This is a genomic window from Proteus sp. Marseille-Q3619, from assembly GCF_965283115.1.
The window spans coordinates 1,095,761-1,326,446 of record NZ_CBDIMP010000001.1 but is presented as its reverse complement, the minus strand read 5'-3'; the positions used below and the strand labels follow the sequence as shown (position 1 = coordinate 1,326,446).

183 protein-coding genes, 3 tRNA genes, 3 rRNA genes and 1 riboswitch (2 of these 190 cut by a window edge) are annotated in these 230,686 nt (G+C 37.5%); of the genes, 92 read left to right on the top strand and 97 right to left on the bottom strand.

Annotated features, from left to right (window positions below):
• The 6 genes from proS to metN all read right to left on the bottom strand — a co-directional run.
• A protein-coding gene (proS, locus tag ACWPWK_RS06040; RefSeq protein WP_109373129.1) for a proline--tRNA ligase crosses the window boundary here: on the bottom strand, positions 1-750 show its 5' end (the start). 966 nt of this gene lie to the left of the window's left edge; 750 of the gene's 1,716 nt are visible here — the first part of the coding sequence; its start codon is at positions 748-750; its stop codon lies off the left edge, out of view.
• Positions 751-1,229: 479 nt separating this feature from the next.
• Positions 1,230-1,937 carry a tRNA (N6-threonylcarbamoyladenosine(37)-N6)-methyltransferase TrmO gene (gene tsaA, locus ACWPWK_RS06035; RefSeq protein ID WP_109373130.1) on the bottom strand — a complete coding sequence of 236 codons (708 nt, stop codon included), beginning with the start codon at positions 1,935-1,937 and terminating at the stop codon, positions 1,230-1,232.
• A complete protein-coding gene (rcsF, locus tag ACWPWK_RS06030; RefSeq protein ID WP_109373131.1) occupies positions 1,934-2,344 on the bottom strand; it encodes an Rcs stress response system protein RcsF in 411 nt (136 codons plus the stop codon). Before rcsF ends, tsaA begins: the two co-directional genes overlap by 4 nt.
• A gap of 130 nt (positions 2,345-2,474) precedes the next feature.
• The gene (locus ACWPWK_RS06025) at positions 2,475-3,290 is read right to left on the bottom strand and encodes a MetQ/NlpA family lipoprotein (RefSeq protein WP_109373132.1); all 816 of its coding nucleotides are present in this window, start codon (positions 3,288-3,290) and stop codon (positions 2,475-2,477) included.
• A gap of 66 nt (positions 3,291-3,356) precedes the next feature.
• On the bottom strand, positions 3,357-4,010 hold the full coding sequence (locus tag ACWPWK_RS06020; RefSeq protein WP_109373133.1) for a methionine ABC transporter permease MetI: 654 nt from the start codon (positions 4,008-4,010) through the stop codon (positions 3,357-3,359).
• The gene (metN, locus tag ACWPWK_RS06015; protein WP_099074391.1) at positions 4,003-5,034 is read right to left on the bottom strand and encodes a methionine ABC transporter ATP-binding protein MetN; all 1,032 of its coding nucleotides are present in this window, start codon (positions 5,032-5,034) and stop codon (positions 4,003-4,005) included. Before metN ends, ACWPWK_RS06020 begins: the two co-directional genes overlap by 8 nt.
• A gap of 192 nt (positions 5,035-5,226) precedes the next feature.
• On the opposite strand from metN, the gene gmhB reads away from it, so the two are divergent.
• The 10 genes from gmhB to ACWPWK_RS05965 all read left to right on the top strand — a co-directional run bounded on the left by gmhB (position 5,227) and on the right by ACWPWK_RS05965 (position 15,516).
• Positions 5,227-5,793, top strand: a complete 567-nt coding sequence (gene gmhB / locus ACWPWK_RS06010; protein WP_109373134.1) for a D-glycero-beta-D-manno-heptose 1,7-bisphosphate 7-phosphatase — start codon at positions 5,227-5,229, stop codon at positions 5,791-5,793.
• A gap of 396 nt (positions 5,794-6,189) precedes the next feature.
• A 16S ribosomal RNA gene (locus ACWPWK_RS06005) occupies positions 6,190-7,732 on the top strand.
• 84 nt (positions 7,733-7,816) lie between these two features.
• Positions 7,817-7,892, top strand: a tRNA-Glu gene (locus ACWPWK_RS06000).
• Between the two features lie 368 nt (positions 7,893-8,260).
• A 23S ribosomal RNA gene (locus tag ACWPWK_RS05995) occupies positions 8,261-11,163 on the top strand.
• A 118-nt stretch (positions 11,164-11,281) separates the two neighbouring features.
• Positions 11,282-11,397, top strand: a 5S ribosomal RNA gene (gene rrf, locus ACWPWK_RS05990).
• The 16S, 23S and 5S rRNA genes sit together here with 2 tRNA genes alongside, the layout of an rRNA operon.
• A 50-nt stretch (positions 11,398-11,447) precedes the next feature.
• Positions 11,448-11,524: transfer RNA gene (locus ACWPWK_RS05985), tRNA-Asp, on the top strand.
• Between the two features lie 217 nt (positions 11,525-11,741).
• Complete coding sequence (locus ACWPWK_RS05980) at positions 11,742-12,527, top strand: endonuclease/exonuclease/phosphatase family protein (RefSeq protein WP_109371463.1); 786 nt, start codon at positions 11,742-11,744, stop codon at positions 12,525-12,527.
• Between the two features lie 184 nt (positions 12,528-12,711).
• Entirely contained in the window at positions 12,712-13,905 is a 1,194-nt protein-coding gene (locus ACWPWK_RS05975) for an NAD(P)/FAD-dependent oxidoreductase (RefSeq protein WP_109371461.1), read from the top strand.
• 11 nt (positions 13,906-13,916) lie between these two features.
• Positions 13,917-14,315 (top strand): hypothetical protein, encoded by a 399-nt coding sequence (locus ACWPWK_RS05970; RefSeq protein WP_109371459.1) that lies wholly within the window; start codon positions 13,917-13,919, stop codon positions 14,313-14,315.
• Between the two features lie 19 nt (positions 14,316-14,334).
• Positions 14,335-15,516: a methionine gamma-lyase gene (locus ACWPWK_RS05965; RefSeq protein ID WP_109371457.1), complete on the top strand. Its 1,182-nt coding sequence runs from the start codon at positions 14,335-14,337 to the stop codon at positions 15,514-15,516.
• A gap of 94 nt (positions 15,517-15,610) precedes the next feature.
• On the opposite strand, the gene ACWPWK_RS05960 is transcribed toward ACWPWK_RS05965, so the two are convergent.
• The gene (locus ACWPWK_RS05960; protein WP_098942033.1) at positions 15,611-16,978 is read right to left on the bottom strand and encodes an amino acid permease; all 1,368 of its coding nucleotides are present in this window, start codon (positions 16,976-16,978) and stop codon (positions 15,611-15,613) included.
• Positions 16,979-17,144: 166 nt separating this feature from the next.
• On the opposite strand from ACWPWK_RS05960, the gene queE reads away from it, so the two are divergent.
• Positions 17,145-17,816, top strand: coding sequence for a 7-carboxy-7-deazaguanine synthase QueE (gene queE, locus ACWPWK_RS05955; protein WP_109371455.1), 672 nt, complete (start codon positions 17,145-17,147; stop codon positions 17,814-17,816).
• A gap of 80 nt (positions 17,817-17,896) precedes the next feature.
• Here queE and queD read toward each other — a convergent pair whose 3' ends face one another.
• A complete protein-coding gene (queD, locus tag ACWPWK_RS05950; RefSeq protein WP_088494721.1) occupies positions 17,897-18,262 on the bottom strand; it encodes a 6-carboxytetrahydropterin synthase QueD in 366 nt (121 codons plus the stop codon).
• 298 nt (positions 18,263-18,560) lie between these two features.
• Here queD and cysJ point away from each other — a divergent pair, with 298 nt between their 5' ends.
• The 17 genes from cysJ to ACWPWK_RS05865 all read left to right on the top strand — a co-directional run bounded on the left by cysJ (position 18,561) and on the right by ACWPWK_RS05865 (position 37,290).
• The gene (cysJ, locus tag ACWPWK_RS05945) at positions 18,561-20,372 is read left to right on the top strand and encodes an NADPH-dependent assimilatory sulfite reductase flavoprotein subunit (RefSeq protein WP_109371453.1); all 1,812 of its coding nucleotides are present in this window, start codon (positions 18,561-18,563) and stop codon (positions 20,370-20,372) included.
• Positions 20,373-22,103, top strand: coding sequence for an assimilatory sulfite reductase (NADPH) hemoprotein subunit (gene cysI / locus ACWPWK_RS05940; protein WP_109371451.1), 1,731 nt, complete (start codon positions 20,373-20,375; stop codon positions 22,101-22,103).
• Positions 22,100-22,831, top strand: coding sequence for a phosphoadenylyl-sulfate reductase (locus ACWPWK_RS05935; protein ID WP_109371449.1), 732 nt, complete (start codon positions 22,100-22,102; stop codon positions 22,829-22,831). Before cysI ends, ACWPWK_RS05935 begins: the two co-directional genes overlap by 4 nt.
• Before the next feature lie 206 nt (positions 22,832-23,037).
• Positions 23,038-24,459, top strand: a complete 1,422-nt coding sequence (gene cysG, locus ACWPWK_RS05930) for a siroheme synthase CysG (protein WP_109371447.1) — start codon at positions 23,038-23,040, stop codon at positions 24,457-24,459.
• 12 nt (positions 24,460-24,471) lie between these two features.
• Entirely contained in the window at positions 24,472-25,380 is a 909-nt protein-coding gene (cysD, locus tag ACWPWK_RS05925; protein WP_109371445.1) for a sulfate adenylyltransferase subunit CysD, read from the top strand.
• 11 nt (positions 25,381-25,391) lie between these two features.
• Entirely contained in the window at positions 25,392-26,843 is a 1,452-nt protein-coding gene (gene cysN / locus ACWPWK_RS05920; protein ID WP_109371443.1) for a sulfate adenylyltransferase subunit CysN, read from the top strand.
• Positions 26,840-27,457, top strand: a complete 618-nt coding sequence (cysC, locus tag ACWPWK_RS05915) for an adenylyl-sulfate kinase (RefSeq protein WP_406588809.1) — start codon at positions 26,840-26,842, stop codon at positions 27,455-27,457. The genes cysN and cysC overlap by 4 nt, the downstream gene beginning before the upstream one ends.
• Positions 27,458-27,788: 331 nt before the next feature.
• Positions 27,789-28,079 (top strand): cell division protein FtsB, encoded by a 291-nt coding sequence (gene ftsB, locus ACWPWK_RS05910; RefSeq protein WP_167392467.1) that lies wholly within the window; start codon positions 27,789-27,791, stop codon positions 28,077-28,079.
• Positions 28,080-28,118: 39 nt separating this feature from the next.
• Positions 28,119-28,865 (top strand): 2-C-methyl-D-erythritol 4-phosphate cytidylyltransferase, encoded by a 747-nt coding sequence (ispD, locus tag ACWPWK_RS05905; RefSeq protein WP_109371437.1) that lies wholly within the window; start codon positions 28,119-28,121, stop codon positions 28,863-28,865.
• Positions 28,866-28,869: 4 nt separating this feature from the next.
• Positions 28,870-29,355, top strand: a complete 486-nt coding sequence (gene ispF, locus ACWPWK_RS05900; protein ID WP_109371435.1) for a 2-C-methyl-D-erythritol 2,4-cyclodiphosphate synthase — start codon at positions 28,870-28,872, stop codon at positions 29,353-29,355.
• The gene (truD, locus tag ACWPWK_RS05895; protein ID WP_109371433.1) at positions 29,352-30,404 is read left to right on the top strand and encodes a tRNA pseudouridine(13) synthase TruD; all 1,053 of its coding nucleotides are present in this window, start codon (positions 29,352-29,354) and stop codon (positions 30,402-30,404) included. The genes ispF and truD overlap by 4 nt, the downstream gene beginning before the upstream one ends.
• Positions 30,382-31,146 (top strand): 5'/3'-nucleotidase SurE, encoded by a 765-nt coding sequence (surE, locus tag ACWPWK_RS05890; RefSeq protein WP_088494730.1) that lies wholly within the window; start codon positions 30,382-30,384, stop codon positions 31,144-31,146. Before truD ends, surE begins: the two co-directional genes overlap by 23 nt.
• Positions 31,140-31,766 (top strand): protein-L-isoaspartate(D-aspartate) O-methyltransferase, encoded by a 627-nt coding sequence (locus ACWPWK_RS05885; RefSeq protein WP_075673789.1) that lies wholly within the window; start codon positions 31,140-31,142, stop codon positions 31,764-31,766. Before surE ends, ACWPWK_RS05885 begins: the two co-directional genes overlap by 7 nt.
• A 153-nt stretch (positions 31,767-31,919) precedes the next feature.
• Positions 31,920-33,038, top strand: coding sequence for a murein hydrolase activator NlpD (nlpD, locus tag ACWPWK_RS05880; protein WP_109371431.1), 1,119 nt, complete (start codon positions 31,920-31,922; stop codon positions 33,036-33,038).
• A gap of 687 nt (positions 33,039-33,725) precedes the next feature.
• Positions 33,726-34,709: an RNA polymerase sigma factor RpoS gene (rpoS, locus tag ACWPWK_RS05875; RefSeq protein ID WP_023582671.1), complete on the top strand. Its 984-nt coding sequence runs from the start codon at positions 33,726-33,728 to the stop codon at positions 34,707-34,709.
• A gap of 170 nt (positions 34,710-34,879) precedes the next feature.
• Positions 34,880-36,136 carry a hypothetical protein gene (locus tag ACWPWK_RS05870; RefSeq protein WP_109371429.1) on the top strand — a complete coding sequence of 419 codons (1,257 nt, stop codon included), beginning with the start codon at positions 34,880-34,882 and terminating at the stop codon, positions 36,134-36,136.
• Positions 36,136-37,290, top strand: coding sequence for a hypothetical protein (locus tag ACWPWK_RS05865; protein WP_109371426.1), 1,155 nt, complete (start codon positions 36,136-36,138; stop codon positions 37,288-37,290). The genes ACWPWK_RS05870 and ACWPWK_RS05865 overlap by 1 nt, the downstream gene beginning before the upstream one ends.
• A 113-nt stretch (positions 37,291-37,403) precedes the next feature.
• Here the strand turns inward: ACWPWK_RS05865 and mutS are convergent, their stop codons facing one another.
• Positions 37,404-39,968 carry a DNA mismatch repair protein MutS gene (mutS, locus tag ACWPWK_RS05860; RefSeq protein WP_109371424.1) on the bottom strand — a complete coding sequence of 855 codons (2,565 nt, stop codon included), beginning with the start codon at positions 39,966-39,968 and terminating at the stop codon, positions 37,404-37,406.
• A 217-nt stretch (positions 39,969-40,185) separates the two neighbouring features.
• Between mutS and ACWPWK_RS05855 the strand changes: the two genes are divergently transcribed.
• From ACWPWK_RS05855 to ACWPWK_RS05845, 3 genes are all read left to right on the top strand, one after another.
• Entirely contained in the window at positions 40,186-40,329 is a 144-nt protein-coding gene (locus ACWPWK_RS05855; protein ID WP_160230630.1) for a hypothetical protein, read from the top strand.
• Positions 40,317-40,580 carry a hypothetical protein gene (locus ACWPWK_RS05850; protein WP_109371493.1) on the top strand — a complete coding sequence of 88 codons (264 nt, stop codon included), beginning with the start codon at positions 40,317-40,319 and terminating at the stop codon, positions 40,578-40,580. The genes ACWPWK_RS05855 and ACWPWK_RS05850 overlap by 13 nt, the downstream gene beginning before the upstream one ends.
• A gap of 171 nt (positions 40,581-40,751) precedes the next feature.
• Positions 40,752-41,099, top strand: a complete 348-nt coding sequence (locus ACWPWK_RS05845; protein WP_109371422.1) for a hypothetical protein — start codon at positions 40,752-40,754, stop codon at positions 41,097-41,099.
• Between the two features lie 73 nt (positions 41,100-41,172).
• On the opposite strand, the gene ACWPWK_RS05840 is transcribed toward ACWPWK_RS05845, so the two are convergent.
• From ACWPWK_RS05840 to ACWPWK_RS05825, 4 genes are all read right to left on the bottom strand, one after another.
• Positions 41,173-42,102 carry a Dyp-type peroxidase gene (locus ACWPWK_RS05840; protein WP_109371420.1) on the bottom strand — a complete coding sequence of 310 codons (930 nt, stop codon included), beginning with the start codon at positions 42,100-42,102 and terminating at the stop codon, positions 41,173-41,175.
• Positions 42,103-42,289: 187 nt separating this feature from the next.
• Complete coding sequence (locus ACWPWK_RS05835; RefSeq protein ID WP_196564446.1) at positions 42,290-42,868, bottom strand: YebB family permuted papain-like enzyme; 579 nt, start codon at positions 42,866-42,868, stop codon at positions 42,290-42,292.
• Positions 42,869-43,093: 225 nt separating this feature from the next.
• Positions 43,094-43,918, bottom strand: a complete 825-nt coding sequence (locus ACWPWK_RS05830) for a VanW family protein (protein WP_167392466.1) — start codon at positions 43,916-43,918, stop codon at positions 43,094-43,096.
• A gap of 120 nt (positions 43,919-44,038) precedes the next feature.
• The gene (locus tag ACWPWK_RS05825) at positions 44,039-44,953 is read right to left on the bottom strand and encodes a LysR family transcriptional regulator (protein WP_109371418.1); all 915 of its coding nucleotides are present in this window, start codon (positions 44,951-44,953) and stop codon (positions 44,039-44,041) included.
• Between the two features lie 109 nt (positions 44,954-45,062).
• Between ACWPWK_RS05825 and ACWPWK_RS05820 the strand changes: the two genes are divergently transcribed.
• Both ACWPWK_RS05820 and ACWPWK_RS05815 read left to right on the top strand, forming a co-directional pair.
• A complete protein-coding gene (locus ACWPWK_RS05820) occupies positions 45,063-46,556 on the top strand; it encodes an SLC13 family permease (RefSeq protein ID WP_109371416.1) in 1,494 nt (497 codons plus the stop codon).
• Positions 46,557-46,578: 22 nt separating this feature from the next.
• On the top strand, positions 46,579-47,184 hold the full coding sequence (locus tag ACWPWK_RS05815; protein WP_109371414.1) for a histidine phosphatase family protein: 606 nt from the start codon (positions 46,579-46,581) through the stop codon (positions 47,182-47,184).
• A 122-nt stretch (positions 47,185-47,306) separates the two neighbouring features.
• Here ACWPWK_RS05815 and ACWPWK_RS05810 read toward each other — a convergent pair whose 3' ends face one another.
• Entirely contained in the window at positions 47,307-48,779 is a 1,473-nt protein-coding gene (locus ACWPWK_RS05810; RefSeq protein ID WP_109371412.1) for an anion permease, read from the bottom strand.
• Between the two features lie 527 nt (positions 48,780-49,306).
• Here ACWPWK_RS05810 and ACWPWK_RS05805 point away from each other — a divergent pair.
• On the top strand, positions 49,307-50,212 hold the full coding sequence (locus ACWPWK_RS05805; RefSeq protein WP_109371410.1) for a LysR substrate-binding domain-containing protein: 906 nt from the start codon (positions 49,307-49,309) through the stop codon (positions 50,210-50,212).
• A gap of 77 nt (positions 50,213-50,289) precedes the next feature.
• Here the strand turns inward: ACWPWK_RS05805 and ACWPWK_RS05800 are convergent, their stop codons facing one another.
• A complete protein-coding gene (locus ACWPWK_RS05800; protein ID WP_109371408.1) occupies positions 50,290-51,165 on the bottom strand; it encodes a pirin family protein in 876 nt (291 codons plus the stop codon).
• Positions 51,166-51,445: 280 nt separating this feature from the next.
• Between ACWPWK_RS05800 and ACWPWK_RS05795 the strand changes: the two genes are divergently transcribed.
• From ACWPWK_RS05795 to ACWPWK_RS05765, 7 genes are all read left to right on the top strand, one after another.
• Positions 51,446-52,123 (top strand): hydrolase, encoded by a 678-nt coding sequence (locus tag ACWPWK_RS05795; protein ID WP_023582649.1) that lies wholly within the window; start codon positions 51,446-51,448, stop codon positions 52,121-52,123.
• 87 nt (positions 52,124-52,210) lie between these two features.
• Positions 52,211-52,777, top strand: coding sequence for a YceI family protein (locus tag ACWPWK_RS05790; protein WP_109371406.1), 567 nt, complete (start codon positions 52,211-52,213; stop codon positions 52,775-52,777).
• 546 nt (positions 52,778-53,323) lie between these two features.
• A complete protein-coding gene (locus tag ACWPWK_RS05785; RefSeq protein ID WP_109371404.1) occupies positions 53,324-54,991 on the top strand; it encodes an acyl-CoA synthetase FdrA in 1,668 nt (555 codons plus the stop codon).
• A gap of 12 nt (positions 54,992-55,003) precedes the next feature.
• Complete coding sequence (locus tag ACWPWK_RS05780) at positions 55,004-56,269, top strand: YlbE family protein (protein WP_109371402.1); 1,266 nt, start codon at positions 55,004-55,006, stop codon at positions 56,267-56,269.
• 43 nt (positions 56,270-56,312) lie between these two features.
• Positions 56,313-57,140, top strand: coding sequence for a DUF2877 domain-containing protein (locus tag ACWPWK_RS05775; RefSeq protein WP_109371400.1), 828 nt, complete (start codon positions 56,313-56,315; stop codon positions 57,138-57,140).
• Between the two features lie 47 nt (positions 57,141-57,187).
• Positions 57,188-58,093 carry a carbamate kinase gene (locus ACWPWK_RS05770; protein ID WP_109371398.1) on the top strand — a complete coding sequence of 302 codons (906 nt, stop codon included), beginning with the start codon at positions 57,188-57,190 and terminating at the stop codon, positions 58,091-58,093.
• Between the two features lie 25 nt (positions 58,094-58,118).
• Positions 58,119-59,363, top strand: coding sequence for an MFS transporter (locus tag ACWPWK_RS05765; protein WP_109371395.1), 1,245 nt, complete (start codon positions 58,119-58,121; stop codon positions 59,361-59,363).
• A 58-nt stretch (positions 59,364-59,421) separates the two neighbouring features.
• Here the strand turns inward: ACWPWK_RS05765 and allS are convergent, their stop codons facing one another.
• The 6 genes from allS to ACWPWK_RS05735 all read right to left on the bottom strand — a co-directional run bounded on the left by allS (position 59,422) and on the right by ACWPWK_RS05735 (position 65,741).
• The gene (gene allS, locus ACWPWK_RS05760; protein ID WP_109371393.1) at positions 59,422-60,336 is read right to left on the bottom strand and encodes an HTH-type transcriptional activator AllS; all 915 of its coding nucleotides are present in this window, start codon (positions 60,334-60,336) and stop codon (positions 59,422-59,424) included.
• Positions 60,337-60,711: 375 nt separating this feature from the next.
• Positions 60,712-61,533, bottom strand: a complete 822-nt coding sequence (locus ACWPWK_RS05755) for a CPBP family intramembrane glutamic endopeptidase (RefSeq protein WP_109371391.1) — start codon at positions 61,531-61,533, stop codon at positions 60,712-60,714.
• Positions 61,534-61,851: 318 nt separating this feature from the next.
• On the bottom strand, positions 61,852-62,787 hold the full coding sequence (locus ACWPWK_RS05750) for a phosphatidate cytidylyltransferase (RefSeq protein ID WP_109371389.1): 936 nt from the start codon (positions 62,785-62,787) through the stop codon (positions 61,852-61,854).
• Positions 62,774-63,496: a lysophospholipid acyltransferase family protein gene (locus tag ACWPWK_RS05745; RefSeq protein ID WP_109371387.1), complete on the bottom strand. Its 723-nt coding sequence runs from the start codon at positions 63,494-63,496 to the stop codon at positions 62,774-62,776. Before ACWPWK_RS05745 ends, ACWPWK_RS05750 begins: the two co-directional genes overlap by 14 nt.
• A 3-nt stretch (positions 63,497-63,499) precedes the next feature.
• On the bottom strand, positions 63,500-64,162 hold the full coding sequence (locus ACWPWK_RS05740) for a CDP-alcohol phosphatidyltransferase family protein (RefSeq protein WP_109371385.1): 663 nt from the start codon (positions 64,160-64,162) through the stop codon (positions 63,500-63,502).
• A gap of 943 nt (positions 64,163-65,105) precedes the next feature.
• Positions 65,106-65,741 (bottom strand): response regulator transcription factor, encoded by a 636-nt coding sequence (locus ACWPWK_RS05735; protein WP_109371383.1) that lies wholly within the window; start codon positions 65,739-65,741, stop codon positions 65,106-65,108.
• Between the two features lie 467 nt (positions 65,742-66,208).
• Between ACWPWK_RS05735 and ACWPWK_RS05730 the strand changes: the two genes are divergently transcribed.
• The gene (locus ACWPWK_RS05730) at positions 66,209-67,204 is read left to right on the top strand and encodes a LacI family DNA-binding transcriptional regulator (protein WP_109371381.1); all 996 of its coding nucleotides are present in this window, start codon (positions 66,209-66,211) and stop codon (positions 67,202-67,204) included.
• Between the two features lie 29 nt (positions 67,205-67,233).
• Here ACWPWK_RS05730 and ACWPWK_RS05725 read toward each other — a convergent pair whose 3' ends face one another.
• Positions 67,234-68,700, bottom strand: coding sequence for a glycoside hydrolase family 32 protein (locus tag ACWPWK_RS05725; protein WP_109371379.1), 1,467 nt, complete (start codon positions 68,698-68,700; stop codon positions 67,234-67,236).
• A gap of 272 nt (positions 68,701-68,972) precedes the next feature.
• Here ACWPWK_RS05725 and ACWPWK_RS05720 point away from each other — a divergent pair, with 272 nt between their 5' ends.
• From ACWPWK_RS05720 to ACWPWK_RS05685, 8 genes are all read left to right on the top strand, one after another.
• Positions 68,973-69,920 carry an aminoimidazole riboside kinase gene (locus ACWPWK_RS05720; protein WP_109371377.1) on the top strand — a complete coding sequence of 316 codons (948 nt, stop codon included), beginning with the start codon at positions 68,973-68,975 and terminating at the stop codon, positions 69,918-69,920.
• Between the two features lie 235 nt (positions 69,921-70,155).
• Positions 70,156-71,067, top strand: a complete 912-nt coding sequence (rarD, locus tag ACWPWK_RS05715; RefSeq protein WP_109371375.1) for an EamA family transporter RarD — start codon at positions 70,156-70,158, stop codon at positions 71,065-71,067.
• A gap of 125 nt (positions 71,068-71,192) precedes the next feature.
• On the top strand, positions 71,193-72,377 hold the full coding sequence (gene purT, locus ACWPWK_RS05710) for a formate-dependent phosphoribosylglycinamide formyltransferase (protein WP_109371373.1): 1,185 nt from the start codon (positions 71,193-71,195) through the stop codon (positions 72,375-72,377).
• 226 nt (positions 72,378-72,603) lie between these two features.
• Positions 72,604-74,487, top strand: coding sequence for a molecular chaperone HtpG (gene htpG, locus ACWPWK_RS05705; RefSeq protein ID WP_109371371.1), 1,884 nt, complete (start codon positions 72,604-72,606; stop codon positions 74,485-74,487).
• Positions 74,488-74,669: 182 nt separating this feature from the next.
• The gene (gene adk, locus ACWPWK_RS05700; protein ID WP_109371369.1) at positions 74,670-75,314 is read left to right on the top strand and encodes an adenylate kinase; all 645 of its coding nucleotides are present in this window, start codon (positions 74,670-74,672) and stop codon (positions 75,312-75,314) included.
• A gap of 168 nt (positions 75,315-75,482) precedes the next feature.
• The gene (gene hemH, locus ACWPWK_RS05695) at positions 75,483-76,463 is read left to right on the top strand and encodes a ferrochelatase (protein WP_109371367.1); all 981 of its coding nucleotides are present in this window, start codon (positions 75,483-75,485) and stop codon (positions 76,461-76,463) included.
• Positions 76,464-76,626: 163 nt separating this feature from the next.
• Positions 76,627-77,745: an LPS O-antigen length regulator Wzz(fepE) gene (gene wzz(fepE), locus ACWPWK_RS05690; protein WP_109371365.1), complete on the top strand. Its 1,119-nt coding sequence runs from the start codon at positions 76,627-76,629 to the stop codon at positions 77,743-77,745.
• Between the two features lie 103 nt (positions 77,746-77,848).
• On the top strand, positions 77,849-79,159 hold the full coding sequence (locus ACWPWK_RS05685) for an inosine/guanosine kinase (RefSeq protein ID WP_088494776.1): 1,311 nt from the start codon (positions 77,849-77,851) through the stop codon (positions 79,157-79,159).
• Positions 79,160-79,277: 118 nt separating this feature from the next.
• Here the strand turns inward: ACWPWK_RS05685 and ybaL are convergent, their stop codons facing one another.
• Together ybaL and ACWPWK_RS05675 are read right to left on the bottom strand one after the other, a co-directional pair.
• A complete protein-coding gene (gene ybaL / locus ACWPWK_RS05680; RefSeq protein WP_109371363.1) occupies positions 79,278-81,038 on the bottom strand; it encodes a YbaL family putative K(+) efflux transporter in 1,761 nt (586 codons plus the stop codon).
• Positions 81,039-81,276: 238 nt separating this feature from the next.
• Positions 81,277-82,515: an MFS transporter gene (locus ACWPWK_RS05675; RefSeq protein ID WP_109371361.1), complete on the bottom strand. Its 1,239-nt coding sequence runs from the start codon at positions 82,513-82,515 to the stop codon at positions 81,277-81,279.
• 261 nt (positions 82,516-82,776) lie between these two features.
• Here ACWPWK_RS05675 and ushA point away from each other — a divergent pair, with 261 nt between their 5' ends.
• Positions 82,777-84,441, top strand: a complete 1,665-nt coding sequence (ushA, locus tag ACWPWK_RS05670) for a bifunctional UDP-sugar hydrolase/5'-nucleotidase UshA (RefSeq protein ID WP_109371359.1) — start codon at positions 82,777-82,779, stop codon at positions 84,439-84,441.
• 121 nt (positions 84,442-84,562) lie between these two features.
• Here the strand turns inward: ushA and ybaK are convergent, their stop codons facing one another.
• The 4 genes from ybaK to copA all read right to left on the bottom strand — a co-directional run bounded on the left by ybaK (position 84,563) and on the right by copA (position 90,580).
• Positions 84,563-85,042: a Cys-tRNA(Pro)/Cys-tRNA(Cys) deacylase YbaK gene (gene ybaK / locus ACWPWK_RS05665; RefSeq protein WP_109371357.1), complete on the bottom strand. Its 480-nt coding sequence runs from the start codon at positions 85,040-85,042 to the stop codon at positions 84,563-84,565.
• 34 nt (positions 85,043-85,076) lie between these two features.
• Complete coding sequence (locus ACWPWK_RS05660) at positions 85,077-85,886, bottom strand: TraB/GumN family protein (RefSeq protein WP_109371355.1); 810 nt, start codon at positions 85,884-85,886, stop codon at positions 85,077-85,079.
• A 119-nt stretch (positions 85,887-86,005) separates the two neighbouring features.
• Positions 86,006-87,079 carry a YadA C-terminal domain-containing protein gene (locus ACWPWK_RS05655; RefSeq protein ID WP_109371487.1) on the bottom strand — a complete coding sequence of 358 codons (1,074 nt, stop codon included), beginning with the start codon at positions 87,077-87,079 and terminating at the stop codon, positions 86,006-86,008.
• A 558-nt stretch (positions 87,080-87,637) separates the two neighbouring features.
• A complete protein-coding gene (copA, locus tag ACWPWK_RS05650) occupies positions 87,638-90,580 on the bottom strand; it encodes a copper-exporting P-type ATPase CopA (protein WP_109371353.1) in 2,943 nt (980 codons plus the stop codon).
• Positions 90,581-90,712: 132 nt separating this feature from the next.
• Between copA and cueR the strand changes: the two genes are divergently transcribed.
• Positions 90,713-91,126, top strand: a complete 414-nt coding sequence (cueR, locus tag ACWPWK_RS05645) for a Cu(I)-responsive transcriptional regulator (protein ID WP_109371351.1) — start codon at positions 90,713-90,715, stop codon at positions 91,124-91,126.
• Here the strand turns inward: cueR and ACWPWK_RS05640 are convergent.
• The 5 genes from ACWPWK_RS05640 to tesA form a co-directional block, all read right to left on the bottom strand.
• A complete protein-coding gene (locus tag ACWPWK_RS05640; protein ID WP_109371349.1) occupies positions 91,080-91,568 on the bottom strand; it encodes an NfeD family protein in 489 nt (162 codons plus the stop codon). The two genes, cueR and ACWPWK_RS05640, sit on opposite strands and share 47 nt — an antisense overlap.
• A gap of 2 nt (positions 91,569-91,570) precedes the next feature.
• On the bottom strand, positions 91,571-92,494 hold the full coding sequence (locus ACWPWK_RS05635) for an SPFH domain-containing protein (RefSeq protein ID WP_109371347.1): 924 nt from the start codon (positions 92,492-92,494) through the stop codon (positions 91,571-91,573).
• Between the two features lie 37 nt (positions 92,495-92,531).
• On the bottom strand, positions 92,532-93,389 hold the full coding sequence (locus tag ACWPWK_RS05630) for a co-chaperone YbbN (protein WP_109371345.1): 858 nt from the start codon (positions 93,387-93,389) through the stop codon (positions 92,532-92,534).
• An 84-nt stretch (positions 93,390-93,473) separates the two neighbouring features.
• Positions 93,474-94,259, bottom strand: a complete 786-nt coding sequence (locus ACWPWK_RS05625) for an SDR family oxidoreductase (protein WP_109371343.1) — start codon at positions 94,257-94,259, stop codon at positions 93,474-93,476.
• Between the two features lie 50 nt (positions 94,260-94,309).
• Positions 94,310-94,939, bottom strand: coding sequence for a multifunctional acyl-CoA thioesterase I/protease I/lysophospholipase L1 (gene tesA / locus ACWPWK_RS05620; protein WP_109371341.1), 630 nt, complete (start codon positions 94,937-94,939; stop codon positions 94,310-94,312).
• On the opposite strand from tesA, the gene ybbA reads away from it, so the two are divergent.
• Both ybbA and ybbP read left to right on the top strand, forming a co-directional pair.
• Positions 94,910-95,596: a putative ABC transporter ATP-binding protein YbbA gene (gene ybbA, locus ACWPWK_RS05615; protein ID WP_109371339.1), complete on the top strand. Its 687-nt coding sequence runs from the start codon at positions 94,910-94,912 to the stop codon at positions 95,594-95,596. The two genes, tesA and ybbA, sit on opposite strands and share 30 nt — an antisense overlap.
• On the top strand, positions 95,593-98,034 hold the full coding sequence (gene ybbP, locus ACWPWK_RS05610; protein ID WP_109371337.1) for a putative ABC transporter permease subunit YbbP: 2,442 nt from the start codon (positions 95,593-95,595) through the stop codon (positions 98,032-98,034). The genes ybbA and ybbP overlap by 4 nt, the downstream gene beginning before the upstream one ends.
• Positions 98,035-98,121: 87 nt before the next feature.
• On the opposite strand, the gene ACWPWK_RS05605 is transcribed toward ybbP, so the two are convergent.
• From ACWPWK_RS05605 to ppiB, 7 genes are all read right to left on the bottom strand, one after another.
• The gene (locus ACWPWK_RS05605) at positions 98,122-100,284 is read right to left on the bottom strand and encodes an ornithine decarboxylase (RefSeq protein WP_454208505.1); all 2,163 of its coding nucleotides are present in this window, start codon (positions 100,282-100,284) and stop codon (positions 98,122-98,124) included.
• A gap of 176 nt (positions 100,285-100,460) precedes the next feature.
• Positions 100,461-101,486: a mechanosensitive ion channel family protein gene (locus tag ACWPWK_RS05600; RefSeq protein WP_109371333.1), complete on the bottom strand. Its 1,026-nt coding sequence runs from the start codon at positions 101,484-101,486 to the stop codon at positions 100,461-100,463.
• Positions 101,487-101,528: 42 nt separating this feature from the next.
• Positions 101,529-102,806, bottom strand: coding sequence for an MFS transporter (locus ACWPWK_RS05595; protein WP_109371331.1), 1,278 nt, complete (start codon positions 102,804-102,806; stop codon positions 101,529-101,531).
• Between the two features lie 123 nt (positions 102,807-102,929).
• Complete coding sequence (gene purK, locus ACWPWK_RS05590; protein ID WP_109371329.1) at positions 102,930-103,997, bottom strand: 5-(carboxyamino)imidazole ribonucleotide synthase; 1,068 nt, start codon at positions 103,995-103,997, stop codon at positions 102,930-102,932.
• Complete coding sequence (gene purE, locus ACWPWK_RS05585) at positions 103,994-104,515, bottom strand: 5-(carboxyamino)imidazole ribonucleotide mutase (protein WP_109371327.1); 522 nt, start codon at positions 104,513-104,515, stop codon at positions 103,994-103,996. The genes purK and purE overlap by 4 nt, the downstream gene beginning before the upstream one ends.
• Positions 104,516-104,649: 134 nt before the next feature.
• A complete protein-coding gene (locus ACWPWK_RS05580; RefSeq protein ID WP_109371325.1) occupies positions 104,650-105,372 on the bottom strand; it encodes a UDP-2,3-diacylglucosamine diphosphatase in 723 nt (240 codons plus the stop codon).
• Positions 105,373-105,384: 12 nt separating this feature from the next.
• On the bottom strand, positions 105,385-105,879 hold the full coding sequence (gene ppiB / locus ACWPWK_RS05575) for a peptidylprolyl isomerase B (protein WP_006533972.1): 495 nt from the start codon (positions 105,877-105,879) through the stop codon (positions 105,385-105,387).
• Positions 105,880-106,254: 375 nt separating this feature from the next.
• On the opposite strand from ppiB, the gene cysS reads away from it, so the two are divergent.
• Complete coding sequence (gene cysS / locus ACWPWK_RS05570) at positions 106,255-107,646, top strand: cysteine--tRNA ligase (protein WP_109371323.1); 1,392 nt, start codon at positions 106,255-106,257, stop codon at positions 107,644-107,646.
• A gap of 89 nt (positions 107,647-107,735) precedes the next feature.
• Here the strand turns inward: cysS and ACWPWK_RS05565 are convergent, their stop codons facing one another.
• The 4 genes from ACWPWK_RS05565 to folD all read right to left on the bottom strand — a co-directional run bounded on the left by ACWPWK_RS05565 (position 107,736) and on the right by folD (position 111,100).
• Positions 107,736-108,179 (bottom strand): hypothetical protein, encoded by a 444-nt coding sequence (locus ACWPWK_RS05565; protein WP_109371321.1) that lies wholly within the window; start codon positions 108,177-108,179, stop codon positions 107,736-107,738.
• 237 nt (positions 108,180-108,416) lie between these two features.
• A complete protein-coding gene (gene fruK, locus ACWPWK_RS05560; protein WP_109371319.1) occupies positions 108,417-109,358 on the bottom strand; it encodes a 1-phosphofructokinase in 942 nt (313 codons plus the stop codon).
• A 653-nt stretch (positions 109,359-110,011) separates the two neighbouring features.
• Entirely contained in the window at positions 110,012-110,224 is a 213-nt protein-coding gene (gene ybcJ / locus ACWPWK_RS05555; RefSeq protein ID WP_109371317.1) for a ribosome-associated protein YbcJ, read from the bottom strand.
• 3 nt (positions 110,225-110,227) lie between these two features.
• A complete protein-coding gene (gene folD / locus ACWPWK_RS05550; protein WP_109371315.1) occupies positions 110,228-111,100 on the bottom strand; it encodes a bifunctional methylenetetrahydrofolate dehydrogenase/methenyltetrahydrofolate cyclohydrolase FolD in 873 nt (290 codons plus the stop codon).
• Between the two features lie 189 nt (positions 111,101-111,289).
• Between folD and ACWPWK_RS05545 the strand changes: the two genes are divergently transcribed.
• Both ACWPWK_RS05545 and ACWPWK_RS05540 read left to right on the top strand, forming a co-directional pair.
• Positions 111,290-111,366: transfer RNA gene (locus ACWPWK_RS05545), tRNA-Arg, on the top strand.
• A gap of 587 nt (positions 111,367-111,953) precedes the next feature.
• Positions 111,954-112,493: a hypothetical protein gene (locus tag ACWPWK_RS05540; RefSeq protein WP_109371313.1), complete on the top strand. Its 540-nt coding sequence runs from the start codon at positions 111,954-111,956 to the stop codon at positions 112,491-112,493.
• A gap of 148 nt (positions 112,494-112,641) precedes the next feature.
• Here ACWPWK_RS05540 and ACWPWK_RS05535 read toward each other — a convergent pair whose 3' ends face one another.
• From ACWPWK_RS05535 to ACWPWK_RS05420, 24 genes are all read right to left on the bottom strand, one after another.
• Positions 112,642-112,950, bottom strand: a complete 309-nt coding sequence (locus ACWPWK_RS05535; protein ID WP_109371311.1) for a helix-turn-helix domain-containing protein — start codon at positions 112,948-112,950, stop codon at positions 112,642-112,644.
• A gap of 800 nt (positions 112,951-113,750) precedes the next feature.
• Positions 113,751-115,487: a type VI secretion system baseplate subunit TssF gene (locus ACWPWK_RS05530; protein WP_109371309.1), complete on the bottom strand. Its 1,737-nt coding sequence runs from the start codon at positions 115,485-115,487 to the stop codon at positions 113,751-113,753.
• Positions 115,488-115,546: 59 nt separating this feature from the next.
• Entirely contained in the window at positions 115,547-116,878 is a 1,332-nt protein-coding gene (locus ACWPWK_RS05525; protein ID WP_109371307.1) for a VasL domain-containing protein, read from the bottom strand.
• A 39-nt stretch (positions 116,879-116,917) separates the two neighbouring features.
• A complete protein-coding gene (gene tssM, locus ACWPWK_RS05520; RefSeq protein WP_454208497.1) occupies positions 116,918-120,466 on the bottom strand; it encodes a type VI secretion system membrane subunit TssM in 3,549 nt (1,182 codons plus the stop codon).
• A gap of 2 nt (positions 120,467-120,468) precedes the next feature.
• Complete coding sequence (gene tssA, locus ACWPWK_RS05515; RefSeq protein ID WP_109371303.1) at positions 120,469-121,923, bottom strand: type VI secretion system protein TssA; 1,455 nt, start codon at positions 121,921-121,923, stop codon at positions 120,469-120,471.
• 5 nt (positions 121,924-121,928) lie between these two features.
• On the bottom strand, positions 121,929-122,579 hold the full coding sequence (gene vasI / locus ACWPWK_RS05510) for a type VI secretion system-associated protein VasI (protein ID WP_109371301.1): 651 nt from the start codon (positions 122,577-122,579) through the stop codon (positions 121,929-121,931).
• Positions 122,576-123,373: a Fis family transcriptional regulator gene (locus tag ACWPWK_RS05505; RefSeq protein ID WP_109371299.1), complete on the bottom strand. Its 798-nt coding sequence runs from the start codon at positions 123,371-123,373 to the stop codon at positions 122,576-122,578. The genes vasI and ACWPWK_RS05505 overlap by 4 nt, the downstream gene beginning before the upstream one ends.
• Positions 123,370-126,006, bottom strand: coding sequence for a type VI secretion system ATPase TssH (tssH, locus tag ACWPWK_RS05500; protein ID WP_109371297.1), 2,637 nt, complete (start codon positions 126,004-126,006; stop codon positions 123,370-123,372). The genes ACWPWK_RS05505 and tssH overlap by 4 nt, the downstream gene beginning before the upstream one ends.
• 9 nt (positions 126,007-126,015) lie before the next feature.
• On the bottom strand, positions 126,016-126,771 hold the full coding sequence (gene icmH / locus ACWPWK_RS05495; protein WP_109371295.1) for a type IVB secretion system protein IcmH/DotU: 756 nt from the start codon (positions 126,769-126,771) through the stop codon (positions 126,016-126,018).
• The gene (gene tssK, locus ACWPWK_RS05490; protein WP_109371293.1) at positions 126,764-128,122 is read right to left on the bottom strand and encodes a type VI secretion system baseplate subunit TssK; all 1,359 of its coding nucleotides are present in this window, start codon (positions 128,120-128,122) and stop codon (positions 126,764-126,766) included. The genes icmH and tssK overlap by 8 nt, the downstream gene beginning before the upstream one ends.
• A gap of 2 nt (positions 128,123-128,124) precedes the next feature.
• Positions 128,125-128,679, bottom strand: a complete 555-nt coding sequence (gene tssJ, locus ACWPWK_RS05485) for a type VI secretion system lipoprotein TssJ (protein WP_109371291.1) — start codon at positions 128,677-128,679, stop codon at positions 128,125-128,127.
• Between the two features lies 1 nt (position 128,680).
• Positions 128,681-129,922 (bottom strand): type VI secretion system-associated FHA domain protein TagH, encoded by a 1,242-nt coding sequence (gene tagH / locus ACWPWK_RS05480; RefSeq protein WP_109371289.1) that lies wholly within the window; start codon positions 129,920-129,922, stop codon positions 128,681-128,683.
• Positions 129,923-129,926: 4 nt separating this feature from the next.
• On the bottom strand, positions 129,927-130,976 hold the full coding sequence (gene tssG, locus ACWPWK_RS05475; protein WP_109371287.1) for a type VI secretion system baseplate subunit TssG: 1,050 nt from the start codon (positions 130,974-130,976) through the stop codon (positions 129,927-129,929).
• Positions 130,940-132,724: a type VI secretion system baseplate subunit TssF gene (gene tssF / locus ACWPWK_RS05470; protein ID WP_109371286.1), complete on the bottom strand. Its 1,785-nt coding sequence runs from the start codon at positions 132,722-132,724 to the stop codon at positions 130,940-130,942. Before tssF ends, tssG begins: the two co-directional genes overlap by 37 nt.
• A 1-nt stretch (position 132,725) precedes the next feature.
• Positions 132,726-133,163, bottom strand: a complete 438-nt coding sequence (gene tssE, locus ACWPWK_RS05465; RefSeq protein ID WP_109371284.1) for a type VI secretion system baseplate subunit TssE — start codon at positions 133,161-133,163, stop codon at positions 132,726-132,728.
• 5 nt (positions 133,164-133,168) lie between these two features.
• Entirely contained in the window at positions 133,169-134,647 is a 1,479-nt protein-coding gene (gene tssC, locus ACWPWK_RS05460; protein ID WP_109371282.1) for a type VI secretion system contractile sheath large subunit, read from the bottom strand.
• Between the two features lie 20 nt (positions 134,648-134,667).
• A complete protein-coding gene (gene tssB, locus ACWPWK_RS05455) occupies positions 134,668-135,165 on the bottom strand; it encodes a type VI secretion system contractile sheath small subunit (RefSeq protein ID WP_088494827.1) in 498 nt (165 codons plus the stop codon).
• Between the two features lie 632 nt (positions 135,166-135,797).
• Complete coding sequence (locus ACWPWK_RS05450; protein ID WP_454208490.1) at positions 135,798-136,283, bottom strand: hypothetical protein; 486 nt, start codon at positions 136,281-136,283, stop codon at positions 135,798-135,800.
• Positions 136,284-136,718: 435 nt separating this feature from the next.
• Positions 136,719-137,036 (bottom strand): hypothetical protein, encoded by a 318-nt coding sequence (locus ACWPWK_RS05445; RefSeq protein ID WP_109371278.1) that lies wholly within the window; start codon positions 137,034-137,036, stop codon positions 136,719-136,721.
• A gap of 461 nt (positions 137,037-137,497) precedes the next feature.
• The gene (locus ACWPWK_RS05440; RefSeq protein ID WP_109371276.1) at positions 137,498-137,827 is read right to left on the bottom strand and encodes a hypothetical protein; all 330 of its coding nucleotides are present in this window, start codon (positions 137,825-137,827) and stop codon (positions 137,498-137,500) included.
• 2 nt (positions 137,828-137,829) lie between these two features.
• Positions 137,830-142,359, bottom strand: a complete 4,530-nt coding sequence (locus tag ACWPWK_RS05435; RefSeq protein ID WP_109371274.1) for a DUF6531 domain-containing protein — start codon at positions 142,357-142,359, stop codon at positions 137,830-137,832.
• A gap of 14 nt (positions 142,360-142,373) precedes the next feature.
• On the bottom strand, positions 142,374-143,378 hold the full coding sequence (locus ACWPWK_RS05430) for a DUF2169 family type VI secretion system accessory protein (protein WP_109371272.1): 1,005 nt from the start codon (positions 143,376-143,378) through the stop codon (positions 142,374-142,376).
• A 9-nt stretch (positions 143,379-143,387) separates the two neighbouring features.
• Positions 143,388-145,508, bottom strand: a complete 2,121-nt coding sequence (locus ACWPWK_RS05425; protein ID WP_109371270.1) for a type VI secretion system Vgr family protein — start codon at positions 145,506-145,508, stop codon at positions 143,388-143,390.
• 102 nt (positions 145,509-145,610) lie between these two features.
• Positions 145,611-146,129, bottom strand: a complete 519-nt coding sequence (locus ACWPWK_RS05420) for an Hcp family type VI secretion system effector (RefSeq protein WP_036939804.1) — start codon at positions 146,127-146,129, stop codon at positions 145,611-145,613.
• Positions 146,130-147,105: 976 nt separating this feature from the next.
• Between ACWPWK_RS05420 and ACWPWK_RS05415 the strand changes: the two genes are divergently transcribed.
• On the top strand, positions 147,106-148,521 hold the full coding sequence (locus tag ACWPWK_RS05415; RefSeq protein WP_100160198.1) for an NAD(P)/FAD-dependent oxidoreductase: 1,416 nt from the start codon (positions 147,106-147,108) through the stop codon (positions 148,519-148,521).
• 588 nt (positions 148,522-149,109) lie between these two features.
• On the top strand, positions 149,110-149,403 hold the full coding sequence (locus tag ACWPWK_RS05410; protein ID WP_109371266.1) for a helix-turn-helix domain-containing protein: 294 nt from the start codon (positions 149,110-149,112) through the stop codon (positions 149,401-149,403).
• Between the two features lie 147 nt (positions 149,404-149,550).
• Here ACWPWK_RS05410 and ACWPWK_RS05405 read toward each other — a convergent pair whose 3' ends face one another.
• Positions 149,551-150,288 carry an ankyrin repeat domain-containing protein gene (locus ACWPWK_RS05405; protein WP_196564396.1) on the bottom strand — a complete coding sequence of 246 codons (738 nt, stop codon included), beginning with the start codon at positions 150,286-150,288 and terminating at the stop codon, positions 149,551-149,553.
• Positions 150,289-150,922: 634 nt separating this feature from the next.
• Positions 150,923-151,555, bottom strand: a complete 633-nt coding sequence (locus ACWPWK_RS05400) for a LexA family protein (protein WP_109371264.1) — start codon at positions 151,553-151,555, stop codon at positions 150,923-150,925.
• A 454-nt stretch (positions 151,556-152,009) separates the two neighbouring features.
• Between ACWPWK_RS05400 and ACWPWK_RS05395 the strand changes: the two genes are divergently transcribed.
• Entirely contained in the window at positions 152,010-153,716 is a 1,707-nt protein-coding gene (locus ACWPWK_RS05395; protein WP_454208485.1) for a phospholipase, read from the top strand.
• Between the two features lie 85 nt (positions 153,717-153,801).
• On the opposite strand, the gene ACWPWK_RS05390 is transcribed toward ACWPWK_RS05395, so the two are convergent.
• The 7 genes from ACWPWK_RS05390 to ACWPWK_RS05360 all read right to left on the bottom strand — a co-directional run bounded on the left by ACWPWK_RS05390 (position 153,802) and on the right by ACWPWK_RS05360 (position 161,365).
• Complete coding sequence (locus ACWPWK_RS05390; protein ID WP_109371260.1) at positions 153,802-154,383, bottom strand: DJ-1/PfpI family protein; 582 nt, start codon at positions 154,381-154,383, stop codon at positions 153,802-153,804.
• Positions 154,384-154,388: 5 nt separating this feature from the next.
• Complete coding sequence (locus tag ACWPWK_RS05385) at positions 154,389-155,030, bottom strand: bifunctional 4-hydroxy-2-oxoglutarate aldolase/2-dehydro-3-deoxy-phosphogluconate aldolase (RefSeq protein ID WP_109371258.1); 642 nt, start codon at positions 155,028-155,030, stop codon at positions 154,389-154,391.
• Positions 155,011-155,982: a sugar kinase gene (locus ACWPWK_RS05380; protein ID WP_109371256.1), complete on the bottom strand. Its 972-nt coding sequence runs from the start codon at positions 155,980-155,982 to the stop codon at positions 155,011-155,013. Before ACWPWK_RS05380 ends, ACWPWK_RS05385 begins: the two co-directional genes overlap by 20 nt.
• Positions 155,979-156,833, bottom strand: a complete 855-nt coding sequence (locus ACWPWK_RS05375) for a tagatose bisphosphate family class II aldolase (protein ID WP_109371254.1) — start codon at positions 156,831-156,833, stop codon at positions 155,979-155,981. Before ACWPWK_RS05375 ends, ACWPWK_RS05380 begins: the two co-directional genes overlap by 4 nt.
• Positions 156,834-156,947: 114 nt before the next feature.
• On the bottom strand, positions 156,948-158,423 hold the full coding sequence (locus ACWPWK_RS05370) for a DUF2264 domain-containing protein (RefSeq protein ID WP_109371252.1): 1,476 nt from the start codon (positions 158,421-158,423) through the stop codon (positions 156,948-156,950).
• 55 nt (positions 158,424-158,478) lie between these two features.
• Positions 158,479-160,089 carry a sulfatase family protein gene (locus ACWPWK_RS05365; protein ID WP_109371250.1) on the bottom strand — a complete coding sequence of 537 codons (1,611 nt, stop codon included), beginning with the start codon at positions 160,087-160,089 and terminating at the stop codon, positions 158,479-158,481.
• A gap of 40 nt (positions 160,090-160,129) precedes the next feature.
• Positions 160,130-161,365 carry an anaerobic sulfatase maturase gene (locus ACWPWK_RS05360; RefSeq protein ID WP_109371248.1) on the bottom strand — a complete coding sequence of 412 codons (1,236 nt, stop codon included), beginning with the start codon at positions 161,363-161,365 and terminating at the stop codon, positions 160,130-160,132.
• A 535-nt stretch (positions 161,366-161,900) separates the two neighbouring features.
• Here ACWPWK_RS05360 and agaR point away from each other — a divergent pair.
• From agaR to ACWPWK_RS05305, 11 genes are all read left to right on the top strand, one after another.
• Positions 161,901-162,680, top strand: coding sequence for a transcriptional repressor AgaR (gene agaR / locus ACWPWK_RS05355; RefSeq protein WP_075673686.1), 780 nt, complete (start codon positions 161,901-161,903; stop codon positions 162,678-162,680).
• A gap of 53 nt (positions 162,681-162,733) precedes the next feature.
• Positions 162,734-164,014, top strand: coding sequence for a tagatose-bisphosphate aldolase subunit KbaZ (kbaZ, locus tag ACWPWK_RS05350; protein WP_109371246.1), 1,281 nt, complete (start codon positions 162,734-162,736; stop codon positions 164,012-164,014).
• Between the two features lie 12 nt (positions 164,015-164,026).
• Positions 164,027-165,217, top strand: coding sequence for an SIS domain-containing protein (locus ACWPWK_RS05345; protein ID WP_109371244.1), 1,191 nt, complete (start codon positions 164,027-164,029; stop codon positions 165,215-165,217).
• A 24-nt stretch (positions 165,218-165,241) separates the two neighbouring features.
• Positions 165,242-165,736: a PTS N-acetylgalactosamine transporter subunit IIB gene (agaV, locus tag ACWPWK_RS05340; protein WP_109371242.1), complete on the top strand. Its 495-nt coding sequence runs from the start codon at positions 165,242-165,244 to the stop codon at positions 165,734-165,736.
• A 47-nt stretch (positions 165,737-165,783) separates the two neighbouring features.
• Positions 165,784-166,551, top strand: coding sequence for a PTS N-acetylgalactosamine transporter subunit IIC (agaW, locus tag ACWPWK_RS05335; protein ID WP_099074752.1), 768 nt, complete (start codon positions 165,784-165,786; stop codon positions 166,549-166,551).
• Positions 166,541-167,431 (top strand): PTS system mannose/fructose/sorbose family transporter subunit IID, encoded by an 891-nt coding sequence (locus tag ACWPWK_RS05330; protein ID WP_109371240.1) that lies wholly within the window; start codon positions 166,541-166,543, stop codon positions 167,429-167,431. Before agaW ends, ACWPWK_RS05330 begins: the two co-directional genes overlap by 11 nt.
• A 99-nt stretch (positions 167,432-167,530) precedes the next feature.
• Positions 167,531-167,965, top strand: a complete 435-nt coding sequence (gene agaF, locus ACWPWK_RS05325; RefSeq protein WP_109371238.1) for a PTS galactosamine/N-acetylgalactosamine transporter subunit IIA — start codon at positions 167,531-167,533, stop codon at positions 167,963-167,965.
• Positions 167,962-169,131 (top strand): N-acetylglucosamine-6-phosphate deacetylase, encoded by a 1,170-nt coding sequence (gene nagA, locus ACWPWK_RS05320; RefSeq protein ID WP_109371236.1) that lies wholly within the window; start codon positions 167,962-167,964, stop codon positions 169,129-169,131. The genes agaF and nagA overlap by 4 nt, the downstream gene beginning before the upstream one ends.
• A gap of 43 nt (positions 169,132-169,174) precedes the next feature.
• Positions 169,175-170,005 (top strand): 5-dehydro-4-deoxy-D-glucuronate isomerase, encoded by an 831-nt coding sequence (gene kduI, locus ACWPWK_RS05315; RefSeq protein ID WP_109371234.1) that lies wholly within the window; start codon positions 169,175-169,177, stop codon positions 170,003-170,005.
• A gap of 78 nt (positions 170,006-170,083) precedes the next feature.
• Positions 170,084-170,839 (top strand): 2-dehydro-3-deoxy-D-gluconate 5-dehydrogenase KduD, encoded by a 756-nt coding sequence (kduD, locus tag ACWPWK_RS05310; protein WP_109371232.1) that lies wholly within the window; start codon positions 170,084-170,086, stop codon positions 170,837-170,839.
• A 17-nt stretch (positions 170,840-170,856) separates the two neighbouring features.
• A complete protein-coding gene (locus ACWPWK_RS05305) occupies positions 170,857-171,918 on the top strand; it encodes a glycoside hydrolase family 88/105 protein (RefSeq protein ID WP_109371230.1) in 1,062 nt (353 codons plus the stop codon).
• 1,208 nt (positions 171,919-173,126) lie between these two features.
• Here ACWPWK_RS05305 and ACWPWK_RS05300 read toward each other — a convergent pair.
• The 9 genes from ACWPWK_RS05300 to ACWPWK_RS05260 form a co-directional block, all read right to left on the bottom strand.
• Entirely contained in the window at positions 173,127-176,168 is a 3,042-nt protein-coding gene (locus ACWPWK_RS05300; RefSeq protein WP_109371226.1) for a chondroitinase family polysaccharide lyase, read from the bottom strand.
• 56 nt (positions 176,169-176,224) lie between these two features.
• A complete protein-coding gene (locus tag ACWPWK_RS05295) occupies positions 176,225-179,290 on the bottom strand; it encodes a chondroitinase family polysaccharide lyase (RefSeq protein ID WP_109371224.1) in 3,066 nt (1,021 codons plus the stop codon).
• 11 nt (positions 179,291-179,301) lie between these two features.
• The gene (locus ACWPWK_RS05290; RefSeq protein ID WP_109371222.1) at positions 179,302-181,467 is read right to left on the bottom strand and encodes an autotransporter family protein; all 2,166 of its coding nucleotides are present in this window, start codon (positions 181,465-181,467) and stop codon (positions 179,302-179,304) included.
• A gap of 36 nt (positions 181,468-181,503) precedes the next feature.
• Positions 181,504-182,388, bottom strand: coding sequence for an OmpG porin family protein (locus ACWPWK_RS05285; RefSeq protein ID WP_109371220.1), 885 nt, complete (start codon positions 182,386-182,388; stop codon positions 181,504-181,506).
• Between the two features lie 146 nt (positions 182,389-182,534).
• Positions 182,535-184,094, bottom strand: coding sequence for a sulfatase-like hydrolase/transferase (locus ACWPWK_RS05280; RefSeq protein ID WP_109371218.1), 1,560 nt, complete (start codon positions 184,092-184,094; stop codon positions 182,535-182,537).
• Positions 184,095-184,420: 326 nt separating this feature from the next.
• Positions 184,421-184,912 carry a GNAT family N-acetyltransferase gene (locus ACWPWK_RS05275; protein WP_109371216.1) on the bottom strand — a complete coding sequence of 164 codons (492 nt, stop codon included), beginning with the start codon at positions 184,910-184,912 and terminating at the stop codon, positions 184,421-184,423.
• A gap of 225 nt (positions 184,913-185,137) precedes the next feature.
• Entirely contained in the window at positions 185,138-185,329 is a 192-nt protein-coding gene (locus ACWPWK_RS05270; protein ID WP_454208476.1) for a YadA-like family protein, read from the bottom strand.
• Positions 185,330-185,343: 14 nt separating this feature from the next.
• A complete protein-coding gene (locus tag ACWPWK_RS05265; protein ID WP_454208474.1) occupies positions 185,344-185,859 on the bottom strand; it encodes a hypothetical protein in 516 nt (171 codons plus the stop codon).
• 251 nt (positions 185,860-186,110) lie between these two features.
• Positions 186,111-186,941: a MurR/RpiR family transcriptional regulator gene (locus ACWPWK_RS05260; protein WP_454208472.1), complete on the bottom strand. Its 831-nt coding sequence runs from the start codon at positions 186,939-186,941 to the stop codon at positions 186,111-186,113.
• A gap of 1,017 nt (positions 186,942-187,958) precedes the next feature.
• On the opposite strand from ACWPWK_RS05260, the gene ACWPWK_RS05255 reads away from it, so the two are divergent.
• From ACWPWK_RS05255 to tehB, 5 genes are all read left to right on the top strand, one after another.
• On the top strand, positions 187,959-188,513 hold the full coding sequence (locus ACWPWK_RS05255) for a cytochrome b (protein WP_099074766.1): 555 nt from the start codon (positions 187,959-187,961) through the stop codon (positions 188,511-188,513).
• Positions 188,514-188,546: 33 nt separating this feature from the next.
• Positions 188,547-189,125: a YceI family protein gene (locus tag ACWPWK_RS05250; RefSeq protein WP_109371210.1), complete on the top strand. Its 579-nt coding sequence runs from the start codon at positions 188,547-188,549 to the stop codon at positions 189,123-189,125.
• Positions 189,126-189,373: 248 nt separating this feature from the next.
• Entirely contained in the window at positions 189,374-190,459 is a 1,086-nt protein-coding gene (locus tag ACWPWK_RS05245; RefSeq protein ID WP_109371208.1) for a linear amide C-N hydrolase, read from the top strand.
• A 79-nt stretch (positions 190,460-190,538) separates the two neighbouring features.
• Positions 190,539-191,654 carry an NAD-binding protein gene (locus ACWPWK_RS05240; RefSeq protein ID WP_244184996.1) on the top strand — a complete coding sequence of 372 codons (1,116 nt, stop codon included), beginning with the start codon at positions 190,539-190,541 and terminating at the stop codon, positions 191,652-191,654.
• 78 nt (positions 191,655-191,732) lie between these two features.
• Positions 191,733-192,587 carry an SAM-dependent methyltransferase TehB gene (gene tehB, locus ACWPWK_RS05235; RefSeq protein ID WP_109371204.1) on the top strand — a complete coding sequence of 285 codons (855 nt, stop codon included), beginning with the start codon at positions 191,733-191,735 and terminating at the stop codon, positions 192,585-192,587.
• A 99-nt stretch (positions 192,588-192,686) separates the two neighbouring features.
• Here tehB and clcA read toward each other — a convergent pair whose 3' ends face one another.
• A complete protein-coding gene (gene clcA, locus ACWPWK_RS05230) occupies positions 192,687-194,108 on the bottom strand; it encodes a H(+)/Cl(-) exchange transporter ClcA (RefSeq protein ID WP_109371202.1) in 1,422 nt (473 codons plus the stop codon).
• A gap of 195 nt (positions 194,109-194,303) precedes the next feature.
• On the opposite strand from clcA, the gene ACWPWK_RS05225 reads away from it, so the two are divergent.
• The gene (locus tag ACWPWK_RS05225) at positions 194,304-195,704 is read left to right on the top strand and encodes an alanine/glycine:cation symporter family protein (RefSeq protein ID WP_099074772.1); all 1,401 of its coding nucleotides are present in this window, start codon (positions 194,304-194,306) and stop codon (positions 195,702-195,704) included.
• 187 nt (positions 195,705-195,891) lie between these two features.
• Here ACWPWK_RS05225 and ACWPWK_RS05220 read toward each other — a convergent pair whose 3' ends face one another.
• The gene (locus tag ACWPWK_RS05220) at positions 195,892-197,373 is read right to left on the bottom strand and encodes an aldehyde dehydrogenase family protein (RefSeq protein ID WP_454208467.1); all 1,482 of its coding nucleotides are present in this window, start codon (positions 197,371-197,373) and stop codon (positions 195,892-195,894) included.
• Between the two features lie 491 nt (positions 197,374-197,864).
• On the opposite strand from ACWPWK_RS05220, the gene hcp reads away from it, so the two are divergent.
• From hcp to mgtE, 4 genes are all read left to right on the top strand, one after another.
• On the top strand, positions 197,865-199,517 hold the full coding sequence (hcp, locus tag ACWPWK_RS05215) for a hydroxylamine reductase (protein ID WP_109371198.1): 1,653 nt from the start codon (positions 197,865-197,867) through the stop codon (positions 199,515-199,517).
• A 58-nt stretch (positions 199,518-199,575) separates the two neighbouring features.
• Positions 199,576-200,580, top strand: coding sequence for an NADH oxidoreductase (gene hcr / locus ACWPWK_RS05210; protein WP_109371196.1), 1,005 nt, complete (start codon positions 199,576-199,578; stop codon positions 200,578-200,580).
• Between the two features lie 270 nt (positions 200,581-200,850).
• A complete protein-coding gene (locus ACWPWK_RS05205; protein WP_109371194.1) occupies positions 200,851-201,186 on the top strand; it encodes a DUF6694 family lipoprotein in 336 nt (111 codons plus the stop codon).
• 214 nt (positions 201,187-201,400) lie between these two features.
• Positions 201,401-201,572, top strand: a riboswitch (M-box (ykoK) riboswitch).
• 75 nt (positions 201,573-201,647) lie between these two features.
• Positions 201,648-202,721, top strand: a complete 1,074-nt coding sequence (gene mgtE, locus ACWPWK_RS05200; RefSeq protein WP_100159143.1) for a magnesium transporter — start codon at positions 201,648-201,650, stop codon at positions 202,719-202,721.
• A gap of 76 nt (positions 202,722-202,797) precedes the next feature.
• Here mgtE and ACWPWK_RS05195 read toward each other — a convergent pair whose 3' ends face one another.
• Complete coding sequence (locus ACWPWK_RS05195) at positions 202,798-203,307, bottom strand: SprT family zinc-dependent metalloprotease (RefSeq protein WP_023581469.1); 510 nt, start codon at positions 203,305-203,307, stop codon at positions 202,798-202,800.
• Between the two features lie 105 nt (positions 203,308-203,412).
• Here ACWPWK_RS05195 and ACWPWK_RS05190 point away from each other — a divergent pair, with 105 nt between their 5' ends.
• The 3 genes from ACWPWK_RS05190 to ACWPWK_RS05180 are packed head-to-tail and all read left to right on the top strand — an operon-like array spanning position 203,413 to position 204,592.
• Positions 203,413-203,736 (top strand): ArsR/SmtB family transcription factor, encoded by a 324-nt coding sequence (locus tag ACWPWK_RS05190; RefSeq protein WP_036912417.1) that lies wholly within the window; start codon positions 203,413-203,415, stop codon positions 203,734-203,736.
• Positions 203,737-203,739: 3 nt separating this feature from the next.
• On the top strand, positions 203,740-204,174 hold the full coding sequence (locus ACWPWK_RS05185) for a YeeE/YedE family protein (RefSeq protein ID WP_109371192.1): 435 nt from the start codon (positions 203,740-203,742) through the stop codon (positions 204,172-204,174).
• A 4-nt stretch (positions 204,175-204,178) separates the two neighbouring features.
• A complete protein-coding gene (locus ACWPWK_RS05180) occupies positions 204,179-204,592 on the top strand; it encodes a DUF6691 family protein (protein ID WP_109371190.1) in 414 nt (137 codons plus the stop codon).
• 82 nt (positions 204,593-204,674) lie between these two features.
• On the opposite strand, the gene bcsC is transcribed toward ACWPWK_RS05180, so the two are convergent.
• The 5 genes from bcsC to bcsR are packed head-to-tail and all read right to left on the bottom strand — an operon-like array spanning position 204,675 to position 213,899.
• Positions 204,675-207,992: a cellulose synthase complex outer membrane protein BcsC gene (gene bcsC / locus ACWPWK_RS05175; protein ID WP_109371188.1), complete on the bottom strand. Its 3,318-nt coding sequence runs from the start codon at positions 207,990-207,992 to the stop codon at positions 204,675-204,677.
• A 3-nt stretch (positions 207,993-207,995) separates the two neighbouring features.
• Positions 207,996-210,320 (bottom strand): cellulose biosynthesis cyclic di-GMP-binding regulatory protein BcsB, encoded by a 2,325-nt coding sequence (gene bcsB, locus ACWPWK_RS05170; RefSeq protein WP_454209236.1) that lies wholly within the window; start codon positions 210,318-210,320, stop codon positions 207,996-207,998.
• Between the two features lie 56 nt (positions 210,321-210,376).
• The gene (gene bcsA, locus ACWPWK_RS05165) at positions 210,377-212,962 is read right to left on the bottom strand and encodes a UDP-forming cellulose synthase catalytic subunit (RefSeq protein WP_109371184.1); all 2,586 of its coding nucleotides are present in this window, start codon (positions 212,960-212,962) and stop codon (positions 210,377-210,379) included.
• Positions 212,962-213,699, bottom strand: coding sequence for a cellulose synthase operon protein YhjQ/BcsQ (locus ACWPWK_RS05160; protein WP_109371182.1), 738 nt, complete (start codon positions 213,697-213,699; stop codon positions 212,962-212,964). Before ACWPWK_RS05160 ends, bcsA begins: the two co-directional genes overlap by 1 nt.
• Before the next feature lie 8 nt (positions 213,700-213,707).
• Positions 213,708-213,899 carry a cellulose biosynthesis protein BcsR gene (bcsR, locus tag ACWPWK_RS05155; RefSeq protein ID WP_109371180.1) on the bottom strand — a complete coding sequence of 64 codons (192 nt, stop codon included), beginning with the start codon at positions 213,897-213,899 and terminating at the stop codon, positions 213,708-213,710.
• A gap of 848 nt (positions 213,900-214,747) precedes the next feature.
• Between bcsR and bcsG the strand changes: the two genes are divergently transcribed.
• Positions 214,748-216,493, top strand: coding sequence for a cellulose biosynthesis protein BcsG (gene bcsG / locus ACWPWK_RS05150; RefSeq protein WP_109371178.1), 1,746 nt, complete (start codon positions 214,748-214,750; stop codon positions 216,491-216,493).
• A 185-nt stretch (positions 216,494-216,678) separates the two neighbouring features.
• Here the strand turns inward: bcsG and metK are convergent, their stop codons facing one another.
• Complete coding sequence (metK, locus tag ACWPWK_RS05145; protein WP_100159133.1) at positions 216,679-217,833, bottom strand: methionine adenosyltransferase; 1,155 nt, start codon at positions 217,831-217,833, stop codon at positions 216,679-216,681.
• Positions 217,834-218,522: 689 nt separating this feature from the next.
• Between metK and speA the strand changes: the two genes are divergently transcribed.
• The 7 genes from speA to ACWPWK_RS05110 all read left to right on the top strand — a co-directional run bounded on the left by speA (position 218,523) and on the right by ACWPWK_RS05110 (position 228,814).
• A complete protein-coding gene (gene speA / locus ACWPWK_RS05140; protein ID WP_109371176.1) occupies positions 218,523-220,430 on the top strand; it encodes a biosynthetic arginine decarboxylase in 1,908 nt (635 codons plus the stop codon).
• Between the two features lie 102 nt (positions 220,431-220,532).
• Entirely contained in the window at positions 220,533-221,453 is a 921-nt protein-coding gene (gene speB, locus ACWPWK_RS05135; protein WP_006533786.1) for an agmatinase, read from the top strand.
• Positions 221,454-221,719: 266 nt separating this feature from the next.
• A complete protein-coding gene (locus tag ACWPWK_RS05130) occupies positions 221,720-222,337 on the top strand; it encodes a hypothetical protein (RefSeq protein WP_454208460.1) in 618 nt (205 codons plus the stop codon).
• Between the two features lie 82 nt (positions 222,338-222,419).
• Entirely contained in the window at positions 222,420-222,827 is a 408-nt protein-coding gene (locus tag ACWPWK_RS05125; RefSeq protein WP_454208458.1) for an anthrax toxin-like adenylyl cyclase domain-containing protein, read from the top strand.
• Positions 222,828-222,901: 74 nt separating this feature from the next.
• A complete protein-coding gene (locus tag ACWPWK_RS05120; protein WP_454208456.1) occupies positions 222,902-223,795 on the top strand; it encodes a hypothetical protein in 894 nt (297 codons plus the stop codon).
• 43 nt (positions 223,796-223,838) lie between these two features.
• Positions 223,839-226,475 carry a hypothetical protein gene (locus tag ACWPWK_RS05115; protein ID WP_454208454.1) on the top strand — a complete coding sequence of 879 codons (2,637 nt, stop codon included), beginning with the start codon at positions 223,839-223,841 and terminating at the stop codon, positions 226,473-226,475.
• Positions 226,472-228,814: a calcium-binding protein gene (locus ACWPWK_RS05110; RefSeq protein WP_454208452.1), complete on the top strand. Its 2,343-nt coding sequence runs from the start codon at positions 226,472-226,474 to the stop codon at positions 228,812-228,814. The genes ACWPWK_RS05115 and ACWPWK_RS05110 overlap by 4 nt, the downstream gene beginning before the upstream one ends.
• Positions 228,815-228,908: 94 nt before the next feature.
• Here ACWPWK_RS05110 and mutH read toward each other — a convergent pair whose 3' ends face one another.
• Both mutH and sgrR read right to left on the bottom strand, forming a co-directional pair.
• Positions 228,909-229,586, bottom strand: a complete 678-nt coding sequence (gene mutH, locus ACWPWK_RS05105; protein WP_109371172.1) for a DNA mismatch repair endonuclease MutH — start codon at positions 229,584-229,586, stop codon at positions 228,909-228,911.
• A gap of 623 nt (positions 229,587-230,209) precedes the next feature.
• Positions 230,210-230,686, bottom strand: partial view of an HTH-type transcriptional regulator SgrR gene (sgrR, locus tag ACWPWK_RS05100; protein WP_109371170.1) — the 3' end only. Its footprint extends 1,203 nt past the window's final position; only the last 477 of its 1,680 coding nucleotides appear in the window; its start codon lies off the right edge, out of view; its stop codon occupies positions 230,210-230,212.

Below are 230,686 nucleotides of genomic sequence, written 5' to 3'. Positions count from 1 at the left end.
TTCAGTTGCGGCAGCTCGTGGAGTTGCAGGCATTACTGCTTCTGCTAATTCGATATTGGCTGCATAGTCAGAGCCAGTTGAGAAGACGATGTCATCTTCACCGCTGTCTGCTAAAACTTGGAACTCATGAGAGGCATTACCACCGATAGAGCCTGTATCTGCAAGTACTGGACGGAAATCTAAACCAATACGTGAGAAAATTTTGCTGTAAGCTTCGTACATTCTGTCGTAAGTCTCTTGTAAAGACTCTTGAGAGATATGGAAAGAGTAAGCATCTTTCATAATAAATTCACGAGAACGCATAACACCAAAACGAGGGCGTACTTCATCGCGGAATTTAGTTTGAATTTGATATAAGTTCAGTGGAAGTTGTTTGTAAGAGGTAATTTCATTACGAACAATATCAGTAACAACTTCTTCATGAGTTGGGCCTAAAACGAATGGGCGCTCACCTCTGTCTGAAAAACGCAGTAATTCAGGGCCATACTGTTCCCAACGACCACTTTCTAGCCATAAGTCAGCGGGTTGAACAACGGGCATTGAAATCTCAAGTGATCCTGCGTTGTCCATCTCTTCACGAACAATTTTTTCAATTTTTCTTAGAACACGAACCCCTGTCGGCATCCAATCATAAAGACCAGAAGCGAGTTTACGGATCATGCCTGCGCGAAGCATAAGTTGATGGCTGACAATTTCTGCATCAGCAGGTGTCTCTTTTAAAGTAGAGAGCAAATAGTGGCTAGTACGCATTATTAGGTTCCATTAGAACAAAAATACTTAGGCTGACTGTCACGCCAGTCTATATCAATATAATTAGAGAAAGACTTTAGAGCGTGTTGATCTTTGCTGCTTATTTTTACAGCAAAAGAAATTTATAAAACAAGCAACATATTCAACTATTTTGGGTTTGGGCATTGATTGATATTAACAATGACCACTTAAAAATAAAAACAGCCCTACGGGTTCGATTAAAAGACGTTTCACTCATTTTATTCTGCGTTGAGAGGCGCTAGCCTAGTTCACTAGGCGGCGAGCCCCTCTCCTTGCCTAAAATGCTTTTAATTCGAATAAAAATCGACCATCAAAGGTCAACACGCTCTAGTCTACCAGTGACTTAGGTCTGCCAAAAGGGGCAAAGCATTTTTTTCAATCTGATTTGTCTAAAGACATGAGAATGACTCTCAGATTAGATTATTCATGATAGCAATATCAATGAAGATAATAGCAAGTTACCTCGGTTCTACACTAAGAACAAGTGTCTGTTGTCCATTGACTTGCCAGCGAACATTGAATTCGAGTAAGTGTACCGCATAAATTCTATCACTTTGTTCTCCCTTTTTATAAGCAGGACGAGGATCTTGCTGTAATACTTGGGTAATAAAGCGTGAAAGATGAGGGTATTCACTTGCATAGTGTTGCAGTTGTTCTGATGCAATCTGTGAAAAGAAAACTGGCATTTCGTTATTAGGGGCTTCTTGTGCAAAACCTGCAATCGCATTTGGTCGAGATTCTGCAAACGGTAAATAAGGTTTGATATCAAGAATAGGAGTGCCATCCACTAAATCGAGACTGCCTAATTCTAAAATAACAGACTGATTTTCGGCATTTACTTTTTTTAATTCAACTAACGACATACCAATTGGATTAGGACGAAAGGTTGAACGGGTGGCGAAAACGCCAATCTTTGCGTTTCCACCCAATCTCGGTGGGCGAACCAAAGGATGCCAACCTTGTTGTGCTGTTTGGTGAAAAACAAACAGTAACCAAAGGTGGCTAAATTGTTCTAAACCTCTGACTGCATCGGGGTGATTATAAGGGGTATGTAGAATAAGTTGACCGCCACCATCCTGGACTAATCCAGGTTGGCGTGGAACGGCAAATTTTTCTTTATAAGGGCTTGAAATATACCCTATAGGATTCATTTGGTAGGTGTTCATTTTGTAATGAGTAGGGCTGTGCCTTCACAAATGGCGGATTGATAGCAACCTAAGCCTGTGACAATTTGGCATTCATGCAATAAAACGGCATTCGCATTTTTGTAAGCCGCTTTTGTTGCCATTCTTTTTTTAGCAATAGGTAAACTTGCTGGAGGGTCTTGTAATGTTTGACGACAAGATTCGCCAGCGACAATACCGAGATCTTTAAAAGGTGCACCTAAAAGGTCTTCTGTTTTTTCAACAATACGCACTGAAGGTAAAGTTTGTGACCTCGGTTTTTGTGGTTGTCCTGGTTTATTTAAACGCATATCCGTAAATTTAGACTGATCAACATCAGATGATTTTTGCATTGAACAGCCTGTCATAAACAGCGCCATGATGCCAAGAAGTAGCAAGCGCATGTGCATGGGTTATATCCTCTTTATTATTGTCTATACAAAAATTAAACGGCACTAATTTAATGCAAATTAGCCAAGTAAAAAAGAGAAAGGCGAACAAATGTCCGCCTTTTTTATAATTAAGTTAAATTTTAACGTATTACCAGCCTTTTACAGCACCGCCGTTAAAGATTTTATTTGCAGCACTATCAACTTCATCAGTTTGGTAAGCTTGAATAAATTTCTTCACATTCTCACTGTCTTTATTATCTTCGCGAGCAACAATGATATTTACATATGGAGATTCTTTATCTTCAACAAAAATACCGTCTTTTGCTGGTGTTAAGTTTACTTGGCTTGCATAAGTGGTATTGATTACCGCCAAATAGATTTTTTGATCATCTAATGAACGTGGTAATTGAGGTGCTTCTAATTCTACTAATTTTAGATTTTTAGGATTTTCAATAATATCTAAAGAAGTTGGTAATAAGCCTACACCATCTTTTAATTTAATTAATCCCACTTTTTCTAATAACAGCAGTGAACGACCTAAGTTAGTTGGATCGTTAGGGATAGCCACTTGAGCGCCATCAGGTAAATCAGCTAAATCAGTAATTTTTTTAGAGTAACCCGCGATAGGGTAAATAAACGTATTTCCTACCGCAGTAATCTTGAAATTACGATCTTTAATTTGTTGATCCAAATAAGGTTTGTGTTGGAATGCATTAAGATCGATATCACCACGACTTAATGATTCATTAGGCATTACGAAGTCATTGAAAGTAACGAGTTCTACATCAAGACCATATTTATCTTTAGCAACTTGTTTTGCTACTTCTGCAACTTGTTGTTCAGAGCCAGAAATAACACCAACACGAATATGGTTTGGATCTTTTTCTTTTTCACCACAACCAGCTAATACTAATGCGCCAACTAAAGCACTTACGACTGCGAGCGATTTAAATTTCAATGACATACATTTACCCTTATTTGATCTGTTAATTAAAAGGTTTCGATTTAATAATTGAAACCTTCAATCTAATTATTTATGTGTTGTCAGCTTCACTAAGCGATCGCCGAAAAACTGAATGATAAAAACAAGAATAACGAGTAGAACAATCACAATATTCATTACAGTTGCATTATAGCCAACGTAACCATATTGATAGCCAATTTGACCTAAACCACCTGCACCAACAGCACCACCCATCGCTGAGTAACCCACTAATGTAATTAGTGTAATGGTTGCAGCATTAATCAAGCCTGGTAAAGATTCTGGTAATAAAATTTTCTTAATAATTTGCATTGGTGTTGCACCCATAGAACGAGATGCTTCAATTAATCCTTGTGGGATTTCCAATAGCGTATTTTCGACCATACGAGCAATAAAAGGTGCTGCGGCAACAGTTAATGGCACGATGGCTGCTTGCAAGCCAATAGATGTTCCTACAATCAAGCGAGTAAAAGGGATCATCCATACAAGTAAGATAATAAAAGGGATAGCCCTAAAAATATTCACAAGTGCTGAGATAACACGATAGGCAGGTGGATTTGCCATAATTTGTTCAGGACGAGTGACATAAAGTAAAACACCAAGTGGTAGCCCGATGACAAAACCAAAGAAGCCTGAAACGAAGGTCATGACTAAGGTTTCCCAGATCCCACTAATTAATAAATAAACCATTCCTTCAGACATAACCGAGAACCTCTACTTTCACATGATGCTCTTCTAAAAACGCAATCGACTTTTCAGTATTACCATTCTTACCGTGTAGCTCAGCTAACATCACGCCAAACTTCACACCACCGGCATAGTCCATTTGTGAACTTAAGATATTAATATCTGCGTCAAAACGACGAGCAACGATGGACATTAATGGTGCATCAACGGATTGACCGTTAAATTCAAGTTTCAATAATGGGAATAAACCTTCTTCCCACTCTGGTTTCATACGTTCTTTGTAATCTTCAGGAATATCCAATTGTAGTGTTGATTGGATAAAAGCCTGAGAAACAGGTGTTTTTGGATGAGAGAAAACTTCACTCACTGCATCACTTTCAACTAATTCACCACCACTTATTACTGCGACTTGATCACAAATGCGTTTTACAACGTCCATTTCATGAGTGATTAATAAAATGGTGAGGCCTAAACGACGGTTAATGTCTTTCAGCAATTCTAAAATAGAACGTGTTGTTGCTGGATCAAGTGCACTGGTGGCTTCATCACACAACAAAACGTTGGGTGAATTTGCTAATGCACGCGCTATTGCAACACGTTGCTTTTGTCCACCAGATAAGTTTGCTGGGTAATACTCTTTCTTATCTGATAAACCAACTAATTCAAGTAATTCATTAACACGCTTATTAATCTCAGCGCGAGGTGTGTTATCAAGTTCTAATGGCAGTGCCACATTATCAAATACGGTACGTGAAGACAGTAAGTTGAAATGTTGGAAAATCATGCCAATACCACGACGTGCTTTCGTTAATTCTTTATCAGATAACTTTGTGAGATCACGCCCATCAACAAGCACTTCACCTGAAGTGGGTTTTTCTAACATATTCACACAACGTATAAGTGTACTTTTACCCGCACCTGACGATCCGATAACACCAAAAATCTGCCCTTGTGGCACATGCAGGTTAATATTTGATAGCGCTTGTATAGAACGCTCTCCCTGCTTAAATACTTTGTTTATATTCGTCAGTTTAATCATGTTTTTCTTTATATAAGTAGATATGGGACATAAAGACTATTCTGCCCGAGTTAAAATAGATGTTAAGGCGTCTAGACGGCTAAGTCAATAAAAAAGAGTTGAAGACTAATAAAGAAAGAAAGCCGTGGATATCATTCTCTATATAAGAAAAAACATGCGATACTAATAAAAATATCTAAATGGAGTAATGCTGTGAGCAAGGGGATTTCTGCGATTTTCTTAGATCGCGATGGAACTATTAATATAGACCATGGTTATGTGTCTGAAATTGATAACTTTGAATTTATCGATGGCGTGATTGAGGCAATGGCTGAATTAAAAGCTATGGGATATGCCTTGGTACTAGTGACTAATCAATCGGGCATTGGGCGTGGCTACTATAGTGAAGATCAATTTTTACATCTAACAGAGTGGATGGATTGGTCTTTGGCAGATAGAGGTGTTGATTTAGATGGTATCTATTATTGTCCTCATCATCCTGATGCCACTGTAGAAGAATATAAGAAAGAATGTGATTGTCGCAAACCAGCCTCAGGTATGTTTATGGATGCAAAAGCACAATTAAACATCGATATGGCTTCTTCTTATATGGTTGGCGATAAAAAAGAAGATATGTTGGCAGCAAAAACTGCGGGAGTGGGTCATAAAATTCTTGTTCGCACTGGAAAAGAGATAACTGAAGAGGCACAACAGTGTGCAGATTTTGTTCTCGATAGCCTTGCAGACTTGCCAAAATGGCTAAAAAGCCACAAAAAATAGGCACTTCGTTTAATTTACCAACAAACGAACATTTTTTTTTAAAAAACTATTGCCAGCCTCAGAAAACTCCCTATAATGCGTCCTCGTTGTCACGGCACAGGGCGCTAAGCGAACTGACTGAGAGAACGAAGAAAAAAAGTGAAAAGCCTTGAAAATAAACGCTTGACACTGAATGAGGAAGATGTAGAATGCACCTCCTCGCAACAACGCAGAAGACCGGAAACGGCAGCGAATGTTGCACTGCTCTTTAACAAATTATCAGACAATCTGTGTGGGCACTCGCAGAGACGATATCTTCTAAAATATTAGATGTATCAAGTCTTGAAGAGTGAACAACAAAAGTAAATTCATTTATGAATAGCTAAGTTTTCGATTTCTTTGAGCATCAAACACTTTTAATTGAAGAGTTTGATCATGGCTCAGATTGAACGCTGGCGGCAGGCCTAACACATGCAAGTCGAGCGGTAACAGGAGAAAGCTTGCTTTCTTGCTGACGAGCGGCGGACGGGTGAGTAATGTATGGGGATCTGCCCGATAGAGGGGGATAACTACTGGAAACGGTAGCTAATACCGCATGACGTCTACGGACCAAAGCAGGGGCTCTTCGGACCTTGCGCTATCGGATGAACCCATATGGGATTAGCTAGTAGGTGAGGTAATGGCTCACCTAGGCGACGATCTCTAGCTGGTCTGAGAGGATGATCAGCCACACTGGGACTGAGACACGGCCCAGACTCCTACGGGAGGCAGCAGTGGGGAATATTGCACAATGGGCGCAAGCCTGATGCAGCCATGCCGCGTGTATGAAGAAGGCCTTAGGGTTGTAAAGTACTTTCAGCGGGGAGGAAGGTGATAAAGTTAATACCTTTATCAATTGACGTTACCCGCAGAAGAAGCACCGGCTAACTCCGTGCCAGCAGCCGCGGTAATACGGAGGGTGCAAGCGTTAATCGGAATTACTGGGCGTAAAGCGCACGCAGGCGGTCAATTAAGTCAGATGTGAAAGCCCCGAGCTTAACTTGGGAATTGCATCTGAAACTGGTTGGCTAGAGTCTTGTAGAGGGGGGTAGAATTCCACGTGTAGCGGTGAAATGCGTAGAGATGTGGAGGAATACCGGTGGCGAAGGCGGCCCCCTGGACAAAGACTGACGCTCAGGTGCGAAAGCGTGGGGAGCAAACAGGATTAGATACCCTGGTAGTCCACGCTGTAAACGATGTCGATTTAGAGGTTGTGGTCTTGAACCGTGGCTTCTGGAGCTAACGCGTTAAATCGACCGCCTGGGGAGTACGGCCGCAAGGTTAAAACTCAAATGAATTGACGGGGGCCCGCACAAGCGGTGGAGCATGTGGTTTAATTCGATGCAACGCGAAGAACCTTACCTACTCTTGACATCCAGCGAATCCTTTAGAGATAGAGGAGTGCCTTCGGGAACGCTGAGACAGGTGCTGCATGGCTGTCGTCAGCTCGTGTTGTGAAATGTTGGGTTAAGTCCCGCAACGAGCGCAACCCTTATCCTTTGTTGCCAGCGCGTGATGGCGGGAACTCAAAGGAGACTGCCGGTGATAAACCGGAGGAAGGTGGGGATGACGTCAAGTCATCATGGCCCTTACGAGTAGGGCTACACACGTGCTACAATGGCAGATACAAAGAGAAGCGACCTCGCGAGAGCAAGCGGAACTCATAAAGTCTGTCGTAGTCCGGATTGGAGTCTGCAACTCGACTCCATGAAGTCGGAATCGCTAGTAATCGTAGATCAGAATGCTACGGTGAATACGTTCCCGGGCCTTGTACACACCGCCCGTCACACCATGGGAGTGGGTTGCAAAAGAAGTAGGTAGCTTAACCTTCGGGAGGGCGCTTACCACTTTGTGATTCATGACTGGGGTGAAGTCGTAACAAGGTAACCGTAGGGGAACCTGCGGTTGGATCACCTCCTTACCTAAGAGATACGTGTTATGTGCAGTGCTCACACAGATTGTCTGATGAAGAACGAGCAAAAGCGCGTCTGCGAAGCTGACTGAAGTCCCCTTCGTCTAGAGGCCTAGGACACCGCCCTTTCACGGCGGTAACAGGGGTTCGAATCCCCTAGGGGACGCCAATTGCGCGGTATGAGTGAAAGGCGTACCACACTATAGTCTGATGAGAATCAGAGAATAGTTAAGATAATTCGCATGAGTTATTTTACCTATTATGCTCTTTAACAATCTGGAACAAGCTGAAAAATTGAAAACAAATCAATATATCACCGAGGTATATTGATGAGTCTCTCAAAATCTCAGACCTTGAATGTGTGATACTCCAAGGCGAGTGTCATGAGCGAGCAACAGCAATTCTAGGCGGACAGCGCGCAGTAAGCGCAGCATACATAAGTATGTGAGCATTACGAGCACTGCCCAACAACGAATTGATGCTTGTGTAGCCATGACCTTTAAAGTCGTCTTCGAGAGAAACACCTTCGGGTTGTGAGGTTAAGCGAATAAGCGTACACGGTGGATGCCTAGGCAATCAGAGGCGATGAAGGACGTGCTAATCTGCGATAAGCGTCGGTAAGGTGATATGAACCGTTATACCCGACGATTTCCGAATGGGGAAACCCAATATCCAATGGATATTATCATTAACTGAATACATAGGTTAATGAAGCGAACCGGGAGAACTGAAACATCTCAGTACCCCGAGGAAAAGAAATCAACCGAGATTCCCCTAGTAGCGGCGAGCGAACGGGGAACAGCCCAGAGTCTTAATCAATAGCAGCATCAGGAGAACGGTCTGGAAAGTCCGGCAGTAAAGGGTGATAGCCCCGTATCTGAAGATGCTGTTATTGTGAACTCGACGAGTAGGGCGGGACACGTGTTATCCTGTCTGAATATGGGGGGACCATCCTCCAAGGCTAAATACTCCTGATTGACCGATAGTGAACCAGTACCGTGAGGGAAAGGCGAAAAGAACCCCGGCGAGGGGAGTGAAAAAGAACCTGAAACCGTGTACGTACAAGCAGTAGGAGCCTCTTCGTGAGGTGACTGCGTACCTTTTGTATAATGGGTCAGCGACTTATATTCTGTAGCAAGGTTAACCGAATAGGGGAGCCGTAGGGAAACCGAGTCTTAACTGGGCGAATGAGTTGCAGGGTATAGACCCGAAACCCGGTGATCTATCCATGGGCAGGTTGAAGGTTGGGTAACACTAACTGGAGGACCGAACCGACTAATGTTGAAAAATTAGCGGATGACTTGTGGATGGGGGTGAAAGGCCAATCAAACCGGGAGATAGCTGGTTCTCCCCGAAAGCTATTTAGGTAGCGCCTCGTGAACTCATCTTCGGGGGTAGAGCACTGTTTCGACTAGGGGGTCATCCCGACTTACCAACTCGATGCAAACTGCGAATACCGAAGAATGTTATCACGGGAGACACACGGCGGGTGCTAACGTCCGTCGTGAAGAGGGAAACAACCCAGACCGCCAGCTAAGGTCCCAAAGTCATGGTTAAGTGGGAAACGAAGTGGGAAGGCTCAGACAGCCAGGATGTTGGCTTAGAAGCAGCCATCATTTAAAGAAAGCGTAATAGCTCACTGGTCGAGTCGGCCCGCGCGGAAGATGTAACGGGGCTAAACCATGCACCGAAGCTGCGGCAGCGACACTATGTGTTGTTGGGTAGGGGAGCGTTCTGTAAGCCTGCGAAGGTGTACTGTGAGGTATGCTGGAGGTATCAGAAGTGCGAATGCTGACATAAGTAACGATAATGCGGGTGAAAAACCCGCACGCCGGAAGACCAAGGGTTCCTGTCCAACGTTAATCGGGGCAGGGTGAGTCGACCCCTAAGGCGAGGCTGAAAAGCGTAGTCGATGGGAAACGGGTTAATATTCCCGTACTGGTGGTAACTGCGATGGGGGAACGGAGAAGGCTAGGTTGTCCGGGCGACGGTCGTCCCGGTTCAAGCATGTAGGCAGAGTGATTAGGCAAATCCGGTCACTTAATGCTGAGGTGTGATGACGAGCCACTAAGGTGGTGAAGCAATTGATGCCCTGCTTCCAGGAAAAGCCTCTAAGCTTCAGGTTACCAACAATCGTACCCCAAACCGACACAGGTGGTCAGGTAGAGAATACTCAGGCGCTTGAGAGAACTCGGGTGAAGGAACTAGGCAAAATGGTGCCGTAACTTCGGGAGAAGGCACGCTGGCGGTAAGTGAAGTCCCTTGCGGACGGAGCCGAAGCCAGTCGAAGATACCAGCTGGCTGCAACTGTTTATTAAAAACACAGCACTGTGCAAACACGAAAGTGGACGTATACGGTGTGACGCCTGCCCGGTGCTGGAAGGTTAATTGATGGGGTTATCCTTAGGGAGAAGCTCTTGATCGAAGCCCCAGTAAACGGCGGCCGTAACTATAACGGTCCTAAGGTAGCGAAATTCCTTGTCGGGTAAGTTCCGACCTGCACGAATGGCGTAATGATGGCCAGGCTGTCTCCACCCGAGACTCAGTGAAATTGAACTCGCTGTGAAGATGCAGTGTACCCGCGGCAAGACGGAAAGACCCCGTGAACCTTTACTATAGCTTGACACTGAACATTGAGCCTTGATGTGTAGGATAGGTGGGAGACTTAGAAGTGTGGACGCCAGTCTGCATGGAGTCAACCTTGAAATACCACCCTTTAACGTTTGATGTTCTAACCTAGGCCCGTAATCCGGGTCGGGGACCGTGTCTGGTGGGTAGTTTGACTGGGGCGGTCTCCTCCTAAAGAGTAACGGAGGAGCACGAAGGTTGGCTAAGCATGGTCGGACATCATGCGGTTAGTGCAAAGGCATAAGCCAGCTTGACTGTGAGAGTGACGGCTCGAGCAGGTACGAAAGTAGGTCTTAGTGATCCGGTGGTTCTGAATGGAAGGGCCATCGCTCAACGGATAAAAGGTACTCCGGGGATAACAGGCTGATACCGCCCAAGAGTTCATATCGACGGCGGTGTTTGGCACCTCGATGTCGGCTCATCACATCCTGGGGCTGAAGTAGGTCCCAAGGGTATGGCTGTTCGCCATTTAAAGTGGTACGCGAGCTGGGTTTAGAACGTCGTGAGACAGTTCGGTCCCTATCTGCCGTGGGCGTTGGAAGATTGAGAGGGGTTGCTCCTAGTACGAGAGGACCGGAGTGAACGCACCACTGGTGTTCGGGTTGTCATGCCAATGGCATTGCCCGGTAGCTAAGTGCGGAAGAGATAACCGCTGAAAGCATCTAAGCGGGAAACTTGCCTCGAGATGAGTCTTCCCTGTCACCTAGAGTGACCTAAAGGAACGTTTAAGACTAAGACGTTGATAGGCTGGGTGTGTAAGCGTAGCGATACGTTGAGCTAACCAGTACTAATGAACCGTGAGGCTTAACCTGACAACACCGAAGGTGTTTTGTCTGAGAGACAAACAGTAGATGAAGTAAGCTTGTTTAAGATTGAAATTGCTGGTTACTGAGAAAGAAACGACAGTAACGGGTAATAAAACCGAATTTGCTTGGCGGCCATAGCGCAGCGGACCCACCTGAATCCATGCCGAACTCAGAAGTGAAACGTTGTAGCGCCGATGGTAGTGTGGGGTCTCCCCATGTGAGAGTAGGGAACTGCCAGGCATTAATTAAAGCGTTAGTGTTAAATAACATTAATCGCGCAAAGAATACGCGGAGCGGTAGTTCAGTTGGTTAGAATACCTGCCTGTCACGCAGGGGGTCGCGGGTTCGAGTCCCGTCCGTTCCGCCAACATTAAGAAACCTAAGTTTAACGACTTAGGTTTTTTTTTGCTTAAAATTTAGAATAAAAAATAAATTAATCGGATAATTTTAAGTAAACATAACTATTATATATAAAAATAATTACTTTTGTTGATTATGGTGTCCTTTTAAAGGGTGAGAGCGAAGCTTGGCTTTGGTATACTTTAGTTATAGCAAGATATCTTGCTGTTTATCTGAGGTTGCTAATGGCGAAAAAACCGAATTATTCAGTGCGTTTTGTAGCAGGTCAACCTGTTGAAAGGATTGAGCCCAGCCCACCTTTAAGTGAAAGAAAGGATACCTTACCTATCGGAATGCCCCTTTACACTGAAGGCACTCTAAAAATTGCGGTTTGGAATATCTATAAACAGCAACGACTCAATTGGCGTAATATGTTGGAAACGCTCTCAACAGATACGCATTTGCTTTTGTTACAAGAAGCTCAAACTACACCTGAGCTTGTACGTTTTGCTGGAATTCACCATTTAATTGCAGACCAAGTCCCTGCCTTGGCTTTTCAACAACACCCAGCTGGTGTGATGACATTATCAAGTTCCCATCCTATCTATTGCTGCCCTCTCAGAGAGAAAGAGCCCTTTTTACGACTACCCAAATCAGCATTAATTACGGTATATCCATTAATTACGGGTGATCATTTAATGGTTATTAATGTACATGCGATTAATTTTAGTTTTGGTGTCGATGTTTATCAGCGTCAATTGAGCAATTTATCTGTTCATATCATGAATCACAAAGGACCTGTTATTTTAGCGGGTGATTTTAATGCGTGGAGCCGCCCAAGAGTCAATGTATTAAAACGTTTTGCAAGAGCGTTAAGACTTAAAGAAGTTATTTTTGATAATGATTGGCGTACAAAAGCCTTTGGTAAACCTTTGGATTATATTTTTTATCGAGGGTTATCGTTGAATAAAGCTGAGGTCTTAATCACAGATGCATCTGACCATCATCCTTTAATCGCGACATTTTATTAGTAGGTAATAATAACATAAGTTAATATTTAATTTTTAATATTTAAATTAAATATGATTATATCATCTATCAATTAGATATATTATTTTATGGGTAATTTATCTATCTATTTAATCTATTTGTTATATTAACGTTATTTACTATACTTTTTTGGTCTATCTAATATCACTAGATATAGGAAATAAAATGCCAACAAAAAATATAGTTATTATTGGCGGTGGTACCGGCGGAACTATTCTTGCTAATATCCTAGCTAAAAAATTAAATGACGAAATCTTTTCAAATAAAATTAAAATTACGCTTATTTCAGATAATCCTAATCATTATTACAAACCTGCATTTATGTATATTGCATTTAATCTTTTTTTAAAAGAAGAGCTAATGCGATCAGAAAGAAGTTTATTAAGACCCGAAATTGAATTTGTTATTGATAAAGCAGAACGTTTTGACTTTAATAATAAAGTAATTTATTGCGAGTCTAATAAAAAATATAACTATGATTTTTTAGTATTAGCAACAGGTTGTGTTCCTAGTCCTCATAGAATTGAAGGCTTAAAAGAAGCGGGAAATCATTTTTACCAATATGAAGCCGCAAGAACACTTGCTGATAAATTAGCTAAAATTGAAAAAGGCCGTGTATTTATTACTGTTAGCTTCCCTGAAACACCTAATGTACCGCATCAATGTGGTATTGCTCCTATGGAGACAACATTGATGCTGGATGAGCTTCTTCGTCAGCGTCGGGTGAGAAATAATATTGAAATTGTTTATACCTATCCTACGGTTGCTCAACTTCTAAGAAACTGCCTGTTTATGCAACAGGAAGTTTGTGAAGTTCTTCCGGCCGTATTCTCTGAGCGAGATATTAAAGCTAAGCGAGGCTTTACGTTGAGCCATGTTGATCCTGATAAGAAAATAGCTTACTCAAAAGAGGGCGAGGAAGAGCCATTTGATATCCTTATGAGTACACCGCCTATTACTGCCGTTGAGGCGATTCGTAATACTGGTTTGAGTGAACATAATAATGGTGAAGGTTGGTTACCTACTGATCCTGAAACATTGCAAGTCTATGGATTAAATCAAGTGTATGTTCTTGGTGATACGGTTGATTTACCGATTAGTAAAGCCGGCGGTAGTTGTCATAACCAAGCGGGTGTAATTGCAAATAACATCTGTGGTGAACTTCGTTACGGTTATCCTGCTGCGATTTATGATGGTCGTGTGCAAGCGGTCGCACAAATGGGATTATCAGCCGGTATGCCATTACAGTATGACTATAAACATGACGTAATTCCTACACCACCGACAAAGCTAGGCGGATTACTGCGTAATAGTTATAACCGAGGTTTATATTGGGCAACCGTTAGAGGATTATTATAGGGGATACAATAATGAGTGAAAATAACTTAAGCTCAGCAGATATTCAACTATTATCTGATGAAGATAAATTACATCTTCAACATTTATTAGAAAAAGCAAGACCATTATTAGCATTAAAGCGCTTTGATAATATCGTCGATTTATTATCTTTAATATCTGACTCAATAGATATTATGGATAATGCAACAGTTGAAAAAATTTCGGTTGCGTTTGAAGAAACATTAATTCCAATATGGGAGTTAGGTGCTGCTTATAATATGGCAAAGAAAGAATCTATTTATCAAGATAAAAAATATACATTAGGTTCAACTTTTGCATTATTAAGAAATCCTGATACTCTTAAAGGGATTTCAATTATTTTAAGAACAGTTCAAATTATCGGGGGAAATAACAAACTAATAGAAAGTTAATTAATAAATAGGAGATGTAATGACGCAAAGTAATAAACATTTTAATACTCAAGCAATACATTATGGTTATTCTCCGTTAGATTCTCAGGGGGCATTAGTGCCTCCTGTTTTTCAAACATCCACTTTTGTTTTTCCAACGGCACAATATGGTGCTGATTGCTTTGCTGGAAAACAAAAAGGGTATTTTTATTCTCGGATCTCAAACCCTACTTTAGAGTTATTAGAAAAGCGTTTAGCACAATTAGAAAATGGTGAAGGCGCCGTTGTTTTTTCTTCAGGAATAGGGGCAATTACTTCTAGTTGCTGGTCGTTACTTCAGCCTGGTGATGAACTCATTGCTGATATGACGCTTTATGGTTGCACTTTTACATTTTTTAATCATGGACTTGCTAAATTTGGTGTTAAAATAAAGCACGTTGATTTAACTAACCTTGAAAAACTGAAAGAAGCGATTACTGAGAAAACAAAATTAATTTTTTTTGAAACTCCGGCTAATCCTAATATGCGAGTGAGTGATATTGCAAAAATATCAGAAATTGCGCATCAACATAATATTTTAGTCATGGTCGATAGTACTTATTGCTCGCCTTATTTACAGCAACCTTTAAAACTTGGTGCTGATATTGTTGTGCATTCTATGACCAAATATTTATCAGGTCATGGGGATGTCACTGCGGGAGCGATTATTACCACGCACGCCTTAGCGGATAAAATACGTGTTGAAGGTTTAAAGGATATGACGGGGGCTTGTTTATCTCCTCATGATGCCTCGTTAATATTACGAGGAATAAAAACACTGAGCATAAGGATGGAGCAGATCTGTAAAAATGCACAACGTATTGCAGAATATCTTACAGATAATCCTAAGGTTGAAACTATTCATTATCCGGGATTAGTTTCTTTCCCTCAATATGAACTCGCCAAACGCCAGATGCGTTTATCTGGTGGCATGATAGCTATTGAGCTAAAAGGAGGCATAAAAGTGGGTAGAGAGTTTCTCAATCGTTTAAATCTCTTTAGTCGAGCAGTGAGTTTAGGAGACTGCGAATCTTTAGCTCAACATCCTGCCACAATGACTCATGCCACTTATAGTGCAGAAGAACGACAAAGACATGGTATTAGTGATGGTTTAATTCGACTATCGATTGGTCTTGAAGATGTGGATGATTTAATTGCTGATTTAAAACAAGCTCTGGCTTAGTGAAAATCGCATAATTTATAATAAAGAAAAAGGCTGTGAATTAATCCACAGCCTTTATTGTTTAACTCAGAATTATTTGATTCAGAAATGTGATTTATTTCTGGTTCATTCTCGGTTTGATACCGACATAATAGCCAACAGTTAAAATAGCTACCCATACCATACCGACAACCAATGCCATTCTGGTTGACTCAAAATAGCCTAAGATTGCGATAACAAACGCCATAAATACGATAGTCAGTGCTGGTGCAACAGGCCATAGCGGTACTGGAAATTTAAGCGTTTTCACTTCATCTGCGCTCATCTTGCGACGCATAGCAACTTGAGAAAGCAAAATCATTAACCACACCCAAACTGTTGCAAATGTCGCAATAGAAGCGATTAAAACAAAGATTTGCTCTGGAATAAGGTAGTTAAGTACTACGCCCAGCAACAATACAACAGACATCACTAGCACCGTCATCCAAGGCACACCATTGCGAGTGAGCTTCATAAAAGATTTTGGTGCTTGCCCTTCTTGAGCCATGCCGTACATCATACGACCGGCGCCGAAGATATCACTGTTGATCGCAGAAATTGCTGCTGTGATAACCACAAGGTTTAAGATATTTGCCGCTGAATTGATCCCTAGATTTGAGAAAATCTGTACAAATGGGCTACCGTTATGGCCGATTTGTTGCCAAGGGAAAATGCACATTAGAATGAAAATCGTCAGTACATAGAATAATAAGATACGAAACGGTACGGCATTGATAGCTTTAGGAATGGTTTTTTCAGGATCTTTAGCTTCACTGGCAGTAATACCAATGACCTCAATCCCACCAAACGCAAACATCACAATGGCAAGTGAGGCTATTACTCCTTCTATGCCATTTGGCATAAAGCCGCCGAACTCCCATAAGTTAGAGATACCAATAGGGTGTTCAGTTTGTTGGCCAAAACCATACATCATAATGACAACACCACCAATGATCATGGCGATAATGGCGGTCACTTTAACAATAGAAAGCCAAAATTCCATTTCACCAAATATTTTGACATGGCAAAGGTTTAAGGCACCAATAAAGCAAACTATTCCTAAAACCCATATCCACTGATCAACATCTGGGAACCAGAGTTTCATATAAAAGCCAAATGCCGTGACGTCAGCAAGACATACAATCAGCATTTCAAAAACGTAGTTCCAGCCAGTTAAGAAGCCAGCTAAAGGCCCCATATAATGGCTTGCATATTGTGAAAAAGAGCCTGCAACAGGATGATGAACTGCCATTTCACCTAATGCACGCATAACCATAAATACTGCTGCACCACCAATAAGGTAAGCAAGCAATACAGCCGGACCCGCTTTCTCAATGGCAGCCGCAGAGCCATAAAATAAACCTGTACCGATTGCAGAGCCAAGCGCCATGAAACGAATGTGCCGCCCTGATAATCCTCGTGAAAGTTGATTCTCTTTTTGCATCTAAAGTATTCCCATCTCTGTCCAACGGAGGAACTCTATCCTCTTTTTCAGTGTCTTCTCGCACGTTAGCTATTCAAAACAAACCATGTACCTTATCATAAAGCCTCTTACGGTGAGATAGTTATCTGTAATAATCATCAGCATTCATTGGATATCAGAGTTTCTTATGCAATACCCCATTAATGAAGTGTTTCAAACCTTACAGGGTGAAGGTGTTTTTACTGGCGTTCCTGCACTTTTTGTTCGATTACAGGGTTGTCCTGTAGGTTGTAGTTGGTGTGATACCAAACATACTTGGGAAAAAGAAGACGAAAAAAAAGTTCCTCTTGGCGATATTCCTATTAAAACGCAAGAAAGCGATACTTGGGGAGAAGCCAGTGTTGCCCAGATTTTATCACTTTTCCAACGGCAAGGTTATAGTGCAAAACATGTGGTTATCACGGGAGGAGAGCCTTGCTTATATGATTTACGCCCTTTAACAGAAGGATTGGAGCAAGCAGGTTTTGCCTGTCAGATAGAAACCAGTGGTACTCACGATATTTTATGTAGTGAGAAAACATGGGTGACACTTTCCCCAAAAGTAGGCATGAAAGGGGGATTTACGGTATTACCTAGCGCAATTAATAGAGCTAATGAGATAAAACATCCCGTTGGGCGTGAAAAAGATATTGAAGCGTTAGATGCCTTACTGATATTACGCACAGAGCACCCTGCGCCTGTTGTTGCCTTACAGCCCATTAGTTGTAAAGAGAGTGCGACAGCATTATGTATTAAAACCTGTATTGAACGTAATTGGCGTTTCTCGATGCAAACGCATAAGTATTTAAATATTGCGTGATCGCGTTTTTAATATAAAAAAATCAGCCAATAAAAGGCTGATTTTCTTTTAAGTGATAATGGGTTAATGTAAAACCCGATTTATTCACCGCGATAAATACATCCCGCCGTACACGTCTCTTTTACCATCACCGCAGATAATAATGGCAATGACGGTTTTACTTGTTGCCAAATCCATTTTGCCAGCACTTCGCTAGTAGGATTTTCTAGGCCTTCAATTTCATTAAGATAGTAGTGATCTAGACGCTCAAGAGTAGGTTTAAATGCGGCTTTCACATCAGCAAAATCAATAAGCCAACCTGAATGCGCATCAACTTCACCTGTTAGTTCTAATCTAACAAGAAAAGAGTGTCCATGAAGACGCCCACATTTGTGGCCTTCAGGAACATGTGGCAAATGGTGGGCTGCTTCAAACTGAAAATCTTTAAAGATGGTGGTTGTCATCAAAACTCTCTTGACTTAATTAGTAAAAAAAAGACACAAATAGAACGAAGTCTACCAGTGTAGCTGATTTAGCGTATCACGCCTAATCTCCCTTAATCTTAATGGCTTATTATGTTCCTTTTTGCTTATTCATTATATTGATAAAGGAAACCAATAAATAAATTTAGCATTTAAGGTTATTAGATAGAGCCAACAGGTCTTTAATTCACCTTCTAGTCGTGGGATACCCTCTCAATATTAGAAATATTATCAAAGAACAATAAAGCACAGATAAGTGCTTCGCTTTTTTAAGGCAGGATAAATGAGCAATCAACCTCCATTATTATCAATGCTTCCATTAACCTCGGAGCAATTGAGTAAATTACAGGACGCAACAAAAGATCTCTCAACAGCGCAGATTGCGTGGTTATCTGGCTATTTGTGGGGACAGCTTAATCCTTCTGTCATACCCACATCGACAACGGTTACCTCAGCACAAGTGCCAGAGCAGGAAACCATTACATTGATCTCTGCTTCTCAAACCGGTAATGCGCGTCACCTTGCAGAACAGTTACGAGATAATCTGGTTGCTCACAAATTGAATGTAGAACTATATTCCGCAGGTGAATATAAGTTTAAGCAGATCCATAAAACAACAACCTTGATCATCATTGCATCGACGCAAGGTGAAGGTGATCCTCCTGAAGAAGCGATAGCTTTTTATAAATATCTGAACTCTAAAAAAGCCGCTGAAATGAAAGAAACGGCTTATGCAGTATTGAGCTTAGGTGATACTTCGTATGAGCATTTCTGTAAGGCAGGAAAAGACTTTGATGAGCGAATCGCACAACTGGGGGCAACACGTTTATTACCAAGAGTTGATGCCGATGTTGAATATCAATTTGTTGCGGATGAATGGATAAAACAGCTTACAGAGCTCTTAAAAGCAAGAGTACCAGAACAAAGTACGCAAATCCTGCAACAAACACAGTCAGGTACGACAGATACAGTTAATGCCTCTATTTATCATCGAGATGCGCCTTTTACTGCTACATTACTGACTAATAAAAAAATCACAGGCAGAAATTCAGATAGAGATATTCGCCATATTGAAATCAGCCTTGAAGGTTCTGATTTACAATATCAACCGGGTGATGCGCTAGGCGTTTGGTTTAATAACTCACCTGAAAAAGTTGATGAACTTATTGCCTTGTTGTGGCTAAAAGGTGATGAACCTGTCACGTTAAAATCTCAAACATTCACCTTAAAAGAAGCGTTGCTGCATCATTGTGAACTAACTCAAAATAGCGCACCTATCGTAAAAGCCTATGCCCAATTGACGCGTCATGAAGATCTATTGTCATTGGTAGCTGATAAAACCAAGCTTCAGCAATATGCAGACAAACATCCTATTAATGAGATGGTGCGTCAATATTGTGCTCAACCCACGGCACAAGATTTTGTTGATATTTTACGTCCACTAACTCCTCGCCTTTACTCTATTGCATCGTCACAACAAGAAGTAGAAGACGAAGTACACCTTACTTTAGGGGTTGTACGTTACGACGTTAACTCGCGTACTTATACCGGTGGAGCCTCTGGTTTTTTAGCCGATAGCTTAAAAGAAGGCGATAGCGTCAATGTTTTTATCGAAAAAAATGCACATTTTCGTCTCCCTGAAGATAACACCGCATCTGTCATTATGATTGGTCCAGGCACAGGTATTGCACCTTTTAGAAGTTTTATGCAGCAGCGCGAAAATGACGCTGCAACAGGTAAAAACTGGTTATTTTTTGGTAATCCTCATTTTGTAGAAGATTTTCTCTATCAAGTGGAATGGCAACGTTATGTCAAAAGCGGTCTGTTAACTCATATCGATTTAGCATGGTCACGGGATCAAGCACATAAAATTTATGTACAAGATAAATTGCGTGAACGTGGTAATGAGATTTGGCAATGGTTACAGCAAGGTGCTTATCTTTATGTTTGTGGTGATGCATCTCGGATGGCAAAAGATGTTGAACAGGCGTTGTTAGATATTGTGATGGAGTATGGCAATAAAAATATTGAAGAAGCAGATGAATACTTAAGTGAGCTACGCCTAGAACGGCGTTATCAGAGGGATGTCTATTAAATGAAATCACACACTCAAGCGCCCTTAGTGGTTGAAGGGAAACTGGCTGATAGTGAACGTATGAAAAAAGAGAGTCACTTTTTACGCGGCACTATTACAGAAGACTTACAAAATGGTTTAACTGGTGGCTTTGAAGGCGATAACTTTTTGTTAATTCGCTTTCATGGCATGTATCAGCAAGATGACAGAGATATTCGTGCTGAACGTGCGGAGCAAATGCTAGAACCTCGCCATGCCATGATGCTACGCTGCCGTTTACCCGGCGGCATTATTTCGCCTAAACAGTGGCTTAGCATTGATAAGTTTGCGACTGAAAATACGCTTTATGGCAGTATTCGTATTACTAATCGTCAAACATTTCAATTTCATGGCATTTTAAAAGGTAATGTAAAACCCGCACATCAGATGCTTGCAGCAACAGGGTTGGATTCTCTAGCTACTGCGAATGATGTTAACCGTAATGTCTTATGTACTTCAAACCCAGTACAATCTTCATTACACCAAGAAGCGTATGAGTGGGCGAAAAAAATATCAGAACACTTATTACCTCGCACTCATGCTTATGCGGAAATTTGGTTAGATAAAGAGAAAGTTGCAACCACAGACGAAGAGCCTATTTTGGGGGAAACCTACTTACCACGAAAATTTAAAACGTCAGTGGTGATCCCGCCTCATAATGATGTTGATCTTCATGCGAATGACATGAATTTTATTGCGATTGCTGAAAACGGGCATTTAGTCGGTTTTAATGTACTTGTGGGGGGCGGTTTAGCTATGACACATGGCGATAAGAATACCTTTCCTCGCTTAGCCAGTGAGTTTGGTTATATCCCTATTGAGAATACATTGGCAATTGCAGAAGCGATTGTGACAACTCAGCGTGACTGGGGAAATCGAACTGAACGCAAAAATGCAAAAACAAAATACACATTAGAGCGTGTTGGCGTAGAAACGTTTAAACAAGAGGTTGAACGTCGCTCAGGTGTCACTTTTGAGGCTATTCGACCTTATGAATTTACCCATCGAGGCGATCAAATTGGTTGGTTAAAAGGTGTTGATGATAAATGGCACCTGACTTTATTTATTGAAAGTGGACGGCTGATTGATGCGCCTGATGCTCCATTAAAAACAGGTGTTGCTGAAATCGCCAAAATTCATCAAGGTGATTTTCGCCTTACCGCAAATCAAAACTTAATTGTCGCAGGTGTACCTGAAAGCGAAAAAGCCAATATTGAAGCTATTGCACGTCAATATGGTTTGATTAACGATAACGTTACACCTCTGCGTGAACATGCAATGGCGTGTGTTTCTTTCCCAACTTGCCCATTGGCAATGGCAGAGGCAGAACGCTTCCTACCTGCATTTACCGATGCACTTGATAGCTTAATGACTAAACATGGTGTGAGTGAAGAGCATATTGTTGTGCGCGTAACGGGATGCCCAAATGGCTGTGGTCGAGCAATGCTTGCAGAAGTTGGGCTGGTGGGGAAAGCACCTGATCGCTATAACTTACATTTAGGGGGTAATCGTATCGGGACACGTATTCCGAGAATGTATCGCGAAAATATTACCTCACAAGAAATCATCGCAATACTTGATTCACTGATTGGTGAATGGGCAGTTTCTCGTCATAACAATGAAGGTTTTGGTGATTTTCTTATTCGCACTGATGTTGTTAAACCCATACTTAATTCTGCTATTGATTTTTATGAAGTGCAGGAGGCGGTATGAGCCTATTTCAGCTTGCTTCGCTAAAACAGTTACCTGTTGAAGAGCAGACACATGCTTTGAGCCAGATTAATCAACGGTTAGAGCAATTAAACGCCATTGAACGGGTTACTTGGGCTTTAGATAATTTACCTAAAGCCTTTGTATTAAGCTCCAGTTTTGGTATTCAAGCCGCGGTTTGTTTGCATTTAATGACAAGACAATACCCTGATATCCCCGTGATTTTGACTGATACGGGCTACTTATTTCCTGAAACCTACCAGTTTATTGATAGTCTAACGCAGCAGTTACAACTTAACTTGAAGGTCTATCGAGCTGAAATATCTTCATCTTGGCAAGAGGCGCGTTACGGCAAACTTTGGTTAGAAGGCATTGAAGGTATTGAGCGTTATAACCAGATAAATAAAGTAGAGCCAATGGAAAGAGCTTTACGTGAATTACAGGCTCAAACGTGGTTTGCAGGTCTTCGTCGTCAGCAATCTAAAAGTCGTGAACATTTGCCTGTGCTTTCAATAGCAAAAGGGATCTTTAAGTTTCTACCCATCGTTGATTGGGATAATAAGAAAGTTTATCAATATCTTAAAGAAAACGACTTACCTTATCACCCTTTATGGGAGCAAGGTTATCTCTCTGTGGGAGATACTCATACAACCCGAAAATGGGAAGAGGGTATGAGTGAAGAAGAAACACGATTTTTTGGCTTAAAACGTGAGTGTGGATTACACGAATAACGTCATTAACTACCAATAAGTAATGAGGGTAATAGAGCTTATCTATTGCCCTTTTTGTCATTTCTTAAAATCATAACTATTTGAAAGTATTTTATTTTTCCTTATTCCTTTCTGTTCCATCACATAGCTTTTTGTCATTTCATAACCCTTAAAGCACCTTTTATAGTCGTTAGTTATAAAGTGAACAACGAAGGTGAAATGCGCGTATGGATTACCTACCCTTATTTGTGGAATTAAAAGAACGCCCAGTGTTATTGGTTGGTGGTGGTCATGTTGCTGCGCGTAAAGCTTTGCTGTTATTAAGAGCAGGCGCTCGCTTAAGAGTGATTGCACCTCAGTTGTGTGATGAATTACATCTTGCTTATCAACAAGAAAAAATTGAATGGGTATCAGCCAAATATCAATCTGAACATCTATTAGGAATGATACTTGTGATTGTGGCAACGGATGACAGTGTGCTTAATCAGCAAGTTTATCTTGATGCACAAGCGCGGCATATTTTTGTCAATGTTGTGGATTCACAACCTCAATGCTCATTTATTTTTCCCGCCATTATCGATAGAAACCCCATTTTGATTGCTATCTCATCGGCTGGGAAAGCCCCTGTTTTAGTGCGAATGATACGTGAAAAACTAGAAGCGTTATTGCCAAACTCATTAGGTGCAATGGCAACAATTGCTGGAAAATGGCGCAATAAAGTGAAACAGCAATTAGGCTCGTTTCAAGCGCGTTGCCGTTTTTGGGAGCGAGCGTTTAGTGGCAAATTTGCCGCTTTAGTGGCAAGTGATCAGCTGGCACAAGCAGAAGCCTTGCTTGCACAACAATTGACACAAAAAGAGATCCAACAAGGTGAATTAGCATTAGTTGGGGCAGGTCCCGGTGATGCAGGATTATTAACACTGCGCGGTTTACAGGTTATTCAACAAGCGGAAGTCGTGCTCTATGACAGTTTAGTGAGTCCAGAGGTTTTAGAGCTTGTTCGTCGTGATGCTGACACTATTTGTGTAGGTAAAAGAGCGGGACATCATAGCGTTTCTCAAGAAGAAACGAATGCGCTGATCGTGAAATATGCGCAACTTGGTAAACGCGTTGTCCGATTAAAAGGGGGTGATCCCTTTATTTTTGGGCGAGGTGGCGAAGAATTAGAGGTTGCAGTACAGCATGGTATTTCATTCCAAGTTATTCCAGGGGTTACTGCGGCAAGTGGCGCAAGTGCATACGCGGGTATTCCATTAACGCATCGTCAATATGCACAAAGCGTCACCTTTATGACAGGGCATTGTAAACCTGACGGAATAGAGCCTGACTGGGCTTCATTAGCGCAGGCGAATCATACGTTAGCTATTTATATGGGAACAACAAAAGCCGAGCTTATTAGCCAACGATTAATTGAGTTGGGGCGTTCGCCTTTAACGCCCATCGCGGTGATTAGTTGTGGTACACGCCATGATCAACAAGTTTTCACGGGAAATCTAACGCAACTCGCACAATTAGCAGAAAAAGCACCAACTCCGGCTTTATTGATTGTAGGAGAAGTTGCCGCATTACATCACCAACTGGCGTGGTTTGGCGATAGACAATCCCAATCAACATCACTAATCCACTCACCTTTGGTTCATTTTGCCTAAAACGAGGTTGTTATGAATGAAACACAATTAACCCATCTTCAGCAATTAGAAGCAGAAAGCATTTATATTCTGCGCGAAGTTGTCGCTGAATTTGAAAATCCCGTCATGCTTTATTCAATAGGCAAAGATTCCTCGGTGATGTTGCATTTAGCACGTAAAGCGTTTTATCCCGCTAAATTACCTTTTCCTTTGTTGCATGTTGATACTGGCTGGAAATTCCGAGAAATGTATGAGTTTCGAGATAAAACGGCTAAAGAATATGGCTTTGATCTTAACGTTTATCGCAATCCGCAAGGTGTAGAACTTGGGATCAATCCATTTATTCATGGTAGTGCAAAACACACGGATATCATGAAAACAGAAGGGCTAAAGCAAGCCTTAGACAAATATGGTTTTGATGCGGCATTTGGCGGTGCGCGCCGTGATGAAGAAAAATCACGCGCCAAAGAGCGTATTTATTCATTTAGAGATAGAAAGCATCGCTGGGATCCGAAAAACCAACGACCTGAATTATGGAAAAACTATAACGGACAGATTAATAAAGGTGAAAGTATTCGTGTATTTCCACTCTCTAACTGGACGGAACTCGATATTTGGCAATATATCTATTTAGAGAATATCGATATTGTTCCTCTCTATTTTGCCAAAAATAGACCGGTTATTGAACGTGATGGCACCTTAATTATGGTAGATGACGACAGAATTGATCTAAAACCGGGTGAAGTGATCACACAGCAAAAAGTGAGATTTAGAACGCTGGGATGCTGGCCATTAACGGGTGCTATTCCTTCACAAGCAGAAACTCTACCCGCCATTATTGAAGAAATGCTGATTTCCACCAGCAGCGAACGACAAGGGCGTTTAATTGACAGTGATCAGTCGGCCTCAATGGAACTGAAAAAGCGCCAAGGTTATTTTTAATCGGAGGAAATATGGGACTTTTAGCCATAAAAACGAATCAACTTGTCGCGGGTGAAATCGCACAACAGGGCGGTGTAGATCGCTATCTTAAGGCTCAACAGAATAAAGGATTACTGCGATTTCTAACCTGTGGAAATGTCGATGATGGAAAAAGTACATTAATAGGACGTTTACTTCATGACACAAGGCAGATCTACGAAGATCAGCTTTCTACATTACAAAATGAAAGTAAAAAGATCGGTACTCAAGGTGAAAAGCTCGATCTTGCTTTGCTGGTGGATGGATTAGCTGCGGAAAGAGAGCAAGGGATCACGATTGATGTTGCTTACCGCTATTTTTCAACGTCAAAACGTAAGTTTATTATTGCTGATACGCCAGGACATGCTCAATATACTCGCAATATGGCGACAGGTGCATCAACAAGTTCACTTTCTATTCTGTTGATCGATGCTCGAAAAGGCGTACAAGAACAAACAAGGCGACACAGTTTTATCAGCACACTCCTTGGGATCCGCCATTTAATCGTTGCGATCAATAAAATGGATCTGGTGGATTATCAGCAAGCGACCTTTGATTCGATCCAGCAAGATTATCTTAAATTTGCCGATCAACTCCCAACAGATCTTATTATTGAATTTGTCCCTATTTCCGCTCTTGATGGTGACAATGTGGTTTCTCCCTCATTGAATATGCCTTGGTATCAAGGAAAAACATTGCTTTCATTATTGGAAGATGCGCCAGTTAAGTTAGGCTCTAAGTCTCAATCACTGCGTTTCCCTGTACAATATGTAAATCGTCCAGATTTAGATTTTAGAGGATACAGCGGAACGGTGTCTTCAGGCGTGCTTTATCAAGGGCAACAAATCAAAATATTACCTTCAGGAAAACATACAACGATCAAACGTATTGTCACTTTTGATGGTGATTTAACGCAAGCTAAAGCAGGGCAAGCAATCACATTGGTTCTGGCTGATGAAATTGATATTAGTCGTGGGGATATTATCGTTGATGATAATGATACAACTGCCAATATTAGCACTCATGCGTTAATTGATGTGGTGTGGATGTCAGAGCAGCCTTTAGTACAAGGCCATACTCTGGATATCAAAATTGCAGGTAAAAAAAGCCGCGCCAAAATAGAAAATATTCATTATCAAGTGGATGTAAATAAACTCACCCAACAAGTAACAGATAATTTAAGTTTAAATGCGATTGGTAGTGTTGAAGTCTCATTTGAAGAGCCTCTGGTGCTGGATAACTATCAAGTTAATGCTGATACCGGAGGATTAATACTGATTGATCGACTAAGCAATGTCACCGTAGGTGCTGGGCTTATTCGAGAAACGAGAGATAACGCGATACAAACGATGACGCAATATGATGCTTTTGAAGTCGAGTTAAACCAGCTTATCCGTCGCCACTTTCCCCATTGGGGAGCAAGAGATCTTCTTGGAGGAAAATAGTGGTGATAAGCAACGATATTGTTTGGCATCCTCATAAAATTGGATTAAATGAACGCGAATCACAACAAGCACACAAAGGATGTGTGCTTTGGTTTACAGGGTTATCTGGCTCAGGTAAATCCACACTTGCCGATGCACTAGAACAAGCGCTTTATCAATATTCACAAAAGCATTCGCCTATTCATAGCTATTTATTAGATGGGGATAACTTACGCCATGGATTGTGTAATGATCTTGGATTTAGTGCCGAAGATAGGCATGAGAATATTCGCCGTGTAGGGGAAGTGGCTAAATTGATGGTCGATGCGGGGCTTCTTGTCTTAACGGCTTTTATCTCTCCTTACCAAAAAGACAGACAACAAGTGAGAGATCGCTTTGAGCAAGGAAGATTTATTGAGATCTTTGTTGATACTCCCCTTTCTATTTGTGAAGCCCGTGATCCGAAAGGGCTTTATCAAAAAGCAAGACGTGGTGAGATAACGCAATTTTCAGGTATAGATTCACCTTATGAACAGCCCATTGATCCTGAATTACATTTAGACGGTACACTTTCTATAAGTGAACTAACCCAACAAATCCTCGCATATCTACGGCAAAACCAAATTTACCGTTAATTTTATGATGGCATTAAATTATCTTTACACGAACCGCCGATAAAAAGGGGGAAATGTGTAGAGATAATGTATGCAATTAGAGTAAAAACGCTTATTTTTGTATATCATTTAAAATACAATTCATGCTTTAATTGAGCATTCACTTATTTATAAAGTAACCCCATAGCACTTCATCTTAATAAGAAAAAATCACACCTTAGTCTGGATTTTATAGATGTTACCCACGTTTATAGTGAGGAGAAGAGGAATAATAATGTAATATATTCCAGCGCTTTTGTGGCGTCTGTTGTTGAGTTGTGGGATGATTAGCCCATTAATCTTGGGGGTGGTAATGGGGAAATTAACAGTCTTACTTCTGATTTTACTTGGTTGGCTACAATATTCATTGTGGTTAGGTAAAAATGGTATCCATGATTACAACAAAGTAACTCAAGAAGTTCAATCTGCATTGGCGCAAAATACGCAGTTAAAAGAGCGTAATGATCGTCTATTTGCAGAGATTGATGACCTCAATGGCGGGCAAGAAGCGTTAGAAGAACGCGCTCGTAGTGAGTTAGGTATGATAAAGCCTAATGAGACATTTTTCCGAATTGTGAGCGATAAATCTCAACCACGTCGTTAATTTATTGAATTAATAGTGTGTCCTGATACAAATATCATAATGAATATAACAAACTCAACTCTTCCTATTGTTGCCATTATTCCAGCAGCCGGTATTGGAAGTCGAATGCAATCAGTCTGCCCAAAACAATACTTGAAGATTGGCGGATTGACTATTCTTGAACATACCATTAATGCCTTATTAAAACACTTACGTATAACGCACATTATCGTGGCGATCAGCCCTAATGACAGCTATTTTCACACGTTACCTTTAGCGCAAGATGAAAGAATAATTACGGTTAATGGTGGTGGTGAACGCGCTGACTCTGTATTGTCTGGTTTAGAGTATGTCACTCAACACTTTTCTGAAAATACATGGGCGTTAGTTCATGATGCCGCAAGACCTTGCCTACATTTTGGCGATCTTGATCATCTAATTAAATTAATTGATGAAAACGTTGTGAACCCACAATTTTGTGGTGGCATTCTTGCGACACCTGTTCGCGATACAATGAAACGTAGTCATCAACAAGATAATCATATTGAACAAACAGTAGAAAGAACAACCCTATGGCATGCATTAACGCCACAAGTCTTTCCTGCATTGTTATTAAAACAAAATATAGAAAATGCACTCTCACAAAAAGCGACGATCACTGATGAAGCCTCAGCGATGGAGTTTGCTGGATATGAACCTTTATTAGTTAAAGGGCGTGCAGATAATATCAAAGTTACTCAGCCAGAAGATTTAGCGCTTGCAGAGTTTTTCCTCTCACGCCAAATCACCAGTATAAGGAACACATAATAAAATGAGAATTGGACACGGTTACGACGTACACAAATTTGGCGGTGAAGGTCCCATTATTATTGGCGGCGTCAGAGTTCCTTATGAGCAAGGGCTGTTAGCTCACTCTGACGGTGATGTTGCATTACATGCGGTTACAGATGCTATTTTAGGCGCGGTAGCGATGGGCGACATTGGCACATTGTTTCCTGATACTGATCCTGCATACAAAGGTGCAGATAGCCGTGTACTCCTTCGTGAAGCATTCTCACGCGTGAGAGCAAAAGGTTACCGAATTGGTAATTTAGATGTCACGATTATTGCTCAGGCACCCAAAATGCTACCTCATACACCGCAAATGCGCGTCAATATCGCTGAAGATCTTCATTGCCATGTTGATGATATCAATGTGAAAGCGACTACAACAGAAAAGCTTGGCTTTGTTGGTAGAAAAGAAGGCATTGCCTGTGAAGCTGTCGTTTTATTAATGAAAGAGTCATTACCTGAATGAGTGATTTACCTGAACTCCATTGGTTACATGGAAAACCACAAGCAACAGGCTTACTAAAGTCAATTCCTGAAGATTTTATTGTCTGTGAAGATCTTGGCTTCACCCTTGATGGTGAAGGCGAGCATGTCATGGTGAAAATCAGAAAAACAGGTTGTAACACGGCTTTTGTTGCTGAAAAATTAGCAAAATTTGTAGGTATTCATCCGCGTGATGCCAGTTACGCTGGACTAAAAGACAGAAATGCTGTTACTGAACAATGGTTTTGCCTGCGAATGCCGGGTAAAGAGATGCCCGATTTTAGTCAGCTTGTTTTAGAAGGTTGTGAAATTCTAGAAACGACTCGCCAACAACGTAAATTACGTATAGGAACGCTAAAAGGTAATCACTTTACATTGGTGTTACGAGAAATTTCTGATCGCGATTTTGTTGATACTCGATTAGCGCAAATAAAAGCAAAAGGTATTCCTAACTACTTTGGTGCTCAACGATTCGGTCGTAATGGTGATAATTTACGACAAGCCATGCGTTGGGCAACGGACGAAATCCGCGTAAAAGAACGAGGAAAACGTAGCTTTTATCTCTCAGCAGCCCGTAGTGCGATGTTTAATCATATTGTCAGCAAAAGATTGGAATATGATTTATATTCAAAAGTGATACTCGGTGATGCAATGCAGCTTCATGGAAGAGGTAGCTGGTTTGTTGTTGATGAAGCAGAATTGGCTCAAACACAAACTCGTTATGAAGAGCATGATGTTCATATTACGGCACCTTTGCCAGGTAAAGGTGATTTAGGTACACAATCACAAGCATTGGATTTTGAAACTGAAAATCTGGCAGAATATGAAGTCTTCTGGTCACTAGCTCGACAAGAACGCGTTGATAATACAAGACGTGCTATCAATGTATTACCAGAAAATATGTCATGGAATTGGGTAGACGACACCACTGTTTCTCTGTCATTCTTTTTACCCGCAGGAAGCTTTGCAACTAGCGTTGTACGTGAATTAATTTTATTAGGGAATGATGATGCTGAAAATATTGGTGAGTAATGACGATGGTGTGATGGCAAAGGGGATACAGACTCTCGCTAAAGCATTGCGCCAGCGTTATGATGTACAAATTGTTGCACCTGATCGTAATCGTAGTGCTGCATCTAATTCTTTAACAATTGACAGACCTCTACGTAAGCAAGAGCTTGAGAATGGGGATATTGCGATTGTTGAGGGAACACCGACAGATTGCGTTTATCTTGGTGTAAACCATTTAGTACGTCCTCGTCCTGATATTGTGGTTTCTGGTATTAATCATGGTCCTAATTTGGGTGATGATGTTATTTATTCAGGTACTGTTGCAGCGGCAACAGAAGGGCGTTTTTTAGGTTTACCCGCCATTGCTGTTTCACTTGATGGTGAAACGCACTTTGAGACAGCCGCTCAAGTGACTTGTGAAGTTTTGGCAATGTTACAACAAGTACCGTTAAGAGCGGGAAATATTCTCAATATTAACGTACCTGATATTCCTCTTGATGAAGTAAAAGGTTTTCGTATTACACGTTGTGGTAGTCGACATGCTTCACAACATGTTTATACACATACTGATCCTCGAGGAAATAGTCTTTATTGGATTGGGCCTCCAGGTGAAAAAAATGATGTAGGCCCTGATACAGATTTTGCTGCTGTTGACGAAGGTTATGTTTCGATAACCCCATTACATGTCGATTTAACAGCCTATAAAGCACTTGATTTACTACAAAATTGGTTAAATAAAGCAGAGGTCAAAAAAACATGTTAAGTCGGTCAATGAAAGACTTACTGACAATGTTAAAACAGCATGGTATCAAGGATGAGAGCCTGTTGGAAGCAATGAGTAAAGTACCAAGAGAGCTTTTTATTGATGAAGCGCTTTCTCATAAGGCTTATGAAAATACGGCTTTGCCTATTGGCAATGGGCAAACTATTTCACAGCCTTATATTGTTGCCAAAATGACAACGCTACTGGAATTACAAAGTACCGATTCTGTATTAGAAATTGGTACAGGTTCGGGATATCAAACTGCAGTATTAGCAAATTTAGTTCATCATGTTAGTTCCGTTGAGCGTATAAAGATATTGCAATGGCAAGCTAAACGGCGCTTTAAACATCTTGATTTACATAATATCTCGACACGTCATGGTGATGGATGGGAAGGTTGGTCATCAAAAGCTCCTTTTAATGCCATAATAGTGACAGCGTGTGCAACAGAAGTACCACAACAGTTATTGATGCAGTTAGCCGATGGTGGCAGGATGATCATACCTGTTGGTGAACAACAACAAATACTGAAGTTTATCCGACGTTTAGGTAATGATTTTCACTATCAATCTATAGAAACTGTTAGATTTGTTCCTTTAATCGCAGGTGAGTTAGCATAACTTCCAGATAAATCTGACCGTTTTTTATTACTGCTTTTTAATAGCTTGTCGTAATCTGCACTAATAAATGAAACATTTTCAAAAAATTGCAGTCTTTTTGTTTAACTCGACAAATTGCTAGATGCTAATGCCTTTTTAAAGGGAGAAGGAAGTATGAATTCAGAAAGCCCAATTAAGCATGTCCGCTGGGCAATCATGTGTTCGGTAATTGGATTTGCATTAACAGGCTGTGCAGATACACCTTATCGTCCTGCGCCAATTACCTCTGTAAATGATAGCTCTTCAAATAATACGGTATCAACCGCACCTGTGATGACTAACAGTAATGCAACACCTATTGAAAGAACTACCCCCTTACAATCGTCACCTCCTCCTTCTATTAAGGTGAACTCCGCTTCGACTAATGGAGGCGTGGTTCAGTCTCAAAGCCAGCCTCGCGCTCAAACGTCAGTTGCAGCTCAAAATGTAAACACTGATGGCTCTGGACGCATTGTGTATAACCGTAACTACGACAGTATTCCAAAAGGAAACTACAACGGTAATACTTACACCGTAAAACGCGGTGATACTATGTTCTATATCGCTTGGATAACTGATAGTGATGTAAAAGAACTGGCATCAATGAATAACATCCCAGAACCTTATAGCTTAAACGTAGGGCAGGTGTTGAATATTGGTAACCGTCAGGTCAACACGGGTACTAATACCAATGTCAATACATCGGTTATTAATCAATCAAGTAGCGCTGGTGTTCAAACGGCACACGCTAAACCAACAAACAATGGTGCTATGGGACCATTGATTACTAAACCGGCAACAACACCACCAAAAACAACGACACCGCCACCAACAACGAATACAAATACTACAACTGCTGCAACACCAGCACCAACGGCAGCTTCTGGTAAGTGGATTTGGCCTGCGCAAGGTAATATTATTGAAAGTTACTCAAGTGCGCCTGGCGGCAATAAAGGTATTGATATCGGTGGTACAAAAGGTTCACCAATAGTTGCCACTGCTGCGGGTAAAGTGGTTTACGCAGGTAGCGCATTACGCGGTTATGGTAACCTCGTTATCATTAAGCATAATGACGAATACCTCAGTGCATATGCACATAACGACACTATTTTGGTGCGTGAACAGCAAAATGTGAATGCGGGTCAGCAAATTGCCACAATGGGTAGCTCTGGAACCAGTTCTGTCCGACTACACTTTGAGATCCGCTATAAAGAAAAATCACTCAACCCAATGAGTTATTTACCTAAGAAATAAATAAGTGATTTTTTACTCGCATAGTGAATAATCCTAAAGTTAAGCCCTCTCCTTTACAAAAAGAAGAGGGCTTTTTCTTATCTGTAATTAATTAAAATATTGAAACAAAATAAATTTTGACTAAGTATAAGTGCTTATTAAAAGATTATTAAAAATGAGAGATCAATATAAAATTATAGATAACGTTAAATTAGACGGTTGATTCTCAACCAATGAATGCGTATGCTAAAAATTGTTATATAAAAAATGAATAAAGATTCGTTGTTATTAAAAGATGGACTATAAAATAACCCCTTGTTTAGGTGGATATTTCCTTTATTAGATTATCTTTTTAATAATAGTACGTAATATAAATTATTGGATATTATTTTATTATTATGGATTTTTATTTGTTTTTTTAGATGTAAGTAGTCACAAATAGCGCATTAAATAGAGTAATTTTACGTATAGATAAATGTACGTAGAATATAATAAAAAAACTGTTAATAACCTGCACTCAATAGTTAAGTTATATATTGAATAAAGAAAGAATAAAATTAACAGTAAAATAGATTATGTTATCTTTTATTTTGTAATTCGTTACAAGGGAAAATCAGTAAACCCGTTGTGTCGTGACACAGCGATAAACTGGTGAACAGACTTTAATCATGAGTCGTTTACCTAAATTATCAAGGGTAGGAGCAGCTGATGAGCCAAAGTACGCTAAGAGTAGACGAGTTATATACAGATGAAATTGAAGAGAACATGGAAGAGTTCGATGAAGTTGCTGCAAAAGAGGCAGAAAATGAGTCTGATGCTCAAGACGAAATTGAACTTATTGAAGGAGTCAACCAGCGTGCGCTCGATGCAACTCAGCTTTATTTAGGAGAAATTGGTTATTCTCCGTTGCTGACCGCTGAAGAAGAGGTTTTCTTTGCCCGTAGAGCGCTACGTGGTGATATCCCTTCAAGACAACGAATGATAGAAAGTAACCTACGTTTAGTTGTTAAGATCTCTCGTCGTTATACAAACCGAGGACTTGCTCTTCTTGATCTTATTGAAGAAGGGAATTTAGGTCTTATTCGTGCTGTTGAAAAATTCGATCCTGAAAAAGGTTTCCGTTTTTCAACTTATGCGACATGGTGGATACGTCAAACAATTGAACGTGCCATTATGAACCAGACCCGCACTATCCGCCTTCCCATTCATATCGTTAAAGAGCTGAATGTTTATTTAAGAACGGCAAGAGAATTAGCACATAAACTCGATCATGAGCCTAGTGTTGAAGAAATTGCACAAACATTGGATAAACCAGTTGAAGATGTGAGTAAAATGCTACGTTTAAACGAACGTATTACTTCTGTTGATACCCCAATTGGTGGCGATTCAGATAAAGCATTACTTGATATTATCTCTGACGAAAATGAAGAAGGGCCAGAAGCAACAATTCAAAATAATAACCTCAAGGAAAATATCATAAAGTGGTTATTTGAATTGAATCCTAAGCAACGTGAAGTATTAGCACGTCGTTTCGGGTTATTAGGCTATGAAGCAGAAACTTTAGAAGATGTTGGTAGAGAGATTGGTCTGACAAGAGAAAGGGTTCGTCAAATTCAAGTTGAAGGACTACGTCGACTAAAAGACATTCTACAAAGTCAGGGATTATGTATTGAAGCACTTTTCAAAGCATAGTTAGCCACCCAATTTCTGTTTATAGCTTTAATTGACATATTGTTATTACCAAAGCCGATTAGTGGGTTTGCTAATCGGCTTTTCTTTATCTTGTGTTATACGATTCAAAACGATAAAACAAGAGCGCAGTCTTGTACCTCGCCAGTCTGATGAAAGTAATAAAGGAAGATATGAAAGATTATTTTTTAAACGTTAAACTAGAGCGTTGCGATTTTAGCCAAAGTAAAATCTCTCCAAAGGGAATGGTGAGATTAATAGCATCAGGTAAAAACTTTTATCTTAATGAAGCGGATTTTGCTAACTCACAAGATCTTCTTAAACGATTAAAACAAGGTGATGAGCTTAAAATCTGTGCAGAATTACTGAAAGATGGCAGTTTCTGGGTGCAATGGATTTATCATGATACAAAAGGAAGATTGGAGCCTGAACGAAAATTCACGCTAACAGCAAAACAGAAAAAATGGTTATTGATTGCATTTTTTCTGACCGTGATTGGAGGCTGGTGGAGCTATTTCTCGTTAATTTATTTAGAGCCTAATTTCTTTATCATTATCACAATGATTATTTCATTTGGTGCTGTCATGGCTGGGATCAGTTATATCGGAGAAAAAGTTTATCGCTATTTTCAGCGCACCAGGCCCAAACATAGGAAGAGAATAAAGGGGTTGGATAAAGTCATCGCCAAGCAAGCATTGATAGCTCCAGATGGCGAGCAACTCATTATTACTGGAATAAAATCAGCACCATTACCTTCATTTACCTTGAGTAAAAAGTCGTTTCCTCAAATAAAGCAAAGTAAAGTACAGCGAGTTAGAGGAATAATACAAATTCATAGTATTAATAGACTTCAAATACATTCCCGCAATAGCGAGACTGTAATAATGCAAATATCCTGTCTGATTAATAAACATCCTTTTGTATTAAGTTATAGAGAGCGCTTATTTTATTCTGATCATAATTTGTTTCTTGCTGATGGCGATGATGTTGAATTGTTCTTTTGGCAAGCTGAAGATAAGAACTCAGGGCCTGTTATCTTAGGGGTTTATAATCATATAGATAATGGCGCTTATTCAATTTCAGGACAAATGTATATTGGGCATCAGCGCACATATCGTTTATCGCTGTTAATAACCGCATTAGTCAGTATTTTTGTGTTCTCAATGGTTGCTGGTTTATCTATTTCCGATGTTTATGATAATGGAAATTATTGGGATAAATGGGATTGGTATTCTATTGGTGATGCTTTTTTAGGAATGGGTATTATCTATGGTTTAATCATGAGTGGCTTTGCCTTTTTAATTGCATTGTTTTCAAACATTTATATTTTGTTTTCAGAAAAAGGTAATAGTAGTTATCAAACCCATTTTTTACTTCAGCAGCAATGTGTTGAGAACAAGCGACCACTGTATATTACGGAGCTGCGTTAATGAACCCTTTTTTCCGTAAGCCTTTTATCATCATCACAAGCTTATTTATTTTAAGCTTACTGCTCTGTTATGGTGTGCTTTTTCATGGTTTTGCCTCTAAGTGGCAATGGAAAAATGAAAACGCCTCTGAGTTATCTTCATATCCTTATTCTCGTTATGATTGGCGTAAAGTTTTTTATGCTTCTAGTGGGATATTAATTAAGACTGAATCTGATAGTGGGCGATATGACGTAGATATTTATGGTCGACTTCACCGCCAAGATAATCAGAGAAAATATACGCTGTACTTTTCTGACAAAGAAGGCACACGCTTTGTATCACAAGGCCAAGGTAGCTTTTATAACGCTTATTGCGTTCTTGATAAGTGTGTATTATTTACAGAGCAGGGGCGTCAAAATATAGATTTAGCAAAGTTTACAGTCGCAGATTTAATGCCTTGGCAAGAGACTAACGCTGGCTATTATCGCTTCCCTTTAGCGCTTATCGGTGGAAAATTACTGTTTTCACAAACAACATCACAATTAGTATTAGTTGATAATAAGACAATACTGACAAGTTTAGATGAAGGTGAAAGCTGGGAATATTCAGTTAATACAGAAGATCTAGTGAAGCAGTATTACGCTGAGGATTTCGGTGAGTTTACACAATTTCATTATGCCCTTTCAGGTGATTCTCTTGTTATTTTTTACAATCATCATTACACAACAAACACGTTAGAAATCACGCTAAATTTAGTGAATAAAGAAGTAACAAAAACACGCTGGCTTCCTTTGCGTGTTAAAGAGGTTGCTCAAAATGATAAAGGTGATATCTATTTTATTGCTCAACATGCTTCTCGTGATCTCTATTCTGTGGTTCAACGTCAAACTGATGGAAATTTAGAAACTTTCTATGAAAGTGGTTATAAATATCTAAATGATTTGATGATAAGTAATGATGATTTGATTTTAAATAAAGGCCGTAACGATGATCAAACTACGCTAGTTTTCTCATTAAAAACAAAAAATTATACTTCTTATGAGAAAATTAATGACGATATGATGTTTAATCCTGCTTTATCTTCATTTATTCGTTTGTTTGATAATTACGGCGACGAAGATACTTTACTACTATTGGGTGAACGACTGAAATATAGCCATGCTTTCATTAAGTAGAGTTGTATTTATCTCTGACTATCTCTGTTTGATAAATTATAAAAAACCATAAAAAAGCTCTGTGAAATCAAACAGAGCTTTTTTTATTATCAGTATGTTTTACTGTTTATGGCCTATTTTGCCATCTCTTTTAAACGATAAAGTTGTTCTAATGCTTGTCGTGGTGTTAGGGCATCAGGATCGATTTTATCCAACGCTAATTCAATCTCTGAAGGTTCCGCTTCTGTTAATAACATCAGCTGTGATGTTTCAACATGACCAGAGCCGGAGTTGCCTGATAGCATTTCAAGCTCTTTTAATTTTTGCTTAGCTCGACGGATAACTTCTTTTGGAACACCCGCCAATGCTGCAACAGCTAAACCATAGCTTTTACTTGCCGCACCTTCTTGCACACTGTGCATAAAGGCAATTGTGTCGCCATGCTCAACTGCGTCTAAGTGAATGTTTGCAGTACCTTCAAGTTTTTCAGGCAGTGTGGTTAATTCAAAATAGTGGGTTGCAAAGAGTGTCATTGCTTTAATTCGATTTGCTAAGTTTTCAGCACAGGCCCAAGCTAGAGATAGCCCATCATAAGTGGATGTACCTCGACCAATCTCATCCATTAAGACCAAGCTGTTTTCAGTCGCATTATGCAAAATATTAGCTGTTTCGGTCATTTCAACCATAAAGGTAGAGCGACCTGAAGCAAGATCATCAGAAGCACCCACACGCGTAAAGATACGATCGACTGGACCAATTAAAGCTTTTTCAGCAGGTACAAAGCTACCAATATAAGCAAGTAAAGTAATTAATGCGGCTTGGCGCATATAAGTACTTTTCCCTCCCATATTAGGGCCTGTAATTATCAGTAAGCGACGTTGAGGTGATAATTGTAATGGATTTGAAATAAAAGGTTCGCTAAGGACTTGTTCAACAACAGGGTGACGTCCCCCAGTGATCAGAATACCTGTTTTCTCACTCAATTCTGGGCGGGTATAATTTAATGATTCAGCACGTTCTGCAAGATTAGAGAGAACATCTGTTTCAGCTAAAGCCTCAGCACTACTTTGTAATGCTGCAAGGTGAGGTAATAGCTTTTCAAAAATCTCTTCATAAAGCATTTTTTCGATAGCTAATGCCTTACCTTTAGACGTTAACACCTTGTCTTCATACTCTTTTAATTCAGGAATGATGTAACGTTCAGCATTTTTTAATGTTTGACGGCGAACATAGTGCATAGGCACTAAATTGCTTTGTCCACGACTGACTTGAATGTAATAGCCGTGTACACCATTAAAGCCAACTTTAAGTGTATCAATACCCCATTTTTCACGTTCACGAATTTCAAGTTTATCAAGGTAATCACTTGCGCCATCGGCTAATGCTCGCCATTCGTCTAATTCCGCATTATAACCAGAGGCAATAACACCACCGTCACGTACTAATACAGGCGGTGTTTCAACAATGGCATGTTCAAGTAACTCACATAATTCATCAAACTGGCTAATACGCTTTTGTAATTCTTTAATGTAAGGCATATCGGCTTGTTCGAGCACTTGATGAATATCGTGATATTGCTGGAATGCATGACGCATACGAGAAAGATCACGAGGGCGTGCTGATCGTAACGCTAAACGGGCCAAAACACGTTCTAAGTCACCCACTTGGCGTAAAAAAGGTTGCAGTTCAAAATAGAGAGGCTGTAATGCAGTTATTGCATCTTGGCGTTTGATGAGTTGTTCACGTTGGCGCAAAGGCGAGTGTATCCAACGTTTTAGCATACGACTGCCCATTGGTGTTACACAAAGGTCGAGTACCGATGCCAGTGTGTTATCAGTACCTCCGGCAAGATTTTGAGTTAATTCAAGATTGCGACGAGTTGCCGCATCTAAAATAATAGAATCCTGAGGGCGTTCCATCGTGATGCTACGGATATGAGGGAGTGCAGTGCGTTGTGTGTCCTTTACATATTGTAATAAACACCCTGCGGCACAGAGTGCCAGACGTGCATTTTCAACACCAAAGCCCGTTAAGTCACGGGTACCAAATTGCAGATTCAGTTGTTGCTTTGCTGTTTCTGGTTCGAACTCCCAAATAGGGCGACGGCGTAGACCTTGCTGACGTTCAATAAGTGCCATTGACTCAAAGGTTTCTGGATAGAGCAATTCGGCTGGATGGGTGCGTTGTAATTCGGCAATCATGCTTTCACTATCTGGCATTTCAGTAACACGGAAACGACCTGATGTGATATCTAACGTTGCATAGCCAAAAGCACCATTTTTGTCTTGCCAAATCGCAGCTAAAAGGTTGTCTTGACGCTCTTCAAGTAAGGCTTCATCAGTCACTGTACCCGGCGTAACAATACGAATAACTTTGCGCTCAACAGGACCTTTACTTGTTGCAGGATCACCAATTTGTTCACAAATGGCGACAGACTCGCCTAATTGCACCAATTTAGCGAGATAGTTCTCAACGGCGTGATGAGGAACACCAGCCATAGGAATAGGTTGGCCCGCAGACTGACCTCGTTTTGTTAATGAAATATCTAATAAGCGAGAGGCTTTTTTAGCATCATCAAAAAACAATTCATAAAAGTCACCCATACGATAAAACAGTAAGATTTCAGGATGCTCTGCTTTAAGCTTAAGATACTGTTGCATCATTGGTGTGTGGGAGTCTAAATGTTGAATGTCAGTCATGTTGTTGTCTGTCTTAACGTATTGAATTTTTAGTTATTTGTGAAAATCTGTTGTTACACTGCATTTTGTTCTATTTCACAAGCTTTGCACGATCATATCACAAGGTTTCAGTCAGTTGTTGTGATGCTTCAAATTAATTTAATAAATAATAGTCATTAATTATTAAACTCATTATAGTTTATATTGAGTTGGTTACTTAATAATATAATGAGGGATTATGAAAAAGAGCATATTGGCATCGATAATAAGTCTTTTATTAATATCAGCCGTAGGTTGTGATAATTCAAATGAAAATTCGAATACAGGAACACCTTCACAAGATAAAAATAAAACAGAACAAACAACACAATCTATTCTTTAAGACGTACTTCAGCACCAAACACATCAATTGTATTTAATGCAACAACAGATAATGACAGCAATATTATTTATTGGTTTGTTGATGATGCTTATCTAGGGAATAGTACAAATCAGCGCTCAATAGAGTGGTATCCCAAAAAGAGTGGTCACTATCGTATTCGCGCAGTAGATGATAAAAGAAGAGCGGATACACGAAATATTCGTGTTGATATTATTGGTGTGATTAACAAACAAGAAATCGAAGCACATTAATATTGGCGTTAAAGTTTGTAGGTTTTACTTAATGATTATCTTAACACCAAAATATTAATTTCTATCGTTATCTTATTCTGACTATTAACTCACTATATTGTTGCGAGATAATTATTAGGTAAAATATTGAAAAATTTATTTTATCTTGTGAGCAAGGAAGAAATAATCAACATGAAAACTAGAATTCTAAAATTAGCCTTATTAGGCGCATTAGCATTACCTTTAGTGGGATGTGGTGGTGGAACACCGACCTGTGACAGCTCAGAAGCAAAAGGCTTAGTCATTGATATTACAAAAGATGAACTTCGTGATCAAAAAATGGCTGCTGTGATCGATCAAATAAAGATCAAAGTAGAAAGCGTGCGTACTCGTGAACATGATGAGAAAAGAGATACTTACTCATGTGCTGCTGAACTTTCTTTTGAAGGTAAAGGCGGCAAAAATTCAATTCCGATTACTTATACCATTGAAAGCACCGATGACGGCAAAGAATTTTACGTTAATGTTTTCGGTTTATAATTGATCCAGAGAAAAAACCATAATAAAAAAGTAGATATATAAGTAACAAGCCTATATATCTACTTGTAATAAATTACGCTAGATCATCTAGAAATTCAGGTGATGGAACAAAGAATAATGTACCTGTTACAGGGGTACTGAATTTAAGTAATTTATCGGTATGGCCTTCAGGTGTGCCTGCAAACATATTTTCTAACATACGGTTAGTTGTTGAAAAATAACGCGCATAACCAATAAAGTAAGTACCATATTCATTTCTGGATGGATTGGAAAAAGGCATATTGGCTCTGACAATTTTTAAATCTTCGCCGTTCTCATCTTGAATATTGGTTACAACATTATGTGAACCGGGCTCTTTTTCTTCATCGGTTAACTCCACATCATTGAATTTGTGTCTACCAATGACTTTTTCTTGTTCGATAAGAGGCTGTTTTTCCCATGCTTCCATATCGTGAATATATTTTTGTACAAAGGCGTAACTGCCACCTTTAAATTCAGGATCTTCATCGCCAATAACGGCATAAGAAGCACGCTCATCTTCATACTCTGGGTTTTCAGTTCCATCGACAAAACCAATAATAGAACGGCCGTCAAAATATCTAAATCCATGAACTTCATCAACAGGCGTAACAATATTCTTTAGCTTTTGGCTGATGATAGACGCTAATTCGTAACAGGCTGAAACTTTGAGGGCTCGAATATGGAAAAAGAGATCGCCTGGAGTAGAAACCGCAGTATAAGTGTCACCTTTAATTTCTTTAAAGGTATTTAGCTCTTTGGGTTTTGGCTGATTGGGAAATAATGTAGTCCACGCATTTGCACCGAATCCCATTACACAACTTGTTTCCAATTCAGGAAAACGTGTCCTCATACTACGTATCAAACCAGAAAAATTATTACAAAAATCGATCAGAGTATCGCGGTTTTCAGATGAGTGGGTGAGGTTAAAAACTAAAAAATAAGCATTCTCACAGGGTGATTTCGTAACATCTTGGTATTTCATAGTGATCCCTAAATGACGAATAATAGATGAATAGTTATTAATCTATATTTACAAAATATTATTTTTTAGTTTTACACCAAATCCCTCTCTATTACAAAGAGAGGGGGTGATCTTTATTCGGATTTTTATGAATAAACAGTATCATAAAAGCTATTGTTTTCTTTTTTTATGATACTAATACCCTGTATTAATTAATATTTTCATGACTTTGATAAACTAAAGAGAGATGTGGATGTTGCCATAAACTTGCAGGCGTGACAGTGGTTCTTTCCCACGGTATTTGCCCAATAAACCATAATTTCCAAAATTGTAATTTGGCATTAGGATTTTTTCTTAATAATTCTTGGAATGTTTCTATTTCCCCAACACGAATAGAGAGTGCTGATTTATAAATATCAAAAACAAACTTAGAGCAAAACTGACGGGAAGAGTCGTATTTAAAACCCGTGTGGTAAAGCTTATTTAATCTTTCAGGAACTTGCGCTACAAGTGCCTTTTTTTGCTCATCAGAGAGCTGTGTTGATAGACGGCGTATTGCATAACGCTTACCCGCAGAGCGGTTAATAAAGCGGGTTAATGTGGTTGTTGTTGAGAGTGGAACTCGACTTTCGGCAACTAAATAATCTTCACCATTATGACCAATAATAATGCCAACATGATTACTCCAGCATAAAGAAGCAGAAGAAATTTGACGAAATAAAGAGGTACCAATACACGTAAATACGATATCACCAACTTCTAATTTTTGTGGATAATCAATTTTTATCATCATTATATGACCTATTAAATAGAAACATAATTACCATTATTTGACCATAATAAGTAGATAAGGTTTCTATTTGATAACTCAATATTGTTAATGTAAAAGAACACTCCGATTTAAGGTGTTCTTAATTTTAAGAGGAAAATTATTCTTTATTCAGAATAAGAAGATAAATTTAAAATAATAAATCAACATTTTAATTGAGTAATAAAAATATATCTAAGTGAATTAACTTAGTTGTTCATCTGAAATATCATATTTCACAACTACACTATTTTCATAAAGCAATTCTGATGCAATTAATTGAGGAAAAGCGCCCACATTGCTTTTAGTGTAAATATCTCGCCAAATTTCATTACAACGATACACATGCTCTCCCTTTTTGATAAAAGAAGAAGATTTCTCATAAATATGATAACGATATTCCCTTGCTTCGCTACAAAGGAGTTCGCCTTCTAACTGATGTTCAGCGACATGTAATCTAATTTGATAATCATAAGGCGTTGGATTATATAAGACTAAATCTACATAGTTATAAAAAATAGCGGCTCCTGAGCCAAAAGGAAGGACTCTTCCTTCATCAGGAAAGGGATCAAAACTGTGATTGGCTTTTTCAATCACTTTTAATTCAGAATGTAGTGCTAACCAATGTATTAAATTACTGGCTTGACAAATTCCACCGCCTACACCTTTTCTTGCTTCACCATAGGAGAGTTGCATGCCATCAATAAAACCTCTTTTATAACTAGGTTTACCAATTAAATAGCAAAAAGAGAAATACTCTCCCGATTTTATCACGATACCATCTAATGCTTTTTCAACTAATTTAAGATTCGTTATCTTATTGTATTGTAATTGGATATCACTTTCGCCACGGCGACTAATTAATTTAGATGTGTGTTTTAGATAACGATGTGAAAGCCGATGTTCTGGTTGAACGTCTCTGCTGTATTTTCGACCTGAAAATCGCCAACTAAGAGAGCGAAATAAACGACGTTGTGCCACTCTCAAAGTATAAAGAATAGGGTGATAAGACGAGAGTGTTCTACGCATAAAATCCTTTTAAACAATAGTTAATAGAAAGAGATAAACGTGAGTATGATAACGATTGAATGAGAATATTGATACGCCGATATCCTTAAAATAATAGAGCTAAGGATTTAGCCAATACATTTATTTATTGATATCTTTCGTTAAAATTTGAGCTTGAGATTGTAAAACAGATAAAAAATTCTTAGTGGCTGGAGAGATATATTTTTCTTTATGATAAAAGTAACGAATGCCTCGGCTAAATTGGATATCATCAAATGCAATTTCACATAAAAGACCTGATTTTAATTCTTGCATAATAGACAGACGGGATAAAATTGAGACTCCTAAACCGTGAATAACCCCCTGTTTTATTCCTTCCAAACTATTTATTTCCATCACATTTTTTAGTTCTTTATTATTTTCTTGGATCCTATCTAATAAAAAATCACGGGTAGCAGAGTGCTCTGGTTTGATCAGAAAAACTTCTGAGGCAATATCAGAAAATCTGCAATGTTTCTTTTTTGCCAACCAATGTTCAGGTGAACAAATAAGCACTAAGGGATCGATAAGAAAGGTATCAAGATGATATTCCGTCGGATCTAAATAGATATGATCTGACATGATCAAAAACTCTAATTCTTGGGTATCAAGTTTATGGATAAGTTGTGTTGAGCTTGAAATATCCATACTTAATTTCACATCTGGATACTGCTCTCTAAATTGCGCCATAATTTGAGGTAATAGGTAAACGCCAACAAAATGACTAGCGCCAAACTTAATTTCACCTTTAGAGGGATCATCAAATTGTCGCATATGCTCAGAAGATGATTTTACTAAATTAATAATTTGGGTTGCGTACTGCTGATAAACCTTACCTTGAGGCGTTAAATAAAGCCGATTATTGATCCTTTCAAACAACGTTGCTTGCAATTCTTCTTCTAGTTTTCTGATTTTAATACTGACACTTGGTTGAGTGCAGAATAGGCGCTCTGCGGTTTCAGTAACATTAAAACCGTTGGCAAGTAGTAGAAAAGCATCAAGTTGGCTTAAATTCATCTCAACACCATAAATTATTTTTATAGTTATAATATATTAATACAATTATCTTTATACCTCAATCTTTCTATACTGAACTTCCTACCCTACACATTAAGAGGAATCGGTTATGGAAAAGACTGCGAAGCGAGATGACATCGCTAAACCAGCGCCATCATCACCAAAACAAAACGGTAAGAAAATAACCTTAAAAACAATAGGAATACCTTTAGCTTTATTGGTATTACTCGTTTTATTTTTTATGCCAACACCAGATGGATTAAGTATTGAAGGGCAAAAAGCCATTGCTATTTTTTGTGCGGCGTTAATTTTATGGGTGTGTGGATCTTTACCCATTTATTTAACCTCAATGCTCGTTATTGTTTTACTTCCAATAACGGGAACTGTCGCAAAAGAGAAAGTGGTTTTCGGTACATTAGGTTATGACGTTATTTGGCTGATGGTTTCAGCATTTGTTTTAACGTCCGCCATGATCAAATCGAATATTGCCAGACGCTTTGCTCTATGGATGATCACCAAATTTGGGCAAACACCCAAAAAAGCGTTATTTGTCCTGATATTAATTAACTTCAGCTTAGTTTTCTTTGTTCCTTCAACGACTGCCCGTGCGACATTAATGGTGCCTATTTGTATGATCTTATTAGAGATACATAAGGCAATTCCTGGAAAAAGTAATTACGGGAAACTAATGATGTTGCAAGGCGTGCAAGCTGATGCTTTGGCAACATCCGGTGTAATGACGGGAACTGCAGCTAATATTATTGCCGTTGGATTTATCAATTCACAAGCCGGTGGTTCTATTGGTTATATGGATTGGTTAATTGCCTCTTTCCCATTAGCTATTGTTGGTATGACTATCTCCTTTTTTATTGGATTAAAATTATTCTCTTTTAAAGGGGAAGTGGATTTTGAAGGTTCGCTAGAGAAATTAAAAAAAGAACGTTCTCAACTTGGTGCATTAACTAAGAATGAGAAAAAAGCCATGTATATTTTTTTAATGGCAGTGTTCTTATGGGCAACCGAAAGTTATCACCAAGATATGTTTGGCTTCAAAATTAGCGTTTATATGACTGCTGTTATTGCCGCCATTCTCTGTCTGATGCCTCATATTGGCTTATTAACGTGGAATGAAGCCAATATTAAATGGGATCTTATGATATTTGCAGCAGGTGCTTATGCGGCAGGTAATACTTTAGAATCCACACAAGGTGCGCAATGGTTAATTGGTAAAATGGTTTATGGGCTCGGACTCGAAAATATGAGTACGACGATGGTCTATGTTGTTGTTGTCTTTATCTGTATGTATAGCCATTTAATTTTTACGAGTAAAACCGTGAAAACGACCATATTAATTCCAGCCATTATTGCGCTTGCCAAAACATTAGGCATGGATCCGGTAACATTAGCATTAGCCGCGTCATTTACACTCACATATACCATTACATTACCGCCACATTCAAAAGTAAATACCATCTATTTTTCAAGTGGTTACTTTAGTGTATTAGACCAAATGAAATATGGATTAATTACCTGTTTTGTTGGTGCATCGGTAATTTCTATTGCGATATTCACTTGGTTCCAAATTCTTGGATATGGTCTTTAAGCCATTAAATTAAGGAATAATAATGAGACTAATTTTATTAAGACACGGTGAAACCTTATGGAATATGGAATCACGCTTACAAGGACATGCTAATTCTTGTTTATCACCAAAAGGCATTAATCAAGCAATGGCGATAAAAGAGAGCATTAAATTGTTATCACCCGCTAGGATTATTACGTCAGATTTAGGGCGAACAGTACAAACCGCAGAAATTGTCGGTCATCCCGAAGCGGTTAAAGAGCCGTTATTACGTGAGTTAAATATGGGGGAATGGACAGGACAGCGAAAACCAGAACTCATAAGACATCATGCCGATAAATACAAAAATTGGCGAGCAGGAACATATACGCCACCTAAAGGTGAAAATTGGTTTGATTTTTGTGATCGCATTGGTGCGGCATTAAAGGAATGGGTACATAAAGAAGACAGTGATTTATTAGCGGTTGTGCATAGTGGTGTTATTCGTGCAGCCTGTAAAGTATTTTTAAATTTGTCACCTGAGTTTTTATTACCCGCAACACCAGGCACAATAACGATATTTAATTTTGATCTTAATTCTGATAAAGCGCCAAAATTAGAAGCCTATAATATTGGATCTTATATGCCGGATAAGAATGTCGCTGATTAAGATTAATAAGAAGTGGTTTTCAATTTAATCATACTGTTTTAAACGTATTCATTATTTAAGACTAGAATCTAAATCTGAAATTTAAATTTGAAATTTAAAACAAGTCACTCCGATATTAAATCCTACCAATATCCCAACACCTTCCACCACATGCTACCAAGGGTTATCCAAACGATAAGGTTAACCACACTCATCACAAATCCCGTTTTCCACCATTCACCTAATGTGGCGTAGCCAGAACCGAAAATAATGGGGGCGGTGCCTGTGCCGTAATGAGTGAGTGACATCATTAATGAAGATGAGAATGCCAAAATAAGCCCTAATAACATTGGTGGTGCGCCAAGGGCTAAACCTGCGGCATAAAAAGCGGCGAACATTGCGGTAATATGAGCAGTAGTACTAGCAAAGAAATAATGAGAATAAACATAAATTAGTACCAGTAATATCATGCCACTGACCCAACTAATGCCCATGCTATCAATACTTGCCCCTACACTGAGTGACAACCATTTAATTAATCCTAATTTTCCTAAGAAGGATGCCATCATTACTAATGCAGAGAACCAAACTACTGTATCCCATGCACCTTTGTTTTTTAAAATATCATCCCAATTTAAAACGCCAGTACATAATAAAATCGACAAACCAATAAAGGCTGCTGTTGTTGCATTAACGCTAAATCCATCACCAAATAATAATGCTGGGACACCAGCCCACATGATTAATAACAAGGCGAAGACGGCAAGAGTTATTTTTTCAGGTAATGAAATAGGGCCTAATTGCGCTAAACGCTCTTTGGCAAAATGAGGTGCATTTGGAGTGCGGGTTATTTCAGGTTTATAAAGTAGATAAATAACAATAGGCATTAAAATTAATGAAACGATAGCTGGCACAAAAGCCGCAATTGCCCACATAGACCAACTAAGCTCATGTGTAGGATCTGTTTCACTAATAATTAAACTGACAATTAGCGGGTTAGGAGCTGTTGCCGTAATAAACATAGCAGAAGTAATAGGATTTATATTGTAGTTCACTAAAGAGAGGTAACGGCCTATTTTACTACTTGTACCATCTTCCGCTTTAGAGTTAAAACTATCTGAAATTGATCGCATAATGGGGTGAATAATCCCACCCCCTCGTGCGGTATTACTTGGTGTTACAGGAGCTAAGATTGTTTCTGCAATTGCTAATGAATAGGCTATTCCAATGGTTCTTTTACCAAAAAGTGAAATAAAATAATAACCAATTCTAGCGCCGAGTCCCGTTTTATTTAGACTCATTGATACCATAATGGAAATACCAATTAACCAGATAAGATCATTGGAAAATCCACTTAATGCATCACCGATAGCGGCTTTGGTTGAATTAGGATTAGTGACACCTGTAACAGCGACTAATGCGATAGCAATAATAGATACAGCACCGATAGGAAGTGCTTTACCAATAATGGCGGCGATAGTACCTACAAAGAGTGCTAATAAATGCCAAGCATTGGGATCAACACCTTGTGGTACAGGAACAAGAAACCAGATAATAAGGGTAATAGAAACGGCGATTAATGTAGGTATAGGTCGTAATGGAGTTAATTTATTCATCAGGTTATTCCATTAGGTTGCAGGTTAAATAAATAATCGGAAGTAAAAAGTAAAGCTAATAAGTATTTTTATTGAAGATGATCTTATTAACATATTATTAAATATTCATTGATTGATGTCATAAAAATAAAATTATTTATTAACTTAATTTTAAAATAAGCGATTTTATGTAACTTAATGTTATTGAAATACAGAGTGATTATTTATCTTTATGTTTTTATTTTTGTTTTTGTTTTTATTATAACTAAACATTAATAATAAAAACTAAATTCAATGATAGGTGGAAATAAAATATAATTATGGTATGTAATTTTATCTCATATCACATTTATAATATTAAATTAATAAGATTATAACGGATTGTGTTACTATTTTCGGTCGCCTTTATTTTATTAACCTATGTGATTATAATGTCATTAACAATAGCTGAATAATGGTAAATAATATTTACAATTATTTTTTGCCATAATATCGATACCTGAAACAATTCAGCTAAATATTGAAAATAACCTAATAGGTGATACACAATGAAGTACGATTTAAATGATCTCTACTATTTTGTGAAAGTCGTTGAGTTTGGCGGTTTTTCTCAAGCGGCAGAAACATTAGGTATACCTAAATCTAAACTAAGTCGTCGTATCGCTGATTTGGAACAGAAACTCAATGTCTCTTTGATTTATCGCTCTACACGTCAATTTCATGTCACTAAAATCGGGCAGACATTTTATCAGCAGTGTAAAAATGTGGTTGCAGAAGCTGAAATAGCGGAAGAAATTATTTATTCGGTACAAGGGCACCCACATGGCACCATTAAACTCTCGTGTCCTGTCGCATTATTACAAATTTATATTCAAGATATTTTGGTCGATTTTATGGAAAAATATCCAGATATTAATATTCAGATCTTAGCCATTAATCGACCTGTTGATGTAATTAGTGAAGGCCTTGATTTAGCTTTACGAGTAAGAGCATTACCGCTAGATGATTCAGGTTTAACAATGAAAATTCTAGGCTATTCTCGACGTGTTCTAGTTGCCAGTCCCCTGTTATTTGAAGGGCAAGAGCTTCCTGATTCACCAGAACAACTTGCAGATTATCCTATTTTGGCAAATAGCGAACACTCACAACAATACACACTTACGTTGACTCATGAAAATGGTACGGTTTCCACACAACACGTAATGCCGAAATTAGCGACAACAGATGTTATTACGCTTTATAAAGCAACATTAAAAGGATTAGGAATAGCGCGATTACCACTGAGTGTGGTTGAAAAAGAATTACAAGACGGCACGCTAATTGAAGTGTTGCCAAATTGGCGTTTTCCTAAAGATGTTATTCATGCAGTTTATCCGTCAAGAAAAGGGTTATTACCTGCTATTCAGGTGTTACTGGAATACCTTGCTGATAATATGTCTCCATTGAAAGAGTAGAACAATATAAAAACGGCTCCGAATATTAAAGGGAGCCGTTTGAATGTTTATTGCTTTATATCGTATTTAAAAAAGTGTTACTCATTAGGAATACGACCAAATTTACCTTGGTTAAAATCATCAATGGCCTGTCTGATTTGTGCTTCGCTATTCATCACAAAAGGACCATAACCTACAACAGGCTCATTAATAGGTTCACCACTGAGATATAAGACGATAGCATCATCTTCAATCGCTTCAAGATTAACAGTACCACCTTCATTATCTAAAATAACTAAATCACCTGTTTGTAATTGGGTCTGATTATCAAGATAAACACTACCGTGTAAAACGACTAAGCCAACATAGCGATCTTTCTTGGTCGGCAGCGTCACTGATTTTGTGCTTTTTAATTGGAGATCCCACACATCTACAGGTGAAAAGGTTTTTGCTGCGCCATCTGTGTCATGGTAATTCCCAGCAATAACGCGCAATTGACCCGCGTTATCTGCCAAAGGAAGTACAGGGATCGCGCTTTCTTTTAATAACTGATAGCCAGCAGGTGCTGATTTAGCTTCCGATGGAAGATTAACCCACAACTGCACCATATCTAACACTCCGCCTTCTTTAGTAAATGCATCAGAATGATATTCTTGATGTAAAATACCTGAAGCAGCGGTCATCCACTGCACATCACCTGGGCCGATTACGCCACCTTCTCCAGTGGAATCATGGTGTGCAACTTCACCTTTATAAACAATGGTGACCGTTTCAAATCCGCGGTGAGGGTGTTCACCGACACCACGATTATGTCCTTGAGATGCAGGAAAATCAGTAGGGCCAGCTCTATCTAAAAGTAAAAATGGGTTTAAATATTTACCATGATTACCATAACTAAAGAGTGAGCGAACATGAAAACCATCACCAACCCAATGTTGACGAGGTGCTTTATAAATACCTATGATCTTTTTCATAAAATGTTCCTATAAAATGTCTATAGGTGCTATTTTAGAGCGACTAATATATTTAAGTAGTATCAAAATTAGATTTCATCATCCTAAAAATAGAACAATAATAAAATGTTTCAGTGTTCTATTTTTAGAATAGTGTTTATCAGAATTGCTACTACCGAGCTTTTAATTAATTGACTATTGTTTATTACAGCAGAAGAGAAACGATATAAAAATATTTTTCTCTAATATTTTTCTTCAATCATGTTAATAATCAACTTTATTAATTAAAAGGAATAAACAAATGAGCACTCCAGCAAATTTTAATGGTCAACGCCCTGTAATTAATCCAGAAGATGCTGTTATGTTATTAATTGATCACCAAAGTGGTTTATTTCAAACCGTAGGTGATATGCCAATGACTGAATTACGAGCACGCGCTTCAGTATTAGCGAAAATGGCAACATTAGCTAATATGCCTGTTATTACAACCGCTTCTGTACCACAAGGTCCTAATGGTCCATTAATTCCTGAAATTCATCAAAATGCACCTCATGCAAAATATATTGCACGTAAAGGTGAAATTAACGCTTGGGATAATCCTGAGTTTGTTGAAGCTGTTAAAGCAACAGGTAAAAAGCAATTAATTATCGCGGGTACTATTACGAGTGTTTGTATGGCATTCCCTGCAATTAGTGCGGTTGCTGAAGGTTATCAAGTCTTTGCAGTGATTGATGCATCAGGTACTTACAGTAAAATGGCTGAAGAAATTACCTTAGCTCGTATTGTTCAGGCGGGTGTAGTACCGATGGATACCGCAGCGGTTGCTTCTGAAATTCAAAAAACATGGAACCGTGCTGATGCCGCTGAATGGGCGCAAGCGTATACTCAGATTTTCCCTGCTTATCAGTTATTAATTGAAAGTTATAGCAAAGCTCAAGACGTATTAAAAAATAACGAAGTTTTAGATTCTCAGCGTTAATTAATTTTAAACTCTCTTTGTTTAAAAATGCCTATAAAGCTTTTTCTTTATGGGCATTATTTTATAAAAATATATTAGGAATCAATAATGAAATTTATTTTACCTGCTGTATTATCCTTATTATTACTTGTGCCGACAGTGCAAGCAAATGAATATAAACTTGAGCCGACACACACTAAGGCTATGTTTTATATTGATCACTTTGGTACTTCGACAAATAGTGGTGGTTTTTATGAGATTGAAGGGGATTTAACTTATTCACCAGAAAAGAATATAGGAAAAATAAATGTTTCTATTCCAGTTAAAACATTAAATACGGGATTAAAGGCATTTGATAATCATGTGAAAAGTGCCGATATTTTAGATGCAGATAAATACCCAACAATTCAGTTTTCTTCAACACAATGGCATTTTTCTAATAATAAGCCTACATCTATTGATGGGTTATTAACAATGAAAGGGAAAACACTGCCAATTCATTTAACAGCAACTAAATTTAATTGTTATGAAAGCCCTGTATTTAATACACCTGTTTGTGGGGGAGATTTTGAAACAACCATTAAACGTTCAGATTGGGGCGTAGACTTTTTAGTCAAAGAAGGGATGGCGGATAATATGACATTAAAAATTCAAGTTGAAGCTATTAAGCAGTAACTTAAGTTATATATTAAATATTCTTTCTATTTTAAAAGCCTTATTAAATAAAAGGCTTTTTTTGTTTTTTATAAAATAAAATACAATTGAAAATAAAGATTAATTTTTAAATTTAACAAAGGAAAATAGCCTTTTTTATTTATTGATAATAATTATTTATTGTTGTATGTTATAAAATTGTAACTTGATAATTGGTTGTCTTTGTTTTATTTGAAGTTTGTATTCCATTGATTGTTTCTTATTCGTTAAATCCCTCTGTGAAGTTTTAGGTTCTATCCCTAAATTAATAAGCTTTCCTCATCATAATTTATTTAATAAATATCGTTCGATTAAATAAAAATTTTTTACAATAAATAAGTGTGACTTCTGTCACTCTACATTTCGATATTTCTTCAGTATGTTTATATACAGAGATTAGAAATTAATAAATCAGACATTTATTTATATTGCTTAATAACTTAAGCAAATAGGCTTCTTATTATCAAAAAAACGAAATGCAAATAGATATGTGCTGTTACATATATTAAATGCGTTAAGGATATCATAATGATCCATGCTTTTATTAAAAAAGGGAGCTTTCAGGATTCAGTAAGCCTGATGATTATTTCCCGAAAATTAAGTGAAGCCCCAGAGGTGGAAGAAATTTCCGTCATGATGGGAACACCAGCGAATAAATCTCTTCTCGATGTCACCGGTTTCTGGCACGACATGTTTAACGAAGCCACACCGAATGACATTTGTGTTTCGATTAAAGCGGAATCAGACGATCCTTCCATTATCGATATGATTTCTACGGCATTAGAGGAAGCACTGGCAGAGATAGCCAGTGGTCAAAAAGGTGGTAACAAATTAACAACAGTGCGTAGCTGGCGTACCGCTAAACAAAAAAGCACGAATGCCAATATGTTACTTATCTCTATTGCGGGTGAATATGCGGCTGAATTAGCTGATACCGGTTTAGAAGATGGCTGTAACGTTATGCTGTTCTCTGACAACGTTTCTATCGCAGATGAAAAAGCATTAAAAGAAAAAGCAGCTGCAAAAGGTCTGATTGTGATGGGGCCTGACTGTGGTACTGCGAATATTGCGGGAGCTCCTCTTGCTTTCGCGAATATTGCTCCTAAAGGTTCAATCGGTATTGTGGGCGCATCAGGTACTGGTATTCAAGAAATCACCTCACAGATTGTTTTACAGCGCCAAGGTATTTCTCACTCCATTGGTTTAGGTGGTCGTGATTTAACTGAGCAAATTGGTGGCATCAGTGCAATAACAGCTATCAATATGCTGGCTGCTGATCCTAACACTCGAGTTATTGCTTTTGTTTCTAAGCCACCAGCGCCAGCTGTTCGCCAAAAAATCATTGCTGAAATGAAACGCCATAACAAACCGATTGTGGCTCAATTCTTAGGAACAAAACCTGAGAAATTCCAAGACGACAATATCTATTTCACTCGCACTTTAGATGAAACTGCACGTATTGCGGCTGAATTAGCTCGTGTTGAAGATATTGCCGCGGAATTACCAAAAGTAGCGGGTAAGAAAATCATTGGTCTTTATGCTGGTGGTACGTTAGCGGCTGAGTGCGCCATGTTGTTATCTGAGAAACTCAATGTTGAAGTCGATAACGAACATAAACAAGGCACGATGCTAGATGCTGATGGCCACAAAATTATCGATATGGGTGATGACTTCTATACACAGGGTAAACCACACCCAATGATTGACCCATCTACACGTAACAAATTTATCAGTGAGCTAAGCAATAAAACCGAAGCTGGCGTGTTACTGGTTGATTTTGTTATTGGTTATGGCGCAACTCAAGATCCAGCTGGCGCGTTAATTCAGGAAATCAAAAAACTGAATGAGAAACGTGACGAAGCAAATCCATTGATCACTATCGCAACTATTACGGGTACTGAAGACGATCCACAAAACCGTAGCGAACAGCAAAAACAGCTAAAAGAAGCGGGCATTATTGTGATGGATACGTTGCCAGAAGCCGTTTTATTGGCCAAAGAATTAATCCAGCCTCATCCAGCAGAAGCACATGCTGAAGTGTCGCCACTGCTTAACGGGATCTCTGTGATCAACGCAGGATTACGTAGCTTCGCAGACGATCTGCAATCAAGTGGCACCCCCGTTGTTCATTATCAGTGGGCACCTGTCGCAGGTGGCAATAAAAAACTGGCTGAAATATTAAAGAAATTGAAATAAGGAATTGCAGATATGTACTCAACTATCGAACAAGCGAATGAAGCAGTTATCGAACGTATCCGTGAAGCCCGTCCTCACTGGTGTGATGTTAGCTTAGCAAAAGAAGTTGTTCCTGCTTTAGAGACAGGTAAAAAATTACTTCACGCAGGTCCACCAGTAACTTGGGGGGAAATGAGTGGCCCTGTTCGCGGTGCATGTATCGGTGCTTCTTTATTTGAAGGTTGGGCAGAAACTGAAGAACAAGCATTGGCAATGTTAGACGCCGGCGAAATTGAGTTTATTCCTTGCCATAACGTGAATGCAGTAGGCCCAATGGGCGGTATTACTTCTGCTCATATGCCAATGCTGGTTATCAAAAACCACATTCATGGTAACTACGCTTACTGCAACATGAACGAAGGTATCGGTAAAGTGATGCGCTTTGGTGCTTATGGTCCAGATGTGCAAGAGCGTTTACATTGGATGCAAAATAGCTTGGCGCCAGTATTAAAAGCAGCGATTGCAACGTTTGAAAACGGTATCGATCTGACGGCAATTATGGGACAAGCAATTACGATGGGTGATGAATTCCACCAACGTAACATCGCCGCATCTGCACTGCTACTGCGCCAGCTTGCACCAGTACTAGGCACTTTAGATTTTGAAGAAGCTGAAATTACCAAAGTGACTAAATTCCTGAGCATTACAGACCAATTCTTCCTGAACTTAGCCATGGCTTACTGTAAAGCCGCGATGGATGCGGGTGCTCAAATCAAGCAAGGTACTATCGTCACTGTAATGACACGTAATGGTAGCAACTTTGGTATCAAAATCAGCGGAATGGGTGACCAATGGTTTACCGCTCCAGTAAATACACCACAAGGTCTGTTCTTCTCAGGCTTTAGTCAAGCAGATGCGAACCCAGATATCGGTGATAGTGCAATCACTGAAACCTTCGGTATTGGTGGCGCGGCAATGGTTGCCGCTCCTGGTGTAACACGCTTTGTGGGGGCATCAGGTGGTATGGATGCGGCGCGTGAAGTGACTGAAGAAATGGCTGAGATCTATCTTGCACGCAACATGATGTTGCAAATTCCAACTTGGGATTTCCAAGGTGCATGTTTAGGTTTAGATGCTCGTCGCGTTGTTGAAACAGGGATCACGCCACTGATTAACACAGGTATTGCACATAAAGAGCCGGGTGTTGGTCAGATTGGTGCTGGTACTGTACGCGCACCTTTAGGTTGCTTTGAAAAAGCAATTGTTGCACTTGCTGAAGAGCTAGGCATCGACGCTTAATCTCGTTTTTTAACGACAAAATGCAGCAATAAAGGGGGGCATTATGCAAATTCAAGCACTTCAAACCAGCCAGCATATCACTGACTTTGAAGGTGAGATTAAATGTGTGGGCATTTATGACCATGCTTTGAATTTCATTTGCCCTCAACAACGCTTAATGACTTTTCATCGTGAAGGAAAAGGATTAAGCCCGATGGGATGGTTACTAAAACAAGATGATTTTGATTATTTTGCCAAACAGTGCCATCCCTCGATTGTGATGAGTCTTAAAAATCATCAAGCGACACTCGCAAATAAACTCACATTGATCGCAGGTCAAAGTGAGAATTTACGCTTACAAGATAAAGCGAATTTAGATTTACGTTGGTTAGAAAGTTTTTTTTCTCTGTTATCTCCCTCGATTGCAACGGGGTTATACGGCTCATTGAAAAATTACCGTCAAATCGCGCAACTCAGTGAAATAAAGTTATTAGCTAAGCTGTTTCATAATCAGCTATTAGGCAATGCTGTTAACTGGGCTATTTTTACAGGGAAAGGTCCCGGATTAACGCCAAGTTCAGATGATATGCTGGTGGGTATGCTATTTGCACATTATTTAGCAGAGCCAGAAAATAAACTTAATAATTTTTTTAATAACACACCGCCTTTATCTGAATTGACCACCATTGTCAGTAAGCATTATTTGGAATATGCCACACAGGGAATATTTTCTACCTATCTCATTCAACTAGGTAAAAAAATAAAGAATAAAGAGATTATTTTTAAGGATATGTTGGAAATACTCTCTATTGGTCATCATTCTGGTGCAGATACATTACTGGGCTTATGGATTGGTTACCAAACTAAAAAACAACAACAGCATATTGATTAATATTTTTTAATAAAAGAATTTATATAAACATTCGGATACGGATAATTATGAAAACAATTGTTATTGCTTTAGGCGGAAATGCATTATTGCAACGCGGGGAAGTTTTGTCTGCTGAAAATCAATATAAAAATATTGAATTGATGTCAGAGACAATTAATAAATTAGCTAAAGAGTATCGTGTTGTATTAGTACACGGTAATGGGCCTCAAGTTGGATTACTTGCACTTCAAAACCTTGCATATCAAGACGTTCCTGCATATCCATTGGATATCTTAGTCGCAGAAAGCCAAGGTATGATTGGTTATATGATGATGCAGAAAATTAATCAAAATCATCCTGAAAAAGCTATTACAACGGTAATGACTCGAGTTTCCGTTGATATTAATGATGAAGCATTTAACGATCCAAGTAAATTTATCGGCCCTATTTATGATGAAGCTGCTAAAGAAGAGTTAATTGCGAAGTATCAATGGACATTTAAACAAGACGGTAAATATTATCGTCGTGTTGTGCCATCACCAACACCGAAAAAGATTATTGATATCGAAGCAGTAAGACTTTTATTAGATAAAGGTCATATTGTTATTTGTGGCGGCGGTGGCGGTATTCCAGTCAACAATTCAAATAATGAATTTATTGGTAGTGAAGCTGTTATTGATAAAGATTTAACTGCGGCTTTAATTTCTCGTGAATTAAATGCAGAGCACTTTGTTATTTTAACAGAGGCAGATGCTATTTATAAAAATTGGGGTACACCAGAACAAGCTGCAATTCGTGAAGCAACACCAGAAGAACTTGCACCAATGGCTGTCGCTGATGGCGCAATGGGACCAAAAATCATGGCAGTGAGTGATTTTGTTAATGCAACAGGGCAACAAGCTCATATTGGTGCATTACAAAATATTCAACAAGTTATTGAAGGTCAGTCTGGCACTTTAATTTATCAGTCTTAATAAAAATGCTTTCAGGAGCGTCATTATGAACGATGCACAAGTGAATGAGAAAGGCAAAGTCCCTTATTGGGTTAAACTGACCATTATCTTCTTCTTTGGTTGGATTGCGCTGTATGGTAGCCGTGCTATTGTTGGTCCTTTAATGGTAAATATTGGTGCTGAGTTTGATCTGTCTAAAGCTCAACTTGGCTCCATCATGAGTATTTTCTTTATCGGATATACTGCACTAAATATTCCATCAGGCATGATTGGTGACTATTTAGGTAAGAAAAAAGTATTAGTAACAGGTGTTGTTCTCTTCGGTGGATTCACCATTATTGCGGGTATGATGCCAACTTACGTGACCTTTATGTTTGCATGGGTCATGGTGGGGATATTCCAAGGTTTCTATTATGGCCCTCAGTATGGTCTATCCTCAGAAGCGATACCAAAACATCGTATTACATTAGGTAGTGCGATTATCAATAGTGGTATGGCATTTGGTTTGTCTATTGGTTACTACATCTCAAGTATTTCTGTTGGTGAGATGGGAATGAGCTGGCGTGCTCCGTTCTATATCATTGGTGTGCCAATTATTATTATTGGTTTGGTTATGTTATGGATCATCAAAGATAAGCCAAAAGCACAACCTGCGGCAGAAAATGGCGCAGCCAAACAAAAAGTTAAACTGACATTTAAAGATTTATTTGGTAATCGCAATATCAACCTTGCGTATGTCACCATCTTCTGTTCAATCTATGGTTTCTTTGTCTTAGTAACTTGGTTACCGTATTACTTAGAAACTGAGCGTGGAATTACTGGGACACAAATTTCAACTATCGCATCATTAATGCCGTGGTTTGCTATTCCTGGTTCACTTATTTTTAGCTGGGTTTCAGATAAAATTGGTCGCCGTAAACCTGTGTTACTGATCATGTTACCGCTGTCATTAGTCGCTATTCTTGCTGTGCCAATGTCAGAATCAATGCCTGTGTTAATTGGTGCTCTGATCCTTTACGGTATTGTTGGTAAAATCAGTACAAACCCAGTACTTGTTGCTGTAGTTGCTGATAACTCACCCCGACATGCACTAGGTACATCATTTGGTGTTTATAACTGTATCGGTATGCTGGGTTCTGTTTTTGCACCAACATTAACCGGTTTCCTATCAGACAAAACAGGTAGCATGGACTCAGGTTTCTACTTTGCAGCTATTCTGATTTGTATCGGTATTGTGGCAAGCCTCTTTATTAAAGAAAGCAACAACAATAATGAAGAAGCAAAAGCGTAGTACGCTATTCAGATAGCCACTGAATATACAGTAAAAGGGCAAACTTCGGTTTGCCTTTTTAATTTAAAGGATCGTAAAACGATTGCACACTCGGGTGATTTTGCTTAAACAACTCCACTAAATAACTGACTACTGCGCCTTTTTTATCTTCACACCATGCCAATGAAAGAGGAGAGTTATGACGACGATTTTTTACTTCTTTCGCAATTAACTGTCCGCTATCAATAAGTGGTTTGCATAAACTTAATGGCAAAAATCCTATTCCCACACCTTTTAAATGACAGGCTAATTTTGTGTGTAAATCAGGTACACGGATCTCGTGCTGACCCGATAAGCGCCATGCAGTGCGTTTAGAAAGATGGCGAGACGTATCTTCGACGTTTACAGCAGAATACATACGCATTTGATCATCATTTAATACACCACTGATATTGGCTAAAGGATGATTCGGCGCGACAACAAATTGCCATTGAATTTCGCCCATCGCACAAATGTTAATATTATTCTTAAGGGATTCATTACCCGTAACACCGATAGCAAAATGGTAATCTTCATTAATAAGTGCATCCCAAACACCCATATAGACTTGGCGAGTAATATGAAATTGGGTAGAAGGAAAACGTTGATGAAGACAAGCCAACATACTGGCAACAGCTGTGCGATCATAAAGAAGATTATTAATCACAATATTGACCTGATGCTCGACACCCGCGTTCATTTGTTGAAGTTCCACAGGCATTGATTCTAGCCATACAATCCATTGACGACATTTTTCTAAGAGATATTCGCCCGCTGGCGTGAGTGTCACGGTTCTTGTGGTGCGATTAAAAAGTTGGGTGCCGATATTTTCTTCTAATGTTTTTATACGGTAACTAATCGCGGCTGATGTTTTATGAAGCATATCGGCTGCTTTGGTAAAACTTTGGCAGTCGGCGACCTGTATAAAAGTGCGGATCATTTCTTGATCTAACATATTTTTGTCCTGATGGCGAAAGAGGCAAATTTTCAGCAGATAATGCTGAACTAAAAAAAGAAAACAGAGCAAAGCTTACCTATTTTTTCTAAGGTCTATACCGTAAAGTAAGGCAACTTCTTATCGTATTAATGGATGTTATTATTTTGAGCTTGTTATTGTGTACCGAATGAAGTTTTGATTATTTATAGATAAGCGATAAAGCATACTAACAAAATTTTCATCGGATAATGGGCGCAATAAGAATATCTGTATTCTATTTGTGTGAGTGCTTTCACGTTTCACACATCCTTTTACTGATGAAGTTAAGATATCAGTAAAAGGTGGTGAAAGTTAGGATAAAAAATCCTTCGAGCAGATAAGAAAAAAAATCAATCAGGCTATTTTAAATGGGTAAGTAAAAAAGAGCAGGTGAGTCAGATTAAGTGCAAAGTGAAATAGCGTTGAAACCCAGAGCCGACCACTCCACATCCAAGCTAACCCATAAATAATCCCCGCGAGTGAAGCAAAAACAACTAACAATACTCCGCCTGCGAAATGTGCTAAACCAAAGATAATGGCTGCTATTAGTAGAGCAACATAAGGAGGTAGATAACGTGATAATGTTTGTTGAATCACACCTCTAAATAATGCTTCTTCAGCAAGTGATACAAAAAAGAGGTTCGCAAGAATAAAGGCAGGTAACCATGATGGTAAATGCAATTCAATTGCTAATCCCCCTAGCTTTACAGCGATCAATAACAGTGCAGGAATGGCAATAATTAACATTGCCCACTGTAATTTATTTGCTTCTTTTAATGGAGTGCAGACAAAAAGCGTAGGAATAAAGATCAGAAAAATAAAAGGTAATAATGCTTTGTCAGCATTGAAATAAAATGAAAAAGGGGCGCTTTTTATCCCTATAGCGGTGTGTGAAAGGTAACGTAAATTGTTAAAACCAGGAATAAGGTGAAAGGTTAACCCGCTGGCAATGATGATAAGCGCAAGAATGATGATCCCGCGTAGCAGTGGTTGTGTTTTATAACGTGAATAAGCAAATGCTAATAGCAGAATACCAAAAATAATGGGCAAAGTTTGCCATGTAATAACGCCAGTTATAAATGCGCTAACTGCCGTAAATGCAAGTGTAATAAGTGCAAGAGTGCGATTAAAACCCAAAAGTAATAAAGAAAAAGCAATGAGTAGCCAAGTGATCATAATGATAAATAATCTAGAAAGAAAAGGAGCGTTAGGGTAAAAGATAGCAGCTTTCTAAGCTATCACTATAAATAAAAAAGTAGAGAAAGCAGACCTCTTTATGCACAATAATTTTATTTAATTATTTGATTTATATGTAAAATATAATATATCGACTTTTAATCCAAAATTAAAACAAATGTTTAGTTTATATAATGATAGTTAATTTATGATATTAAATTAGCATAAGTAAAACAGGGAATATAAAAATGCCGATAGTTTTAATATCGGCACTTTAGTTTATATAGGTTAGTTTGCTTTTGATTAAACAGAGTAAAACTAAACGTAAAAATAGCGAATAACGTGGAAGAAAATAGGGGCTGCAAAACAGAGCGAATCCATTCTATCCATCATGCCACCATGGCCTTCGATCATCGTGCCAAAATCTTTTACACCGCTATCTCTTTTGATTGCAGACATACATAAACCACCGGCAAAACCTGCCAATGTGATTACTAAAGAGAGTAAAAATGCAGCCCACCATGAGAAAGGCGTTGCCCACCACAACATCATGCCAATAAGGCTGGCGGAGATAATGCCACCAAAAAAGCCTTCCACTGTTTTATTTGGACTTAATTTAGGCACGATAGGATGTTTGCCAAATAATTTACCAAACACATATTGAAGTACGTCAGAAACTTGCACCACTATCATTAAAAAGAGCAGTAAATTGATATTACGACCTTCGAAACCTTCAATTGGCAACATTAAAAGTGCGGGTGCATAACTTAGGCAATAAATTGCTATCATTACGCTCCATTGCACTTTTGCCATACGTTCTAAGAAGTGGCGAGTGTCACCTGAAAGTGCCATACGTGTTGGTATTAATAGGAAGGCGTAAACGGGAATAAATACTGCCATTAAGTTGTACCATTGCACACCAACAAGAATGTATTGGATAGGCAATATAACGAAGAAACACCAGAACAGCGCTTCATGGTCGTCACGATGTGTGGGTGTTAAGGTAATAAGTTCACGTAATGCAAGCCATGAGATAATAGTAAATAGGACGACAGAACCTATTGCTCCAATCCCTATTGCAACACCTGCAATAATACACATCACCCACCACGCATTGATCCTTGAATTAAGATTCGTGATGGTGGATGTAGGGCCTTTTACTGCCGCTAAAATAGCACCAATAATGCTGGCGATAATTAAGAAAGAGAAGAGTCCGATAAAGATCCAGAGGACTTCGTTATTAATACGTTCCATTGTGTAGCTCCTCTAACGCACTTTTTGCTCTTACTAGAAACTCTTGTTTACTTTCATGTTCATGAGTGGCTTCAATAGGGGCACCAAAAATTGCACTGCAAATAACAGGAACAACTAAGCGAGAGCCTTTAGGAAGAACTCTGTTTAAGTTTTCCAGATAAATAGGGACTAATTGAACATTCGGATTTTTACGAGAAAGATGCCAAAGACCTGCTTTAAAATCTTGAATAGATTCGCCATTACCTCGAGTACCTTCAGGAAAAATAATTAAAGAATCCCCTTGGTCTAAAATTTCTTGCATCAGAGCAAGTGCATTGGCTTTATTTGGTGCTGATGATGCAGCGTCATTAGCGGGTTGCTCTGCGCTTTCTCCGCAAGAATTTTCCTCTTGTGGAAAATTCATTTTGGTGGCATGACGAGGAATAAGAATAGCTCTAAAGATACGATGAGATAAATAACGGCGTAAGCGGTTTTTGTTCCAATAATCTTCAGCGGCAACGGGATGAACATAAGGGCGAATATTGGGTGAAAGACAAGACCAAATAACTAAGCCATCAAGATGACTAGAATGGTTAGCGTAATAAATACAAGGAATATCTTTTGCAATAGGAGAAGTTTGTTTAGCGCGAATACCTGTTAGGAATCGACAAATAGAGACTAAGACGGATGATACCACTTTTGCATCTAAAGCAAGTTTTCCATTTTTCATTAATCAGACACCTTGTGCTAAATCCCGTAAAATTCGACGGGTTCTGAAAATTGTGGTCAGCATTGAACCTAAAATAATAATCCATAATGAAATCAAAAAGAGCCATATTCCCCAAAGATTAGGAATAAATGCAGCAATAACAGCAACAGAGGTTAATAACGCCATTCGGTGTTGTTTTGCCATGGGGCCTGTAAATTGTTGATCTAGTCCACAAGCGCCACCTAATACACGAACATAAGCGGTCATTACTGCAAAAAAAGCGCCCACCCAGCTCAACGTAATGGCCATAGAAAAGTCAGAAGATAGCCCATAACCGACACCCAAAATAATTAAAGTATCAGCAATTCTGTCTGGTAATTCATTATAAACAGCACCTACTGGGCTTTTCATGCCTCCTTCGACGGCAACCATACCATCTAGTAAATTACAAATGAGGCGACCTTGGATCATGATAGCGCCAAGGAGCAGTAAAATTGAGCGTAATAATCCAGATGTGTAGAAGAGGGCACAAAAGAGTGATAAGCCTGCAAGTAATGCAAATATGACACTAAACACGGAAATACCGTTAGGAGTTGCCCCTTTTTGTTGTAAGTAGCGGCTGCACTTTGTAGCCCAGTTTGTTTGTCTTGCTTTTATCGGGCGACGGTTTTTATCTTGAGTGTTCATTTTTCTTTGTAAAAAGCGAGTTAGGAGGGTATAGCATAAGGGCATTTACTCAAAGTGAAAATAAGAATAAACGTATAAGTTTATCTTATATTTTTTTATGCAGATTAATTCCTTCTTTTTTTGCTCTTATTAAGACTATAAATAAATTATTAATAATTATTTGTTTTTCTAGGTGTTAATACTTATTTAGAGCTAGTGCATTGTACTTACACAATGTGATCATTTAATGATGCTCTTTATTTGATTGTTATTAAGTAGAAATGGTAAATGATGTATTACATTAATTAAACTATAAAGAGAATAAATTTCTTAAGTAAAAGGGAGTATAAAAGGAAATACTTATTATTATTTCTTATTTTACTGTTTAAATAATCGCAATTAAAACACTTCGATTAGAATTTTCTTATAAGGAATTTTTTGTTTAAATCGAAAATCAAAACGCATAACCAGTCTTTAAATGGGCATAAAAAAAGAGACGGGAATTTCTTTTGTATTATTTTTTACTCATTAATAATTTTCTTCGTAAAATAAGAATAAAGGAAATGAGAAATTAGAAATGAGAATACTCATCTTTATAATAAGTAAAAAATGATTTATATCAAATGAAGGGCTTCATCTATTCTTATATTGCTATTATTAATAAAAAACAATCATAATAGTTATTAATAATAGCGATTATGAAAATAATATATACAAATGTTTTAAATTGAAATTAAACGAACACTAATGAAAGGGTGGCATCAAAATAAGCTGCCGCCCTTTCTATCGTAGAATGGTGTCTAGCGTATTAATTATTCCCATATTAGGCGTAATTCATCCAAAATAGAATATTTTTAGAAGTACAGCTTTCTCTCATTAATAAAATTTAATGAAAATTAAACAGGTCATATCGTTATATAGTAAGATAATACAACCCATTGATAAATAGAAATCACATTGTAAATTAGTTTGCTCTTAAATCATATTTCTTAAAGAAATCATACTCTTGAACTAATTGTGGTAGTGATCTTATTTTCAATTTCGTATACATATTTGAACGATGCACTTCAACTGTACGAGGCGATAACGAAAGTTTTTCTGCCGCTTCTTTGCTCGTATTTCCGTCAAGGATCATCTCCATAACCTCTTTTTCTCTATTAGATAACTTACCAAATTTATCTTTTAGAGATATATATGTTCGGAATTGCTCAACTTCACTTTCATAATGCAGGAAAGATTCCGAGACAATATTAAGAAGTTCATTCACATTTAGAGGTCGAGTTAAATATTCGAAAGCCCCTGATTTAAATGCGTTACGACAACTCTCAATGGAACTATCCCCAGAAATAATAATAACAGGGATGATGTTTTTCAATTTGTTGAGTTCTTTAATCAGTGCAATTGATGGTGCTGCACTACTCTTTGTATTAATTATGATGCACTCTTTATGAGCTCCTTTTGTTGATGAAAAATAGTATTTCAAGAAAGCCTGCTCATTTGAATAGGTTTTCACATTAGCCGCTAAAGAAGAAAGAACGGCTTTAAGTTGAACTTTTGTACTGTCATCTTCAAAAGTGATTAAGTGGATTATTGATTCCATATGTTGCTCCTGGTTTTACTCTGCTCTTACACTAAAAGTGAATGAGTAACGAAATTTGACTAATTTATAAGTTTTTTATGTAGGGTAACATTCACGCAACGGAGCCATATTCAGAATATATCAAATTAAAAATGATTAATACTTCTGTATTATATTATAGATAAAATATCAGAACTTTGTTTTGTTTCAATATTTGTATTTTATAGATAAGAATAATTTATTTCTATAATGAAAGGATGAGATAACTATTATTAATTGTAACTAAGTTTTTTATCGTAAGTGATTTTAACTATATTAAACTCACTTAATAAGTAAAAAAATAATATATCTAGGTGTTTTTTTATGAAGTAATTAATAGTCGCATTTAGTTACAATACAATTCCCTTTGTGGCTTTTTGGCTTTACTTCTTGTAAAATAGCACTTTATTTCTACTGACCCTTTTTAATAAACCAACCGAGCCAATACTATGGCGTCACTGAAAGATGTAGCTCGACTTGCATCCGTTTCTTTGATGACAGTCTCAAGAGCGATTAATAACCCTGAGTTATTAAAACCAGAAACACTGAAACAAGTCCAAAATGCGATTGATCAACTTAACTATGTTCCAGATTATTCTGCACGAAAAATTCGTGGTCAAGGAACAAAAGTATCATCAATTGGTGTTCTGGCAATTGATACCGCAACGACACCATTTTCTGTGGAAATGATTTTATCGATAGAACAAACCGCAAGAGAATTTGGTTGGAGTTCATTTGTTGTTAATTTGACTGCACAAGATTGTTATGAAAATGCCATTTGGCAACTTTTGGCTCAACGTCCAGATGGTATTATTTATACCACGATGGGGTTGCGTGAAATCACCGTACATGAAAAGTTGCTCGATAAGAATTTAGTGTTAGCAAACTGTTTGGATAAAACGCACGCTTTCCCAACTTATATTCCCGATGATTATCATGGACAGTATTTTGGGATGAAAAAAGTCATCGAGAAAGGGTATCGCCGTCCTTTGTGCTTTTATATACCTGAAGAGTCTGTTGCAGGGCCTATTCGTCGTAAAGCCGTTGAAGATGCTTGGCAAGAGGCTGGGCTACCATTGTCGGATCTACAACAATATACGATGATGTTTGGAGATGAACACTATCGTGATGTGATTGAAATATTGAAAAAGCATTGTGTTCATCAAAAGGCTGACTTTGATATTCTCATTTGTGGTAATGACCGTATCGCTTTTCTCGCTTACCAAGTTTTACTTTCTATGGGATTACGTATTCCAGAGCAAGTGGCTGTTTTGGGATACGATAATATGATTGGTACGGGAGAATTGTTTTATCCACCATTAACAACGGTACAACTGCCTCATTATGAGTTAGGTAAAGAAGCGACATTGCATATTATTCAAGAACGAAACCATAGAGATACCGTACACGTACCTTGTCAATTAGTTGAACGTGAGTCTATTTAAAGACTCACGTCTTACTTACCTTCTTAATATTAGTAAATACTATTTAGCTGCCAATATTGACCATTAATCAGTGTTGCATCGCCATTCATGGCAAAAAGACGTAAAGTTTGAGTATCTTGTTGAGCATAATATCGGCTGCTAAAGGTGAATTCACCTTTGTTTACAAAGACTTCAATTGATGAACGATCAATGAAAATACGTAAATTCAATTCACAACCTTCAGGTAATGGAATACTTCTAGCTCCACTCATATTGTGCTGAGGATAATGGCGGTTAAGAACCAAACGATTTGATTGATTATCAACAAATAGCTCAAGCCCTTCACCTAGCCATAAGCCAAATTTTTCAGCATGACTGTCTAAAGATAATGTTAAGTCGAGTTCGATAGCGGTAGTATTATTTATTAGTTCGATAGATTGATTACTGAGTGTTAATGGCTGGATAGTCTGTTTTTCTTGGCGCAATGATTCGACTTCTTTAACAGGGATCATGCGTAAGCGATTTTTGGATTTATCAAACGTGATTTCACGAGGGAGTGTAAAACAACCAGACCAAAATTCAGATTTTGAAGGCATTGGCGAATTCCACATATCCATCCATCCCATTGAAACACGACGACCATCAGGTGTCGTAAATGATTGTGGCGCATAATAGTCATGGCCATTATCAAGTTCAATAAAGTGACCTTGTGGTTTAAAGGGTTGATTTGGCGACCACTGGCCAATTAATGCCCCTGATTGAAAGAGATTGCGATATTGATAGCCTTCGGCTCGTTTTCCTTGTGGTGAGAAGACGATTGCAAATTCGTTTTCTTGGCTAATAGGGAAGAAATCAGGGCACTCCCACATATAGACATTTTTATCATCCGTTTTTCCTAAAACAGTGTAATCGTTGTTCCACTGTTGACCTTCTTCAAATAAGGTTTCGCTAGAGAAGAGTAGGACTTGTCCTTGATCTTTTTCATCACGAGCACCAACAACCATCCACCATTTACCGTCTTGATACCAGACTTTAGGATCACGAAAATGCATATAACCTTTAGGGGGTTCTAAAACGATCCCTTTTTTCTCAAAATGAATGCCATCTTCACTGATAGCAACACATTGCGCTTCATAGATTTGACTATCATCCCCTTCGGCGGCTAACCAATTGTGTCCGGTATAGAAAAGATAGAGTTTACCTTCATGGCTAATTGCTGATCCTGAGAAGCAACCACTTTTGTCGTAGTCATCTCCTGGTGCTAACGCAATAGGTTGATGTTGCCAGTGGATCATATCGGTACTTGTGGCATGTCCCCAATGCATTGGTCCCCAATCTTGAGAATAAGGATGGTGCTGATAAAAGGCGTGATATAAACCATCGTGATAAATAAGACCATTAGGATCATTTAACCAACCCGCAGGTGCTGCCAAATGAAACTGGGGATAAAATTTATTGCCTCGTTTTTCAATCAAAGTATTTAAGGCTTTTGTTGATTGTTCTAAGCGGTGTTTCATATCATTATCCTTATTATATTTTAGAGTTATTAGTGTGTTTTTAAGATCACAAAAGGGTAAAGAACAGATGTAATCACACTATTACTCTTGCTGTTAACGATAACATTTAGAGTGAAAAAAATACGATGCATGAGATTGACTTTATCATCTTATCTCATTATGTTAACGTTATCAGTGTGGATTTACGAGCAATATCTTTACTTATTCGTTATGAATAGTCATAAAAACAGAATATAGTTAAGAAAAATAATTGCTTATCTTCAGGAGAGATTATGAAAGTCTGGTCTTTAGGTGACGCTGTTGTTGACTTGATCCCATTGCAAAACATGCAATATGAAGCATGTGCTGGTGGCGCGCCAGTCAATGTTGCTGCGGGCGTTGCTAAGCTTGGTCAACAAAGTGGTTTTATTGGACGTGTAGGTGAAGATGCGTTCGGCCATTTTATGCAAAAAACATTGTTTGATCTGGGCGTTGATACTCGTGCAATGGAATTTGATGAGTTTCATCGTACCAGTACTGTTCTTGTCTCTTTACAAGAAAATGGTGAGCGTGATTTTACTTTTTTAGTTGCTGAGTCTGCTGATCAATTTTTAACAGAAAAATCTTTACCTGCGTTTGAAAAAGATATTTTGCATTTTTGCTCTTTAGCATTAGTGAATCCCATTTGTCGCTCGACCTTAGATTGTGCAATCAAAAATATTAAAGAAAGCGGTTCACTACTGAGTTTTGATATTAATTTACGACCTCAAATGTGGCGTGATCATGAAGAAATGCGCGAAGTTATTGATAATTATGCGCATAAAGCGGACATATTAAAATTATCCGAAGATGAGCTTACGTGGATGACACAAGAAGTGACATTGAATAATGCACTTAAAAAATTAGAAGATTATCCCGCTCGTTTAAAAGTGATCACCCAAGGCTCTAAAGGTTGTTTAGTTTTAACGCCAAATACCCAAGTCGCATTTAGTGCCTTTATCGTTGAATGTATTGATACAACCGGTGCTGGCGATGCCTTTATGTCAGGCTTGTTAGCTGCGCTTGCTGAATATGGTTTTGCTGAAGATGAACCATATCTATCAAAAATAGTGACGCAAGCAGCTGCTTGCGGTGCTTTAGCCACCACTAAAAAGGGGGCAATAGCCGCGGCACCAAGTCGTAAAAAATTACATGATTTTGTTCAGCAGCAACCGCCTTTGCATGTTAGGGAGATTTTCTAACAACTCACCTATTTTTTCTGGTTGTGGTTTTTACCACGGTTTTCCCTTAATGGATTTTCCTATTCTCCATTTATAACGACTTTTCTCGGAGTGGTTATTTGTGGAGATTTTTTTTATCTCATCTATGCTGTTGTACTGATGTTTGATCAATCAATCAGCGATGCCGATCATATTGTTCTGCCAATTTTAAGCGTATGATATTAAATCTTATCGACTTTTATTGATGGAACATTAAATGTGGGCTCAATCGGGCGCGGTATTAGCCATTTTTTCTTATATTCTTTGGGGAATTACTCCTCTGTTTTATCGGCTGTTACCGGGAGCGCAGCCGTTAGAAATGTTGGCTCAGCGTTTGATCTGGTCTATCCCTCTTTTATTACTCGTGCGACTCTTTATTAAAAATAGGACACGATGGCGCGCTGTTTTACAAGATAAGCGCTCTATTTTTATGTGTCTATTTAGCTCAATGGCTATGGCTGTTTCTTGGTGTACATTTACCTATGCATTAACACATCAACAAGTATTAGAAGCGAGCTTGGGGTATTTTATTAATCCGCTTTTCTCAATTTTATTAGGCGTCATATTTCTTAAAGAAAAGCTTAATTCAGCAGAAAAATGGGCTGTTGCCTTAATTTGTGCTGGTGTGGGCTATCAATTGTGGATGTACGGTGAATTACCTGTATTGGCTATAATGATGGGCGGTGCATTTGCTGTATATGGATTAATTCGTAAGTTTATTCGTTTTGATGTGATCACGTCTTTATTTATGGAAACCCTTTGGTTAATGCCATTAGCAATAGGCGCTACGATTTGGTTGGTTGTTACCGATAAAAGTGCATTACCTTCGGCTGATAATTTGACTCGTTTTTATTATATCTTAACAGCTCCAGTGACTATCTTACCGTTATTATTCTTTACTGCTGCCGTCAAACGAACCACGTTAACCGTGATAGGATTAGCGCAATACATTGAACCTACCATTCAATTTTTATTGGCTGTTTTCTTATTCCATGAAGCTTTTGATGAAGTAAAAGGCGTGAGTTTCTCACTGATTTGGTTAGGACTTTTATGCTGCATCTTAGCACTTATCCGAAAACGCCTTAATTATCTAAAAATTCAAAAAGGAAAACGTAGCCAAACAATGTAATTGTTTTATTTCTCTGCCTGATTATTTTTTTGTCTGGCTATTTTTCTATCAAGCTAAATCCGTTATGCTATATGAAAGGCAATCGTTTGCGTGATTGTGATTTTTATTAATGGTGAGGATAAAAAATGACAGTGCTGGGTACGGCTCTTACAGCAAGTGCAACAAAAGTGATGTTATTAGGTGCCGGTGAATTAGGCAAAGAAGTTGCGATAGAATGCCAACGCTTGGGAATTGAAGTGATTGCCGTTGATCGCTATCTCAATGCTCCAGCTATGCATATTGCTCATCGTCATTATGTTGTAAATATGCTTGATAGCGATGCATTAAAGCAAGTTATTGAACAAGAGCGACCTGATTTTATCGTTCCTGAAATTGAGGCTATTGCAACAACGTTACTGGTTGAATTAGAACAAGCGGGGCAAAAAGTTGTTCCTTGTGCCCGTGCTGTAAAGCTAACTATGGATAGAGAAGGTATTCGTCGTTTAGCCTCGGAAACACTGAATTTACCTACATCGAACTATCAATTTGTTGATGATGAAGTGAGCTTTAAAAAAGCGGCTCTAGAAATAGGCTTCCCTTGTATTGTAAAACCTGTCATGAGTTCATCTGGAAAAGGGCAAAGTGTTATTCGTAATGAAAACGATTTAGCTCAAGCTTGGACTTACTCGCAAGAGGGCGGGAGAGCAGGAAGAGGACGCGTTATCGTTGAAAAAATGATCCCATTTGATTTTGAGATCACGTTACTGACTATTCACGCTGTTGATGGTACCCATTTTTGTGCCCCTATTGGTCATCGACAAGAAAAGGGTGATTACCGTGAATCATGGCAACCTCAAAAGATGAGTGACATCGCGCTTGCTAAAGCAGAGCATATTGCGAGTAAAGTGGTTGAGAACTTAGGGGGCTATGGTTTATTTGGTGTTGAGTTGTTTGTTCAAGGTGATGAGGTATTCTTTAATGAAGTCTCACCTCGCCCTCATGATACTGGATTGGTGACACTAATTTCTCAAGACTTATCAGAGTTTGCGCTTCATGTTCGTGCTTTTTTAGGCTATCCCATTGGTGGAATTCGCCAATTAGGGCCTTGTGCATCAGCGGTTATTTTACCAGAGCTTTATAGTACGAATATTGTGTATTCTGGTATTGAAAAAGCGTTGAAGGCGGATCGTCAAATTCGCCTTTTCGCTAAGCCTGAAATTGCTGGCTTTCGTCGTTTAGGTGTTGTGCTTGCTCACGCTGATACGATAAAACACGCATTAGATGAAGCAAAAGCAGGTGCAAAAGCAATTGTTGTAAGTGATGCCAAATAATTAGAAATGTAATCTAAATTAGCCTATTTTACCGCTAAGTGAATATTATCAACTTAGCGGTAAAAACATCCAACAAGTATTATTTTGGCTCAAACTTTAATCATATAAGGTGTGTAATCACTTTTATTAGCTTAATTTCTTACTCAACCCTTGAAACTTGCTTAACTATCCCCACTTTTTATTCATATTGATTTTTTTCGCCAAATTAGGATTAATTGAGGTAAAAATGAGTATGAAAGGTCAGGAAACAAGAGGATTTCAGTCAGAAGTTAAACAACTTCTTCAATTAATGATCCATTCTCTTTACTCCAATAAAGAAATTTTCCTTCGCGAATTGATTTCTAACGCATCAGATGCGGCTGATAAATTGCGTTTCCGTGCATTATCAGATGCAGCGCTTTATGAAAATAACGGCGAGTTGCATGTACGCATTTCCACTGATAAAGAAGCTCGTACTCTGACTATCAGTGATAATGGTATTGGTATGACTCGTGATGAAGTCATTGATAATCTCGGTACTATTGCAAAATCAGGTACAAAATCATTCTTAGAATCTATCGGACAAGATCAAGCTAAAGATAGCCAACTAATTGGTCAGTTTGGTGTCGGATTCTATTCTGCGTTTATCGTTGCAGATAAAGTGACAGTACGCACTCGGGCTGCTGGTGAAAGCGCAGATAAAGGTGTTTTTTGGGAATCTGAAGGTGAAGGTGATTACACCGTTGCTGATATTGAAAAAGCTGATCGTGGTACTGAAATTACGCTTCATTTACGTGAAGGTGAAGATGAGTATTTAGATGATTGGCGTCTGCGTAGCATTATTAGTAAATATTCCGACCATATTTCTCTGCCTGTTGAAATTGAAACGAAAAATGAAGAAGACGGCACAGTAACATGGGAAAAAATTAATAAAGCGCAAGCACTGTGGACTCGAAACAAAGCTGAAGTGAGTGATGAAGAGTATAAAGAGTTTTATAAACATATCTCTCATGATTTCGCAGATCCATTAAGCTGGGCACATAACCGTGTAGAAGGTAAGCAAGAATATACAAGCTTATTATATGTGCCTTCAAAAGCGCCTTGGGATTTATGGAATCGTGAACAACGCCATGGTTTAAAACTCTATGTTCAGCGTGTCTTTATTATGGATGAAGCTGAGCAGTTTATGCCTAATTACCTACGTTTTATTCGTGGGTTAGTGGATTCTAATGATTTACCGTTAAACGTTTCTCGTGAAATTTTACAAGATAGCTCTGTTACACGTAATTTACGTAGTGCATTAACTAAGCGTGCATTACAGATGTTGCAAAAATTGGCAGAAAACAAGCCTGAAGAGTATCAAGCATTCTGGAAAGAGTTTGGTTTAGTCTTAAAAGAAGGCCCAGCAGAAGACTCATCTAACATTGAAACTATTGCTAAATTACTACGTTTTGCATCAACGCATAATGACAGCGATGCTCAAACAGTTTCACTGGAAGATTACGTTAACCGTATGGTCGAAGGCCAAGAAAAAATCTATTACATCACTGCTGATAGCTATGCCGCTGCGAAAAATAGCCCTCATTTAGAGCTGTTCCGCAAAAAAGGTATCGAAGTACTGCTGTTATCTGATCGTATCGATGAGTGGATGATGAATTACCTGACTGAGTTTGATGGCAAATCATTCCAGTCTGTCAGTAAAGCAGATGAATCTCTTGATAAACTTGCTGATGAAGAGAAGCAGGCTGAGCAAGAAGAAACAGATAAACAATTAGCGCCTTTTGTTGAACGCATTAAAACCTTGCTAGGGGATAAAGTTAAAGATGTGAAATTAACACATCGTTTAACAGATACTCCGGCAATTGTGACAACCAGTGCTGATGAAATGACAACACAAATGGCCAAGTTGTTTGCAGCAGCAGGACAAGCAGTGCCAGAAGTGAAATATAACTTTGAGCTGAACCCAAATCACCCATTAGTGAAACAAACCGCCGAGTTAACCGATGAAGCGTTGTTTGCGGATTGGGTAAATTTATTACTGGATCAGGCTTTATTTGCTGAAAGAGGCTCTTTAGATGATCCAAACCAGTTTATTCGCTTAGTGAATCAACTTTTAGTTCAAAAAGCGTAACTGTTTTCGTTTTCAAACATTTAAACCACGTTTATCTGAAAAGAGAGCGTGGTTTTTTCTTTTTCGATAAAAAATAAAATGCAATCGCTACCGTGATTTCTTGAGCGATGACCTCACAAAATGGTATGGTAATGCGTTTTCGAGTTTAAATATAAAAAATTAAATGCAAGGGGATTTACGCGATGCGTATCATTCTGCTAGGCGCTCCAGGCGCTGGTAAAGGCACTCAGGCTCAATTCATTAAAGAAAACTATGGTATCCCACAGATTTCAACTGGTGATATGTTACGTGCGGCAGTAAGTGCAGGTACAGAACTAGGACTGAAAGCAAAAGCACTGATGGACAATGGTCAGTTAGTGACTGATGAATTAGTTATTGCGTTAGTTAAAGAGCGCATCAAACAAGACGATTGCCGTAATGGTTTCTTGTTGGATGGGTTCCCAAGAACAATTCCACAAGCTGATGCAATGAAAGAAGCGGGTATTAACGTGGATTTCGTACTGGAATTCGCTGTACCGGATGAAATCATTGTCGATCGTATTATTGGTCGTCGTGTTCACGCACCATCAGGTCGTGTTTATCATGTGAAATTTAATCCACCTAAAGTGGAAAATCGTGATGACGTGACGGGTGAAGAATTAACAACGCGTAAAGATGACCAAGAAGAAACTGTTCGTAAACGTTTAGTTGAGTACCATACTCAAACTGCACCATTAGTTTCTTATTACCAAAATGAAGCTAAAGCAAACAATGCGAAATACTTCAAAGTTGATGGTACACAAAAAGTAAGCGAAATTAACGCTGAACTGAAAAGTATCCTTGGCTAATTCGTCATTGTGATGACTAATCCCGGTTGAGCCGGGATTTTTTTATCTTAAAAATAAGAAGATGAGATAAAAAGCGCGATCCAATAAATTGACAAGCACAATCTATTATTTTCCTTTATTCTTCTACTCTTTGGTTATCCTAATAAAATAACTCTAAGGAGTCATAGTATGAATGATGCTAAGTATGGTGTTCTTTTGGTTAATCTAGGCACACCTGATGCGCCGACAACGGGGGCTGTTCGACGTTATTTGGCACAATTTCTTAGCGATCCTCGTGTTGTTGATGTTTCTCCTTTGATTTGGAAACCAATATTACAAGGGGCTATATTACCGTTTCGCTCACCTAAAGTGGCTAAATTGTATCAACAGATTTGGATGGATGAGGGATCGCCACTTTTAGTTTATAGTCGAGCGCAACAACGTGCGGTTGCACAGCGATTACCTAATATCCCTGTAGAGTTAGGAATGTGTTATGGCAATCCATCACTAAATGAAGGGGTTGAAAAACTATTACAACAAGGTGTTGAGAACATTATTTTGTTACCACTTTATCCTCAATACTCTTGCTCTACTTCTGCTGCGGTATTTGATGGTGTCAGTCGAATTTTTAAAGACATGCGTACAATGCCCTCTCTTCACTTTATTCGTAGTTATCCTACTCATCCGCTTTATATCAAAGCACTTGTCACCTCTATTGAGAAAAGTTTTCAGCAATATGGCAAACCCAATCGTTTAATTCTCTCTTTCCACGGTATACCTGAGCGTTTTATCAAAACGGGTGATATTTATTACGATGAGTGTTGCCTCACAACAGAAAAATTAAAAGAGCAATTAGAAGAGAAGCTAGGTTATCCTAAAGAACAAGTTATGTTGACATTCCAGTCACGTTTTGGCCGTGAACCTTGGCTATCGCCTTATACGGATAAAACGATGGAAAAACTGGGAAGTGAAGGGATTGAACATGTACAGGTTGTGTGCCCAGGATTTTCATCTGATTGTTTGGAAACATTAGAAGAAATTAATGAACAGAACCGAGAGTTCTTTATTCATGGTGGTGGCAAACAGTATGAATACATTCCGGCATTAAATGATGATCCTGAGCATATTGACTTGCTAGAAGCGATGATCAGAGAGGTATGCAAAAAATAATTACTGAATTCGATAAATAAAATTATCGGATTTGATGATATATTAATTTGATCATATTTCAGTTATATATAAACTTATCTTTTCTCATTTTTTAAGTATTTTAGTGTGAACCACTAAAAGTGCTGATAAACGGACACTGCATTACCTAAATTTAGGCAGGAAAATGAATAGTAAGCTTTCAAAACCACAATCTTCAGAAGTTGATAAAGGACATTTTGACGATTTCTATCTAAAACAGAACGATGAAATCGATCTTTTTGAATTATTTTCTGTTATTTATAAATCAAAATTTGTCATTATTGGTATCACGTTATTATTTGCTATCGTTGGCTTTACTGTTGCAAGCTTTTTACCACAAAAATGGACGAGCCAAGCTGCAATTACCAAGCCAATGCTTGATGAGATGAAGCAATTAAGAGCAACATTGACTGAGCTTAGCTTAGTGGATGTTGATACTGGTGTGAATGGTTCATCTGTTTATCAAAAGTTTATCAATAACTATAACTCTCGTGTTTTACGTGAAGAATATTTAATAAGTACGGATTATTACAAACGTTTGTTGGCTAAAATGGAAAATCCAACGCCTCTGGATAAGCGTAAACTAATTGAAGAGATTGTAACGAAAGACATTAATCTAAAAGCTTCAGATGATAAAAAAAGTGAAGATGAGTTTAGTGGAGAAATTAATCTAAGCTTTACTGCACCAACTTCAGAAGAGGCTTATGATTTACTTTCTGGTTATATTCGTTTTATTTCCACCAAAGTACGTATGGAAGTAAAAGACGAAATTGATGACCAAATTGAACGTAAATTAAGTTTTGCGCAAAAAGCCTATGAAATGGATTTAGAGCGTATTGCCAATGCACGTAATGTGAATGTGCAACGTCTAAAATATGCGTTAGAAATTGCTAATGCTGCTGGCGTGAAAAAACCGATTTCAAGTGAAGGTGCGCAGATTAAAGATGATCCTGATTACTCTATCGCAATGGGTTCTGATGCATTAGGCAGTAAACTGGCAATCACAGAAGCTATTACTGATCCAACAACAGTAAGCACTGATCTGAAAAACCGTTTATACAATATTCAACAGTTAGAAAAAGTGAAATTAGGCGAGCTTCAATTTGTACCATTCAAATATATGTTGAAGCCTTACGAACCGACTAAAAAAGATGCACCTAAACGTGCTCTGATTTTAGTGGGTGCTGCTTTTGTTGGTTTCATTCTGTCTGTTATGGGTGTTTTACTGAGCTATATGGCAAGAAGCCGTCGTAAAACCGCATAAAAATATCTTTAAATAAGTAGGTGTACTGACGTACACCTACTGCCTCTCCCATAATATTGTGTTAACATTGCGCATCTTTTTTAGCTGTGTAGCATCGTTCACAATGAAATTCCCTGGCAAACGAAAATCCAAACACTATTTTCCCGTTAGTTTACGAGATCCTCTATTACAACCCATCATCAATATGACGGAGAGTGAATCCTCTCGCGCTTATATCGTGGGTATTGACCAAACATTGGTTGATATTGAAGCGAAAGTTGATGAAGAGTTTATTAACCGTTATAACTTGAGTCAGGGACACTCTCTTGTTATTGAAGATGATGTCGCAGAGGCACTTTATCGTGAATTAACAGACAATAATCTGATAACACACGAATTTGCTGGTGGCACTATTGGTAATACGCTACATAACTACTCTGTATTGGCTGACGACCGCTCTGTGTTATTAGGTACTATGTGTAATAACATTCAGATTGGTAGCTATGCTTATCGTTATTTATGTAACACATCTAGCCGTACAGATCTCAATTACCTTCAAGGTGTTGATGGTGCCATTGGGCGCTGCTTTACGCTGATCACGGAAAATGGTGAACGCACATTTGCTATTAGTCCCGGCCAAATGAATCAACTTAAACCTGAAAGCATTCCGGAAGAGGTGATTGCAGAAGCTTCCGCATTGGTGTTAACGGCTTACTTAGTTCGCTGTAAACCAGGTGAACCGATGCCACTAGCAACCATGAAAGCGATTGAGTATGCGAAAAAATATGATGTGCCGGTCGTTCTCACACTTGGCACAAAATATGTTATTGCAGATGATCCACAATGGTGGCGTGATTTCTTAAAAGAGCACGTTTCTGTTGTAGCCATGAATGAAGATGAAGCTTTTGAATTAACAGGACATGCTGATCCTCTGTTGGCTTCCGATGTTGCTTTAGAATGGGTTGATTTAGTGCTTTGTACTGCGGGACCTGCTGGGCTTTATATGGGGGGGTATACAGAGCACAGCTTTAAGCGCCAAACCACACATCCTTTATTACCCGGTGCTATTGCTGAATTTAATCGTTATGAATTTAGTCGTGCAATGCGCCGTAAAGATTGTGACGAGCCAGAGAAAGTCTATTCTCATATTGAACCTTATATGGGCGGCCCTGAAAAAATCATGAATACCAATGGTGCGGGTGATGCAGCATTATCAGCATTACTGCATGATATTACAGCAAATAGCTATCATCGCATTAATGTGCCAAATTCAAGTAAGCATCCTCGGACTTATTTAACTTATTCATCATTAGCACAAGTATGTAAATATGCTAACCGAGTGAGTTATCAAGTGTTAAGCCAGCATTCTCCACGCTTGACGCGCGGTTTACCTGAAAAAGAAGACAGCTTGGAAGAAGCCTATTGGGAACGATAAGTTTGTATTGTTTCTAAGTCTTGTTTTATCAGTGTGAAATAAAAAAACCTATCAACATTTATTGATAGGTTTTTTATTGACTTAAATTCTATGGATTTAAGTGATTACCTGTGTTTGATTATTGCGCTGCACTAGGTGCAATGATTTGTTGACCATTTTCAGGTGTATCATCAATAGCACAACCAAATTCAACTTCTTTAATTAGCATATCCGCCATTGCAGATGCTGTTTGATCTTCATCGATAACGACGTGATTTGCGCCTTTTTCAAGGATAAAAGAAGCTTCTTCATCATAGTTAGCTCGCACGATAATATCGTCAAAATGGGCGCGAACAATGATATTTAAATCAGGGTTCATACTTCTTGCCGTTTCAGCGACATCGGCTGCTTCATAACCATTAGGTATCGTCAGTAATAAAGATTTAGCACAATCAATACGGGCTAAAGCAAGTGACTCTTTAGTCGATGCATTACCCAGTACGGTATTTAAACTTTTCTCTTTTAACTCAGCAAATTTATTACGACTATTTTCGATAATCACTAATGGAATAGATTGAGCTAATAATTTTTCAGCAAGCATGCTTCCTGCACGTCCATAACCGACGATAATGGCGTGACCACAAATATCAACAGGGACAGGCATCTCTTCTTCCAGCTCTTCTTGTTGTAGCTGTTCCATTTCTTCTTTGGTTTCTGTTTTTGCCAGATAACGGTCTAATAAAGAGAACAGAACTGGGTTTAGCATAATCGAGACTAAAGCACCGGCTAAAACAAGATTACGTGCATCTGGCTCTAAAACGTTTAGCGCTACACCTAGACCCGCAAGGATAAAGGCAAACTCACCAATTTGAGCAAGACTGACAGAAATGGTTAAGGCTGTTCGTCGGGAATGCCCAAACATTCGTACAAGCACCAACGCGGCGACAGATTTACCAATAATAATGATAGCCAGTGTTGCTAAGATACCAAGAGGATGTTCAATTAACACCATTGGATCAAACAGCATACCAACAGACACAAAGAACAGAACAGCAAAGGCATCACGCAATGGCAAGGTATCTTGCGCGGCTCTGTGGCTTAACTCAGACTCATTAAGCACCATACCTGCAAAGAATGCCCCTAATGCGAAGGAAGCATCAAATAAGGTTACAGCGCCATAAGCGATACCTAAAGCTAGGGCGAGTACACTTAGTGTAAATAGCTCACGAGAGCCAGTTGCCGCGGTTTTAGCTAAAATCCAAGGAATAAGCTTACGACCAACAATCATCATGATTAAGATAAAGGCTACGACTTTACCGATTGTGATACCTAAATTGATCATGAGTTGAGAAATATTGGTTTGATCGCTACTTTCCAGCATATTGGCAATAGCTGGGAGTAAAACAAGGGCTAATACCATTGCTAAGTCTTCAACAATCAACCAACCAATGGCAATTTGACCTCGTTGGCTATCAATCAGGCCTCTTTCTTCAAGCGCGCGCAAAAGAACAACGGTACTTGCTGTTGATAGGCACAAACCGAATACAATGCCACTAAATAAACCCCAGCCAAAAAATGCTGATAATCCCAACCCTAATAGTGTTGCTACTGCAATTTGAGCAATAGCACCCGGAATAGCGATGGCTTTTACTGCCATCAGATCTTTTAACGAAAAGTGTAAACCTACACCAAACATAAGCAGAATAACGCCAATTTCAGCGAGTTCAGGAGCGAGAGATGTATCAGCGACAAAGCCAGGAGTAAATGGACCAGCGAGTACACCCGCAGCAAGATATCCTACTAAAGGTGAGATTTTTAGCCGTTGAGCGATCATGCCTAAAATGTAAGCAAGTGCTAACCCACCAACAATGGTGGTAATGAGGGGTGTTGAATGCGGCATCAATTCTCCTTCTTTTTATAAAACTACATGTATCGGGGGGCGAGTAATATAGCAGGCTGATAGTTTAACGTATTCATGCAATAAATTCGCTAAAAATTATCGATTATTTATAAAAATAGCAAGTTGATTGAGTTTTTTGATGCAAATGCACTTTTTTATGTTATTTTAATCAGTCTTATCTTTTAAAGTAAGAAATACCCTGTTACCCGTTCATTTAGATAACAGGGGTAATTACAAGTTATTCAGTTTTATCTACCCCAATATTAGGAAGAAAAATGGTGAAAATACCTAACAGTGGGAGATAAGCGCAGATATGATAGACATATTCAATACTCTTCTGATCTGCAATATATCCTAAGACCGCAGCACCAATACCACCCATCCCAAAAGCGAGTCCGAAGAAAAGCCCTGAAACCATGCCAGTTTTACCTGGAATTAACTCTTGAGCATAAACTAAGATAGCAGAAAATGCTGAAGCTAAGATCACACCAATGAATACAGTAAGTACGCCAGTCCAGTAAAGGCTGGCATACGGTAGTATCAGCGTAAAAGGCGCAACACCGAGAATAGATCCCCAAATAACGTATTTTCTGCCAATTTTATCGCCTACGGGGCCACCAATCATGGTGCCAGCAGCGACAGCAAAGAGGAAAACAAATAGGTGAATTTGTGCATTTTGTACTGAAACGCCAAATTTATGTATTAAATAGAAAGTATAGTAGCTACTGATGCTTGCAAGATAAAAATACTTAGAAAAAATCAGAATAAGTAAAATGGCTAAAGAGCCAAAAAGGGCTTTACGTGGCAATATTGCTTTTTTGTTTAGTACGTTAGGTTGTTTTTTCTTCGCTTCTTGTTGAATTTTATACCAACGGCTAACTTGTAATAGCACTATAATGGCCAGTAATGCAGCAAGAGAGAACCAACCGACATTACCTTTGCCATAAGGAGCAATCAGTAAAGCCGCCAAAAGAGGACCTAAAGAGCTGCCTAAATTGCCACCCACTTGAAATAGTGATTGTGCTAGTCCGTGTCTTCCACCTGATGCCATTCTTGCAACACGAGATGATTCAGGATGAAAAACAGACGAGCCTGTACCGACTAATCCTGCTGCGAGTAATAACATTGGGAATGTATCAGCAAAGGCGAGAAGAATAAGCCCTGTTAGCGTAAAACCCATACCAATAGGTAATGAGTAAGGCTTAGGATATTTATCAGTATAAAGACCAATAAAAGGCTGTAACAAGGATGCTGTAATTTGATACGTCAACGTTATCATCCCTATTTGCACAAAGCTGAGAGAAAATTCAGATTGCAACATAGGGTAAATAGCTAATATCAATGATTGGATCATATCATTGAGAAGGTGTGAAAAACTGATAGCAGTTAAAATACTAAAAACCGTATTACGCTTATTGGCTTTTCGTTGTAAAACGTCAGTTTCTTCTATGGGAAGCGTTGGATCGGCATTGCTCATTTTAATTCCCTGCCACATTATTTTGTTAATAAATTGTTTCTATTTTTATTGGTCTAGTTTACATCTATTTGGAGTTGAGTGCTTTTGTGAGAAATAGAGTTTGATTCATGTCTCAAAAAAACTATTGGATCAATGAAATAATAAAAAAATTATATAACCTACGTCATAAAATACAGCAAAAGTATTTAACTTCTGTCTTCTTTTTCTACTGTAGAACCATGGCAGAACCTTCTCAATAAATAATATACATGGGGATATACCATGAGCTTATCTTTTAAATTATCAGCATGCGCATTGACAGTTTCTTTAGCGATGGCGCCTGCGATGTCTCAGGCATGGGAAAAGGATAAAACCTACGAAATAACTATTCTACATACTAATGATCACCATGGTCATTTCTGGCATAACGATCGTGGTGAATATGGCTTAGCTGCACAAAAAACGGTTGTTGATAATATTCGTGATGAAGTGGCTAAAAAAGGCGGTAGCGTACTGCTGTTATCAGGTGGTGATATCAATACGGGCGTACCAGAATCTGATTTACAAGATGCAGAGCCTGATTTTAAAGGTATGAATCTTGTGGGCTATGATGCAATGGCATTGGGTAACCATGAATTCGATAATCCATTAGAGGTTTTACGTCAACAAGAAAAATGGGCAACATTCCCATTCTTATCTGCAAATATTTATCAAAAAAGTACGGGTGAGCGTTTATTCAAGCCTTACACCATTTTTGATAAGCAAGGTGTCAAAATTGCAGTATTAGGCTTAACGACTGATGATACTGTGCGTATTGGTAACCCAGCAAACTTCCCTGATACTGAATTCCGCAAACCTTCTGATGAAGCTAAAAAAGTTGTAGAAGAACTGCGTACAACGGAAAAACCAGACATTATTATCGCAGCAACTCATATGGGTCACTACGATGATGGTAATCACGGCTCTAACGCACCAGGTGATGTGGAAATGGCGCGAGCCTTACCAAAAGGCTACCTTGATATGATTGTGGGTGGTCACTCACAAGATCCTGTTTGTATGTCTCAAGAGAATAAAAACTACAAACAAGCGGATTATGTGCCAGGAACACCTTGTGCACCAGATAACCAAAATGGTACATGGATTGTTCAGGCTCATGAATGGGGCAAATATGTTGGTCGTGCAGATTTCGAATTCCGTAATGGTGTATTTACGCTAAAACATTACCAATTAATCCCAATCAACTTAAATCAGAAAGTGAAGAAAGACGACGGCACAACTGAACTCGTTTACTACACTAAAGAAATTCCTCATAACCCTGAAATGATGAAACTGCTGACACCTTACCAAGAAAAAGGTGGCGAGCAACTGAATGTTAAAGTGGGTGAGGTTGTTGGTAAATTAGAAGGCGATCGTAGTAAAGTTCGCTTTGTTCAAACCAATATGGCACGTCTATTATTATCAGCTCAAGCTGAACGTGCAAATGCAGACTTTGCCATTATGAGCGGTGGTGGTGTTCGTGATTCTATTGAGTCTGGTGATATCACTTACAAAGATGTTCTGAAAGTTCAACCATTCGCGAACGAACTGGTTTATGTTGATTTTAAAGGTGAAGAAGTCGAACCTTATTTATCAGCTGTTGCATGTATGAAAGTAGACTCTGGTGCTTATGCACAATTCTACAATGTTAGCTTAACCGTAGATGCAGACTGTAAAGTTAGCGATGTTAAAATTGCAGGTAAACCATTAGATAAAACAAAATCTTACCGTATGGCGACACTGAACTTTAACGGTATTGGTGGTGATGGTTATCCGAAAATTGATACACACCCAGGTTATGTAAATACGGGTTTCGTTGATGCTGAAGTATTAAAAGGTTATATCGAATCACACTCTCCATTGAAAGCTGATGATTTCGAACCTAAAGGCGAAATTGTTTACAAAAAATAAATCTTACCAATAACGCTTATATAGACAAAAGGCGACATCTAATGTCGCCTTTTATTTGAGGTCTAAATCACGTTAATTTCTTATTTTGAGGATGAGCCTTAAAATAAAAAATCATTAAGAATTATGACTCTTTACGAATAAGTGCAAATTGAGCACCTAATACAGTGCCTAAATCTTTTGCTGATAATTCAATATCTAAGCCACGTTTACCACCAGAAACAAAGATAGTGTCAAATTCGAGTGCTTGTTCATCAATCACTGTTGGTAGGCGTTTTTTCTGACCTAATGGACTTATTCCACCCACTAAATAACCAGTGACCTTTTGTGCAATTTGGGGATCTGCCATATCTGCTTTTTTAGCCTTAAGGCACTTAGCAACGAGTTTTAAATCTAACTGACCAGAAACGGGTGTTACTGCAACGGCAAGATTTTTAGCATCACCATTTAAAGAAACTAAAAGTGTCTTGAATACTTGGCGATTATCTAAACCTAATTTTTCAACGGCTTCATCACCAAAATTATGGACATTAGCATCATGCTCATAAGGATGAAGGGTAAATTTAATTTTTTGTTTTTCCAGTAAATTTACAGCGGGAGTCATAGTTATTCCTACTTACAAGGTTAGAACAATATCTTTATACTTGGGATGTTAATAAATCGATCAAATTTTCTTCGCCAAATAAATGAAGGGCGCCGACAGTTACCACATAACGACCTGCGGGTAATGTTGATAACGTGCTTACCCATTTTTGGTTACGGCTTTCCATTAAGATATCAAATACAGCTTTACTAAAGGTATTCGGTAACGGCGGTTGTTTCTCTCTACTATTATAATTTAACCACCAATTGATCATGATTTGCAATGTACGTGCATTATCGTGCCAATTTCTTAGCGTATCCTCGAGTAATTGCTGACCATCATGAGGAAAATTCAATAATAATGTGACCTGATCCTCAATGCCTTCGAGTTCAATAATACTTTTTTTGTGTCCATTAGCATGTTGAATGACTTGATAATCAATACCGTATTGCGGTTGCAATCCAAGTTGCATGGCTTGGGTTGATTGTAAAATTAACGCAATTTGCCAAAGTGGTTTATTCTCAAGTTGATAAAGAGAAAGTGAGAGGTCTTCACAATGTTGAATAATTTGAGAAAAAAGAGTTTCATTTAAACGAGTTTCTAGCGGATCTCTAAAGAGAGAGGCTTGATCAAAAGGTTGTACATCCGTTGAGATATCAGCTTCAACAATAATCGCATCTGCATTTTTTATTTCGTTAATAAGCACATTGGAGAGTGGTGACATTGTGGGAACACCCATATGGATACTACCCACCAGATGTAAAGAGATGTTATTAGGTAGCGTAATATCAACGGCAGGGTAAGGATAATGATGGGTGTTTTTTATCCCTATCCAACTTTTAACTTTCTGAAAAATACCCGTCATTTGATATGCTCCTTTAAGTGTCCATCACTAAGCTTCAGCATAACGGATTTTTGATTGAATGAAACAGAGAAAACGAAGCTTTACTCAGCTTTCTCTGTTTTTACTTTATTACTGAATAGCTACCAACTTATACCTACACCACCCGCGGATACCCAACTATTGCTTTCATTCCAAGCGGTAGATGCTCTGACTTTAATATTTTCATTAATACGATATTGCATACCCCAAGCAAGCGCTGTGGCATTACGATAATTACCGATACCAATCGCAGTACTAAATGTCGCATTATCTGTAAAAGGTAAATTGCTCATTGCGGCAACAGAGGCAATACCTTGATTGGCACGTTTTTCGACTTTATAAAAACGATTTTGAGTATCAGATTTAAAATGTTCAAAATTATTTTTTAGATCTTTAAATTCATTTCTTGAGATTGATTGTTCAGTATAGAGCGTTGCAAAATGGCTTTTCAATGAAATATTTCTTCCATTGATATTTAAATTATCGATATAGTTTTCCTTTATATCGTCAATATCATTTCTATTTTCTCTTATATTACTAGTGTTACTATTAATAGCACTAGTGTTTTTATCAATATTAGTTTTGTTTCTTTCTATGGAATTATTGTTTTTATCAATGGTGGTTGTGTTTTGTTTAATTATAATTTCGTTATTTTTAATTTTATTTGAGTTATCTTGAAGATCTTCTGATAATCTTTTCTTATTATCTAAAATTGAATTATTTAGTATTCTAGTATCTTGCTCATGTAACTTACTCATCTGGGCTAGATCTTTTGTTGTATTGTTTTCTAATAACAACAAAGAACGGTTTTTTGTATTGAGATTATCGACTATTTTATTTAGTTCCTCTGGGGAATTTAAAATATCCAATGTTAATATACTTTCTGGCATACCATAGATCATTGTTTTATTGAATTTAATTCGCTGAATGGCTTCATTACGATTTTGCTCAGTCAATAACTTTCTTTCCGATAAATAGTTTTCTATCCCCATTTTTAACTCTGTACTATCAGATTGGATCTCAATATGACTATTTTTATTAATAATATTGTTTTTTATAATATCGGCTGAATTTGTTAAACTATTATTTCTTAAGTATTTCTCTAAATCTTCAATTATATTTTTATTTATTTCAATACCATAAATTTCTTGATCTGTTTTTTTTACTATTCTCATTAAATTATCATCGACTATCTGATTAAAAATCGTTGATGTTGGATAGTTTTTTTATTTTCAGGCTCTTCATATTCAGGTGTGATTAAATCAGAGGGTGCATTTGAATTTAATGTGTTTGAAAAAACACAGGAAGAATAAATAATAGATATTGTTGCGATAAAAATATTTTTATATTTCAATTTTAAATCCTTTTAAAAGAAAAATGATATTGATTTTTTATCTATATATTCTAAATGTTAATTTTTTACTTAATATAAATAAACAGCCTTATTATTAGAGTGATTTTTATGCCAATGTTATCTTTATTTTATGAGTAATAAAAATTAATGAAATAGTTATAATATATTGCTATTCTAGCGTTAAGAGGGCGGAGTAATGACTCTCTTGTATAATGAGAAATTCCTCTTTGACTGGCCGATAGAAATATCGGCTTTTTTTTAACCTTTTGATAATGCTAATAATCATCAAGAAAACGTTAAAAATAAGATAATAAAAAACCCCTTTTACCGATAAGTAAAAGAGGTTCTAATATAATATATCTTAATAAATCCTTAAGTGTTATTGCTTAGGTTTAAAACGCAATAAACGGTTTGCATTGCTAACAACAGTAATGGAAGACAGCGCCATTGCTGCACCCGCAACCACTGGATTTAACAGTGTGCCAGTGAAAGGATATAAAATACCGGCTGCAATAGGGATACCTAAGCTATTGTAAACAAAGGCACCGAATAAATTCTGCTTCATATTACGTAGTGTACCTTTTGAGATTTCAACCGCATCGGCAACACCATGCAAACTATGACGCATTAATGTGATAGCTGCTGTTTCAATAGCAATATCACTACCTCCACCCATTGCAATACCGACATCTGCTTTTGCTAGCGCTGGCGCATCGTTAATACCATCACCAATCATTGCAACATGACGACCTTGTGCTTGAAGCTCTGTTATCGCTTGTGCTTTACCTTCTGGCATGACACCTGCGATAACTTGGTCAATACCTGCTTCTTTTGCTATTGCATTTGCAGTAATTGGATTATCACCCGTTAACATCACTAGGCGATAGCCCTGATTATGTAAACGTTGTAATGCACTTACAGTATCTTCTCTTAGAGGATCACGGATAGAGAGAAGGGCGGCAATCTTACCTTCTTGAGCTAATAAGACAGGAGTAACACCTTTCGCTGCTTGAGTGTCAATAAGTGAATTAATTTCACTAATATCAATACCTGATTCAAGCATCAATTTAGGGTTGCCTAAAAGCACTGTTTTTCCGTTAATTTCACCACTTAACCCCATTCCTGCAAGAGTGCGGAATTGGCTTATTTCAGGTAAATCAATGCCTTCAGCTCGCGTTAAAATGGCTTTAGCTAATGGGTGATTAGAACCATTTTCCAACGATGCTGCCAATGCAAGTGCTTGAGTTTCATCTACTTGATTGAAAGTATGAATTTCAGTGACCTGAGGCATACCTTCTGTCAGTGTTCCTGTTTTATCAAAGACTAAAGTATCTAGTTTGCTCGCTTGTTGTAATGCGTCTGCATCACGAACTAACACGCCATATTCAGCCGCACGACCTACACCCGAAATAATCGACATAGGAGTAGCCAAACCTAAAGCACAAGGGCAAGCGATGATAAGAACGGTTGTGATAATCACCAGTGCATAGGTAATTTGTGGCGACGGACCAAAGAAATACCAAATAGCACCAGCAATAAGAGCGATAGCAACGACAACAGGTACAAATACACCTGAAATTTTATCCGCTAGCTGGCCTATTTCAGGTTTACTACTTTGCGCTTGGCGAACTAATTTAATAATACGAGCAAGTGTTGTTTTACTTCCCACCGCTGCCGCTTTAAATAGCACTGAGCCATCTTGAACCGTTGTTCCCGCATGAATAGTGTCACCCACAGTTTTTTGTTGTGGAATTGGCTCGCCTGTCAGCATTGCCTCATCCATCCATACTTCACCTTGGATAATTTCACCATCAACCGGCACTTTATCACCTGTTGCTAAACGTAAGGTCATTCCTTGTTTAACATCAGCTAATGGCATTTCAACTTCACCGTTTTCAGTTATGACTCTTGCTGTTGGCGGAGTTAAATCTAATAGCCGTTCTAGTGCTTTGGATGAACGCTGGCGTGCTCTTTGCTCAAGCATATGACCCAGATTGATTAAACCGATGATCATCGCACTGGCTTCATAATAGAGATGTCGAGCTTGAACGGGGAACACTTCAGGCCATAAGTTCACGGTAATGGAATAGAGCCACGCTGTTCCTGTTCCTAACGCAACGAGGGTATCCATTGTTGCACTGCGGTTTTTTAAACTCTGCCATGCGCTACGATAGAAATGACCACCCGCAACAACCATCACAAACAGCGTTGCAATACCAATGCCTAACCAGACGCTGTGATTGGCTTCTGTGAGCATCATATTGTCGCCGATCATTCCCCAAATCATCACAGGGATACCAACAACTAAGGCTAATGTAGCTTGCCATCGAAAACGTTTCATATTGGCAACAGCAACTTCTTGCTGGCGTTCTCTGCGTTTTACATCGTCTTGAATAATTTCAGCGCCATAACCCGCTTTTTCAATAGCAGTCACAAGTGCGTTATGATCGATTTCACCAGTCACTAATGCACTACGTTCAGCAAGATTTACACGCACATTTTCAACGCCATCAACAGATTGTAATGCTTTGTGAACCTTGCTTACGCAACTTGCACAGGTCATGCCATCAATTAAAAGCTGAACACTGTTGTCATCGTCAGTATCGATTTCAGCGCCATTATCAATATCAGCATTCTCAACTGGAATATCACAAACAGCCGCTGACGATGCTTCCAGTTGTGCATGCGTTTGCGTCAGCGGCTCAGTTTTTGGGAAATCAGTACCTGCAAGTTGTGCTTCAAAACCGGCTTCTGTAATGGCGGTAATTAAGGTTTCAGCGGTTGCAGAACCAGTCACTTTTGCATGTGTTAATTCAACTTCAGCTGTTTCAACACCCGCAGTATTTTCTAGTGCTTTTTTAACTGAACCGACACAGTGACCACAATTTAAGCCAGATAAAGTTAAATTAATTACGTTGTCAGTGGGCGCTAGGCTTGCTTGAAAACCTTCCGCCGTAATCGCTGCAATTAAAGTATCTGCCGTAGCATCACCAAAAATTTCAGCTGACTCTTTTGTCACATTAACTGCGGCAACTCCTTCAATGGCTAATAATGCTTTTTCAGTTTTACCGACACACTTCATACAGTTAAGCCCACTTAGGCTTAATTTTACATCGGGTTGTGTTGCTACACTTGCTTCATAGCCTGCATCTTCAATTGTTTTGATTAAGCTTTCAGCAGTTGCATCGCTGTCAATTTTAGCGTATTGAATAGTCACAATTGCCTGCTCTATGTCATTGCGAGCATCAAGTGCTTTTTTTACACTGTTAACACAGTGGGAGCAGGAAAGTCCTTGTAGTGCGAGTATTATAGTTTTTGCCATGTTAATTTATCTCCGACATAAAAGCGTTACCTCTATTATTGCGCAATATTCGGTAACTTGCTTTCTTTAAAGGTTTTTTCTTATTGAGATAAAGGCTAAACCTTTCCGCAAGGGGAAGGTCAAGGGGGAATTTTGAATATTAGTGAAATCGCAAATAAAACAGGATTAACAGCTAAAGCTATTCGGTTTTATGAAGAAAAAGACTTGATAACGCCACCGGGAAGAGGTGAAAACGGCTATCGCTATTATCAGGCTCAACATATCGAAGAGTTGACATTATTACGACAAGCACGAGAGGTGGGCTTTAATTTAGAAGAGTGCCGTGCTTTATTGATGTTGCTAAGAAATCCTTCACGTCATAGTGCTGACGTGAAAGAAGCCACCTTAAAAAAAGTGGCTGAAATTGAGAAAACAATTAATGAGCTTAATGCCATTCGCCAGCGATTACTTTTGTTAGCCAGCGAATGTCCTGGCGATGATGGAGCAGATTGCCCCATCATCAATCATTTGTCAGGGTGTTGTCATCACCAGAAACAGCCGATTTAAGCGTAATCACTTGTAAGGTAATGCCATCAATTGCGGTTACTGTTACCTTATCGCCAGCAAGTAATGGCGTGTCTGAATAAACACGCCAACTGCCATCAGCTAATTTTACGCGACTAAAACCATTTTCAGTATCTGATAATAAAACAGCATGAACACCAATCAGTTGATGCGTTTTCTGATTTAAGTTTTCAGCTTCTTTTGATAATTTTCTGCGTTTAAGCCAAAGGTGCCAAAGTAAAGCACTAATAACCGTTAATATCGCAAATAAAATACCTTGAATAGGCCAGCTAATAGGCAATATCCATGTGATCAACGATACACACAGAGCCGCCATTCCTGACCATAAAAGGTATCCTGCTGTTCCTAACATTTCTGTAATTAACAGCAAGCCACCAAGACAAAGCCAGAAAAGTGCAGGTTGAGCACTAATCCATTCAATCATAATTAATTGCTCTTGTTGCCAGAGTCACTTTTTTTGGTATTGAGTAATTCAGAAATACCGCCAATCGCACCCATGAGATTACTTGCTTCTAATGGCATCATAATAACTTTACTGTTATTAGCTGAACCAATTTGAGACAGTGCATCAGTATATTTTTGAGCAACAAAGTAGTTAATGGCTTGCATATCACCTTTTGCAATGGCCTCAGATACCATTTGTGTTGCTCTGGCTTCTGCTTCTGCCGCACGTTCACGGGCTTCTGCTTGTAAGAATGCAGATTGACGCTCACCTTCAGCCTTCAGTATTTGTCCTTGTTTCTCACCTTCAGCTTTTAAGATAGCTGCTTGACGAATACCTTCAGCTTCAAGAATGTCGGCACGTTTAGTACGTTCAGCTTTCATCTGCGCATTCATTGCAGAAATCAATTCTTTTGGTGGGCGGACATCACGAATTTCAATACGGGTAATTTTGATACCCCAAGGGTTTGTTGCATCATCAACAATCAGTAATAGGCGGCTGTTGATTTGGTCACGTTGAGAAAGAATTTCATCAAGTTCCATGGAGCCTAATACTGTACGGATATTCGTCAATGTTAAGTTGATAATCGCAAGTTCAAGGTTATTAACTTCGTACGCAGCTTTTACAGGATCGATGACTTGAATAAAGCAGACTGCATCGATGCTGACGTTGGCGTTATCACGAGAAATGACTTCTTGAGAAGGAATATCCAGTACTTGTTCCATCATATTGATACGGCGACCAATACGATCAACAAATGGCACGAGAATTTGGAGCCCTGGAGTCAGAGTACGAGTGTAACGACCAAAACGTTCGACAGTCCACTGATAACCTTGTGGAACGGTTTTAACACCACATAAAACTAAAATAATAGCGAATAAGATGATAATACCAATGACTATTTCCATATACCTGTCCTAAGTCTGCTTGAATAAGAAAATAAAATTAATAAAGTAAAGAATACACCATACGACGATATTTAGACGCCAAATTATCATTAGTACCTAAGGCTGATAGAATATCCATCAGGGTTTTCTTAACTTGCCCATCACCTGCATTTAGATCTTTTTTGATAAAGCTAAATAGCAACTCTAATGCCTCTTCATTGCGAGCAACTTCATGTAATTTTAGTGCAAGTTGAATGGCAAGATTGGTATTTTCAGGTTGTTGATTAAAATCGCTCTGCAATTGTTGGATTTCAGGCGTATCAGCAGCCTGTTTTTGTAATTCAATTTGCGCTAACAAACTATGGTAGTAACTATCTTGATCTTGTAATGGGATGGTAATTAACAGCGTTTGAGCTTCTTCATTTTTATTTAAAGAAATTAAAGCGCCCGCTAACGCAAGGGTAATTTCACTGTTTTTAGGTGCGAGTTGATGGGCTTCTTTAAGTAAAGGTAGAGCTTCCTCGGTTTTTCCTTCAGAAAGCAATTGCGCCGCTTGTGCCGCTTTTAATTCTTCTGGTTTGGGTAATACATTTGCTAACACTTGGCGAATTGCTTCTTCTGGTTGAGGGCCTTGAAAACCATCAACTGGGCGACCTTCTTGTAAAATATAAACAGTTGGAATAGCACGTAGACCAAATTGTGAGGCAATCATTTGTTCAACATCACAATCCAATTTAGCCAAAATAAATTGATCAGCAAATTCGGCTGCTAGTTTATCTAATGTTGCGCCAAGCTCTGCACAATGAGGGCTACGTTCTGAATAGAAATACATCATGACCGGTTTAGTCATCGATTGTTCTATAACTTGTTGAATATTTGATTCATTTACATCAACAATATGTGCAGTTGCTAACATTAACTTGCCCCTTTTTGAGAGTTTTAAATATAGATGCGATTTATAAAGCTATTTTATTAATAAGTAAGGGTGAAACCCGAAAAATCAATCCTTGCCACTTTGGCGACTTAAAATTGCATCCATTAGTGTGTCAGGTAGAAAGCGTTTTAGTATTTTGACAGCATAAGTTAATAGGGTTACGGGATAACGTATCTTAGGTTTTGGGCTTTCTAAAGCATGAATAAGCTTTTTCACTACATCTTCAGGCGTTAGTGTGAAACGGCTCGCAATCCCAGGATTTTTTACTGGTTTATCTTTTTCTGCCTGAGCGACATTCTCTGTGAAGCAAGTACGTATTGGACCAGGCTCAATTAAACTCACTTTAACGCCTGTATGCGCTAATTCCATTCTTAATGCGTCAGACCATGCTTCTACAGCATACTTACTCGCTGCGTAAGCACCTCGACCGGGTGTTGAGATAATCCCCATCACAGAGCTCGTTTGAATAATTCTGCCTTCACCGTGTGGTAACATTGCTGGTAGAAGTAATGTAGTCAGCTGATGTAAACCAAAAAAATTAGTAGAAAACTGTTTTTCCATTTGTGGACGAGTAATGGCATCTAATGGGCCATAAACACCAAATCCGCCATTATTAAATAATCCATATAAACGACCATTTGTTAGGTGAATAACTTCTAGTGCCGCATTTTCAACACTTTTTGGATCGTCAAGATCAAGATGAATAGGTTCTAATCCCAGTGTTTCCATGCGTTCAAGGTCTTCACCTTTACGGCAAGCAGCAAGAACTCGATAGCCTCTTTTCTTTAGTGCTTTGGCGGCACAGAGCCCTATTCCACTGGAACTTCCTGTAATCAATACCGTTTTTTGCATAATTTTACAATTAATCTCGTTTAATCTACGTCAACTACTGTCAGAATAGTCTAACGTGTTAAGTAAGGGGATAATGTTTCATCCATCCACTGAGCAATAAAAGGCTGAGCATCTTCATTGGGGTGTATGCTGTCATTTTGCATCCACTCAGGCTTATCAGCGATTTGCTCCATATAAAAAGGAAGTAGAGGAAGCGCATTATCTTCAGCGAGTTTTGGATAGATCGCTGAAAATGATTGTGTATAACGTTTACCATAATTAGGTGAAATCATTATTTGCATAAAAAGTGGCGTTGCACCGGCATCTTTTACTTGTGTAATGATGTTTTGTAATGCCTCTTTTGTTTGTGCAACAGGGTATCCCTGTAAGCCATCATTTGCACCTAATTCAATTAAAACCCAACGAGGTTGATGCTGTTTTAATAAATCAGGAAGCCTATTTTTCCCCTGAAAGGCAGTTTCACCACTAATACTTGCATTAACAACATTAATTTCAGGGTAGGTTGTTTTCCATTTATCAGCAAGGCGTTGTGGCCATGCACTTTCAATTGGAAGACGATATCCTGCACTCAAGCTGTCACCAAAGATTAAAAAGGTATCAGCAGCAATTGCCTTAAAGCTAAACATCATCATAACGATAAGGAAAAATGTATGTCGACGGAAAAGGTTCTTGAAGTTCATCGGTTAACCAAACAAGTAGGACAAGGTGATAGTCAGATCTCTATATTGCAGGGTGTTGAGTTAGTTGTCGAGCCTGCACAAACAATTGCGTTAATTGGTGAGTCAGGATCGGGTAAATCGACGCTGTTAGGGATCATTGCTGGATTAGATGATGGTAGTTCTGGCAGCGTGCATTTAATGGGTGAAGATCTCACAAAAATGAATGAAGAAGAGCGAGCTAAATTACGCGCTCAACATGTTGGTTTTGTTTTTCAATCATTTATGTTGATCCCAACATTGAATGCACTTGAAAATGTGCAGTTGCCCGCATTATTAAAAGGCGAGTCAGAAAAGCACAGTCATGCGCGTGCAGTTGATTTACTTAAGCTGTTAGGATTAGGCGAACGTTTATACCATATGCCAGCACAACTGTCTGGTGGTGAGCAACAACGCGTTGCATTAGCAAGAGCATTTTGTACTCAGCCAGCTATTCTTTTTGCTGATGAGCCAACAGGGAATCTTGATCGTAAAACAGGCGATAAAATTGCTGACTTGCTGTTCTCTCTTAACCGAGATTATGCAACAACATTAATTTTAGTGACTCATGATAATGAGCTGGCAGCTCGTTGCCAAAGACGATTACGATTAGTAGATGGACAACTTAAGGAGGAGTCATGATTTGGCGTTGGTTTTGGCGTGAATGGCGCTCTCCTGCACTATTAATTGTTTGGCTCTCTTTAGCGCTAGCGGTTGCTTGTGTGCTTGCTTTAGGGCGTATAGGTGATCGCATTGATAAAAGTATTTACGCTCAAAGTCGTGATTTAATTGCTGGCGATTTAGTCTTACGTGCATCTTATCCCGTTGATGAAAACTGGCTTACAGAGGCGAATAAGGAAGGGTTAACTCTCAGTCGCCAAATGCAATTCACCACGATGTCTTATGCTCCTGAAGGCGATACACCTCAGCTTGCGCTGGTGAAAGCTGTGGATAAATTATATCCACTGTATGGTGAGTTAGAAACAGAGCCCGCAGGGTTAAAACCTGAAAAAGGAACTGCGCTTGTTGGTGCCAGATTACTTGAATTACTTGATATAAAAGTTGGCGATAAAATTGATGTAGGCGATGCCTCATTTACTATTGGTGGTGTATTAATTCAAGAGCCAGACAGCGGGTTTAATCCTTTTCAAATCGCCCCCCGTATTTTAATTAATCTTGATGATGTTGAAGCAACTGGAGCAGTGCAACCCGGAAGCCGTCTGACTTATCGCTATATGTTTGCAGGTAATGAGTCCGTAATTGATAGTTATCAGCAACGCTTCGACCCACTATTAAAACCCGATCAGCGTTGGAATAGTTTAAAGCAAGATAGTGGAGCACTTTCACAATCAATGGAGCGTGCGAAAAACTTTCTTTTACTTTCAGCGCTATTAACGCTATTGCTTGCTATATCGGCAGTTGCCGTTTCAATGGCTCATTATTGCCGTAGTCGTCATACTTTAATTGCGGTATTAAAAACGTTAGGGGCAGATAAACGCGCATTGAGAAAGTGGATTGTTGGGCAATGGGGTGTGATCCTTATTGGCGCAATTATTGTTGGCTCATTAGTCGGACTTGTTTTTGAGACAATACTGCTACAAATTTTAGCGCCAGTCTTACCAAAAAGTTTGCCTGAGGCGAGCTTTTTGCCATGGATATGGTCTGTGGGCTCTTTACTGTTAATTGCTTTATTAACAGGATTAAGACCTTACTATCAATTAATGGCAACACAACCTTCTCGAGTATTAAGAAGTGATACTACGGCCCCTATATGGCCTCTTCGTTATTATTTACCGATAGTGGGCTTAATTATTGTCGGTGCTTTAACGCTTTTTGCGGGAACAGGCGTTTTACTCTGGTCAATTCTATTTGGTGTTGTTGTTATTGCTTTTTTACTTGGAATAATTGGTTGGTTAGGATTATGGGTATTAAAGCAGTTTAAATTTCGCCAACTCAGTGCGCGTTTAGCAGTAACTCGTTTATTACGACAACCATTTCAAACGATGACTCAGCTTGCTGCTTTCGCACTTTCATTTATGTTGTTAACGCTTTTAGTCCTTATTCAAGGTGATTTACTGGAAAAATGGCAAAAGCAATTACCAGAAGATAGTCCTAACTATTTTCTAATCAATATGTCTGCACCTCAAGTTCAAGAAATTAATACCTTGTTGGCACAATATAAGGTTGAACCTACGGATGCATTCCCTGTGGTATTAGCGCGTTTAACACAGGTTAATGAGCATAATGCCAAAGAGTGGGCTGATAAACGTGATGCTGGCAATAATACGGTTCGTCGTGAGCTTAACTTAACATGGCACAGTGAATTACCTAAAGATAACGTCATTGTTGAAGGAACTTGGCCACCTGTCGGTAATGGTGTTTCTCTTGATCAAGGCGTTGCAGAGCAACTCGAAATCAAGTTGGGTGATGAATTAACATTTGTCGGTGATACTCGTGAATTTAAGTCCATTGTTACTAGTATTCGCCATGTTGATTGGGAAAATATGCGCCCTAATTTCTTCTTTATTTTCTCTGAAGAAGGATTAAGTAATCAGCCGGAAAAATGGATGAGTAGCTTTTATTACAATGGTGAAGGTGCGTTAATTACTGCGCTGAATCGGCAATTTCCAACCGTAAGCGTGTTAGATACAGGCGCATTAATTCAGCAAGTTCAACAAATCTTACAGCAAGTCAGTCGAGCATTAGAGATTATGGTTGGATTGGTCATGATCTGTGGTGCGTTATTGTTAGTTGCTCAAATTCAGGTAGGAATGACACAACGACGCATTGAGCTGGTGGTGTATCGAACATTAGGTGCTGGTAAATCATTATTAAGACGGACTCTTTGGGCCGAATTTGCATTATTAGGTTTAATGGCAGGATTAGCTGCAGCGATTGGTGCTGAGGTCGCATTAAGCTTATTACAAATATCGGTGTTTAATTTCCCTTGGCAACCACAATGGGGAATGTGGATCACCGTACCTATTGTTGCGGCATTATTACTTTCATTATGTGGCAGTATATTAGGCGTCAGGCTGTTGCAAGATAAAGGGCAGTATCGACGAATTCAAGGCGAATAGTTGAAATAAATAAGGCTTATAAATAGAGTTAAATAAAATGCTGATGTTATTAAACATCAGCATTTTTTATAGGGAAAGATAAGATAATTATTCTTTTATAACATAAGCATAAATTCGCTTATTGCCATCATTTTCATCATAAATATAAACCCCTTGAAGTTCAGTTGAAAAGCCGGGAAGTTGATTAATAGTGACTTCAAGAGCCTGAAAATAACGTAAAACAGCACCATTCCAAATTTCACCAGGTACAGCACATAAAACACCCGGCGGATAAGGTAAAGCACCTTCAGCAGCAATTCGGCCTGCTAATTTATTTAAAGGTAACAATTCAATATTACCACGAACAAACTCAATATTAGCTTGTTGTGGACTTAGTGCTCGCTTAGGAAAGTGACTTTTTCTAAACATCTGTTTTTGCAGTAACTTGATATTGTATCTGACACAAATATCATGCATTTCCTGACAGAGTTGGCGCAATGTATAACCCTGATAACGAGATGGATATTGACGACAAACAGAAGGCAATATTTGTTTTAATGGCACATCTTCAACTAAGTGCTTTTCAAATTGAACAATCAAAGAAATTAAGCGCTCAAACTTCGCTTGATGCTCTGCGGGAGTCAGCAAGAATAAGATTGAATTGAGGTCACTTTTTTCAGGAATAACGCCGTGTTCACGTAGATAACTTGCCAAAATAGATGCAGGTACACCAAAAGATTCATATTCCCCTGTATGAGGATCGATCCCTGGCGTTGTAAGCATTAATTTGCAAGGATCAACAAAATATTGATTGGCGGCGTAACCTTCAAATGAATGCCAATTATCATTAGGAATAAAATTGAAAAAACGCTGATCGTGAGCGATTTCATCTGTGTCGTGATCTTGCCAAGCAATTCCATCGATGATTTCAGGAATAAAAGGCTTAATAAATTGGCACTGTTTTAGTAATGATTTACGGGCTTCAATGCCTTGTTTTACGCAACTCATCCACATTGCTTCACCACTTTTGCCAGAATGCATTTTTGCATTGACATCAAGAGCCGCAAAAAGGGGATAAAATGGGCTGGTAGATGCATGCATCATAAAAGCATTATTCATACGTTTATGATTAACATAACGTGATTGCCCTTTAAGGTGAGCATCTTTTTTATGTATCTGTGAGCTTTGTGAAAATCCAGCTAATTGCTTATGAACTGATTGAGTAACGAGAATACCAGGATCGTCTTCATTAAGCGTTAGTAACAAAGGCGAACACTGTTTCATCATTGGAATAAATTGTTCATAGCCCACCCATGCAGAATCAAATAAAATGTAATCACAAAGATGACCAATTTTATCAACCACTTGCCTTGCGTTGTAAATCGTACCGTCATAAGTGCCCAGTTGAATAACCGCTAAACGGAATGGGCGTTTATCGAATTGGCGTTCTGGCGCAATTTCTGCAATTTGTTGGCGTAAATAGTGCTCTTCAAAGCAATGAGCATCAATGCCACCAATAAAGCCAAAGGGATTGCGAGCCGTCTCTAAATAAACAGGTGTTGCTCCTGCTTGAATTAGTGCGCCATGATGATTGGATTTATGGTTATTTCTATCAAATAGCACTAAATCATTTGGTGCCAATAAGGCATTTAAAGCAACTTTATTAGAAGAGGATGTTCCATTTAAAACAAAGTAGGTTTTATCGGCATTAAACACTTGCGCGGCAAAAGTTTGGGCATCATAAGGTGCTCCTTCATGAATAAGCAAATCACCCATTGCCACATCAGCATTACAGAGATCAGAGCGAAATAGATTCTCACCAAAATATTGATAAAACTGTTCGCCAACAGGATGACGACGAAAAAATTCCCCGCCTTGATGACCTGGGCAATCAAAAGCGACGTTCTTTTCGGCAACATAATTCACTAAGCGTGAAAAAAATGGTGTGGTCAGACTCTCTTCATATTGCTGTGCCGCTTTATTAATTAACGTACTATTTTTTTGATGTGCACTTTTATCCGTAATCACAACCCCTGAAACCTGATTAAGCAATTCAGCATTGATTGCATCATTGAGATTAACTGCAATAAATACGGGTAGTTGAAAGCCTGTTTGATAAATGCGATCTAATTCGCCAGACTCAATATCTGACAATGACAACACTACTGCTGATACTTGCGTTAAATTTGCATCAACAATATCAACTATCGGACGTTCACAATAAAAATAGTGTGAAAGAGTAGGGTGACATGCCAACTTCATTTTTTTCATTATACTCGCGTTTTTATCAATAGAAGAATTGGCGAACAATATACTTGGTTGTGAATGTGATTGAAATAAGTTAAAAGATAACTAAGGTGATTTATGCGTTTTGAGTGCATAAATCACCATTTTTATAAGTGGGTGAATGGATAAGTCTATGAGAAAATAAACTTATCTATCTTCTATTATTGCGCGATAGGCGAAGACTTTTCGATATAAACAGTTTGAGATGGGAAAGCAAAATCAGCGCCATGTTTATGCACAATATCAATCATCTTCAAATAGACTTCTTGTTGAGCTTCAAGCCACTGCGCCCAGACTGTCGTTTTGGTAAAACAATACACCATGATATTGAGTGAAGAGTCTGCAAATTGATTAAAATAAACTAATAAGGTTTGTTGAGTGTCAATTTTATCATTTTGCATCAGCATAGTGCGAATGTCCTCAACAATGGCACCTATTTTATCTGAATCTTCATAACGTAAACCTAATTCTGTTTCGATGCGTCGATTGGTCATTCTACCGGGATTCTCTACGCTAATAGAGGAAAAAACAGAGTTTGGAATGTAAAGGGGGCGATGATCAAAGGTAATAATTTTCGTAATACGCCAACCGATTTCTACCACGGTGCCTTCAATATTACGATCAGGAGAACGTACCCAATCCCCGATATTAAAAGGGCGATCAAAATAGAGCATCACTCCTGAAAAAAGGTTACTCATCACATCTTTGCTTGCCATACCAATGGCAATACCGCCTAATCCCCCAAAGGTCATTAAACCAGATAAGCTCATACCAAAGTGCTCACCAAACAGTAAGATGATAATGACGAAAAGGGTGATTTTAAATATGCGGGAAATAATACGAGCTGAAGTAGGATCGCTCCCTTTATTAATTTGTGATTTCTCTAATAAATTAATCAATAAGAAAAATTTACGCATTAAAATTAACGCGATAGCGACATAGGTAAAGAAATTAATCATCCTAAAAGAGATGAAATGGAGATTAAAATCAACGACAGCCATTTCACAATATTGGCTTAAGATAATGACTAAACTACAGAGAAAGACCGCTTGGCTGATATGAATAATAATATTTCTACGGCGCTTTTTCTTCTTATCATGAAAAAGAGATACAACGAAAAAACCGACAAAACAGGCTAAAGCAATGCCTATACCTATTGAGTATTTTATTATTAATGCATCATTCATCAGCTTAACATCTCCTTAGAAAATGCTTTTATATAGGTTTAATTACCTAGTTACTTTAGGTTCTTCTTGTTGCTTACTGGCATGCTGAAATTTAGGATAAACGGGTGGTTTCATAAACAGAGTGACCGCTAAAATCAGTAAAACAGGTATGGTTAAAATCAAGAATGCCGGTGTAAAACTACCTGAAATATCTTTGATTGCCCCAGCAAAGAAGGGAGCTAAACAAGCCAGTGTTGAAATTAAATTCATTACTGAAAATAGCTCAAGGTAAGGTGAGCGACCAAAATAGTTAGCAAGCAATATACTTGATGCCAAAAACGTCATGCCATAACCAATACCGACACAAACCGTAAATAAGATCAGGTAAACCCAAGAATTAGCCATACTTAGCGCAAGTAACCCTATGATGATAATACTTAAGCTTGCGATAAGTAATTTTTTAGGTTCTAACCATTCACCAATAGCTCCACCCGCTAAGCGCGAGAAAGCATTGATAAATGCCATACTACTTAATAGTGTCGCGGCAATAGTTTCACCAAAACCATTTTCAATAATATGTGCAACAGCAAAACTATTAACTGTGATCCCACACCATAAAAAGGCCGTGTAAGTCGCAGCAATAACATAAAATTGCCATGTTCTTAAAGCATGACGAGCTGTCCAAATCTCTTTAGTTTGATAGATACGTTTTGTGGTTTGAAGTTGGCTAATTTTTTTTGCGTGTTCTTGCTCTTTACTACCTTCGCGTAAAAATAAAATGGTGAGAAGAGTAACGACAGTGAGTGTGATTGCTGAAATAAGCCAGTGCATTCGCCATGTATGCCATAAATGGGTTGCTAAAAAGTAGATCCAAGGTCCAGCAACACCACCTAATCCACCAATGGTAAAATAGACACCAAAGGCAAAGGATTGTTTTTCAAATAAGCGAGAAATAACATAAGTGCCAGGTACGGTAGCTAGTAGCGTAAAACCAATACCTAACAGTGCAGTACCAAGAAAATAACGTGCAATGGTGTATGTTTCATAAAGAAAATAGAAACCACTGACAAAAATGATCAACCCAATAAGTAGTGTAAGGCGAACACTTAATTTACGGATCAGTAATGTAGGTAAAAAACTTGCAAGGCCGCAGGTTAATCCTAATAACGTAAAGCCAAGGCCTGCTTGAGTCCAGTTCCACTCTAGCTCGTTTATCATACTAGGAAGAACAACACCTAAAGAGGTAAATGTGGTTGCGGTAGCTAAAAAATACACAAAACCTAATAATATCAGCATACTCCACTGATAAGCGGGCCCAAAAATCTGTTGCTTGACTTGCATCCTGACTCCATCAAATGGGTGCAGTAACCTGAATAATCAGGAGAAAATAGCGAATAACAGACCTCTTTATCTGAGGTCTGTTCGTTTAAAGGCTATTATTCTCTAACTTTATGAGTCGGACTGCTAGCTTAATTTTTCTAAAGCCCATTTGATAGGGTACTGATAGGCATCATCGAGCATTGAGCTTAATGATTTTAGTGTCTCTTTCAGAGGGAGATTATCGCGGTACACAAGATTGAGATGCCCAACCTTACGTGCAGGGCGCACTTCTTTTTCATACCAATGTAAATGAACTAATGGCAATGAAAGCCATTGAGGATTGACATCAGTGCCAATCAAATTAACCATGACTGCCGGTTGGCAAACCTCAGGTTTTGGCATGGGTAAATCTAAAATTGCACGTAGATGTAATTCAAACTGGCTAATTGAGGCTCCATTTTGTGTCCAATGACCACTGTTATGAACTCGAGGAGCTAATTCGTTAATAAGTAATTTATTATCAACGATAAAGCACTCCATCGCCATTACACCAACATAATTGAGTTTATTAAGGATGGCAGTTAGCATTTTTTCTGCTGATTGTTGTAGTTCTGATGCAGGGGTTGGTAATGCAACACTCATGCGTAAGATGCCATCTTGATGAAGATTGTGTGTTAATGGATAAAAAACACAGTCACCATTGCTATTTCTCGCGCCCACTAGTGAAACTTCACCTGAAAAGGGAATGCCTTGTTCAACAATACACTCACCATAAATTTCAGCAGGTAATTGCTGTTCTTCACCGGGATGAATGCGCCATTGACCACGGCCGTCATAACCACCAATACGGCGCTTTACAATAATAAAATCACCCAGTTGAGCGAAGATATCAGACCATTGTGTTGGTGACGTTAATGGTTGCCAAGGTGCTGTTGCTAAGTCCAATTCATCGAGAAGTTGTTTTTGAGGCAATCTATCAGCAAGTAATGGAAAAATATCACGGTTTACAAAGTTAGTATGACGTTCTAACTCTTTGGTGAGTGCAGTTTCAGGCCAGCGCTCAATTTCAGCTGTGATTATACTTTTTTGATAGGGAACGGCTTCAGGCTCTGCATCTAATCCTACTGGATAAACCGCAATTCCTAAAGGCTCACCAGCTTGTCTTAGCATTCGCCCTAATTGACCATTTCCAAGAACACAAACTGGCTTCATAGTGCCTCCCTTGGATCTGGGTTATTTAATACATCGTCAGTTTGTGCTGTGCGCCATGCTGTTAGTGCTTCAAAAATAGCAGGTGAGTGTAACGCTAAAATTTGAGCGGCTAATAAAGCAGCATTGGCGGCGCCTGCTTTACCAATTGCTAATGTTCCTACAGGAATACCTTTTGGCATTTGTACAATAGAGTAAAGGCTATCAACACCGCTTAATGCTGCACTTTGAACAGGAACACCTAATACAGGAACGAGTGTTTTTGCTGCGAGCATACCCGGTAAATGGGCTGCACCACCCGCTCCTGCAATAATGACATCAAAGCCATTACTTTTTGCCTGTTCTGCAAAGCTAAATAGCTTATCAGGGGTACGGTGTGCAGAGACAATCTCAACATGATAAGGAAGTTGTAGTGCGTCTAGTACATCAGCGGCATGAGACATTGTTGTCCAGTCACTTTTAGAGCCCATTACAATGGCGATACGAGCGGAAGAGGTATTTAGACCAACTTGAGAAGACATTACTTAACTGCTCCTGTAAGCATAAACGGATATAGCCTAATAAACTGAGCATGATAGTATCACGCTAACACGCATAGGAAAACGTTTGCGTAAAGAAAAAACAGCCTTTTTATGAAGAAAATAAGCGAAACAACTTAAAAGGGAAAATGAATCAATTCTATTTTTTCAGCAGTCACTTTAAACATAGAACCTTCAGTATGCCAAGCACCTAATACACCACGATAATGTATTTTGTCATCAATGTTGACTGTATGAATTGCTGGGCGATGCGTATGACCGTGGATCATCCATTCTGTATTGAAATGTTTAAAAGTATCTATCACAGCCTGTGGATTCACATCCATAATGGCATCTGATTTGTACTGATTTTCGTGCTGGCTACGTGAGCGCATTTTGTCAGCGATACGCAGTCGAATAAATAGAGGCAGTAGTGAGAATAGGCGCTGAATAAATTTATTGTGTACTTTTTTACGATAGCGTTGATAAGCTTCATCGTCAGTACAAAGCGTATCACCATGTAAAATTAAGATACGGTGCTGTTCAATTTCGAGCACTTTTTCTTGTGGAAGTAAGGTGATACCACTCTCTTTTGCAAAACGAGAGCCAATTAAAAAATCACGATTTCCATGAATAAAATAGCAAGGCACTTCTGCCTTTTTTAACGTCATCAGAGCTTGAGCAATTTGTTGATGTAAAGGATTGGGATCATCATCACCTATCCAAAAATCAAAAAAGTCACCTAAGATATAAAGTGCTTTTGCATGAATGGCTTGTTCTTTTAAAAAGCGAAGAAAACCGGCAGTGATTGCCGGTTCATGTTCACTTAGATGCAGGTCTGCAATAAAAAGCGTACACATAAAAAGTGAGGCTTATTCGCTAACCGTGACACTTTTAATGACGATATCTTCACGAGGAACATCTTGGTGGAAACCACTACGACCAGTGGAAACCGCTTTAATTTTATCCACAACGTCCATGCCTTCAACAACTTCAGCAAAGACACAATATCCCCAACCATTTGCGTTTTCAGCACGGAAGTTTAAGAAATCGTTGTCTGCAACGTTGATAAAGAATTGAGCAGTAGCAGAATGTGGATCGTTTGTACGAGCCATTGCTAATGTACCGCGGTTGTTTGCTAGGCCATTGTTTGCTTCGTTTCTTACAGGTGCTTTGGTCGCTTTTTGGTTCATACCCGGTTCAAAGCCACCACCTTGGATCATAAAACCATTGATGACACGGTGGAAAATAGTGTTATCGTAGAATCCTTCTTTACAGTAGTCTAAAAAATTTTCTACGGTTGCAGGTGCTTTGTCTGCAAATGTATTAATCACGATATCGCCGTAATTGGTATGAAAAGTAACCATATTCAGATCCTAATATAATTTTAGCTTTACCCAGATTTGGGCATAAACAACAGTCCCGTTTTTATATCACAGTTGCCTAATTTAGTCAGTATGCATCTTTTTCTCGCTCTACTTTTTCTTGCTAAATAAATCAGTAATAGAAGGAAAAAACACTTTTCGCCAAAATTTAGCCAAATAATAGAAGTTTGATTGTTCGCTATCAACGATTGAACAGTGAAAATAAGCGCTAAGCAGAGTAAGATAAAAACCTTAATCTTGAGTTTGCTTTGTCTTCAAGATCCAATATCCTGATTAATATCATGTTATAGTAGTTGTTATTTTCTTTTATATAAAAACGTAATAAACACGTACAGTTGAAAACGGGAACGTCCACTGATGCTAAAGATTTTTAATACTCTCACTCGCCAAAAAGAAGAATTTAAACCTATCCATGCAGGAAAAATAGGTATGTACGTGTGTGGCATCACTATTTATGACTTATGCCATATTGGTCATGGACGTACATTTGTGGCTTTTGATGCCATAACCCGTTATCTGCGTTACTTAGGATACGATGTTAACTATGTTCGTAACGTAACTGATGTAGATGATAAAATCATCAAACGTGCGATTGAAAATAATGAAACATGTGAGCAATTAACCACTCGTATGTTAGCTGAAATGCACAAAGACTTTGATGCATTAAATATTGCTCGCCCTGATTCAGAGCCGCGTGCAACGCACCATATTGCAGAAATTATTGAATTAACAGAAGCGCTAATTAAACGTGGACATGCTTACGTTGCTGACAATGGCGATGTCATGTTTGCTATTGATACTGATCCTGATTATGGCTTACTTTCTCGCCAAGATTTAGAGCAACTACAAGCCGGTGCTCGAGTTGAAGTGGCTAACGTAAAACGCAATCCAATGGATTTCGTCTTATGGAAAATGTCCAAACCGGGTGAGCCAAGCTGGGAATCTCCGTGGGGAGACGGTCGCCCTGGTTGGCATATCGAATGTTCTGCGATGAATGGTAAAGAGTTAGGACATCATTTTGATATTCATGGTGGCGGCTCAGACTTAATGTTCCCTCATCATGAAAATGAAATAGCGCAATCAACTTGTGCCCATGATGGTCCTTATGTTAATTACTGGATGCACTCTGGTATGGTGATGGTAGACAAAGAAAAAATGTCTAAATCACTTAATAACTTTTTTACTATTCGTGATGTATTGGCTTATTACGATGCTGAAACAGTGCGTTACTTTTTATTATCAGGCCATTATCGTAGCCAACTTAACTACACGGAAGAAAACTTAAAACAGGCTCGTACTGCATTAGAGCGCCTCTATACTTCATTACGTGGCACTGATGCAAATGCTCAACCAGTAGGTGGCGAAGTGTTTGAAGCGCAATTTATTGACGCTATGAACGATGATTTCAATACACCAGAAGCCTATTCAGTCTTGTTTGATTTAGCACGTGAAGTTAATCGTCTAAAATCGGTTGATATGAATGCGGCGAATGGCTTAGCCGCAGTGTTACGTAAGCTTGCTAAAGTATTAGGTTTGTTAGAGCAAGAGCCTGAGCACTTCTTACAAAGTGGTGCTAAAGCGGATGATGCTGGTGAAGTTGAAAAAATTGAATCATTAATTCAACAGCGTAATGATGCTCGTAAAAATAAAGATTGGGCGGCAGCTGATGTTGCTCGTGACGCGTTAACAGCGATGGGGATTGTTTTAGAAGATGGTCCTCAAGGAACAGCTTGGCGTCGTAATAACTAATACGACAATTGAGTAATAACACTTAATGCGTGTTTAATATAAAAATATCGGATATTTAATATCCGATATTTTTTTGTTTGATGATTAACTTATTGACTAATAATACTTGTTTCTCTTTCGCTATCTTTTTGTTTATCTTCAAAATAAGCAATTACGTTTTCAGAGAAAAAGAGTCGATGCGTTAAGATAACGATAATAGAAAAAACAACAAAGCTAACTTCAGACATATTTGTTAATGACATCGAAATACTAAGTATAAAAAAGAGCGAAATAGATAAACATACCCATGAAATTTTTAAAAAAGAGTAAGCATTTCTACTATTTCTAGCTAGTTTTATCCATACTGTAACTTGCATTATCATTGTTATAATTAGACACAGCATGATGAACAATCCCACTAGCATTGTTTGGCCGCCACCCATTGCCATTGCTAATAAATAAATCGGAGCCCCAGCAACTAATATAAATAAACTTACACCCAAAAATAATACTGAAATAACTTGTATCCATAAAAGTACTATGGGCCTTTCCATAAACTCTCCTAAAAACAGAAATAAGTTTTTATTGGCTTTAGAATATCTTTATTAAATTTTATTAAAGTGAAGTTTATCGAATAAATAGAAAAAATAAAGTTTGATTTAATAATAAATAAATATTAATCAATTAAAGAGATTCTATTTTGGATTTTTTATAACCCAGCGTTAATATATTTAATTGAAGCAGTGATAATTCTACTTAATATTATTCAATTTACCACTGGGTGTTATTACTTATAATTTTAGAGGGGTTAATTCGACTTCAGCCATCATTTTTGCTAATTGTTCGCGATCATGAATACCAACATTGGTTTGGCTTACAGCAAGTGCAGAAACGGCAGTAGCAAGACGTAAGGTGTGTTCACTGGTTTGTCGCATCATTAAACCATAAATTAAACCACCAACCATTGAATCTCCAGCTCCGACTGTACTCACGACATCACATTTAGGTGGTTTTGCCATCCATGCGCCTGATGCATTAACCCACATCGCGCCTTGTTCACCTAATGAAATCACAACGTGAGCAATACCTTGCTGACGTAATGTTTGTGCTGCTTGCACAACATCAGAAAGTTCAGGTAAGGGTCTACCTGCCCAAATTTCTAATTCATGATGATTAGGTTTAACAAGCCAAGGGGAGGCTTTTAATCCCGCGACAAAAGCATCTCGGCTACTATCGAAGATCAAACACATACATTCGCTACGCAAGCGAGTCATCCATGCAGTGAAATCATTGAGATCAACGCTAGGAGGAACACTACCACTGACACAAATCATATCAAATTGACCCGCCCAACTTAGCGTGTCGTTAACAAAGCGAGTCCAGTCTTGTTTTGTGATTTCAAAACCAGAAAAGTTGAAGTCAGTCACTTTACCATTGGGTTCTGTGAGTTTGACATTAATACGAGTACGACCTTCAACCATTTGAAAACGATTAGCGATACCAGAGTCACTAAACTCTTTTTGGAATCCATCTTGGTTTTCTTTGCCTAAAAAACCGCCAACAGTGACATCAACGCCAAGGCTTTTTAAAACCTTAGCCACATTGATGCCTTTGCCCGCAGCATGGAAGCCAGCCGTTTTAACACGATTAACTTCACCAAGTTCAATAGGATTACTTAAACCAACAAGATCATATGCAGGGTTAAGTGTGATGGTTGCTACTCTGTGTTTCATGCTAGTTCCTTACCTTAAATAAAAGAACAGGCATCGATTTTTGCTGTAATTTAGCAAAGGCAGAGATACCTTGAGTGGGTAAGCCGAGCATAAAATCTCCTGTTAGATAAAGGGCAAAAAAGACTTAAATATCACAAAATAACAACTAAAATAGTATCATTAAGCTGAATCGTTTCAAATTATAACCTGTAATTTAGTACAAACAATGTTCTTTTGCCTAATGAAAGTAGAAATAAATTAGATCTAAATCACATTTTAGTGCATTTAAACATGAATAAACGGATAAAAGTATCAATAAAAAGGTTTGTTGCTGAAGTTTTACAGTAATGGTTGGAAAGTGTTATCCATATATAAAATAATAACTTATAGCACTTCTTTTTATCTATTTTTTTATAAAATGTACAATCTGCTGAACTGCAAAAGGAGATTATAACCATAGATAAGCTTAAAAATGATGATCTAAATTTAAATATATTAAATCAAATTTTATAATTTTGTTTTTATTCAATTGGTTATGCTGATTTATTTTTTTTTAATATGAATAAATAAGAAAAAAGAGGAAGAAAAAGCGCATTGAAGGTAAAAAAGGGTTAAAAAGAAAAAAAAGCGAGGCTGAGATAGCGACGCTTTTTCAATATTAGTTAATTTGCTGATTATTTGCTGACGCTAACGGAAAACTCACCAAAGGTGACAATTTTTCCAGCAACAATTTTACAGCGTTTACGGGTTTCAACTTCACCGTCAACACTCACTAAACCTTCAGCAATGACACTTTTAGCAGCAGCTCCGCTTTCAGTCCAACCTTGAAGTTTTAATAAATCACAAAGCTCGACATAGTCGTGCCCATCTAATTGAAATGTTTCCATCGATTAATTATTTCCTGTTTCAGGGTCGTGATATTCTTCGCATGCTTGCAAAGTATTTTGAATAAGTGTGGCGACTGTCATTGGACCTACACCACCAGGGACGGGAGAAATCCAGCCCGCACGTTGAGATGCTGCTTCAAAATCAACATCTCCGACAACTTTACCACTTTCAAGACGGTTTATACCGACATCAATCACGATTGCACCTGGTTTAATCCACTCACCAGGAATAAAGTTAGGTTTTCCTACTGCCACAACGACTAAATCTGCGTGCTCAACATGAAAACGCAGATCTTTAGTAAAACGGTGGGTAACTGTTGTTGTACAACCCGAAAGTAATAGCTCTAAGCTCATTGGGCGACCAACAATATTTGATGCACCAATAATAACGGCATTTAAGCCATTCATAGGAATATTACAACGCTCTAGTAGAGTGACAATACCGCGAGGTGTGCAAGGGCGTAATTTAGGTGCACGTTGGCATAGGCGGCCGATATTGTAAGGGTGAAAGCCATCGACATCTTTATCAGGATGAATGCGTTCTAAAACCTTAACATTATCAATTCCGGCAGGTAAGGGGAGCTGAACGAGGATACCATCAATGGTGTTGTCTTCGTTAAGCTGGTCGATCAGATTTAATAAATCAGCTTCACTGGTAGTATCTGGTAAATCATAAGAGCGAGAAATAAAGCCAACTTCTTCACAAGCGCGGCGTTTACTTCCAACATAAATCTGTGATGCAGGGTTATCACCCACTAAAATAACAGCTAAACCCGGTGCTCGTTTTCCAGCATTAATACGTTGTTTTACTTTTTCTGCAACTTCGCTTCTGATGGTCTGCGCAATCGATTTCCCATCTATAATTCTTGCTGACATCTATACATCCAAATTATTCAATTACGGTATTGGTCTATTTTGTCAGATCAAGAGCAATCTGTCAGTCGAATACTTGCCATATTTTGACCATATAGTTTGATATCGTTGAAAAAGCGTTGACTCTCAGAATGTTGAACGTATAATTCACACCCGTTATCAGCACTCTTGCTGACGTCTAAGTTCTTCTAGGCGCCCTTAGCTCAGTTGGATAGAGCAACGGCCTTCTAAGCCGTAGGTCACAGGTTCGAATCCTGTAGGGCGTACCATTTCAAATCAAGTAGTTGCCTGTATTTCAAATTCTCTATTTTTCTCAATTGGGTCGTGTTTGGGACGCTAGCTTCGAAAATACTGTCTGTTGGGCGTACATGTTCAGTTAGGCATGAATAAATCACTTTATAAATACTCGTAGATTTTCTTGGTAATCTTTCCACTAAGCACTTTCATCTGCTTTACTTTTTTCTAACCCTCTCTACTTTTTTTGTGTTATTACTTCAAATTGAACTCCGTCATGGATTTAAAAATCACGCCTAATAGTTCTAAATATTGATGTATTAAATATAGTTATTACAGTAGATAAAATTAGAGGGCGAACTTGAGAAATAATGTCATTAATATTCGAGATGATATGGTTAAGTAATTATTAAAATAAAATGTTAATAACTAATTTTAAAATCAGAATATAAAATAATTAATTTATTTTATTTTTTCAAATAAAGATAAATTTTATAAGTATTAGTCATAGTTCAATAATCCATTTGGTTATTTATTAAATAAATTAATGCATTATAATGACTTTTAAATAAAAAAGATTAAAATATACAGATTTAATGCAAATAATATAAATGGAATAAAAATGCCTTTACCTAACCGATTAAAACCAAGAAAAGTCAGCAAAGCTAAACTCAATGAATTGATCGATTTACTACTAAAGATAACTGTCAAAATCGATAATGGTGCAACTGAAAATGATCCTGAACTTAACACCATGATAATAAAATGGAATGCACAAGTAGTAACACCTTGTGAATTTTCAGATTTTCGTGACTACAATTCGTGGACAAGTGCAAAAGAGTTTACAAAAATAGCTTTTAACCAAGTGAAGTATTTAGATGATCTGACTTATAACGAGTTGATTAGTATTGTTGATTTCATATGTTTAGCTGAAGGCAGTGAATCTGAACAATCTTATGCAATAAATTTACTCGAGATAAACTTTAAAGCCTTTTCTTCAGATCTTATTTATTGGCCTGATGAGTATTTTAATCTTGAAGAAGTTGATGATTTATCATCAGAAGAAATAGCGGCTTATTTGATGGAAGGATCTAATCGCAGATTATCTAATGCTCCAGATATTCTATTAAAATATTCAATCGTTAAGAAAAGTAACAATTAATCTTTTATTTTAACAAAAAAATCAAGCGATTGATTTTATAAATAGATGGTTTTTTACTTAAATAAAAAAAGATGAAAATTTTTGATGTGCTTTAACTGAAGTTATTAAAATATTAAATCAGATAGCGCTAAACAATATTACTGTGTCTTTATCTAAGATTACGGCGCTTCTTATTTCGTAATACAATAATCTCATTTGATGATAAAGTTGTTTCAGCCCAAGCAGTTAGCATTGGTGACATTATTTCGGGTGAAACCAACAAACTTTGTGGCGATATTCCTAATATTAAAGCAATAGCAATAAGCTGATCGACGGTTATTTTCAGATGTCCATTTTCCAAGCGTGAATAGTGTTGCTGACTGATACCAAGCCTTCTCCCCATCTCAATACCTGTTATTTTTAATTGCTTTCTTTTCTGTTTAATTCTCTGACCTACAACAATATTAATTGAACTCATATCAACCCCTCTTTTTAAAAGAGATTACCGTAAAAACACTTAGAGATCGATATGGGCGATCAAAAATAGATTATTGATAGTTGATATCTATCGGTTTTTATTTATTAAAAGATTTAAACCGTTTTACCAAAATCAAATAATTAGATAAATTACATTAGTCTTTAACAGTATTTTTGTTTGTTAATGACGTAATAGGCGTGTTAATTAAGAATAATATGAGTTAATTGGAGATTAGTAAGAATAGAAGGCACCATTTTGCATAACTTGCTCACCATTAGCTCCTGATATTTCAGCCGAGATTATAGGTGATTCTGCTGCAACCTTCGGGCTAAGCACAAAAAGGCACGCTATTTCAGTATTTATAAGATTATTGTGATCAGGTCTTAAATAGAATATGAATAATGCCAAAGAAGTAGAAATAAAATATTAAAAAGGATATTTGATTATATTATAAATACAATCTATTTTCTTATTATTTAATTACTGTAGAAAAAGCTTTTGAAAACATTCTATTTAAATCATCAGCAGAACGTTGTGCAGAACGTTTTTGGGCTAGCTTCTTGGATGCTGTCATGACACGAGAGTCTACAGTAGCCTAGGATGCAACAAAAAGAGCGACAGCATAGGCTCTTTCTTTAGCGCTATTATTAATTTTTGCCATGACTATTGCTCCTTATTTTTTATTAACTCTAAATGGATTCTCACATAAGGTGAACTTCCTATCAATATTTAAATTCCTAATTTTACAATACTAATATTATTATAGAACTTATTATATAATAATTTAATAGATAATATAATTATAATAATGACTTATAACCTTTTAGTGGAGAAGGTGATAAAAACCATTTTATTTTTTCATCATCTTTAAATTTAATTTTCATTTCTAATAACATATTTTCAGATAAACAAAATGGGAAGAAATGATAAAGATGAGAAACAAAGATAAACGCATCACCTTCATTATCAAAATAATCAGTATCTAGTGTTAATATTAAAGATAAACAGCGATGTGGCTTACCTTTTAAAATATAATCATAAGTCTGACTATTTAAATCAATACAGCCATCCAAGGAATTTTTTATTTTCCTTGTAACTTGTTTATCTAATTCTGCATAAATTAAATAATCACTTAACATATTTTTTATTGTTGTAATAGACATTAACATAAAAGCATTAGCACTATAATGTGATAATAAATGCCAATAACATTTATCATCAACAATAGGTGGAAAACATTCTGATAACGGTGTGATATTTTTGAGCAATAAATTATCAGGCATGTTTTCACTATGTGCATTCAACACACCAATGCTGTTATTTTTATATCTTTCAAAGCCAATATAAGTACAGGAAAAATGTAGGCTCGGTGGCGAGATAAGCTCTTCACCTTTATTGTCATAGAAATGAACAATATAGAATGTTCTCCCAGTGATATCTTTATCAATAGTTAATGAATAAAAAAGAGAATTTTGATATTGAGGCAATAGGCGAGATGCTGATGTTAATTCAGTTATTGAGTAAAAATGACAATAAATACCACGCTCTTTTTCATGTGGCTCTAATGAAAGCATGATTTCAGATAAACTTGAAAGATAATGGTTATCTGGAATAGGCAGTAAATAAGATGATTTATTCTCTTGGAAATCAATGATAACTGTATGATCTTTCTCTTTATCAACTGTAGGAATACAGTTAAGTAAAAAACAATCTTGGCATTGTTCTTCGGTTAATGAAATTTGCTTATTTAAATAAATACTAACTGTAAATTGAGTACTTTTTCCCCAATCTAGTTGTTTTATAATAATGGGAATATCTAAACTGATAAAATGGTGAACATGAGGAAGATACAACCCCTCTAATAATTGTTGTGGCGCTTTCGGAGTATTTTCTGATTGTGGAAAAATAGGGTAATCTTTACCAATTTGAGATTTAAAACAAAATGTTGCGTTATCACCATGATAACTTTGATCGGCATGTTTTAGCTCAATATAGTCAAAATGCTGAGTTAACCCAAGTAACAGAGTATCTGCAATATCCTTGATTGGGCTAAGAAATAAATTTAGCGAGCAAGATTGCCTTTGCTCTATATCACCAAGGTAGGCAAAAGTTAAAGAGATACAACTTTTATTAGGTTGATGTGTTACTTGTTTTTCAATAAGAGAATAAGGTTCAATATATAAATCGCGACAAGTTGAAAAACACTCATCATCACTGCCTAAAGCACTACTGTTTTTAGGAATGTAATAACTGTAGTTAATTTCTTTATCACAACTGATTTGAATAATTGATGTTGATGGTAAGCCTTTTATTGCTTGAGAGCCGAGGCGTTGTAATAAAGGGAGTGTGATTTCAGGGAAAGCATCATCAATCTTTTCTTGCAAGTGAGCAGAAAGAAAGGCAAATCCCTCCATTAAATAGCTAGTTTGAGGATCATCTGGCTCTAAAACTTCCGCTAAATGCGGTTTTTTTTGTGCGTAGGATTTAGCCAGTTTTTGCAGGTATTGCCTTTCTTTTAAATATTTAATTTCGCTCATGTTAATCTAATATCTATCCTTTAATAATAAATAATATCTGTCATAACTTTTGGTTATTTTTAATATGAATAAGGCTTTAATCCTAACTCTTCAGCTTCTTTTTGAAGGAGATAATATCGAGCTAATAATCCATTAATATCTGCATCGAGATTATTAATTAATGCGGGAGAAATAGACTGCTCTTTACTTATTTCTTGTGAAAATTCATACAGTTTATTTTCAATCGGCACAGTTTTGTTATGGCTTTTTTGTATTTCATAAATAGCCGTTTTTAAATAAGAAAGAGTAAAGCTTCCTCTGTTACGTTCTTGTTGAACAATCCTATCGGAAAGCTGTTGAATTAATTTATTCGTATCAGACCAACTGCTGTCAATGGGGGCGTTTTCTAATCGTGTGGTAAGGATATTTTGCCATTGTCGTGTTGCGTAAGATTGATCAGCATTATTAGGCCAAAGCTTTTTAGCCACTTCCAACATATGATCTGATTTTCTTAAAGCAAATATAGGAGACTGTTTTTCCATTAAAATAAGATTATTTGCGTATGAACTGATATTAGGTTGATATAACCACTGTGTAATGGCGCCTTCAGGTTGAGCGGTAATTGCAGAGAGTTCTTTTTGCATCGGTAGATAAATCGCCACACCAATAGCAATAAAAATAGCACTACTACTTAATAATCCAATAAAAAAGCCTTTTTTTGCACTCATTGGTTTTTTCTCAATGGGAGGATCGTCATATAAAACAACTTCGGCGATAGGGTTAGGTTTAGAAATATTATTTTCTTTAAGTTCATCAGATGCACTGATATAGACAATAGGCGGGATCTTAACGGCATTATTGCTACTTTTTTGAGTCGAATTTTTTGTACTTTGCTCTAAGGTTTTCGCTGCATTTTGGAAAAACCAAAGTAAATTTTCTAGCTTCGGTAATTTAGGCCAATCAGTATGCGCAAGTTGATCGATAATTAATTGCAGCGCTCTTTCTGAGCGATAAATTAAACGTAAATCAGTAGGTGAGAATGTTAACTGACGCAATAAAACACCGGCTTTGGTATTAAACCAATTTAAAACATCACACCGATGATTTGGCTGAGTAGGCCAAAGATTATCCCATTGACTCACCACTATATTGGCAAGTAACTCGCATCCTTCAGTAAAACCATTTAATCCATTTAAATGAAGACGAGCCAGCGTGTAATAAACGCCACTCTGTAAATCGATACCATGGGTTTTAAATAACGTTAATGAGAGAGATTCAATAAGAGTCCAACTGATCTCAGGTTGAGAAGGATGATTAAGTTTATTAAATTCCGCTTTTAATGCGATAAATTCAGGGATATCTAAAGGAGAGCCTGCAATTTTTATCACAAATTTTTCTTTTGGCGTATTCATGAAATATCCTATCCCCTCATAAATATGAGGGGAAATCAGTTAATAAAGGGTTTCTGGTAATTTGAAGCGAGTAAATAATCCACCAAAGAATGGATTATTAGATTCATCGATTGTGATCCGATATGCCATATCACCACCATCAAGGGTGAATTTCACATCGAAAGAGTGCGGTTTTATATTGGTAAGTTTGCCACCATTAATGAGTCGCATTTGTGCCCAAGGTCCATTAAATAAAATAGCCCGCGGTGACTTATCTCCAGAAATAGGCACTAAGGTAAGCTTGCTCTCGACATTTGAACGCATTGAATTAGGCCAAACCATGTGTACGGTATGGCTTCTGCCATGTGAATAATCGAGTAATTGTCCATCAAGATTTAAAATGCTACGACGTTTATTGCCAGCGAGAGAAAGTGCTTCGATGGCAAATTGTGCTTCTAAATTTCCTTGAGCATTAAAAAACGTATTTCTAATTCGATTAGCAATTTCAAGTTGTTCTAATACATCAGGACGAATAAGTGATTGACCATCACTATTTTCAATCAAGTTATTTTCCACAAAAAGGCGTAGGTTTTGCTGATAGAAGCTATCTAATGTGCCATTTGGTTTGAAAAAGCGCTCAAACTCACTTAAAGGAACATCTTGTGTGGTTGCCGCGTTAAACGGATAGCGACCTATAATGTAGGTATGATATTGCTTAACGACGGTTTCATTCCACTCAACCTCCATGTAGCGAATAGCTTCTTTTTGTACAACATTCCACGCTTGATCCGCTAATTCTCCTACCCAACGATTCATTGGTTCAGGCAATGTTTTAGCTGATTGAGATAATTCAAAAATAATGTCGCGGTTATTATCTTCAAGGCGAGAGGTCACGGACTTTAAGGCTGCTTTACCTGGTACTGGAGAGTTATAAATACCTAATAAATAACGATGAAGTTCATTTAATTTTTGATTGAGATTTTGTAAATTATCACCATTCTTGCTGACAAGAATTTCAGTTTGAGGTGCAAATTCTTTATCTAATCGAGTGAGCAATTTGTATTTCAATTCATCCATTAATGCCTTTTGATCAGCAATGGGTAACGAACTGTCTATTTTAGGTAATGTTGTATTATCTCTTAGTACTTGTAATGCACGACGAATGGGCTGTTCACCGCTAATAATTTGCTCTAATGCATTAATCTCATCTTGTAGTGATTCAAATTCTCTTATTTCAAGATTACTCATGGAGGCACGCCATTGAGCCGTATAATCATTTAGGTATTGCTCAGTGATTTGGCGTTGGATCTCTTTTCTGTCACTTTCACTGTATTGAGTATTTGTGTTTAAATTTAATACCCATGCGTCTAAAAAGGTCAGATCCACCAGCTCATCATTATGCTGAGTAAAATAGTTTGTTAACCCATATAGCGTCAGAAGCTGAGGCATTTGCAGTTTATCTTCATTAATCGCAGTAAAAATAGCGTCAAAGCTAGGACCCACTTGATGACGTATATTTAATGGTGATGAGAGAGCTTGGTTCGCTTTAAGACGTAATGTTTGATAAACACGTTGATAAAGAGGTAAACGGCTTAACTCTTTTTGCGCAGTATTGATTGGCTGAGTAAATGGTGTAAAAGCATTAATAGCAGTTACCTCACCTGCCTTGCGTTGAGTTTGCCAATCGGTATGTTTCAATGCGTATTGTAGATGTGACATTAATTGAGATTGAATATCTCTCTGACCTGTAAATAAGCGACTCCAATAATTGGCCATAAAGTTTTCAACAATTTCATTATTACGCCCACTCTTATCTTCAAGCATGCGCATAATGCGTAATATCTCTAATTTTTCTTCACTACCGGCTGGCGCTTTATTCAGCTCAGTCAGTAAAGAATTCATAATTGAAGGTAGATAATGTTCGGTTATCAATTGGAGATAAACATTTTCGACATAAGGCCCAACATTCTTTCCTTGGTATAATCCAAGATCGGAAAAAGTATCACTTTTTTCGCGATAATTACCGTAGGCCAATGTGGCATCTAATAATGGATTTAATACCGCAAGTTGTTCTTTTCCTGCTGTATTGGTGGTAATGGTTGTTTCTGAAGAGTGAAATGCTTTCACTTCATTAAGTACATTTTCGCCAGATTGGTAGTTTTTACTGTAATAATGACTCCAACCATTCCATAAAGCGATAACACCAACAACACTAATAGCGGAAGCTAATAGAACTCTTCTGCGATGTTTTTTTAGCCAAAACTGACTTTCAGCGGCAAGATTCGGCTCTGATAACAAAATATTTTGAAAAAGTGATTGCGTAAAATAGCTATGAGTTTCTGCAATGGGCCAAGTGGCTAGCGGTGCTGTTGGTAAATGGTATTGAACTGAGGCCGTTTGACTAAAGATATTATCAACTTGACCGACTTGTGTTGCTGAAGTGAGGTATACCCCTCTTAATTGAATATCTTGCTCTTTATTACTGGACGTTAATGCATTAAGCAGGCTAATAACGTTAGTTTTTAGCCCTTGGATTTGACGAATAAAACTAAATAACTTAGTACGTTGGCTTTCATCAACGCGATTCAGCATCATCTCAGGAAGGGCGCTATTCATTTGGCTTACCCACTGTTTCCAAAATGCATTAAGATCTTTTTCCCAACTGTTTTCACTATTTAATCGGAATGTCACACCTAATATTTCATCACGCTGTTTGGCTTCTAGTGACTGAAACATAGCGTCAAATCCCTGTAATAAATCGAGTTTTGTAAACACGATATAAATAGGTAATTGACTATTAAAAGCGATGCGAATTTCTTGTAATCGCATATGCAATGAAGCAATAAATTGGCTATTTTTCTCTTTATCGTTTGTCAGCAGTTGTAATGTATCAATAGCAAGAATAATGCCATTCATTGGTTGACGAGAACGATGTTCATTTAGCCAGACTAATAACTCATTCCATAATCGGTGATAAAGTTTTGGCTTTTCTAAAATAAGATTGGGTTGCGTAATTAACTTACCTTCTGGCATTAATAATATGGCTTGGTCAGCTAATAACATTTTTATATGCAAAGATAATTTTTGTTCGCTAACGATGTTTTCAATAGGCGCAATATCTAATGTATTGAGGCTATTTTTTAATAATGTATTTTTGCCACTTTCATCGGTACCTAGAACAAAGTACCAAGGCTTTTGATAAAGCGCATTGGTATGCCCATTTTGATGTTTAATAAATTGCGATTTCCAGTAGTTTAAATAACGGTTCTGATGTTCAATATCATTAAGTACAGGATCGACAATAGCGAGTTCAACATCCAATTTCAGGCCTTCAAGCTTCCTTACACGCAGCCATGTTGCAATACCAACCCAACTAACAACGACTAAAATAGTGATAACAGTCGCTAACCAGCGTGCACTGAGCGATCTTAATGGATAATCCCCTTTAAATTCGTAATTAGCTCCCCACCACCAAATCCAAATGACAAATAGTGCCGGAATTAAGGCAATAAAAAGTAAAAAGAAGGATTTAATTTTTGATTTATCAGCAAAGAAAAATTTTTTTATAAAATCCGTTATTTTCTTTCCAGAAAGAAATGACCAATTCATTATTATTCCCTATGAGAAGACGAGTTCTGTTGATGTTCCGCTTTTGATGCTAATTGACTTAATAAATTGGGTTCCCACTCTGATAATGAATATCGAAGTGCATCTTGATAAAGCTGATTAAAATACATATTTGCGATAGAACTCATCTTTGAGGCTTCAAAAAGTTGTGCTGAGAGTAACTGCAAATAAAACCGCTGGCGGGGTTCTGTTGTGATTGAAATGGCGTTATCAATCATTAATAACGCAGCATTAAGGCCTTCTTTTTCAAAGCAGGTCATAATTTCTTGTTGCTCACTTTGGAGCGATAACGAAGGACTCGCATTATTATTCGTTTTGTTTTCTAAATGACTTAGCCATTGATGAGTTTCTTCTGAAATAAAGCGTGTCATATCAGAGAAATAGAGATGGTTAAGCTGAGGTAATCGAGTTAAAAACAGTGAAAGTTCTTGAGCAATAGCTGATGCAATATGAGTTAACCCTAATGATTGAGCAGCTTGAGCCGCAATATAGTGGCCATCTAACCAGTAAGGCGCTAACGTTAGGCTCTGTTCAATTTGATTGAGTAAAGTGAGTGTCGGTTGTGCGAGTTGCGCTTTATAGTCGGTCACTCTATCAATGGCTACTGCCGCTAACGGAGTTTTACCTTGTTTATCACTCATCGGGAGCGTTTGAATATTGTGCCAAATGGCATATCGGCGTAGGCGATAACCGATAGCATCATTAGGTGCTTGTTCACAAAGAATGCTCGCAACTTTTAATAGTGTTTGCTTCCATTGGCGATCATCACTTTGATTAATTTCAACGTGATGTTGTTCTGCTTCTGAAGTCACGCTGACAGGTGCTTGAGAAGGTGTTTTTACTTCATTAATGGGCTCTTTTTTTACACTTTCTTCAACAATAATGGTCGATTTTTGTGTATTTTCTATATGTTGATACGCTTGGCTTAATTCATCCATTTGCGTAGATAAACTAGGCTGACTGGTGTGCCAAAATTGTGCTAAATAGGCGAATTCACCCAAAATATCATCACGCTGTTCAGGCGTAGCTTGTTGGCAAAAACTGTTTTTGACTGATTCAAAACGTTTAAGAATTTGTTGTGCTAAGCGTAGTTTTAAACGCGGATTACTAGGGTAGCTGATATCCCAATAATGTTGCATATAGGCGCTGGCAACAGTGGCGGCAATAACGAGTTCTTCAGCAATAGCAGCATGTTGTAGTGTTCTTAAAAAATGCACCAATAGGCGAAAGTCTTTGGTTTGTGTTGCGAACAGCTGTAATGCGCGACGTTGAATATCATCAATATCTAAAGTGCTATGGCTTAGTGAGCCAAATTTTATCATTTCACTTTCGATATATTCCCAATCAGCGCTATTTTCATCAAGCTGGCTACTTATTTTAGCCTCATCCAAAGAGGCTAAAAGTTGTTCTCGCCATGTGCTGAGCGTTTTTGTTGTCATGATTATCACCAATGACAGGCTGAACGTAGAGGTTTTATCTCTTCGTTAATGCCTGAAATATTGAAGGTTAATTGCTCATCATTCGCTAATTTTATGGTTAATTTAGCGCTGGAAAGTAGTTGCTTGATTTCATCAATGCCGGGTATACCGCGACTTGCTTCAAGTAAATAACCGTCTTCGCGTAGAAACCATTCGCTGCTTAATTGGGTTTTATCCGTTATTAGCAGAACATTTCCTGCTGTTTGTTTTTTCGGTAACGCAATTTGCATACGGGTAATGTTGTCAATACAACTGAGCATTAAAACAGAGCGGGGTGGTTGATATCCCATTGCGGGGATCGTCATAATAACGGGATAAGTACCCGTGTTATTAGCTGTTACTATAAATCCCGCAGTATGATTTTCTCGCTTCATTTCATGTTCTACCGCTAAGCGCCAAATATCACCCATTGCACTGACATCAAAAGTAGAAGTTTGCTTATTCTCAACGTTAATTTGGTCATAACAGGATAAGCGAATAAGTTGAGATACCTCTTCACGACATTGAGAGAGCGCTTGCTCAGTAAGGTTAACTTCATCTTCCTGTGCTTGTGCAAAGGTATTGTTAAGCGAAAAGAAAGCTAGAAAAATGAAATAAATCGTCCGTGAATAGTTCATTCAAGACATCCATATTTTTTTAATTTGTATAGAAGAGATCGCTTTGAAATATTTAAATTTTCAGCAATTAAATTGAGATCGTTATTACTGCTTTCTTGTTGATAACGCAGAATTGACGCTTCATAGTGTTCGGTGGCTAAAGTAAGATCGTTTACCTCAGCAAAAGAGTGTGGTGATACCCGCGTGGAAGTTAAATTAGATACAGATAATGAACGTAACGCCTGATTAATTTTCTCTTCTTTCTCTTGTTGTAATTTTAATAAATATTGCAGATCAGCAATTTTTTGTTGTGATTGAGAAAACGCTAAAATACTTTTTAATTGATGATGAAAAATATTGCAGTAAATAGAGAAGATCCCTTGTTCATAAACTGTTTCATCGAGATCTTGCCCTAACATAATAATTAACCCACAAGGTTTATTATTCAGATCAGTAAAGGGAATACTAAATAATCCACAATGCACAGGTTGTTTGGCGATAAACTGCTGTAAAGCGTGATCGCTAATATAACTGCCTTGTTTTAGATCATTCCAAAGTATAGATTGTGGTTGTGATAGAAGCTGGATCAACGGGTGATCCGCTTCTGTAATATCGACATCCAAATGTTTTTTCTCTACTTTTTCATTAAGATCAATGCTCCAGCTCTCTAATCTGTTTTCTGATTTATTAATCATTGAAACAATAAGTGCGCTGAATGGACTGCGAGGCATACTGAGTTCAAGAAATTGGCTGATCAGTGAGTCCACATCTAAACAAGTTAAGAGAGAGAGCGCATTTTTCAGTCTGTGCTTCATAGTTCTATATTCACCTCTGCAATAAATTGGTTATCTTGCGTTGATAACCGTATCGTCCTGATATCTTCATTTCTTGCACTGTGTTGCAATAGAAGGAGTGAAAGAGGCGGGAGTAGTGCGCCATCAATAATGGATTCTAAAATTCTTGCTCCGTTCTCGGCTCGTGAAGCACGTTGCAATATTTCATCTGAAACCGCATCTTCTAGCCTGATTTCTGCATGAAAGCGTTGTGTAAGTAACTCGGTTAAACGTGTTAGTTTGTGAGTAATAATTTCTTTGAGAATAGCCTGCGTTAACGGTAAGAACGGAATGACTTCCATACGTGCTAAAAGAGCAGGTTTAAAGAAAGTGGTTAATTCTGGATAGAGCGCATCATGCAATTTATCTGGCTTATCTGCATTAGCCATAATGATGTGATCGCCTAAGTTAGAGGTTAAGAAGAACGCGACATTCTTACAGTCAATAATACGACCTTCTCCATCAGCTAACTCGCCTTTATCAAAGGCTTGATAAAACAGATTTAAAACATCGGGATGGGCTTTTTCTACTTCATCAAGTAATACAACAGAATAAGGTTTTTTACGGATAGCTTCGGTTAACACTCCGCCTTCTCCATAACCGACATAACCTGGAGGTGAACCAATTAGACGAGAAACAGTGTGTTTTTCCTGAAATTCAGACATGTTGATCGTGGTTAAATACTGCGTTCCACCAAACATTAACTGAGCAATTTGAATAACGGTTTCTGTTTTACCAACACCACTTGGCCCTGCTAACAAGAATGCCCCTAATGGACGACCTGAGCGACGTAGATCAGCACGTGCTGTCAGTAAATGTTTATGAAGATGCTTAATAGCAAGTGTTTGCCCTTTTATGCTCTGTTCAAGATAGGTAGGAAGCTCTGTTACCACTAATAGCGCATCTTGTGATAAGCGATTAAGCGGAACGCCTGTCCATTCAGCAATAACGGCAGCAATTTGTTTTTTATCTACATGAGGTGAGACTAATAAAGAGTGTTGATGTAATTCATTTAACTCTTCATTTAGCGTGTTTAATCGAGATTTTAGATCATCACTATTATTTTCAACACTTTCACCGTCTGTTTCTTCTTCAAGCGAGTGAGTTAATGTTAATAATAAAGTTGAACGTAATTCGATAATTTCACGAACAATCTTTTTCTGTTTTTTCCACGCTTGTTGAAGCTCATCAATCTGTGTTTCAATCTCAATAGACTGATTTTCTAATATTGCTAAGCGCTCTGAATGATCTTTTAAACCCAGTTGCTGTTCACGGGTTAATACATCACGCTCCATATTGATTTGATGGCGTTGTGTTTTTAATGCTGATAGCTGTTTAGGAGGCGTCGAAAGATTGATCGCCGCACGAGCACAAGCGGTATCAAGTACATCAACGGCTTTATCGGGAAGCTGACGACCAGAAAGATAACGCTCACTTAATTGTGCTGATGCACAGAGCGCTTCATCATCAATAAAAACTTGATGCGCTTTTTCATAAATAGAGCGTAATCCGCGCATAATAATAATCGCTTCATCGGCACTAGGCTCTTTCACTTGAACAAGTTGAAAACGACGCGCTAATGCAGCATCTTTCTCAAAGTATTTTTTATATTCGCTCCAAGTGGTTGCTGCAATAGTACTTAATTCACCACGGGCTAATGCAGGTTTTAGCAAATTGGAAATATCTAATCCACCTTGCTGATTTCCTGCACCAATCAAGGTATGGGCTTCATCAATAAATAGGATAATAGGCGTCGGTGATTGAGCCACTTCTTGCATAATGCCTTTAAAGCGTTTTTCAAATTCCCCCTTTACGGCTGCGCCAGCTTGAAGAGCGCCCAAATCTAATGTTAATAACTCACATTCTTTGAGTTTTTCAGGAATTTCCCCTGCGATAATACGTAAGGCCAATCCTTCAATTAAGGCACTTTTACCCACACCAGCTTCACCAACAACCACAGGGTTGTTTTTACGACGACGGCAGAGAATATCAATCATTAAATCAATTTCCTGATCACGACATAAAACAGGATCTAACTGGTTATCTCGTGCTTGTTGCGTCATATTTTGTGTAAAACGTGCAAGCATTGAATCAGACTGAACATAGCTATTGGATGATTTATTAGCTTCTGTGATTGGCGTTTCTGCTGATGTGAGAGTCCATTCATCAAAGTTAAGTTTGAGTTGCTCTCTATTGATTTGTGAGAGTAACTCAACTGCTGATTTAGGCAAATAACGATGAGGCATTTGTAATAAAGTGAGTAACAACGCGCCTGAACGTAATGTGTTATGACTAAGTTCTGCGGAAGCTAATAGCCAACTATCTTTAAGCCATTCGACTAACAGTGGAGAAAAATTTGGATAACTTGGAGCCACGCTTGGATGCTGTGTCGCGTTAATATTTAAAAGCGCGGTTAATTCAGTGGGATTGATATCAACTTTATTAAAAATAGTGCGGATATCCGTTAATGGTGTTTCCAGCAGTTGTTGTAAAAATTGCTCTACTGTAATTTCAAGTTGCTGGTGGCTTACACAAAACGCAGCCGCATTTTCTAAAGCATGTTTAGCAATAGGGTGAAGTCTATTAACTAATGTTGAGAGATCAATCTGGATCATAAAGGCGTCCTAGCTAAGAAGTGTATTAAGCTGTTCCAAAATATTGAGAGTTTGATGTCTCAATCTAGAAGCATAAACTGTGTAAATAATCGTGGCGAAGATCAGCGAGCCAATGGCGATATAACGAACACCAAAGCGTTGTCCTAAACGATATTGATGTGACTTGATGCCATTTTCTTTGTATAAAACAACGGGTTGAGACTCACCTTTAAGTTGTTGGATCTGTTTTTGCAGTTGGCGAAGTAATTTATTAAAGTCATCTCCATAGCCATTGCTGACTTTATAGCGACCGCGATAGCCAAGGCATAAACAGAGATAAATAAACTCTAATAAATCGAGGTAACGTTTAGGCTCACCTAATAAGCGTTCTATTAATACGAAAACCTTTTCACCACCCCATGATTCATTATGAAAATGTACTAATAAGGATTGTTTTACCCAATCGTTATCTTGATCCCAACCCAGCTCTAATGCTGCTTCATCAATAAATGTGCATAACACATAGCGGAATGAAACAATGGCTCCCGGCTCATAGCCGTGAGTTTGAAGTTGTTGCTCAATGGCTTGAATATCAGTGACCACTTGCTGAAAAAGCTTTTCTGATAGTGGCGTTGCCGACATTGATTTCATTCTGATCACCATACCCAGCAATGGTGTTGCAACATCAATCATTGGATTGATGTTGTTACCACGCAATGGTAATTGATATGATTTATGGCTCGCTTTCTTTTCAGTAACCTCTTGTATTAATGATAAATCACTCATGTTGTGTTCCACTTCTTATTGCCCAAAGTTGAATATCAAGTTCAGGGAATTGTCCTGATACGTGGAATGCAATATTTCCGTGTTTCTGTATATCTGCCCATGACTCGCCTTGAGGATCTAAGCGGAAATAGGTATAGCCTGAGTGATATGGCAATTGACGAGGTGCTGTTGATAACGGAATAAAACCAACACCAGGCATTTGAACACTGACTAAATCACGAATTTGATTCACTGACGTCACTTTTGCTTGTTGGGCGAATTGGCGACGCAGTTGCTCTTGAGGTAACTGAGCGCGCACCGTAATAATAAATTCCGCATTTTGCAGAAGTTGTCTGTCATGAATTGTCGCAACACGAATGCCATGCTCTTGTTTTTGCAATGGAATAGGTACCGCTCTTGGTGTTAAGACGACACTTAATGCTTGCCGAATAGATTTAATTAGGGGCAAAAAACCTGCTGCCAAGTCGTAGTGGCGATAACTCGGTAATTTATCAGGCAAACGAGAGCCATTAGTGAAAGTTTGAATTTCACCATTAAATTGAAGTAGCTCTTTAAAGAGTTGTTCTGGATGAACGACAGTCTGCTTAGATAAATGTGAAAATTGAGGATAAGCGCGATTAAGTAGCTGCAACATCATAAATTCTGCGACATCAGCAACGCCTTGTTGACCAGGAGAGCCAATACGTTCTGCAATTTGGCGTCCTCGCTCAAATAGGGCGCCTTCAACTTCGGCTAAAAACTCCGCTAAAATTGGACAAATTCGCGCATTTAAGCAGGTAGGAATATAGTTTTTATCCAGAATTAAACTACCATCAGCGCTGATTTCTCTTATTTTGCAGATAGGTAACATGACATAAGCGTCTAACTCTGTTTTTCCTAATTTTAAAATAGGATTGAGTTTCGCGATATTGAGTGTGCTGACATCCCCATTTTCAGTATGTAAATCACGTACTTGTGTTAATACATCGCTATAACGTGCCAATAAGTGATTGCCGTTATGGGAATGTGAGATCTCACTGACTGTGCTGTTTTGTAATGGCAATGCCAAGTAGACAATGTTGTCACTGCCTTCATTAATTTGTGAAATATCAATGGGTGAAGGAAGATTATCTTGCTGTGGAATAGAAAACAGCGTGCCATCAGGCATAATTCCAGAGGCTTCTTTAAGACCAATGCGACCAAGGCTTAATAATTCAGTATTCAGCGTTAGTTGGCTTAAACCATAGTAATGAGCGTGATAGGTTTTTATCAGCGTTTCAATAATATAGTCTTGATAACGTTGCTGCTGCTGAAAATGCTGAGGTTTAATAAACAACCCTTCATGCCATATCACTTTATTTTTCGTAGACATTGTTATTGATCCTCTTCTTTTCTAAATTCAATTTCATTTTCTTTGATATGGACGAGTAGATTGTAATGATGACCAATCCCATTGATTTTTAATATTTTCTTCCATTGTGTGATATTGACATCTGAGTAATAGGCAATGATCCCGATATACTTATTCTTTTTATCTAGCTCAATGGGATCGAGCGGCTTATATTGATCTGGTAAAAGGGTGTAATCTTGATGATCGATATAATTTTTCTTTAATAGCGTTTTCAGATCGCAATCTTCTTCAATAATTTGGTCTTGATCTAAAGACGCAAAGATCGACTCTTCATTCATATACACAATTTGTAATTGAACCGGCGTTGCCTCGCCTTGATCATTAGGATTGATTTCAGGCTCTGCTAATAACGTGAGTGAGACAATTGAAGGCTGCTCTTTTTCTTTACCCACAGGTGTTGATGGGTCCCACATGACTTTGCCTATTTTTGATATGGCTTCAATAGGGTTACTGCACCCACTGAGTTGAGTGGCTGCAAAAATAAAAAAGAGGTAAGTCATGAACGTTTTTATCGACATATCACACCTCATCAAGCCCTTTTCTTAAGGCGCGGTCATAAGCGTGGGTATAGACCTCATAAAATAGTTTCTCAAAACCTTGTTGGCGAGATGATGCTAACTCATTGTAATAATTGGTATACATATCCCAAGCCCAAGCGCTATCACTTGGCGTGTTGTCGTAACTACGGCGATAATGAGAAAAACGTTTTAATAAATGCTCTGGAGAGAAGGCTTCTAATAACGTGGCTAATGCAGCAGAGATGGCTTCTTGATTAGCGTGATAATGCAATTGCACATTGTGTAAGCTTTCTGCGACAGCAGAAGGTGCGGATAAATGCACAGGGCTACGTTCATCCGTAAACATTAAACGCATAACACTGTCATATTCATTATTTAAACGAAGCGGATTATCTTCAATTGGGCGTAGCTGTTTATCTTGTAAATTTTCCTGCTGTTGTAATGCTAATAAACCTTTAATTGCAGATTGCGTGGTTTTTCCTAATTCAATAAGAAAATCATTCGCTTGCTGTGAGTTTTGTAAGTTAAGGTGTACACCCAGTCCTTTCATTAATGGATTAATTGCGACATAGTCTACGTCTGCATTTGTTTCATTATCTTGAGAAGTTATTTCTGGCAAATCCATAAATTCCTGAACCATGAGATCTCCCTGGTTATCTGAACGAGGCGAAGAAAGAGAGTAATGATGCGCGTTAGAAGATGATCCTTGAATAAGCTCTAAGCTTTCATTCTCAAGGGCTTTTAATGGATCATGCGTCATTGAGCCTGAAACTGTCGGAGCTAAAGGCAGAGGACTTTCTGTTTTATGAACAGAAGGGGAGTTTTTTTGTAGCAAGGGATCTAGTGGATTATCATCAGTCTCGATCAATGATTGTGGCGTCATCGCCATAAGATCTTGTTTATTGTTTTGCGTTAAATTGATATTAACGGATAAAACTAATTGCCCGATTTTGACTTGATCGTTTTGAGATAAACAGACCGCCCCAATATGAATGGGGATCAGTGCATTGTTAATATAAACAGGCTCAACAAGTGTTTTTAAACAAAACTGTTTATCTTGCCAAGCGATAGCGCATTGTGTGGATGCAATAGATGATTGAGTATCTTGTATTACCCAGTGTGATTGTTTACTGCTACCAATCGTGCCACCAAGTTGTGTAAATTGACTATTTGGTACATAGCCACTTTCAAGCAACTCACTATTTATTAAGCGAAAAGAGATTGTGGGTAAATAGTTATCCATAATATTATTCCAAAATAGTCATTGTCACACTAGGATTGGCTTCAGGCTTTCCTAGAAAACTTTGCCAACCTAATTGATTGTGTTGCTCTTTACCTAAGCAGATCCCATTAGCCTGTTTGTCTGCAATGCGTAAGCGTAAATCCCACGCAAGTTGTTCATGCATGATGTAAGAAACGAAAGTAATAAGTGACAAAAAGTCTTTGCCATTGGGAAGAAATGACATATAGCGATCGAGAGGCAATTCACTAATTTCAATCGTACATTTACCATTGCAATCATAGATATGAGAGCCAATATTAAAATTTTCACCTAAAACCATTTTTGGGCGTGATTTCTGCCCTGAATGACGAGTAACAACACCTAAACGGTTTTGTTGATCTTCAGGAATAGGAACTTTGCGTATTTGCCACCCGATTAATTCCACTTTTTCTAAATCAAAGCAGTGAGAAATTAAGCTACAAATAACATCAGGGGAGCGACTTGGGCTGGCAAGCAATCCGGCATAAGCCAGCATTTTGCTGTGGTTGATGTTCATCATGCCACGATTGGCTTCACTTCCTAGTCCTACCAAAGAGAACATATGACGAGAAAATGCGTCATGACCACCATCTTCAAAACAGATGTAATAGCGATATTTACGCCATATACGATGGAGTAAAGTCACTAAGCGGTGATTAAATAAATTAAGATAATCAGTTAATTGATTGGCTTGTTGAGCATCTTCCCATGCGAAATGATCAAGGTAATAACCTGGTAATGGCGATTGGCTACCATGCAAACCCAAAAAAGACACTTCTAGATCAAACTGACCTTGTTCATCTTGACGTAATGAAACGACATCACGAGTTGGAAACGCCGTATTAGCGTTTGATCTAAACTGAATAGAGACTTCATTATTCAATGCTGTTTTATGAGAATGCAGTTTATTAAGCAACTCAACTAATTGATAGAAGCTATATTCAGTAACAGATTTGCCCGCTTTCTTATTTAGCCAGCTTTGAATTTTCTCAATATCTGTTATTTGAGTATTTGCTGATTTATTTTCGCTGGCCAAAGATAAATTTCCTTATTATCTAAATTAATAACTTCCAATTCGTGAAACATATTAACGCTGGTATAAAGGGTAAAAAATTGTGCTAATACAGAACAAAATAGATACATTGCTCCTTCTGAAATAAAGGCGCTTTGATGTATCGATAATGTTGTTTTTACACCTCTTACAGGCAAACCTTTATACAAATACTCAATAGGCTCTGTTCTTAAATTTGTGATTGCATCGAGGCATTTTTGAGATTGGCGAGCTGATTGTTGATAGAACGTCGCTTTAAAATCGTATAACTGTAAAATTTGTTTGAGTGCAGTTAAGCTTAATAAAGATTGATAATTAATAGATAAATTAGTGAGTTCTGACCAATACAACGTATTTCCTAATAAAGGATAAAGTGCTTTTGTTGGTTTAATTATATTACTGGCAGATAAAATACCGGAAATAACGCTATTTTCATCAAGCTTTATCGAATGAGAAGATAATGAAGAAGCGAGTGTACGATTAGTACAGTTCATCGATACTGAAATACTTTCTTCACAGTTTAGTAAGTCAGGTTCATTATTTCGCACAAATGACAAGGTATGTTGATAACCATAATGTGATTTATGGTGTGCTATTTTCAAACGGTAATAACCCGTTCTTTCTGGATTTTCTTGATTATTTTGATGGTGAAAACTTTCGAAAGCCGTGTAATGAGTAATATAAGAACGCTGATTCGGAATATAACGTAAACCTTGGATCGTATTTATTGAGAAAATATCATAACAATCTTGTTTTTTATGACTTTTATTTAGAACATATTCTGTTTCTTTTCCCGTTAAATTTATTGCTTCACTTTCCGATTCAAATAAATTAACAGCAGGTACGCAATTTATCTTTATGCAATCTTCCGTGATCAGCATGGCTTCTGGAATATCACTATCAAATTGAATTGATAGTGTAAAAGTATCAGAAACCAAAGCAGGAGGGATATTATCTAATCCTTTGATTAATAAAGACATAAATGCCTCAGGGAAACAAAAGTATTCCTGTAATAAGCGATATCCTTCATAACTATTTTTAGGATAAGGTAAAAGAGAGTCTTCAGCATGAAAACCCATAGGTTCAATAGCAAAATGCGCTAAGGTAAATTGATGCTTAGGTGTTGTTATGGTTGCTTTTTTGACTTTGCTATTTAATAAATAAAATAGCTGGGTCGTTGTATAAGAAAGCCCATTAAGATAAATACACAGTTTCTCTAAGCCAACTTCAGCTAATGACTGTAATTGGTTTAGAGAAAAATGAATATCTAATGTATCTTGATTTTGAGTCACTCGTGTTACTTGTATTGGAAGTACCCATAAATCACGACACTGTGTAAATTGGCATTTATGCCAATTATCTTCATCATTGTCGGCTAATTCATTTTGAATATAGAGTGGGCGGCTAACAAAAGGTTGCCCTTTTGCTATTTTAATCGCATATTTTTGAGTGACTTCAGTACGATATTCCATTGCTGTCATGCTAGGAAATGGACGTGCGTAAGCCGGCCATAGCATATTCACTAAACTGTTTGTTAGTTCAGGAAATTGTCTATCTATTTGTTCTCGTAAATTACCTGATAAATAAGCAATGCCGTCTAAAAGGCGCGCAGCATCAGGATCACGCACCCTTTCAGATATTTGATTAATAAGCTGCGGTTTTTCAGTTGCAACATATTGTTCAAGCTTATCGAGATAGCTTAGTTCATTATCAAAATAGTGATTTGAAGACATATTAAAATTGCGTCAATTGGTATCTACGGTTGCTGTCTAATTGCACTTTAAATTCAATAAGTTGCTTTTGATTTTCTAATAAGAGAAAAGCAGTAATATTAAATTGCAGCGACAGTGGCTCTGCTTCATTTTCTATAAAATGAACAGTGACATTGGTTATTCTTGGTTCATAAGTCGTAATGCAATCCGCAATAATATTGGATAAATGAACCTTGAAATCGACTCCTGTTAATGTCGCATCGTTTAAATCAGGAATGCCTAAAGCGGGAGTACTTTGGCAACCTAAAGGTCTGCTGTTTAAAACCTGATTTAAATTTTGCTTAATTGACATGAGTAACGCTTGGATTTTTGCGCGTTGGGAAGAGCCTGAACTCTTCCCTTGTATGCGCTCAAATAAACTGGAAGCGGGGTTGTCTTCCAAATTATATAGAGCTGTCATCGCACTTATTCCTTATCTAAGCGACCAACAAGTGATAACTCAAAGTTTGCACCCATATATTTAAAATGAGGGCGAACTTGAATAGCCACTTGATACCAACCTGGATCACCATCAACATCAAGAACTTGGATTTGCGCAGAGCGAAGAGGGCGTCTACTACGAACATCTGCGGGTGGATTTTCTTGATCCGCAATATATTGTTTTAGCCAGATATTAAGCTCCCGCTCAAGATCTTGGCGCTCTTTCCATGAACCAATTTGTTCGCGTTGTAGCACTTTAATATAGTGAGCTAAACGATTGATAATAAACATGTAAGGAAGCTGTGTTCCTAACTTATAGTTAGTTTCTGCTAATTTTCCTTCACGCGTATTAGGATAGTTTTTCGGTTTTTGTACTGAGTTTGCAGAGAAGAAAGCGGCATTATCGCTGCCTTTACGCATTGTTAAGGTGATAAAACCTTCTTCTGCTAACTCAAATTCACGTCTATCAGTAACTAAAACTTCTGTTGGGATCTTAGTTTGTAATTCACCCATCGCTTCAAAGTTATGAACAGGTAAATCACCTACAGTTCCGCCACTTTGAGGACCAATAATATTTGGACACCAGCGATATTTTGCAAAGCTGTCATTAATACAACTTGCTAATAAGAAAGCGGTATTACCCCATAAGTAATGTTCATGATCTTGCTTCACATCTTCAGAGTAATTAAATAACTTAATTGGATTCTCAGTAGGTGAATAAGGTAAACGCACTAAGAAACGAGGTGCTGTTAAACCTAAATAACGCGCATCTTCAGATTCTCGCAGTGAACGCCATTTGGTGTGAGCAGGACCTTCAAATACGGATTTCAAATCTTTAATTGCAGGCAATTCAGCATAGCTATTAATGCCTAAGAAATTAGGTGAAACGGATGAAATAAATGGCGCATGAGCCATTGCACCCACAGCACTGACGTATTGCATTAATTTCAGATCAGGCGTGGTGTTATTAAAGGCATAGTTACCAATCACTGTTGCGACGGGTTCACCACCAAATTGACCATAGCCTGATGAGTAAACATGCTGATAGAAACCGGATTGTACAATCTCAGGTGAAAACTCAAAATCTTCTAATAGTTCTTCTTTTGTAGCATGTAAGATATTGATTTTAATGTTTTCACGAAAATCAGTACGATCAACAAGTAATTTTAATGAACGCCAAGAAGATTCAATTTCTTGAAATTTTGGCGCATGTAAAATTTGGTCGACTTGAGCACTTAATTGAGTGTCTAACTCAACAAGCATTTTATCAATCAGTAGCTTATTGATTGGCTCTTCTTCTGACGGGCTAGCAAAAATATTGCTAATAAACGCAGCAACGCCTTGTTTTGCAATATCATAAGCTTCGGTTTCTGGCGACATTCTTGATTGCGCCATAATTTCATCAAGCAAAGAGCCGCCAGACGTTGTTATCTGCTCTTGTTGGGCTTCATTAACTAAAGACATAGAATAATCCTCTGTAAATATTATTTTTGGCTGGCAATATCAAGCTCTTTGAGTAACTGTTCGCGTGTGGCTTCATTTTCCAGAAGCTCTTGCAGACGTTTTCTAAAAGCAGGGATATTGCCAAGAGGACCTTTTAGCGCAACAAGCGCTTCTCTTAGTTCTAATAGTTTTTTTAGCTCAGGAACTTGGCGTGCAATATTATCCGGAGAAAAATCTTGTAGTGATTTAATCTCTAAATTGACGTTAAGATCAGACTCACTTTTTTCATCTAATGCATTTGGAACCGCGATATTAAGATTAATACCCGCACTTTCCATAACAGAGTTAAAGTTGTTCTGATTAATTGAAATGGTTTTACGATCTTCAATGGGCGTTTCTTCAGTCTTTCCTTTCATATCGCCCACAATAAGCATATTTAAAGGCAATTCGACTTCAGATTGAACACCACCATCATTAGGGATGTATTTAATATTAATACGTTCTTTGGGCGCAACACTACCAAGAGTATTTTTACTCATTTAAACTAAGCTCCTTATTTAGCTTAAGTTCTTAATTAAATACTCAGCGTCTTGATGAATAATTTAAATTAAGAAATACCTATCCTAGGCAATAATATAATTACCTTATATGAGTTTAATTTTCCTGGTAGAAATAAAATAATAACTAAAAATAAAATAATAAGTAATTTTTTCTAATATATGCATTTAGTTTTATATAAAACAGTTCTTTAGTCAATAAGAAATATTTAACGTTCTTTAATTTTATTTACAGTTGATTAGCTTTGCATTTAATTTAAATATAATGATTTAACTTTGTAAGTAAGTTTTTTCATCTGTTTTACTCATATTATGCAACTCGATAGGAATTAATTAATTTATATTTAATTTAAATTGTAAATATAGGAAATAGAAATTTCACTATGAGTTATTTATTTTAATTTCATATAACTAATTAATATTTAAGGTTAATTTAATTTAATGATTTTAGGTTTGTTTATTTTCTTGTTTTAAAATATCGCATTCTTTTTGATGAAAAATAGAGCGGTTTTATAAGAAAAAATAATGTAACGGATTGTTATTATCCTTATTTGTAATTAAAATGGGAGGGATAAATAACTCTAAGTGAAATTATGGTTGTTTCTGTGAGATTTTTATTTATTAGATAAAATATTTCCGTTATGGATAAAAATATCATTATTGATTAAATTTAAAACAATATAAAAATTTGATGTTGATTGTATATAAATATTATTTTCTTTTTGTTTAATATTGATAAATGGATTTGACGTTGTTGAGTATAAAAACCACTTTATATTATTATTTATATCCATTTTAACAATAAATCCATCACTCCCCATTTCACCTTCACCACAGAGCACGATATGCTTATCATCAACGAATACTTCGTTATTTATCTGAATTTCTGACCAAATGTCATCATTGTCTTTTAGCAGTGTATTTAATGTTGTATCACCTTCATATGTAAGAAAATATTCTTTTTGATAGGAATGTGTTAATTTAGAATTTTTAATAAAATCAATATCGATAAATCTTATTAATCCAGAGCAATCATAAATAAGAGCTAGCCCGATTAATTGATTATTTAGCCATTTGTTTTGTAATAAATTTATATTCATTAATTTTATCTACTTTTTTAGTTTTACTTATTTTTTTTAGTGTGAATTTTAGATTATTTATTTTAAATGTTTGTTTTGATAAGACATATTACCATTAGTAATACCACGTTTTCGATCGAAAACCGTGTTGACAGACGGAATAAATTGATGATCGGTGATATTGAGATTGTTATCGTACTGAAATTTCTCACTTTGGCGTTCAAACTGGCATCGTCGATATCTTATGAAGAGAAAAGAGACATAGCTAAAATAAGCAAATTTAGATATGAGCTATATTGTTGTAATGAAGATATCCAAACTATTAGGGAATAAAACCACCAATAGCAAACGCAATTGAATGAAGTAAAAAATTCTATGCGTGAGCTGATGGTTGAGTATGTAAGCGGCTAAAGACTAAATTGAGTAAGCGAGGAAATAAGAGGAATCACACGCTTACTAAAAAGAATCTTCCCATTTGAAAGTGATATTAAGAGGATCAATCTCTAATGATCTTTTAATGCCATTAAAGTCAGTTTCTCCATATATTTTATCCTTATCAATTCTGAGTAGTTTTAGTCCATATCCAAAACAAAAAACAGTTAAAGTATTGTTTACATATAATGAAGTAGATATTGTCTTATCCATGGAGTAAACCAAGTCTAGTTTTATACTTTCTTTGATGAAGGTATAAGTCCATTGCAAAAAGTCAGCATCGAAGTTTTCGGGTTTCAAGCCAAATGCCTCTAACATTTGTGTATCAAATTGTTCAACCATAGCTTAGGTATCATTGTTGTTAATCTTAAGGTTCCATCAACTGAAACTTCCCAAGTTGACTCAAAATGAGCAAATTTTCCGCTAGGTCCAGCAAAAAGAGAATCTTTGGTTACAAAAGTTAAAGTTTTACCTTTAACCGTTTTGGTAAATTGATTGGCAATATTAGATGGTGTGTTAGCTGCTTGGACTAAATGATCCGATAATATTTTATGCCTTGCGGGGTTATCAGGTACCCCTAATTATTTCATCACTATAGCCATTTGTTCAGACCGAGCCTTATTGTGAGGATTAGAATTAACTCTACCAAAGAAATAATCAAACTTAGCTGAATCAATGATAGGACACCCTTCCAACCCAACCTGTCGGACAATGCACATACCCATAAGGATTAAAGCCATCTAATAATCCAATGGGGTCTGGTGAAATATATTGCTCGTGTACTTATTATTTAAAAGGAAAAGTCATTCTGGTCCATCCCATTCAAGTTTATCTTTTAAGTGCTCAGGGACGATACTAAATAATTTTTTTATATCATCTTGATGAGAAAAATAATTAGTACACTCTCTTTTGTTAGCTTTTTCCAAATAAAATTTAGCTTGATTATTTAAAAAGTATATGTCATTGGAAGTTATTTCTTCTTCAATAATGGATATTACAACATTATGTAATAATTCGGCCTCATAATAACATGACTTATTAAAAGCTTTTCCTATACATGTTTGAGTTTGAATATTCCTTATATAAGAAAGAGATCTCCATAACATATTAGAATATATTTCAATTTTTCTCATAGTTAAAATCCTAGTTTATTCCTTAAGCTACCTAAAAAACTTCTTGATGGCATTGGTTTAGATTCGAGAGGTGGTAAGTCCTGTTTAGTCCATCTGCCTTCATTCAATAATTGAGTAATGTATTGTGAATTACCTGTTTCTTTATATATTTCTTGAGCTGCAGCCATTCTATGATGTCCTTCCGTAACATGATATGTCCCTTTGGAATCTAAATACCCACCAATTCTCTTTTTTATATCCTTAAAATCAAAAGATCCATCAAGCATTGCTCTTTTTATACCGTCTATTTGCCCCGGTTTTCTAAATCCAGTCTGGGTTCCTCTTATTTTGGGGGGAGGACATGGAGTCAACCCAAACGGATCTACCCATCCCGTTGGACAATGCACATACCCATAAGGATTAAAGCCACCTAATAATCCTATTGGGTCTGGTGAAATATATTGCCCAGTGTCCTTATCATAGTAGCGAAAGCGATTGTAATACAAGCCACTTTCTTTATCTTCATATTGTCCCGCAAAACGAAAATGGCATTCGGTATATTCAGGGTCGTTATCGGCATAATTATCATGAGATTGCCAAAACGCCATTTGTCCCCATGTATTCAACCGACCTGCCCAACTGACAATGCCTTTTTCGCTAAAGATTTCTCGCGGGGTGCCTTGGTGGTCAGTCACCACATAATGCAGTTTTCCACTTTGATAACGTGCCGTTGGGGTGATTTCATTGGGTTGATAGAGCCACTGAATTTGCGAATCATAAGCGGATGTACCATCGGCATAAATCGGGGTTTCTTGCACCATTTGGTTGCCCGACCACAGATAATCCACACGCTGAACGCGTTTATCTTTAAAGGGCGAGTTTAACGGTGGTGTAGGGCGATTATCGACCACCTTGTGTTTACTGAGTCTTCTGCCAAAAGCATCATAGGTATAACGCCAGCATTCCCCCTCAGGATTAAAACAGGCGATAAGTTGGTTAAGGGTATTCCATTGGTAATACCACGTTTTTGCCCGAAAACCGTGCTGATGAACTACTTTTTGTGTTAATCGACCATTAACGTCGTAGTGATAATCTTGATAACCTTTGGTGGTAATACGACGTGTCACGCGGCCTTTTTGTTGCTGCTGCGCCAGTTGTAAAAAGGCACCTTGCGCGTCAGACGGAATAAATTGGTGCTCGGTGATATTGAGATTGTTATCGTACTGAAATTTCTCGCTTTGGCGTTCAAACTGGTTGCTGTATTGGGTTTCAACAATTTGATCATTGGTGTTATAGCGATATTGCGTCCGGTTCCAGCGAGCATCATCGATATTGACCAGATTAAAGGCTTTATCGTATTGATAACCTCGGTGAACATCGGTCGATATTGGTGGTTGAAGCGGATTATCGTGTAGCGATTGTAAAAAGAACTCAGTTCCTCGACCTGCACGTTGATGGGCTAATAAGCCAGTGGCGGTGTAATGGCTCGAATTAGCAAAACCCGCTTGGCTTTGGCGTAAAAACTCTTGTCCCAGCGCGTTATAACTAAACTGCAATGGTGCATGTTGATTGACTTGCAATGAGGTCAGTTCATGAAGTTGACCAAAAGCATAGTTAAGTTCACGCTCACCAAAGTGGGTTTGGGTGAGGATATCGTGCTCTTCATCCCATTGATGCTTGATTTCTTGCCCATTAATGCGCTCACAACACAAATGCCCTTGGTCGTTATACTCAAATTCCACCACCGAATCAGGATTGGTGGATCGAATAAGTTGCAAACGTTCATTGTATTGATACGTGGTAGTAGAAAGGCACTTATGCTCGATGCCGTCAGCTAGCCAAATGCTTTGTTCGGTAACTAACCCTGTCTCATCATAATGATAACGGAGTTCATGATTATCAGGGTAACGAGTTGCAATACGTCGCCCTAAGCGGTCGTAGCGATATTGAATTTCACGTCCTGTAAAATCCACTTCACGAATAATTTGACCCGCTTTATCACGCTCATAAGAATAGACATCCCCTGTGGCGTTGATGACTTTTTTGAGTCGCGTTAGTGAGTCATATTCAAAGCGAATTTCCGTGCCATCAGGGCGTATTGTGGCGAGTAATAAATCAAATGCACCGTAACGATAGCGCGTAGTTTTGCCTTCGCCATCGGTGACGGCGACAACTCGGCGTTCGCTGTCATATTCAATATGTTGATGAATATCATCAGGCAGTAAAATATCGCTGAGACTGCCGTTAACACCATCATGCTCTTTGCTGTATTGATAGCGAGTGGTGTGGTTTAGCGCATTGGTCACTTGCAGTAATCGACCTAGCTCATCGCTTTGGTATTCGGTACTGTGTTGATAAGGGTTGGTGCTTTTTATTAATTGATTTGCGTGGTTATATTCATACTGCCACTGTGCACCATTCGGCTGAATAGCTTTAAGCAGTTCGCCATGTTGGCTGTATTCATAGGCTTGTTGGCGACCTTGCGGATCGGTAACTGTGGTTAAATTGCCTTTGTCGTCGTAGATCAGTTGCCATTTATCGCCAAAGGGGGAGACATATTCTGTCAACTGACCTTGAGTATTATATTGATACTCAATGGATCGTTCATCAGGAAAGGTAATTTGCGCAATATTGCCATCATGGTGGTAGAGATAAGAAGTCGTTTGTCCTAGTGCATTGGTTTCACTTATTTTTTGATTATTATGCCACTGTGTTTTGGTTTCATGCCCTAATGCATCAATTGCATGTGTAACGAGACCTGCATCATTATAATAATAGTAAGATTGCTCACCTTCATTGTTGAAATAGGTGGTCATCTTATGAACATCATCATAAATAAAACCACCACACCAATAACCAGATGGTGAGCTATTTTTTATCGCTCTGCCATATTTGTCATATTCAAGGTAATAATCCGTTTGGTCTGTATCATGCCAACGAGACATAAAACCTTCGGCAGTATATTCATGCCATAAGTGATTCTGCTGATAAGCATTACATTCACTCAAATAACCTTGTTTATCATACTGACAAGTAACTAATGGTTGAGAGATAACCTTATTGGCTAAGGTAATATGACTTAATTGATGAGAATGGTAATCCAAGTAAAGCGCTGTAATACCATTACGCGACACAGAGATTAATTGATGTTGTTCGTTGTAAATAAAATCAATACGTTGATGATTATTGTCTGTAATGGCAGATAGGCGTCGATAAGATCCATCTATATGGTTGAAATGATGCGTCAATTGGGTGCGATTGTCGAATAAACCTATATTAGCTTTTGTATCACCAGAGAGCAGAACATGAGGATAATAAGTATTACGGATATTGAGATGAGTATCTGTATAAGGATAGGTGATTTGTGCCCCTTCTTCATTGTGATAAATAATATTATCCGATTGAATTTCTAAGAATATCGACCAGTTATCTGTCCATTTTGGACCAAATAAGCCGGATGCGGTACCTGTTGAGCGATAGGTTCGTCGTAATGAAAGGGGTAAAAGCCCTGAAAGGGAGAACACTTCCCAAACTTGAATAAAATCGCCTGTGGCAACGTTAACAGGATCGGATTCACAGACCGCTTTACTGTTGCAGGATTTATTGGGCTTTATATTGGCGCTATTTTCACCTTGTGGTTTGGTTAATAAAGTGGCTTCTTTTGGTGGAGGTGGATCTTTTCTAATGAGTCGAGGTAACGCTTTAATACCATTTTGCAATAAACTAGCTGCCGCTTTGGTGAGAAAAACATATTCACCGACTTCTTCTATTAAGGCGCCTGATTCTTGTGCTTGGTTGTCGTACTTTAGCCGTTCAAATTGGGGTAAGTTTTCTTCTTTGCGCATTTCATGGGCAAGTGACGTCATTGTTTCAGTGTATTGCTGTTTTCCTTTCTCTGACATAAACCACGTTGCTGGACCATAGGCTTGCGATTCCATTTGATAGGACGCACTGACGGCATTGGCTTTGGCTATGGTTTCAACCAAACCAATTAAACCATTTAAAAAGCCTTTTCCTGCGCCTATGGTGGTATCTGGTAAGTTTTTTCCACCGATTAATTCTGCTTCATGATAAGAGTCATCCATCAAGCGTTTCAGCTCTTGATAGGACATCTGCTCTGGACGTTTTTTTTCTGGTGATACTTCAGTGGAAATTTCCGTGGCTTCATTGGCTTTTTGTAGGGTTTTTTCTTCAGAATAGAGGCGACCCGGTACATTATTGTTGTTCATCATGACATCAGAGCCATGAAAAGCGGCTGATTGACCACAAAAGCGCACGGTTGGCGAGCCACTAGTAATAATGCAGTTCCCACGTCCTAAACTGGTGCCCGAAATAATGCCAGACCCTGTATTTCCCTGTGTTCCTTTAATCACACTTCCCACTGTTAATGTCGGTACACCATTCACACGTACCGTGGAAACATAGGTTTCTTCTGCACTGAGTTGCTGAAAACTATCAAAGGGAACAACAGCATTGCCCACTTGGCAAACATCAGGGCCTGTGGCAATAACGCAGTAATCGGCATTTTTATTCCCGACGATTTTTTTTGTCATGATTAATATCCTTATTACAACTTATAAGCCTGAAGTTGCAGCGTGCTTTCCATCGTCGAGATCAATTGGCGATAACGCCATGTGAGGTATAGCTTTTTTTCATCAAGTGATACACATACTGTGTCTAGCTTTAATAACTCATAGGGTGTTTCTGAATGAGAAAAATGAGGAATGGCGACAAAACCAATATTAGGTAAAACAAGGTCTACACGAGGTGTTTGTGTAAAAAAACCACTTAATGAAAGGGTTTCATTACCCACAAAAAAGCCTTGTTGATGCTGATCTGCTGGCGTACTCATAAAGAAATCAGACTTAAAATCATCAGGATAATAAGGCTTTATTTGATTGAGCCATTCGTCGTTGTAGGTGCCTGCAAATTGTGAACGTTGTTGCCACCAACGACTATATTGTCCATAGCCTGCAACTTCCCACGGTTTATTAAGGTGAAATGCATGTTCCACAGAAGGATAGTGAATTTGAGGGGCAGGATATTGAAGCGCTTTATCAAGATAGCGACTCTCGTACCAACCTAAACCAATTGGATTTTTTTCATAAGCTTCTTGAAGGCTATTCTTGCCACCATAAGCATTCTCATAAATAAGCGGTAAGGCAGAAATAGGTTGTGGAGAGCTTAATTGCCAATCATGGTGATGTTCCCAATAACGAGGCCCACTGAGGGTCAATTTTTTGTTGATTTGCCCTATTGAGAGCTCAGTTTCCCACAGAGTTAAAGGCATTTCATCTAATGTTCGGGCGGTACCCACGAGATAAATTTCAGCATTGGGTTTATAAGACACAAGATCTGTTTCGTGCAATAAACTGCTATTTTCGGGCGTTGTTCGGTAAACATCCGCCATAATGAGCGGTTTTTGCTCATCAGCAATGTCACATATACCCGTGAGAGGATCAAAATCACAAGTGACTTTTACCGCAAGAGTTTGCCAATGTTCATCTTTATATCCCAGTTTTTCAAAGGAAAAATGAGGAAATGGAGTCTGGTTAATAACGTGTGCTAGCATCCGAAGCCCCTAATTGATATCGACATCTTTGCCCGAGATTTGCACCGGACCTGAGGCTTCAAAGCTAAATTCCGTACCATTTATTGTGATATGGCCAGCGCTATCCATTCTTAACACACTGGCACCGCAACGCAGTTCAAGGGCATCCCCTGCATCGATGGCTAACGTATTACCCACACTGATTTTTTTATGTTGACCAACCGATTCAGTGTTATTTTCATTAATAGTTTCAGTACGATTACCTTTCACCACCATCTCTTGATTTTTATCGATAATTTCAGCGTGGCTATTAAAGACATGCGTCGTGCGATTGTTAAGTACCACGGTATTCATATCCTTTTGCGCATGAATAAAAATCTCCTGCTTACCGCCCGCATCTTCAAAACGCAGTTCATTAAAGCCGTCACCCTTATGGGTTTTGGTTTTGATTGTGGTGCGAGTCATATTTTCAGGGAATTTCAACGGTGGCGCGTTACGCCCGTTATAGGTGCAACCGGTGATAATCGGTCTATCAATATCGCCATTTAAATAAGAGACAATCACCTCTTGCCCGATACGCGGTACGGCAGAAAAACCATAGCCATTACCATTCCAACCCATTGCTACGCGTACCCAACATGAGGCACTGTGATCGGGTTTGCCATAGCGATCCCAATGAAAATAGACTTTTACTGCACCCACTTCGTTGACGTAAATTTCTTCACCGGGAGGGCCAACCACAGTGGCAACTTCATCGCCATCGGCAGTGGGTTTGTAATGATGCGGTGGGCGCCACTCTTGTGTACCGGGAATAAATTCGACGCTATTAGACAGTTGAGTACCTTCACCACCGCCGTTATCTGCTAACGGCTGTACGCCATGATGCGAAACTTGAATGACTTGCCAATTATCATTCATCATTAAACTAGGGTGGTTGCTTAACGAGAAAATCTTGCCCGGCATTAAGGCAAAACAGTTGGTGCTGGAGCGCCCCACACGACTGCCGTTGCGCAGTTGTTCAAAACGAATAGCAGTGAGTGGTGCGGCTTGAGCATCTTCTTGAAAGCGTCCATAACTTTCAAACACACTATGCTGGCCACCTTTCTCTAATTTGGCTTGATGCGCTAACGGGTAAGAAGGACGGATAAAGTTATTGTCTTTTTGAATGGTTTCATCGACACAGAGATATTCGCCGTATTGCCATGTGGTTGCCGTGCTGTCGGTAATATCGCTTTCAGCCTGCGGGTTATAGGTTAAGTGAATACCCGCTGTCATCCCCATATGCTCATCGCTATAAAACAGTTGGTTCTCTTCAAACCAAAAGTTAATGCCTTCTTCAAAGGCTAAACGACACCAAAACGCATAAGCAGATTCTCGTTTTTGCGTGGTATAAGGGCGCGTTTGGTGTAAATCATCACGGTAAAATTTGCTGTCTGCTTTGATATGCGCTTCTTCCAACAGCGTTTTTAAAATCTCAGGCGCTTTTTTATGCTGAAAAATACGGCTGTCTTGATTTAGCGTCATTACCCACATTTCAGGACGGATGTCAAAGTGATACCACGTTTTTACACCGTCAGTATTGCCTTGTACGGCGCCAGCTAATATTCCGCGCACGGTGCGGACTTCTTTACCGTTACGTTTAACCGTTAACGAGGACGCCACACCTAACAGCGATTGAAAATCGATAAAAGGCAATGTGGTAACCGCGCTAATGGATAGCGAAAATAAACGTGATAACCCTTCATTTAAATTAAATTCAGTCACTTGAAAAGTACTTTCGGGTAAGCCGGCAATTTGGCAGGTAAAAACTAAACCCGAAGGTGAAACGGCACCTAATAGCGAATCTAACAGTTGTGCATAGGCTTTATTTTTAGCCAATCCTTCAGAGAATGTGAGGCCAGGCATATCGTCGTTTTTTATTCCTCCCGCAAAACCACTGCCAGAAATAAGTGCTGAGGTTTGAGAGGTCATGGATGAGGCTTGCGAAAGCCCTTGTTGTGCGGTCTGAGCTGTGGCGAGGGCTTGCTGAGTAGAGGCTGAAAGGGCGGAGGTTGCTTTAGAAATCGCTAACGCTTGCGCTTTGTCGAGCGCTTTCTTCTTTAATCCACCAAGTTGAGAGGTCGAATTATTTTTTTTATCTTTCGCAAACATCATTCGCTCCAATATCCACTGAGCAAGCTACCGCTTGTTTTTATCCATTAAGAAAACGCAAAGAAACACCTACACACCAAGGCGTGTAGGTGAAAGGAAGGATTAACCTTCGAGAGGCGCACGCCAGTCGTCAGAGCCTGAAGTACCTGCAACCGTGTGTTCCCAATCAATTTTGCGATAAGAAAGGGAGACTTCGATTAACTGTGTGAAGTCTGATTTTGCTGGATCTTGACAGTGAGGCATTTGGCAATCGATGTTGACGATAGTCGCATCGGTTAATGTGGTGGTGAAGAAATGCTCTTGTTTCCCTTCAACTGAAGTGCGATACCATTTTAAAGTGGTTTTCGGCAGCATTTCACCAGAGGCTAATGCGTTATACAGCAGAGGAACGGCTTTGTTTAACGCCACGGTAAAACGGAATGGTTTATGGGCACGTTGACCAGAAGGCTGACCAGATTGTGGATCAGTCGGTACTGTTACTACGTGAGAAAATGCTTGTACCAGCATTTCATCTTCGTGGCCTTGAACATAAATATTACCGACGGATTCCGCGGTAAATGCACCCGCAGTGATGTTACCTTGAGTTTTCCCTTCGATAGAGATATAGCATGGAGTTGGCATGGCAAGTCCTTAATTTACATTGAATAATCGTTTTTCAACAAAATCATTTTGTTGAAGTCCTTTCGATAAAAATCAGCCAGTGCGCACTGCGATTTGATAAGAGTAGCTTAAGTAATTTTGAAAGGAAGTAAAGGAAGGGGCGGGGAGAAAGGGCGTTGTATCCTCGTAGAATAAGTGACTTAGCGTAAAATAATTGTTCACGCGTTATTTACTGCTTTCGTTTCCTAGAATAAGTGTATTTACGTGCATAATTCTCTTTCGTAAATGTCCGAAATCTCGCTAAAGCCAGTCCGTTCTAATGTACATAGATTTTTAATATGTAACAAAATGTGTATTTTGTTTCAAATTGTAACAGTGTTGATTTATAAGGAAAAAATAATACTATTTTTATAAAAACAATCAAAAAAAGATTTATTTTGATATTGGTGTAAAAATGAACACTTAAAATTTGGTTATATATAGAGATAAATATAATCTTAAGTGTAACCATTTTAACTACTACCTTATTTTCCTCTGAATCAACATCAAATAACCAATCCATTGTTATATTTCTTATCACTACCTCCTTTTTATGTGCTCAATTTATTAACTTAGTAATATTAGTGATCTTGTGGATTATTTGTTAATCAAATCATTTTATCCAACTTATTTTATTTGAAATTTGAATGTGTCATAAACCCATATTTAACAAATAGGCAGTAGATCTTTAATAGTGAAAAATTTTATATTTTGACAAAGAAACCAAAAAAATAACTAGCTGAATATGCTCTCATTTTACTTGACGTACTTAAATAATCGATAAAAAACAAAATGATGATTAATCCCATTCTTTGTATAAGTAAATTAAATAGTACGGATTTTTAAGAAAAAAACAGACGAAAAGATTTACAAATACTTTACTAATACTTTACAAATGAAATAAGATAGCGTGATTGTTTTAATGCTAATAATTCATTGAGTAAAAGGAACGTGTAAAATGGCGATATCTAGAAGAAAATTTATCATTGGTGGAACAGTGGTGGCTGTCGCTGCTGGTGCGGGTATTTTGACACCAATGTTAACTCGCGAAGGACGCTTTGTTCCGGGTACGCCAAGACATGGCTTTGTTGAAGGTACTGAAGGTGCTTTACCAAAACAAGCTGATGTTGTTGTTATTGGTGCTGGTATCCTTGGTATTATGACAGCAATTAACCTTGTAGAACGTGGTTTATCTGTTGTAATTGTTGAGAAAGGTAATATCGCGGGTGAGCAATCTTCGAGATTCTATGGTCAGGCAATTAGCTATAAAATGCCAGATGAAACGTTCTTATTACACCATTTGGGCAAACATCGCTGGCGTGAAATGAATGCGAAAGTAGGTATTGATACTACTTATCGTACACAAGGCCGCGTTGAAGTTCCTCTTGATGAAGAAGATTTAGTTAACGTAAGAAAATGGATTGATGAAAGAAGTAAAAATGTTGGCTCAGATATTCCATTTAAAACCAGAATTATTGAAGGTGCTGAATTAAATCAACGTCTTCGTGGCGCGACAACAGATTGGAAAATTGCTGGCTTTGAAGAAGATTCTGGTAGCTTCGATCCAGAAGTTGCAACCTTCGTTATGGCTGAATACGCTAAAAAAATGGGTGTTAGAATTTACACTCAATGCGCGGCTCGTGGCTTAGAAACACAAGCTGGTGTAATTTCTGACGTTGTAACAGAGAAAGGTGCAATCAAAACTTCTCAAGTTGTTGTTGCTGGTGGTGTTTGGTCACGCCTATTTATGCAAAATCTTAATGTTGATGTTCCAACACTGCCTGCCTATCAGTCTCAACAGCTAATCAGTGGTTCACCAACGGCACCGGGTGGCAACGTCGCTTTACCGGGTGGTATTTTCTTCCGTGAACAAGCTGATGGTACTTATGCAACTTCTCCTCGTGTTATTGTGGCGCCAGTAGTGAAAGAATCCTTCACTTATGGCTATAAATATCTGCCATTATTAGCATTACCTGATTTCCCTGTGCATATTTCTTTAAATGAACAATTAATCAATTCATTTATGCAATCAACGCATTGGAACTTAGATGAAGTTTCTCCGTTTGAGCAATTCAGAAATATGACTGCATTACCAGATTTACCTGAGTTAAATGCTTCATTAGAAAAATTAAAAGCAGAATTCCCTGCCTTTAAAGAATCGAAATTAATTGATCAATGGAGTGGTGCAATGGCTATCGCACCAGATGAAAACCCAATTATCTCAGAAGTTAAAGAGTATCCAGGTTTAGTCATTAATACTGCAACTGGCTGGGGTATGACAGAGAGCCCTGTATCAGCAGAATTAACCGCTGATTTATTACTGGGCAAAAAACCAGTTTTAGATCCAAAACCATTTAGTCTTTACAGATTCTAATTAGACTAAAATGTAAAAACCCTCTTAATAGAGGGTTTTTTTATATGTTTTTTATTATTACTAAATTATTGCTTTTGACTAATTTAAAATAATATTTAATTTATAAGTTAAGATTGGTTTTTTATAAGTGGAATTTTTAAATAAATAATTATCACTTTATTCTAAATAAGACGTAAGTTAATAAAAATAAAATAAACTGTTATTTTTTCTCTAATGTAAGAATTATTAATAAATATGTTTTTAATGTTATTTTAATGAATTTTTTATTTTAAATAATTTTATTTTCTTCTATGAAACTATAACTAAAAAATAGTTAACTTATTGATATTTATTGATTACATATTTAATTTTTAATACTGTGATGTTACCCTAAATCTGATGTTTATTAAAATAACATATAGAAATGTAAATTATTTTAAATTTGAAATATCGGAATAACCTTATTAACAGAATTCGTGAGAATAAGTAATATTACGATTATTTAATAACTAATAGTTAAGTATTTTCAGTTTATAGATTGATAGTTTACAAACTATAATTCGGTGTTTTATCGATGTAATCATCTAATGAAAGAAGGAGAGTAAAGGGATGATTAACACCAAAGTTGGGAATAGAATAAAAATGATAAGAAGACAATTGAAAATAACAGAAAATGAGATGTCTGAAAGGTTGGGAATAAGTATGCTACATTATTCTCAATTAGAAAATGGACATTTAAAAATAACAGTAGATCAATTGATTGCTATTTCTTATATACTTGGTGTTACACCTCAAAGTCTTATCTTAGAGGCTAAGAAAACAGACTTTATGGTTTTCGAGGATAAGCAGTCGATAACTCAACCAAGTGAAATAGTTATATTTAGAAAAAAGAAAGTAGTTTAAAAATCACATTGGTATATTGCTTGTTGATATTGAGTTCTGATAAATATATTGAGTTATTTTTTAGTTGTTTTAATTAAAATTCTATTTCTCAAAACTCAATAACTAATAGCACAAAAGCCATCTTATTATAGGATGGCTTTTGTGTATTTAATGGCAGAGTGTTGTACCTGTTATATGATTTATAGCACCGTTTCTAATCAATAGTTTCTGCATATCTTTAAGATTATTTTGGCAAGCATAACTTAATGCGCTGTGGTTATAAGAAAATAATGAATTATCTTGTGTTGTTGTAACAAGATTAACATCAGCACCTTCAGAAATAAGGTATTCTACGGTATCAAGACGATTATTATTGGCTGCAATCATAATAAATGTTTCACCATCGCTCTCTACTCTTTGGTTATTGAGTTCAATATCGCTTCTCATTAGGTCGTGAATTTTTTTTACCACATTGACATTATTTCCTAATACGGCTGATTTAAAAACATTATAAACATCATCTTTATCCGTGGCCCAAAGGCTCGCGCCTTGAGAGATGAGATAATCCACCATCTCTTCATCACCAATAAACGCAGCCCATCCCAGAGCTGTTTGCTCTAAACTTCCAGTATCTTTCGCTTCAATATTTTGACCATTGGCAAGCATCTTTTTGACTTCATTTAAATCACCATGTTTAACAGCATCAAACCATAGTGCATTTTTACCTGTACTTGGAGAGGTATAGAATATCCGATGTGGTAAACGTGATTTATTAGCCAACTCAATCATATCAGAATAATTTGATTTAAAAGATTGATATTCGAATGGATTATTTTCATTAATAATCAATGCTTGTGCGCCAAAAGAAACTAATGCCAATGAAATAACAAACATTTTTATATTCATTTAAATACCTTAAAATCGAAATAATTAACAAAACTTATTACAATTAGTTTATTAAAAATTAATATTTATTAGTGTTGATAATTGAAACAGAATGTAAGTAAGATGTGTCTTATTAATACGTATTTTTAATAAAGATAAATCTTAGTAATCTATTTTTCCTACTTGATGAAATAAATAAGTATCTTTACTTGTTTTTATTAAAACAGAATGGAAAATACGCATTTTTATCTCTTTATATGAGTATTTTTTTACGTAAAGATAAAATATTGAAAAGTGAAGAATCTATATTTAATTAATCTTTTATTTTTATCTTGTTCTCTTATTGCAATAATTAGTTACTTTTAAAATGGCTACTAATGCAGTTTAATTGTCATTAATAAGAAAATTAACTTAATAATCTATATAAATGATAGATAATGTTGCTATCATTATATTCATTATTTTTAATATTTAAATTTTAGACTTTAATATCTGTATTTCTAAGCATTAATTATTAATTGAGATAAGAGCTATTTAACTTTCTTTCATTCTTTTTTTGATTAAATCAGAAGGGAAACAGATAAAACTGTTTTTTTTTGAGATAAACTCCAATAATTGAGCTAGTTATTATTGGAGTTATTTTGGGGAATAATCGTTATCGTTTACGGCGATAAATACGATGCTCAATCATCGTACCAATGATCATTAATGGCGTGTTTTCACTGCTAAGTGTTGGATAATCACTATTTAATGGCACAAGTTCAAAATGTTCATTGCCATTAGCATCAATACGAGTTGGTCTATATTTCTTAAATGTTGCTTCTCTTTCATTATTAGCAGCAACAATAAATTCTCCCGGATGTGGTTTTATCTCAGGATCGACAATGATTACATCTCCTGATTTAAAATCAGGTTCCATTGAGTCTCCTTCTATCTTTAATGCAAAAGCACTTTGTGAGAGTTCTTGATCTGTCAGAATATACTCAAATTCACCATCACAATCTGTAATAGGAACGCTATGTACTAAGTTTCCCGCTTGAACGTAGCTTATTAGTGGTAATTTTTTCGTATTGATATCATGAACAGGTTGAATATTATCACCCATCATTAACCAACCGGCATCACACTCTAAAGCTCTTGCAATGCTAATAATATTGCGAGGTTTTTTTGTTGAACCATCTTCTATTGAAGCCCATGATTGTTGTCTGATGCCAGCTTTTTCAGCTGCTTCAGTCTGAGTAAGCCCCAAGGCATCTCTTCTGGATTTAACTCTATTTGCAAGACTCATGTTTCCTCCTATTAAAATAATACAGATAAAACTGTATTTGACAAACAGATAAACCTGTTATTTAATACAGTTATACCTGTTAAATAATTTATCTAAAAAAGAGTAAATCAAAAAATGATAATTTATAAGGAGTCATTTATAGGCTAATAAATATCGATATAACTAGTTTTGTAGTTTAATAATAACAATTATTTATTGTTAGATTGCTATTCTAAATAAGAATGGTTTTATTATTAATGATGCCTAAAATATAAATTTCTGGTTTGGTCTTTTTAAGCGGAAGGAGGCGGTGGTCGTTATAAAAAATAATTGAGTTTATATTAAATCATCATGTTTATGATAAGTGATGCTTTTTTAGGAATGAAAACATTCTATCTATATTAATTGAAGCGCTAATTATTTAAATGTTTATTTAAATAATATGGACGCCCTATTTTTAAAATAAAGGAATATTATGAAACTTATTGATGGATTAAAAAAAGAATTAAAAGGTTTTTTCAATGAAACATCTGAAAATAACTATGTGAAGATTTTTGATACGCCCCATGTATGGGGAATGCCATTTGGTAAAGAAATTATGCCAAAAGCGATAGAGCGTGAGGCTGAATTTGAACAAGCCATTACATCTATCTTAGATAAAATGCTGTATCGCTGTGATATTTCATCACTTAATGCCCCTGATGAAGAGTGGCGTAAAATTATTCTTGCTGCAATTGATAAATCTTTTTCTGAAAAGAAAGGACGTAAAGATCGCACGCAAATTCGATTTTTATTTGCACAGACACCAACAGTTTTATTAAATGGTGTTAAATACTATTTTAGTGGAACGCCTGAATATCTGGCATTAAAAAAAGATCTTATTGAATTAATCAAAGAACGCGGAAAATATTGGGAATGTATTCCAGATATTTGGATTGGTCGCTTTTATCGTATTATTGATGGTCTAAAAGTCTCGTTAGAAAAAAAAGTATTACCTGAAGATTTTATTTCTGAATTAGATACTCGAATGACATGGAACCATACAAAAATTATTGCTGTTGATGGTTGTGAAGCTTTCGTTGGTGGTCATAATTTAAATATGGATCTTTTTAAAAGTTATCCACCAGTTCATGATGTTTCCGTTAAGGTTATTGGCGAATCAGCACTTCATTCCCAATTATTCTTAAATAAAATGTGGGATGTAGGTAAAGATTTAATTACAAAAGAATATTTTGATAGTAAAAAAAATGAATGGGTCGCTAAAAAAGCAAGCTATAAGATTATCGATCCATTAACAAAGAGCAGTGTATTAAGAGAAATTAAAAAGAAAAATGAACAAAACTTAGCTCAATCGCCAGATGAAGGCTTTTTCAAAACTGACCGTATTTTCTCTGTAGGAAAATATTGGGTAGGGCCTGATATGCGAGTTGATTATAAGAAAGGTTCCGAGAAAATGAAGGAATACCTTATAAAAAATGCTAAGAAAAAAATTCGTGTGTCTCAACAAGATGTAGTGAGTGCATGGAAGAAAAAATGGAAAGATCACCCTGTCTGCCATTGGATAATTGAAGCGTTATTAAAAAATCCAGAGTTAGAAGTTGAAATTGTTGTTTCACCATTAGATGCCGCCGCCGGTGCTAATGGCGACCAATATTCATTTGGCTCTGGAGCACAAAGAACCTTTGAATTATTTAAATATTATCTGACTCATGATGTTGATACAGATGCCGTTATTCCTGATCCTGATAAAATTCGTGAATCAGCATTACGTCGTATTAAAATAGCGCCATTCTTCTTTACCGATAAAGTACCAAAAGCACTACAAACGGAAGGTAAAACCTATAAATGGCCTGGTGCAGATGAATCATCTTATACCGCTACACTAAAAGAAGCGCCACTAAGCGAAGATCCACCGAAACAAGGGGATATTGGTCATCCATTCTGGTCATTGGTTAATGCGAGTGGTATTTACCCTAAAGTCGCTCCTGCACCGGGAAACCACGCAAAAGTGACTATTATTGATGATGAATTGTATATTGTTGGTTCCGATAATATGTACCCAGGGTATTTGTCAGAATTTAACTATCTTGTTGAAGGCGAAGAAGCCGTAAGTACATTTATTGAAGAGTATTGGGATAAATTATGGCGTTATTCTGAACCTCACGCTTTTAAACAGAAATAAGTTTAATAAACTCATTTAGTCATAAAAGTGATTAAATATAAAAGGGGAGTTAATCTCCTTTTTATTTAAATATAAAATAACGTATTTATTTAAGATAATCTAATGGCCAGTGTTTGAAATAAATATGATTGGCTTGCCAGTCTACTTTTTCTGTATTGTCGCTTAATAAATGCTTAGCCACCGTAAAGGCAAATTCAAAACTTACACCTAATCCTTTTGCACTGATAAACTTTCCATCAACCACAACATCTTGATCAAGATAATGACCATCATCGTATTTATCTGCTAATTTATCGCCAGTACTGTAATTACGACCTTCAAGAAGATGATGTGCCGCTAATACTTTGGCACCAGAAGAGCACAGTGCACAAATATATTTATCTTCAGCAATATGGCGCTTAATAAATTGAATAACTTGCTTGTTAGCGCATAAACGATCTGTGCCTTTAGGACCACCCGGCATCATTATTGCGTCATAGCTATGTGTAAATTTATTTGCTAATAGAAAATCAGCGCTGATTTTAGTTTCAAAATAAGTATTTAATACCAAGCTATCCATGCAAGAAAGTACATCAACATGAATATCAAGACGGCGCATGATATCAATAAAAACAACAGCTTCACCTTCTTCAAATCCATCAGCTAATAAAACGGCAACCTGTTTCATTTTATTTATCCCTTATGTGTTTTTAGTAATGAGTGGATACTTTGAATATGATTAACAATAGTTTCTTTATCTTGTTTATCAATGGTATCTGCTGTGGCAATCCAGCTTCCTCCACAAGCAACAACTTGTGGAATAGCAAGATAATCACTCACGTTATTTAAACTAATGCCGCCTGTAGGCATAAATTGGGCTTGGGTGTAAGGTGACGCTAATGCTTTTAGCATTTTTACACCGCCAGAGGCTTCTGCAGGGAAGAATTTAAGTAAGGTTAAGCCTTTTTCAAGAGCAACTTCGACTTGGCTTGGATTATTAATGCCTGGCACAATATCAATGCCGTTATTAAGGCAGTAATCAACGGTACTTGGGTTATAACCCGGAGAAATAACAAAGCTTGCTCCAGCTTCTTTTGCCATATCAGCTTGTTGTGCAGTTAATACTGTTCCTGCACATAAAATAAGCTCAGGAAAGTGCTCATGCATTAGCTTTATAGCTTTGGCTGCTGCCGGTGTACGAAAGGTAATTTCAGCAACAGGTAGTTGATTTTGGGTTAGAATTTCACCCAGCCAGATTGCATCTTCAGCGCGATTAATTTGGATCACGGGGATCACTTTCAGTGATGAAAGAGTATCAACAATTGACTGTGTCATGGTTATCCTTGATTAGTGTGTAGAATGAATCAGTAATTTCATGAGGAATGATGGCGCCATGGTGTTGAATGACGAGTCCAGCTAAGGTATTTCCCCATAAACAGCAGGTCGATAGGTTTTGATTTTGTAGCCAAGCAGCAATAAAAGCAGCATTAAAAGAGTCACCTGCGGCGGTGGTATCAATAACGGAATCAATGGGTTTGGGAGAAACATAGCCCGTACTTTTGCCATCAGACCAGTAAGCGCCATTAGCACCCAATTTGACAATGACGTTCTGATTACCCCATTGATGAAGGCGTTGTGTAATGTCTTGTTCTGTCAGCGCTGGTTTTTGCCAAAGTATTTGCTCATCATCACCAGTGACTAAAGCAATATCACTAATGCGATACAGCTTTTCAAACCACTCTTGTGCATGAGGTATTGAATCCCATAAACGTGGTCGATAATTAGAATCGACAATGAGCGTCATTCCACGCTGTTTAAGTTGTGCTAATAAGGTGAGTAAAGCGATTTTTCCTTCATGCGTTAAAATAGCAAGAGAAATACCGCTAAGATAAATGACGCTATCATCAGGAAGTGCATCGAAACTGTCTAAAAAACGCTTATCGGTCGCAATATAACGTGCGGCAGCATCATTTCGCCAATAGTGGAAACTGCGCTCACCATGAGCATCAATTTCAATAGCATATAGACCAGGAAGTTTTTCGGGAATAGTAATAACAGATTGGCAATCGATCCCCTCGTTTTCCCATGCTTTCTGCATTAAGGCACTGTAAGTATCAGTGCCTAGTCCTGTCATATAAAGCGGATGTAATGAAGGCGATAGTCGCGATAAATAGAGTGCGGTATTCAGTGTATCGCCACCAAAACGTTGTTGTTGTGGTAAGAACGGTTGACCACTCAGCTCTATCATACATTCGCCAATAATGGCGACAGTTTTATTGGTTTTCACAGTTTTCCATCACTTTTACAGACACGAATTTTATCTGCAACCACAGCTTTCATTGCGGCTTTGCCTGGTACAAGGTAATGACGAGGATCACTTGCATCAGGGTTATCTAAAAAGTATTGCTTGATAGCGTTAGAGAAAGCAATTTTCAGTTCGGTTGCAACGTTAACTTTGCAAATACCTAAATCAATACAACGGCGTACATCGGCATCAGGAATACCCGATGCACCATGAAGAACTAAAGGAATGTCAGTCTTTTGGCGAATAATGGCTAAACGATCAAAATCGAGATGAGGTTCATGTTTGTACATGCCATGCGCGGTACCAATTGCAACCGCTAATGAATCAATACCCGTTGCTTTGATAAATTGTACAGCTGAATCAGGATCGGTGAAAAGCGCATCTTTAGCATCAACGACTAAGTCGTCTTCTTGCCCACCTAAACGACCTAATTCAGCTTCAACGGTACAATCCCAATGATGGCAGAAATTAACCACTTCTTTAACGATACGAATGTTTTCTTCAAAATGAAAATGAGAGGCATCAATCATGGCAGATCGCACACCAGAAATGACTTTATGACAAATATCAGGAATATCTTCATGGTGATCTAAATGTAGGGCAACAGGGATACGATATTGTTCTGCGGCCTGCTGGCAAATAGAGATCAAATAATCACTACCTGCATAAGCAAACGTGCTTGGTGTACCCGCTAAGATAACAGGTGATGCCATCTCAGCGGCTGTTTCCATCACAACTTGAATGGTTTCCAAGTTATGAATATTAAAAGCAGGCACAGCATAATTTTCACGCTGTGCTTTATTGAGCATATTACGAGTAGAAACCAGATACATGTTTGCCTCTCATCTTTCGTTTAATTACGAATTATAATAAACGAAAGAAATAGAAAGGTAAAAGATCTAAATCACATTTTTATTGCCTTCGCACTGAAAGCAAATGAAAGGTGATTAGAAAAAATGTGCCATTTTAGAGCTATAACTGGTGATCCCTTTGCGTAATAAATTATTTTTCGGTCGTCTTGACTGTCCTATCACGGTTTCAGCGACTTTTTGTGCTAAGGTTTGTTTTTCTAAACGGCGGGTTAATGGTGTTTGCTGAGTTGTATAATCTTCGCAAAAAATGACGTTTACCTCTTGTGTTGCTTTCACTCCAGTCACTAAAGCTTGAATAGCAGGAATTTCGAAACGAAAGTTATCTTTTTCGATAGGTAATGGAAGTGAAGGTGTTTGCCATAAATTGATACGATCAGCACAATAAAGCGCAATAATCACGGCACGCAATGACCAAAAACTACTGGCAGGTCCACTGTAGTTATCAACTAAACGAGGATCGTGAGTAAATAAGCCTTGAGTCGGGGCGCCATTTTTTAATGCCCCTTGAGAAATAAAATAACGTAAACTGCTTTCAAAGGCGCGTTTTGCCTCGCCTACTTTTACTGAAGGACAATGTAAATCGACACCCGCTAATAATGGAGCAGAAACCGCAAGGCGATAGCAGGCACTTCGACCAAAGAAAGGAATACCTTTGGGAGTCATAAAATAAAGGTAATGCTGATTAAAGGTATTAAGTGATTGAGTAATAAATGTCGTATCAAATTGAGGATCAATTTGCGTTAACCAATATAATGAATAGTAAAAGCCCCACGCATTGTAGTAATCATAATTACCTTTTGCTCCATCACGAAACCATCCGTCACCAACATAAAACTCTTTTAATCGTTCATATCGCCAATGGGCAATCGTGTCTTTCCCTGTGAGTGCTTTAATGACAAATTGGACGGTAAGAGGGAAGAAATGCCAGTTATTATCAACAATTTCACAGTGATTAACTTGCTCAAACCAAGTAATAATTTGTTGTTGTGTTGTGGGGGTTAATGTATCCCACACCCATTCACGGCTTATCCAAAGAGTGAGCGCTAAATCAGATGCTTCACAAATTCGTTGATCGTAATCTTCAAGTTTCCCCCAATATCCTTTATGAAGTGGATCAGTGCCATGAATAAAGCTTTGTTTGATCATTAAAGGTAAGTTGAAAGCTTGATGATTTAATCCCATCAATGTACTTTTCTTGCTGCTAACTATCCATGTTGCAAGTAGAGGAAGTACCCTGCTAACACCTTCAAGAGCATCCGTTCTTGCCGTTTGTTGTCCTGGGCTTCCGGGATAATAAGCATGAGAGTAACCCCAGACTTGGTAATGATGAAAAGCCTGTGTGACATACTGTGTCAGCATTTCACATAAAGAGAAAAGTGACTGACTTTCATCATTAAAAAAGTCAGTGATCGTTTTATCATAGCGACGATAAGCTGATTTTCTGACTAATCGTCGAATGATATTTTCCTTAAATAAGCGTTGGTAGATTTCTACGTTTGGGTGCTCATAAGGGAGTTTGGGTCGTGCTGAAGATGCAATTTCAATAGCCATTTTCGTATCTCAGAAAAAAAGACGCATCCTTGCGAAACAGAACGGAAGTTGAATATTAAGGTTTTGCAGAATCCACTAGTATTTGATAGTGATCTTGTCCCCAAAGAACGGGCTTTGGCTTATCTTTGATCCACTGGTAATACGCATTTTTTAGTTCTGCCACTTTTTGTGGATTTTGTTTAGCAAGATCGATTGATTCAGCAGGATCTTTTTTATCGTTAAAAAGTTGAGGCTGATTTTTTCCATCATCATAAAAATAGAGCGCCCATTCACCATCACGTACAGCCCAAGCACCTTTAGAGAGTTTTTCTAAATTAGGATTTGTAGGCGGTGTTTTACGTTGATAGGTTATCCATTGGTGATATCCGTGCCAAAACTCTTGGTTTTCTTCACTGTAATGTTTAGTACCAGGGCCGGCCCAATAAAGATAGTTATGAGGGGACTTTGTTGTTTCACCTTTAAGTAAAGGCATGATATTTTTCCCTTCAACGTTTAGATTGTCAGGGATCGCAATACCTGCTGTTTGTAGTGCAGTCGGTAAAATATCAAGTGCGGAGATCATCTCATCACTTTTTGTTCCAGCTGGAATAGTGCCAGGTTGATAAGCAATAAAAGGTACTCTAACGCCACCATTAAACATTTGCCCTTTAAAGCCTCTATCCATCGCATTCATTGGCATTGGTGACTCATTAACAGCACCATTATCCGATAAGAAAAAGATCAGTGTATTTTCTAACTCACCATTTTCTTTTAATTTCGCAATAATTTGACCAATACCTTCATCGGCTGCATTTAATGCAGCAAAGTATTTATCTGCCTCAACATTTCCTGTATCAAATTTCTCCATATATTTAGCAGGAGAAGCTTGTTCTAATGGAATATGGGGAACGCTATATGAAAGATTGATAAAGAAAGGTTTATCTTTATGTTCATCAATAAATTTTAGGGTTTCATCCGTTAAAAGATGAGTGGTGTAACCCGGAGCAGGAATATTGACACCATTACGCCAAAATGCAGGTGAATTCCATAAAGCTACTCCTGATGCGTAATAGCTAAAGTCATAATCGAAACCTCGTTCATGAGGGGCATAACCCGCTTCTGGCGTTGAGATCATATTGTCGTGATAATCACGAGTTTGCTTACTTTCATTAATTTTCGGTTTGCGAATAACTTTTGCGTTATGCCATTTACCAATACTGGCGGTGGCATAGCCATTTTCTTGGAAAAGTGAAGGCAATAGTTTGATATCTTTTGGAATACCTAAAATAGCATCGTCATTACTGTAAGTACCAAAGCTTGCAGGAGAGCGCCCAGTAAAGATACCTGCTCGAGAAGGGCCACAAACAGGGTGTGCAACAAATGCATTAGTCATTTTTGCACCATTTGCCGCCATATCGCTGACATTAGGCATGGCAATGCGTGCAGCTTCTACCATTTTGTTGATATCTCCTTCATAACGAGGAGGTGTCGGTCTTTGTGCTAACGCATCCACATCTAAGGTATCTAACACAAAGTCAAGCTGTCCGGTGCCTAAATCATCCATCACGATCAACAGCACATTCGGTTTTTCAGGTGTTCCACCTGCATTGGCAGATATTGGGGCACTTAAACACGATGTAGCAATGAGCCCAGCGAGTAAGCTTTTTCTAACAGAAGGTAAGGTCACGAATTGTCTCCAGAATAAACAAGATAAAATAAAAATAGGGCTACTTTATGTAGTTTTTTTTCATTGCGGGAAGTGCATCGCTGGCGAGACCTCCTCGTGAAATAGATTGCTGCATTAACTGCATACCTATCGCTGTATGATGAAATATTTGTTTATAAGAACGACATAGGTAGTTATGACGATGTTTTTCACCTTCAATAGCAATAATGCGATGTTTAGGGCAACCGCCATAACATAAGCTTTGCACTTCACATTGTTTACAAAGGCTGGTTTGTTTATCGTATTTATTTTGACCAAAGCGCTGTTGCTGTTTTGATGTTACTAAGCGAGCAAGGCTATTTTGATGGATATTGCCTAAATTATTGGCGGGATAAACATAGTGATCACAAGAATAAACATCACCATTTGCCTCAATGATTAACGCCTGACCACAGGTTTTCGATTGAATACATGTTGATGCAGGATATCCCATCCATGTGCCTAATAAGCTATCAAATAAACGAATATATATTTTTCCAATATCGCCTTGGCGTATCCATTCATTAAACACTTCTGTCATAAATTGTCCGTAGCCTTCGGCTGGAACAGAAAATGGAGCCAGTTGTGCATTGGGGCCAGGGGCATAATGTCCGCCATGAGTATGAGGAAAGCGTCTATCGACTTCGACAATGGGAATAAATTGAAAGAATGTTGAACCTAATTCTTTTAAGGCTTGGTAGGTTTCTTTTCCTTTATTCCAATTTTGGTCGTTAACTACCGTGAGTGTATTAAATTCGACGCCATATTCGTTTAGTAGCTTAATTGCACGCTTTACTCGTTCAAAAGTGGGGCTACCATTGACTGAAATACGATATTTATCGTGAACCGCTTCAATACCATCGATGGAAACACCTAATAGAAAGTGGTTATCCGCAAAAAATTGTGCCCATTGGCGATTAATGGCGATTGCATTGGTTTGTACGCTATTTGTAATTGTCTTGCCGTTAGCAAATTGCTTTTGGTATTTAACGACTTGCTCAAAGAAGGCTAATCCAGCAAGTGTTGGTTCTCCTCCTTGCCAAGAAAAATCAACCTGGTCGCCACTGTGTGACTGTATATAGTCTTTAATATAACGACGAAGGACACCATCAGGCATGACGGTATGGCCTGCCTCTTTTTCTTCATCTTGAAAAATATTTTCTTTTTCCAGATAAAAGCAGTATTCACACTTAATATTACAGTGGTAGCTTGTGGGTTTTGCCATCATATGAAAATAAGCAGGTTGATTTAATGCCATTCGTCATTTCCTGAGTTTCTTTTTTATCCTGTTACATTACGTAAAATTTATCAAAACAAAAGAGATTAAAATCACAAATACGAAATATCGAAAGTAAATGAAAGTTAATTTCGAAAGATGAGAACCTAAATTTTCGATTAAAATACTTTCGATTCGATACTATTTCATGTTTTATTGACTATTTGAGCTATTTATTTTGATTTGTTTTTCGAAAATGAATGCATGATATGGAGTTTAAAGCTGTTTATTGTGTGTTTGTGTGATATTAAATCTATATTATTGTGTTTTATCTAGCTATATATGGTGTGATCATAAGTATAGCGTTGCGTTATATCATTTTATTTATTGGAAACTGGCGGCCTCAAGGCTATTATTGAAGCTACACGAAAATAATCGTAAGTAATCGATGATGATTCGAAACTTTGTGAAAGAGATCAAAAGTTTTGTTTTTTTGCATTGTCGGTAAAAATTGGCGTAGTAAACTACATTCGAAACCAATCGAAAGAAAGTCTTTTGGTTTCGTAAGGAGACGAAAGTGAAAGCGGCAGTTGAGAGGCGTATGGAAATCCTCGATATGGTAAACCAACAAGGTAAAGCCAGAGTCGAAGATCTCGCTGAATTATTTAAAGTCTCAAGTGTCACTATCCGCAGCGATCTAAGTTTTCTTGAGAAAAATGGTTATATCGTTCGCTCTCATGGTGCAGCAATTCCTAATACGGGATTTATTGCCGAATTGAGTATCCACGAAAAACGTGGGCAAAACGCGGGCATTAAAACATTAATCGGGAAAGCTGCCGCAACGCTGATAAAGGATGGAGACACCGTCATTCTTGACTCGGGGACAACTACTCGCGAAATCGCGACACATTTAAAGTCGCGCGAAAATGTAGTGGTCATGACTAACGGTCTGGATGTCGCAATGGAGTTAGCAAATACCTCAGGTGTGGAAGTATTAATGACCGGTGGTGTATTGCGAAAAAGTGCGTTGTCTTTTTCAGGCTCACAAGCTGAAAATAGCCTTAGAAATTATCGATTTGATAAGGTATTTCTAGGTGTTGACGGATTCGATTTACGTGTTGGTATCACCACACACAATGAACAGGAAGCCAGTCTTAACCGTTTAATGTGTGATATCTCAGAAACGATTATTGCGGTTGCAGATTCTACGAAATTCAGTAAACGCAGCTGTCATATGATCAGAGAGTTTGGTGATATTGATATATTAGTGACCGACTCAGGTATCCCTGAAGAGTATATTCAGGAACTGAAAGAGCACAAAATCGAAGTGATTATCGTCGACGATAAGGCATCGTAATTTGCTAACTCCATTAGCAACACCGCCGGTGTTGATTATGGAGTTAGTATTTAATGCATCCTTTAGAAAAGATTGTTCAGCAACATAAATCAGGCAAACAGAATGGTATTTATTCTGTTTGTTCTGCCCATCCTTTAGTAATAGAAGCAGCTCTATTACAAGCGCTGGATAATGATTCCTTTCTGCTAATTGAAGCCACCTCTAATCAGGTTGATCAGTTTGGTGGTTATACGGGAATGACCCCCGCTGATTTTTACCAATACGTCATTGAACAGGCTGAAAAAGTAGGTTTTCCTATCGAGAAACTTATTCTTGGTGGTGATCATTTAGGACCTAATCGTTGGCAACATCTTAATGCCAAAGAAGCGATGGCAAATGCAGACGTGTTGATTGCACATTATGTTGCCGCAGGTTTCAAAAAAATCCATCTTGATTGCAGTATGTCTTGTGCTGATGATCCTATCCCGTTAACAGACGAAATTGTGGCCTCTCGCGCAGCACGTCTTGCGGTGATTGCAGAAAATACCGCAAAAGAAACATTTGGTTCTAGTGACATTGTTTATGTTGTTGGTACAGAAGTGCCCGTTCCGGGCGGTGCTGCCGAAGAACTTGATACCGTTGAAGTGACTTCACCAGACGCAGCGCGTAAAACATTAGAGTGCCACCGCCAAGCTTTTCAAAAGGCGGGAGTTTCTGACTGTTGGGAGCGCGTGATTGGTTTAGTGGTTCAACCCGGTGTTGAGTTTGATCACACTGGTATCATTGATTACCAACCTGAAAAAGCACAGGCATTAAGCCAAGTGGTGAACGATTATTCTCACATTGTTTTTGAAGCACACTCTACGGACTACCAAACCAAAGAGGCTTATAAACAATTAGTTCATGACCATTTTGCCATTTTAAAAGTTGGGCCTGCCTTAACCTTTGCTATGCGTGAAGGTTTATACGCACTCTGCTCGATTGAAGAAACATTATTCCCTCAAGATCAGTGCTCTAAATTGCGTGAAAAAATGGAACAACTGATGTGCCGTGAGCCAGGATTTTGGCAAAAATACTATCACGGAGATGAACGTCAACAAGCCTTTGCTCGAGTCTATAGTTTTAGTGATCGCATTCGTTATTACTGGCCTGATGCTGAAATTAATGCCGCCATCGACACACTAATGGATAACTTATCCGTTAAACCTATTCCATTGCCTTTATTGAGCCAATATCTGCCTTATCAATTTACCCAATTTAGAGAAGGCATGATTGACGGATCACCTGAATCTTTTGTTATTGCGAAAATACGTGATGTGTTATCGGTTTATGCCGATGCGTGCTATGTCCATTAATTGAGGGAAACCATGGAATATTTAAGTTATCAGACCGCTCAATTAGAGCAACTGAATGCATTTTGGACTGCGAAAGAAATTGAGCAACAACCAGAATGTTGGAAAAAAACATGGCTATCAGTGAAAGAAAATCGTACTGAGATCCAAGCCTTTTTAGATAAAGCGCTCTCACTGCCTTATGCGCGAATTATCTTAACCGGTGCGGGTACGTCTGCTTTTGCTGGAAAAGCGTTAGCACCCATTTTAAGTGGTCATACAAAACGTCGAGTAAATGCGATTGCAACCACTGATTTAGTGGCTGATCCACAAGAATATTTAGCGGAAGACATTCCAACATTACTAATCTCTTTTGCACGTTCAGGTAATAGCCCTGAAAGTGTGGCTGCGTTAGATGTTGCGACTGAATGCCTATCACAATGTTATCACTTAGTACTGACGTGTAATCCAAATGGCAAACTTTATGAGTATTGCCAAAACAACCGCAGTGCATTGGCATTATTGATGCCAGAAGAATCAAACGACCGCTCTTTAGCGATGACCTCTAGCTTTTCATCCATGATGATGGCGGCTGTAACCATCTTTTTAGGTGATAACGTTTTTAGTGACTCAATCGCGCCATTTTTTAGTGATTATAAAGCGCAGTTTGATAAAGCGAATCAAATTATCCGCGAAAAATACGCCGGTAAATTTAAACGGGTTATTTACTTAGGAAGTGGCGGATTACAAGGATTAGCGCAAGAAGCAGCTTTAAAAATGTTAGAGCTAACTGCGGGTAAAGTGGTTGCTAGTTTTGATACTCCATTAGGCTTTCGACATGGCCCTAAGTCTATCGTAAATAAAGAAACTTTAGTGGTGATGTTTTTCTCTAATGATCCTTACACTCGTCAATATGAGACTGACTTATTACGAGAGGTTATTCACGATAATGCATCAGGTAAGGTGATCGCGATCACCGCACGAAATGATAATACTTTCTCAAAAGAGAGTTTTGTTTATATTCCTGCGCTAGAGAACTGTTCAGATGTGGCGCTATTGTTCCCTTACTTGATGTTGGCGCAATCATTCGCATTTCACAGTTCCATTGCACTAGGGAATACGCCTGATAACCCGTCTCCGACAGGAGAAATCAACCGTGTTGTACAAGGCGTCACAATTTATCCGTTCTCACTTAAAACAGAAGACACACAGTCTGCTTTAAATTAATAAAATATAATAAGAGAGCTAATCATGAACACACCGAATATTGTCTGGACCCGCATTGATGAACGTTTACTCCATGGTCAAATCCGCATTACATGGGGTAAACATACGGAAGCAAACCTGATTTTAGTGGCTAATGATGACGCAGCAGAAGGCCCCAATGCCGCATTTATGCAAGCTGGAATGAAAGCATCAGCTGGTGGTGAATATGCTGTTCGCTTCTTCTCTATTCAAAAAACCATTGATGTTATTAGTAAAGCATCACCTCGTCAGAAAATTTTTGTTTTGTGTAATAACCCAACAGATGTTGCCCGTTTAGTGGAAGGGGGCGTGCCTATTACTCATTGTAATGTTGGCAATATGCATTTTCATGAAGGGAAACGCCAAATTGCGAAAACCGTGTCAGTCAATGAAACAGACATTGATGCGTTTAAAAGGCTCGTTGCAAATGGTGTAACTTGCACAATTCAAAACACTCCCGATCAGACACCTGTTGATGTGTTAGCACTCGCATCAGCCTGATAATTTCCTGAGCAAAAAACCTGCATTAGCAGGTTTGAGGATTATTTATGATTTTTGAAGCTTCTTTAGTGGCTTTATGGGCCTTCTTTTGCGGTATAGATAAGTATGACGTTGCATTAAATATTCACAGACCATTAATCACAGGGCCTGTTGTGGGTCTGATTATGGGGGATATGCAGGTTGGATTGATTGCGGGTGCAACGTTAGAGCTCGCATGGTTAGGACTAGTTCCCAATGCGGGGGCTCAGCCACCTGATGTGACATTAGGGACAATCGCTGCGGTTGCTTTTGCGGTAATGACAAAACAATCACCAGAAGTTGCAATGGGAATTGGGATGCCTATTGCTGTGTTAATGCAAATGCTCGTGATTGGTTTCTTTGCTGTGACCGCTTTCACCATGGGAAAAGCAGATAGATACGCAGAAAGAGCCGATGCAGCAGGTATTTCACGGCTACTGATCATCACGATTACGGTGCGTTCATTACTCTATGCTTTGGTTGCTTTTGTTACGGTTTATTTCGGTGAACATGCTGCTCAATGGATTGATGAAAATACACCAAAAGTCTTGCTAGAAGGCTTAGGTATTGGCGCGAAAATGGTTCCTGCAATTGGTTTCGCCATGTTGCTAAAAATCATGTGGTCAAAAGAAGTGGCAGGTGTGTTCTTTATTGGCTTCGTGATGACGACTTATCTGAAACTTCCAATTATGGCGGTCGCTATTTTAGGCGCGTCAGCCGCAGCACTTTACTTCTTCTTTAGTGGTAATAACAAAAATTCAAGTCAGCAGAATGAGGATTTCGAAGATGGTATCTGATAACAGCACCGCATTGAAAACGCAGGATAAACCAGAAACGGGTTCTTTGATTGATGGCATTGATGAATACCAAGATACCACTGTCAGAAAAGTTATCACTAAGGGCGATCTCTGGAAGTGTGCGTTCCGTGGCTTGTTTATGGAAGGTAACTTCAACTTTGAACGTATGCAAGGTGGTGGGTTTGCGTTCTCAATTATTCCAGCATTGAAAAAAATTCACGGAAATAACAAACGTGACTATGCAACATCATTAAAAAACCATCTACAGTTTTTTAATGCAAGTCCAAAGCTGTTTACCTTCCTATTAGGAACAGCCGTTGCAATGGAAGAAAACAAAGAGAAACCTTCTACTGTTAACGTGATGAAAGTTGCAGGCATGGGGCCAACTGGGGGTATTGGTGACGCTATTGACCATATGACCTTAATGCCACTGACATTAGCATTAGGTGCTTCCATTGCAATGGAAGGATCAATTGCAGGGCCTTTTGTTTTCTTCTTTTTATACCAAATTGTGCACTTTTTAGTGTATTTCGGGCTGATGTTCATGGGCTATCGCGCAGGTACGGCGGCGATGGTCAATATGAGTGATGCCACTGAAAAACTGGCTAAAGCCGCCAATATTATGGGGATCTTTGTCATTGGTGCGCTCTCCGCGACCTTTATCAAGGTGCAAACCACCGCCTCGCTAGAGCTGGGAGGGAAGGTGGTTGAATTGCAAACCGCGCTCTTTGACAAAATTATGCCGAATTTACTGCCTCTGTGCTTAGTTTTCCTGATGTACAAAATGGTTAAAAGCACCGGTTTTTGGGGAAAACCTCCGGTATTGATTTTCTCAACTTTAGCCTTTGGCGTTATCGGTCACGTATTAGGATTCTTATAACAGAGAGCCTTTTTCACCGCCGTTATTGTCAGTCGAAATACATTATTAACTTGCTATAAACGGGCAGGAGAGCCTTCTGCTGCCCGCAAGGAGTCACTCATGATAGGTCTTATTGTTTCAGGACATCTTAATTTTGCCTCAGGCATGGCTTCTGCTGTAAAGGCTATTGCAGGCGAACAAGAAGATATCGCGTTTATCGATTTTGTTGAGTCAATCTCTCCTGATGAGCTTGAAGAAAAAATGCGTGAAGCGATCGACTCAATGTCATGCCAGCAATATCTCTTTTTAACCGATTTACCCGGTGGAACCCCTTGTAATCGTGCCATGGCAATTATGATGCAAAATCCCGCCGTTGAAGTGTTAGCTGGGGTTAATTTACCCATGATTGTGAATGCAGCTTTTGAACGAGAAGGATGTTCAACCTCAGAACTCGTGCAAACGCTACGGGAAATTGGTCAAGACAGTATTCAAGATATTCGTGAGCAATTGGCTCAAATAGACAGTAATGATGCTGATGAAGAAGACGGCTTATGAGTCAGCAATATGCCATTTTAGCCGATAGAACCTTTACGCCAGAAGGTATTCGCTATCTCTGTTATGTCCGTGTTAAGGGTGAAAATATTGAATCAATCACCACAGAGGCGCCGACAGATTGCCCTATTATTCGCCTAAAAGGTAAATCATTATTACCGGGTTTTGTGGATATTCATATTCATGGCCGTGAAGGGGCGGATGTAATGGATGCCACTCAACAAGGGTTACAAACCATTGCGGATGCGCTTGTGAAAACGGGTGTCGTTGCATGGGTGGGTACAACCGTTACCGCGCCTATGGAGGATATTCGTGACGCGTTATCACAAGTGCGTGAGTTCTTATCAACGCCACAAACTTCGGGTGCATTGTTACTAGGCAGTTTTTTAGAGGGGCCTTATTTTACAGAGCGTCATCGAGGCTCTCACCCTGTTAAATATCTCAAAGCACCGACAATTTCAGAGCTAGAAACATTACTCGAAAGTGCGGGAGATACGCTATTGCGTGTTGCTGTTGCACCTGAAGCACAAGGCTCTATGGAGGCGATTGATTGGTTGGTCAAGCGAGGTATTAAGCCAAGTGTAGCGCATACCGCGGCAACTTATGAGCAAACTTCAGATGCATTTTTGCATGGTGCTGATTGTGGTGTGCATTTATATAACGGTATGACGGGGCTTCACCATCGTGAGCCTGGATGTTGTGGTGCAGTGTTGTATCACAATGTTTTAGCTGAACTTATTGCTGATGGTATTCATGTTCATCCTGTCATGATGCAATTGGCGTATCGCATGAAAGGATATCAGCAGCTTGCCTTAATTACTGATTGTATGCGTGCGGGTGGTTTACCTGATGGTGATTACACACTGGGTGCACAAATAGTCAGTGTGACTCAAGGTCAGGCAAAAACCGCAGATGGCTCTTTGGCGGGAAGCACTTGTAGCCTAGATAGTGCATTGCGAAATATGGTGCAACTAGCACATGTACCCGAATGGGAAGCGGTACAAATGGCGAGTGCAATTCCTGCCGAATATCTCGGTATCAGCGATCAATTGGGTTATATCAAAGCGGGTCGACAAGCCAGCTTTGCTGTGGTGGATGAGTGTTTTCATCTCACCGATACATTCATCAGAGGAAATCATATTTACTCTGTATCCGGGGAAAATGCATAGCCTTTTGGCTTATGCTCCCATCAGTAAAAATGAGGTATTTATAATGGAAATTCGTCAGCCAATTCATAGTGAACACGCTAAAAGGCTTGATACAGAAGGGCTTCGTAAGGAGTTCCTGATTGAGAACCTATTCTGTGAAGGGGAAATGAATCTCACTTATAGCCATATAGATCGCATTATTGTTGGCGGTATTGTTCCTACAACACAACCTTTAGCATTAATGGCAGGTAAAGCATTAGGCGTTGATTTCTTTTTGGAAAGACGTGAATTAGGTGCCATTAATATTGGTGGTGCAGGTAAAGTGATTGTTGATGGAGAAGTGTTTGAGATTGGCCCTCGTGAAGCCATTTATATCGGAATGGGCGCAAAATCTGTTGAATTCACTAGTGATTCTGTAGAAACGCCAGCGCGTTTTTATATGAACTGCGCACCTGCTCATCATACTTATCCAACGCGTAAAATTACGCAACAACAAGCTTCGCCAGAAAAAATTGGTAATGTAGAAAACTGCAACGTTCGTACTATCTATAAATTCTTACACCCTTCAGTGTTACCAACATGTCAATTATCAATGGGCATGACCGTTCTTGAGCCAGGTAGTTTATGGAACACCATGCCATGTCATACCCATGAACGCCGTATGGAAGTGTATCTCTATTTCGATATGAAAGATGACAATGTCGTTTTCCATTATATGGGAGAGCCAACCGAAACCCGTCATTTAGTGGTCCGCAATGAACAAGCGGTGATAAGCCCTAGTTGGTCAATCCATTCAGGTGTTGGGTCTGCATCCTATACCTTTATTTGGGGAATGGTCGGTGAAAATCAGGTATTCCACGATATGGATCACGTTGCAATGAAAGATCTGAAATAACCACGAATAGTCACATTTTTTCTTACCCTACAGATAAAAAAGGTGTGGCTATAAGGCCACATCTGAGAGGTTACTGATATGAATTTATTTGATTTAAGTGGCAAGGTTGCCATTGTCACAGGTTGTAATACAGGGCTAGGGCAAGGTATGGCCGTTGGTTTAGCGCAAGCTGGGGCTGATATTGTGGGTGTCGGTATTCAAGATGCACCCGAAACGCGTCAGCAAGTCGAAGCATTGGGTCGTCGTTTTCATTACATTACACAAAATTTAATGAAACAAGATGGATTACAAGCTGTGGTAGATGAAGCGGTTTCAGTTATGGGCCGTCTTGATATTCTGGTCAATAATGCAGGCATTATTCGTCGAGAAGATCTTTTGGAGTTTAGTGAAAAAGATTGGGATGATGTTATTGATATTAATCAGAAAACACTGTTTTTCTTATCACAAAAAGTTGCCCGCCAATTTGTAAAACAAGGAGAGGGTGGCAAGATAATTAACATTGCCTCTATGCTCTCTTATCAAGGTGGTATTCGTGTACCTTCTTACACAGCAAGTAAATCTGCGGTGATGGGATTAACTCGTGCATTAGCGACCGAGTTATCTCAATACAACATCAACGTTAATGCGATTGCTCCGGGCTATATGGCAACAGATAACACGGCTGCTTTACGTGCTGATGATGCACGTAATGCAGCTATTTTAGAACGTATTCCTGCAGGACGTTGGGGAACCCCTGAAGACGTTGCAGGCCCTGCGATTTTCTTAGCTTCTAAAGCCAGTGATTATGTTAATGGATACACAATTGCGGTTGATGGTGGTTGGTTAGCTCGTTAAATTCATGGAGAAATAGGATGGAACACGCTAATACAGAGGCTTTGCAAAAAGGTATCGTATTGCAAAATATGAAGCGAGTGTATCGTTACCAATCGGCTAATCAAGTTCGCAGTGTTCGCCGCCGTAGTGGTAAAACCCGTTTTATAAAGGATACGGATTGGGAACGCGGTGTTTTATGGAGTTGCGTAAGTGCTGCATGGCAGGCAACGCAAGACGAAGAGTACCTTAATGGTGTGTTAAATTACACGTTGCATACAGGATTTCGAACAGGACCAAATGCACGTTTTGCGGATGATCATGTCTGTGCTCAAGCTTATCTCGCCATAAGTCCGCTGTTTGAGCAACTTGAAGTGATTGAGCCAACCATTAAAGCATTCGACATTATGCTTAATGATCCTAAGCCGGGTCGTGAAGATTGGTGGTGGTGCGATGCGCTCTTTATGGCCCCTCCAGGGTTTGCTGCATTATCAGAAATAACGGGTGAGCGACGTTATTTAGATTATATGCACACAGCTTATTGGGATGCGATTGAGCATTTACGTGATCCTGAAACAGGACTTATTTTCCGTGATCATCGTTATATTCCTGATGGTCACGGAAATGAAATGCGTGAAGCTAACGGTGAAAAAGTATTTTGGAGCCGTGGTATTGGCTGGGTTTTAGCTTCAGTTCCTCGTATTCTTCAATATATGCCCGATGATTATCATGGTCGTGAACGCTATATTGTATTGTTTAAAGAATTAGCGACATCCATTCTAGGTTATCAACATGAAGATGGTTTTTGGCGAACCAGTTTATTAGATCCTGATAATTTCCCTGCGCCTGAAAGTTCAGCAACAGCGCTATTTTGTTATGGGCTAGCATGGGGAATTAATCAGGGAGTATTAGAGAAAGAAGTCTATTTCCCTGCATTAAACAGAGCATGGGCGGCATTACAAACCTGTATTCATGACAATGGCATGATAGGCTGGGTTCAACTTCCGGCATTTAACCCTCGTGAAGTGAAGTTTGAACATAATATGGATTATGGTGCTGGTGCTTATTTATTAGCAGGGAGTGAAGTGTTAAAACTTTCGTGAAATAGCTAGACCCTTGATATTGACGCTTCGTTTTCTTACACGCTCTATTATGCTTTCCGTGTAATATTTTCCTTATTAGGATGCCGACCAAAAATAGGGGTCGGCTTTTTTTTATATTTAAATTAATAAAATAAGAGGTAACAGTAATTTGTTACCTCTTACTATAAATTAGGGTGCTTAGATTAAACCGTAATAACTTAATTCGAAAACTGCGGGGGATTTCTCCCCCACAAGGTTAGTGTTTATTATTAATAAACTTAACCTGAACATTTATATATTCACTATTAATCGTGAAATTCTCAATTGGATTATTATAGAATAAGGTTATCAATGATACGGTGATATTTACACTAATAATAATCATACTAATAAGAGAATATTTGTTCATTTTCTTGACAGCTCCTTTATAAGGAGGCAGAATCAAGTTCTCGGGTTTGAGTCGGCCTCGGTTAATGTTTAAATAACGTAATCGGGGCTTTTCTCTTTCTGGCCTTTACAAAATGCTTGAACCAGATTGATCCAAGCACCCGCGCAGAGAATAGCAAAATATTTATTTGAGACAACACATTTATTATCAATAATAAATTATTCGATTTGTTTTCGTTATTTTAAATAAATAATTGATTCGCTAATGGGTGTAACTAATAAAATAAGAGGTAACAGTAATTTGTTACCTCTTATTATAAATTAGGGTGCTTAGATTAAACCGTAATCACTTAATTAGAAAACTGCGGGGGATTTCTCCCCCACAAGGTTAGTGTTTATTATTGATAAACTTAACCTGAACATTTATATATTCACTATTAATCGTGAAATTCTCTATTGGATTATTATAGAATAAAGTTATCAGTAATACGGTGATATTTACACTAATAACAATCACACTAATCAGAGAATATTTGTTCATCTTCTTGACAGCTCCTCTATAAGGAGGCAGAATCAAGTTATCACACTGGAGACGGCCTCGGTTAATATACAATATATTTTCCGGGGCTTTTCTCTTTCTGGTGCTTGCAAAATGCTTGAACCAGATTGATCCAAGCACCCGCGCAGAGAATAGCAAAATATTTATTTGAGACAACACATTTATTATCAATAATAAATCATTCGATTTGTTTTTGTTATTTTAAATAAATAACTGATTCGCTAATATAATAAACCCCTCGGTATTTTTATATCGAAGGGTTTTAATTGAAATATTAAACTATTTACTTAACTAAACTAATTACAATAGGTGTTGCTTGTATTGTCGTAGTAGTAATAAGCGTATTATCATTCTGATGTTTAATAATAACACCTGATTGAGATGTTGCTAATTTCCACACTCCTTTTACGGTAATTGTGCTACTTATTGGTTTAGAGTCGGCCGTTAACCATTGACGAGAATAAACACTGACTTCGACTTGATTTCTATTATTATCAATTTGGTCAGCTTCAATGCCTTGATATAAATTTAAATCAGGATTAACAATACTCAATGTTAACTGTTGGTTTTGTGCTTTAGCCATCACCATAGTAGGTGCATCACTCGATAATAATATTGCTTGAGGTGATTTTAATTGTGTCGCTTCAAAAAAAGCATACCCTTCTTCTTGGGTGATTTTATCTTTTACCGCATGCAATTGATTATTATGTTGCAATACAGTGTATTCAGGTGCTTTATTATCTTGTGACTCAATCGCTATCGCATACTCATAAGTCGCATCACTAGGTGCGTTACCATGAGAGATCACGGCTGTTGCAAATAGTTGTTCTGTTGGTTTTGAATTTCTATCATCAAGAGAATGCTGTTTTTGATAACTAAATTCTACGGTTTGTCCTTTAGTGAGCTTATATAAATTACCAGCAGGATCAATTAAAGTATCTGCATTATTTAAAGTTAATTGAGTACCTAATTGATTAACCTCTTTGCCATTAATTATCACAGATTGTAATTTAGGAACAGCAAATTGGAACAGTGTGGTTTCTGTTGTATGCTGTTTGTCCGTATTTTCAATGCCCGATCCTAATGCAATAACCCTATTATCAAATAAGAAATAGGATTTATTAGCTCTTAAGCTTTGTTGTTGATATTTGCTGTGACCATGTAATTTCATGGCAAACATACCGTTATTATTTAATGTATTTGCACCAGAATAGCTTTCTGTTGAAAGCAACATTTCTTCAATACCTGCACTCGGTAATTGGTTTAATTTTGCTTCAAGTTCATCATAAGGAAGATGAATTGTCGTGGTACCTGGATATCGATTCCAATCCCATCCTGCATGGCTAAACCCTGATTGTGCTAAGTTTGCGGGTATGATTTCCAATTGACCATACTGTAAGTAGCGTCCATAACGATTGTTATTTTCATAACTTTCATTACCAACAAGATAACGACTAAATCCGCGAGCGATAGCAAGCCAGCTTTGTTGTGGTGCTTGAATAGAGGCTCTACGCTGTATCGCCATCGAAGCATAGTTCATTGCCCATGCGCCAGTGGGTTCATTTTCAGCTTTAATACCTTCAAAACTGTCTTTGTTATCTAATTTTGCATAGGTCGCAGCCAATGTGGTATCTAATTTTTGTTTGCCATCAGGTGTACCGGCTAATGCCATCCATTTAAATGGTGCGATCCCTATTTTATGTAATCCAGTAGGATGGCGGCCACTTAATACCACGGGAATTTGTGTCTCTTTAGTGTAGATGCGCATTTTTAATAACACATCTTTTAAACGTTCATGGGCTGAAGATGAAAGACGGAAAGGGGAATCACTTAGCGCATAAACACTAGGAGCTAAACCACCAAAAGCATCTTTCGCATACGCTGGATAGTGCTGCGAGTGGTGAAAAATAGAACCATCAGGCTTGAAACCACCTGCAACACCTTTTGAACTTAGTATGGTTTTATTTAGCCAGTTTTGCAGTTGCGCTAAGGCTTGTTGGCGTTGTTGATAATCTGGCAACATCAGTAAGCTTTTTATCATCCACTGTAATTGTGTGTTGAGAATATCAACGTTTGCATCAACGATCTCATCGTCTTTTTCAAAAATTCGGCCTGTGGCGTTGTACCACATCATTGCCTGTTGTGTTGGTGCTAAAAGATGATTTTTTGCCAGAATATGACGACCAATAAACCATGCATCAAAAAGCTCTCTGGTTTGATATCCAACATGAGTAATAATTTGATAACCACTACCTCGTGTAAAACCTTGCTCAAGAACGTAACGAGTTCCTAATAAATAAAGATCTTCTAATTTTTTTCTATCGGCTACTGATAAGGAATTACTACGCAAGTAAATAGCAGTTTGCAGAAGCGTTTTACCTACATCTCTTAGCATATTAGTATCAAGTAATGCTTTTTTCGTCTCTTCACTAAATACGCCTTCAGCTTTCATAAAGTTTTGCCGGTTGGGGTGATCTAGTGCTTTTCCTGTTATTGATCCATCAGCGTGTTGTGTTAATTCTAATTTTTCCCAGAGTGCTAAATTTTTATCTAGCATATCTGAGGTAATTTTTTTATCGCTGTTAATTCCCTGATAATACTCAAAACGCTGATAAATTGATGCCATTTCAGCTTGATCATCATGAAACTCAGTATCGAAATTTAGAGTTGGATAATGCACTTTAAACATCTGATCGTACATCAGTAAAGCACTCCAGTTTTTACTGACCATGGTATTTACTGCATTATTAACATAAGGCACATTATCATCAGGAACTGCCCAGCGATTGTCTAACGGTACACTCATAATAATTTGGTCGAAAAAGAGAGTTCCAGCTTGATTTGGTGCCGTAATGACTAATTGATCTAATTTCCCTGTTGCAGTGCCTTTCATATCACGAAAGGGAACTGCAATACCTCGCCATCCTGTGAAATTAAGTTGAGCATCAAAACTTAATGCCACTTGATCATTTTGTTTGAATTGTAATGTGAGGGGCGATGATTGTGGTTTTTCATTGTAAATCCACATCATAAACGTGAGTGGTGTCGCGGTATCTTTATCATCCTGATAATTTACTTGATTATTAAGTGTTAATGTTGCTTGTGGTTGATATTGCCACTTGAGTGATTGAACGCCATCTTTGGCATGTTCTTTACTTAACGATAATTGATTGCTATTTGAAGTGACTAATGTATTTGGCATTTCACCTTCAAAGAGGTAAAGATCACCAAAAGGTTCATGAGAAAGAGAAGGTAATGCTTGTGCGGGTAAGGATAAGCAGAAACTTAGTGTAATAGCATGGGCTAAAGGATGTTTTATTAGCATAATCAGATTTCCTGCAAATAAAAAAGGAACGCGAATGCGTTCCTTTAAAGGTTAAATCAAGGGAGAGGTGAGAGTTTAATTTCTTGTGGAATACCAAAATAACTGGTGAAAGTGAGTTCGGTATTCTCACCAGAAACGCGATGTTTTACCTCACCATCTTTATCCACAGACTGCCATTTTCCATTAACGGTGACATTAATTGTGACAGGTGTTGCGGCTTTCTGCCGTGTCATATTTAAATCTGGTGTAACGGCACTGACAGTAAGTGTATTTCCTTGATGATGAGTCATTACAATCGCGGGTTTATCAACCTTTTTGATCCATTTATCTTCAATTGATGCAGATTGATAAAAGACATATCCCGTCACATTGCTGAGTTTATCGTAAATAATATGAACATCTTTATCTTTACGAAGAACCTGATATAACCCATTATTTTCATGGAACTTCTCTGCCATTTCTCTCATTTTTTCAGGAGTCGCATCTAAAAAGACCATATACTCATAACTGGAATCTTTAGGTTGAACGCTGTGATCAATCCACGCTGAACTGAAGTTCCCTTCCGTTGGTTGGCGATTTTTATTTTCAGCCGAGGTCTGGTGTTGGCGACTGACATTCACTTTTTCTGCTTGGGTAATTAAATAGCCATTACCGTTGCTATCGATGATCCAATCACCTTGTTTTAGCGTGGTTTGATAAGGGAAACTGTCAACTTTTTGCCCATTAATCCAGATGGTATTTAATGTTGGTGTAATGGCATGTTGGAATAACGTTGTTTCAACATTTTTATTTTTATCGCTGCTATTAATATTGCTACCGACAAAAATTAAATGGTTATCCGCCGCTAATACAGTTTTTTTAGCCGTAAAGTTAGGATCAAAACGCTCAAGATTAGCAGGATAAATAAGATCAAATGCCATCATGCCATATTTACCATCAAGGGCAGATGTTCCACTAAATCCACGCTCTCCACGTTGCATTAACGTATGAGGTTTAGGGCTATCTAACTCTTTAAGAGGAAGATGAATAGTGGTTGCTCCTGGCATTCTATTCCAATCCCAACCTTCTTGTTGATAGCCTTGTGAAAGCTGTGAGCCATTACTGACTATCTGGGCTACACCATGGCTTTGATAACGACCATAGCGGTTATCTTTGTTATAAATTTCAGATGACCAAACATTGGTGTTATACGCTTTTAGTGTCACCATTTTATCTTGCCAACGATGAATACCAAAGGCACCACCATTAAAGGCATAGAATCCTTGAGGAAGTGCTGCTGGTGCAATCTTTTCACCAAAAATAGCGCTCGATTCACTTTGCGTTTTATCACTAATGGCAAGATAAATAGAAGCGAGCGTTTTATCAGGTGATGGTTTTGCAGACATTGCAAGCCAGTAATAGCCTTGAGCAACCGATTTTAATGACGGTGAATTAAACGGGTGCCGCCCAGCTAAAGGTAATCCTACTTCAGGATTACTGTAGATCCATGCCGAAACCATGGCTTTTTTCAGGTTATTCCAACCACTTTCACCAACAGAAAAAGGTGTACCACGCAGTAAATAAATAAGCTGAGAGGCATTTTTAAAAGCAGGAAAAGAGTAACCCGGATAGTTACCTTCATGTCGCCATGCTGTACCATCAGGACGTAAACCATCTTTACCGCCTGGCGGTACTTGAGTTAATGCACCAGTAATGTAATGACTGAAAGTATTAACTAAGTTGATGCGCTTTTGATCATCAGGCTCTAGCAATAATAAAGCCAAGTGCTGACGAGATAAGGTGTTGAAATAGTCTAAATCTGAACTGTCTGCTCCTACCTTCATATCAAAACTACTTTTAAACTCTCGTGAATACCACAGTAATGAGTCATAAACTTGAGTTTGTAGATTGGCTTCTTTTAGGGCATCAGACATTAATAATGTAGATATATACCACCAACGAGAACTATATCCCCAGTGATGAGTTGTGACTAATGCACTCCCTTTAACAAAGCCTTGATCTAATAAATGCTTTGTCATTAATAAGTACATCTGTTTTAACTGGGCTTTTTGTGACGGATCTTTTTCAAGAACATAAGCACGACTGATATTAAACATTAATGTCGTGTAATTACCTAAAATAACGTAATTATCAAAAAGCGACTTATCTTGAGAATTAAGGTTTTCTGGTTGATAAATAATGGTTTGTTTATCCGTGATCAGATGTCGCCCTTGTATTCCACCATCCGCTAAAGTGTGAATGTTAAGTGCATCAAAATCACTTTTTAACTTGCTGATATTTTCTTCTAACGCGAGATTTGTTTCTTTTTCGCCACCCACAAATTCATTAATAAGACGTTGGCGAATAAGGTCAATTGCCGCTAAATTTTCAGGTGTTACAGGTAATTGAGGCTGTACAGTGTGAAATTGAATTTCTGGCTCTGATAAGCGTGTTTTTATTTGATAATCAGACCATTGATAGCGAGCATCATCGATAGAAAACATAATACGATCGATATATATTTCGCCTTGCCCCACATTAGACGGGGATTTAAATCGTATACTGTCAACATTTGCACCCAAAGCACGACCGACGCTATCTTGAGAGCCATCTGACGAGGTATTCATGGGATTTAATGTCATTTCACGGTTTTCAAGGTCGTTATTTAGTGAAATACCCACTGCGCGCCAACCCGTAAAATTCAGTTTTACTTTAAAGCCCGCTTGCGCTTCGCTGTTGGCGTTAAGTTTTTCACCAAAATCAACAGTGAGATAGCCATTAATCGGTTTTTCGTTATAAAGCCAAAATGATAAAACGGGTGTAGATGCACGTCCCCATGCTTTAGAGGCTTCTTTGTCTGTTGGTACAATCAGCTTTTTATGCAAAGTAAAACTACTGCCACCTTTCCATTTCCACAAAAGGGATTGGCTTCCCATAATGCTGCGCTTATCAGATAACGTTAGTGTTGAGTTTTTATCTGTTGTGAAATCAGCTAACGGATTATTTTGGGCAAAATGATATATTTCAGACTGCATCAGATTATTAGGATCAAATGCAGGATTGTTTGTTGCTGCCATTGCATTATAAGGGGCTGATAATAGCCCCAATGTCATGGTAAGTGCAGTAAAGCGAAATATCGGCATATTTATTCTCCTTAGAAACGCTGGCTAACAGTAAAACCAATGCGCCCTTCATTGAATTTGTCATAACGCTGATATCCCATCGTTGTGCCTAAATTTAGCGTGTTGGTAATATCGAGATTGGCACCTAATTCTGCACTAATAATGTCACCGCCAACGGCATTTCCTTTAATATCAAAAGTGCTTCCTCCAGTATTAAAATAAGTGAGGCTGTGGCGTTGATTAATATTATTTTCCCCCGCAATATCTTTGAAATAACGGAGATTAAGTGATGGTGTTAATTTGCCATAAGAGGTTTGATAGCTATTCCATAAAGCAACAGATCCTCCTAATTGATTAACTGCGTAGCGTTGACCATAAGTACGCATTGATAATGCCGAACCTGTTTCTTCCCACGAATCAATATTTAGCCATTGATATTGGTAAGTCAGCATTGGTTTAATATGGATGAAATCAAAATCAAAATAGGTTCCTGCATTAATCTGATAACCTAATTGCACACCAGAATAATCACCTTTTGCTTTGGTATTTCCTTGCCATCCGGTATTGCCGCCGATATCTCGCTCGCTATCGACAGTGTAATAACCAATATTTAAATTACCGTTTAGGAATAATGTGTCACTATACCAACCGGTGTAAGGCATAAATTCAAAATGGTTAATTTCTTTACTTGCGTTACGTTGTTTCGCGTCAGCTTTGGCGTAGTTATAAGCAAAAGAAACGCCGATAAGAGCATCTTGATTAATTTCGTAATCAGTACCGATTTGAATACCTGTGCGGTAAGTGTTGTAACCGTTAATGCCACCTTGATTACTTTGTGTACCGTAACCGTACAGCATATTAACCCAGCTATTCCAGCCAGCTTCTCTTTCTTCAATAGGTAATTGGTTATCATAGCGTAAATAGCGATGAGCAATATTATTGCGCATATCTTCAACCATGATTAATCCCGCTTGAATATCACTACCATCAGCGATAGGGGCTAAATCATTCGATAATGCGGCAATATTATTATCGTCATTTCCTGCGGCGACTAATAAACTCAGTGCTTCATCTGAAACTTGGCTACGCGTATTATTAAATTCATTTAATACGGTTGGAATAACAAAGTTTGCTGCTGCTAATCCATTTTCACTTACATTGCCACGTTCCGCTGCACTAATAAAATTATTGCCGCCTTCATAACTAATACCATAACGTGCAACTAACTGATTGCCACTAACGCCACCACTAATATTCGGCGGTGTGGTTTCTAACCATGAATCTGTTTTTTCTAATAAAGGAGAAACATCTGGTGCAATGGCATTAGCATCAGTAACGGTGATACCAGCTTCGTCTTTAATGGCGGAATTCGAAGAAATTAATACGATATCTTTGTTAATGATATTATCGACACTGGTTCCTTTAAAATCTAATTTTGCTTGGCTACCTCTTTTAAAGGTGACATCACCATCAACATGGAGAATAGCGTCATCAGTATTGGTATTATCATCAAGGCGGAAAATAAGCTGACTATTTTCCTTATTCATGAAATTACCTTCCCAATGAATTGTTCTATCTTTTCCTTGGATAGTTAAATTGCCATGATTTTCAACTAATGGAACACCTGTGATTTTGTATCCATCAAATAAAGCGTTTTGAGCACCACCTTGATAAGCAAAGTTTATTTTAGTGTCAACGTGACCATTTCCTAGAATATCACCGTGGATCTCACCATTTACATCACTTCTAAAACCTGTATTCAGTGTTCTAAAGTCAATAGCCGCTGTTTTTCCTCGAATAATGGCGCCGTCTCTAATATAAACACCAGTACCTCGTTTTGGAAAATCGCCTTCAACAAGTATTGCTGTACCATTTTCACTGGTGACGTTAGCACCATTTAAATTAATATTACTGCTAAAAGAGGCACCCTGATTTATTTTGATTGCACTGGCACCATCACCCGTTACGGTAATATTTTTTGTGATTGCTTGAGCTTTATATTCTGTTGATGAACCATTAAATACAACGCCATCACCTTGTGAAACTGTGACATCTTTATCTATTTGAGCATTATTGCCATTATTAACATTAACGGTTTCACAGATATTTAAATTAGGATCACAATCAGCAGCCCACGCAGAACCATAAATAGCTGATAAAATAGCAGCGCTCAAAAATAACAATTTTTTATTTTTCACAATATAACTCCATGAACAATTATATGATTTTAATTATTAGAATGTTGCTCGGAATGAAACTTTGAAATAATCCTGAGTTGATTTACTACCATCATTTTTATTTTCAACTCGTTCATTATAATATTCCGTCATGACTCGCCATTGAGGTGATATTTGATAAGCCATTTGTAGGGTATAACGGGTCATATCTTTTTCGACATAAACACCTTTATTTGTTCTATCTTCTATTTTTCCAAAAATAGATTTACGCATTGATGGAGAAACAATTAATCCTATCGGTGTTGTCCAGTTAACATACATACGTAATTGCTGATTGTGGTTTGTTTCTTTTGTGTCGTATTCTTCGTGTCGAATAGCTTGCTTACCACCATCAAAATAAGCAACGGTTGTATTAATATTAGGAGTGACAAAATAGCGTAGACCAGGTTCAATTTCCCAGCCTAAGTAATCCGTGTTTGTGACACCATTACTACGTTTATCTTCTTTCTTTTGTAAGCCAAATAAAACGCTACCCGTTAAAGCCCAATTTTTATTGATTGGAAATTGGTAATTGGTTTTTGATTCATAGAAATCAATAGTTAATCTACTTCCATTATCATAGTTAGTGAGATCTTGACGTACTTTTAAACCAGGTTGGATCCAACCATTATTTAATTTAAAACGATAGCTACCCTGTAAATCATAACGCTGATAACGGTTTTTATTGTCATGCTCACGTTGACGAAAACCAACATCGAAATACCAGTTAGACTTATCAGGATTAATATTAAAATCTACACGATAACCAGCATAGTTATTTGGTGTATCGTAATCTGCTGTTTCCCACGAAAACATGGCATTGACATTAGCTGCTTGAGAATGAAAAGAAGTTAAACCTAAGCCAAGAAGAGGTAAAAAAAGAGCAATACGAAGTTTGTTCATGGTATATATCCAATTCTTTATTCGCTTTTATTTGTGTCAATTTTTAGGTGTAGGACATCTTTCCCTTTGTTTTATTAAAAGGATTTTTTATATCAGCGAATTGGGTTTATATATAGCGCCATAATATTATGGCGCAGATATTTTTATTATTTTTCTTTACATGTTGATATTGTTTTATTTAATTTATTGGTTGTAGCCGTAATAAATTCAGTGGCGCGCCAAGAATCTCCTGTTTTTTCCAACCAAGGGGTTAATTCTTCTTTAATTAACTTCTCAATTAAAGGCATATTATCTTTGGCAATATTTTTCATTTGATATGGATCGTTCACATTGTCATATAAAGTATATTTTAATGGCTGTCCATCTTGTCTATCTATAACCAAAGTATGAGTTTTGGTTCTGACACCTCGTTTACCGAATGAAGGTTCACCATAAGGAATAAAGAGATAAAGCTGAGAATTTGCTGTGTCGCCTTTGCCTGTGACTACCCTATCTGCAAGATTAGTACCTTCTACGGAATCAGGGATCCATTCCGATAAACCAAGTAGTCCTAAGATAGTTGGGTAAATATCAGGTGCTGACATTAATGCATCGTCAGTGCCTGGTTTAATTTTACCCGGTAAACGAAACATCATAGGAACACGCATAGATTCTTCATAAGGATTATTTTTTGTTGCTTGTCCATTTGCCCCTAAGCAACTGCCATGATCAGAGAAGAAAACAACGAGAGTATTATCTGCAAGACCTTGTTTTTCTAATTCATCTACGATGCGACCAAATTGCTCATCAACACCGTTGACCATTGCCATATATTCTTTGAAATATTGAGGACCATAACCTTCTTGATATTCAGTATCCCATTGTACATTTGGGCGTGTATTTAGCTCTTTTGACGTTTTACCTTGATAAGCATCGAGGTACTTTTTCGGTACTTGATCATAAGGTGAATGAGGAGGGTTCATTGAAACCACTAATGCAAATGGTTTTGAATTATCTCTAAATTGATTGTTTTCATTTTTGAGGAACTTGATTGCCATATCAGCTTCATGTTCAGGTCCCCATTGATCAATGTAAATTGGCTTATCACGAGGGGTATCGTTTGCCCAATACATTGGTTTTAAATGTAAATCATAAGTGCCATAAGAATACCAAAAATCAAAACCATGACGTCTATCTGGTGCTGCCCATTCATTCCAATAACGACCTTCCATTGGATTGTTGTAACTTTTAATAAACGGTTCGTAAGGTGCGTCAAGGTGCCATTTACCAATATAGCCTGTGCTGTAATCGAGAGATTTTAAAACATCCGACCAACATTTTGCATAAGGCGATAAATCAATACCCACTTTTCCACCGTAATCATGAGCATTACCTGTAATGCCATTGCGTACAGGATATTGTCCTGTCATAAACATGCCCCGAAAAGGAGAACACAAAGGATAGTTTGATGCCATTTGTGTCATTACTTTGGCTTGCTTCGCAAATTTATTAAGATTAGGTGTAATTGAAGGATCTTCCCCCATAAACTGCAGAGCGTGAGCACGCATTTCATCAGGAAAAACAATTAATAAATTAGGCGCGTTTTCTGGGCGCGTTGGTTTGTTAGGCGTAGAGCTCCCTGAATTAGCAAGAACAGGGGTAGAAACAGACATTGCCGCACCGCTGGCTGCGAGTCCTTTGATAAAAGTTCTGCGGGAAACAGTCATTGCTTCCTCCTATTTTACGTTTACTTTCGAATTGGTGTCTTTTATCTTATTTATACTTTTGTATAAGATCAAAAAGTAAGTTAACGAAAGATCAAGAATTGAAAGGGAGATCACAGAATGATGTCAAATTGTAAGCAATTTGACAGCTAAAATAGGAGTTGGAATATTGTTAAGAATAGATTAATTTTTTATTGTTTTATTTATTATATTGATTTATATAGATATTATTTGTTTTGTGATGACGGTAGCAAAAATATCTAAAAGCCTCCCTTTTTAGCTGGAAAATAGGATAACAGAAAGTGTAAGTCTTTTTCTTTCGTTTGTTTTCATTGTCCTTTAATGATCCACCAAGATGTGCCTTTAAACTCAAAGTTTTTAACGACCTCCATGCCCAATTTTTGATGTGCTTTTAGTGACCGAATATTTTCGCTATTAACAAATGCGATAGGGTGCCCGCCATGTAAAGAACAGATCTGTTGGTAGAGCTTTTTTAATAGTGACTTTCCTCGGTGCGATTTATCAATACAAACGGGGCCGTAAAACCAATTGTTTTGTGTTATTTCTGGAAAGTGTTGGTTAATAGCTTGAGCAATTGGAGGGATCGAAAAAGAGGTAACAGGAAAGCTAAAAACAACAGCAATAATATTTTCCTGGTAAAGTGCAACAATGGCGTTAGTGCTATTTTGATACATCGCCTCAACTTTATTTAGAGGATATTCACCATATAATCCACCTTGTTGAGATTCAGAATTTGCCTGTAATAATAGTGCTACTGCACTTATATCTTTAGCAGTCATTTTTTGAAATATATAATTCATTTTTTATTCCTTTTTGCTCTGGCTTATAATCCTAGTATATAAAAAATAATGTATATTACAAAAAATATGTTAGAAATACTAAAGTTAAACTTATCAATTTTTCTTTAGATGATTTATTGCCAATTGAAATTCTTTTTTATAAAGAAGCAGTAATATTACTTAAATTATTACTGCTTTAATTATAAAGTTATTTTTTAATAATCTGATTATAGAAGAGAAAATTGTTTACCAACCATAAGCTAATCCACCACCAATAATGATTTCTTTTTCACTATTAATGGATGAATTTAATCGAAATGCAATATCGTTATTTGGTTTATATTGCACACCTCCAGCAAATGCTGTTCCTGTTCGATAATTACTGATGCCAATTCCGCCACTTAAAGTGTGATGAGAAAGGTAAGGAATGCTTGTCATTGCAACTGATGAAGCTATGCCAGCAAATACTTTTTTTCTAACGCGATAATTTCTTTGTCTAAATTTGCAATTGAGTCTGTGATTTCGGACTGTCTTTTTTTATAATAATTATCAAAATCATTCATATTGGTTTTTAGATTATTGATATCTGTACTAAGGCTTCTCTTTAGCTGATTGATGGTATTATTTGTTACTATTTTACTTTTATCAACCAGCTTTTTAGCTTGAGCAAAGTTAACGGCATCAGTATTATTTTTTCCCTCACTAACATTAACTAATCTAGAAGTGTGTTTATTTTCAATATTACCAAATGATACTGTATTTTCTTCCGTTGCTAATGAATTAGCGCCAATAGCAACTGAATGTGTATTTTTAGCTTGGCTATTTGTTCCTATTGCAATTGAACCGTTACCTGATGCATTACTTTTATCGCCTAATGAAATACTAGGGATATTAATGATTATTGGATCTTCTTTATTTTCTTTGATTAAGTTTGTGTGAATAGGAGAAATTTGGAAATAAGAAAACAATCAAAAATAATTTTTTAAATAACATTTAATTTAATCCTTTAATGATCTTTAGTGGTATGAATTAATGCTAAATGATTACTTTTCTCATCACAAATAAAACATTCTGTATTTACTCTTAAAAATAGTTTTAAATAAAATACTAAGCTATTTAATATTTGATCAATAGTTATAGTTCATTAAATAATATTTAAAAAAATTATTTTATAAAAAACTGCATCTTACTTAAGATGCAGTTTAGGATAAAAAAGTTATTAATGTTTTTTTCTAAAAGCAAAAGCGACAGAGATTGCTTGTAGCAGACACATTGTTGAAGTTTGAGAACGAAAGGTTTTTATTTGAGCTTCTTTAACAGTTAAACAAACATCGCTTAAACTCGCTAATGGGCTAATTGGACTATCAGTAACAATAATCTGTTTTGCTTCTTTGTAAGTTGCCATTTCACACATTTTTTGCATTTCATCTGAATAATACGGATGGAAATGAATACCAAAGAGCACATCACGATGTGTAATATTTCTTAATTGCTCTTTGTACATCCCGCCTAGACTGTTGACAAAAACAGTCTCACAAGGGATATGCGAGAGAGCATGAAAAAAATAACTTGCAGCACTGAATGAGTGATGAAAGCCACAAATATAAATTGTGTCAGCGTGTTCGAGTAACTGTAATGTTTTATTTAACATTTCTCTGTGAGTCTGATTTGCCAATTGTTGCAATGAATGGCTATTTGCTTGTGCAAATTCTTGCAAAATATAGGCTGGCTCATTCAGATTAGGAGGCTCCTCTTTATATTTTTGTTTATAAGTTAAATTTTCATTTTCATTTACCATTTCATTCATCAAGTGATTTTGAAATAATTGTTTCATTTCATTGAAGCCATTGAAATGAAATGCGTTGGCAAAACGAATTAATGTTGATGGAGGAACATTTGCTTTATCTGCAAGGATCGCAATTGTATCAAATGCCACACTGTTTTTATTATCAAGTAGATAATGTGCAACCTGCTGTAGCCTTTTACTTAATCCATTATAGCGGGAGCGAACTTGTTCCTGTAGTTCATTCAGATTTGTTGCAGTAGACATAGTACCCTCAATAAAAATACTATTGTAATTGTAGTGTTTTTTGCGTGGCATTTGAATGTTTTTAGCTAATAGTAATTAAAATGAAATATAGAGTTAATTTCAAGTAAATTAATGACCTAAAGGTAATTATTCGATGTTTAAAACTCTATTTTATTTATTCTTTATTAATTTTATTATAACCTTGCGAAATTAATTTTCTTTATTTGAGTTTAAATGAAATTATTATTTCAAATTAACTAATGTGATATTAATAATGATATTGACTTCATTAGAAAGATTTTATTTTATTTGACATTATTTGTTTTATTTTGTTGAAAATTTGGCTTAGATTATTATTTTTTATTATCAATGTTATCTCTATTTGAAATGTTAAGTGTTTTAATATCTTTGTGCGCGATGATTGATATTTATAATACGACGCTTGTTTTATTTGTTAATGATAGTAATTTATCACTATCTTAATTAAAATTTATTTTCATTGGTTGAAATTTTTATATGCAAAACGATCACTCGTGGATTAATTTATTAATGTACTATTGTCATGATCATTACTCAGAAATGATGCCGGTTATATTTTTTATTTGTATTGTTGGTATTATTTTTGGTGTTATACGCGAAATGCGCTGGTTATCCGTTTTTTTTACGGTTCCTCTAATTATTATTGTATTTTGCTTAATAAGTTCTAATTTAGGATAAGTGAAAGATACAATTGTTTTTATAGTTAGACAATTGTTGTATTGATATTATTTTTGATTATTATTTTTTATTCCTATTTTTATGTTTTTTGTTATGTATATAAACACCTGCCAATATACCTATCTTATTTTGAAAAAAACTGATCCAACAATGTCATTGATTAGATAATCAACAGAGTGACTAATAAGAGCTTATTACTTATTGATTATTATTGATAATGATAAGCAAATTATTTGTTGAATTATGGACTAACAATTTATCCTCAATACACTAAACTAGATAACATTATTTTAATGAATTAGAAACTATTGGATTTTTATTATGCAATGGCGAAATAATGCGTCTCGCTATGGGCACTTGTCACTCCTTTTACACTGGGGGTCGGCGCTTACTGTCTATGGTATGTTTGCTTTAGGGCTGTGGATGGTGACGCTAGGGTATTATGATAGCTGGTATCATTCTGCACCTGAAATACATAAGAGCATTGGTATTCTTTTATTTATTATTTTGATCGTGCGTGTGATATGGCGTTGGATCTCTCCGCCTCCTAAAGCTTTATCAAGTTACAGTAAATTGACACGCATTAGTGCTCATATTGCACATATGCTTTTATATTTAATCTTATTTTCTATTCTGATTAGTGGTTATTTAATTTCGACCGCTGATGGACAAGCTATATCTGTATTTGATTGGTTTTCTGTGCCTGCCATTTTTACAGGAGAAGCCGAACAAGCGGATTTAGCGGGCGATATTCATCTTTATTTAGCCTGGGCAGTGGTTTTGTTATCGCTATTACATGCTGCTGGTGCTTTAAAACATCACTTTATTGATAAAGATGTCACGTTAAAACGCATGCTAGGAATGCGGACTAAATAATTAAACTTATAAAATGAAATTATGGAGATAACAATGTTTAAGAAAGCTTTATTAGGTTTAACAGCAGGTGCGTTGTTATTAAATGCAAGTACTGCTTTAGCAGCAGATTATGCTATTGATAAACAAGGCCAACACGCATTTGTACAGTTCCGTATCCAACATTTAGGCTATAGCTGGTTATACGGCACTTTTAAAGATTTCGATGGTACATTTAGTTACGATAAAGAAGATCCATCAAAAGACAAAGTTGATGTTGTGATTAAAACAGGAAGCTTAGATACTAATCACGCAGAACGTGATAAGCACTTACGTAGCGCTGATTTTTTTAATGCAAGCAAATATCCTGAAGCTCGATTCGTCTCAACCCAAGTTACTCGTGATGGCGAAAACTATGTAGTAACAGGTAATTTAACATTAAATGGTGTGACTAAACCTGTTTCATTAAATGCAAAATTAATTGGCGAAGGTACTGATCCTTGGAAAGGTTACCGTGCTGGTTTTGAAGCAACAGGTAAAGTTAATCTGAAAGAGTTTAATTTTAAATCAGATTTAGGACCAAAAGCACAAGAAGCAGAATTAATTATCTCTGTTGAAGGTGTGAAAAAAGCGTAATTACTGGCTTTTTCATTGAGTTATTGTACTCAAAACAATCTAGATGATTTATAAACCGATGCATTAAGGCATCGGTTTTTTTATGCGTGAATAAGATTAATTGTCTTATACTTAGGAAATTGTTCTTGTTTTGTACTTAATTAATCAAAATTAATTAGCGATTTTATCTATTTTAAGGAAGAGCAAAAAGAGAAATACGAAGAAAATATTCTCCTAACCTAATCATTTATTTCACAGGAAAAGAGCCAATGATGAGAAAATTATGTCGTACTTTTTTAGGTACTCTACTTGTATCTGGATTTTTAATGGCGGGTATTACAGAGGTGGATGCCTGCACTCGAGTTGTTTACTTAGGCGATAATAACCAAATTATTACGGCTCGCTCAATGGATTGGAAATATGATATAGGAACTAATTTATGGATATTTCCGCAAGGTATGCAGCGCTCAGGAGAGGCAGGCGATAATTCGATTAAGTGGGTATCTAAATATGGTAGCGTTATCGCATCAGGTTACGATATCTCAACCACAGATGGGATGAATGAAAAAGGCTTGGTGGCTAATTTATTGTGGTTGGCGGAATCTGATTATCCAACATATTCCAAAGATAAACCCGCATTGTCAATTTCAGCTTGGGCGCAGTATGTGTTAGATAATTTTGCTTCAGTTGAAGAAGCCGTGAATGCATTAGAGAGTGAGCCTTTTATTGTATTGACGGATAAAGTTCCTGGACAAGATAGAATGGCAACACTGCATCTTTCGCTTTCAGATGCAACGGGAGATAGCGCCATTATTGAATATATAAATGGTAAACAAGTGATTCATCACAGTAAAAAGTATCAAGTGATGACGAATTCTCCTATTTTTTCAGAACAATTAGCGTTGAATAGTTATTGGCAACAAATCGGTGGAACCGTGATGTTACCAGGGACGAATCGTGCTTCAGATCGTTTTGCTCGAGCTTCTTTTTATGTGAATGCCATTCCTAAAGCTCAATCGAGTAAAAAATCTCTCGCTAGCGTATTTGGTGTGATTAGAAATGTATCTGTACCTTATGGATTAAGTACAGCTGAATCACCAGAAATTTCATCCACACGCTGGAGAACCGTGGCTGATCATAAAAACCAATTATATTTTTTCGAATCAGCATTATCACCGAATACCTTTTGGGTTAATTTAAAGGAAATCGATTTTTCAAAAGAGAGTGGGAAAGTGATGACATTACCATTAGGTGAGGAGCAATCAATCATCTATTCTGCTAATGCAACCCGTCATTTCAAACCCGCAGAGCCTTTTAAATTTCAAGGATTAGATAATATCCCTTTAAATAACTAGTGGAATATTCACAATACCTAATATGAAACTATCTGTAATACTACATGTAATAGAGACATCTAAAGTGACGAGAAAAATGATGTCTTTATTACTTATCTTGAATGGTATTTTTATCATTCACTCCATTTTGCTGTCTCGTGGTATTTATCTGGATTGGGAAATACACGGGTTTTCTGCATGGCTTAAATCATTAGGGCTATTAAAACTTCTCGATATACCAAAGGTGATGTTGGCTTGTGCGTTAATCTTGCTCTCAATATTTATGTATCTAGGGGCGAGGATCGCGTGGTGTGTTTCCCTGATTTTATTAGTTACCATTGTTTTTCTTGATGTTGCGGTTTATCAGCAAATTGGCATTCAGGCTTATTTTTCTTTTATTTTAGCGATTGGGTTATTAATCAGTTGGCGCGCATTTCCGCACCATAGTTTAACCAGTGCTGGTTTTGTGGCTTTTATCTGTATTTTTTCTTTGCTGTTATTCTCAATGTTGGGAAGTCTTTATATTGGTGATGAATTTAAGCCACATATTACAACGTTGATGGATGCGTTCTATTTTTCTATTGTCTGCATGACGACACTAGGGTTTGGCGATATTGTGCCAATTAGCACGAATGCACGTATTTTTACTCTCACTGTTGTTATCTTGGGAATAACAGTTTTTACTACTTCCATTGTGTATGTCATGGGATTTCTTGCGCGCGGTACTCGCGATATTGTTAAGAAAAGGATCGCTAAAATGCATAATCATTTTATTATTATTGGTTCATCGGCATTAGCTTCTCAATTAGAAAAAGGGTTAAGAGAACAAGGGAAACCTGTTATTGCGATTTGTACCGATAAAAGTAAAGCCTCTTATGACGCGCAAGCCAATATTATTGAAGGTGATCCAACTAATCTTAAAACATTGCTATCTGCCAATATTGCGAAAGCGAGTTGGGTTGTTACTTTATCTGAAAGTGATGCAGAAAATACCTTTATTTTGCTGACTATCCAAGAATGTTCTAATGTTGATGCCAAATTGATCACCATTATTAATCAAGATGAAAATAGGGATAAGATCAGCCGATTACGTCCTGATATGCTGTTTTCTTTAGCATCATTAGGCAAAGAAATTATGATGAAAGTTTTATGTGGTGAATCTATTTCCTCCTCAGATGTGACTGATTTGCTTTTAAACAAATATTTAAAATCATAGTTTTGATAAAACCTTCTTTACGAATGATAATGATTGCCATAAGATGTATTTAAAATGCATCTTAATTGAGGTTGAATTATGGAACTTGTAAGTTATAAAACAATGCCAGAGTGGACTCGTACATCCATTCCTTTAGCGTTATTAGAACGTCACAATACAAAGGAAGGCACTTATGCCCAAATGCGAGTACTGCAAGGCAACATGACATTTGTTGTTTTTAATGATGATGGTTCACAAATTTCAGTTGAGTGTAATACTGAGGATCAGCCACCTTTAATTCAACCTCAACAGTGGCATAAAATAGATAAAGCCAGTGATGATGTACGTTGCCAGCTCTCTTTTTTATGTGCCCCAGAAGATAAGCTATTTAAAGAAAACGACTTATCATTACCGCATTCTGAAGTACGCTATATGGCAACGTTTACTCAGCCTTGCAAGGTGTTAGATTTAGGTGCTGGTCGTGGTCGAAACAGCTTCTATTTAGCGTCTCAAGGTTATGATGTGACGGCGTTAGATATTAATGCTTCACATATTGATGCTATTGAAACAGTTAAAACTAAAACAGGATTGGCTGTAAAAAGTGGCTTATATGATATTAATAAAGCTTCACTTACTGAGAAATACGATATTATTCTTTCAACCGTTGTATTGATGTTCTGCCAACGGGAACGTATTGAAAGTATTATTAAAAATATGCAGGAATGTACCAACTCTAGCGGTATTAATGTGATTGTTTGCCCTGTTGAAACGCCAAATAGTGATCCAGCTGAAATTCCATTTAAAACCTTTTTACGTCCAAACGAGTTAGCTGATTATTATAAAGACTGGGAAATTATTAAATATAATGAGGATCCAGGACATTTACATAAAACAGATGCAAATGGCAATCGTATCGCCTTAAATTTTGCTACTTTAATCGCACGCAAAAAATAGTTAAGAACTATCATCTCTTTTTAAATACCCCAAATAATGAACTGCACCCCAAAAGTTGGACACCAACTTTGGGGTATTTTTTATTTGTTTAAGCGAATTTTATTGTTGTGGTGATTTATCGCTTTTAATGTCGAGGGATTGGTCTGTTTGTTCTTTTTCTTCAGACTTTTGTAATATGCGTTCTAATAAAACCGTATAAATAGGGCGACCACCTAATAGTTGCGCCAACATCGTTGCACCTAAGCAGGTAATGATCATAGGCAGAATAAGTTGATAATTATCGGTCATTTCTAATACGAGGACGATCCCTGTTAGTGGTGCTCTTACCGTTGCCGCAAATAATGCACCCATTCCTGCAATAGCAAATGTACCGATTTGAATTTGATAATCGGGGAAAAGTAAGGTTGCAGTTAATCCGAATGCACTGCCAAATAGAGTACCTAGTGCCAGAGTGGGTGCAAATATACCGCCAGGAGCACCAGAGGCAAAACTGACAATAGATGTGATCGTTCGTAAAACAAAGAAAAGTAATAGCGCAATCAGGGAATATTGTCCTGTACTCAGCGCAGGAATAATACTAAATCCACCGCCAGTTATTTCAGGAATAATTAATGCTAATAAGCCACAAAGCCCACCGATGATGCCACCAGTTAAAACAAAGCGTGATGTTTTATCTTGATAGAAACGCTGAAATTGGGTTTGGACATAAAAAAGTAGCTTACTGAATATAACGCCAATAATGCCAAATAACATACCCAAAACTAAATACAGCCAGAGTGTGTTGAGTGGTGCGGATGAAAATTTACCGATATGAATAACACCGCCTTCACCATTAAATAGGCGAAAAACAATGCAAGACATAATAACGCCAATAAAGACTGCTTTAATTGAAATAAGACTGTATTTAAATTGAGGTCGCATCTCCTCAATAATAAATAAAATACCCGCTAGAGGTGCATTAAAAGCAGCGGTTAATCCTGCGGCTGCACCAGTTGCTAATAACGTGTGGCGTGACTCTTTATCTTTTACTCGAGAAATATCATTTACGAGCTGGCCGATATTGGCACCTAATTGAACCGTTGGACCTTCTCGTCCTAACACCATACCAGAGCCTAAAGTTCCAATACTGGCAATAAATTTTACAGGTAATACTCGCCACCAACGAACAGGGCGAATATCTATCATCGCACCTTCAATTTCAGGTATTCCAGAGCCACCCGATTCGGGTGAAAACTTCTTGACTAAATAATATCCCAGCATTGCTAAAATAGAGGAAAAAAGCAAAGTACTTATTGCCAGAATATAAGGATTAGTAAAGGTTTTAATCAGTTCTTCTTGTCGAAAATGAATCACCCAACTAACACTTTTTTCAAATAAAACACCCACTAATCCAGCTAGTGAGCCAACCACAGCGGATAGTAGTAGGATTTTTAGTGGTGCAAGATTGGTTTCTTGCGCTTTTCTGAACAGATTAAAACGACGTTCATTTTGGGTATTTTGTGCTGATTTATGATTATGCATAACTTTGACTGAAGTATTGTAACGATGAACCTAATGATAGCGTAATTTAATAATGAAGTGATATTTCTCACATAACTCAGTCAATTTTAAAATTAGTCGTTTTTTTTTCTAGCATATTTTCGCTTTTTCATCTTTAGTGTAATTGATAACAAAAAATACATATTTAGATAACATTTGGACGAAAAAGGGTAATTTATGGATTTTATCACTAATATATTAAGCGCTATAAATGGCGTGGTATGGGGAGTTCCGATGCTTGTCGGTATTCTCGGTATCGGACTTTTTATGCAGTTTCGACTTGGCTTTTTACCTATTAGGAAATTAGGTACAGGATTTAAGCTGTTATTTGAAAAAAATGATAAAAGAGGCGAAGGTCAGATATCACCATTTAATGCGTTGATGACCGCACTATCCGCCACCATTGGAACGGGTAATATTGCTGGTGTTGCAACGGCTGTTGTCTTAGGTGGTCCCGGTGCATTGTTCTGGATGTGGATGACTGCATTAGTGGGAATGGCAACCAAATATTCAGAAGCCGTGCTTGCTGTACGTTTCCGTGAAGTTGATAAATATGGAAACTATGTCGGTGGGCCAATGTATTACATCAAAAATGGCTTAGGTAAAAATTGGGTTTGGCTAGGTACTGTTTTTGCTGTCTTTGGGAGTTTTGCAGGTTTTGGTATTGGTAATACGGTACAAGCAAACTCTGTGGCTGATGTACTGGAAAGTAATTTTGGCATTTCGACGACAATCACCGCTATTGTGCTCGTTGTTTTAGTCGGTGCTGTACTTATTGGAGGCATTAAGCGTATTGCTGATGTTGCCGGTAAATTAGTTCCTATTATGACCGTTGGCTATTTTGGTGCAGGTATTGTTGTTTTAGCACTGAATGTGACTGCGATCCCAGATGCTATTATCCTTATTGTTAAATCTGCATTTACACCAGTTGCTGCTCAAGGTGGTTTTGCAGGTGCAGCTGTTTGGGCGGCGATCCGTTTTGGTGTTGCGCGTGGTGTTTTTTCAAATGAAGCGGGATTGGGTAGTGCACCTATTGCCCATGCAACGGCAAAAACACAAAATCCTGTTCGCCAAGGTTTGATTGCGATGCTGGGAACTTTTATTGATACCATCATTGTCTGCTCTGTTACAGGATTAACTATTGTTATCACAGGACAATGGTTAACAGGGCAAAGTGGTGCAACATTAACCGCCGCATCATTCTCTATCGCTATTCCGGGTGGTAACTATATTGTGGCAATTGCATTAGCTATTTTTGCATTTACCACGATTTTAGGCTGGAGTTTTTACGGTGAAAAATGTGTGCAATACCTGTTTGGACCTAAAGCTATTATGCCATTTCGTATTGCTTGGCTGATTGCGTTACCAGTTGGGGCAACACAATCATTAGAATTTGTGTGGTTATTAGCCGATACACTCAATGCAATGATGGCGATCCCTAACTTAATCGCATTAGCGTTATTAAGCCCTGTTGTTTATCGCTTAACAAGAGATCATATAAAAGATGTTAACGCTGATAATATTGAATTAGATAAAGAAACTCATTCAGTGAGCAAAAAAGAAGCCGAAGCAGAGTAACTCGTTCTTACTTATTGGCTAACAACACAACATAAAACCGCATACTTTATAGTGATAAGGATGCGGTTTTTTTATGGTAATAACTTGAGGTGTGAGAAATTATAGATAATAAAAAGCCTTCTGGGGAGAAGGCGAAGAGATGAGTATAGATATTATATTTATAAGAATTTAGAAAAGAGAGAAAATCTTATTCTTTCATACTGATGAAGATATTTTTCACTTGGCTATAAGCATCTAACATCATTATATGTGTTTCACGTCCTAAACCTGATTTCTTGTAACCCCCAAATGGTGCGTGAGCTGGGAGTTCGTGATAAGTGTTAACCCACATACGACCAGTTCTTACTGCTTTTGCAACACGTAAGGCACGGTTAATATCTTGAGTCCAAACACCACCACCTAGCCCATATTCAGAGTCGTTTGCCATGTCGATAACTTCATCTTCATTATCAAATGGGATAACACATAATACAGGTCCAAAAATTTCTTCACGAGCAACACGCATTTGGTTTGTGGCATTGATAATGATAGTAGGGCGAACAAAGAAACCATCATCATAACCTTCACCGGTGATACGTTCACCGCCTGTTAATACTGTCGCACCTTCTTTTTTAGCGAGTTCAACATAGCCTAAGATAGTATCCATTTGATCTTGGCTAACTTGTGTACCCATTTGCGTATTCGGATCAAGTGGGTCACCGACACGAATACTCTCAAATTCAGTTTTTAATGCTTTCAAAAATTCATCATGAATATCTTTATGTAAGAACAAACGTGAACCTGATTCACAAGCTTGTCCTTGGTTCATCAAAATTGCTAATGCTGAATATTTGACCGCTTTTTTCATGTTTGCATCAGGGAACACGATATTGGCTGATTTACCGCCTAATTCCAATGTTGCTGGAACCATTTTTTTCGCTGCGGCTTCTGCTACGGTATAACCCACATTGGTAGAACCTGTAAACGCAAGTTTATCAATATCTTCGTGTTCTAAAATAGCTTGGCCTACAACAGATCCGCGCCCTGTAACAATATTGATCACACCAGCTGGTAATATTTCATTTAAAATACGACCTAGCTCTAATAATGAAAGGGAAGTCAGTGTTGCTGGATTAATAACCACGGTATCACCTGCCGCAATCGCTGGTGCCAATTTCCATGCTGCCATTAATAATGGGAAGTTCCATGGAATAATTTGGCCCACAACACCAATAGGTTCGCGAATAACAAGGCTAATGGTATTTTCGTCTAGGACGGCACTTTCATCGGTATGAGAGCGTATCACGCCTGCAAAATATCGAAAATGGTCAATAGAGGCAGGTAAATCTATGTTTTTCGACTCATTGAGTGGCTTACCGTTATCAAGCGATTCAATCCAAGCAAAGCGTTCTTGCTCTTGCTCTAAACGATCTGCGATTTTTAATAAGAGGGCTTGACGCTCTGCAGGTGACGTTTTGCTCCATGTTTTGAATGCGTTACGTGCAGCGCTCACTGCGCGTTCAACATCTTCAGCACTACCAGATTGGTATTCACTTAATAATTCACCAGTAGCAGGGCTATAGGTTTTGGTTGTTTTTTGCGATGTGCTAGATACCCATTCTCCTCCAATTAACATTTTGTAGCTTTCTAGAGGGCGAAATTCTGATGGAACATTATTTAAATTAATCATTTTTAATCTCCAATGTAGGGGTGAGTATCTTTCAAATGTGTAGTTTCATTTCGTAATACTCGTGCTAATAACATATATCAATTGAAATAATTTGATTAGCTATTGATGCAATAGGTGATATTAACTATAAAAAATAGTAATGAATATTACTGAGTTAACAAAAAATGGATGAACTTAATCGTTTCATCTCTCAGTCTTTATATGATTAAACAAAAAACAACCATCAATAATTCTTAAATAATCCTTCTCATTTACATGCTTACGGTGTCATGTAATTAATCTTTTTTTAAAAAAAAGATTTTTGGCTTAAGCCAAATCAAAGGATAAAAAAAGGAATATTAAAAGGTTTGCTAGAAATTGCGTTAGATCAAACAACATTTAAATTGTTCAATATTGCACTTTCGCTCTTATAAAAATGGCGTATTCTTATGTTGCATCTTAAATGCAACTTATAAAAATAAAGCGTTATCTTTTATTAGAAGGAATACGATATGTATTGTGTGCAATGTGAACAAACAATGAAAACGCCTGTAGGTAATGGTTGTGCCTATGCGCAAGGTATGTGTGGTAAAACAGCAGAAACTTCTGATCTTCAAGATTTACTCGTTGCGGTATTAGAAGGGCTTTCAGCGTGGGCTTTAGCAGCGCGTGGCGTTGGTATTATTGATCATGATGTAGATAGCTTTGCTCCTCGTGCTTTTTTCTCTACGTTAACTAACGTCAACTTTGATTCTGATCGCATTGTTGGTTATGCGAAAGAAGCTATCTATTTCCGTGAAAGTTTGAAATCTCGTACTTTAGCGAAAAATGCAGCAATTCAAGTCACTAATCCAAGAGCTGAAATCCAATTAGCGGGTAACGATTTAGACAGTTTACAAAAACAAGCTCAGCTTTTTGCTTTAAATGCAGATAAAGCGCAAATCGGTGATGATCTTCATGGGTTACGTATGCTGTGCCTGTATGGCTTAAAAGGAGCTGCGGCTTATATGGAGCATGCGCATGTTTTAGGTCAGTATGACAATGAAATTTATGCAGAATATCACCGTTATATGGCGTGGTTAGGTACTGATCCTGCTGATATGAATGAGTTGTTAGAAAATGCGATGAGCATTGGTCAAATGAACTTCCGCATTATGGCTATTCTTGATAAAGGCGAAACTCAAGCTTACGGTAACCCTACACCAGTTACTGTTAACGTGCGCCCTGTTGCAGGTAAAGCGATTTTAATTTCAGGTCATGATCTGAAAGATTTGCAAATGCTACTTGAGCAAACTGAAGGTAAAGGGATTAACATTTATACTCATGGTGAAATGTTACCTGCTCATGGTTATCCAGAACTTAAAAAATATAAACACTTAGTGGGTAACTACGGAAGTGGTTGGCAGAATCAGCAAATTGAGTTTGCAAAATTCCCAGGTCCTGTATTAATGACTTCAAACTGTATTATCGATCCTAATGTTGGTAATTATGGTGACCGTATTTGGACTCGCAGCATTGTAGGCTGGCCGGGTGTAAAACATATTACTGGTGATGACTTCTCTGAAATGATTGAACAAGCACAATCATTAGAAGGTTTCCCATACAATGAAATTGAGCATTTAATTACAGTTGGTTTCGGTCGTGAAACACTATTAAATGCCGCTGATACTGTGATTGATTTAGTTTCACAGAAAAAATTACGTCATGTTTTCTTAGTAGGGGGGTGTGATGGTAGCCGTGGTGAACGTAGCTACTACACCGATCTTGCAAGAGAAATTCCACAAGACTGTTTAATTATGACTTTGGCGTGTGGTAAATACCGTTTCAATAAACTAGATTTCGGTACTTTAGAAGGCTTACCACGCTTACTTGATGTGGGTCAGTGTAACGATGCTTACTCAGCGATTATGCTAGCCGTTAACCTTGCTGAAAAATTAGGTTGTGGTGTGAATGACTTACCACTGTCTTTAATTCTCTCTTGGTTCGAGCAAAAAGCGATTGTTATCTTATTGACACTGCTTTCATTAGGCGTGAAAAACATTTATACCGGTCCAACAGCACCAGCGTTCTTAACTGACAATCTGCTGGCGGTACTAAATGAGAAATTTGGTATGCGCTCTATTACTACACCAGAACAAGATCTTAAAGATATTCTTTCTGCTTAATGTTTTAAATTCATTATCATTACCGAAGCCTACGGGCTTCGGTGAAGGATCAATATCCATGACGATGCCTACTTCTCTTTGTCCTAATCGTATGCAAGTTCACTCTATTAATCAGGAAACACCTGAAGTGTGGACGCTGAATTTAATTAATCATGACATTTATTCTTATAAACCAGGTCAGTTTGCACTGGTGAGTATCAATAATAGTGATGAAATACTGCGTGCTTATACCATTTCATCTTCTCCGGGATTAAGTCCATTTATCACTTTAACCGTTCGCCGTTTAGAAAATGGTGTGGGTTCAAGTTGGTTAACATCACAAGTAAAACCAGGTGATTATCTTTGGTTATCTGATGCTCAGGGTGAATTTACTTGTGCTGGTAAAGAAGGTGCGCGCTATTTAATGTTGGCAGCAGGTTGTGGAGTGACACCTGTTATGTCAATGACACGTTGGTTGTTAAATAATCAACCTAAAGCAGACATCACGGTTATTTTTAATATTCGTGAGCAAAGCCAGTTTATTTTTGAGAAAGAGTGGATCGAATTAGCAAATGCATATCCATACAATCTTAATTTTATCATGATGCCTAAATTACCTGATAATAAAGGATTATTTAGTGGCCGTATTTCTCAAGAAAAATTAGCTGCATTAGTGCCTGATATTGCGAGTCGTACAGTCATGTGCTGTGGCCCAAATAGTTATATGGAAGACACAGGACGTTTTGCAAGAAATCTTGGTGTACCTGCTGAGAATATCTTTATGGAACGTTTTGGTGATGAGCCTGTTTGTGTTGATGATAACGAACAATTAACCATGACTATTCGTCATCCATTATCACAAATTAAAGTTCCTGTTGGCATGACTTTATTATCAGCTATGGAAGAAAATAAAGTTCCTGTCTTTGCGGCTTGTCGAGCAGGGGTTTGTGGTAGTTGTAAAACTCGTATTGTGAGTGGTGATTATGATGTCAGTAGTACCAGTACATTAACGGCTGAAGAGATAGCTCAAGGTTATGTCTTAGCATGTAGCTGTCGTTTAAAAGGAGATGTTGAGCTCGCTTAACCTCTTTTTATTAAGTATTTCCTTCTATTTTCCTGTTTTTTTACCCTGTTAATTTATTAACAGGGTTTTTTATGTCTATTCTTCCCATTAAAAAACTGAATAATCTGGAAAATGCTTCCCTTTATTTTAAATTAAAGAAGGTTTTTATTTATTCAGAATAATAAAAATATTGGAAATGATGATTAACTAAAAATATATTTTAGTTAGTGGGGAGTTTCCTTATAAACATTCTGTTATTATTTAAACTATTGACTGGGTAAGGGGGGATATATGAAAAAATTGTTAGTTATTTGTTTATTTAGTGTCATGTTATCTGGCTGTGAAAAACCTCAACAAACCCTTGATGGCTCTAATGTAGAGTCGCTACGTATCTCAATTGTTGAAATGCGCAACTCACTTCCCCTTGATGAACAATCACGTTTTGATGAAGCAATAGAATTAGCGATCCTTAATGATATTAATTTTAATGATTTAGTTATCGCAGGTCGTAATAAAAATGCGGATATTATCACGCGTAAAATGTGCCAATCATTAGATGGTAAAACGGTAAAAGATATATTTTTGCAAGCAGAAGAAATAAGAGTACAAAAATTAGCATTCAAATAATCAATTAATAAACAGATTATCTTTTACTATACGATTTTAGCTTTCGTAGGAAAACTTCATTTCTTTTTATATATTAGTTTCGAATGTAATTACAATTTTTAATTGTATGATGAATATTTGAGGCTATTTTTCAATAGAACTTAAACAAAATCGTTATCGTGCTTTTCATTATATTGTGAGTGGTTATAATGCGCGCCGCATTCGCAAGAAAAGTGCAGTATCTCGTTAGGCGAGGCTCCTATACAAACACAGGTTACTGATCTGACGACGTCGAGAGACGCCCAAGATTAGGACAGGATATATCGACCGAAGGTATATCCCCATGTAACTTCCAGTATTCATTGGATACGTTGTATAGTGCTAAAACCGAGACGTGTAGATAGCTTTTGCATTCTCGCTTCTGGTTTCGCCCCTATGGAGAACTGATTTGCTAAACACAAACAGTAATAGGGAACCACAAAATGAAATTCAATACTCAAAATAAAATGGATGCTGTATTAGTTGCCGATGCATCCTTAAACACACCACAAAATAACTCAACTCAAGACCAATACAATCGTTTAAAAGATGATGCAACCGTTAGTGCTTATATGAGCCAGTCTTATATTGCGGTTTCTGTCGCTGATTCTGTTGAAAATGTGAAAGCTCAATTGGTTAATGATTTAAAAGATGAATTAATTCCAACCTATTTATATGTGGTGGATAAAGATAATTATCTAAATGGGATTTTGCCCGTTAAATCATTATTAACAGCGGCTAATGATCTGTTTGTGTCTGATGTGATGCGTCAAACCTTTTTCTCTGTCTCACCAGAACAGAATCGACATGATGTGTATCAACTGATTAGCCATAGCGGTTTAGACAGTGTACCAGTGATGCATTTTGGAAAATTGGTCGGTGTTTTACGTCCTCAAGATATTGCTGAATTAATTGAAGATGAAAATACACTTGATGCACAAATGCAGGGTGCAACTTCACCTTTAGAGCAGCCTTATTTAGAAACCAGTCCAGTAACATTATGGCGTAAACGTGTTGTGTGGTTGTTGATGCTGTTTGTGGCAGAAGCGTATACCAGCACAGTATTACATGCTTTTGAAGACAGACTAGAAGCCGCAATTTCATTAGCATTCTTTATTCCATTGCTGATTGGTACTGGCGGAAATAGTGGTACACAGATCACCTCAACATTAGTACGTGCTATGGCATTAGGAGAAGTGAGCTTACGTAATGTTTGGTCTGTATTAAGAAAAGAAATAACCACATCGATAATGGTTGCACTGACTATGGGTATTGCTGGTTTTGTGCGTGCTTGGTTCTTAGGTGTGGGTATGGAAGTGATGATTGTGGTTGGCTTAACGCTTATTTCAATCACGGTTTGGAGTGCGATTGTTTCATCTGTTATTCCAATGGTATTAAAGCGTTTAGGTATTGATCCTGCGGTTGTTTCAGCACCATTTATTGCGACGTTAATTGATGGTACAGGTCTTATTATTTACTTTGAAATCGCATCTCATGTGATGAGCGAGTTTGCTTAAGACAATCCCATATATTCATTCTCAAGATAAAGCCGATGTGAATTAATCAACACATCGGCTTTATTTTTGTCTGCATTTATTCATGCTTAATAAATTGCAAAATAGCCTGACAATGGCGGCAACGGTATTGTGTCTCTCCGCGTAATACTTTGTTATGGCGGCGAATGGTAAGCTGATGTTTTTCTTCACAATGGCAAGCATAAGGAAAGGTTTTAGCTTTAACTGCGCTGACATCAAAATGATGGGTTCGTTTAGCTGAAACTTGTAATACTGTTTCCATCATCCATTTCCACTCTTTCCCATGAGGTGCTACACGACCAAAATGGCGATTAACTAATAAATGCGCTAATTCATGAGGAATAACTTCTTCAATAAAATTCTGTTTATTTTCAATCAATAATGTAGGATTAATACGAATTTCCCAATTTGCATAATAGGCACTGCCTGCAATAGTTCCTCTCTGATTATAATGTAGAGTAGGTTCTGGGTAATTTGTATTAAGATAAAGATTAGCCTGCTGCAATTTTTCACGCAGTGTTCGCATAACGCTTTGCACTAAGGCGATGGGGACTCTTACCGTTTTCATGTTACAGAGCATATAGCGGCTTATACAAACACGCAATAAAAAGAAAACTTGCACAATATATAAATTAACATATTATTAAAAAGTATATTGATTATGGAGTTTACCATGACACAACGAGTTCAACCTGATTTATTAGATGCAATGAAATTGGCGGCTAATGAAGCGTCTAGCATGCTTAAGACGCTAGGAAATGGCGATCGCCTCTTATTATTGTGTCAGCTAAGTCAGGGCGAAAAAAGTGTGAGTGAATTAGAAGAGAGTTTAGGTATCCGTCAACCGACACTTTCTCAACAGCTAACCGTTTTGCGCAATGAAGGGTTAGTGAATACTCGTCGTGATGGAAAACGTATCTTTTATTCTATTGCTGATGAAAAAGTTCTCGTACTACTCAATACGCTTTATCAGCTTTATTGCCCTATAGCAGGTTAATTTATGAATATAGATTGGGTTCACTTTACGCCTTTAAGTGCGGCAATTGGTGGGCTTATGATAGGCGCTGCGGCCGCCATTTTATTGTTATTTAATGGTCGTATTGCAGGAATAAGCGGTATTTTGGGGGGCGTTTTATCAACAAAACAGCAGGGAAATGGTTGGCGTTGGGCATTTTTACTTGGCATGCTAATCGCACCTACACTGTTTTATTTTTTTGATAAACCCTTATCGCCAGTGATTGAAACATCACCTTGGATGTTAATTATTGCCGGAGTGCTGGTGGGAGCAGGCACACGTTTAGGCAGTGGTTGCACAAGTGGTCATGGTATTTGCGGATTAGCACGATTATCGCGTCGTTCTATTGTTGCTGTGTTGGTATTTATGGCAACGGCATTTATTACCGTTTATATTCAGCGCCATGTGATAGGAGGCTAAGAAAATGACTAAGTTTGTTGCTTTTCTTTGTGGTCTTCTATTCAGTGCAGGATTGATTGTTGGTGGAATGAGCAATCCGCAAAAAATTCTAGCTTTTCTGGATATCACCGGAAATTGGGACCCTTCTTTATTGATAATCATGGGAGCAGGGCTGGTTGTCAGTGTGATAGGTTACCAATTAACACGCCGTAGACAACAAAGTGTATTAGCATGCCCTTTAAATATCCCGACCAATAAAGTGATTGATAAACCCTTAGTGTTAGGTAGTGCGTTATTTGGTCTTGGTTGGGGATTAGCGGGAATTTGCCCAGGCCCGGGTTTGGTATTAGTCGGTGCAGGGTTTTATCAAGGTATTTTATTTGTCCTTGCCATGATTGTAGGTTGGTTGTTTGTTGGGCTTTTTCGTAAAGCGCAATAATAGCAGTTTGCTCTCATCATTTTAGAGAAAACGTTAAACGGGAAGCCAGTGCTTCCCGTTTGTGTATTTTATACATTGAACGTTATTTAAAGTCAGCATAAGGAATAAGAGGGTTTGGCGGTAAATCTAAATCACCGTTCCAACCATCAAATGAATAACGCAAGTACATTAATGCATGGCTTGGGGTATAGTTTTTGGCTTGTTGAATATCAATAGCTGCACCAATAAACCAATGCGGCGTAATACGATGTTCAACTAATGCTCTGGCGGTATAACCAAAGCCATTGCCAGAGTCTCCTTCATCAACAGCATCACGCTCTTGATAATAAAGCCTCATCATTTCTTCTCGATCTTCAGGGCTAAGTTCATTCATATAGCGATTAAATTTATCGAGAGAAACGAGATTTTTTAAAGGATAACGCTTTCTGTCATCCGTTTGGGAGTAAGACCAAGAAAGAGAGCCTGATAATTCCCAAGACCAATTTTCAGTACGTTCACGATAATTAATCGGTAGCCCTAAAGAGATATATTTTTGAGGGCTATAATAACCACCTTGACCTAAAGTGTACCCGCTTAAGTCTTTATCATAATGCCAAAGCATAGTACTTAACCCAACAGAAACGCGGCGGTTGTTCTCATTGATAAGTTTATAATAGTAGCCTCCCATTCCTCGGACACTGCTATTATCTTCAACATTTTTACCCGTGAGTTTATCGACAGAAACCTCACCCCAATAACCCTCTTTTCCGCCTAAGTCATAGCTTGCGCTTAAACGAATACCGCTTCTTCTTACACCGCCCCATGTTTGGTTAGTCCAAATATCTCGTTGACCACCAAAAGCAAGCATAGAACTATTAACAGGGCGACGGTGAATATCAAGTGTCCAGCCCACATTAAAAAGATCATGATTATAGGCGATTTTACCGACCCAATCAGTCACTTCAAAACCTAACGGTGTAGTACCAAGATCCCATTGCCATTGACCATTTTCCCAGCCAATTGCAGGGCTAACACCAAAAGATTTTTGCTCTAGGGGGAAACACCCCGTGCGGTAACAAGTCCCAAATTTCGAATCATAAGGTGATGTACCCAGTTTGCCACTATTAAGATTAACTAAGTCTGCACGCCAGAAAAAACGCCCATCATAAACAGGGTGATCAAGTTGTAACATGGTGGTATGAGCGCGTAGTTTTGAGTAGCCTTCGCTACCACTTGACCCCCAATAATCATGCTCAAGCGTAAATCGCCACTCTTGTTGGCGATAAAGCGCGTCAGCATCAGCGCGTAAACTGCGAGATAGCCAATTATCTTTTTCGTCATTACGCATTAATGTGGTGTACTCAATATTATCTTTTGGCAACCTATCTGTTATTCCATCCTTGATCATCGCTTGTTGATAATAATAGTGAGCTTGCTGACTATGTTGCTCATCGCGCTGAAAACGAGCAATATCACGTAATACTAAAGGATCAGCACTGTCTGGCTCTGTTTCAATTTGTTGTGCCAAATAAGCAAAATAGTGTTGTGCTTTTTCTGTATTACCTACTTCTTTTTCAGCATTGGCAACGCGTCTAATTGAGTTGCTATTAAACGGGTTGGGAGAAAGCGTTTCTATTTTGGCAAGGTAGTATTTTGCCTGCATCTTTTTCCCTTGTTCTAAGGCGATATCCGTCGCACCTAATAATGCAGTTTCATTATTGGGTTCTAAATTCAGTGCAGTATGGTAATAACTTAAGGCCTGATCGAGGTTATTTCGTTCTTGAGCCCAGTTCGCTAATAACAAATAAGTCTGAATTTTTTGCTCTGGTGGAATATGAGCAAAAAGATAATCAATAGCTTGTTGTTCTTGTCCTTTCGCTCGTAGAGACTCTGCATGCGTCACTATTTCACCAAAACGTAATCGACTATCTAACGCTTTCATGCTTTCACTGCGTTGAGATAAGGGGATCGTTTTTAGCGTATCAAGTGCTTGAGTTTCTCGTCCTGTTTTATTGAGATATAAAGCATAAGCATAAAGGCGAGATGGGGCATTAGGGAGACGACGATTAAGTTGATTGAAATACTCTTCAGCTACATAGCCTTGTTGGATGATTAATAAATCATCAGCAAGACGATAAATATTCCAAACATCATTAGGATAATCTTTAGCTATTGCCTTACGTTTTTCAATCGCACTGAGGTATTGCTCTTTATGTTCATCATCAGCCGCTAAATCTTGCCTTATACCGGAAATAATATAGCCATAATCTTCTGCTAAATTTTTATATTGTCTAGGTGTTAAGCCTGCAATAAATTGTTGCGCTTTTTCATGAGATTGTTGGCGATAAAGCTTTGCTAAACGATGTAGCGTTGCAGGGTGATTGGGTTGATATTTTAATGCCTGTAAATAATGATTTTCAGCAAGATCCCATTGCCGTTGTGCAACAGCAATATCACCTAAACCAAGATAAGGCTCAATTTCATAAGGGCTTAATTTATTAAGCTGATTAAAATAGCGTTCTGCTAATTCATAATCTTGTTTTAAGAGTGCGTCATCGCCTTTTGAAAGCAGATGCCAATATTGGTTAGCCTGCAACATAGATCGCCATTGACCACTATTATCATGGTTGGGCGCTAATTTCAGCGCTTGGGAAAGATAAAAAATAGCCGCACTGCGTTGATTAGCACGAGAATAACGGACACCTAAAGCACCAACAACATCAGCATTATCAGGTTGTTGTCGTGCTTTTTGTTTTAAGGTTGCAATAGGTAATGAGGTAACATCTATTTGCGGTTTTATTGTTGAAACTGGGCTTTTTACTGACTCTATGGCGTGTTGTTGCTGTTGCTGGTAGAGGCTCGCTATTTTCGTATTTTGCGGATACTGACGATAAATATGATTGAGTCGTTCTATTTTATCATCGCGAGACGATTGCATAAGTACTTGAATATACTCGAGTGATAAAGTCTCATCTGGAGGCATTCCTCGGTAAATTTCATCGTATAAATTTAACGCATCATCATAGCGGCCAGCTGTACGGTAAAGCTGGGCTCGCTGTAATTTTTGCCTATTAACATCCGTTGTCAGTGATAAGGTTTTTATTGCACGCTGATATTGCTCTGACTGTGGAAATTGAGTACCTAATTGGGTAAATAGCTGTTGTGCTTTTGCATTGTCCTTCTGTTTTACAGCAAACTGAATCTGCATTAACAAGATATTAGGGTCATTGGGTTTAATTAACGCTAAACGATATAGCGATTGAGCCACTAAAACTTCATTTCCTGTGGATGTACCTAATCTCACTTGCTCTTGTAAAAAGGCTTCTGTTGCCTCTTCACTGGCTTGCGTGACAGGCAAAAAGCCTGTCAGCAAAAAGAGAGCAATAACAGAGTGGCGATGTGTGTGACCAAATTGCCACATAGCTTAGTCCTTAGTCGCTAAACGACGTTGGCTTCTTATTTTCATTGCTCGCCAAATAAGAAGAGAGACAAGAATAATGCTGACAATTGCCGCTAAACCAAGCCATATAGGGTGAGAAGCAAATACATACCAAACTTCTTCCCACCAAGGTAAATAACCGACGAAATAAGTATCTCCCACACGCAAGCTATTTACGCCAGACTCTCTGACCAATACTACTGAACCATGCATAGCATCACGCTTACCACTATCACTGATCGCCTCATTTAACAGTTTGTAACCTTGCGTACTATCGGCTAATAATGCGACAACGCTACGCTGTGAAAAGAATGGAGATTGGAAACCAATAATTGCCCCCATCGATCCTTTTGAGGTCAGAGAGATCCGACTATCAGGACGTTTATCAGTTGGTTGATAACTTGTGTGGCTAAAGATACTGATTTCACGAGAAGGCAGAGTGATTTCACTACGTGCTTTATCAATCAGTACGTTCATCTGTTTATCATTATTTAATGCAGGTGGAATGGTTCCGATAAGTAGTAGATCAGCATCTCTTTTTTGCACTTCATCCAATGAACCAGTTAATGAAACATTTAATGCAGGATAACCTGTTTGAGCACCAATATTCCCCATTGAAATTAATAGGGTAGATAATTGTGTTGGAGACGGTTGCTGATTAACAAAAACCAAGGTTTCTGACAGATCCGCATAACGGCTAAATGGGAAGCCTGCATGGCTGTAAACCCGTAAGTCAGGCAGTGCAATATAGTGTCGATAATCACCTGTGAAATTAAAGCTAGATAAATCATCAATAGCGACAGCATTTGGTACAGGTTGATAAGTAATACATTGATCTACTGAGCCCCCAGGAATGGGATTGGTGTAATCAAAGGCAAATGTAATTTGGTTACGTTCACCCAGTTTTACGGCGGGTATATTCAATAAATTCTTATGCTCAATCCAGCCTTGAATAAGCGGTAAATAAGCGATGACAAGATTATCTTTTTTATCTTTCTCAAGAGGATAAGCTTTAATGAAATGGTCGTTTACTGAGATAGACATACGAGAGTCATCTTGAAATGCAGGAGCAGTATAGCGATAACGCAATTGCATTTGTAATCCCGTATTATTAAACATAAATAGATCAGGTGGTAACGTCATATTTAATGTAATAGGATTCGGTTTTAATCCGCGAGATTGCAACTGGCCTTCATAGTCTTGTAGCGTATTAAAGTAGATAGGTTTATTTAACTGTACCCATTTTGGCGCATCATAAGGTTCACGCGGGATCAATTTTTCTACTTCATTAATTGTGACGATATTCCCTCTGAAGATAACTTGTCCACGGGCTATTCCGTTTACGGCAGTGATCAAATCGTTATCATCACGTCCCATAATAAGAAGTAACTTAATATAAGGATTGGTTGGATGCGTCAGCATTTCGATGGTTGGTTCTTTCACATCGGGATGCTGTTTTAAAAAGGCGGGTTTTTGTTTATTGGTTGCAAAAACAATGCTGTGTTGATTTGGCAAAGCATCATAATAAACAGGATAATTTTGCTTACGCCAATCAACTTGAGTACCAAACCAAGAAGAGAGGATCGCTGCCGCTTTTTGTTGAGCTAAATTAGGTGACTGGCTGAAAACCATTGGCAGTGTTAATTCTCCAAAATCACGGCTATCAAAAAATGGTTCAGGGAAGTGCGCTAACTCATTACCTAAACGGAGTGATTGAAAGGTCAGATTGAGTTGACTGCTTTTACTTACATCAAGCCAAAGTGTTGTATTTGCTTGGTTTTCACAAATTTCACGATAATGGCCAATAAAAGAGAGTTTTATATGGTTAAAATCTTGAATAAATAAAGGATCGATAGGTATCGTAATTTGGTTTTTCTTACCCAAATCTTCTGGTTTTAAGGTAATAACTCCCATCAATTCATCATTTAAATAGACATTAAGATGAGATTCCACAGGAAGTAGTGACGGAGACGGTGTAAATTCTAAATCAAGAGTGGCTTTGGAAACATATTCATCACTACGGACACCAAATTCTAAATAGCCATCAGGGCTAACACCAGTCAAATGGAGCGCGCCATAACTAGGTGCTGTCTCTGCAAATTTTAATATCTTCTGGCGAGCAGAAGGCGTGATATCTGTAGAAGGCGATTGTGTATTTCTAGGCTCTGCTTGAGAAATAACTCCAGGAGCCGCTTCAGTTATTGTAACGGGTGGCGCTGAAATAGTGGTTTGCGTTTCTTGCGTTTCATCTCCATGAACTGAAGAAGTGAGCATAAATAAGGCAAATATGAGAAAACGTTTTTTCATTATTGTTACCCATGATCTTATTGTTTATTAATAAATTCCCAGAAAACTGAGTTTTTCCTTCAAGACTGATGAAATATTTGTGAAACATTAACGCGTTGAGGGAGTAACGATGAAAGCCACAGCAAAAAGAGACCGAGTAAGCGGAAAGTAGCGTAAATAAAGTAAGGAGCACGTTTTAACAAGGTGTTATAACCTTGCATACTGATAAAAATAATATTCTTGAGACTGCTTAAAGGTCTGTCGGTTGGAAGTTTATTTTGCCAATCTGCCCAAGTATCGGCTCGCTCAAAAGTACAAGCAGTAAACTCGATAGCTTTTTGCGTTGTCATTTCAAGGAGTTGTAATCCAATAATTTGCCCATCAATACGTGAAATATTGGCTTTAAAGGCATGTTCACGCTGATTTTGACTGAGTAATAGTGTGATGCTTTCATTTGGAGATAGTGAAAGTTTGACATTGTCAGGCAATAAAATTGCACAGCTATTATCAGAAAAATCATAGAGATAACATCGGTAGAGAGAGCCATTATCTAACAGCAACATGGCAGGAACTTTAACGCGAACACGAGGAAAATGGCGCTGTTGCTTTGTTTCGACAGAAACTGCAATTGCAACACCGAGTAAGATAAGGTTATAACAAACCCATAATAAACACATGGCAACAGCCCATGCTTCATCGGGATCGCCCGTTGCTATGCGCCAAAAAGCAAACAAAATACCTAGCAAGTTCAAGTTGAGAAAGAGTAAGTAAGGGCGGTTAATTCGCCAATCGACAAAGCCTTCTTCCATCACGCCACCTTTACCAGTTACGTTGAAAGTTCCTTTATGAGGAGAGATAAGGGTACTTAACACTGGACGAGTGGTGTACCACGCTAAAATCGTTTCATAAACCTCACCCCAAAATGAGTGGCGATAAGCGCCTTGTAACTTTGCACTGGCGAGTGAAATGTGGATCAAATACGGCACAACATAGAGAGCGATCGCAATCGCAGGTGCATAAATGATATAGGCATGGAAAATAAGAAACGTTAGTGGTGCGAGTAAGAAAATCATCCGTGGAATGCCAGAAAAAAAGTGCAACATGGCATTTAAGTAACAAAGACGTTGCGGCACGCTTAGTCCTTTACCAAACAAGGGATTATCAAGACGGAATATTTGCACCATTCCTCTTGCCCACCGAATACGTTGACCTATATGTGCGGATAATGATTCTGTCGCTAAACCAGCGGCTTGTGGAATGCGAATATAAGCAGATCTCCAGCCATGACGGTGTAAGCGTAATGAGGTATGCGCATCTTCTGTAACAGTTTCAACGGCAATGCCACCAATCTCATCCAATGCAGTACGACGTAAAATTGCGCACGAGCCACAGAAAAACGCTGCATTCCAAGTGTCATTACCATCTTGAACTAACCCATAAAAGAGTGTGCCTTCATTGGGTGTTTCACGAAAGTTACCTAAATTACGTTCAAAAGGATCTGGGGAAAAAAAATGGTGAGGTGTTTGTACCAAAGCCATTTTTTCATCTTTTAAAAACCATCCCATTGTAAATTGTAGAAATGAACGTGTTGGAATATGGTCGCAGTCAAAGATGGCGACAAATTCACCAGACGCGAGAGTTAAAGCATGATTGATATTACCTGCCTTAGCAAAATCATGTTTTTCTCGTGCGATATAACGAATACCAACTTCTTGAGCAAATGCTTTAAATTCAGGGCGGGAGCCATCATCAAGCAGATAAATAGTGAGCTTATCTTTAGGCCAATCTAAATTTAAGCTGGCATAGATTGTGGGTTTAACAACTTGCAGATCTTCGTTATAGGTAGGAATGAAAATATCAACGCTTTGCCATTGTGTAATGTCTTCAGGCATAGAAACAGGTTTTCGATGCAGTGGCCAAATACATTGCATAAAACTAAGGAATAGCACACACCATGCGTAAGTTTCAGCCAGTAAAAGCAGTAAGCCACAAAATAGGCTGAAATTATCAATCCAATAAAGGGTTGAATGATAACGCCACCATATGTATCGACATGCAATTGTTAGTGCCAACATAACCATTGCGATTGAAGAAAAACGCCCAGGAATATCGCGGATAGCTAAGGCAACTAGCCAAAGAACAATCACAAAAACGAACTGAAATGTAAGATCAAACGGTTGAGTGATACTGAGTAAAATAAAGAAAATGGCAAAAATAGCGATAATGGAATAGAGAGCATATTGCCAAAAAGGCGTGGTTTTTTCCTTATGTTCAATGATTTCAATCGCGATAGGAGAGACATGAACAAAGAGTTTTTTGTATGTTTTTCTAATATAGAAAATAAATTGTGTGGGCTTTTTAATCAGTAATTGCCCTACATAATGGCAAGCTAGCCAAATGCTTTGTAACAAATAGCGCAAGGGATCAAAAATTTTAGGGCAACGGGGATCAATATGAGGATATAGCTCTCGTTGTTTTCTGGCAATTTTCCGCCAAAAAGGGGATTCCATCCGTAAAAAAAACCACATAATGCCCATAAATAGCTCGCTAACAATAGCTGCGCTACGAGATGCACCGTTATGGCGATAAAACTTGTAGTAACGAATAAGAATATGTTGTGTCACATTCTTTTCGATTTTATTCGTAGCATCGTAAGATGATGGCATTATGACTGTCCTTCTTTCCTCTTAAATAACGAAAAACACCATTGAGCAAGTTGCGATATTTCTTCTACTAACATGCAATTAGCTCGGTAATCATATAAAGGTAAACGTGAGGCACAGGCCTCTAGTGAGGCTTCATCTCGATGAAGAACAACAGGGCATAATGGAAATGGTGTCGTTTGCCAAAATTGATAAAAATCTTGGTGAATTTGGCTGGTGGCACGAAATTGGTTAATTAATACATATTCATTTTCGGTAAATGTGTGCTGGTTAAGGCGAATATGACAGTTGCTTTCTGCCATTGATACGGTAAAAAAAATATCCGCTTTTTCTATCCAAGATGCGAAAAGGGTGTCTTGCGTATGCTGTAAATCCATTAAAATAATGGCGTCAGGGTGTAGCTGAATAAATGTCGTTAAAAAATGGGTAAGATGTTGTTTTGCTGAGAATGACAATTGTAAGAGCAAGTTATCCTTCATATTAACCAAACCAAAAGGTAACACTTGGTAGTGTGGTCGATAGTAAAAAATACTCTCCTCTATTGGCGTTTCTGCTAATAATGCCTGACTTAATGTGGTATTTTTTTGCTGTGCTGGAAAATAGAAAGACAAAATATTTTCTGTGCAATTATCAATAATCAGCACTTCTTTATTTTGTTGATTAAATTGCCGAGCAAGTGCAATTGCCGTGGATGTTGTACCCACTCCACCTCGGAGTCCTTTTAATACAATAAGTGGCATAGTTAGCCTCATTTAGTCATGTAATGAAATGCATTAAGTAATGGCCAGCGATAAATAAGCATATTATTTCCTTCTTCTTTATTAATATCCTGATAGTGATAGTTATTTAATGAAAATAATTTTTTTAGTTTATCAATGTCCTTATTTAGATTATTTTTTTCTATTTTCATATTTGAGTTAATAAAATTTTCATTTTTCATTTTAATAACCTCTGAATAAAATAATAATAAATTTATATCAAAATTAAAATCTTGATAAAATAGTATCTGATTAATGATTTGTTTTATTTAACTAAGGTTCTTGTTTTAGAATAGGCTTTAAAATACATTATTTCAATTACGTAAAAACACATAAAATAGATATTTATTATCTTATTTCTATAAAAGATGGCTGTTGATTTTCTTTTTTATATTTATATTTTTAAAATTTATTTGTTAAATAATAACGGAAAGGACTTAGCTACAAAGTAAGCAAAAAAAAGAAATGTAGATTAGCTGTTTATAACAATATATTAAATTATTTAAATTTTATGATCATTATTGTATCTTGATCAGTATCATTTTTCATAGAAAAATCATTATATTATAGTCTTTTATTGATTGGTTGTGTTTTTATATTGAGGTTCTTGTTTGCTTATTGATAAAAATGTTTATTAATTGTTATTCAGTGTTATTGATGTGTACTTTGTTTTGTTTTTGTTTCGAAATATAAAAATAAGATAACTCTGTGTTTCATTATTTAATGTAAATAAAGCATCATTTTTAAAAATAGGCGCTATTATATAAATAGAACGCTGAGTGTTTTATTTTAAAAATCATCTTAAATAAGTTTTCTAGCATTAATTTTTCTTTTATATAAGAGGCCAGTATTTTCTGGCGAGATTCTTTTTTTATTTTTTATTTAAGGGTTTTTACTTGGTTTTAAATAAATATTCTCTTATATGTTTATTTAGTAGTTAATTAAATATCAGAAGTAATAAAAAGACAGATGTGACTAATCATATAACTGTCGAATTGGATTTATTTATACTAAAGAGTAGGAAATTAAAATGAAAAAATCTAATACAACCCAGTTCAATTTTTTAAATTACTGGCATGGGTTGGGAGCATGGAATTTCTATTTTTTACTAAAGTTTGTTTTGCTTTGGTATGGTTATTTAAATTTTGATGCTTTTAGCAATTTACTTTTTCTTGCCTTTTTATTGTTCCCATTACCAAAAAATATTTGGCATAAAATGCGCAATTGGGTCGCTATCCCAATAGGGATAATTCTATTTTACCATGATACTTGGTTACCCAGCTTTTCAACGGTACTTGCCCAAGGTGGACAACTTAAACAGTTTTCCTTTGATTACCTTGTTGAGTTAACTGTTAACTTTATCAATATCAAAATGATAGGTGTCGCTTTTGTTTTGTTAGTCGGTTACCTTTTTATTGAACAGTGGGTAAGGGTATCTGTTTTTATTATTGCAGGTGTATTGTGGCTAAATATTGGTGGGTTTACTCATATTTCTCAAGGTATGGTGCCTTCTGTTTCAGCGAATACTTTTACGCAAGAAAGTAACATTAATACAGAAAAAAACACTGTCGTTGCCAAAGTGCCTGAGGTGTTACCCGCATCAGTCGAACCTCAAGTCCTCCCTGAAGTTGTACCGACTAAAGAGGTAGAAACTGCATCAATTAATACTGTTTATCCACCACAAAAACAGAAGGTTAATAATAAGGTATTGGATGATTGGCTCACACAATTTTATGGTTACGAGAAAAAACGTACGACACCATTTCCTGCGCAGTTAGCAGCCAATGCCCAACCTTTTGATATTTTGATTATTAATATTTGTTCACTTTCTACCGCTGATGCGGCGGCTGTTGGGCTACAAGAACACCCAATTTGGGGTAACTTTAATGTGTTATTTAGCCACTTTAACAGCGTATCTTCTTATAGTGGTCCTGCATCATTAAGATTATTACGCGCGAGTTGTGGTCAGACTCACCATTCTGATTTATACGATCCCGCAGATACGCAATGCTCGCTGATGGATAATTTATCATCGTTAGGATTTGCCAAGAAATTGGTACTTGACCACAACGGGAAGTTTGGTAATTACCTCAAAGAAGTTCAGCAACTCGGCAATCTTAATATCGCCTTACAAGATCAAGAGAATCTTTCTCATCAAATTACCGCATTTGATGGCACCAAAATTTACAACGATAAGGAAACATTACAACGTTGGTTGAAAGCGCGTGAACAGTCTAACGAAGACCGCACTGTGACCTTTGTGAACTTGGTATCACTACATGATGGTAACCGTTATGTAGGAGAAAATAGCGCTGCTGATTATGGCAAGCGTGCCTCCACATTACTTGATAATTTAGATAGCTTTATGGATGAACTAGATAAAAAAGGAAGAAAAGTGATGGTGGTGATTGTGCCTGAGCATGGTGCGGCTTTACAAGGTGATAAGACGCAAATGTCAGGGTTAAGAGATATTCCAAGCCAAAGTATTACTACCGTACCTGTTGGTATTCGTTTCACTGGAATAAAAGAGCAAGCATCATTTAACCCTCCTGTGATTGTTGATGAACCAAGCAGCTATTTAGCTATTTCTGAGTTTATTTCTCGTAATGTGAATGGGGATGTCTTTAACCAATCTGCTATTGATTGGGATGCATTGGCCAGTGAACTTCCTCAAACTGCCAATGTTGCGGAAAATCAAGCTACGGTTGTGGTTGATTATCAAGGGCAGTCTTATATCAAGTTAAATGGAGGAGAGTGGATTAATTATCCTAACTAACTTTTTATCGCTTTTTATAAAAAAAGCGTTTCATCATAAATCTATGTTCTCGTTTTCTCTTATTGAGATCCCCGTATGATTGCGGGGTTTTTTTATGGGTTTTATAAATAGAGGCCATAAAAAAACCACATCTATAAAGATGTGGTCTTATTAAAATCAATAACATGATGTTATTGGCAAGAGACTTATTTTAAGCCTGCCGCTTCACGTAAGATTTCAGCTTTATCTGTTGCTTCCCAAGGGAATTCAGGACGACCAAAGTGACCGTAAGCAGCCGTTTTTTGGTAGATTGGGTGCAGTAAATCTAACATTTGAATTAATCCGTAAGGACGTAAGTCAAAGAATTCACGCACTAACAGAATCAGTTGTGCTGTTGGGACTTTTTCAGTACCAAATGTTTCTACCATAATTGATGTTGGCTCTGCCACACCGATTGCGTAAGAAACTTGGATTTCACAACGATCTGCTAAACCTGCTGCCACGATATTTTTAGCAACGTAACGTGCAGCATAAGCTGCTGAACGGTCTACTTTCGATGGATCTTTACCAGAGAAAGCGCCACCGCCGTGACGAGCCATACCGCCGTAAGTATCAACAATGATTTTACGACCGGTTAAACCACAGTCACCCATTGGTCCACCGATAACAAAACGACCTGTTGGGTTGATGAAATATTTAGTTTGCTCATTTAACCATTCTGCTGGCAGAACAGGTTTAATGATCTCTTCCATCACGGCTTCATGCAGATCTTTTTGTGAAATATCTTCAGAATGCTGAGTTGATAATACAACAGCATCAATACCAACAACTTTATTGTTGTCATATTGGAAGGTAATTTGGCTTTTTGCATCAGGGCGTAACCAAGATAAAGTACCACTTTTACGGACTTGTGCTTGGCGTTGAACTAAGCGATGAGCATAAGTAATTGGAGCAGGCATTAATACATCAGTTTCGTTGGTTGCATAACCAAACATTAAACCTTGGTCGCCAGCGCCTTGTTCTAATGGATTTGCACGGTCAACACCTTGGTTGATATCAGGAGATTGTTTACCAATCGCACTGATAACTGCGCAGGAATTAGCATCAAAGCCCATGTCGGAACTGGTGTAGCCGATTTCACGAACAGTGTTACGTGTAATTTCTTCGATATCGACCCAAGCTTTGGTGGTAATTTCTCCGCCTACCATAACCATGCCTGTCTTAACGTAAGTTTCGCAGGCAACGCGTGCTTTTGGATCTTGTTCTAAAATTGCATCCAGAACGGCATCAGAAATTTGATCCGCGATTTTATCTGGATGACCTTCTGAGACTGATTCAGAAGTAAAAAGGTGTGTAGTCATTATATCTCGTTACCTTAATACAAACGGTTTAAGGATGGATGTTTTAACATCTAGACGTCCATTTTATGACTCTTCTCTCTTTAATTCCAGCTTTTTTTAATCAAATATAGGGATAAAGCAGAATCAAACAGTTAATCTTATTTTTTGTTGCCCGCTATTTTTGTGTTGAGAAAATAGGGAGTAGAGAAAAAAAAGTTTTTTGTACTTTTTGCTTTGCATTTTTAACTAACTAAAGGTATAAACTCGCGATTACTGTGAAATCTGAACACAGTGTAAACCGCAGGATTTCTGATCCTGTTTCTCTGTTAGGGAAATGGCTTACGGGTTTAAGCCATGTGTGGAGTGAATGGGTAATGTTCCATTGTCTACAGGTTAGTCTTTTCAAAAACCAAAACAGTACTCACCAATACTATACACGTAGTATATCTAGAGTAATTTCCTCTTTGAGCTCTTTCTCTTTAGAGCGAAGTTGTCTGTTACTTGCCAATAGGTAATTGTGTTAACTCGTTATAGGTTAACTCAAGAACTTTCTACTATTATGTCCTGCGTATAGCTGGATAATCATATAAAAATATATAGTGAGCCATTACTTCCAACTGTTATTTATCAGTCGTTTCAGATTTTTGTCAGATAATTGACTACTATGGTGACAGGCAAGGTATAAACTCATACTCCCTAAGGAGAATGTCATGAATGATAACATCGCTCGTAAGATGCAGCAGACCTATAACATTGCATATTGGGGGGGCGGTTACTATTTAGCGAATAATCGAGGAAATATTAGCGTTTGCCCTAATCCTGATGTTCCTGATGCTAATTTTGATTTAACCGAATTGGTTAAACGAGTTCAAGAAGAGCAACCGAACCTGCGTTTACCTGCACTTTTTTGCTTTCCACAAATATTACAACATCGTTTACGTTCGATTAATGCCGCGTTTCATCGCGCGCGTGAATCCTATGGTTATAAAGGTGACTATTTTTTAGTTTATCCAATTAAAGTTAACCAACAACGTCGTGTGATTGAGTCATTAGTGAATGCAGGAGAGCCTTTAGGTTTAGAGGCTGGCTCTAAAGCGGAATTAATGGCAGTACTTGCTCATGCCAATATGACAAGCTCTGTGATTGTTTGTAATGGTTATAAAGACCGTGAGTATATTCGCTTAGCACTCACAGGTGAAAAACTTGGGCATAAAGTTTTCTTAGTCATTGAGAAAATGTCTGAGATTAAAATGGTTCTTGAAGAAGCTGAACGTTTAGAAGTTATTCCACGTTTAGGCGTTCGCGCTCGTCTTGCTTCTCAAGGATCAGGCAAATGGCAGGCAAGTGGTGGTGAAAAATCAAAATTTGGTTTAGCTGCGACACAAGTTCTGCAATTAATTGATATGTTACGCCAAGCTGACCGCTTAGATAGCCTGCAATTACTGCATTTCCATTTGGGATCACAAATGGCGAATATCCGTGATATCGCAACGGGTGTTCGTGAATCTGCACGCTTCTATGTTGAACTGCACAAATTGGGCGTAAATATTCAGTATTTCGATGTGGGTGGTGGTTTAGGTGTGGACTATGAAGGTACACGTTCACAATCTGATTGCTCTGTTAACTATGGCCTTAATGAATACGCGAATAACGTTATTTGGGCGATTGGTGACGCATGTGATGAAAATGATTTACCGCATCCAACCGTTATTACTGAATCAGGTCGTGCATTAACGGCACACCATACCGTATTAATTTCTAATGTGATTGGCGTTGAGCGTAATGAATTTACGGCAATTACACCACCTGAAGATGATGCTGCAAGACCAATTGCAAGTCTTTGGGAAACATGGGAAGAGATGCAAACTAAGGGGCATAGCCGTTCATTACGTGAATGGTTACACGATAGCCAATTAGACTTACACGATGTGCATACTCAATATGTTCACGGCATGTTAAGCCTGACAGAGCGTGCATGGGCAGAAGAGCTGTATTTGAATATTTGTCGTCGTATTCAGTATGATTTAGATCCAAGTAATCGTGCTCATCGTCCTATTATTGATGAGTTACAAGAACGTATGTCAGATAAGTTCTATGTTAACTTTTCATTGTTCCAATCTTTACCTGATGCATGGGGTATCGACCAGTTATTCCCTGTATTACCTATTGAAGGGCTAGATAAACCTCTTGATCGTCGCGCAGTGTTACTTGATATTACTTGTGACTCAGATGGTATTATTGACCATTATGTTGATGGTGATGGTGTTGAAACAACAATGCCAATGCCCGCTTATGATCCAGAATATCCACCCATGATCGGTTTCTTTATGGTAGGGGCTTATCAGGAAATTTTAGGCAATATGCATAACTTATTTGGTGATACGGCGGCTGTTGACGTTTACCTTGATGAGAAAGGTAATCTGACTTACGTGCAAAGTGAAGAGGGTGATACGGTTGCCGATATGCTCCAGTACGTTAAGTTAAATCCTACCGTGCTGTTAGATCGTTTCCGTACTCAAGTAAAAAATGCACAGTTAGATGAAGCCTTACAAGAGCAATTCCTGACTGAATTTGAAAGTGGTTTATACGGTTATACGTATCTGGAAGAAGAAGAGTAATTCTTCACTTTCCAATGCAAGAGTGATGTTATTAAACATCACTCTTTATCTATCATATTGATTGTATGTTGCTTATTTTAAATAAGTAACAGAGGTAATAGCATGAAAAATAGTACGTTAGGTAATGAGACTGATAATTCATTGATCTCTAATGCATTTGGTTTTTTACGTTTTCCACTGAATTTTCAGCCTTACAGCAGTGATGCAGATTGGGTTATTACGGGTGTGCCTTTTGATATGGCAACATCAGGTCGCGCAGGCACTCGTCACGGACCGGGCGCTATTCGTCAAATCTCAACGAATTTAGCGTGGGAAGGTAACCGCTGGCCGTGGGATTTCGATATGCGTGAACGTTTAAACGTTGTCGATTGTGGTGACTTAGTTTTTAACTTCGGTGATGCACAAGATATGAGCGATAAATTACAAGCTCATACAGAGAAGTTATTAGCAGCAGGCAAAAAATGTTTAACGTTTGGTGGTGACCATTTTGTCACATTACCTTTATTACGCGCCCATGCAAAACACTTTGGTAAAATGGCATTAGTTCATTTTGATGCGCATACCGATACTTATGGTAATGGCAGTAAATTTGACCACGGTACAATGTTCTTCCATGCACCAAATGAAGGATTAATCGATCCTAACCACTCTGTTCAAATTGGTATTCGTACTGATCATGACAGTGATAATGGTTTCACTGTATTGGATGCTGCGCAAGTTAACGATCGTGGTGTGACTGATCTTGTTGATCAGATCAAAGGTATTGTTGGCGACTTACCTGTTTACCTGACTTTTGATATTGATTGCCTTGATCCTGCGTTTGCACCAGGAACAGGAACACCCGTTGTTGGTGGATTAACAACAGATAAAGCACTGAAGATCTTACGTGCATTACAACCGCTAAATATTGTTGGTATGGATTTAGTTGAAGTTTCTCCAGCTTACGATCAATCTGATATTACAGCGCTTGCTGGGGCAACAATTGCACTTGATATGCTTTATTTGCAGGCAGCTAAAAAGTAACTTTGCTTGATGCTAATAAATTAGTGAGGTACGAAGACGCTTTTATGCGAGAACGTTATCTCACTAATATTAAAAAATAATTTAAATTCAACTAAATAAAAAGTAGCTTCATATTATGAAGCTATTTTTTTAATAAAATAGTTAACTTGATTCGTTTTATTATAATTACGCATCTTACTTTAATGTGTGTTATTTTTTATATTTATATTAGTGGAATAATGCAATTATTTTTCAGTTAAATAAATTATTTAAATGGAAAATATAAAATGGAAGAAAATAAATTATTAATAAATAATGACGAATCATATTGCTTTACACTCATAAAAATAGAGAAAGATATCTTAAAAAAAGTAAACAATGATAAGATAAATGCATATTATTCATTAAATGATAAAAGAAAGAACACTAACGAAAATGTTGTTATTCTTCTGAGTGAAAAGGATGAAATAGAAAAGAACTATCTTAGATATGTAGATGAATATCATGCGGCTGGATATGATTTATTTATTGTTGATGTATCAAAAAATAAAAATGCAGGTTCTGATTTATTAGAACATCTTTGGTTACAGCATAGAGGGCAATTACCTCAAAATATTTTCATTCATGGAAATAACGATCAAAGAGAAAATGCGCTTTTATTATATAAAAATAATATTGCCAAGAATAATGAAATAAAAGGCATTATATTAAGTAGTTATCTTCCTAAAAATGAATTTATTTTTCCATCAGATTTAGAAATAAATACAAATATTTATTTCTCTTATGAAAATCCTGACGAGGACTATAACAATAATCTCATCTATAATGAATTATTAAATAAAAATAAAAAAGTAAAAAAATTAGCTTCACGAATAGAGAAGAATATAATAGCTTTTCAGAATTAAATAAAAAAGAAAATAATAAAATATTAAATTCATTGAGTTCTAATAATCATAGAAAAAGGAGCTAAACGAAGTAAAAATAGGCATGCCAATTAAAGATCAAGCGATATTTTCTCAAATATCAGAAGAAAAAGGGCTTATTATTGGTGTAAGACCTATCGATACTAATTCGACTTCATTAATTTCATCGGGAGAATATAGTAGTAAGAGCTTAGCTATCAAGGCGAAAAGTTCTGATTGGGGGCCTATGGCTGGTTTTATTCCTGTCGATCAATCACTGGCTAAAGGATCGGCGCAAAAAGATCTATTGAAATACAATAAAGCAGTAGCAGATGCAATAAATGCGGGCGTTGCATCAGTGAGTGAGCTTTATATTTCAGACGAAAGAGTGAATGAATTGATAGAAAGTAAAGTGATCAATTATCTTTATGATAAAAATTCACCTTTAAATTTTGAAGTCATACACAATAATAAAACACATGAGTTTTTTTAGAACCACAAATAATAGAAGGAAAACAGTATTATTTAGTTCAACACTATAATCGATTTGGAGCAGAGCCTGTATTGGTGATCGCTGATCCTATATCAAATAAACCGATGATTGCAGATTATGATCTATTTACGGTGATTTATCCTTATAGTCATTTAGGAACAAATACACGCGTTAATATGCCTGTATCTTGGGAGGAATGGAAACAAAGTGTGAATTACGCTGAACTCACTGATAAGCAAAAAATACTATACAATGATCAATTATTATATGAAAAAAATGAAGGACATCAATTAGGGTTTATTAGTCAGCAAATAAAAGAACTAAAAAATGAATTAAACGTAGCATTAGGGAGATCAATAGGGATGGAAATAGTCCATCATGGTGCCGATGATGCTAATCCCTTTGCGGTAATTCATGATAATTTTCCTGCCACTTTTTTTGTTCCTAAATCACTATTTGATAAACCGCTTAATTCAAAAAATCAAACATTACATGATTTTTTTTATATTAATAATAATGGTACCGTTGTATTACAATCACCAGATGAATTTTCAAAATTTCAACAATCTATGATTGATCTAGGTTATATTGCGCCTTTAAATGAAAAATGGAACGATGGAGTCAATAATAATTATTTTACAAGCCAACGAAAGATCTCTGCCACATTTATTGATACAAAAAAAGAAATAGGGCGAAAGTTAAGCATAGATAAAAAAGATAAATATACGTTAGAATATGAAATCTCACTTAATAAATTGAAGGAAGGTTCTTATGTTAAAAATAATAAACATTCACCTGAAATAGAACTTAATAATAATGCTAAGAATGAAATAACTTTATTATCATCAGAATATAATCATAAAAATGATCTTTTAAATAAGATGGATAATAAAAATCATCTTTTATCTACAAAAGATAAAATTGAATTTTATTCAAAAGTAAGCGATATAAAATGGTTTAAAAAATAGGTTATAAATTACTTGAATCATTGATTAAGACAGAAGGACTTTTTTGAATAGAACGAATGAAACTAATTTAATTAGTTTCTTTTCTTTATTATCTAAATATTCTGATATTGATACACCAATATACAAATCATTTACTGTTAAAAACAATGATATTTTAAGCAATAATTATGAAAAAGGAAATTTACTCGCTTTTGATGGTATTTTTCATGGCTTTAGTAATATTGAAAAAGTAAAGAAATCATCGTCTGATAATGTATATATTTCTATTATTGGAAAACACAGTGCGAAACCATTAACAAGTCTTCATTCAGGAAGTTCAGAAAGAGCAATTATTGCACCGGGAACACACTTTCGTGTAATAAAAAATAAAATTATCAATAATAAAAATTATGTTGTGTTAGAAATTGCTAATGAAATAAATCATCAAGAACCTGTTTTTGATTTATATGATGGAGAATTAAAAGGCATTGGTATTGATAAGTATAGAACGACATTTAACGAAAAAACGGAAAGAAAGATAAATTCTTCTCAGCTGAATAATATTTTTGGATCTTGGCGTGGTGAATCACTAGGATCAGCGACTATTAAAAATGTAGTAGATAAAATTATCGAAGGAAAAATTTCAGTTGAATATGCAATACATAAATATTTTAAAGAAATTTCAAAGGTTTTCTCTAGTGATAATAGCACCTTATTATCGAATAAATTATATCTTGCTGTTTATGATCCATTAATAAGTAAGGCGTTTAATCAATATGTGAATGAAAATATAACCTTAGAAACGTGGAAAAATAGCTATAATGTTAACTATTTAAACGATACTATAACTGATAATATAAATAGAATTAAATTATTAATAAATAATATTTATGATGTACCGAAATCGGTTGATTATTTAAGTGACGCATCAATTGAATTACTCTCTCATTATTTTAATGAACCTAATAAAAATAAATTGACGGTTGATTTATTGAAAATAGCTTTAAATGAAAAAGAGTATAATATTGCTATTAATGATGTTGATTATTTAATCTCATTAAATAGTAATAAAGATATTTTATCATCAGTTGGTATAAACGAAGTACGAACATTAAGTCAAAAAAGATCACATGAGAATAAATCAACTGATAATTTATTTGAATTAAGCTTAGGGCTTAATAATAGTGAAATTGTAGAGGATAAAATAAAAATCCATAACATTGAAGTGGATAAAAGACTACTTATCAGTTTAGGTGCGAAAATTAATAATAAAAAAATAGAGCATAGTGATATTTTTGAAAAAAATCATGATTATTCAAATCTTACATTCGATGCGGATAAGATAAATGATTATTTCTTAAGTGCTTCAGGAACTGATGATGATAAACAAGCTATTTCTATTATTAAAAGTTTATTAAATAATAAAGAAGAAAATATAAAAAAGTTAATTTCAATTGATGCTGAGCGTATTGATTACCTTGTAAGCTATGAGCGATTGGTTAAAATTTTAGAATTAGAAAAACGCGCATTTGATGAACATTATTGGGATAGCATTAGAAAACCTTCATTAAAAATACCTAGGCATATGAAAATATTGAGTAAGGTAGGTTATGCTAATATTAGTTATTCTATGTGGCAGTCTGTTAATAATACGTTTTCTTTAGCCGAACAACTCAATAATCCCAATCTATCTTTACAACAACGAAAAGAAATCATCACTAACTTGTCATTAATGTGGTCTGAAATGACATTTAATGGGGTTTCTGAAATTATTGAAATTGCAATAGCAAAAGGATTATTGCGATATCGACACAATCCTTTGGAATATGCGAGCAAGATAAGTACGCGAGTAGGGATTGCGCTTAATATTCTTTCAGTTGGATTTGATATTTATCATGCTTATGATAATTTCAGCCGAATTTCTGGTGAAACTGATGAAAAGCGAAAAATTGATTATATCGTTGATGGTTCATTCGCTATTGTTTCAGGGCTTGTTACTGTAGGAATTTCTATAGCTATACTTGCAGGTTCAGCAATTGCAGGACCTGTCGGTATTGCTGCTGGTGCTTTGATTGCATTAGCAACTTCAATTTATAGTGCCGTAAGATTAATTGAAGAGGCAAAAAAACAAACCAATTTTACGCCTATGGAGGAATTAAATAATGGTTTTTATGCCTTTCTTATGGGGGATATTACTCCAGATAAGAAAAATGAGATAATATATTTAGACACCGAAAATCAACTTGAAGAGATGATTGATAAAAAGGCGCTAACTCATCTTGAAGAAATAAAAAAACAAAGTCCAGATAGTAGTTATTTTTATACAAATGAAAAACAGATTTATCAAGAATATTATTATTATAAAGTTATTCCTACATTAATAGAAGAAACAGCCGATTCTATTTTAATGCCTTTAAAAGATTTTATTTCCCAGCGAATATTACAAAATATGAGCCAAAAAGAAGCTGAAGAGATTTCAGCTCTTACTCCTTATCTGAGTGCCAAAAAAACAGCGTATAAATATTATTTACCTAAAGAAGCGATTGCCACAGATGAAAAGCTTATTTTTGATATGGATTTTTATGTTAATGAGCTAAATCGGTATACAATAAAAATTGCTTCTGACGACGAGAGCGTTATTTTTGGCGAGATAGTGGATGAGGATTTTTTAAGAATAGTAAAACAACTAAAGAGTATGTGATTAATAAATTAGGAGAAAGTAAATTAGAGAATGGATTAATAAAAGCTAATAATATTGAAAAATACTATACTTCGGATTGGCATGAGAATACAGTTCTTTATTTTAACACACATAATGGTAATGATATTATTGCAGCGCCCTCAATAACTCAAAATACATTCGATATTTATAATGGCACTAAGCGATTAAGTGGCGGTTCAAAAGATGATGTATTTAATGTATTTACATCAGAGTCACCTTATTATGCGAGCCGTTTTTATGGTCGAGAAGGAAATGACACACTTCGTCTGATAAAAACTAAGGGCAAATACACGGGTTATAAAGTCGATTTACAACATAATTACGTTAAATTTCAAAATTCAGAAGATAAAACGAATAGCCAAAGTTTTCATTCAAAACTTTATCTTTATCAAAATGAAGGGCGTTTTTATTCGAAAAAACTTATTGATACAATGCCAAATATTGAGTTACAAGATCAGCAAGTTATTGCTTATTTAGACAGTATTGAAAATGTTATTGGCAGTGAAATGGGTGATGATTATATTTTGGGTAATGAAGAGGCTAATTATTTAAATGGTGCTGGTAGTGTTGATCATTTATATGGTAAAGGGGGAAATGATACACTTGTATTAAATGAAGGTTATGCTGAAGGCGGTGAGGGCAATGATAGCTATGTTATTTTACGATCTTCTTTAGAACAGAGTTATAATAAATTATTTGAAACTATTATTAATGAAACTAATAAGTTAGGAACTAGTGTTGTAAGGTTTAATTATTGTTTTGATGAAATAACATCAATAAAACGTAATAAAAAAGATATTATTTTTGATTTTAAAATTAATAATGAAAATCATGAGGGAAAATATATTTATCATTCTGTGACATTGAAAAATGTTTATGATGATTCAGTAAATAATACGCATTCACATCGTTATACATTAATAACTCAAGATGGTTTCACACTCACTTTGGATGAAAATACTAAAGATAAAATTTTATACAAATTTAGTTATTTAGAAAAATATAATGAATCAAAATTAGCAATTAAAGATTTTTATATTAATGAGTATGATAATTTAGTTGTGACTGCTTTTAAAAGTCAGAGTCGAAATATAAAATTATTGCCAGAATTTGAATACAGTGGTTTTTCATCTGGAACAAATTTACGATTTGGTATTCACGGCAATAACCAAAATAATCATTATGTCGGTATTGAGGCTGACTCATACATTAAATTAAGTCAGGGAAATGATACTTATCAAATAAAAACGTTTTTAACAAAAAATAACAATGAAAGGGTGAATATCTCACTATCTGATCATATTGATAAATTAACTGATAATGATGTAAGCTATTTCTTTTTAACCGATATAAATGGTTTTGATTTAACCTTTAAAGATGGTCTTTTATCTCATCGTTATCTTCCTGATGATTATTTAACGCTATGTTTCGAAACAAATCTATTAAATAAAATTGTTGATACCAACGCGACTATTCGATTAATAGATAAAGATAATGTTGTTTTTACATTACCAACTAAAGATAGTCATTCAAATTTGCTTATGCCTGTTGTTAATTTGAATTTAAATATAAGCAAAAGTGATGATGTATTGGTGATCCCTGAATCACTTAGTTTAAATAAAGCAGCATTATCTGCCTATGGTGTTAATTCGGTAATGCCTTATTCAACTCGATTGTCAGCAACACTTGCAGACAAACCAAAAGAACTCATTGATTTATTGCCTATTCTTGAGCTGAATGATGGGAATGATATTGTTGTTAATCATAATAATATGAGTTCAGTTATTGATGGTGGGAAAGGTGATGATAATATTCTTGTTAATAAAGGGCATCATATTTTAATTGCTGGGGAAGGTAATGATCGCTTGAGCGGAGGTGAAGGCAACGATCTGTTAATTTCTCAATTTGGTCATGATTATCTGAGTGGCGGTGAAGGTAGCAATGTATATGTGGTGCAAAAACGGCAAAGTCATGTGACTATTTATGATGAAGGAAAAAACAGCCATATTTTAGTGACTGGATTGGCGGAAAATGAAACATTGATTTCATCTCAAGTGGGTAATAATACACAGTATCAAACTCAAGATAAGCAATTTACGTTAATTGTAAAAATGGCAGTAAATGAGGTGAATGAAAAAGAACAGAAACCAGTTATTTCGATGACTGAAACATCCTCAGTGCTATCATTACAAGGGTTAGCAAATATTATCCAAGATATGGCAACATTCAATCAGCAACAATTTACTGTTGTGAACAATCACGAAACTATGTCGTTATCGACATGGTCACCTTTGGCATTAGTGGAAAAGCAGTTGTGATTTTTTAATTATTGAGATCCTATCACTTAAAAAAACAGCCCCAATTAAATTTGAGGCTGTTTTACCGATAACAAATAGCTTAAATACGATAACGTTAAAGCTGAAAATAACGAGCAAGCAGTGGCGCGGTAAAATTCTTTTTTAAATAAAAACCTCTGGGTAATGTCATAATACGTTGTCCATTTTCACCAATAGCTTCGGTTAATGCCTTGCTGTTAGCTGCTTTCGGGCGGATTTGTAAGACTTGCCCGTGGCGTGCGGTAATGCTTTCTACTTTACCCAACACAATCATATCCATTAGCTCTTCCCAATCATGACGTAATAATTCTTCTTCCGTCCTATTAGGGCTCCAAAGTAATGGAGAAGCGACGCGACGTTGTGCTAATGGTATTTCCCTTTCTCCTTCAACAGGCACCCATAATACTTTTGAGAGTTTACGTTTTACATGGCTATTTTCCCAAGTAATACCGCTGTTTCCGGTTAATGCTGCGACACAGACAAAAGTTGTTTCCAAAGGCATACCTAATCTATCAATTGGAATTGTTTTGAGTTCAATGCCCAACTCACTGAAGTCTTGCTCCGGTTTGCTACCTGCACTTGCACCTAAATAATATTCCAACAACATACCTACCCAGCCTTTATCTCTTTTAAGATCAATTGGGATTGGAAGTTGTGCAAAAGCGGCAAGTTCACCAAAAGTATAACCTGCAAGCGCTTTTGCTCGTTCGAATAAAACTTGCTCATTTTCGGGCGCTACTGGTGGCGTAAACATAGTTATTATCTTCTTGTATAAATAATAGACAGAAAAAACAGGTTATTGATAACGTATTTAGCTTTATTTCATTTAAATCATAATAGCATGATATATCATCATTTTTTTGAGTTAACTCGCCAATTGAAATTTATAATTCTAAGTTGTGCACGGTTATCCTGAAATCATAAACAGGCTTTTACACTAGGTTATCCACAGCTTTATGGGATAACTCACAGAAAGTGAGATCACTGTTCTGATTTACAGCCTTGACTTTTGCAGATATTTGCCAAAATTATCCTATTTTGCCTAACTAATCGGCATAACCTGTGGATAAAACACCCTGTGGCTATTTTTTGTTCGATTTGAGCGGGAGGGTATTTTAATTGTTTTATCCAATCGCTGAAATAGGCATTGAAATCTAGCTACTAATTTGAATTATAAGTGATATTTTAAAATTTATATCAACAGCCTTTCTAACAATATAAAAACTATACCCTGATTATCTCACTCTTTTTCACATAGATATCCACAGAAAAAGTGAATAAATCCCCTAAGCATTTATGTGAGTGTTTATAACTTTCAAGGTTTCTGTGAATTAACGCAAATAATGGCTAATCCGTATGCTGAAAAGAGACGATAACCTATTTTAATCTTGGTGTATCAATATCAGGTGTAAACCACGCTGATTTAAAATCAAACCAGCCAAAAGTATTCATTTTGACACCTCGTATGGTTCTCTGCCCTTGTAGCTCTAATAAATGGTGAAATAGAGGGTAAAGCCAAATATCTTGTGTTAGCTGGCGACACCACTCTTCAAGTGGCAAAGATTTTTGATGCCATAATGTAAGCTCTTGTGAGAACGATGCTCCCAAACATTGGTGAAAGAGGGGTAATTCATAAAGTGCAGCAAAAATTGAGAACTCTAAAGGCTTATAAAAATTCACTGTCGCTAACCAAATATCACTATTAGCTTCACCGTAATACCATTGTTCATAATCAAGTACTTGAATGGTTAATTCAATATCATACTGAGATAAAATACTTTCTATTAAGTCTGCAATAGTGCTGTATTCATGATGCTCTTTATAAAGCGTGACAGTGAGTTTTGTTAATGAAGC

Bases quoted from the DNA above. Each gene is read 5' to 3' on its own strand.
- tsaA (WP_109373130.1), bottom strand. From the start codon at position 1,937: ATGAACACCTACCAAATGAATCCTATAGGGTATATTTCAAGCCCTTAT.
- rcsF (WP_109373131.1), bottom strand. From the start codon at position 2,344: ATGCACATGCGCTTGCTACTTCTTGGCATCATGGCGCTGTTTATGACA.
- ACWPWK_RS06025 (WP_109373132.1), bottom strand. From the start codon at position 3,290: ATGTCATTGAAATTTAAATCGCTCGCAGTCGTAAGTGCTTTAGTTGGC.
- ACWPWK_RS06020 (WP_109373133.1), bottom strand. From the start codon at position 4,010: ATGTCTGAAGGAATGGTTTATTTATTAATTAGTGGGATCTGGGAAACC.
- metN (WP_099074391.1), bottom strand. From the start codon at position 5,034: ATGATTAAACTGACGAATATAAACAAAGTATTTAAGCAGGGAGAGCGT.
- ACWPWK_RS05980 (WP_109371463.1), top strand. From the start codon at position 11,742: ATGGCGAAAAAACCGAATTATTCAGTGCGTTTTGTAGCAGGTCAACCT.
- ACWPWK_RS05975 (WP_109371461.1), top strand. From the start codon at position 12,712: ATGCCAACAAAAAATATAGTTATTATTGGCGGTGGTACCGGCGGAACT.
- ACWPWK_RS05970 (WP_109371459.1), top strand. From the start codon at position 13,917: ATGAGTGAAAATAACTTAAGCTCAGCAGATATTCAACTATTATCTGAT.
- ACWPWK_RS05965 (WP_109371457.1), top strand. From the start codon at position 14,335: ATGACGCAAAGTAATAAACATTTTAATACTCAAGCAATACATTATGGT.
- ACWPWK_RS05960 (WP_098942033.1), bottom strand. From the start codon at position 16,978: ATGCAAAAAGAGAATCAACTTTCACGAGGATTATCAGGGCGGCACATT.
- queE (WP_109371455.1), top strand. From the start codon at position 17,145: ATGCAATACCCCATTAATGAAGTGTTTCAAACCTTACAGGGTGAAGGT.
- cysJ (WP_109371453.1), top strand. From the start codon at position 18,561: ATGAGCAATCAACCTCCATTATTATCAATGCTTCCATTAACCTCGGAG.
- cysI (WP_109371451.1), top strand. From the start codon at position 20,373: ATGAAATCACACACTCAAGCGCCCTTAGTGGTTGAAGGGAAACTGGCT.
- ACWPWK_RS05935 (WP_109371449.1), top strand. From the start codon at position 22,100: ATGAGCCTATTTCAGCTTGCTTCGCTAAAACAGTTACCTGTTGAAGAG.
- cysG (WP_109371447.1), top strand. From the start codon at position 23,038: ATGGATTACCTACCCTTATTTGTGGAATTAAAAGAACGCCCAGTGTTA.
- cysD (WP_109371445.1), top strand. From the start codon at position 24,472: ATGAATGAAACACAATTAACCCATCTTCAGCAATTAGAAGCAGAAAGC.
- cysN (WP_109371443.1), top strand. From the start codon at position 25,392: ATGGGACTTTTAGCCATAAAAACGAATCAACTTGTCGCGGGTGAAATC.
- ftsB (WP_167392467.1), top strand. From the start codon at position 27,789: ATGGGGAAATTAACAGTCTTACTTCTGATTTTACTTGGTTGGCTACAA.
- ispD (WP_109371437.1), top strand. From the start codon at position 28,119: ATGAATATAACAAACTCAACTCTTCCTATTGTTGCCATTATTCCAGCA.
- ispF (WP_109371435.1), top strand. From the start codon at position 28,870: ATGAGAATTGGACACGGTTACGACGTACACAAATTTGGCGGTGAAGGT.
- truD (WP_109371433.1), top strand. From the start codon at position 29,352: ATGAGTGATTTACCTGAACTCCATTGGTTACATGGAAAACCACAAGCA.
- surE (WP_088494730.1), top strand. From the start codon at position 30,382: ATGCTGAAAATATTGGTGAGTAATGACGATGGTGTGATGGCAAAGGGG.
- ACWPWK_RS05885 (WP_075673789.1), top strand. From the start codon at position 31,140: ATGTTAAGTCGGTCAATGAAAGACTTACTGACAATGTTAAAACAGCAT.
- nlpD (WP_109371431.1), top strand. From the start codon at position 31,920: ATGAATTCAGAAAGCCCAATTAAGCATGTCCGCTGGGCAATCATGTGT.
- rpoS (WP_023582671.1), top strand. From the start codon at position 33,726: ATGAGCCAAAGTACGCTAAGAGTAGACGAGTTATATACAGATGAAATT.
- ACWPWK_RS05870 (WP_109371429.1), top strand. From the start codon at position 34,880: ATGAAAGATTATTTTTTAAACGTTAAACTAGAGCGTTGCGATTTTAGC.
- ACWPWK_RS05865 (WP_109371426.1), top strand. From the start codon at position 36,136: ATGAACCCTTTTTTCCGTAAGCCTTTTATCATCATCACAAGCTTATTT.
- mutS (WP_109371424.1), bottom strand. From the start codon at position 39,968: ATGACTGACATTCAACATTTAGACTCCCACACACCAATGATGCAACAG.
- ACWPWK_RS05855 (WP_160230630.1), top strand. From the start codon at position 40,186: ATGAAAAAGAGCATATTGGCATCGATAATAAGTCTTTTATTAATATCA.
- ACWPWK_RS05845 (WP_109371422.1), top strand. From the start codon at position 40,752: ATGAAAACTAGAATTCTAAAATTAGCCTTATTAGGCGCATTAGCATTA.
- ACWPWK_RS05840 (WP_109371420.1), bottom strand. From the start codon at position 42,102: ATGAAATACCAAGATGTTACGAAATCACCCTGTGAGAATGCTTATTTT.
- ACWPWK_RS05830 (WP_167392466.1), bottom strand. From the start codon at position 43,918: ATGCGTAGAACACTCTCGTCTTATCACCCTATTCTTTATACTTTGAGA.
- ACWPWK_RS05825 (WP_109371418.1), bottom strand. From the start codon at position 44,953: ATGAATTTAAGCCAACTTGATGCTTTTCTACTACTTGCCAACGGTTTT.
- ACWPWK_RS05820 (WP_109371416.1), top strand. From the start codon at position 45,063: ATGGAAAAGACTGCGAAGCGAGATGACATCGCTAAACCAGCGCCATCA.
- ACWPWK_RS05815 (WP_109371414.1), top strand. From the start codon at position 46,579: ATGAGACTAATTTTATTAAGACACGGTGAAACCTTATGGAATATGGAA.
- ACWPWK_RS05810 (WP_109371412.1), bottom strand. From the start codon at position 48,779: ATGAATAAATTAACTCCATTACGACCTATACCTACATTAATCGCCGTT.
- ACWPWK_RS05805 (WP_109371410.1), top strand. From the start codon at position 49,307: ATGAAGTACGATTTAAATGATCTCTACTATTTTGTGAAAGTCGTTGAG.
- ACWPWK_RS05800 (WP_109371408.1), bottom strand. From the start codon at position 51,165: ATGAAAAAGATCATAGGTATTTATAAAGCACCTCGTCAACATTGGGTT.
- ACWPWK_RS05795 (WP_023582649.1), top strand. From the start codon at position 51,446: ATGAGCACTCCAGCAAATTTTAATGGTCAACGCCCTGTAATTAATCCA.
- ACWPWK_RS05790 (WP_109371406.1), top strand. From the start codon at position 52,211: ATGAAATTTATTTTACCTGCTGTATTATCCTTATTATTACTTGTGCCG.
- ACWPWK_RS05785 (WP_109371404.1), top strand. From the start codon at position 53,324: ATGATCCATGCTTTTATTAAAAAAGGGAGCTTTCAGGATTCAGTAAGC.
- ACWPWK_RS05780 (WP_109371402.1), top strand. From the start codon at position 55,004: ATGTACTCAACTATCGAACAAGCGAATGAAGCAGTTATCGAACGTATC.
- ACWPWK_RS05775 (WP_109371400.1), top strand. From the start codon at position 56,313: ATGCAAATTCAAGCACTTCAAACCAGCCAGCATATCACTGACTTTGAA.
- ACWPWK_RS05770 (WP_109371398.1), top strand. From the start codon at position 57,188: ATGAAAACAATTGTTATTGCTTTAGGCGGAAATGCATTATTGCAACGC.
- ACWPWK_RS05765 (WP_109371395.1), top strand. From the start codon at position 58,119: ATGAACGATGCACAAGTGAATGAGAAAGGCAAAGTCCCTTATTGGGTT.
- allS (WP_109371393.1), bottom strand. From the start codon at position 60,336: ATGTTAGATCAAGAAATGATCCGCACTTTTATACAGGTCGCCGACTGC.
- ACWPWK_RS05755 (WP_109371391.1), bottom strand. From the start codon at position 61,533: ATGATCACTTGGCTACTCATTGCTTTTTCTTTATTACTTTTGGGTTTT.
- ACWPWK_RS05750 (WP_109371389.1), bottom strand. From the start codon at position 62,787: ATGGAACGTATTAATAACGAAGTCCTCTGGATCTTTATCGGACTCTTC.
- ACWPWK_RS05745 (WP_109371387.1), bottom strand. From the start codon at position 63,496: ATGAAAAATGGAAAACTTGCTTTAGATGCAAAAGTGGTATCATCCGTC.
- ACWPWK_RS05740 (WP_109371385.1), bottom strand. From the start codon at position 64,162: ATGAACACTCAAGATAAAAACCGTCGCCCGATAAAAGCAAGACAAACA.
- ACWPWK_RS05735 (WP_109371383.1), bottom strand. From the start codon at position 65,741: ATGGAATCAATAATCCACTTAATCACTTTTGAAGATGACAGTACAAAA.
- ACWPWK_RS05730 (WP_109371381.1), top strand. From the start codon at position 66,209: ATGGCGTCACTGAAAGATGTAGCTCGACTTGCATCCGTTTCTTTGATG.
- ACWPWK_RS05725 (WP_109371379.1), bottom strand. From the start codon at position 68,700: ATGAAACACCGCTTAGAACAATCAACAAAAGCCTTAAATACTTTGATT.
- ACWPWK_RS05720 (WP_109371377.1), top strand. From the start codon at position 68,973: ATGAAAGTCTGGTCTTTAGGTGACGCTGTTGTTGACTTGATCCCATTG.
- rarD (WP_109371375.1), top strand. From the start codon at position 70,156: ATGTGGGCTCAATCGGGCGCGGTATTAGCCATTTTTTCTTATATTCTT.
- purT (WP_109371373.1), top strand. From the start codon at position 71,193: ATGACAGTGCTGGGTACGGCTCTTACAGCAAGTGCAACAAAAGTGATG.
- htpG (WP_109371371.1), top strand. From the start codon at position 72,604: ATGAGTATGAAAGGTCAGGAAACAAGAGGATTTCAGTCAGAAGTTAAA.
- adk (WP_109371369.1), top strand. From the start codon at position 74,670: ATGCGTATCATTCTGCTAGGCGCTCCAGGCGCTGGTAAAGGCACTCAG.
- hemH (WP_109371367.1), top strand. From the start codon at position 75,483: ATGAATGATGCTAAGTATGGTGTTCTTTTGGTTAATCTAGGCACACCT.
- ACWPWK_RS05685 (WP_088494776.1), top strand. From the start codon at position 77,849: ATGAAATTCCCTGGCAAACGAAAATCCAAACACTATTTTCCCGTTAGT.
- ybaL (WP_109371363.1), bottom strand. From the start codon at position 81,038: ATGCCGCATTCAACACCCCTCATTACCACCATTGTTGGTGGGTTAGCA.
- ACWPWK_RS05675 (WP_109371361.1), bottom strand. From the start codon at position 82,515: ATGAGCAATGCCGATCCAACGCTTCCCATAGAAGAAACTGACGTTTTA.
- ushA (WP_109371359.1), top strand. From the start codon at position 82,777: ATGAGCTTATCTTTTAAATTATCAGCATGCGCATTGACAGTTTCTTTA.
- ybaK (WP_109371357.1), bottom strand. From the start codon at position 85,042: ATGACTCCCGCTGTAAATTTACTGGAAAAACAAAAAATTAAATTTACC.
- ACWPWK_RS05660 (WP_109371355.1), bottom strand. From the start codon at position 85,886: ATGACGGGTATTTTTCAGAAAGTTAAAAGTTGGATAGGGATAAAAAAC.
- ACWPWK_RS05655 (WP_109371487.1), bottom strand. From the start codon at position 87,079: ATGAGAATAGTAAAAAAAACAGATCAAGAAATTTATGGTATTGAAATA.
- copA (WP_109371353.1), bottom strand. From the start codon at position 90,580: ATGGCAAAAACTATAATACTCGCACTACAAGGACTTTCCTGCTCCCAC.
- ACWPWK_RS05640 (WP_109371349.1), bottom strand. From the start codon at position 91,568: ATGATTGAATGGATTAGTGCTCAACCTGCACTTTTCTGGCTTTGTCTT.
- ACWPWK_RS05635 (WP_109371347.1), bottom strand. From the start codon at position 92,494: ATGGAAATAGTCATTGGTATTATCATCTTATTCGCTATTATTTTAGTT.
- ACWPWK_RS05630 (WP_109371345.1), bottom strand. From the start codon at position 93,389: ATGTTAGCAACTGCACATATTGTTGATGTAAATGAATCAAATATTCAA.
- ACWPWK_RS05625 (WP_109371343.1), bottom strand. From the start codon at position 94,259: ATGCAAAAAACGGTATTGATTACAGGAAGTTCCAGTGGAATAGGGCTC.
- ybbA (WP_109371339.1), top strand. From the start codon at position 94,910: ATGTCGACGGAAAAGGTTCTTGAAGTTCATCGGTTAACCAAACAAGTA.
- tesA (WP_109371341.1), bottom strand. From the start codon at position 94,939: ATGAACTTCAAGAACCTTTTCCGTCGACATACATTTTTCCTTATCGTT.
- ybbP (WP_109371337.1), top strand. From the start codon at position 95,593: ATGATTTGGCGTTGGTTTTGGCGTGAATGGCGCTCTCCTGCACTATTA.
- ACWPWK_RS05605 (WP_454208505.1), bottom strand. From the start codon at position 100,284: ATGAAAAAAATGAAGTTGGCATGTCACCCTACTCTTTCACACTATTTT.
- ACWPWK_RS05600 (WP_109371333.1), bottom strand. From the start codon at position 101,486: ATGAATGATGCATTAATAATAAAATACTCAATAGGTATAGGCATTGCT.
- ACWPWK_RS05595 (WP_109371331.1), bottom strand. From the start codon at position 102,806: ATGCAAGTCAAGCAACAGATTTTTGGGCCCGCTTATCAGTGGAGTATG.
- purK (WP_109371329.1), bottom strand. From the start codon at position 103,997: ATGAAGCCAGTTTGTGTTCTTGGAAATGGTCAATTAGGGCGAATGCTA.
- purE (WP_109371327.1), bottom strand. From the start codon at position 104,515: ATGTCTTCTCAAGTTGGTCTAAATACCTCTTCCGCTCGTATCGCCATT.
- ACWPWK_RS05580 (WP_109371325.1), bottom strand. From the start codon at position 105,372: ATGTGTACGCTTTTTATTGCAGACCTGCATCTAAGTGAACATGAACCG.
- ppiB (WP_006533972.1), bottom strand. From the start codon at position 105,879: ATGGTTACTTTTCATACCAATTACGGCGATATCGTGATTAATACATTT.
- cysS (WP_109371323.1), top strand. From the start codon at position 106,255: ATGCTAAAGATTTTTAATACTCTCACTCGCCAAAAAGAAGAATTTAAA.
- ACWPWK_RS05565 (WP_109371321.1), bottom strand. From the start codon at position 108,179: ATGGAAAGGCCCATAGTACTTTTATGGATACAAGTTATTTCAGTATTA.
- fruK (WP_109371319.1), bottom strand. From the start codon at position 109,358: ATGAAACACAGAGTAGCAACCATCACACTTAACCCTGCATATGATCTT.
- ybcJ (WP_109371317.1), bottom strand. From the start codon at position 110,224: ATGGAAACATTTCAATTAGATGGGCACGACTATGTCGAGCTTTGTGAT.
- folD (WP_109371315.1), bottom strand. From the start codon at position 111,100: ATGTCAGCAAGAATTATAGATGGGAAATCGATTGCGCAGACCATCAGA.
- ACWPWK_RS05540 (WP_109371313.1), top strand. From the start codon at position 111,954: ATGCCTTTACCTAACCGATTAAAACCAAGAAAAGTCAGCAAAGCTAAA.
- ACWPWK_RS05535 (WP_109371311.1), bottom strand. From the start codon at position 112,950: ATGAGTTCAATTAATATTGTTGTAGGTCAGAGAATTAAACAGAAAAGA.
- ACWPWK_RS05530 (WP_109371309.1), bottom strand. From the start codon at position 115,487: ATGAGCGAAATTAAATATTTAAAAGAAAGGCAATACCTGCAAAAACTG.
- ACWPWK_RS05525 (WP_109371307.1), bottom strand. From the start codon at position 116,878: ATGAATACGCCAAAAGAAAAATTTGTGATAAAAATTGCAGGCTCTCCT.
- tssM (WP_454208497.1), bottom strand. From the start codon at position 120,466: ATGAATTGGTCATTTCTTTCTGGAAAGAAAATAACGGATTTTATAAAA.
- tssA (WP_109371303.1), bottom strand. From the start codon at position 121,923: ATGACAACAAAAACGCTCAGCACATGGCGAGAACAACTTTTAGCCTCT.
- vasI (WP_109371301.1), bottom strand. From the start codon at position 122,579: ATGAACTATTCACGGACGATTTATTTCATTTTTCTAGCTTTCTTTTCG.
- ACWPWK_RS05505 (WP_109371299.1), bottom strand. From the start codon at position 123,373: ATGAAGCACAGACTGAAAAATGCGCTCTCTCTCTTAACTTGTTTAGAT.
- tssH (WP_109371297.1), bottom strand. From the start codon at position 126,006: ATGATCCAGATTGATCTCTCAACATTAGTTAATAGACTTCACCCTATT.
- icmH (WP_109371295.1), bottom strand. From the start codon at position 126,771: ATGAGTGATTTATCATTAATACAAGAGGTTACTGAAAAGAAAGCGAGC.
- tssK (WP_109371293.1), bottom strand. From the start codon at position 128,122: ATGTCTACGAAAAATAAAGTGATATGGCATGAAGGGTTGTTTATTAAA.
- tssJ (WP_109371291.1), bottom strand. From the start codon at position 128,679: ATGTCGATAAAAACGTTCATGACTTACCTCTTTTTTATTTTTGCAGCC.
- tagH (WP_109371289.1), bottom strand. From the start codon at position 129,922: ATGGATAACTATTTACCCACAATCTCTTTTCGCTTAATAAATAGTGAG.
- tssF (WP_109371286.1), bottom strand. From the start codon at position 132,724: ATGTCTTCAAATCACTATTTTGATAATGAACTAAGCTATCTCGATAAG.
- tssE (WP_109371284.1), bottom strand. From the start codon at position 133,163: ATGACAGCTCTATATAATTTGGAAGACAACCCCGCTTCCAGTTTATTT.
- tssC (WP_109371282.1), bottom strand. From the start codon at position 134,647: ATGTCTTTAGTTAATGAAGCCCAACAAGAGCAGATAACAACGTCTGGC.
- tssB (WP_088494827.1), bottom strand. From the start codon at position 135,165: ATGAGTAAAAATACTCTTGGTAGTGTTGCGCCCAAAGAACGTATTAAT.
- ACWPWK_RS05450 (WP_454208490.1), bottom strand. From the start codon at position 136,283: ATGAATATAAATTTATTACAAAACAAATGGCTAAATAATCAATTAATC.
- ACWPWK_RS05445 (WP_109371278.1), bottom strand. From the start codon at position 137,036: ATGGTTGAACAATTTGATACACAAATGTTAGAGGCATTTGGCTTGAAA.
- ACWPWK_RS05440 (WP_109371276.1), bottom strand. From the start codon at position 137,827: ATGAGAAAAATTGAAATATATTCTAATATGTTATGGAGATCTCTTTCT.
- ACWPWK_RS05435 (WP_109371274.1), bottom strand. From the start codon at position 142,359: ATGACAAAAAAAATCGTCGGGAATAAAAATGCCGATTACTGCGTTATT.
- ACWPWK_RS05430 (WP_109371272.1), bottom strand. From the start codon at position 143,378: ATGCTAGCACACGTTATTAACCAGACTCCATTTCCTCATTTTTCCTTT.
- ACWPWK_RS05425 (WP_109371270.1), bottom strand. From the start codon at position 145,508: ATGTTTGCGAAAGATAAAAAAAATAATTCGACCTCTCAACTTGGTGGA.
- ACWPWK_RS05420 (WP_036939804.1), bottom strand. From the start codon at position 146,129: ATGCCAACTCCATGCTATATCTCTATCGAAGGGAAAACTCAAGGTAAC.
- ACWPWK_RS05415 (WP_100160198.1), top strand. From the start codon at position 147,106: ATGGCGATATCTAGAAGAAAATTTATCATTGGTGGAACAGTGGTGGCT.
- ACWPWK_RS05410 (WP_109371266.1), top strand. From the start codon at position 149,110: ATGATTAACACCAAAGTTGGGAATAGAATAAAAATGATAAGAAGACAA.
- ACWPWK_RS05405 (WP_196564396.1), bottom strand. From the start codon at position 150,288: ATGAATATAAAAATGTTTGTTATTTCATTGGCATTAGTTTCTTTTGGC.
- ACWPWK_RS05400 (WP_109371264.1), bottom strand. From the start codon at position 151,555: ATGAGTCTTGCAAATAGAGTTAAATCCAGAAGAGATGCCTTGGGGCTT.
- ACWPWK_RS05395 (WP_454208485.1), top strand. From the start codon at position 152,010: ATGAAACTTATTGATGGATTAAAAAAAGAATTAAAAGGTTTTTTCAAT.
- ACWPWK_RS05390 (WP_109371260.1), bottom strand. From the start codon at position 154,383: ATGAAACAGGTTGCCGTTTTATTAGCTGATGGATTTGAAGAAGGTGAA.
- ACWPWK_RS05385 (WP_109371258.1), bottom strand. From the start codon at position 155,030: ATGACACAGTCAATTGTTGATACTCTTTCATCACTGAAAGTGATCCCC.
- ACWPWK_RS05375 (WP_109371254.1), bottom strand. From the start codon at position 156,833: ATGTATCTGGTTTCTACTCGTAATATGCTCAATAAAGCACAGCGTGAA.
- ACWPWK_RS05370 (WP_109371252.1), bottom strand. From the start codon at position 158,423: ATGGCTATTGAAATTGCATCTTCAGCACGACCCAAACTCCCTTATGAG.
- ACWPWK_RS05360 (WP_109371248.1), bottom strand. From the start codon at position 161,365: ATGGCATTAAATCAACCTGCTTATTTTCATATGATGGCAAAACCCACA.
- kbaZ (WP_109371246.1), top strand. From the start codon at position 162,734: ATGCATCCTTTAGAAAAGATTGTTCAGCAACATAAATCAGGCAAACAG.
- ACWPWK_RS05345 (WP_109371244.1), top strand. From the start codon at position 164,027: ATGGAATATTTAAGTTATCAGACCGCTCAATTAGAGCAACTGAATGCA.
- agaV (WP_109371242.1), top strand. From the start codon at position 165,242: ATGAACACACCGAATATTGTCTGGACCCGCATTGATGAACGTTTACTC.
- agaW (WP_099074752.1), top strand. From the start codon at position 165,784: ATGATTTTTGAAGCTTCTTTAGTGGCTTTATGGGCCTTCTTTTGCGGT.
- ACWPWK_RS05330 (WP_109371240.1), top strand. From the start codon at position 166,541: ATGGTATCTGATAACAGCACCGCATTGAAAACGCAGGATAAACCAGAA.
- agaF (WP_109371238.1), top strand. From the start codon at position 167,531: ATGATAGGTCTTATTGTTTCAGGACATCTTAATTTTGCCTCAGGCATG.
- nagA (WP_109371236.1), top strand. From the start codon at position 167,962: ATGAGTCAGCAATATGCCATTTTAGCCGATAGAACCTTTACGCCAGAA.
- kduI (WP_109371234.1), top strand. From the start codon at position 169,175: ATGGAAATTCGTCAGCCAATTCATAGTGAACACGCTAAAAGGCTTGAT.
- kduD (WP_109371232.1), top strand. From the start codon at position 170,084: ATGAATTTATTTGATTTAAGTGGCAAGGTTGCCATTGTCACAGGTTGT.
- ACWPWK_RS05305 (WP_109371230.1), top strand. From the start codon at position 170,857: ATGGAACACGCTAATACAGAGGCTTTGCAAAAAGGTATCGTATTGCAA.
- ACWPWK_RS05300 (WP_109371226.1), bottom strand. From the start codon at position 176,168: ATGCTAATAAAACATCCTTTAGCCCATGCTATTACACTAAGTTTCTGC.
- ACWPWK_RS05295 (WP_109371224.1), bottom strand. From the start codon at position 179,290: ATGCCGATATTTCGCTTTACTGCACTTACCATGACATTGGGGCTATTA.
- ACWPWK_RS05285 (WP_109371220.1), bottom strand. From the start codon at position 182,388: ATGAACAAACTTCGTATTGCTCTTTTTTTACCTCTTCTTGGCTTAGGT.
- ACWPWK_RS05280 (WP_109371218.1), bottom strand. From the start codon at position 184,094: ATGACTGTTTCCCGCAGAACTTTTATCAAAGGACTCGCAGCCAGCGGT.
- ACWPWK_RS05275 (WP_109371216.1), bottom strand. From the start codon at position 184,912: ATGAATTATATATTTCAAAAAATGACTGCTAAAGATATAAGTGCAGTA.
- ACWPWK_RS05270 (WP_454208476.1), bottom strand. From the start codon at position 185,329: ATGACAAGCATTCCTTACCTTTCTCATCACACTTTAAGTGGCGGAATT.
- ACWPWK_RS05260 (WP_454208472.1), bottom strand. From the start codon at position 186,941: ATGTCTACTGCAACAAATCTGAATGAACTACAGGAACAAGTTCGCTCC.
- ACWPWK_RS05255 (WP_099074766.1), top strand. From the start codon at position 187,959: ATGCAATGGCGAAATAATGCGTCTCGCTATGGGCACTTGTCACTCCTT.
- ACWPWK_RS05250 (WP_109371210.1), top strand. From the start codon at position 188,547: ATGTTTAAGAAAGCTTTATTAGGTTTAACAGCAGGTGCGTTGTTATTA.
- ACWPWK_RS05245 (WP_109371208.1), top strand. From the start codon at position 189,374: ATGATGAGAAAATTATGTCGTACTTTTTTAGGTACTCTACTTGTATCT.
- ACWPWK_RS05240 (WP_244184996.1), top strand. From the start codon at position 190,539: ATGTCTTTATTACTTATCTTGAATGGTATTTTTATCATTCACTCCATT.
- tehB (WP_109371204.1), top strand. From the start codon at position 191,733: ATGGAACTTGTAAGTTATAAAACAATGCCAGAGTGGACTCGTACATCC.
- clcA (WP_109371202.1), bottom strand. From the start codon at position 194,108: ATGCATAATCATAAATCAGCACAAAATACCCAAAATGAACGTCGTTTT.
- ACWPWK_RS05225 (WP_099074772.1), top strand. From the start codon at position 194,304: ATGGATTTTATCACTAATATATTAAGCGCTATAAATGGCGTGGTATGG.
- ACWPWK_RS05220 (WP_454208467.1), bottom strand. From the start codon at position 197,373: ATGATTAATTTAAATAATGTTCCATCAGAATTTCGCCCTCTAGAAAGC.
- hcp (WP_109371198.1), top strand. From the start codon at position 197,865: ATGTATTGTGTGCAATGTGAACAAACAATGAAAACGCCTGTAGGTAAT.
- hcr (WP_109371196.1), top strand. From the start codon at position 199,576: ATGACGATGCCTACTTCTCTTTGTCCTAATCGTATGCAAGTTCACTCT.
- ACWPWK_RS05205 (WP_109371194.1), top strand. From the start codon at position 200,851: ATGAAAAAATTGTTAGTTATTTGTTTATTTAGTGTCATGTTATCTGGC.
- mgtE (WP_100159143.1), top strand. From the start codon at position 201,648: ATGAAATTCAATACTCAAAATAAAATGGATGCTGTATTAGTTGCCGAT.
- ACWPWK_RS05195 (WP_023581469.1), bottom strand. From the start codon at position 203,307: ATGAAAACGGTAAGAGTCCCCATCGCCTTAGTGCAAAGCGTTATGCGA.
- ACWPWK_RS05190 (WP_036912417.1), top strand. From the start codon at position 203,413: ATGACACAACGAGTTCAACCTGATTTATTAGATGCAATGAAATTGGCG.
- ACWPWK_RS05185 (WP_109371192.1), top strand. From the start codon at position 203,740: ATGAATATAGATTGGGTTCACTTTACGCCTTTAAGTGCGGCAATTGGT.
- ACWPWK_RS05180 (WP_109371190.1), top strand. From the start codon at position 204,179: ATGACTAAGTTTGTTGCTTTTCTTTGTGGTCTTCTATTCAGTGCAGGA.
- bcsC (WP_109371188.1), bottom strand. From the start codon at position 207,992: ATGTGGCAATTTGGTCACACACATCGCCACTCTGTTATTGCTCTCTTT.
- bcsA (WP_109371184.1), bottom strand. From the start codon at position 212,962: ATGCCATCATCTTACGATGCTACGAATAAAATCGAAAAGAATGTGACA.
- ACWPWK_RS05160 (WP_109371182.1), bottom strand. From the start codon at position 213,699: ATGCCACTTATTGTATTAAAAGGACTCCGAGGTGGAGTGGGTACAACA.
- bcsR (WP_109371180.1), bottom strand. From the start codon at position 213,899: ATGAAAAATGAAAATTTTATTAACTCAAATATGAAAATAGAAAAAAAT.
- bcsG (WP_109371178.1), top strand. From the start codon at position 214,748: ATGAAAAAATCTAATACAACCCAGTTCAATTTTTTAAATTACTGGCAT.
- metK (WP_100159133.1), bottom strand. From the start codon at position 217,833: ATGACTACACACCTTTTTACTTCTGAATCAGTCTCAGAAGGTCATCCA.
- speA (WP_109371176.1), top strand. From the start codon at position 218,523: ATGAATGATAACATCGCTCGTAAGATGCAGCAGACCTATAACATTGCA.
- speB (WP_006533786.1), top strand. From the start codon at position 220,533: ATGAAAAATAGTACGTTAGGTAATGAGACTGATAATTCATTGATCTCT.
- ACWPWK_RS05130 (WP_454208460.1), top strand. From the start codon at position 221,720: ATGGAAGAAAATAAATTATTAATAAATAATGACGAATCATATTGCTTT.
- ACWPWK_RS05125 (WP_454208458.1), top strand. From the start codon at position 222,420: ATGCCAATTAAAGATCAAGCGATATTTTCTCAAATATCAGAAGAAAAA.
- mutH (WP_109371172.1), bottom strand. From the start codon at position 229,586: ATGTTTACGCCACCAGTAGCGCCCGAAAATGAGCAAGTTTTATTCGAA.